The organism is Pseudomonas sp. TE21394, assembly GCF_054057835.1.
In genome coordinates this window covers 5,178,815-5,394,795 of sequence record NZ_JBSRZR010000001.1, presented here as the reverse complement: position 1 = coordinate 5,394,795, position 215,981 = coordinate 5,178,815, and the positions used below count along the sequence as shown (strand labels likewise).

Below are 215,981 nucleotides of genomic sequence, written 5' to 3'. Positions count from 1 at the left end.
CAGCAAGGTCGTGACAAAGGCCACCGCGTTGACGGCCCAGAACTTGTACTTCAGGGAAACATTGCTAAGCCAGGCACCCATGGGCAGGTCTTCTCTGAGTTGAGCGAAAACAATATTGGCAAGGTGCCATCATTGTGCCTGCGTCAGCCTGACCTGGTGTTGATGTGCATCAAAAAAAATCCGAGGCCCTCATTGCGTCAGCTCTGGATCTGGAAAAAAGCTCGCGCGGTCGCCGTGGTATGCGCGGCCGTCTGCTCGGTCGACTCCCCGCGATGCAAGGCGACCTCGCGCAGCACCTCTGGCAGGAATGCCGGCTCGTTGCGCCCGTTCTTGGGTTTGGGTCGCAGGCTTCGCGGCAGCAGGTAAGGTGCATCGCTCTCCAGCATCAACCGCCCCTCGGCAATGTTGCCCACCAGCCCATGCAGGTGGGTGCCGCGGCGCTCGTCGCAGATCCAGCCGGTAATGCCGATATGCAGGTCCATGTCCAGGTAGGCGAACAGCGCATCACGCTCGCCGGTGAAGCAGTGCACCACCGCGCCGGTCAGGTGGTCACGGTAGCCCTTGAGGATGGCCAGCAAACGGTCGCTGGCATCGCGCTCATGCAGGAACACTGGCAGGTGCAGCTCGGCAGCCAGTGCCAGTTGAGCTTCCAGGGCTTTTTCCTGTTGCGGGCGAGGGGAGAAGTCGCGGTTGAAATCCAAGCCACATTCGCCCACCGCGCGCACACGCGGCTCAGCCAGCAATTGGCGCAACCGGTGCTCGCTGGCGGCATCCCAGGCCTTGGCATCGTGCGGGTGCACACCCGCCGTGGCGAACAGGTGGGCAGCGCTCGGATCCAGCTGCTGGCACAGTTCCAGCGCCTGCTCGCTGACTGCCAGGCTGGTGCCGGTGAGTATCATCTGTGTAACGCCGGCTTCGAGGGCGCGCTCGACGACAGCTGCCTGCTGGTCGTGGAAACTGCTGTTGGTCAGGTTGACGCCGATATCGATCAGTTGCATGGTGCTACCTCGTGCCGCGGGGCGGCCAGCATAGCAAAAACCATGTTTTTGCGAAAAAAACCAAGAACTTCATGCTGTTGCCATGGTCTTTTGCCGTCTTTCTCACTTGGCGGCGCTTCCCATGGTGTCGCCACCGACCACGGACATTCTGCATGCCGCGATGCTGGCTCATCCTACTGCTGACGCTTGGTCTGGCCTTGACCGGGCCGGCACATGCGCGCCTGCCGGGACCGCAGCAGAGCACGCCACCTGCCAAGGTGCGTGACCTGCAACAGATTCGCAGCAGCCAGGTGCTGCGGGTGCTGGTCAACCAGAGCCGCAACAGCTCGGGTGAGGTCAAGGGCGAGCCGGTCGGCATCGAATACTATCGCCTGCGCGCGCTGGAGCATTACCTCAATGCCCGCGCCGCTGACGGCCAGGAGATCCAGCTGAAATTGATTCCGCGCGCCAAGGAACAACTGCTGGGCGCCCTGGCGCGTGGCGAGGGCGACCTGGCCGTACCGGGCGAGCTGCTCGACCCTGGCACGGTTCGTAGCGTCAGCAGCAGCGCGCCGGTGCTCGACCAGGTGCCGTTGGTGCTGGTCGGGCGCAAGGGTGAACGCAGCTTCAGCCACGTCGAGCAGTTGTCCGGGCGCACCGTGGCGCTGACCAGCGCCAGCGCCGCCGGCCCGCTGATCCAGCAGCTGAACCAGCAGTTGGCACTGCGTAAACGTGCGCCGATCAAGGTGGAATGGGTCGACTCGACCCTGGCAGTGGAGGACGTGCTGGAGATGGTCCAGGCCGGCATCTATCACCTGACCGTGATCGAGCAGCCGATTGCCCGGCGCTGGGCCCGGGTGATGCCGCGCCTGCGCCTGGACAGTCGTGTACAGCTGGGGACGCCGCAAGCCGTGCGCTGGTATGTAGGCCGCGATGCGCCACAGTTGCTGGCAACGGTCGACCGCTTTTTACAGGGCTATCGAGCGCCGGACAACCAGGATGCCGCGTTCGAGCGCATCTACCGCCGCCAGTACCGGGTGCACAACCCGCTGGCCAGCAAGGACCGCCAGCGCCTCAACGCGCTACGGCCGGTGCTGCAGAAACACGCTGAGGCACAGCAGATCGACTGGCTTAACCTGGCCGCGCTGGCTTTCAAGGAATCGACGCTCAACCCGACGGCTCGCGGCACCGGCGGCGCCCATGGCCTGATGCAGATCACGCCTTCGGCAGCGCAGCGCGTGGGGGTGAGCAACACTGCCACGGTGGATGGCAATGTCCAGGCCAGCGCCCGTTATCTGGCGCTGATCCGGCGCAAGTTCTTTGCCAGCGCGAAGATCAACGAGCGTGAACGCATGGCGTTCGTGCTGGCAGCCTACAACCTCGGCCCCGAACGGGTCCAGGCCATGCGCGCCGAAGCGCGGCGGCGTGGGCTGAACGGCAACCAGTGGTTTTTCCAAGCCGAACGCATTGCCATGGAGCAGGTGGGCATGGGGCCGGTCAACTTCGTCAACAGCGTGAACAAGTACTTTCTGGCCTTCAACCGGGAGCGTGCTCGGCTGGAGCCTGTGGTGAAGCGCTAGAGTATCGATTTTATCGATTGTTATGTTGGGTTTTTTGCGGTTTTCATATCCGTATAACTGATTATGATGGCGCCATCTCAACACAACTTCCCTTTCAAGGACGCTTCGACATGAACCACACCATCCTCAACGCGCTGGTCTCCACCCGTGCCGGCGCTGGCCTCAGCGTCATCCGTATCCTGGTCGGCATCATCTTCATGGCGCACGGCGCGCAGAAACTGTTCGGTCTGTTTGGCGGCTATGGCCTGGAGGGCACCGGCCAGTGGATGGAAAGCATCGGGCTGGCTCCGGGTTACCTGATGGCCTTGCTGTCCGGTAGCGCCGAGTTCTTCGGCGGTCTGGCCCTGCTGGTCGGCCTGCTGGCGCGCCCGGCGGCCCTGGCGTTGACCGTGACCCTGGTGGTGGCGATCTTCTCGGTGCATATCGGTAACGGCCTGTTCATGTCCAACAACGGCTATGAGTTTGCCTTGGCGTTGCTGGCCGGTACCGTCGCGGTGCTGATCGAAGGCGCAGGGCGGTTCTCGCTGGACCGCCTGATCGCCCGGTAACCTGCCGCGAGTTGCCAGCCGCAAGCCGCAAGCAAGAGCAGCCCGGGATCGATCTGCTTGTGCCTGCGGCTTGCAACTTGCTGCTGCTCGCTCTAGCATACCGCCTGCGCCGATTTAAACAGCTACTTGCGGGGCGCGGGACAGCCCCCTCCGGGTCATCCGAAATACCGCTAAAGCGCTGGTTCGGTGACGCCTCCCACCGCTGCCCAGCGGGATTCGCGAGGCGGAGAGAAGCTCCATGAGTTGCCCACGTACCAGTGTCTGTTTGAGCCCTTTGCCAGCCAGCCAGGCGTCCCGCACCCCGCGCATCCTGCTCGGCGGCCAGCATCAGCCCACTCTTTTGCGTCACCTCGAAGGCCTGTCCCGGCGCAAGGGGCAGGCGCGTGCCTTCCTGATCCAGTTCGCCGATACCGGTTGCCACCTCGCGCAGTATGGCGCTGACCGTTTCGACTTGGCCGTGATCCAGGCCCCGGTGCCGGAAGAGGCCGCCGAAGTCATCGGTCATCTCACCCGCATCGCGCGCCAAGGCCTGATTACCCGCCGCTGAGGAGTGTGCTGTTGAGTACCAACATCATCACCACGGAAGGCCATGAGGCGCTGAAGAAAGAGCTGGATCACCTGTGGCGGGTGTACCGCCCGGAGATCACCCAGAAAGTTGCCTGGGCGGCGTCGCTGGGCGACCGTAGTGAGAACGCGGACTACCAGTACAACAAGAAGCTGTTGCGCGAGATCGACCGCCGGGTGCGCTACCTGCGCAAGCGCCTTGAAGATGTGAAGGTGGTGGCCTACTCGCCACAGCAGGAAGGCAAGGTGTTTTTCGGTGCCTGGGTGGAAATCGAGAACGACGAGGGCGAGGTCATGAAGTTTCGCATCGTCGGCTACGACGAGATCTACGGGCGCAACGACTACATCTCGATCGATTCGCCCATGGCCCGTGCCCTGCTGAAAAAGCAGGAGGGTGACGAGGTGGTGGTACAGACCCCTGCTGGGGAAGCCACCTGGTATGTGAACAGCATCAGCTACGGCCAGTAATTTGTGTTGCCTGGGCCGGCCGCCTCACGGCTACAGGCAACTCTCAACTTTCCCGCAACACCGCCAACGGGCTGGCATTCAACGCTCGTCGCGTCCCCAGCACGCCCGCTGCACCCACCAGCAGTGCGCCCGCCAGGGGCAACACCAGCAGCCACGGATGCGGGCTCCAGTGCAGGTCAAACGCATAGCGATACAGCACCAGCGTTATCAGTTCGCAGCCTATCGCCGCCAACAGCCCACTGGCGGCACCCAGCAAGCCGAACTCGATCCGCCGGGCCTTGACCAGCAATGGACGCGCCGCACCTAGTGCGCGCAGCAAGGCGCCTTGGCGGATACGCTCGTCCAGGGTCGCCTGCAGGCCCGCGAACAAAACCGCCAGCCCCGCCGCCAGCACGAACAGCAATACGTATTCCACCGCCAAGGTCACCTGGGCGAGAATGCTGCGCAGTTGATCGAGCAGGGCGTCCACCTGCAGGATCGTCACTGCCGGGAACGCTCGTGACAGCGCCACAACGTCCAGGTCATGGCCAGGCGCCAGGTAGAAACTGGTCAGGTAGGTGGTTGGCAACCCTTGCAGCGTGCCAGGCTGGAAGATCATGTAGAAGTTCGGCTGGAAGCTGTCCCAATGCACGCTGCGCAGGCTGCTGACCCTGGCCTGGTGCTGCTGGCCGCCGATGTCGAAGGTCAGCAGGTCGCCCAACTGCAGCTTCAGGCTGCTGGCCAGTTCCGCTTCCACCGATACACCAGGGATTTCCTCTGCAGCGGGCAGGTTCTGCCACCAGCTGCCTGCAGTCAGCTCATTACCTTCCGGCAGGTCGGCGGCCCAGGTCAGGCTGAGGTCACGTTGCACGGCGCGCTCGCCGGCCGAATCCTTGCTGACCACCTGCTGCACCGGCTGCGCATTGATTTGCACCAGGCGACCCGGTGTCACCGGGTACAGTGGCGCCGAGGTCGCGTTGACCTGATGCAACTGGCGGGCGAAAGGTTCGCGGTCATCTGGCAGGATGTTCAGGGCGAAGTGGTTGGGCGCATCCTTGGGCAACTGCGCTTGCCAGGTGTCGAGCAGTTCGGCGCGAAGCAGGGCGACCAGCGCCATGGCCAGCAGTATCAGGCCGAAGGCCAGGGCCTGGCCGGCGGCAGCCATGGGGTGACGCAGCAGTTGCCCCAGCCCCAGGCGCCAGGTCAGCGTTGCTCCGGCCAGCAACCGGCGCAGGCTGCGCAAGCCGAGCAACAGCAGGCCGCCAAGCAGCAGTGCGGCGACCAGGCCGCCGCCGAGCAGGGTGAAGGTGAGCAGCAGGTCGAGGCTGAGGCGCCACATGATCAGGCCAAGGGCGAGCAGGGCAGCGCCATACACCAGCCAGCTGCTGGTCGGTATCGGCAGCAGGTCGCGGCGCAGTACGCGAAGTGGCGGCACCTTGCCCAGTGCGGCAATTGGCGGCAAGGCGAAGCCTGCCAGGGCTACCAGCCCGGTGGCGCTGCCAGCCAGCGCCGGAACGATGCCGCCGGCGGGTACCACATTTGGCAACAAACCCTGCAACAGACGGAACAGGCCAAGCTGCGCCAGCCAGCCGAGCAGGGCACCCAGCAGCGCTGCGGCCAGGCCGAGCATGGCCAGTTGCAAGCAATACAGGCCCAGTGCCTGGCGGCGGGAGAGGCCCAGGCAGCGTAGCAGGGCGCTGGCGTCCAGGCGGCGTGCCGCATAGCGGCTCGCCGACAGTGCCACGGCGACCCCGGCCAGCAGCACTGCCACCAGGCTTGCCATGTTCAGGTAACGCTCGGCTTTGCCCAAGGCACCGCCGATCTGCTGGTTGCCATCGCGGGTATCGCGCAAGCGCTGGTTGGCGGCCAGGTCTTTCTCCACGGCCTGGCGATAGCGCGCCAGCGCCTCAGGTTCGCCGCGCCACAGGTCGCGGTAGGTCACCCGGCTGCCTGGCTGGATCACGCCGGTGGCTTGCAGGTCAGCCAGGTTCATCATCACGCGCGGAGTCAGGCTGTAGAAGTTGTTGGTGCGGTCCGGTTCGTAGGTCAGCACGCGACTGATACGCAGGGTTTTCATGCCGACGTCGATGCTGGCGCCGACCGGCAGCCCCAATGCTGCCAGCAGGCGCGGTTCGACCCAGGCCTCGCCCGGCGCCGGCCCACCGCCTGGGGTTTCCGTGGCGTAAGGTTGTGCGGCGCTACGCACCTGCCCACGTAGCGGGTAGGCGCCGTCGGCGGCCTTGACGCTGGACAACTGGATGCCGTTGTCGCCGCCCACCACGCTGGTGAACTCGACCACCTGGGCATGGCGCAAGCCAAGCGCCTTGCCGGCAGTGAGCTGTTGTTCGCGGGGCGGGGAACTACCCTGCAACACCAGGTCGGCGCCGAGGAACTCGCTGGCACGCAGTTGCATGGCGCCGTTGAGGCGGGCGCCGAAATAGCCGATGGCGGTGCTGGCCGCGACGGCCACCAGCAGGGCAAAGAACAGCACGCGCACTTCACTGGCACGGATGTCGCGCAGCAACTGGCGCAGGGCCAGGCCGCACAGGCGGGACAGCGGCATGTGGGTCATCAGGCCTCCACCGGCGCCACCAGGCGGCCTGCGTCCAGGCGGATCTGGCGGCGGCAGCGCCGGGCCAGGCGTTCGTCATGGGTCACCAGCACCAGGGTAGTGCCGCGTTCCTTGTTCAGCTCGAACAGCAGGTCGCTGATGCGTTCGCCGGTGTGGCTGTCGAGGTTGCCGGTGGGCTCGTCGGCGAACAGCACTGCCGGTTGGGCGGCGAAGGCACGGGCAATGGCCACGCGTTGCTGTTCGCCACCCGAGAGCTGGCGCGGGGTATGGCTCAGGCGCTTGCCCAGGCCGACCCGTTCGAGCAGCGTGCGCGCCTGTTCTCTGGCATCGCGGCGGCCATCCAGCTCCAGCGGCAGCATGACGTTTTCCAGGGCGTTGAGGCTGTCGAGCAGCTGGAACGACTGGAATACGAAGCCCACGTGTTCGGCACGCACCCGCGCGCGCTGGTCTTCATCCAGCGGCCCGAGGTCGTGGCCGGCGAGCAGGACCTGGCCGGCGCTGGGCCGGTCGAGCCCGGCGAGCAGGCCAAGCAGGGTCGACTTGCCCGAGCCCGAGGCGCCGACGATGGCCAGGCTGTCGCCCCGGGCCAGGTCGAGGGACAGCGCATGCAGGATGGTCAGGTCACCTTCCGCGCTGGGGACCACTTTGCTAAGGTTCTGCGCAACGAGAATGCTGGGGCCCATGGAGAATCCGATGCGAGTGTGGTGGTTGAGTGCCGGTCTGGCCCTGTATTGCCTGGCCCAGAGCGCGGCGGCGGGAACGTTGCTGGTTGTTGGCGATAGTATCAGCGCCGGTTTCGGCCTGGATACCCGCCAGGGTTGGGTGTCCCTGTTGCAGACCCGGCTCAGGGACGAAGGTTTCGACGATCAGGTAGTCAATGCCTCGATCAGTGGCGATACCAGCGCAGGTGGTCAGGCGCGGCTGCCGGCGCTGCTTGCAGCGCACAAGCCGAGCCTTGTGGTGCTGGAGTTGGGCGGCAATGATGGTCTGCGCGGGCAGTCGACGGCGCAATTGCAACAAAATCTTGCTTCGATGATCGAGCGCGCGCGCGAGGCCGGCGCCAAGGTGGTGCTGCTGGGCATGCGCTTGCCACCCAATTACGGCGTGCGCTACACCAGCGCATTCGCCCAGGTGTATGAACAGCTGGCGGCGGAAAAACAGGTCCCGTTGGTGCCGTTCTTCCTCGAAGGGGTGGGCGGTGTGACGGGGATGATGCAGGCGGATGGCATCCACCCGGCCCAGGCCGCCCAGCAGCGCCTGCTGGAAAATGCCTGGCCGGCGATAAAACCCTTGCTGTGATGCTTTAAACGGCGCCGGCTTTCGGCTAATGTTGCGCCCCCCGTTTCGAGTGCCCCCGATGCCGCGCCCTGCCTGGTCCCTGTATGCCTACCAACTGATCGAGCCCGATGAGCAGCTCGATCTGTTCGCCTGCCAGGAAATCCGCGTCCATCTGGTGGCTCGTCAGCTGGAGCTGGGCGTGCCGGTCGACCGTACCCTGTGCGGTGGCCTGCTGCCGGCGCAGCCACGCTGGTCGGGGGTGCCGCGCTCGATCTACCGCGACGGCCGCCTGTGCGACCTGTGCCGCGCCATTCTCGATGCCCAGCGGCGTGGCATGCGCCCGGTGTGGCCGGAGCTGCAGAGCGGCTGAGCGGCACACCTTTCATCATCTGAAACGCTTGCATCGCGGCAATGCCTCCCGCTTGCATCGGCACAGGTGTACAATCGATTCTCTTGACCCATCTTTCGAAGGATTTACCGGATGTTGCCGCGCTTTCCTGCCGTCACCCGTAGCCTGTCCCTGGCCGCCCTGCTGGTAGCAGGCCCCGCTGCTGCGCTGGAGCTGCCACTGCCACCGCCCGGTGAAGACATCGTCGGCCAGGTGCAGGTGATCAAGGCCAAGTACGAGGACACCTTCGCCGACATAGGCACCGCCAACGACCTCGGCTACCTGGAAATGATCGCTGCCAACCCGGGTGTAGACCCGTGGTTGCCGGGCGCAGGCACCGAAATCATCCTGCCGACGCGCTACATCCTGCCGCCTGGCCCGCGTGAGGGTATCGTCATCAACCTGGCCGAGTACCGCATGTATTACTTCCCGAAAGGGCAGAACGTGGTGCATACCTTCCCGCTGGGCATCGGGCGCGAGGGCTGGGGTTCGCCGATCGCCAACACCAGAATCACCGCCAAGACGCCGAACCCGACCTGGACCCCTCCCGCGTCCATCCGTGCCGAACACGCCGCTGACGGCGACATCCTGCCGAGCGTGGTACCGGCTGGTCCGGACAACCCGCTGGGGCCGTTCAAGTTCACCCTGGGCGTACCGGGCTACCTGATCCACGGTTCGAACAAGAAGTTCGGCATCGGCATGCGTACCAGCCACGGTTGCTTCCGTATGCTCAACAACAATGTGCTGGAATTGTCGAAGATGGTGCCGGTGGGTACGCCGGTGCGCATCATCAACGAGCCGTACAAGTTCGGTATCAGTGGCGGCAAGGTCTACCTGGAGGCGCACACGCCGCTGGACGACCAGGGCAATCCGTCGGTAGTCGACAAACACACGGCGGTTATCAATGCCTTGCTCAAGCGCGAAGACCTGGCCAACAACCTGCGCATGAACTGGGACATGGTGCGTGACGTGGTGGCTGCGGAAGATGGCATGCCGGTGGAAATTGCCGTGCCCACCCAGAACCAGGGCGGCGCACCAATGGTGTCGAGCATTCCTGCAGAACTGCAGTAGGCTAATTGCGACACACCCGGGCCTGCCTTAGTGCAGGCCTTTTCGTTTCTGTCTGCCGCGTTTGCCTTTTGTGTGGGCAATAAAAAAGCCGACCCACAAGTGGGTCGGCTCCATAACAATCCGTGAGGATTATTACTTGCGGCTGGCTTTGTCCAGCATACGCAGAGCGCGCTCGTTGGCTTCGTCAGCGGTCTGCTGAGCCTTCTGAGCGGCTGCCAGTGCGTCGTCAGCCTTACGGTAGGCTTCGTCAGCACGAGCTTGAGCGCGAGCTGCTGCGTCTTCAGTCGCAGTCAGACGAGCTTCGGTTTCTTTGGATACGCTGCTGCAACCGGTAGCCAGAACTGCGGCCAGAGCCAGAGCAGAGAATTTCAGAACGTTGTTCATCGTGTTCCCCTTCAAGGACTTTCTATTAAATAGCCATCTCTCGGAAAAGAGAAACTGGCCGGCGTACATAGTACCCATTACTTGTAGTAAGTAAACTGACTAAGCGCAAGAACTGCAAAAAAAATGTTGCTTGGTGCCGTCCTGACAAGATTCGCGACAGGTACTGTGTAAAAAACGCGCAGGGCGCGCAAGCGTTTGTACTGCGGCAACTTTTTTGCTGAACTAACGGTGACTTTAACTGTCCTTCAGCGTCTTAAGCCCTAGTACATCCAGTGGGCCTGCCGGCATGCGGCCAAGAGTCGCTGTGGCTGCATTTTCGCCATTTTCAACTGCCCCACCTTGAGCAATCCCGGTTGCGGCGCCTACTATCTTGTGAGTGCCAGAGGCTCCGAACGATTGCAATCGTTCGGTGGTCGAAGGGGCAACAGGTGGCGTAGAGGATTCTGTGCCGGATAAACCACCATCGGTTAAGGTATGGGTCTGCCGAGAAGACCTGCAAGGAGTAGTGATGAGCGAAGCGCTGACCATCCACCATGACCAGGCCGGTCATCAGTTCGAGACCAACGTGGACGGTCATCGTGCCTATCTGACGTACATGGATCTGGGCAAGCAGACGCTGGACATCTATCGCACCTTCGTGCCCAACGCACTGCGCGGCCGCGGGATTGCAGCCGCGCTGACCGAGCGGGCCCTGGAGTACGCCGAACAGATGGGCTACACGGTGATTCCGTCCTGCTCGTATGTGGAGCGCTATATGGAGCGCCAGCAGCGGCATTCCAGCAAGGTCTGATTCTAAAAAAAGCGGGGCCGCTTTGCATCCCATCGCCGGTAAGCCAGCGATGGGGCGCAAAGCGGCCCCGCCTTTTTATATCCGCTATCAGCCGCGCTTGCGCTGCGGCAGCACATCCTTCAGCTTCGCACGCATGCTGCGCAGGGTCTTCTCGGTAGCCGACCAGTCGATGCAGGCATCGGTGATCGACACACCATACTGCAATTCATCCAGGTTCTTCGGAATCGACTGGCAGCCCCAGTTCAGGTGGCTCTCGACCATCAGGCCGATGATCGACTGGTTGCCTTCGAGAATCTGGTTGGCAACGTTTTCCATCACCAGCGGCTGCAGGGCAGGGTCCTTGTTGGAGTTGGCGTGGCTGCAGTCGACCATGATGTTGGCTTTGATCCGGGCCTTGGCCAGGTCCTGCTCGCACAGGGCGACGCTGACCGAATCGTAGTTCGGCTTGCCGTTGCCGCCGCGCAGCACCACGTGGCCGTACGGGTTGCCCTTGGTGGTGACGATCGATACACCGCCTTCCTGGTTGATGCCGAGGAAGCGATGCGGCTTGGACACCGACTGCAGGGCGTTGATGGCAACGGTCAGACCGCCATCGGTGCCGTTCTTGAAGCCGACCGCCGAGGAGAGGCCTGAGGCCATTTCGCGGTGGGTCTGCGATTCGGTGGTGCGAGCGCCGATGGCCGACCAGCTGATCAGGTCCTGCAGGTACTGCGGGGAAATCGGATCGAGCGCTTCGGTGGCGGTTGGCAGGCCCATTTCGGCCAGGTCCAGCAGCAGCTTGCGGCCGATGTGAAGGCCATCCTGGATCTTGAACGAGTCATCCAGGTACGGGTCGTTGATCAGGCCCTTCCAGCCGACAGTGGTGCGCGGTTTTTCGAAATACACCCGCATGACCAGATACAGCGTGTCGGACACTTCCTCGGCCAGTGCCTTGAGGCGCTCGGCGTACTCGTGGGCAGCCTTGATGTCGTGGATGGAGCAAGGGCCGACCACGACGAACAGGCGATGGTCCTTGCCGTCGAGAATATTGCGCACCACTTCACGGCCGGCAGTCACGGTCTGCAGGGCCTTGGCGCTGAGGGGAATTTCCTTCTTGAGCTGATCGGGGGTGATCAGCGTCTCGTTGGAGGCAACGTTCAAGTCATCGATCGGTAAATCAGCCATCGTGTTACTCGTCAGGTCACGGTGCCGGCCGCCAACTGTCCCCGTGCGGCCCAGCAGCAAGAATAATCGCAGCGGGGAGCCGAACCTTAGCGCGTTACTGGTGGCGGGACAATGGGCTGGGCCCCGTCCGTGTGGGGTTTTTCCGAGATGGCAGGGGTTTGCCGCAAACAGGCTGCCAGCGCTGCGCAACCTGTGTAATAAAGAGGGCTGACTTTTACCTGGAGATCGGCATGCACACGCACACACCACGCATTGGCATTATCGGCAGTGGCGCCATCGGCGGTTTCTATGGGTTGATGCTGGCGCGGGCCGGCTTCGATGTGCATTTTCTGTTGCGCAGCGAGTACCAGGTCATCCGTGAGCAGGGGCTGACCCTGGACAGTGCCGTACACGGCACCCTGCAGATGAACGTGAAAACCTATGCCAGCGCCGCCGACCTGCCGCCCTGCGACTGGCTGCTGGTGGGCGCCAAGGCCACCAGCAATGACCAGCTGGCACCGCTGATCGTACAGGCGGCAGCACCTGGCGCCAAGGTGGTGCTGTTGCAGAACGGCCTGGGTGTGGAGGAGCAGTTGCGCCCGGTATTGCGCAACGACATCCATCTGCTTGGCGGCCTGTGTTTCATCTGCGTCAACCGCCAGGCACCTGGGGTGATTCGTCACCAGGCGCTGGGCGCGGTCAACCTGGGCTACCACAGCGGGCCGGCCAGCGATGGCGGTGCCGCGCTGGTCAAGGAGGGGGCGGGGTTGTTCCAGGCTGCGGGCATCGATTCGCAGGCCATGCCCGACCTGGCCCAGGCGCGCTGGCAGAAGCTGGTATGGAACGTACCCTACAACGGCCTGTCGGTGCTGCTCGGCGCCAGTACCACGCCGCTGATGGCCGACAGCAACAGCCGTGCGCTGATCCGGGCCTTGATGGCCGAGGTGGTGCAGGGGGCGGCGGCGTGTGGTCATGTGTTGCCCGAGGGTTATGCCGAGCACCTGTTCGACGTCACCGAGCGCATGCCCGATTACTGGCCCAGCATGTACCACGACCATGCCCACCAGCGCCCGCTGGAACTGCAGGCCATCTATGCCGAGCCACTGGCACGGGCACGGGCGGCCGGTTGCCAGTTGCCACGCATGGAGATGCTGTACCAGGCGCTGGCCTTCATGGGGCGCGGTGGCCAGGCCTGCTGAGCGCGCTTCGGGCTGGCCGGCAGTGCGCCGGACGGCCAGGCGCGCGTCCGGGGCGCTGCTAAGCTGAAGCTTGCTCTGCCGCAGCGGCAGTCGAGGAGGTCGAATGATCCGCTCCATGCTGTACGCCACTGACCTCGGTGTGTACGCCCCTTTTGTCATGCAGCACGCGTTGGCGCTGGCGCGTACCTTCGGCGCCGAGTTGTATGTGATCCATGCAGTGGAGCCCATGGGGCAGTTCGCCGAATCGCTGTTGCAAAGCTACCTCGACGAGCAGACGCTCGACCAGTTGCACAGCCAGGGGGTGAACACGGTGATGGCCAACATCGAGCAGCGTGTGCTGGAGAACTTTCGCGACGAGCTTGGCGAGGAGGCCGACCTGGCGGTGATCAAGGCGGTGCGGGTGCGCCAGGGCGACCCGGCACAGGTGATCCTCGACCAAGCGCAGCGGCTGAGTGTCGACCTGCTGATTTTCGGCAGTCACAGCGCCGGTGCGGGCGTGGACGTGCCCTTGGGGCGCACGGCGGTGCGGCTGCTGCAGCTATCGCCGGTGCCGGTGTACATGGTGCCGTTGGCACAGCACTTGGGGCGTAGGAAGGCATGAATATGGCCGTAGGCCATTTCCGTCGGTATGTAACAAAATAGTTCTAGATTTATTTCCAGAACCACTAATATAGTTATATATCGACGCTGCCTGCTGCCGCGGACTCATTGCTGAACCGAGGGGAACCTATGAAGCTTCAACAACTGCGCTACATCTGGGAAGTGGCGCACCATGACCTCAACGTGTCCGCGACGGCGCAGAGCCTGTATACCTCCCAGCCGGGTATCAGCAAGCAGATCCGCCTGCTCGAAGATGAGCTGGGTGTTGAAGTCTTTGCCCGCAGCGGCAAGCACCTGACCCGTGTCACCCCGGCCGGTGAGCGCATCATCAATACTGCCGGCGAGATCCTGCGCAAGGTCGAAAGCATCAAGCAGATCGCCCAGGAATTCTCCAACGAGAAGAAGGGCACGCTGTCCATCGCCACCACCCACACCCAGGCGCGTTATGCCCTGCCGCCGGTGATCAGCAGCTTCATCAAGCAGTACCCGGAAGTGTCCCTGCACATGCACCAGGGCTCGCCCATGCAGATTGCCGAGATGGCTGCGGACGGTACGGTTGACTTCGCCATCGCGACCGAGGCGCTGGAGCTGTTCGGCGACCTGATCATGATGCCGTGCTACAAGTGGAACCGTTGCGTGGTGGTGCCGCAGGGTCACCCGCTGGCGAAGCTGCCCAAATTGACCCTCGAAGCCGTCGCCGAATACCCGATCGTGACCTATGTGTTCGGCTTTACCGGGCGCTCGAAGCTGGACGAGGCCTTCAATCATCGTGGCCTGACACCGAAAGTGGTGTTCACCGCAGCAGACGCCGACGTGATCAAGACCTATGTGCGCCTGGGGCTGGGCGTGGGCATCGTTGCCGGCATGGCGGTGGACGCCAAGCTGGACAATGACCTAGTCGCACTGGATGCCAGCGAGCTGTTCGAGGCCAGCATTACCAAGATCGGCTTCCGCCGTGGCACCTTCCTGCGTGGCTTCATGTGCGACTTCATCGAGAAGTTCGCCCCGCACCTGACCCGTGAAGTAATGGCCAAGGCCATACAGTGTCATAACAAGCAGGAGTTGGAAGAGCTGTTCGAAGGGGTCGAACTGCCGGTGCACTGATTCGAGACTGTCGGGGCCGCTTTGCGCCCCCTCGCGACACAAGGCCGCTCCTACAGGGGCATGCGTTTACCTGTAGGGGTGGCCTTGTGTCGTGAGGGACAGGAAGCGGCCCGGCAATTTCAAGCCTTGGTAATCAGGTTGCCCGCGTGCAGCCCGCATTCCTTCTGGGTCGACTCTTCCCACCACCAGCGCCCCTCGCGCTCATGCTGATTCGGCAGGACCGGCCGGGTGCAGGGTTCGCAGCCGATGCTGATGAAGCCGCGCTCATGCAGGCTGTTGTAAGGCAGTTCAAGCATGCGGATATATCCCCACACCTCTTCGCTGGTCATCTGCGCCAGCGGGTTGAACTTGTACAAGGTGCGCTCGGGGGTAGAAAAGGCGCTGTCGATCTCCAGTGCCGCTACCTGGCTGCGGGTGCCCGGGCTCTGGTCGCGCCGCTGGCCGGTGGCCCAGGCGCCCACGGTCGCCAGCTTGCGCCGCAGCGGCTCAATCTTGCGGATGCCGCAGCACTCGCCGTGGCCGTCCTTGTAGAAGCTGAACAGGCCCTTTTCCTTGACGAACGGGTCGAGCTTGGCGCGGTCGGGGCTGAGGATCTCGATCGGCAGGTTGTACTGCTCGCGCACCTGGTCGATGAACCGGTAGGTCTCCGGGTGCAGGCGCCCGGTGTCGAGGCTGAACACCTTGACCTGCTTGTTCAGCTTCCAGGCCATGTCGACCAGCACCACGTCCTCGGCACCGCTGAAGGAAATCCACAGGTCATCTCCGAAGTGCTCGAAGGCGAGCTTGAGGATGTCCTGCGGGGACTTGTTGGCGTAGGTCGCGGCCAGGGCGGCGACGTCGAAGGGTTGGCTCATCAGGCGGTTTCCATCTTGGCTGTGGCGCTGTGCGCTCGTAGTAGGCTGATGGTAACAAAAAATGGCGGGGTAGACGCCGGTCACAAGCCTTGCAGCGTCTCCATCAACACCCGGACCTTGGCAATCGATTCTTCATATTCTGCCTGCCACTCGGAATCGGCCACCACCGCTCCGCCGCCCCAGCAGCAGACTTGGCCACCCTTGACCAGCAGGCTGCGAATGGCGATCGAGCTGTCCATCTCGCCGCGCACGTCCACGTAAAGCAGTGACCCGCAGTACAGTGTGCGGCGCGTCGGCTCCAGCTCGTCGATGATCTGCATGGCGCGGATCTTCGGTGCGCCGGTGATCGAGCCGCCGGGGAAGCTGTCGCCGATCAGGTCCAGGGCATCCTTGTTGCTGGCCAGTCGACCGGTGATGCTGCTGACCAGATGGTGCACGTTGGGGTAGCTTTCCAGGCTGAACAGCTCCGGCACCTTCACCGAACCGATCTCGCAGGTGCGCCCCAGGTCGTTGCGCAGCAGGTCGACGATCATCAGGTTTTCCGAGCGATCCTTGGCGCTGTGCCGTAACTGCTCGGCATTCTGCGCATCTTCGACGGGGTCGCTGGCGCGCGGGCGGGTACCCTTGATCGGCCGGGTTTCCACCTGGCGCCGGCTGACGCGGATGAAGCGTTCGGGCGAAAAGCTCAGCAACGCGCTGCCGTCAGCCAGTTGCTGGTAGCCGGAAAATGGTGTCGGGCAGGCTTTGCGCAGGGCCCGGTAAGCGTGCCACGGGTCACCTTGGCAGGGGGCGCGGAAGCGCTGGGTGAGGTTGATCTGGTAACAGTCGCCCGCCTGGATGTAGCGCTGCACCTGGTCGAACGCAGCCTTGTACTGTTCGGACTGCAGGTCACCGGCCATCGGCGCCAGCAGCTCGAAGCGGCCGTTTGCACTGTTGTCGGCGCCTTCGAACAGGCTGATCAGGCGTTCGCGTTCCTGGTCGGCCAGGCTCGGATGAAAGACCAGCTGGCTGGTCGCGCACTGGTGGTCGCTGACCAGCGCCCAGGCATACAGGCCCAGTTGCGCATCTGGCAGGCCCAGGTCGTCAACGGCCAGGCTCGGCAGCTGTTCCAGGCGCCGACCAAAGTCATAGCTCAGGTAACCGATCAGGCCACCAGCGAACGGCAGCTCGCAGCCGTCGGGCAGTTGCGCATGGCCCAGTTGCGCCAGGCCCACGCGCAGGCGCTGGAGGAAGGCGCGGCCATCTTCGCCAGGTTGCGCCTGCAGCTGTTGCACTGGCCAGGCGCTGAGCAGGTCGAAGCGACCGCGCTCGGCGCCGGGGCGCGCGCTGTCGAGCAGGATCGCACCGGGTGCCTGGCGCAGGCGGGCAAAAAAGGCGGCAGGATCAGGCTGGTAGGGCAGGGGATGGAGCGTGCAGGTCGGCATCAGTGTGGACGGCGATGTAAAAGCGAGGAGGGCGATTGTAGACCTGTGCAGGAAATGCGCCTAGCACTGGGCGCGACATTCGGCATCGTGTTAAGCCCGCGGGACCGCTTTGCGGTCCGTCGCGACGCCAGGCTGCGCCTGCATGGTTCCCTATAGGCGCAGCCCGGCGTTTTCAGCGCGGATGCACGTGGCCGAACAGCCCTTGCGACACCCGCACCCGCTGTTCGACATCCTCGGTGATGCCATCCTTGGCCAGCGCTTCCAGGTGCGCCTCGATGGCGTGGGTGCGCTGGGTGAGCCCGCAGTCGTTGGCAATCTGGATGTTCAGGCCCGGGCGGGCGTTGAGTTCCAGAATCAGCGGGCCCTTGTCCTGGTCCAGCACCATGTCGACGCCGATGTAGCCCAGGCCACACAGCTCGTAGCAGCCGGCGGCCAGCTTCATGAAGCCGTCCCAGTTTGGCAGTTGCACGCCATCGACGGCGTTGGTGGTGTCCGGGTGCTTGCTGATGATGTTGTTCAGCCAGGTGCCGCGCAGGGTCACGCCGGTGGCCAGGTCGACACCCACGCCGATGGCGCCCTGGTGCAGGTTGGCCTTGCCGCCGGACTGGCGGGTTGGCAGGCGCAGCATGGCCATCACCGGGTAACCCATCAGCACGATGATGCGGATGTCCGGTACACCCTCATAGCTGATGCTCTTGAAGATCTGGTCCGGGGTGACCCGGTACTCGATCAACGCCCGGTCGCGATGGCCGCCCAGCGAGTACAGACCGGTGAGGATGCTCGAGATCTGGTGCTCGATTTCCTCGTGGCTGATGATCTTGCCCGACACCGTGCGATAGCGGTCCTCGAAGCGGTCGGCGATCACCAGGATGCCATCACCGCCGGCGCCCTGCGCCGGCTTGATGACGAAATCGCTGCGCCCGCCGATGATCTGGTCGAGCTTGTCGATTTCCTTTTCGGTTTCGATGATGCCGTACATCTCCGGCACATGGATGCCGGCCGCCAGGGCGCGCTCCTTGGTGATGATCTTGTCGTCGACGATCGGGTACAGGTGGCGCTTGTTGTACTTCAACACGTAATCCGCGTTGCGCCGGTTGATACCCATGATGCCCCGGGCCTCCAGGGCTTTCCACGTCTTGATCAGGCCAAACATCAGGCGTCAGCCTTCTTCAGGAATGCCTTGAAGCGCACGAGCTCGGTCAGGCGGTAGCCGCGGTAGCGACCCATTGCCAGCATGAAGCCCACCAGGATCAGCAGTACGGCCGGGAAGGTGAACACGAAGTACACCAGCTCCGGCACCATCATCAGCAGGTGCGCCAGGGAGGCGGCGAACAGGGTGCCGATGGCCACTTTCATGGCATGGCCGCCGCCACGCTCTTCCCAGGTGATGGACAGGCGTTCGATGGTCATGGTCAGGATCACCATCGGGAACAGTGCCACCGACAGCCCGCGTTCCAGCCCCAGCTTGTGGCTGAACAGGCTGATGGCGGCGATCAGCACCACGACGAAGGTCAGCACTACCGACAGGCGTGGCAGCATCTGCAGTTTCAGGTGCTCCAGGTAGGAACGCAGCGACAGGCCCAGGGCAGTGATCACCGTGAACAGCACGATGCCAAAGCCCAGCTGGGTTTCGCGGAAGGCCAGGGCGATCAGTACCGGGGTGAAGGTACCCAGGGTCTGCAGGCCGACCAGGTTGCGCAGCACCAGGATCACCAGTACGCCGATCGGGATCATCACCATGATCATGAAGGTTTGCTGGGTCTGCAGCGGCAGGCCGTAGAGTGAATACTCGAGGAAGTCGGCGTCGGTATTTTCGTCGGTCAGCTTGGCCAGGCGGATGGCGTTCATCTCGCTGTTGTTCATGCTGAAGGTGACGTTGGCCTTCTTGCCGCCATCGACGGTGATCAGGTTGTCGTCACCGGTCCACCACAGCAGGCGGTCGCTGGGCAGGCCTTGCTCGCCGGTGTCCGGGTTGAAGTACAGCCAGTCGGTACCGTTGAAGCTGCGCAGCCACAGTTCCGGGGTTTGCGGCGTGTCGGTCACCAGGCGGATGGTGTGCACCTTCTCCATCGGGACGTGGGCGATCGACAGCAGCAGGTCGATGACCTGGGCCTTCTTCATGGCCGTGGTGTCGCCGCCCAGCAGCAGCTTGACGTTGTCATCGTTGAGGTTGTTGACCCGCTTGATGGTCTCGCTGACGAAGGTCTCGACGTCGGCCGAGTGCTGGCGGATGGGGGCCATCAGCGCCTCGGCGGCGATCTTCTCGGGGCCCTCCACGGCCAGGCTGTCACGGAAGGTCGGGCCTTTGACCGTGGTCTTTTCCTTGCTGTAACGCTTGGTCAAGACCAGGCGGTAGTAGAGGGTCTGGTTGCCGCTGGCGCGGCGCGCCGACCAGGTGACCTTGCGGTTGCCGTCGGCACGGTTGACGCTCACCCCATAGTTATTGGAGATGAAGCTCTCGTTGAGGCTGACGTAGTCGCGGTTCAGCGGTGGCACGAACATCTGTACCTTGACCGGGTCCTTGGTGCTGGCCACGAACTCGACCTTGGCGTCGATGTTCCACAGGTCGTCGGTTTCATCCTCGGTGACCGGGATGCCGAGAACGAAGATCTGATAAGCGGTGACCGCCACGCCCAACAGCACCAGCACGGTGATCAGGACTTTCAGATGGAGGGTAAGAGAGCGCATCGGGATTACTCTGCTTTGGGAGCGTCGGTGGCACAGGCAGGTTTGCCGGCCGCGTATTTAAGGCTTGGGTCGACCAGCGCGTCGAAGTGCTTGAGCGCCTCGGAGCCGATCAGCAGCGGGAACTGGAAGGCGCTGCGATCGGTGAGGTTGACTTCGATGGTGCGCACGGCCTGGCCCATGCAGATCTGGAGTTCGATGACCGGCCGGGCCGTGTAGGCCTTGCCCGATTCCGCATCATAGTCACCCGCACGGCGCTTGATCTTGCTGACCCGCGCCAGCGGGCGTTCGATAGGGTGGGAATGGGCGGCGTCGATGGCCAGGTAGAAGCGCACCCAGCTTTCGCCGTTGCGCTTGAAACGCTTGATGTCGCGGGCACTGAGCGAGGCGGTCTTGGCGCCGGTGTCGAGCTTGGCGGCCACTTCCAGGTCAAGGTCGCCCAGGCGTGCATATTCGTTGAGACCGTAGACGGTCTTGCCTGCGGCCTGGCCAAGGGCCGGCAGCAGGGTCAGGCAGAGCAGCAGTAGAACGGGTGTAGGTCTCATATTCCTGGCGCGATGCAGTGCAAGGTTCGGGGCTTTCCAGGCGCTCTCCTCAGAGCGATCTTCAAGCCATGTTCAGAGCAAGGCGACTGGCAACGACTGCGCAAGCTTCCTCGTTCATCTGTCGACAACATGAATGGATGACAGACGGGTTATCCATGCTCCAACGGAGGCGCGGCATTCTATCACGCCGACGTCTTGACGCCAGCGGTGCGCGATCTGACAGCGGCAGCGCGGCGTTAGTTCGTTCTTAGACAATTGTCGACAATATTCATTTTGTCTTTGACGGGCGCGGTTGGATTCGCTAATTTCTGACGAAGAGATTGGCAAGGTGTCGACAATATGCAGGACCTAACCAGCCCCAGCCCGGTGCTGACAGACGAAACGGAAACCTTGTCCGAAAACGTCTTTCGACGCATTCAGGCGGCCATCGTCAAGGGCGAGATCGCCCCCGGCAGCAAGATTTCCGAGCCGGAGCTGGCGCGCACCTATGGCATCAGCCGCGGGCCGTTGCGCGAGGCCATCCACCGCCTCGAAGGGCAACGCCTGCTGGTGCGCGTGCCGCATGTTGGCGCGCGGGTGGTGTCGCTCAACCACGCCGAACTGATCGAGCTGTATGAAATTCGTGAATCGCTGGAAGGCATGGCCTGCCGCCTGGCCGCCGAGCGCATGAGCCAGGCCGATATCGACGAACTGCGTCGGGTCCTCGACACCCATGAGCGCGATGCGGCCTTTCAGGCTGGCCTGGGTTACTACCAGCAGGAAGGCGACTATGACTTCCACTATCGAATCATCCAGGGCAGTGGCAACCAGACCCTGGTGAAGATGCTGTGCGGCGAGCTGTACCAACTGGTGCGCATGTACCGCATCCAGTTCTCGGCCACGCCGAACCGGCCGCGCCAGGCCTTTGCCGAGCACCACCGCATTCTCGACGCCATCGCCGACCGTGACGGCGAGCTGGCCGAACTCCTGATGCGCCGCCACATCGGCGCGTCCAAGCGCAACATCGAGCGTCATTATCTGGACGCCCAGAACAACAGCCCACGAGGTGAGAAATGACTGTGAAGAGCACCCCCGGTCAGCGTTTCCGCGACGCCGTTGCCGCAGAACATCCGTTGCAGGTGGTAGGCGCCATCAACGCCAACCATGCGCTGCTGGCCAAGCGCGCCGGCTTCAAGGCCATCTACCTGTCCGGTGGCGGCGTGGCCGCCGGCTCGCTGGGCCTGCCGGACCTGGGCATCAGCAACCTCGATGACGTGCTCACCGATGTACGCCGCATCACCGACGTGTGCGACCTGCCCCTGCTGGTGGATGTCGACACCGGGTTCGGGGCCTCGGCCTTCAACGTCGCCCGTACCGTGCGTTCGATGAGCAAGTTCGGCGCAGCCGCCATCCACATCGAGGATCAGGTAGGCGCCAAGCGTTGCGGCCACCGCCCCAACAAGGAAATCGTCAGCCAGCAGGAAATGGTCGACCGCATCAAGGCCGCGGTCGATGCCCGTAGCGACGACAGCTTCGTGATCATGGCGCGTACCGATGCCCTGGCCGTCGAGGGCCTGAACGCTGCGCTGGACCGCGCCGCCGCCTGCGTCGAGGCCGGCGCCGACATGATCTTCCCGGAGGCGATTACCGAACTGCAGATGTACAAGACCTTCGCCAACCGGGTGAAGGCACCGATCCTGGCCAATATCACCGAGTTCGGTGCCACGCCGCTGTACACCACCGAAGAGCTGGCCTCGGTCGATGTGTCGCTGGTGCTGTACCCGCTGTCGGCCTTCCGTGCCATGAACAAGGCGGCCGAGAACGTCTACACCGCGCTGCGTCGCGACGGCACGCAGAAAAACGTGATCGACACCATGCAGACCCGCATGGAGCTCTACGATGCCATTGGCTACCACGCCTTCGAGCAGAGCCTGGATGCGCTGTTCGCCCAGAAGAAAGGTTGAAGATCAGAGATCCTGACTGTAGCGGCTGGCCTCTTCGCGGGTGAACCCGCTCCCACCAGGACACTACGGGCAGCGAATGCTACACAGGGCCTGTAGGAGCGGGTTTGCCCGCGAAGAGGCCGGCACAGGTTCAACGATCAGGCAGAATTTCCATAACAAGTTCAAGAAAGGAGAAACACCATGGCCGAAGCAAAAGTACTCAGTGGCGCAGGCCTGCGCGGCCAGGTGGCCGGCCAGACTGCATTGTCCACCGTGGGCCAGGCCGGTGCCGGGCTGACCTACCGGGGTTACGATGTGCGTGACCTGGCTGCCGCTGCCGAATTCGAAGAAGTCGCCTACCTGCTGCTGTACGGCGAGCTCCCGAGCAAGGCCGAACTGGCCGACTACAAGCGCAAGCTCAAGGGCCTGCGTGACCTGCCGCAGGCGCTGAAGGAAGTGCTCGAGCGCATCCCTCGCGATGCCCACCCGATGGACGTCATGCGCACCGGTTGCTCGGTGCTGGGTACCCTGGAACCCGAGCTGACCTTCGAGGCCCAGCGCGAGAAGACCGACCGCCTGCTGGCGCTGTTCCCGGCCGTGATGTGCTACTGGTACCGCTTCACCCACCACGGCGTGCGCATCGACTGCACCAGCGACGAAGACACCCTCGGCGGGCACTTCCTGCACCTGCTGCACGGCAAGAAGCCCAGCGCCCTGCACGTCAAGGTGATGAACGTGTCGCTGATCCTTTACGCCGAGCACGAATTCAATGCCTCCACCTTCACCGCCCGCGTGTGTGCCTCGACCCTGTCTGACCTGTACTCCTGCGTCACTGCCGCCATCGGCTCGCTGCGCGGCCCGCTGCACGGTGGCGCCAACGAGGCGGCAATGGAGCTGATCGAACGCTTCCAGAGCCCGCAGGAAGCCACTGCCGAGCTGCTGCGCATGCTTGAGCGCAAGGACAAGATCATGGGCTTTGGCCATGCCATCTACAAAGAGTCCGACCCGCGCAACGAGGTGATCAAGGGCTGGTCGAAACAGCTGGCCGACGAAGTGGGTGACAAGGTGCTGTATCCCGTCTCCGAAGCCATCGACAAGACCATGTGGGAGCAGAAGCGCCTGTTCCCCAACGCCGACTTCTACCATGCCTCGGCTTACCACTTCATGGGTATCCCGACCAAGCTGTTCACCCCGATTTTCGTCTGCTCCCGCCTGACCGGCTGGGCGGCGCACGTCTTCGAGCAGCGCGCCAACAACCGCATCATCCGCCCGAGCGCCGAGTATGTCGGTGTCGAACAACGCCAGTTCGTGCCGCTCGAGCAGCGCTGAGGCCTGGGTCGCTCCCACCGCGGTGTAGGAGCGGCCTTGTGTCGCGACAGGGGGCGCGCAGCGCCCCGAATGCCAGACCTGCATACCGAATACCGTGACCGAGCCTGATAACGATATGAACACTGCATTCCGCAAGCACCTGCCAGGCACCGACCTGGACTATTTCGATGCCCGCGCAGCGGTCGAGGCAATCAAGCCGGGCGCCTACGACGGGCTGCCCTACACCTCCCGCGTGCTCGCCGAAAACCTGGTGCGCCGTTGTGACCCGGCTACCCTCGATGCCTCGCTGGGCCAGTTGATCGAGCGCAAGCGCGAGCTCGACTTCCCGTGGTTCCCGGCGCGAGTGGTATGCCATGACATCCTTGGCCAGACCGCATTGGTCGACCTCGCCGGCCTGCGTGACGCCATTGCCGACAAAGGCGGCGACCCGGCCCAGGTCAACCCGGTGGTGCCGGTACAGCTGATCGTCGACCACTCGCTGGCCGTCGAGTGCGGTGGCTTCGACCCGCAGGCCTTCGAAAAGAACCGGGCCATCGAGGACCGCCGTAACGAAGATCGCTTCCACTTCATCAACTGGACCAAGAAAGCGTTCAAGAACGTCGACGTGATCCAGCCGGGCAACGGCATCATGCACCAGATCAACCTGGAGAAGATGTCGCCGGTCGTTCACAACGACCGTGGCCTGGCCTACCCGGACACCTGCGTCGGCACCGACAGCCATACCCCGCACGTCGACGCCCTGGGCGTGATCGCCATCGGGGTGGGGGGGCTGGAAGCGGAAAACGTGATGCTCGGCCGCGCCTCGTGGATGCGCCTGCCGGAAATCGTCGGCGTCGAGCTGACCGGCAAGCTGGCGCCGAACATCACCGCCACCGACCTGGTGCTGGCCCTCACCGAATTCCTGCGCAAGCAGAAGGTCGTCGGTGCCTACCTGGAGTTCCACGGCGAGGGCGCTCGCGCCCTGACCCTGGGCGACCGTGCCACCATCTCCAACATGGCCCCGGAGTACGGCGCCACTGCAGCGATGTTCGCCATCGACCAGCAGACCATCGACTACCTGCGCCTGACCGGCCGCGAAGAGCAGCAGGTCCGGCTGGTGGAAACCTATGCCAAGACCACTGGCCTGTGGGCCGACAGCCTGGGTGGTGCGGTGTACGAGCGCACCCTGAGCTTCGACCTGGCCAGCGTGGTGCGTAACATGGCTGGCCCGTCCAACCCGCATGCCCGGGTAGCCACCAGCGACCTGGCGGCCAAGGGTATCGCCGGCAAGTGGGAAGAAGTGCCCGGGCAGATGCCGGATGGCGCAGTGATCATCGCTGCCATTACCAGCTGCACCAACACCAGCAATCCGCGCAACGTGATTGCCGCAGGTTTGCTGGCACGCAACGCCAACAAGCTGGGCCTGGCCCGCAAGCCATGGGTCAAGTCGTCGCTGGCGCCGGGCTCCAAGGCCGTGCAGCTGTACCTTGAGGAAGCGGGGCTGGAAAAGGAGCTGGAGCAGCTCGGCTTCGGCATCGTCGCCTTCGCCTGTACCACCTGCAACGGCATGTCCGGCGCCCTGGACCCGGTGATCCAGCAAGAGATCATCGACCGCGACCTGTACGCCACCGCCGTGCTGTCGGGCAACCGTAACTTCGACGGGCGGATCCACCCCTATGCCAAGCAGGCCTTCCTCGCCTCGCCGCCGCTGGTGGTGGCCTACGCCATCGCCGGTACCATCCGCTTCGACATCGAGAAGGATGTGCTGGGCGTGGTCGATGGCAAGGAAATCCGCCTCAAGGACATCTGGCCAAGCGATGAAGAGATCGATGCGGTGGTACGCGCCGCGGTCAAGCCGGAGCAGTTCCGCAAGGTGTACATCCCGATGTTCGCCATCGAGGAAGACCGTGGGCCGAAGGTGGCGCCGTTGTACGACTGGCGCCCGATGAGCACCTATATCCGTCGCCCGCCATACTGGGAAGGGGCCCTGGCCGGCGAACGTACCCTGCGCGGCATGCGTCCGCTGGCGGTGCTGCCGGACAACATCACCACCGACCACCTGTCGCCGTCCAACGCCATCATGCCCGACAGCGCCGCGGGTGAGTACCTGGCCAGGATGGGCCTGCCGGAAGAGGATTTCAACTCCTACGCCACCCACCGTGGCGACCACCTGACGGCCCAGCGTGCCACTTTCGCCAACCCCAAGTTGTTCAACGAAATGGTGCGCAATGAAGATGGCAGCGTGAAGCAGGGTTCGCTGGCGCGGATCGAGCCGGAAGGCAAGGTTACCCGCATGTGGGAGGCGATCGAGACCTACATGCAGCGCAAGCAGCCGCTGATCATCGTCGCCGGCGCCGACTACGGCCAGGGCTCGTCGCGTGACTGGGCGGCCAAGGGTGTGCGCCTGGCCGGGGTCGAGGCGATCGTCGCCGAAGGCTTCGAACGTATCCACCGCACCAACCTAGTGGGCATGGGTGTACTGCCGCTGGAGTTCAAGCCGGGTACCGACCGCAAGACCTTGGCCCTGGACGGCAGCGAGACCTACGACGTGCTGGGGGCGCGTACGCCACGGGCGACCCTGACCCTGGTGGTGACCCGGGCCAACGGTGAGCGCCTGGAAGTGCCGGTGACCTGTCGCCTGGACACCGCCGAGGAAGTGTCGATCTACGAAGCGGGCGGGGTGCTGCAGCGCTTCGCCCAGGACTTCCTCGAAGCAACCGCTTAATTGCAGGGGGCCGCTTTGCGGCCTATCGCGACACAAGGCCGCTCCTACAAGCGTTACTAGATCCCTGTAGGAGCGGCCTTGTGCCGCGATGGGCTGCAAAGCAGCCCCAGAGGCCATATGCATCTCAAACAGGACAGTACATCCCATGGCACATGCACCCCAGATCAGAATCCCCGCCACCTACATCCGTGGCGGCACCAGCAAAGGCGTGTTCTTCCGCCTGCAAGACCTGCCCGAGCGGGCGCAAACCCCCGGGCCGGCTCGCGATGCCCTGCTGCTGCGGGTGATCGGCAGCCCGGACCCCTATGGCAAGCAGATCGACGGCATGGGCGGCGCCACCTCGAGCACCAGCAAGAGCGTGATCCTGTCGCCGAGCAACAAGCCCGATCACGATGTCGACTACCTGTTCGGCCAGGTCAGCATCGACAAGGCCTTCGTCGACTGGAGCGGCAACTGTGGCAACCTCTCCGCTGCAGTCGGTTCGTTCGCCATCGGCAGCGGCCTGGTCGACCCCGCGCGCATACCGCGCAATGGCATCGCCACCGTTCGCATCTGGCAGGCCAATATCGGCAAGACGATCATCGCCCACGTGCCTGTCAGCGAAGGTGAAGTGCAGGAAACCGGCGACTTCGAGCTGGACGGGGTGACTTTCCCGGCCGCCGAGGTGCAGCTCGAGTTCCTCGACCCGGCGGCCGACGAAGACGGCGACGGTGGCGCGATGTTCCCCACCGGTAACCTGGTCGATGACCTCGTGGTGCCGGGGCTGGGGACCTTCAAGGCGACCCTGATCAATGCCGGCATCCCGACCATCTTCGTCAATGCGGCAGACATAGGCTACACCGGCACTGAGCTGCAGGATGCCATCAACGGCGATTCGCAGGCACTGCTGCGCTTCGAGACGATCCGCGCCCATGGCGCCGTGCGCATGGGGCTGATCGAGCACGTCGACCAGGCTGCCGGGCGTCAGCACACGCCAAAAGTGGCGTTCGTCGCGCCGCCGAGCACCTACACTGCCTCCAGTGGCAAGGTGGTTCAGGCGGGTGATATCGATCTGCTGGTGCGCGCCTTGTCGATGGGCAAGCTGCACCACGCCATGATGGGTACGGCCGCAGTGGCTATCGGTACTGCGGCGGCCATTCCGGGCACGCTGGTGAACCTGGCCGCTGGCGGCGGCGAGCGTAGCGCCGTGCGTTTCGGGCACCCCTCAGGCACCCTGCGGGTGGGGGCCGAGGCGCGCCAGGTGAATGGTGAGTGGACAGTGACCAAGGCAATCATGAGCCGCAGTGCCCGGGTGCTGATGGAGGGCTGGGTTCGCGTACCTGGCGATAGCTTCTAACGCACCCACTGGCGCTCGGCTTTAGGGTTGGGGCCGCTTTGCGGCCCTGTCGCGACCCAAGGCCGCTCCTGCATGGCGCCTTGTGCCGCGACAGGGCTGTCAGGCAGCTTCGGCAATTCTGAAGGGAGCTGCATATGAGCGCCAACGTAGACCTCAATGACCGCCCGGATTACGACCAGGTGCTGCAAACCCTTGCCGACTACGCCCTCGGCTACCGGGTCGAATCACCTGAAGCCCTGGACACCGCCCGCAACTGCCTGATGGATACCCTCGGCTGCGGCCTGCTGGCCTTGCGCTTCCCCGAATGCAGCAAACTGCTCGGTCCGCTGGTGGAAGGTACAGTGGTGCCCAATGGCGCCCGTGTCCCCGGTACCAGCTACCGCCTCGACCCGGTCAAGGCGGCCTGGGACATCGGCTGCACGGTGCGCTGGCTGGACTATAACGACACCTGGCTGGCCGCCGAATGGGCTCACCCCTCGGATAACCTCGGTGGCATCCTGGCAGTCGCCGACCATCTGTCGCAAAGGCGCGTGGCCGCCGGTGAAGCACCACTGCTGATGCGTGATGTACTGGAAGCCATGGTCATGGCCCATGAGATCCAGGGTGTGCTGGCGCTGGAAAACGCCTTCAATCGCGTTGGCCTCGACCACGTGATATTGGTCAAGGTCGCGTCCACCGCAGTGTGCGCAAGGCTGATGGGAGCCAACCGTGAACAGATGCTCAGTGCCTTGTCCCACGCCTTCGTTGACGGCCAGGCACTGCGCACCTACCGCCACGCGCCCAACGCCGGTTCGCGCAAATCCTGGGCTGCCGGGGATGCTTCCAGCCGTGGTGTGCGCCTGGCCGATATCGCCCTGCGTGGCGAAATGGGCGTGCCAAGTGTGCTCACTGCGCCACAATGGGGCTTCTACGACGTACTGTTCAGCCACACCAACAAGGACCTGGCACTCAAGCCTGCCGAGCAACAGGCGCTGCGCGTGCCGCAGGCCCTGGGTAGCTATGTCATGGAGAACGTGCTGTTCAAGGTCAGTTTCCCTGCCGAGTTCCATGCCCAGACTGCCTGTGAGGCGGCAGTCAGCCTGCACCCGCGGGTACGCAATCGCCTGCACGAGGTGGGCCGCATTGTCATCACCACACAGGAGTCGGCAATCCGCATCATTTCAAAGAGCGGCCCACTGGCCAACGCTGCCGACCGCGACCATTGCTTGCAGTACATGGTGGCAGTGCCCTTGATTTTCGGGCATCTGGTGGCCGAGCAATATGAAGACGCCTTCCACGCCAGCCATCCAAGCATCGACCGCCTGCGCGAGAAAATGGAGGTGGTGGAAGACCCTCGCTTCAGCCGCGAGTACCTGGAACCGGACAAGCGCTCGATCGCCAACGCGCTGCAGGTGTTCTTCAAGGATGGCAGCAGTACCGAGCAGGTGGTGGTGGAGTACCCAATCGGTCATCGGCGCCGGCGGGCGGAGGGCATACCGTTGCTGGAGGCGAAGTTCAGGGCCAACCTGGCGACGAGGTTCGCCCGGCAACGGTGTGAGGAGATTCTGTCGGTATGCAAGAACCAGCAGGCCCTGGAGGGGATGGCAGTGCATCGGTTCGTGGACCTGTTTGTAATCTGAGAGGCCGGCAAGGGCCTGCACAGAGCCACAAAAAAGCCCCGGCATTTCTGCCGGGGCTTCTTCTTGCAACTTGCAGCTTACACCTTGCCGCTCAGCTTACGCCTGAACCACCGGGATCTTGGCGTTGGCTGCCGCTTCGCGGAACTCGGCGATCTGGTCGAAGCTCAGGTAGCGGTAGACGTCGGCAGCCATGCTGTCGATGTCTTTCGCGTACTGCATGTACTCTTCGACGGTCGGCAGCTTGCCGATGATCGAAGCGACAGCCGCCAGTTCGGCCGATGCCAGGTACACGTTGGTGGCGTCGCCCAGGCGGTTCGGGAAGTTGCGGGTCGAGGTGGACACCACGGTCGAGCCGGTCTGCACACGCGCCTGGTTACCCATGCACAGCGAGCAGCCTGGCATTTCCATGCGCGCACCGGCCTTGCCGTAGATGCCGTAGTAGCCTTCTTCGGTCAGCTGGTGAGCGTCCATCTTGGTTGGCGGAGCCAGCCACAGACGGGTAGGGATACCGCCCTTGACCTTGTCCAGCAGCTTGCCGGCGGCGCGGAAGTGACCGATGTTGGTCATGCACGAACCGATGAACACTTCGTCGATCTTCTCGCCCTGTACCGAGGACAGCAGGCGTGCATCGTCCGGGTCGTTCGGCGCGCAGAGCACAGGCTCCTTGACGTCGGCCAGGTCGATCTCGATGATTTCAGCGTATTCGGCATCGGCGTCGGCCGACAGCAGCTCAGGCTTGGCCAGCCAGGCTTCCATGGCCTGGGCGCGACGTTCCAGGGTGCGGGCGTCGCCGTAGCCTTCGCCGATCATCCAGCGCAGCAGGGTGATGTTCGACTGCAGGTACTCGGCAATGGCCTTTTCCGGCAACTTGATGGTGCAACCGGCAGCGGAACGCTCGGCCGAGGCGTCGGACAGCTCGAAGGCTTGCTCGACGGTCAGGTCGTTCAGGCCTTCGATCTCGAGGATGCGGCCGGAGAAGATGTTCTTCTTGCCTTTCTTCTCGACGGTCAGCAGGCCTTTCTGGATGGCGTAGTAAGGGATGGCATGGACCAGGTCACGCAGGGTGATACCTGGTTGCAGCTTGCCCTTGAAGCGCACCAGTACCGATTCCGGCATGTCCAGCGGCATGACACCGGTGGCAGCAGCGAAGGCTACCAGGCCGGAACCGGCCGGGAACGAAATGCCGATCGGGAAGCGGGTGTGCGAGTCGCCACCGGTACCCACGGTGTCGGGCATCAGCATGCGGTTCAGCCAGCTGTGGATGATGCCGTCGCCCGGGCGCAGCGACACGCCGCCACGGGTGCGGATGAAGTCTGGCAGGGTGTGGTGGGTAGTGACGTCGATCGGCTTCGGATAGGCCGCGGTGTGGCAGAACGACTGCATCACCAGGTCGGCGGAGAAGCCCAGGCACGCCAGGTCTTTCAGCTCGTCGCGGGTCATCGGGCCAGTGGTGTCCTGGGAACCGACGGTGGTCATCTTCGGCTCGCAGTAGGTACCTGGGCGTACGCCCTTGCCTTCCGGCAGGCCGCAGGCACGGCCGACCATTTTCTGGGCCAGGGTGAAGCCTTTGCCCGAGTCGGCAGGCTGCTCCGGCTTCTTGAACAGGTCGGAAGCACCCAGGCCCAGTTCGGCGCGGGCCTTCTCGGTCAGGCCGCGGCCGACGATCAGCGGGATACGGCCGCCAGCGCGGACTTCATCCAGCAGCACTTCGGTTTTCAGCTGGAAGGTGGTGACCAGTTCGTCGCTGCCGTGACGGCGCACTTCGCCCTTGAACGGGTAAACGTCGATGACGTCGCCCATGGCCAGGTTGGTGCAGTCGAATTCGATCGGCAGGGCGCCGGCGTCTTCCATGGTGTTGTAGAAGATCGGGGCGATCTTGGTGCCGAAGCAGAAGCCACCGGCGCGCTTGTTCGGTACGTACGGGATGTCGTCGCCGAAGAACCACAGCACCGAGTTGGTTGCCGATTTGCGCGAGGAGCCGGTACCGACCACGTCGCCGACGTAGGCAACCGGGAAGCCCTTGGCCTTGACCGCTTCGATCTGGGCCAGCGGGCCGACCGAACCAGGCTGCTGCGGCTCGATGCCGTCACGGGCCATTTTCAGCATGGCCAGGGCGTGCAGCGGGATGTCAGGGCGCGACCAGGCGTCCGGGGCAGGCGACAGGTCGTCGGTGTTGGTTTCGCCAGGTACCTTGAACACGGTCAGGGTGTACTTGTCGGCGATCGCCGGACGCGAGGTGAACCACTCGCCGGCCGCCCAGGATTCCAGTACGGCCTTGGCATGGACGTTGCCGGTCTTGGCTTTTTCAGCCACGTCGTGGAAGGCATCGAACATCAGCAGGGTGTGCTTGAGCTGTTCGCCCGCGACGGCGCCCAGTTCGGCGTCATCCAGCAGCGCGACCAGCGTTTCGATGTTGTAGCCGCCCTGCATGGTGCCCAGCAGTTCGGTGGCGTGCTTGCGGTCGATCAAAGGCGACTTGGCTTCGCCCTTGGCGATAGCGGACAGGAAAGCGGCCTTGACGTAGGCGGCTTCGTCGACCCCTGGTGGTACGCGGTGGGTGATCAGTTCTACGAGGAAGGCTTCTTCGCCGGCCGGCGGGTTTTTCAGCAGCTCGACCAGGCCTGCAGTTTGTTCGGCGTTCAACGGCTGGGGCACGATGCCCAGGGCGGCACGCTCTTCGATGTGTTTGCGGTAGGCTTCAAGCACAGTTATTTCCCTCATCAGTGGTCCCTAAAGGGGGTCCGGGACGCTCATCCAGCATTCAATGCACCCATGCGCTGCCACGGCTTTGTGGGCCGCCCAGCCAGAGTCGCAAGGAATCCTTACAGAAGCTGCTTTCAAAGTTTTACGCCTGCAGAACGGAAAGCTGATGAGGGCTGGCACGGGCATGCGAGGGATGCATGGCCCGGGCCAACGCCGTTCTACCGGATGAACTGTGCTCGTGACGCTTTGAAAACAGCTTCCAACGGACATTGTTGCCTTTGAAAAGGCCGGATGATTCTACGGCAAAAAAAGCCTGAAGGTAAGGCGGCGAAGATGACTTTAACGAGTGACCCTGGTTAGACAAAGGGCTAACATGGGCTCGTGTTCCACCGCCAAGCTGTTGTTTTTCATGTCCAACAAGTCCATCAAGACCCCTTGCGTCGGCCTCTGCTCCACGGTCTATGGAGACATCGTGTGCCGTGGCTGCAAGCGGTTTCACCACGAGGTGATCCACTGGAATGGCTACGACGATGCGCAAAAGCGCGCCGTGTGGTTGCGCCTGGAGCAGTTGCTGGTGCAGGTGATGATGGCCAAGCTGGAAGTGTTCGACAAAGGGCTGCTGCGCCAGCAGCTGGAGCAGCGCTCCATCCGTTTTGTCGAACAGCAATCGGAATATTGCTGGGCGTACCAGCTGATCGCCCGCGGCGCTCGGATGATCCGTGACCTGGAAGCCTACGGCATGGTACTGCTGCCGGAATTCCGCGACTGGGAGCTGCCCCAGTTGCGCGACGCCATCGACCGCGAGTTCTTCCTGTTGTCGGAAGCGCATTACCAGCGCTACATCGCGCCGGCGTTCCTGGACAGCGCGCTGGAATAGCGGCATTCCAGCTGTCGCCCGGCCGGCGCCAGGCCGCCCTCCACGCAGCCCGTTTGCGGGCATTGCGCCAGCGCTGGGGCCGGCACCTGCTGCATCAATCCCCGGTGTATTCGCAGCCGCTGGTGCAGGTTTCGTGAATGCGTACCTTGGAAAGCTCCGGCATCAGCGGCTTGACCTGGTCCCAGATCCATTTGGCGATGACTTCGCTGGTCGGGTTCTCGAGCCCCGGAATGTCGTTGAGGTAGTTGTGATCCAGCTGTTCGTAGATCGGCTTGAAGATCGCCTTCACCTCGGCAAAATCACGGATCCAGCCGGTATGTGGGTCGAGCGGGCCGGTGAGGTGCAGGCCGACCTTGAATGAGTGGCCGTGCAGGCGGCCGCATTTGTGCCCGGCCGGGACATTGGGCAGGCGGTGGGCCGATTCGAATGTGAATTCCTTGAAGATTTCCACTGGTGGACCTGTATAGCTGGTGGGATAAGGGCTTGAGCGGAAATTGGCGTTTCAATGTACTGCTCAATGTACTGATTGGTCGTCGCTGGGGGTAAAAGAGGTCATCCACTGGGTGATGTCCGACTGGCGCCAGGCGACCGAATTTGGGCCTATCTTAACCTGTTTTGGAAAGGTGCCCTCCCTGATTCTGCGATAGACGGTGTTCCGGCCGATGCCGGTCACGTGCAGCACCTCATCGAGGCGCAGGAAGCGGTCAATGTTTTCTGCGTGTCGCATGGGTGTCTCCTTTATATAGAAGGTCAAGCCGTGAAGTGTTGCCCGACCTTCGCCGCCCGGGCGGCTTCCTCGGTGCGGAACATGAGTTGAGTTTTGCTGATGCGGCCATAGGCCTCGTATTCGGCGTCGACCCACCAGGCGCCGAACTTGCGGTACGGCTCGCCGAGGATCTTCGTGACGTAGCAGTCAATCAGGTTCATGGAAGGTCTCCACGCCGCCGGTGGCGGCAGGTTGGTTGTCAGTCGACCTGGTAGTAGACGTAGCAGTTGACGCCTTGGTCCTTGAGCGACTTGTGCATGGCTTGTACACCGGCACTGTGCTGATTGCCCTGTCCCGGCCAAGGCGTGTCCAGGTGCACACCTTGCTGGTGGTACCGGCTTTTCTTCTGCACATAGCCGGGCAGCCCATTCAGCTGGCTGGAGCGAAGGCCCGGCACAGGAATCACTACGCGGTCCAGGTTGGCGCTTCCGCCGTCGTCGGTGCACGCAGCCGCTGCAGCTTTACCGGCCTCGACAGCGATGCGGATCTTGGCAGGCAAGCCGGCCAGTTCTTCTTTCGTCATGGCAATAGCTCTCCATGCCCGCGCATGTCGGCGGGCTTGAGTAGTTGGGGGAGGGGTTAGGCTTTCGCCGCGGCTGACTCTTGCCACTCGACGATGTCGGCGCCAAAGTCCTTGCTGGTGAATGTGATGTTTCCGAAGGGCCATCGGTAGGCGAATGGTCCAGTGCGCTCGCAGCTGGCCAGCACGCTCCCGCAGGACAGGCGAATGTCGATACGCTCTAGCCCTGGGTCCTCATCTGGATCAGGCGGGCACCAATTTCCTGCAAGTTTGCGGACCTTCTCGACGACGGCGTCGATCTCGAATCCACCCCGTGACTGCCCGACAAGCGATGCAACGCGCCACATGCCGGTTTGCCACCGATCCTTTCTGACCAACGCGCCGTCTTCGCGGAACTCGTAATCCTCAACCTTTGCGTCGCGGAATTCCGGCTTCCTGAAGTCCAGCTCTGTCACTTCGCGGCTCATCGCGGCCCCCTGTAGATCAGGTAGGCCATGTAGGCGAGGGCGATCATGGCGCCACCTGCTTGCGGTAGCCGGCATCATGCAGAGCAGCGATCGCGCACTCTACATACTCGCGGGCAGTGAGAAGCTCACCTGCACTGAAATCCAGCTGGGCATCCTCTGCCATTTTGGCGATTGCTATCTTTCGCTCCGCCTCCGCGATCTGCTCAGGCGTGCGGATGGGGCTGAAGAATGCCATGCGCAGGCAAGTCTCGGAGTCCTCTGCGCCCTTGCGACGGAACCATGTTTCATCGCCATCACGGCCCAGGATCGTCACAACTATGACCTGGTCGCTACTGGGATGCCATTCGCATGTGGTGCCAACCGGCGGTAGGCCTTCGCCATCCCAGCGCGCCGGCCGCGGCGTGATGTACTGGATCTGGCCCTGCGTGAAATTGTGCCGGTGATCGCCGGTACCGCCACCGTATGGATAGACGCGATCCTCGGCGCCGACCACGGCGTACTGGTCCATGTTGATCCACACCTCGGTAATGCCGTGGTGGGCGACCAGGCCGTGGCCGTCTGCCCACTCAGGCGCCTTGCTCCAATCGATCTTGCTCACAGCTGATACCTCTCATCAATCCAGCGCCCAGGCGCCAGTGCGGGTGTAGGTTCGGGTTGTGTTTCGTGCGGGGAGAGCTGGCGCTGGTTGCCGGCCTGCAGCTGACACGATTTCGTCTCGCGCCCTACAAACATGCCCACACAGAAGGTCTGCGCCAGGATGGCCATGACAGCGAACGTGTAGAAGAAAAGCTGAGATCGCTTCATGGCGTCACCACTCGGCGGCCCCACCAGCAAGCCGGACCGTCATCGGTGTCGTAGATGGCCAGGCAGAACCAGCCTTCACCATCTGGCTTGCTGGGTTCCCAGTAGCTGCAATCGGGGTCGCCAGACTCGAAGTAGCGTTCTGCGATGTCCTCTGGTGCGTCTGTTTCGAGTTCGACTCGGACCACCTCAAGTCCCTGCCGGGCGACCCAAGCCTTGCTTTTCTCGACGTCGCCCTCGTCGAAATCGGGCAGGTCAGGGTGCTGAAACATCCCGTATTCGTCACGGCGCACAACTGCGGGCTTGATCAGGTTCTGGCGGTCGAGGCGTTCGATCTCCGCAAGGATCAGTGCACCAGCTTTCACCAGGTCGCGCCGGCGATCTGCGCTTGGCTTGAACGTTTCTGGCGCCCATGGCCAATCGGTACTCATGGTTCCAGGTTGGCCGGAGAGACGAGCGTAGACGCTTGCTGCCCTGGCCAGTTCGCCGCTGGCGTAGCCGTCATCGCGATTCAGCGAGTAGCCTTCGTCGCTGACCTGCCGCTGGCGCTCGAGCACGACGGCCAGCGCCGCGCGGTTGAGGGTGATTCCATTTTTCTCAGGCACGGTGATTCCTTGGCCGCCATATCGCGGCAGTGAATAGAGGGGAGAGGGGTTACAGCTTGGGAGTACAAATGTTCTCTTGCGGGGCTGAATCCACCGAGCGCATGAAGGCTGCCATGTGGCCCATCTGCTCGACGATGAAGCGCTCTTCATCAGCGGCGGCAGCGATGATCCTTTCTCGGCGCTTCTTGCAGAGCAGGCAATCGACTTCGGCCCAGTCGCCTGACAGCTCGGAGGATTCCCCTAGCCAGGTGCCGCAGGGCGCTTGCTCAACGTCTTCCAGGTCGGTGAATGGTGCGAAGTGCGTCGTCATGACTTCGAATCCGGCTCTGCACTGCAACTGCAATCTCCAGGCTTGTATTCGTCGACCGCTTTGCAGTTGAGCTTGTGCCCGTTGATCGTCTGCGGAGTTGGCGCGCCGAGCTCTGCGCTGGCGGGCTTGAACGACAGACGAATACGCTCGTACAGGTCAGGCAGCATCCATTTGTCAGTTTTGATCAGCACTTCTTTCAGCAGCGCATCCCGCTCGGCCAGCTTGTCGACGGCCTCATGCAGATCGTTGTGCAGTTGAGTGAAAGCTGCCTCGACCTTGCTGGATACATCGCCGGTACCGACATGCTCCGCCCATTCTCGCTCGGCAACCATATCGGCCATGGCCTCGCACTCGGCAAGTTCGGCTATCGCCGCCATCGTTTCGCTCTCGGCGAGTTCGGTAGCGGTGCGATCGGTCATCGGCCCCAGCCCAACAATCGGCAGCCCAGTCTCCGCCGCATCCCTATCTGCCACTTCCTTGGTCCACCAGATGGTAGTACCAACCATCCAGGCTATAGGCTCGGGGTGGGGCTGCGGGGCTGGCTGGGTGAGAAGCTCTGAAATCTGCGTTACTGCGCGATCAATCGGCGCCTGAATGAAGCCAGGCAGTGGCTCATCAGCGGGCGGCTTCATGCCGGTTACGCCGGAAACCATGCCGACAAGGGCTTCGGTGACGATTTTGCTCAGTTCGGTGTTGCTGGATCGGTTTTCTGTGGGCATGGGGATACCTCAAGCGAGACGTTCAAGTTGTTGTTGGATGCGCTGGCCTATCCAGCGGACGACGAACACGGCCTTGCTGTTGCCGATCGCCTTGTAGCGCGGGCCGTCCGGGCATTCATCAGCTGGCTTGCCGCGATAGGGAATTCGGGTGTGGTCGCCGGGGAAGCCCTGAAGCCATTCGCACTCGCGCGGGGTGAGCCGGCGCACGTGGGCGTTTGCCTGGACTGCTTGCACTTCCGCCCGAGCTTCGAGGGTGTAGGCGTGGTCGGCCTGAACTCCGACGCCATCTGGCCCGCTCGCCGGGTTTACGCGGAAGGCTCCGGCTTGGATAGCATGAGCCACGATTGGCTGGCCGCGCCCGGTGCCGTCTTCGCTGGCGTCGAAGCCTTCGGCCTTCAGCGTGTGCGTGATTTCGCCAGTGATGCACACTGCGACCTGGCCACCAGCGTTGGGATGGCTGGAGCCGTGGCCCATGGCACGAAGCGTCGGCGCCAGGTCTCCGGCATCGGCCCCGTGGTCTTTGCAGCTGAAGGCGATGCAGGGTTGACCTTGGCCAGGCTTACCGCCGCCGGCAGATAGAGTTCCCACTACCTGGCCGTCGCCGCCTTCAAGCCTCACTTCTGCGCTGCTGTTCTCGGCAAATGCCAGAACCGCGTTCTCTTGGCCGCTGTTTCTGCCAAGAGGGTGGGCCAGTCCGTGTAGAACATCGGGGTCCTGCGTGCCGTGCACAACCAGCATGCCGTTCTCGGCGTCCTGCTGGGTGGCGCTTCCGGCCGCTTTGCCGTTCGCCTGCAAGGTGCCAGCGACCATTGGGATATCGTCATGGCTGTAGCCGCCCGACTTTCTGGCACCTCCAGTGATGGTCGGCGCAATGCAGAACGTCTCGCTCTCCATGTCCATTCTGGTGTCCTTGGCGGTCAGCGTCGCGGACTGGCTCACATCACCCTGGAGGCTGTGGCCGCCATACGCTGGTACGCCCGCCAGCACTTCAACCGCCGGCCCTTGGTCGCCTTCGCAGTTCAGGCAGCCGTACTGGCCCAGGTCTAATCCAAAGACACATCCGCAGCCGCACTGGAGCGCAGGGCCGAATGGAGCTCGTCCGGCAAGGTCTTGCCCCTCGCCTCGGCGCGGCGGAGTATCCCGGCGCAGGCCTTCGCGCTCAAAAAGTACTTCGAGGGGATCGAATCCTGCTCGAGCACTTGCGACAACGAACACACGACGGCGTCGTTGGGCCAGGCCGAAATATTGGGCATCCAGAACCCGCCATGCGACTGTTCGCGTGGGTCCATACACACAACCAGCGTCCTTCCATTTGCCCCCTGGCGGTTGGAGTTCTTCGGATTCGCCCACCAGGGCGCCGAGGAAGCACCCAAACGCGTTGCCTTTGTCGGAGAGGACGCCGGGGACGTTTTCCCAGGTGCAGACGGCCTCGGGCTCGCCTCGCATTGATCGAACATGGTCAATTGCATCGAACAGCTCCACGTATTTGATGGTTAGGGCGCCCCGGGGATCGGCCAGGCCTTCGCGCATGCCGGCCACGCTGAAGGCCTGGCAGGGTGTGCCGCCAACGAGTACCTCGGGCGCGGGGATCTTGCCGGACAGAACCATGGCCGCCAGGCGGGTCATGTCGCCGTGGTTCGGGGTCTCCGGGTAGTGGTAGGCCAGCACGGCGGAGGGGAATGGTTCGATTTCGGCGTACCAATCGGCGCGCCAGCCCAGCGGGTGCCAGGCTACGGTCGCAGCTTCAATGCCGCTGCAGACGCTTCCGTAGGTGATGGGCATAGGATCTCCGGTCAGGCGCGGGCGATGATGTCGGCCTCGGCCAGCTCGCAGAAGAAGGAGCAGGCGGGCAGTTTCTCGTTGCGGCGCACAGGGCCATCACCGAGATCACGAAGGGAGAAGCGGACGTTGGTAGTCCGATTGCGGAACAGGTAGGAACCTTCGCCCAGGTCATCCTGAATCGCGCACAGCGCCTCAAACTGCTCAGGGAAGTCCTGGCGGATAGCCCGGAAGTAGCCTTCGCCGCCCTTCACGCAGCCGATGCAGTTGGCGTTGTCGTAGCCCATCCGGTACATCAGCGGCAGCTCGATGCCTGCCCGCAGCAGGATGGCCTTGCAGTCGTCCTTGCCCAGGCCTCTGTCGATCAGCGGGGCGATCACTGGGCGGTCTGGATTTCGCTCCCTGAAGTCTTCCAGGCGGTCGGCTTCCTCGGCGGTGTAGCCGAACACCATCACATCGCCTGGCTGCTTCCACGTGTCCAGCAAGCGCCGCTTCAGGATCTTGGTGCACGGGGCGCCAGTTCGACCCTTCATGTAGCGCTCCCGGCGGAACACCTCATGGGCGTCGGCGCCGTACTTCTCATCACGCAGGACGGTGATCGGCTGACCGAACCAGGCTTCGCAGTCCTGGGCGAACCGCCGGTTGTCCTCGTGCTCGTTGGCGAGGAAGGCGTTGATGATCTGCACGTCGTGCGTGCTGCCGTACTCGGCGAGAGCCAGCTTGGTGGCCACCGCCGAAGCGGCGCCGCAACTGAACTGGCAGACGATTCGATTGGACATGGTGGATCCTCGCCGGGGAGGCGTTATCGTTGAATAGGGGAAGGCGCTGGCGGGCAGCGCTTGGTGCTACGGGCGGTTATCGTGATCGCAGTGTCGGCAGTCTTCGTAGGATGGCGACGGCACAAATCGACCGCAGCCACCACAGTTCTGGATGCTTGCCGGCGCCCTTCGCTTTGCCTTGGCCAGCACGATGCCGGTGCCCGTCAGGGCTTCTTTGATATCAACATCCCGCTTGTGCACCAGACGCCGGGCCTTGGCTTCGAGGTAAGCCACTGGCCAGATCACTGCCTCCTCTGGCGTGTTGCCGATCGCCTGGGCAGCCTCAAGAGTGAGGCGGTGGGCCTTCTCGAATCGGTAGGTGTGGCCAATAGGCCAGTGGGCCAAGGCGATGTCATTACCGTTCCAGTGGCCAGGTATCTGCAGGACAACGGTGCATCCCGGGCTCAGCTGGTCGCGGGCTTCGTCCAGGCTGATGTACTGGTGGTCGACGCCGAGATGTGCGCGGGCATCGACATAGTCTTTTGGCCAGGGAATGTCTGTTTCCCGGTGACCACAGGCCTGCTCTTGGGTGAACAGCTCGGCTTTGTCGAGGTTGGTGGTGTAGCCGCCGCCCAAGGCCCAGAACATGAGGCCGTCACCGGTGTTGCCGCGGCTGTCCTGTAGGTAGAACTGTCTCATGGCTTTCTCCTATTCAAGCCTTCATTGGCATGCAGTCGTGCCAGCGGTACCCGCCATGACGGCGGCGCCGGCCTTCAATGCATCGCTGGATTGACCCGCGGTGGAAGCCATCCTCAAGCGCCTGTCGAATGCTTGGGTAACAGAGCGAAACCGGGCCGTTGGTGCTTTCGGCAACCACAGGCCGGACGCGCTTCAGCAGAACCCGGCACGCATGGACGTTGTTCTCGGCAGATGAGGCCCACTCCAGGTTCTCCCTGCAGTTGTTGTCCTTGGCTCCGTCAATGTGGTTGACGTGTGCAAGACCTTCAGGGTTTGGCAGGAAAGCCTCTGCCACCAGGCGGTGGGCGTAGACGTTGGTGCGTTGACCGTTGTGGCAGAGAACCAACTTCATGTAGCCGCCCCGGTCGGCAAACTGCTTCAGCAGACGCTCAGGCACTCGCCCTGCGCCACGCGCTACCGATTTGACCTGGCCTTCGGAGCTGACCAGGTAGGCAGACACGAAGCCGGGAACCGGCCTCCATTCTGGATGCATGAGTTATCTCCCGAGCATGCGCCGCCCTCCGTGGCCGGATGCGGCATCGCAATTTACTGTGAGTTGGGGTATACGGATGGTCGGCATGGTGCCGACTTGAGAGGTTGGAAATGAAGCCGGAAAACTGGAATGGATACGCCTACCCCGAATACGAGAAGAAGCTCTGGATCAGCTTCAGCTCAGGTCCCGGCGGTCAGGTGATAACCTGGATCTCAAAATATGACCCGAGCCCAGTAAGCGGCTCCCGAGAGATTCCTGTCTATCGCGCTGTCACTGGCGATTGGAAGGACCAGGATGAGGTCATTGCCAACGCCAATGCCATCGCCGATGCAATTATCAAGGACGGCATTCTCTAGAGACTTTGATTCCTAGGCGCGGCTGCTTCGCAACCAATCACACGGTTGCGGAGCGTTTCAGCTGGGTGATCAGCTGCGTCGGCAGGTTCTTGATGGTCAGGCTGGCGCTGTCTTGGTCGAACTCGACGCGCTTGCCGAGCAGGTGCGCTTCGAAGCTGATCGACATGCCTTCGGCGCGACCGGTGTAGCGCCGGTATTGGCTGAGGGTGCGCTTGTCGGCGGCGAAGCTCTCGGAGATCCCGTACTCACCTGCCCGGATAAAGTCGGCGAAGGTTTCTGGGCTGCCCTCGTTCAGAAGCTCGGAAATCTCGTCCAGCCTGATAGGCTCGCCGATCTTTCCTTGTGCCTGTGCGTAGGCCACCAGGTTGTGGCTCTTCTCGCTGGCGGTGTCGTCTGCAAGGTCCTCAGCCTTCACGAAGTCGGCGAAGGCCTTGAGCAGGGTACGGGTTTCGCCCGGGGCGTCGACTCCTTCCTCCGCTCCAATGAAGTCGCGGAAGTAGGCGGTAGACTTGCGACCTCCCTTCGGCTTGATGAAGGAGACGTACTGCCGCGATGCCGGGTTGTTCTTCCACTCGCTCAGGTTGATGCGAGCGGCAAAGTGCAAGGTTCGAGCGTCGAGCTGGCGCGAGGTGGCCACCGTCAAGTCGTGAGCAACGGCTACAGTATCGACCTGCTGCAAGATGGCGATCATCAGGTAGTCGGTCATTCCCTGGGTGTAGAGGGCGAACAGAACGTGGCCGCCGACCGAAAGGTTCGACTCCTCCATCAGCTTGGTCAAATGCTCTGCCGAGGTGCGGGTGAAGTCGAGGAACGACATTTCGTCGATCATCACCTTGCCCAGCCATCCACTGAACGGATAGGCGCCGGAGGCGGCATGGAAGAATCCCCAGCCCTTGCCGGTCTTGGCGTTGTAGGTGCCATTCACTTCGAACAACAGGTTATCGATAGCGCCGCTGTCGGGAAGCTCCGAGCTGGCCAGGTGCAGGGCAGCCGGGCTGCCATCTGGCTTTTTGTCGATGAAGTGCATTACTGCGTGGCGAATGGGCATGGGTGATCCTCCGTGGCCGTCTGGCGGCATGGTGGCAATTTGGTTTGGGATGGGGTATTACGTGTCGAACGGCAATTGGCCGTATTCGTGAGGCGTAAAAGTGAGCGAGAAAGCACAAGCGGTAGCTCGCCGCACCGGTTACGCAATGCTTGCTCCACTTATTGTGGGTCTGCCTATTGCCCTGTTTGCGGGTGGAATAGATATTCCGGTGTTTGTATCCGTTGCGACGCTATGGTTGTTGGTAGCGCTTTTTTTGATTATCGGTCCGGAGTCGATATCAGAGATAACGTTCTGGGAAGCGTCAATCAAGCGCGATGCGAAGGCAGCGAAGGAGGCTCGTGACGAGGCTGAAGCTATCAGGGACGAGCTCAAAAAGGTCGCTAAGCTAAATATTGAAAACGTGTTCCTGCTAAACAGTCTCGCTGCTAACGTTTATCAGAATGGCGGTGCCGGGCAGGATCTTCCGCCAGCGTTTGACCGAATCGCCAAGAATCTCGATGATCTGACCCCATTAATTTCGACGAACTCAGCGGAAGTGGAAGCATGGCAAGAAGAGATGAGGGCGATCATGAGAGCTGGCTATTCGATCTCGGGCTAGCTGTCATGAGCGATGCGCGACTCCTCGCGCATCCTGAAAATCTCAAGCTTCCGCACCACGGCCGTTGACACTGTGATTTCGTGGCGCGGAGGTGTTAAAAGCGGCAGCGCACCGCCCGGGCCAAGACCATGCAGGTGATGAATCATCAGCGTCATCGCCTCGCCCTGTTCCTCGATACCGGCCCAATCCATCAGCTCCAGCAGGGCCTGCTTAGTCCCTGGTCGAACCTTCAAGCGCAGGTCTTCTTCCTGCAGGCGCTCGGCCTTGGCCCTCCGCTTCTCGTCACGCTGCTGCTGCGTCAGAGCCATCATCGCCTCCATTGCGCACAAATCGGGTGCCAGACCCGATGTCGAGCAGGTCGCACACCCGGTTGATGATCTTGAGCGCGGCGTCGAAGACCTTGGCGTCGTCCGGCTCGCGGGCCAGTCGTTTCATGTTCGGCTGGTGCTCCAGGCAGACCTTGTCGACCAGGCGCCGGGCCAGCCTGCGCAGGCTATCCGCGCTGTCGTCGAAGCGCAGGCTGAGCGCGAAGGCCAGGGCCACATCGTCAGGCCGGTACTGGCCGCCGCTGCGGGTTATGTACAGCTTTCGCACCGGTTTGCGCGTCGATGCGTCGAAAAGGGTTGCCATGTTCGACCTCCTGCAGGCCGCTTGGGGGAAGGTGGAGGTGCTCACGCCGCCTTGTTCTTTGCAGCGCGCTTCGGATTTTTCTGTTCAATCTCAAGATCCATGTCGTTCCAGCCGGCCAGGAACCAGGCGCCGTGGAACGTGTGGGATGCGAAGGGGTTGGCCAGCTTGCCGCCACCGTTGCGGCGGCATTCCCGGCCAAGGTAGTAGACGCTGGGATGCTCGCCGCAATCGCTCATGGCTTACTTCTCCAGGGCTTTGCGCAGGTAGGGGTCGATGTCGGCTTGTCCGAGCAGCCAGCGTTTGTAGTCGCGCGGGATGTCCTCGATCTTCGAGCCGGCGTGCTTGCCGAAGCGAATGACCTTCGGGATTCGGGCTTCCTCGGAGATTTCCCACAGCTCTTCCCAGCTGGCCACCGGCCGGCCCAACTGCGCCTTGAGGGTGCTGAAGATTGTTGCCAGGAGGCGACGGCAGTTCTTGACGTCGTCCAGTGCAGCGTGGGCATTACGCAGCAGCTCGGGCGCCTCCGTACGGTAGTGCAGGTAGATCATGGCCGACTGCGTGTGAGTGTCGGCCTCAGGCCACAGCGCGCGGCTCAGTGCGGCAGTGCAGATGCGCTTGATCTCTGGCTTGCCGATTACACCCCAGTCGTAATCTACGTTGTGCCCGATCAGGTAGGTGGCGTCTTCGGGCAGCTTGAAGGAGTCATGCGGCGGGCAGTCTGCCAACTCTTCATCCAGGATGTGGCTGGTTGCCAGGGCGCCAAGCTCGATTGGCTTGGACGGCTTGTATCGCTGCAGGAATTCGCCGGTTACTGCCAGTCCGGTGCCGAGCTGCAGCCATGCAGCCTCAACCAGTTCCGGGCTGTTCAGTCCGGTGGTTTCAGAGTCGAAAATGTAGGCGGTCATATGAGGTCCGTTTCGCAAGAAGGAGGGGTGTCAGCAGCGTGGTTGCTGCTGACCAGCGGTCAATCGAACGGAATATCGTCCGAGAAGTCAGGCGGTGCGCCGTAGTCGTAGTTGTCGGGCTGGGAGTATCCGCCGGCCACCTGGGCGGACTTCGGACGACGGTCATGGACCGGCTTCTTCATTAGCTGCTGAACCATTTTTTCCAGCTTGGCTGGGCTGGTGCAGCGGGGGTCGAGAATCTCGGACGCCGTCTTTTCCGACTCTGCGCTGAAGGGGGCGTAGATGATCGGCCGCGGCATCCCGGTCTGGCTGTTCTTCTCGATTTCCATCTGGATGAGCAGGCCGATCGGCTTCTTCAAGAGTTCAGGGAAGCCTGGCGCGGTTACCTGCTCGCGCTGTTTGGTGTCGTTGTTCCACTTCTCGAACTGGGTTGGCTGTGGCGCCCCGACGGTGCGCAGCTGCAGGCACGCCATGATGGCGTTCATCATCGCGTAACCGCCTTCATTGCGTGTGCCGTGCTGGTAGGTCAGGTTGAGGTAAAAAGTTGCCTCGGCACCATCGCGGCTCTTGAAAGTGAAGCCGATACCGGTCGACCCGGTTTCCTGCTTCTCCATGTACTCGGCGCGCAGGAACTCGCCAATGAACTTGCCCGCTTCGTCGATGAAGGCTGACTTGTTGTCCGCGGAGCGCGCGGCATTTGCGTCCAGGTTGAACATTCAGAAGGCTCCTATGCGGCCTGAGTGGTGTTGGTGAGGTCGTAGTACTCGCAGATCGCGGCACCGACCAAGGCAAGGTCGTTATCGATCATCGCCTCGTTGAACATGCCCATTGGGGCTTTGGTGGTGTCCGACCCGTTGTTGCGGGTGCTGAACAGGTGCTGGCCGTCGCTGACCACTGAGCGCAAGACGATGGTGACCATGCCCTCCAGGGTGATCTTCTCGTCCAGCATCTTGCCGATGGTCTTCATCTTGATCTGGCCGGCGTCCGTCTCCTCCGTGTGGCTGAGGATGTAGACGCGAACGTCGTCGGGTAGGCCGAGCAGTGCCTCGAAGATGTTCCAGGTGTGCCGGCCGATCTCGGTGAACTTGTCGAACCCTTTCTCCTCGCTCCGGCGCATGAACTCGTTGGCCAGGATGTACTGGAAGTCGTCGATCACGATCACCTTGCGCTTGGTCTGGCGGCAGGCACCGATGACCTTGACCCAGTTGTCGGTGACATAGGACTTCCACGCTTTAGAGCCGGGGAAGGGAAGCGGCTTTTTGATGACCTGTACCAAAGCCACATCATCAGGCTTGAAGTTGCGCAACGACGCGCTCTTGCCGGCCCCGGACTTGCCGAGGATCAGGGTTACGGTTGCCATGCGGCACCTCAGCTTGGTTGGTTGTCCCACTGCCGCTCAATGCGAGCGGCCTCTTCTTCGTACTCTTTGCGCTCGTCGCCCTGGTACCGCTCAGGCGAGAACGATCCGACCGTCATCCAGTCGAGCTGGGCGGCCAGGCGGGGGGTTGTGTTCATGGATGCCTCAGGAGGTGATGCAGTCGGCGTAAGCGCTTGCGAGCATCCAGGCGGTGCACAGTGATAGGGTGATGAAGCTGCCGCGCCAGAGCGCTAAGCGCCTGGCCTGCTGGCGGCTCACGTGCGGACCTCGTAGGCCAAGGTGCACATACCGCAAAGGTAAGCTCGGCCTGACCATGCTGCCGGGTTCTCGATATGAGCCATGCGCGCTTGGTTCATGGCGTCTTCCAAAGTAAGCCCCTTGAAAACCATGAGAATGCGGTCGTCTGGCACTGCCTGTGCGGCCTCAGCTATCTGCTCGTCGATTAGCGTCGTCACGATTTGCGTAGTCATGCAACTCTCCCGTTCGCTACCAGCCAGGCTTCGTTGTTGCGGGCGATTGCCCGGTTCAAGCGCTCCGTGTAGCTGCGCTGCTTGGTAAGGTCGATTGCGCCGGTCAGCCCGGCCAGGTCGATCGCCATCATCAGCTCGCCGCGAAGGCATTCACTGAACGAAGCGTCAATTGCTTCGAAACGAGAGTCGATGATGGCAATCACCTCTTGGCGTGTGCCGCCGTTCATGCTGTCCTCCGGGCGGCTCCTGAGCCGCACATGGCTTCCATCTTTTCGAGGGCCGTGCCGATCACTCGGCGGCTTTCTGTCCGCTGGCGTTCATCACGCTCGCGGATCATCGTGTTCCAAGCCTCATTGTTCGCCCGGGCCTGCTCCGATGTGAGGTGGTCGGCCCAGTGCGTATCGCCAAACAGGCCCATCTGGCGGTCAACCTCCCGGGCCTGGGCGCTGTCGGCGTAAAGCTCATGCTCCCTGGCCATGGTCGCCTCCAGGTGGTGGGTTACTCGGTGGGCGGGGAAGGGAGTGGCTGCCAGTGCGTTGGCGCGGGCGTGATCCGGCCACGCATGTCAACCCAGCGCGGCTCACGACCTTTCTCTGTCCTGTTGTGCATCTGCCGCTCGTAGCGCAACGCTCGAACAACCCCTTGCTGTAAGGCGATTACCGTTTCGCCGTGACCCCAATCAGGCTTGCCTTCCAGGCTGGGCAGTCTGTCGCTGCACTTAATCCAACCGCTCATGGCTTCACCCGGGCGGCGAGCATGGCCTTGCCGTATTCGTAAGCCATGCTTGCGGTATGAGCTGGGTCGCTGTTCGAGTGATAGCTGCCGCTTCCCTCGTCGCCAGGCCAAGACAGAAGGCCGACAAGCGCCTTAGCTGCGAAGTAGTCGAGCAGGGTCATGCCTGGGTAAGCGCTGAAGGTTTGCGGCTTGATTTCTTCGCCATTGAAACCCTTGATCGGCGTGATTCCGCTGTTGTTGATCTGGGTGGGAAATGCGGGTCCGCCTGTGTCTTTGCTCATCGTGTGAACCTCGGTAGCCAACCGCATTGATCAGGTGCCGGGCACCAGGGACCAAGCTGGGCGTGAAAAGCCAAGCCCGGCACCTGTCGATGCGGTCGTATTTGAAGGGAAGGGGATGCGGGATGCATCGGTGGCCACTCTCCGGGGCAAACCGGGTGTCGGGACGCCTCACCATGCGGCGAGACGCTACCCACGCTCACAATTCGCGGCGATCAACTCGCGTTCAGAGTGGCCACCGATGAACCCTGCGATGGGGAGCAGGGCATCGGGCAGTTAACGTCAGGCGGACGTGGCGCTGGTTGTTACTGCTGCTCTGCGGCTTCGGCAAGAGCACGGAGCTGAGTCGCACTGATGAAGATGGGCGCCTCGGGATCGTGAACTTCAAGGCAAATTCCGACCTCGGTGCCGGTCCGGACCAGTGCGAAGCCAGGCTCAATCTCAAGCTGGGCACAGGCATGGCTGTTTTGGGCTTTCACTTCTTCGAAAACTTCATCCATCGCTTTGCCCTCCAGAGCTCTATGCCTGACGCGCAGGCGCCTTCATTTTCGCCACAGCCTTGCCTACCGCCCGTGGCATCTTCTTCTCCCTGATGGCCTTGACCTGGCTATCGGTCAGCATGTCGGCCATGTACAGGTCTGTGATCTCATGGTTAAGGCGGTCGAGGCGTTCAGCCTCTTTCGCATCCATTTCGGGGAACTGCTCGGCGAACGGTCTCGCCGCCCAGCCTTGCTCGAACGTTCGGGACATTGGTGTGCCTCCAAGGCATTGGAATAAGTGCCGGTCTTTCCCGGCTGTCACCGCACAACCATTGAGCCCGTCATGCGGAAGGGCTATCCCTTTATGCGCTTGGGAGTCCAGCGGCCGGTTAACCCCGGTCAGGATTCATTTCCCGTCTGGCCCTGTCACCAAGGCCAGCCAGTGAAATCAGATCACCGCAGTCAGCGTCCGAGTGCCATCGGCGTGCTGCGTGGTGATGTTCATACCGATGTGATGCGGAGCGCTTTTCTGAATCGCCAGGGCGGCCTTACTGAAGCGCTCATCGAAAGCGCCCTCACCATCAGGCAGGTGAGAGGTGCAGGTCAGGCGGGAGCAGTCTTCGCCGTTCGGGCCTTCACCGTCGTGGGCGATATTGAAGCTGGCGATCATTGCAATGCCGTGCTCACGGCAAACGCTGATGATGTTCTGCATCAGCGGGCTGATTTGATCGTCGTAGATTTCTTCTTTGTTCACGGTTATGCCCTCGGGTTGATTTCCCGGCAGCCACTCATGGGAATGGCTACGAGTGAAATCACCAGGAGCGAGGCCGGTGCATCAGCTCAAGGATCAGCGCCTTTTCGTAACCCGGAACGAGGCAGTTGCAGGTGTTGTTGATGCGGTCGGACTTCACGGCGACGCGGGCCTTGCGGAATTGCTTGCGGTTCATGCTGTGTTCCTCCAGTGGATTCCCAAAGCACCCGGTCGCCCAGGTGCTTCAGTGAATCGTTCTGTCCCATTACCGCCGGGATGGCGGGGCGCATTGCATGCCCGGGTCATTCTCTCGGTTTAGGCGTTTCACCTTCGTCAGCCGTACAGGGTTCTCCCAGTCGTGGGCAGCCTTTCGGGGCTGTCTGGCGCCGGTCGCCGGTAGAGGCAATGCGGTCTGTTCACCAGTTCCAGAGCTGGCATGGGGATCGAATTTATTGCTCGCGCTGTACCGTTTCCGGGATCGATCCGCGAGGTTCCCATCAATGTGAAAGAGCGGTGAGGCTTGAGGGCCTCTGCAGCCCCTCGTGAGTGACTGCTTGAGGTGAATTTAGAAAACTAAACGGACCGCGTCAAGAATTATTTTAGAAAACTAAACAGACGAGACGAACGGAAATCCCTACAGGCCGTGCAATGTCAAGACTTCCGGCTGTGTAGGAGATCGGCTAATCTTGTGTCGTCCCTGTATGGATATACAGTTATTGGAGTGTCGGATGGCAAAGTCCCAGAAGCAGCAGGAGAGAGCGGTTATGTCGGGCGTGGAACGCCTGGGTCTTCGGGTGTCATCGATGATCAACCACCCGATCGCGCAGCAGCAGCGATGGGTCGTGATTCACCGCCTGGACACTGACGGTGACCGGGAGTGGGAAGAGGTGATGGGGATTCTCAAGGAGACTGACGGGATAAAAATGGAATTCAACGAGGAGGATGCCTCGGTCACGCTGCGCTGGGAGGCATTCTCGGATGACGATCCTCAGGCGCAGAACCAGGATGAGTTCGTCGCGATCGAGGAGCCGGCGCCGTTCTAGCGCGCAACAAAAAGCCCGCTGTATGCGGGCTTCTTGGGATGGCTCACGCCTTCTTGGCGTTCCATATCAGCAAAACCTTCGCGTGCACCGTGACGTCATCAATCCGCGCGGTCTGGTTCTCGTAGTGCTTGTTGTCCGAGATCAGGCGGAAGTGGTCCTCATCGAGGCGCATCAGGCGCTTGATGTACAGTTCCTGGTGCCAGGTGATCACATAGATGCCTTCGCCGATGAACTCGTTGATCCCGCGATCGACAATGACCAGGTCCTTGTCATTGATTGTGCCTTCCATGCTCTGGCCCCAGCCGGTAATCATCGCCAGTGCCGAGGGGGCGGTGTAGGTGACGCCTTTCTCGCGCAGAATCTCCTCGCGCACCACCAGGTTACGGACGGCCTCGTTGTAGTCGGCCGGCACCTGGCCGTGGCCCATGGCTGCCCGAACGTCGTACTGGGGGATGAGGATCTCTTCCTGAGTGGGTTTCAGGCTCGAGTAGGCGGCAGGCAGGTACTCCTGGCCATGGTCCGGGCTGTCAGCCTCAGCCGCGGCGGCCATCATCACCTCGCGCGCCTTTTCGGAGAGGTTCTTCCCAGCCTTGGAAGCCAGCATCTGCGCAACCAGTTCTGCAGTAGTCGACGCTGCGCCAACAGGCGATGGCTGATCAGCAGCCTGGCCAGTGCCGTCCGACAGCCATTCTGCTGAGCACTCCAGCGCTTTCGCCAGGGCGAGCAGATTCTTGCCCTTGGCGCCGTTCGTTCCGTTGATCCAGAAGCTCACGGTTCCCTTGGACACGCCAGTCAGTTTGCTGAGGTCGGTGGAGCTGAGATTTAGCTCCTTCATGCGCGCTACGACGCGGTCTTTGAATTCCATATTAAGGATTCTAAACACTTCATTGTTTAGATAACTTGCCTTGTGCTGTTTAGAACTCTAAACTCGGTGGCAGACATCGGAGAAACACCCATGACCTACGACGAAGCCCTGAAATTTTTCGGCACCGGCCGCGCAATCGGAGACGCCCTAGGCGTTACCGGCAGCCGCGTTTCTCAGTGCCGTACGACAGGCGGGTTCTCCTACCCAATGCAATGCGTTTTGGAGAAGGAGTCGAGCGGGGCGCTGATCGCGAAACGCGAGGACGACCCGGCCAACTCGCTCAAGAAATCCGCCGCTTAACCCATCTCTTAGCCGCAAGGAGCCAACCAAGCATGTACCAAGACCCGAATCAGAAGCGCGCCATCCCGGTGAAGGTCCGTTTCGAGCCCGTGCTCGACCGGATCCTCCGCAAGGCTGCGAGCAAGACCCGCATGCAGCACGCCACCTATCTGTACGAAATCATCGAATGGGCCGTAGCCAACGGCGTTATCGAGGAGCTGATGCAGGACAAGCAGCAAGAAGATATCGCGGGCTGAAGGCCCTTTGGAGGCCTAAATGACCGTACAGCTTGATCAGCTGTCGCCGCATGTGCGGCAGCGAATAGAGGGGCTGATGAGGGCCAATAACTGGGACTTCAACACCGCGATGAACCAGGTGTACGAAGCGGCTGTAGCCAGTGGCGCTTTATCAGTGGTTGGCCGCCGTAAGGCCAAAGTCCTGCAGTTGGTGGCCCCAATGAGGGCCTCTCCGAGGGACTCATCAGGGTAGGGCAGAGGCCCTCTCTGAATTACAGGCACAAAAAAGCCGGGATTGCGGCCCGGCTCTCTGCTTCACATAAAACTCTTGAGGTGAATTATGCATCTGCAGGAATCCAGTATACAAGCCCCCTCGAATCTCGCGCCACAAAACGCGAAGTTCGATTTCGTGGCGCGCAACCAAATCGTCACCATCGTCGACGGTGAGGCGGTGACCACTACCGGGACCATCGCTCACGAAACCGGAAACGAACACGCCAGTGTGATTGCCTTGGTTCGCAAGTACCAGGCCGACTTCAGCGAATTCGGAGGGGTGCGATTCCAAATCGAACCCTTCGAGACCGCTGGCGGCATGCAATCCCGCGAGATCGCGCTGATGAACGAGCAGCAGGCGACCCTACTGCTGACCTACATGCGCAACACGGCCATCGTCCGTGAGTTCAAGAAGCGCTTGGTCAAGGAGTTCTGGCGCCTGGCGAAATCAGTCCCGGCCCAGCCCGCCGACCTCAGCAAGCTGGAAATCCTCCAGATGGCGCTGGAGTCGGAGAAAGCCCGCGTGCTGCTCACCGTCCAGGTCGAGGCCCAAGCCAAGAAGATCGACCATCTGGAGAACCTGTTCAAGGAGGGCGAGACGGCGGCGCAGTTCTGCAAGCAACTGAATGGCGTCAACGTCATGCAGGTTCAGGCTTACTTGAAGGCGAAAAACTGGCTGTTCACGGAAGGCCGGTCAGGCTCGCGCTGGCGCGTTAGCTCCTACGCCCGCGACCGCTATATGACCGAACACCATGACGAGATCACCCCGCACGGTAAGGAACCCTTCACCGTCTACAAGCCGATCCTGCTGCGCAAGGGCGCTGTGCGCCTCTACGAGCTGTACCTGGCCGGCGAGCTGCCCATGAAGAAGAACTGGGACGGCCTGCACACCCACGACAAGGCTGTGCGGGGTGCAGCATGAGAAGCCGTGAGCAAGATCGCCAGCAGTGGCAAGACCCTGACTTCAACAAGTGGCTGGATGACGCCATTTCTGACGCAGGGCATATCGTTTGGGATGCCATTCCTGACGTCGGTTCGGCCTGGAATGGCTGGGATGCCGCGAAGGCAGCGCTCGGCTACTACTGCCCGGTATGCAATGGCTCGGGCGAAGAGTGGACGCTTTCCGACTCTACCCCTGACGCGCATTACGTCCAGGCCACATGCGGCGAGTGCTCTGGATCTGGAACGATGCAAGGCGCCTATCAAACAGCAAAGATCCAGCGTGACAGCTACGCAGAGCGGCTGACTGAAGCCGGCGGACAGCTCTTGTTCATGCGGGCCGAACATGGCCGACTCGAAGCGGAGAATGCTGGGCTCAAGCGATACGCAGATCGCTATCGCTGGATTCGTCACCGCAACCTCGACTCAATCAGTCAGGGCGGCGTGTTCGCGGGCATGACTCCGCAGAACTTGGTTCTAAACGAGGAAACGCTCGACGAAGCCATTGACGCAGCCATGGCCAAGGAGCGCGCGCAATGACTGACATCCCGCGTCAATTCAAGGGTGTCTGGATCCCTGCCGAGGTCTGGCTCGATCACTCGCTATCGATCACCGAGAAGGTGATGATGGTTGAGATCGGGAGCCTGCAAGACCCTGTGCGTGGCTGCTACGCGAGCAACAGCCACTTTGCCAGGTTCTTCGGCCTGTCGAGCTCTCGGGTGTCCGAGATCATCAGTGCTCTGTCGGCCAAGGGCCTTTTGCGGGTCGAATTGATCCGTGATGGCCGGCAGGTTGTAGAGCGTCGTGTGCGCCTCACGAACCTATTCGGAAAGTCGAATACCTATTCGGAAAACGCTGCGACCCTATTCGGAAAAGGCGGTGACCCCTATTCGGAAAAGGCGGAGAAGAGTAATACAAAGAGCAACAGTACAACTGAGGGTGAGCACGCGGCCGCCAAGGCGTCCTCGGCCGCTTCGCGCAAGGCTTCGAAGTTTGACCCTCTGACTGCCTGCCCTGTGAACGTAAGTCCCTCCGTATGGGCCGACTGGTGCCAGCACCGCAAAGAGATCCGCAAGCCACTGACCGCCACCACCTGCGCGAAGCAGGCCAAGACCCTGGCCGGCCACCACGCGCCCGACGCCGTGATCAACCAATCCATCAGCAACGGCTGGACCGGCCTGTTCCCGGAGAAGGTGCTGCCGGGTGCACAGCAGGGCCAGCGCCGCAATGGCCCCGACTTCAACGACACCAGCTGGGCTGATGACCTGGGGGGCTTATGAGCGCACAACCGAAACTGCGGAGCGTGACGCAGATCATGGCCACGGCCCGCAACCTGCCGGCCGAGGCCCAGGCCCCGGCCAAGCAGCTGGACCCAGGCACCACCGAAGTGGTCAACGCCCTGTTCAAGGAGCTGCAGGCCATCTTCCCAGCGTGGAAGCAAGCCTGGCCGGATGACGAGGCGCTGAAGGCTGCCAAGCGCAGCTGGATCAAGTCCTTCGTCGCCGCGGGCATCAACACGCTCGAGCAGATCCGCTTCGGCATCCAGAAGTGCCGGGTGCTGGGTACCGACTTCGCCCCGAGCAGCGGCAAGTTCATCAAGCTGTGCCAGCCGACGCCGGAAGAGATGGGCATTCCGCCGCTTGCGCGAGCCCTGGCAGAGGCGTTGGAGAATTTCCACCCCAGCAGGGCTGGGTCACGCACCTGGTCGCACGCAGCGGTGCGCCATGCGGCCCTGCAGTGCGAGGCGCAGAACCTGGGCTCGATGGAGGTGGAGCGGGCCGAGAAGGTGTTCGCCCGGGCCTACGACATCACCATCCGCATGCTGGTCGCCGGCGAGCCACTGGGTGACATCGCCACCGGCATTGGCCACGACAGCCAGAAGAGCGCCGCGCAACTGGCCGATGAGTACGCCAGCCAACGCCAGGTCCGCCTGCTGGAGATTCAGCAGATCCCAACCAGCGCTGCCTTGTGCCGTGCACAACTGCTGGCCAAGTTGAACATCAAGCGCGCCGGGCAGCCGGCCGGGGAGGGTGTATGACCGTCGACAAGAAAACCCTGCAGCCCTTGCTGTGGTCCGTAGTGGCCGCCTGGCGGGCTGATGATCAAGACCTGCAGCGCCACACCGACGCCCTGGACGTGTTCCTCGGTGAGAGGACTGTGGAGGAGGTTGCACTGGAATTGCTGGACGAGATCAGCCAGCTCACCGCCCGGGTGCGCGCCGCGGAGAATCAGCTTCAGGGGGTGGCCAATGTCTGAGCGGATAAGCGTCAACAGCCAGGCCAAGCTCTCCGAGGCCGTGACCATGCTCACCCGCATGTTCCGCGAGAAAAAGTTCGTCGTGGTTAGCATGCGCCCGGGCAAGGACCGGACCCTGGATCAAAACGCATTGTGGTTTGCGATGTACGACCGGATCGCCAAGAGCACCGAGATGGGCGACATCGAGGACGTCCGCCGGTACTGCAAGCTGCACTTCGGCGTGCCGATCATGCGCGCCGGCTGTGAAGAGTTCCGCACCGGCTGGGCCGAGTCGTTCATCCACCTGCCGTATGAGGTGAAGCTTCGCCTGATGGGGCCGTGCGCGATGTTCGGTCCGGATGGCTTCCCAGTGACCCGGCTGTTCGACCGGGCCCAGGGCTGCCAGTACACCGACCGCATCGTGGCGGAGTTCGCGCCGCAGGGCGTGGTTTTCAGCGATCTGCTGAGCGAGGAGGCGGCATGAGCCATCAATTCAAGCCGGGTGACCTGGTGCTCGTGATCAATCACACATACCCGCCAGCGATTGGCCTGTGTGTTGAGCTGGTATCCCGACACTTGGTTGGCGCCGTAGACCGGCGCGACCCGATGGACCCTGGCGTCTATGAGCAGGCCGACGGCGAGCCAGTGTGGGTGGTCGCCGACATGGAGGGCGAGTCGAACTGCATTGTTTGGGAGAAGTGGATCATGCCCCTGCGCGGCGACTTCGCCCCGGAGCAGCAGGAAGCCAAGGAGGCCGAGCCATGCGTGTAGTCATGCCTCACCAATGCGAATGCCATCGCTGCATCGAAGAGCAACGGATGGGCATGGAAGGTCCATTCGGCTGGGTGCCGCTGTCGTCCACAAAAATGATTCTGTGCCCGGAATGCGGCTGCAAGCGCTGCCCGCATGCAAGCGATCACAATCTGACTTGCACCGATAGCAACGAGCCTGGCCAGCCGGGGAGCATCTACCAATGACTGTGCTGAAGCCAATCAAGACGAAGAAATGCAAGGCGCCAGGTTGCGGGAAGCCCTTCAAACCGACCATGGCCACACAGAAGGTGTGCAGCATCGCCTGTGCCAAGACCATGGCCAAAGACCCCAAGCTGCAGAAGGTCGCGGCCAAGGCCATCACCAAGCAGGCCCGCCAGGACCTGCAGGAGCGCCGGGAGAAGCTCAAGACCCGCCGCGAGCACATGGCCGAGGCGCAGACCGCGTTCAACGCCTACATTCGCGAGCGCGACGCCGGCTTGCCGTGTATCAGCTGCGACTCGCTGCCGAGCGACCAGGACCTCATCACCGGCAGTCGCTGGGACGCCGGCCATTATCGGTCGGTGGGTGCCTGCCCGGAGCTGCGCTTTGAGCCGTTGAACGTCCACCGCCAGTGCGTGAAGTGCAACCGGAACCTGTCGGGTAATGCCGTCGAGTACCGCATCAGGCTGGTGAAGCGCATCGGCGCCGACCAAGTTGATTGGCTCGAAGGGCCTCATAGGCCCCAGCGCCTGACCATCGAAGACCTGCAGGCCATCAAAGCCCTGTACAGGCAAAAACTCAAAGACCTACGGAGGGCAGCAGCATGACACCAGCATGGGCATTTCTGATTTTGGCAGCGCTGATCGTGGTGTCGGGCGGGGCGCTGTCCTGGGCCGGCGCAGTACGCCGCAAGCGCTACTACGAAGAATTCATTTCGAGAAAGGCCAAGCGGGGCGGGGGTGGGCAATGAGCTATCAGAACGTAGTATCGGCAGTGGTCCGTGCACTGGCTGCCGAGACGATCAATAACGCCGGCGGTTGCGATTTCGAGCCAAAGGTCCAGGCGACAAAGCAGAAGGGCGAGATCATCGGCAAGGAGGCTGCATTCCTCATGGACTGCTGGGTGTTCGGCCGGCTGCACAAGAACCTCAGTGAGGAACACTGGCGTCACTTGGTGGCGAAGTACTCCACGCACGTCGACCGCAAGCACGCGGCCATCGAGGAGCTTACCCGCCTGCACCGGTCGCCGGCGCCCAAGCGCTTCCGCCACTGCGCAATCCTCACCTGGGCCATGCCCAAGCTGCCCGGTGTGGATGGCAAGCGCAGCACCAACGTGTTGCCAGCAGCCTGGTATGAGATGGACAACTGGAGCGATGATCCGCACCCGATCAAGACTCAGGAGCGCTGGAGGCGTGACATTCGCAAGGCTCTTGAGCGCGAAGTAGACGCCGCGCTGGTAGAGGCTCAGCATATTCTCGACCATGAAGGCCTTTTGGTGGCAAATGTCGCTTGACTGCACTGATCCAATGAGCCAATATGCGTCCATCCTGTCATTCCTGCGTGTTTGAGGATGACAAATCGAACCCGGCCACTGAGCCGGGTTTTTTATTGCCCGAAGAGGGCCTCAATAGTCCCGGCCAAGTGCCGGGATTTTTGTTCCAGCAAGAAACGCAACTGCAGCCAGGGCAGGCCCTAACGGGACAGCCTGGACACTGCTAGCCGGTAGTGTGGTGTACGGAAAAACACCGGCAGCCCGCGCACCCTGACCTAACATGCTTTCAGGGTGGCGCGTGACTGGATCGGCGAGACTGGTGCATTGGGGTGCCAGCGCTGCAATGGTCTTCGGCGGACAGGTGGGGAAAGACCCACACAGATTCAGGCCGGCTCGACAGATACCACCAGACGTTTGCCGAGCGCGGCCAAAGCTGCTTCGACCTGTTCGATCTTCGAGCTGTGTTCGAAGTCGAGGAGCCGATCCACTTTGGTCTGCACAGCCCCCAGCGTCCGGCACAGATCGGCCTTCCGCATGCCTTTCTCTCGCATGGCGTTCCACAGCGCGATCTTCGCGTTCACCAGGGCGGATAGCCGGATAACGTGCTGACCCTCTTTCGCTGGAGAGGCGGTCGGAATCGGCCGCAGCTGATCGACGTAGATGGACAAGGCAACCTCAAGCCCCTCGGCAGCATGGCGCAGCAGCTCATCGAGCGTATCGCCCGCGCTGTGCGCCTCTGGGATGTCGTCACACGAAGACCAGAAAGACCCGGCCTCTTGGTTCACGTTGATTGCGTAGTCGTACATGTCGTTACCTCAGGGCAGATGTATTCGAGCTCAAAGGGTGGAGCCTCAATCCTTGAGGCCCAGTTGTTTGATGATTGCCTTCCTAGTCCCTTCGGCCATCTCCTTGGCCCCGTGGTTGGGAAGGGTTGTCTGTTTGCCGTTGAAGTAGAGTTTGAAGTGACTTCCCTTTGCCGACTTCGAAACCTCTACCCCTCTTGCCAACAGCCACCGCTTGAACTCGTTACATTTCATCTGCCCTCCGCTGTGTGGTTGATGAGTTCAGTATACACCATAAATGGTGTATTACAACACATTTATGATGTATTTATAGATTCAGGGATTTCATATGGCAGAACCAGCAAGCACGACTGCCGGCGTCCTGCTGGTGAAGTACGGCGTGATCATTGGCGGCTTCGCAGGGGCGATCCTCTCGCTGACCTTCCTGCGGGGCCTCACCAGGGGCCAGGCTGTCGCAGCCTTCTGTACCGGACTGGCATCCGCAGTGTTCTGCACCCCGCTCGCCATCAGCTTCTTCAAGCTTGATCCGGGCGGAGAAACCAAATACGGCGTGGCCTTCCTGATAGGGCTACTGGCAATGAACATCATCCCAGTCCTGAAGTCGGTGGTGAGTCAGTTCGGAGCCAAGGGAGCTACCTGATGAGCTCGACCCTGATTTCAGTTCTGATTGGCGCGAATGCCTTCCTGAGCGTGCTGGTGGTGATTGCCGCGTGCGACTACCTGCGCCGCATTCGCCCCATGGACCATCCATTGCTGGCTGTCGCGTTCTACCTGGTGGCCATCGGCGCGTTCGGTTCGTTCGTGCTGGCCATGAGCGGCCATGTGCCCACCCTGTACGGTGTGATCCTCAAGCTGGGGATCGTCCTGTATGCCGTCGCCCGGCGCGGGCATGTGTTCCAGCCGGGGTAGGGCGCACCACAAATTCGAAATGCGCCGTTTCGTGGCGCGAGGAGTTCAAATGCCTGCGCCGTCCAGTTTCCATAGCCACGCTGACGGTCGCGGGTCGCGCCGGGTATTCGTGAACGGCAACCCGGTCGATAACGTGCTCTGGTGTGATACCGCTGCCGGAGTGTGCGTGTACGCGCCTAGACCGGCGAAGGTGAAGCGCCCGGAGCGTGAAGAGATCTACACCCGCAGGCTGCGCGGTGTCGTGACTGTGGAGGCTACATGAGCAACGTAACCCGCATTCGCCACGAGCTGCCGGTCAGCATGGATATCGTCCACGCGGTCGCCGAATTCGATGCCGCCCTGGTTAAAGCGATTGATGCAGCCAAGGAGGCAGGACTTCCGCAGGGGTTGCTGGTTGGCCTGTTGCACGGTCACGCGCATGCCGAAACGCACAAGATGGTGTGCAAGTGAGCGGAGCGATGGCCAGGCCCATGCCGCCACCTGCATTGCTGGAACTGACCGAGCTGTCGATGCTCGGCACCAGGCTCCAGCCGGCGCCCGAGGTTGGTGAGTGGGTGCAGGCTGCGATCCTTAGCGATACAGGGGATCTGCACAACCCTGACCATGCTCACCTGATCGACGCGCCGCTGCGCTTCCTGTGGGCATCAGCCTGCTTCGAGAAGCAAGGTCGAACTGTGGTAGGCCAGGCCGAAGCGGTGATGTTCCGCGCCGGAGGATGGCAGAAGGCCCGGCAAGAGCAACAGATGATCGATTGGTTCGGCGAGGTGCCGGGTTTTGTCATCACACTGGCTGCCGATTACTGCTCCCAGTGCTCCGACAGCGAGTTCTGCGCGCTCGTCGAGCACGAGCTTTACCACATAGCCCAAAAGCTCGATCAGTACGGCGCGCCCAAGTTCACCCAGGACGGACTGCCCAGCCTGACCATCCGCGGCCACGATGTGGAAGAGTTCGTCGGCGTGGTCCGCCGCTACGGTGCCGGGCACGACGTACAGCAGCTGATCGACGCTGCAAGCCGGCCGCCCGAGGTGGCCAAGATCAACATTTCGAGGGCCTGCGGAACCTGTCTGCTCAAGTCGGCCTGATGTGAGACAGGCATGAGACGGAATCCAACCTATGGCAGCCCTGACAAGCGATGTAAAAGCCTTCATCGTTCAGGCTTTGGCGTGCTTTGACACGCCTACCCAGGTCTCACAAGCCGTCAAGCAAGAATTCGATATCGATGTGACCCGTCAGCAGGTCGAGCAGCACGACCCTACCAAGCGCGCTGGAGCAAACCTGGCAGCCAAATGGCGAACGCTATTCGAGGACACCCGCAAGCGTTTCCGCGAAGAAACCTCTGAGATTCCCATTGCCAACCGGGCATTTCGGCTGCGCGTGCTTGGGCGGATGGCCGAGAAGGCCGAGAACATGAAGAACATGGCCCTGACTGCCCAGCTTCTGGAGCAGGCGGCCAAAGAGGTCGGCGATGTCTACGTGAACCGCCAGACCAAGAACGAGAATCCCCACGACAACGTACCGCCCGCTCGGGTACAGGTCGATGTGGTGGATGCGAGGAAGCCTGATGCCTGATCTGACCCAAGAGAGACTGAAAGAACTTCTGTCGTATGACCCGCAATCTGGCGTATTTCGGTGGATTTCAAATCGCCCTAGAGTCAGGGCTGGAGATATAGCCGGCTGCCTGAGTAGTGGCGGATACATGCGTGCGCAGGTGGCTGGCCGGTCATACCCACTGCACCGCCTGGCATTCCTGTACATAGAAGGCGTCTTCCCAGCCGATGAGGTGGACCACATCAATCGTGATCGCCTGGATAACAGGTTTTCAAACCTGCGAAAGGTCGAGAAGGCTGCGAACCTCCGCAACAAGGGCGTCTACCGAAACTCAGCGCTAGGCGTCACTGGAGTTTCGCAGCGAGGACCCCGGTACCGGGCATACATCAACCGAGACGGGAGGCGGGTAGGCCTGGGCACCTTTGACACGCTAGCCGAGGCCAGTCAGGTATACGCGAGCGCAAAAGAGATCCTGCATCCCGAATACTTCACGTGCCATCACTGAATGTTCCTCAGGCCAGCTTCCTCCGTATGGAGAACAAGTTCCGCGGCTTCGTGGCAGGGTTCGGCTCCGGCAAGACCTGGGTGGGCTGCGCGGCGCTGTGCAAGCACGTATGGGAATGGCCCCGGATCGATTCCGGCTACTTCGCCCCGACATACCCGCAGATTCGCGACATCTTCTTCCCGACCATCGAGGAGGTCGCCTTCGACTGGGGCCTGAAGGTCAAGACGAAGGAGAGCGACAAGGAGGTCGAGTTCTACAGCGGTGGCCAGTACCGCAGCACGACCATCTGCCGCTCGATGGAGAAGCCACAGACCATCGTGGGCTTCAAGATCGGTCACGCCCTGGTCGATGAACTCGATGTTCTGCCCGCGCTCAAGGCCGAGCACGCCTGGCGCAAGATCATTGCCCGGATGCGCTACAACGTGCCTGGGCTGAAGAACGGCGTGGATGTGACGACTACCCCCGAGGGGTTCAAGTTCGTCTATCAGCAGTTCGTGAAGCAGTTGCGCGAGAAGCCAGCCCTGCAGGGCATGTATGGACTGGTCCAGGCCAGCACCTTCGACAACGAGCTGAACCTGCCGCCTGACTACATCCCCTCGCTGATGGAGTCGTACCCGGCCCAGCTCATCCTGGCCTACCTGAACGGCCAGTTTGTCAACCTGAACTCCGGCTCGATCTACCACGCCTACGACCGGAAGCTGAATTCCTGCTTCGACACCGTAGAGCCTGGAGAGCCCCTGTTCATTGGCATGGACTTCAACGTCGGCAAGATGGCGGCGATCGTCCATGTCAAACGGCCTGACGGAAAGCCCAGGGCCGTGGATGAGCTGATCGACGGCTTCGATACGCCGGACATGATCCGGCGCATCAAGGAGCGCTACTGGCGGCACAACGGCAGGGATTACGAGAAGACGTGCGAAATCAGGATCTATCCCGACGCCTCTGGTGGGTCGCGCAAATCGGTGAACGCCAGCGAGACGGACATTGCCATCCTGCGCCAGGCCGGCTTCAGCGTGATCGCGCCCGACGCCAACCCACCGGTAAAGGACCGCATCAACGCCATGAACGCAATGTTCTGCAACGCGAATGGCGAGCGCCGCTACCTGATCAACCCGCTGCGCTGCCCGACCTATGCGGATGGCCTGGAGCAGCAGGTATGGGCGCCCAACGGCGAGCCCGACAAGAAGTCTGGCGTGGACCACGCGAACGACGCTGGTGGCTACTTCATCCACTACGACTACCCAATTGAGCGACCGGTCTTCACGACCCAATCCCTGAGAATGTGACCATGAGTGATAACCCGAGCATCACGCTGCCCGCTGTCGACGCGATGCGCGCCTACTGGGCCGTGATCTCGCCGCTGATGGGTGGGACGATGGCGATGCGCGCCGCGGGCAAGACCCTGCTGCCGCAGTACCCAGCAGAGGATGACGAGGCCTACAAAGAGCGCCTGCGCCTCTCGACACTTCTGCCTGCGTACTCCGAGACGGTCGGCAACATGACCTCCCGCGTGTTCGCCGAACCGCTGCAGGTGGGCGACGATGTGCCTGCCGATATCGTCGAGATGACCAAGGACATCGACCACGCCGGCAACGACCTCAACTCCTGGTCGGTTGGCTTCTTCACTGAGGGCCTGAGCCACGGTCTGTGCCATGCCTTCGTCGATCATCCGCCCGCAGGCGAACTGAAGACCCAGGCCGACGAGCAGGCGGCCGGTGTGCGTCCATACGTTGTTCTGGTGAGGCCTGAGCAGGTGCTGGGCTGGCGCTCGAAGGGCGGCGTCCTGACCATGATTCGCTACATTGAGGTGGTTGAGGAGGAGGACGGCGAGTTCGGCGCCGCGTGCGTCGAGCAGATTCGCGTGCTGGAGCCTGGCGCCTGGCGAACTTATCGCAGGTCAGCCAAGGCCATGCGGGGGAAGCAGTCCTCATCTGGCGGTACCTGGGAGCTGTACGAGGAAGGAACCAACAGCCTGACCGCGATCCCGTGGGTCACCTTCTACACCGGCCGCACCGGGTTCATGACGGCAAAGCCGCCGCTGATCGAACTGGCTCACCTAAACGTTAAGCACTGGCAGAGCCAGAGCGACCAGGACAACATTCTGCACGTTATCCGCGTCCCGATCCTGGTGCGCATCGGCATCCAGACCCAGTACGACAATCAGGGGAAGGTGGTTCCGCCAGAGTTCAAGGTGGGCACCGGCCAGCTGACCGACCTCCCCAAGGACGGCGACCTCAAGTATGTCGAGCACACCGGCCAGGCTGTCGAGTCAGGCCGCACCGCGCTGCAGGACCTGATCAACGAGATGCGCATGGTCGGGGCAAAGCTGCTGACGCCGGACAAGACCGCCACCAAAACCGCTACCCAGGCGGAGGAGGAGGCGGCACAGGAACTGTCCCCACTGGCGCGTATGGCGCACCACTTCGCTGACTGCCTGGCGCAGCTGCTCCAGTTCATGGCCGATTACCGCGGCTTGGGAGACGGTGGCACCGTCGAGATGCGCGGCAACTTCGATGTCGACTACATGCCTGAGGTATCGCTGCCGACGCTGGTATCCATGGCCAATGCCGGGATGATCAGCAAGGAGACACTGTTCACCGAGATGCAGCGCCGCGGCGTGATCAGCGATGAATACAACTGGGAAGAGGAGCTGGCGAAGATTGAGGCCCAGGGCCCGGCCCTCGGTACGCTGTGATGAAGTCAGCCAACGAGAAACTGCTGGACGAACTGATCGGGCATGAGGTGGATCTTTCCAGGCTGAGCAACAGCCAGGTCGTGGCGATCATCAAGGTCCTGAACAGCGCCGCCCCGGAGTTGCGGGCTGCGTTGATAGTGGCCCTCGACAGCCTGGATGCAGGCGCTTCCGTTGCGGCGATCGATGCAGCCCTGGCGCCTGTGCTGCGCATCAATCAATCGACGTTCTTTAGCCTGCAGCAGGCGCTCACAGGCGTGATCGACGGCGTGGCCAGCTACGAGATTGCTTTTCAGGCGGCCGCGCTGACAGCGGCTGTTCCTGAGCTTGTACAGGCACGATTTCCCGTTGCCGTGGCTCAGTTCAGCCAGGTGCGCGCTATTGCGCTGGCGAGACCATTTCAGGGCCGATTGCTCAGCGAGTGGATGGCCGGCATCGAGGCTGACCGGGCTGCGTCGATCCGCGATGCGGTTCGGTCCGGGGTTCTTGAAGGTCGCACGACGCCGGAGATCGTCCGGCAGATCATGGGCACCAAGGCGGAGAAGTACGCCGACGGCATCCTGCAGAAGTCTCGCCGCGAGGTGGAGGCGGTTGTCCGGTCTGCTGTGTCCAGCACGGCAGAGGCGGCCAGCGACAAGGCGTTCGAGGCCAACAGCGACATCATCAGCCATGTCGAGTGGCTGAGTACGTTGGACAATCGGACCTCGACAACCTGCCGAATCCGTGACCGCCTGCCGTACACGCTGGGCACATACCAGCCCATTGGGCACAAGGTGCCGTGGCTGGCCGGGCCTGGCCGTATTCACTTCTGCTGCCGCTCGACCAAGCTGCCGATCCTCAAGAGCGCTTTGGCGCTGGGAATCAGCGACGCGGCTACCCGGGCGAGCATGGACGGCCAGGTGCCGCAGCAGACCACCTATGCGCAATGGCTTTCCCGCCAACCAGCATCCCGCCAGGACGAGATTCTCGGCCCGGAGCGGGGGAAGCTGTTGCGCCAGGACAAGCTGAAGCTGCAGGACTTCTACAACGACAAGGGCAAGTTCCTGACGCTCGATGAGCTGCGGGATCGGCTGTTGTAGCCCGCGCACAAAACACCAAAGCGCCATTTCGTGGCGCGCAATTTCAAGGCCTCGCCAAGTGCGGGGCTTTTTCATGCCTGCGGTTCGGATGGACGGGGCGACCTGGGGCCGGATGGCTCACCAACAGGCCGGATGGCCCAGAGAGACGAAATGAAACTCAAGACTGTTGAAGTGGATGGCAAGCAGTACGCAGTGATCGAAGATGGCAAGCCCGTGTACACCGATGACGACGGCAAGGACGTCGCTTTCGATGCCGTGGGCACTCGAAACACCATCACCCGGCTGAATGCCGAGGCGAAGTCGCACCGTGAGCGCGCGGACAGCTTCGAGAAGACTGCGAAGGCGTTCGAAGGCATCGAAGATGCTGCGGCCGCCAAGAAAGCCCTGGAGATCGTCGCCAACCTCGACGCAAAGAAGCTGGTGGATGCCGGCGAGATCGAGAAAGTGAAGGGCGAGATCAGCAAGGCCTTCCAAACCCAGCTGGATGAAGCCAACGGCAAGGCGCAGACCTTCGAGCAGCAGCTGTATGCCGAGAAGATCGGCGGCAGCTTTGCCCGCTCCCAGTTCATCGCCGAGAAGATGGCTGTGCCGGCGGACATGGTCCAGGCCGCCTTCGGCAGCAACTTCAAGATCGAGGAAGGCAAGGTCGTTGCTTATGACGCCCAGGGCCAGAAGATCTTCAGCCGCGCTCGCCCGGGTGAGCTGGCCGACTTCAACGAAGCGCTCGAAACCCTCGTCTCGCAGTACCCCCATCGTGACCACATCCTGAAGAGTTCCGGCGCCAATGGCGGCGGCGCTCCGAACGGTGGTGGCCAGCACAAACCCACGAAGGGCAACTTCGGTGGCACCAAGGCTGAACGCCTTGAAGCCATCAAGGGCCTGACCGCAAGCGAATAAGGAGGCCCAATGGCCCTTTCGAACATGAAGGTGTTCAACGAATACCTCAAGCGCACCACCATCGAGACCCTGGCTCAGGATGTCGAGAAGTTCAACGCATCCTCGGCCGGTGCCATCCGCCTGACCACCCAGGGCATCGACGGCGACTTCCTGCAGGAATCGTTCTGGGCTGGTCTGCACAGCGCTCAGCGTCGCGTGGATCGTTACGCAGCCAACAGTGCCCAGGCATCTACCCCTCTGGCCCAGAAGCAGTACGACTCGGTGAAGATCGCCGGCGGCTTCGGCCCGATCCTGTGGGAGCCTTCCCAGCTCTCCTGGATCCAGAAGAACCCGGAAGAAGCGCTGGAAGTGATCAGCCGCAACCTGTCCGAAGCCATCATGGCTGACCAGCTGAACACCGCCATCTCGGCCCTGGCCGGCGCCATCGGCAACCAGCCGACCGCCACCAACGACGTTTCGGCCACTGCTGGCGTTACCTACGTTGCGATCAACAACGCCCACGCCCTGTTCGGTGATGCTTCGCAGCGCCTGGTGGCCCAGGTCATGACCGGCGCCATGTACCACAAGCTGGTCGGCCAGAACCTCGCCAACGCCGAGCGCCTGTTCCAGTTCTCCGGTGTGCAGGTGGTCGACATCCTCGGCAAGGCCGTGATCATCACCGACGCCCCGGCACTGTACGAGGCCGGCACCCCGAACAAGCAGAAGGTTCTCAGCCTGGCCGACGGCGCCGCGGTGGTGATGGATGGCTCCGACCTGATCACCAACATCGAGACCTCCAACGGCAAGGAGCGTATCGAGACCACCATGCAAGCCGACTACACCTTCGGTCTGGGCCTCAAGGGCTACACCTGGGACACCGCCAACGGCGGCAAGTCGCCGACCAACGCCGAGCTGTCCACCGGCACCAACTGGGATCTGGTGGCGAACAGCATCAAGGCCTCGGCCGGCGTGCTGACCATCGGCGACGCAACCAAGTAATCGGTACCGCGCCTTTCGGGGCGCCTTCCCCAGGAGATCGCCATGAGCGAGAAAGTGATTTACGAGAAACACCCGGTCAGCCCTGAGCGAAAAGCCGAACTGCGGCAGAAAGGGTACAAGATCATCGATGCGCGCTTCGCGCCCGATGGCTACGAGCGCCCGGAGCCGTTGAAGGAAGCCAAAGGCTCGAAGGCTGGCAAGTCCGCTGCCGACAAAAAGGCTGCCGAAGAAGCCGAGCTGAAGGCAAAGCTACAGGCCTCCCTTATCGAAAGGGGCGTGCAATTCAGCCCTGACGCCAGCCTGGAAGACCTCAAGAAGCTGCTGGGCGAGGCCGCGTAATGACCATCTACATCACCGTCGAGCAGGTAGACGCCCTGCTTGGGCCGACCTGGGCGCCCGACGACCAGAAGGCCAGGGCGGTGCTGATGGCCAACACCTGGCTTACCAATCTCGGCCTGCCTGAGTTCGACCCAGTACCGGACGACGTCATCCAGGCCGGTGCCGAGATCGCCCGAGAGGCTGCGGCAGGGAAAATCTACGGCAGCAAGGAGACCGGCGTGCTGAGCAAGTCGGTCAACGCTGACGGGGTTTCCAGCAGCAAAACCTACTCGGAATCGTCCCGCACCATCAGCGCGGGCGAGTCGTTCGCCCTGGCGTTGCTGGCGCATTACCTGAATGGCAGTGGCCAGGCCAAGATCGTGAGGGGCTGATATGGGGCTTCGCGACGAGCTGCAAGCCGACCTGGCCGAGGCCTTCGATACAGACCTGGCTGATGCGGTTGTGGACTTTACGGGCGAGTGCATGGGGCCGGGCGTATGGGATCCGGTCAACGAAACCACCACCGCTCAGCCGGTGACCTACACCGGTCGTGGCGTGCTGTCGCGCTACGAAGACAGTCGGATCGACAACGTGAACATCCTGGTTGGCGACCTGCGCCTGACCGCGCTGGCCAACGAGGTCACGGATACCCCCGATGTCGGGCATACGATCACCGCGCCTGACCTGATGGACCGCTCTAAGCAGGTGATCTACCTGGTCAAGTCGGTGCGCGCCGACCCGGCCTCGGCCACCTACAGACTGCAGCTGAGGAAGTAGCCATGGCCAAGAGCAGGGGATGGAGCACACCGCCAAGCCTGTTTGCTGGTGTGGTCGAGGAGCAACTTGCCCTAAGGGTGCGAACAATCTCAGCTGAAATACTTCAGCTCATATTGCTGAATGCTCCAGTCGATACTGGCAGGTTCCGTGGCAACAACATCGTGAGCATCGGCGCTCCGGTCTATACGACCTCAGATGTAGTTGACCCTTCCGGAGGTGAAACTCTTGCTCGCGGGTTGTCAGTCATGACTGGCCTGGAGCCGTACACCCAGGTGTTTATCCAGAACAATCTGGTGTACGCGGTTCCGCTTGAGGACGGGCACTCGAAGCAGGCTCCCGCCGGTATTTACGGCGTTTCCTTCAACAGCGTCGCGCAGAAGTACAGCTCATGACCTTCGAACAGATCCGCGCCATCGTCATCGGCCGCATGCAGCAGTGGGCGGGAATTCCCGCAGACGCTGTCGATTACCCGAACCCGCCGAAGCCATTCAACCCGGCGGGTCGTGCCATTTGGGCCCGCCTGGCGGATGTTCCAGGCCTGAGCAGCACGCCAGAGGTCGGCATTGGCCCGTGTGTGCGCCAGACCGGCATCGTCATCATTCAGCTGTTCGTGCCGAGCTACAGCGGCACGTTGGCCATTACCCGGGCGGTCGACACATTGGTCGCCCAGTTTCAGTACTACAGCGCGCCAGAAGGGCCGTTCGATTTCTTCGAGGCGTCACCGCAGGTCGTCGGCGACGACGGCAACAACTGGTACCAGGTCAACGTCCGGGTGCCATACCGGGCCTACTGAGCCCCAACTTGCACCGCCACATGGCGGTTTTTTTACGCCTATCGATAGGAGATATACCCCATGTCCAGTGGTGCAAAGCGCTCTACCGCGTGGATTCGCGAAGTCACCCCGGGGATCACCCCTCCAGGCCCATGGAACGTGCTGACCCGCGTCAGCTTCGGACTGGTGCCCACCTACAACACCGAAGAGAACAACGAGATCGGCGAGACACGGATGTCGCAGGGTACCGCCCAGACGACCGTGGATGTGGGCGGCGACATCGAGACCAAGTTCCGCTACGGGGCCTTGGACGAGTTCCTGGCCTCTTGCTTCGGCGCGAACTGGGTCGGTAACACCCTGACCATGGGTAACGAGCGCATTTCGTTCTCCATCGCCGCCTATGACGCGGACGTTGGTATCGCCGGCATCGCCCGCGGCGCCCAGGTTGATACGATCAACATCGAGGTCCCTAACGATAACGAGATCAGCGTCACCACCACGTTCATGGCCACCTCGTGGCAGGACAAGGCCGACAATACTTCCTTCATCGTCAGCCCTGCGCCCGAGGCCAGCCAGCGGCGCTACGGCTTCAAGGATGTGACCGGGCTGAAGATCAACGGCGTGCAGCTGGGTGACGACAACGCGTGCGTTGACACCTTCAACCTGCAGTTCGCCAACAATTCTCAGACCCAGCGCTGCATCGGCAACGGCAACCCGTTCGCCGGCAACATCATTCAGACCACCTTCGTGCCTGGCGGCTCAATCACCCTGAGCTGGTCCAAGACCGCGTACGAGTACTGGAAGGCGCAGCAGACCGGTGATTCACTCAGTTTCGAGTTCACCCTGAACAACGCAGATGGCGGCTACACCTTCCTCATCCCCGAGATGGAAGTCAGCGGCGACTGGCCTGACGGTGGCGCCACCGACATCGTCCAAGTGGAACTGAACTACACCGCGCGCCGCGTGCCGCCGACCATCACCCGCCTGCCGGCGCCGATCGTTGTGGCTGCTGTAGATGCCACTCCGGCCACCCTGAGCTTGGCAGTGGGCGACACCGGCGACCTCGAAGCCGTGGTTACCCCGGCCGGTGCCAGCCAGCAGATCACCTGGACCAGTTCCGCCCCGGCCATCGCCAGCGTGAGCGAGACCGGCCTTGTCACCGGCCTGGCCGTGGGCAGCGCCACCATCACCGCGACCAGCGCTGCAGACGGCACCAAGACCGACACCTGCGCTGTCACCGTTACCGCTTAACCCTTTGCCCGGCGCGCCCTGCGGTGTGCGTCGGGCCTTTTACCGCAGAGGAATACCATGGGCATCACCATTGCAAAGAAGCCTGAGCTGGACATCAACGGCGAGCGCTGGGTGCACTTCAAGGTCGGCCCGGACGGTCTGGCCGTGAAATGCGACAAGGGGCCGGACACTGCCTCGATCCTGGTCGCGTCCATCGCCAACCCGATCTACAAGTCGCACCAGGCCGTGATCCGCCGGCACCTCGCCGCGCTGAACCAGCAGGCCGGGGTTGGCACCGCTGGCTTCACCGTCGACTCGATCCCTGACGTCGAGCTCGAAACCGACGACGACCTGTTCATCGACCTGGCCGCTAAACACCTGATCAAGGATTGGCAGGGTATCGATGTCGAAGAGCGACCAGGCGAGCCGGCCAAGTACACACCGCAGCTGTGCAAGGCGCTGATCGAGCAACTGCCCAGCATCTACTTCTTGGCCCTGCGCACCGCCCTGGACATCGCCAAGCGCATCGAGGAGCAGGCCCAGGCCACCGCGGAAAAGCAGTAGCGGCATATCGCTGGGGTAGGGACTGGGCCGGGCCGGAGAACGAGAAGAAGCGCTGGAAGCATGAGCGCCTCGGGCTGAAGGCCCAGGAACCGCCGGAGATCGACGACGTCGTCGCCGAGATCCTTGAGGCCTACGGCCACATCGGCCGATCCCGGCAGTACGTCGGCATGGTCGGCGCGCCGGCACCGATTGCGCCATCCGCGATCGCCGAATACCTCGACCGATACCCCTCGGTGATATGCCGCGAAGAGTTCGACGCCGCCATCTTCGCACTGGACGACGAGTTCCGCCGGCGGTGGGATGAGCAGAATCAAAAAGAGGGCGAAAAAGCCAGGACCAAGAAGTAGTAGCGGTATCAGGCCATCCGTTGGTCCGTGCACCCGCGAAGTGCTAGCATCCAGCCATACGTTCATACAGGGATGAGTTTATGTTTGCTGTGAGATTCTTGGTTTTGGCATTTCTGGCTGCTTACAGCTTCGGCATGGGGACCATACCGGCCAATGAGCTGAATGCCTTTGGCAAGTTGGTCGTGTTTTCTGGGCTGATCAGCGTGCCGCTGCTTTACATGCTTCCCACAATCGAAGCTAAGTTGCGCGGGCATACCAATATCGCCTCAATCGCGCTTGTTAACCTGTTCCTCGGCTGGTCGCTGATTGGCTGGGTAGTCGCACTGGTATGGGCCTTCAAAAAGCCAGAAACGGCACCTGCAGTGGCCGCTCCGAACAATGAGGCGCCGGCAGTGGAACAGGCTGCCGCAGCCACAAAAACCTGCCCATTCTGCGCTGAAGATATCAAGGTGGAAGCCATCAAGTGCAAGCACTGTGGCAGCTCCCTAGTGGGGAGCTAACACCAAACACATACAAGACCCGCTTCGGCGGGTTTTTTTATGCCCGGAGAAAGGTATGACCCAGGAATCCCGCCTGGCGGTAACGATCGACTCGCGGGGCGCAAAGCGCAATGCGGACGACCTGACAACATCCCTTGAGCGCATGGAGAGGGCCGGCGATGCAGCGGCCTCATCTGCCGATGGTGTGAGCAGTAGCCTTGATGATCAGCGCAAAGAGCTCGCCCAGTTGCTGGGTCAGATCAACCCCACGGTTGTCGCCTTGGGCCGTCTTGACGACATGCAGGAAAAGCTGGCCAAGCTGAAGAAGGCTGGCGTCGTCGAGAGCGACACATTCGTCGAGTACACCCAGCGCATTAACACGATGCGAGAAGCTCTCGGCGAAACCACCACGACCATGAACAAGGCTGGAATGTCGGCCAAGGCTTACCAGGCAGCATTGCGTGGAGTGCCTGCCCAGTTTACCGATATCGCGGTCAGCCTTCAGGGCGGTCAAGCACCGCTTACGGTCTTCCTGCAGCAAGGCGGCCAGCTTAAGGATATGTTTGGCGGCGTTCTTCCAGCCGCCAAGGCTCTTGGTGGTTATGTCCTTGGCCTGGTGAATCCGTTCACAGTGGCGGCCGCAGCAGCCGGAACGCTGGCCCTGGCATACTACAAGGGCTCCGAGGAGTCGGATCGGCTTACCGATGCGATCATCCGAAACGGAAACGCTGCTGGTACCAGCTACAGCGAACTGGCAGGCCTTGCAGAACAGGTCGCTGCTACAGGCGCGACGGTTGGCGCGGCATCGAAGGTTCTCGAACAGCTTGCCGGGGCCGGTAACGCCCTCACCCCGATGTATGCGCAGATCACCAAGGCATCACTGGCCTGGTCGAAGCAGACCGGGGAAGACGTTACCAAGGTGGTCCAGTCCTTCAATGAGATCGCTAAAGGTCCAGTTGAGGCGGTGAAGAAGCTCGATGCAGAGCTCAACTTCCTTACTGCAAGCCAGTACGCGAACATCCTCTCCTTGGAAAAACAGGGGAAAACAATTGATGCCGCCAGGGCCGCTACCGATCTTTATGCTACTGCATTGAGTTCCAGGTCGGCAGAGATGGAGAGCAATCTCGGCTCTCTTGAGTCCGCTTGGCAATCCCTGGGCAGCTTCGCCAAGAAAGCCTGGGACGCGATGCTGGATGTCGGTAGAAAGACCACTCCAGAGCAGGAGTTGGCTGACGTCTACAACCAGATCGCCGAAGCGCGTAAATCCATCGGCAAGTTTGGTTCTGCTGCGAGCAGCCTCATGGGTGTGAACCCGGACAGCCTGAAAGCGCTCGAAAAGCGAGCCACTGAGCTGCAAGGCCGTATTGCCGACGAAGCCTGGAAGGCGTGGGAAGGGAACACCAACAGGTTTGTTCAAGACTCCGGCAAAAAAGGCGTTGACTTGATCAACTCGACGTTCACTGCCGCGCAAACCCAGACCCAGAAGCTGCAGAAACAGCTGGAGGATCTCGACAAGGCCCGTGCCGATGCGATGGCGGCGGGCGGCTTCAATTCTGAGCAAGAAACAAAATACGCCACAGCCCGGAAGAACATTGAGCAGGAAATCGCGGAGATCAAAACCCGCGAGGCGAAGAAGAACGCGCCGAAGAACGTCAATCGCGGCGTTGCCGAGGCGGAAAACACCTTCGCTCGCCTCTATGGCCAGTACGACCCAGCAGCTCAGGCCGCCCGGGCGCTGACCAAGGAGCAGGGCCAGCTGGACCTGGCGCTGAGCAAAGGCAAGATCAGCCAGGAGGAATACGGCAAGGCGCTGGCTCAGGCCTCCATGAACTATGCCGCCGCGATCAAGGGCGCGCAGGGCCTGACCCAGGCCGAGCAGTACCGCGCGCAAATGGAGCGGCAGTTGGCCACCCAGCGCATGGAGTACGCCGCCCAGGCGGACGCCGTGGGCATGGGCCAGAAGGACGCCTATCGCATGCAGGAGCGCCTGCGGATTGAGCAGGAGACGAACAACCGCATCCTGCAGCTGCAGACTGAGCTGGCCAACGCCCAAGGCGAGAAGCAGCGCCAGGACCTGCAAGCCCAGATCGATATCGAGCGTGAGTTCCTGCAGAAACGGGTTGCTGCACAGCGCGATGGCTGGGCCCAGATCGATCAGGCCCAGGCAGACTGGAGCAACGGCGCCCGCGGCGCTTTCCAAGACTATTTGGATAGCGCCAGAGATGTAGCAGGGCAGACTCGCGACCTGTTCAATAACGCCTTCGGCAACATGGAAGGTGCAGTGGTCGATTTCGTGAAGACCGGCAAGCTTTCCTTCAAGGACTTCGCTGACCAGGTTGTCGAAGATCTCATCCGTATTCAGGTCCGGCAGGCAGCGGCAGGCTTCCTTGGGTCTGCGCTTGGGTTCCTGGGTGGTGGCGGGGCGGCGGCATCCGGCAGCGGCACCATGACAGGGTTCAGCGAGACGATCTCTCGGTCTGGCTTCTCGACTGGCGGCTACACCGGTGACGGTGGCAAGTTCGAGCCGATGGGCGTGGTCCACGGCGGCGAATATGTGATCCGCAAAGAGGTGGTAAGTCAGCCCGGGGCTCGCGATTATCTGGATCGCTTGAACGCCAAAGGATACGCCAGTGGCGGTTTCGTCGGGGTGAGCCCTGCGGTTGCGGCTGCAGCAGTTCCGGCAGCGCCTTCAACTGGCGCCATGCCGTCCATCATCCAGCACATCAGCGTGCAAGGCACCGCAGACGAAGCGACCCTGGCCCGCATTCAGCAGGCAGCCCAGAAGGGCGCGCAGGATGGCTACAACCTGATGCTGCGCGACTTCAAGATGAACGGGCCGGCGCGGCAGCTGATCGCCCGCAACCGATAGTAAGAAGGAGTACTGCATGGCTATCCAATGGCCGGCATCGCTGCGCCCATCTGAAATGACGTGGGGCTTAGTCAACAACAGCCGCGCCTTTACCTCGACGCTCTCGAACGCCCAGCAGATCGTCGGGCAGCCGGGCGCGTACTGGCAGTGCACCCTGACGTTCGGTCTGCTTACCCGTGAGCAGGAGCGCGAGCTGTCGGCGTTCCTCGGGCGCCTGGACGGGCTTTTCGGCACGTTCAACCTGCCGGCGTTCACCCGGACCCGAAAGGTGAGCGTGGGAAGCCTCACCGTTGTGTCAGGGGTGGCCCAGGCCCGGGCCATCACGGTGGCCGGCGCCGCCGCGAACACCCCAGTTTTCGCCGTGGGGGATTACCTCACCGTGGCCGGGGAGATGTTCGAAGTGGTGGAGCCTGCTGCTTCCAACGCCCAAGGCCAGGCCATCGTGTCGGTCAACAAGCGCATCCGCAAATCGCTGATCGCCGGTACGCCGGTTGAATACCTCAACCCCTACGCCGAATGCCGCATGACGCAGGACACGTGGAACATGACGGTGCGGCCGGTTGTGGCCAGTGGCAGTTACCAGTTCAGGGAGGCCTTCTGATGCCCTCGACGTTCCCATTCAGCCAGAGCGTGGTAGATATCATCGCCACCGGAAAATTCCTCAGCGTGTACGCCTGCCAGCTCGACTTTGAAGACGGCCCTGTATACGCGCACACGGGTACCGGCGACCTGGTGATCGGCGGCATCACGTATCTGGGGGTAGGGCAGTTCGGCGAGGTAGGGCAGTCGCAGGAGAGCGACAACTCGAACTCGCCCATGTCGATCGACCTAGCACTCACCGGCCTGGACAGCTACATCATCACCGAGACCAATATCCGTGGCTGCCGCGGGCGCTCTGGCAAGCTGATGTTTGTCGTGTTCGACGAGCAGGGCAACTACGCCGCCGACATTCTGTTCTCCGGCCGCATGGACGCCGCCACCTTTTCCTACGCCGGCAACGGCGAGGACGGCAACAAGATCACCGTCCCGATCGTTGACCGGATGGCCGAGTGGAGCCGCACGGGTACCGAGCGCTTCACCGACGAGAACCACCGCGCCCGCCACCAGGGCGACCGCTTCTTCTATGCCATCGCCCAAATGTCCGAATGGCCCATCTACTGGGGCTCCAAGAAGGACTCCCCGACGTTCACCTACGAGAAATAGCCATGCGCTACCGAGACTGGACCACTCGCCTCAGCGAAGTGATAAAGGCCGCCTTAGAGCGGCCTTTTTCATGGGGTGAATTCGATTGCTGCCTGTTTGCGGCGGACTGCGCGGTAGCGGTGTGCGGTACCGACCCGGCCGAGGCGTATCGCGGCACCTACAAGACCGAGGCGGGCGCGAAGCGGGCTCTGAAGAAGCGGCACGGCAGCCTCGAGGCGGCTTGGGATGCCTGCTTCGCCCAGGTTGCGCCGGCTTTCATCCAGCGCGGTGACATTGCGATGTACGAAGCGCCTGGTGGCCGGTCCATGGCCGTGTACTGGGCAAACGAATTCTGGGCGACCACTGACGACGGGGTGGCCCGCGTGGTGTGCGACCCGCTTGCAGTCTGGAGAGTTGAATAATGTCAGGTGGCGTCAGGAAGATTGCTCAGGTCGCCGTCGGCGCGGTCATTGGCTTCGTGCAAGGCGGCCCGGTGGGCGCCGCCATTGGTGCCGGCCTGGCGTTCTACATGGCCGAGCAGCAGGAGAAGCTGAACACCAAGTCGCCGATGCGCGACAATGAGCCTTCGGCTCAGACCGTTCGCTCGTCCAAGGCGCCCGCCCGCTTCATCCTTGGCCGGGTCAGCACGGGTGGCGTGCTGGTCTGGGCGCAGGAGCAGGTCGGTGATCAAACCGATGGCGAGTGGCTGCACCTGGTCTACGTCCTTTGTGAAGGCCCGGTCGACGCATTGGAGAACATCTATCTGGGCGAGGAGGAGATCGCCACCTATGGCGAACATGCCTCCTATGAGCTGGTCGTCAACCCGACCCAGGTGAACGCCTTCCTCAAGGCCAACTGCCCGGACTGGAAAGGCGAGCAGATCGGCCGCGGGCTGTCGTTCGTGCGCCTGTCGCTCAAGTACAGCGCCGAGAAATTCCCGTCCGGCATCCCTGACGCACGCTTCATCGTCCGTGGCCGCAATGACATCTACGACCCGCGCAGCGGCATGTCTGTGTACTCCGAAAACACCGCGCTCCACATCCTCTGGTTCCTGCGCAACCGCTGCGGCGTGCCGGACGATGAGATCGTGTTCGAGACGTTCGCCAGCGGCGCCAACATCTGCGACGAGTCGGTCGCCAACCCTGACAACACCACCAGCCCGCGTTATCGCAGCAGTTGTGTGATCGGGGCCGACGAGCAGCGTACGAACGTACTGCAGAAGCTCGAAGCTGCCTGCGGCGGCCGGACTATCCGTGTGGGTGGTCGCTGGATGTTCCAGGCTGGGGCCTACTACGGTCCGTACGACTTCGAGATCACCGAGGACATGGTGGTCGGCACCATCATCGGCAGCACCGAGCCGACCAACGACGCCGCGATCAACACCGTGCGCGGCACGTTCATTGACACTTCTCAATCGTGGACGGAGACCGACTACCCCGAGGTCAGCATTGCAGAATGGGTCATCGAGGACGGCGGCGAGGCTGCAGAAACGCTGTCCTTTTCCTACGTCACTGATGCCTACCAGGCCCAGCGCTTGGCCAGCATCGAGCTGCGCCGCCGGCGCGCGGGCGGCACCATCAGCATTCCCATGAACTTCCTGGGCTACAACTGCCGGCCAGGCCGAGCCGTGCGCGTGAACCTGCCGTCACTGAACATCCTGGGCGAGTTCATCGTCACCAACTGGAGTATGGGGGCGGATCAAGGGTGTACCGCCCAGCTGCAGCAGTACGACCCTGCACAGTTTGACGACGCCGTTGGCCAGCCATACAACCCAATCGGCTTTATCAAAATGCCGGCGGGTGGCCTGGGTAGTCCCACTGGGCTCACTTGGTCAACCGATGATAACGCCGAGTCGGTACAAGGCATTTTGTCCTGGGCGGCGCCTTCTGGCGTGGTGATCAGTTACGCCATCACGGTTCGCCAAGGCTCGACCGCAGTTCAGGCGCAACAGGTGCCGGCGACGGCGCTCAAGCTGCCTCTGTCTGGTCTTCCATCGGGTAGTTACACCATGAGCGTGGCCGCTCTTGGGCCGCTGACTCGCTCCGGCGAGGCCAGCATCACGGTGAGTATCGACGGTCCGCCAATCCCGGAGTCGTGTGTTGTCCAGGCGACCATCGACACCATTACTCTGATCCCGAGCAATACACTGCATGGACTCAACGGCGGCACCTACGAGTACTTCTTCTCGACGAACCCGCAGGCAACCGAGGGTGAGTACCTGGGCCAAGGCCTGTCCCTGACCCACACCGGCCTGGCATTTGCCACCAACTATGCCTATTTCGTTCGCTCGAAGAATGCCTACGGGGTGAGCGCCTTCCTGAAAGTGGTGGCCTCTACATCGACTGATGTCGAGAACATGCTCGATGCGCTGAAGGACAAGATCGAAAACGGACAGCTGGCGCCGGCTTTGCGCGAGAACATCGGACTTATCTCTGGCCCGCCGACCATGCCCGGGTCTGTTAATGCTCGCCTCAAGGAGGTCAACGACCAGCTGCAGGAGCAGATCGACGCCGTTACCGACCTGGCCGATTCAATGCCCTACGACCCGGACAAGACCTACACCATGGACCAGGGTGTGCTGGGCGCCGATGGAAAGATTTACCAAGCCCGCCAGGCGGTTCCGCTCAACACCCCGCCGCCGAATGCCACCTACTGGACCGACGTCGGCCAGGCAGTGCGCACGGCAACTGGCTTGGCCGCGCGCGTGACCACGGTAGAGACCAAGGTCACCGAGCAGGACGGCGAGTTGACAGCCCAGGCGCAACGTATCGATTCGGTGCAGACGAGTCTCGATGGCAAGGCGAATGCCTCGACGGTGGACTCGATCGCCAACCGCGTGACGCAGACCGAGCAGGGACTCACCTCGCAGGGCTCGGCGATCACCGGTCTGACCAACAGCCTCGATACCACCAACGGCAAGGTCACTGCCGCGCAGCAGGCGGCCCAGGCAGCGTCGGATGCAGCGGGTGCAAAGGGGGAGGTGATATACGGTTCCACTGCGCCGGTAGCAGCCAAGCGTCTGGCGCAGAACCTTTGGATTGATACCACCAACAACGCCAACACGCCGAAGCGCTGGAACGGGTCGGCCTGGGTGGCGGTGACCGACAAGGTGGCCACCGACGCGGCGGCAGCGGCGGCATCTGCCATCGCTCAGCTGGCCAGCAAGGCTGATGTGTCGGCACTACAGGCCCTGCAGACGACCGTAACGCAGCAGGGCACAACCATCACCAGCCAAGGCACCTCGATTACCCAGATCAAGGCGTCCATCGGTCAGCAACCTGACAACCTGATCCTGCGTGGCAGTTTCGAGGATGGCCTTATTGATCCTTGGACCGGTGATGCCCGGATAACCAACGTCTCGGCGCATCCCTCAGCCGGCAAAGGCGTTTCGTTCTATACGAACAGCTTCTGCGGGGTGGAAACAAACATAGTGACTGCTGGCGGCGAACAGTTTGATCTGTCGGCAGATGTCTGGCCGGGCTACATGACATCTGGTCAAACAGCCCGGCTGCAGATGCAGTTCTTCGACAAAGCTGGAACCAACCTGGGCTATTTCAACGCTTTCTCGGTGGTGGCTGCGGCGACAGGATTTAAGTCCTACGCCGGGCGCATTACTGCGCCGGCGGGTGCTGTATCGGCACGGTTCTTAACCCGTACGGAGCCGGCGGACGGCACTGGTCGGTCGCTGTGGTGCAACATCGTTGCGCGCCGCGTCACCGCTGCCGACACTGCTAACGCGGATGCCATCACCACCCTTGGCGCGAGTGTCACCCAGCAAGGCGACACCCTGACCAGCCAGGGCCAGGCACTGACGCAACTGCAAAGCAGCGTGGGCGGAATTGGGGGGAGCGGCGCCAATCTGCTCGACAGTGTCTACAGCTGGCTGACTTCGGCTGCGTTGCCAGTCACTGGGGGCGCGTTGTTGACCAAGACTGGAGTGGCGGTGCCTGAGGCTGACTCCGGGTTTGGCTACTCTCTGGTAGCAGATACCAACAGCCTGTTTTCTTACATTGTGCTAGCTCCAACCAACAATCCGACGGCCTTCAACATCCGGGTTGAGCCTGGTGTTTACCTGGTGTCGATGTATGTGAAAGGCGGCACGGCCGGTTCCATGATGGCCAACCTATACGACGGAGTGACCTCTCGCTCGGTAACTCAGCCGTATACCACTGAGCGTACGCGCATCACGTTCCCAATCACCATTACGGAAAGCGGCAAGGTCGGTTTGCTGATCTATCCGAACCGGCATGCAGCGCCAAGCGCATCGATGGTGGTGGACTCGATCATGGTCGAGAAGCGAATCGGGGAGAGCAGCACCCCGTCGCCGTTTGTTGCCGGGCCCAGTGCTCGAGCGGTTAGTGGTCAGGCCACTGCCATCAGCCAGATGGACACGGTTGTGAAGCAGCAGGGCACGGCCATAACCGCGCAGGCCAATCGCCTGGATGGGCTGTATGTCCAGGTGAATCCGGAAATGGAAGGTGACAGCTCCGGCCTAGCTGGCGCTACGGGTGGCCTGGTGGGTGTCTGGACCGAGCAATCGGCCCGGATCGAGGACGGCATCGCCATGGGGCGGCAGGTAGAAACGGTCCAGGCGCAGATAGGCCAGACCAATGCGTCGGTTCAGCAGGTCAGTGAGGTCATGGCTGACATCAACGGAAGGGTATCGGCTCAAACCACGCTGAAGGTCGAGACGAACCAGGGCGGTCGCAAGGTCGTCTCGGGCATCGCGATCGGCAGCAATGGAGAGGAGGGCGAGATCCTGTTGATGGCCCAACGGCTGGCGATCATCGACAGCCTGAACGGCCAGACGATCCTTCCGTTCGTGGTCGAAGGCGGACAGGTGTTCATCAACCAGGCGGTGATCAATACCGCGTTCATTCAGCAGATTGTGGCCGGTATGACCATTCGATCTGCTGCGCTGAACGCCCAGGGCCTACCGTTGCTGGAGATCAACTTCGCAGCGGGTACGTTCACGCTGAGGGGGCAGGATGCCAACGGTTCAACGCTGCTCAACAACGGCGGTCTGTACGTCTACGACGCCAATGGCGTCGAACGGACAGCAGTCGGGAGGCTTACCTGATGGCTGATCTGTATGGGCTCCGGGCGCGGGATGCGTCCGGTGCCATTACGTTGGACACGACAATCACTCCAATCCGGTCGTTGAAAATGCTGCAGGTCACCGGAAGTGGTGCCTTTGATCAGTACATCGCAATTCCCGAGATACAGGCCACGTCATTTGTTGTGGTTGACGCTTTGTTTGATGGAGGTGAGGAAACATACAGCCCTCAGGCCTGGTACTCCCCGGGACAGCTTCAGTTGCGTCAAGCTGCAAATAGGCAGTGGCAGGTAATGATTCTGTCCCAGGGCGGTGAGCCCTTCTCAGCGCCGGGCAGCTACGGGATACGGGCTTTCAACAACAATGTTCGCACCCAAATCGACGCCGTAAACCGGGTGCTAACGATCCGTTACAGCGGCGACCTGAACATCGGTTTTCAAGGCCCAGGAAGCGGTTCGCAGATCCAGTGGGGTGAGGTGACGTTCGCAACACCAATCACTACCTATGAGCGCCCGCTGATTTTTCTCAACGCTGCCAACTACATGATGGTTGGCAACTTCCATGTGAAAGGAAGTCCGGGCAATTGGACGGGGTTTCGCATAAAGGCTTGGAACAACAATCAGGCGCATGGCGAGGTCGCGTTGTATCCAATGCAGATCAAGTGGTTCTGCGCGAGCTACATGACCCCCAACACACCGACAGACAACTATGGTGCATCCGTTCGAGACGCCTCTGGCAACCGGACGTTTGTCACGACAGCCAACCTGTCGTTGCTGAACGGTCAGCCAGCCAGCAACAGTTTCATTCAGGCCGGCAACCCGATTGCCGTGGGTGCCTACTACGCCCCGAGCCAGCAAATGCCATGGACTGGCAGCTATGACGACTATGTGCTGGCCAATGCCTTGTTCTCCTGCACCAACATTCAGCAGACCACCCAGCCGATCCGGGCCAACTTCGGAGGTTTCTTGCCTGGTAACCGCTCAGTCTTGCAGATGTATTGCGACAACGCCTCGGGGATCAACCCGCTCACAGCCAACGGGCGAACGCTGTTCGCCTCCAGGCCAATGAAGCCGCTTTAAGGACTCTATATGGCAAAGCAAGTAATCAACCTAGGAAGCGCGCCTAACGGCGCCGGAGGGGACGACCGTCGAAGCGCCTGGTTGAAGGCGATCGCAAACTTTGACGAGTTGTACAACTGGATTGCCACCGGCTTCCAGAAGAGCAACATTCTCGGCGCCGTCAGCCAGGCCGGCGGTGTGCCCACTGGCGCGCTGCTACAACGCGGCTCCAACGCCAACGGCGAATTTATCCGCCTGGCTGATGGCACCCAGATTTGCTGGGGAGTAATCACCCTGCCGAAGCAAGCGCTTGGCAGCTCATCCGTTGGGCGGTCCAATTTCCCTGCGGTGTTTGCAGCTGTACCACGAGTATTTGCCAACCCGCTGAGCAGCGTAGGAGCCAGCGGGGATCAATCTGCGATCGGACAGCAGGCCTACAACGGCGTGTGGTGGGGAGCGTCAACAACCTTCGCAGAAGCGAACTCATGGTCATACCGTTTCGCCACAAACGCTGACATCCAATATCAGTATCTTGCAATAGGCAGGTGGTTCTAATGCGTATTCAGTTAAGCCCAGTTCTGCCGATTGCCCCGGCCTCGCTGACGATCTACAAGCAAGGTGACAGCCTGACCATTAACGGTCTGACCTTGGACTTTTCCCCGCTGCCGGATGGCGCCACGTTGCCGGCCGAGGCCACCGGTTGCCCTTGGGTGATCGCGCCGGTCGAGCGTGTGGCCGGCGAGCTGGTAGTGACGCTGCAGCTCCCATTGCCGATTGATGCCAGTCAGGCGGCACGCTTTCCGCGTGACATCGTGTCGCCGGCTGATGGCCTGGTCGCGCTGCCGATTCCGGCCGCCGAACAGCCGGCGCCGGCAGTGGGAATTGCTGCGATCGATTGGAGCCAGCTGGTAACTGTCGAGGACAAGGCCCTGGCCGCCTCCAAGCAACTGCATGCGACCGCCACGGCGGAGATTGCCCAGCGCCGAGCGGCCGCGGATATGGCGATCGCTCCGCTGCAGGATGCGGTAGACCTGGAAGAGGCCACTCCCAAGGAGACCGACGCGCTGAAGGCCTGGAAGCGCTATCGCGTTGCGCTCAACCGTTTGCCCGAGCAGCCCGGTTTCCCTGAAACCATTGATTGGCCTGACCTGCCGGCCTGATTCGACGACACCCCAACCCAACCGCCGCCCGGCGGTATTTTTTTGCCTGGAGAAAACCCATGCCGTTCATTGTCCTCAACAAAACCAATGCCTTCGATCCGGTACACCAAACCGAGCACGGTACAGCTGAGCAGGCCGACGCAGCCGCCCGCGACCTGCTGCGCACTCAGCCGAACTCCGTGCTGCTGGTTGCCCAGGTGCTCAAGCGCTACACCGCCGAGGTAACCGTGTCGGTGCAGGATGTTGATCCGGTACAGGAGGGCGTTGAATGAGCACTCCTCGTGGCGTTCGGAACAACAACCCCGGCAACATCAATTTCAATCCCCGCAACGCCTGGCAGGGCCAGCTGGGCATGGAGGTTGGCGTGGCCAAGCCGCGCTTCGCCCGGTTCGACGAGCCGGAGAACGGCATCCGGGCCCTGGGCAAGCTGCTGATCAACTACCGCGGCAAAGACGGAATGCCCAGCGTGGGCGGGAAGGGCATCGATACTGTGCTCGAAACCATCAACCGCTGGGCGCCGAGCAGCGAGAACGACACCCAGGCTTATGCTGCGGCCGTGGCCAAGCGCATCGGCGTGCGACCCACCGACCCGATCAACATCAAGGACCCGGCCACGCTGCGCGGGATGGTGCTCGGCATCATCGTGCACGAGAACGGTGGCAACCCGTACAAGGACCAAGTGATCGACGAAGGCGTGCGGAGGGCCCTGGCATGACCTGGCTCGGCGCGGTGCCGGCCTGGTGCTGGTGGCTGATCGCCCTGGTTCTTGTCGCCGGTGGCCAGCAGTACCGGGTGGTGGTTGCCCAGGGCGAAACCGGTGCTGCCCGGATCGAGTTGGCCGACTACCGCCTGCAGGTGGCTGAGCGTGACCGGCGCGCCGCAGCCCAGGCCAGAACTGAAGAACAGCGACGCCAGGCCGTGGCGGACAAGGAGGGTGAGAATGCACGACAACAACTGGAGCTGGCCCAAGGCCGCGCCGCTGCTGCTGAGTCTGCTGCTGGTGGGCTGCGCGGGGAAATCGCCAGACTGCGGGCCGGTCACCGAGCCACCTGTGACACCATCGCTGCCCAGCAGCGCCAGGCAGGAGCCTCTGCCGTCGTGGTGCTCGGGGGATTGCTTGAGGAAGCTGACCGAATGGCGGAAAGCCTCGCAGAGGCGCTTGAGCGAAGTCGAATAGCTGGCCTTGCCTGCGAGGCTATATCGGTAGGTGTTAGATAACATACTCCATCAACTTGTCACTCGCTTTGACTATAACCGTGTCGAGAAGTGGGTCTATGTTTATGCCTTTGTGTACTAGCACGAAGTTCAGTCTATACTCTCGCTCTTTTTTGAATCTGGTTGGTTTGATGAATGCGGTGTGAGCCATGTGGCTCATTAGGCTGTTAATGTCGAGCATGTTGTCTTTGGTTATTGAGATTTTTCTATCTGCGTAAAAGACAGACATATTATCCATGTGAATTTCGATTTCTTTTGGGTCGATTTCTTTTGGGATAACATGTTTTTCATTTGGGTCTAGCAATCTTTCATATATGCAATCAACAAGCTCAACTATAAAGTTTCCGAGATTTTCTCTGTTAATACTCCATTCATCGTCGTAGTCAGGGAATATTCCTCTGCAGTCACCAGGCTCTGCTGACTCAGACATGCAGAAAACGAGACTGCTAACTGCCTGCCGCTGGATTGAGATCTGGCCGTGCTCAATGATGGCGTGCGAAGCACTTTTCGAACTAAATTTAAATTGTTTGTTTACCTTTGCTTCGAAAATTCCAGGGAAATGGACTGCCTCGCATCCATCATCGCCAAATCCGATTTGCCTTTGAAATAAGGTGTTAAACCACTTTTTGTCAACCGTAATAGGTGATTCGATATCTATGTCGAAAAATAGTCGCCCTTCGTCAGCGTCCGCTATTTGTTCGATTTCGGTTTTTCTATAGTGCTCTAGTGTTGCAAGTTTTAATGTCTTTCTGCGTGAAATGTTATCTTCCGAATGACAGCTTTTGGTCAATAGCATTACGGTGTCCACTGGTAATGTGATGGAAGTGGCATAATGGCATTATTGGCAATGCGTGGATAGCCGTGAGCCTAAAACCTGCTGGTATGTTCTATGATTTGCAGATCAAGTTACGGAGCAGGGCAGTGGACAAGCGCACCTTCATTGGGATGGTTGAGGCTGGTGAGCCTCTGATCCAACAGGCAATCGACGCCCTTCGGGAGTACCACCAAGCACAAGACCGTGGCGCGCCGCCTGAAGAAGTAGAGCGTCTACGCCTACTGGCGGATTCTCTATACCAAGCGGTTATCGATTACCAGTTAATCCAAGCAGGGCGCGCACCATCTACTATTCAGTGATGGCCTCCTCAGGATGGAACCCCTATGAAGTGTAAGCCGCCGATCCTCTACCCTGACCATCCCATGTATACCGACGCCGTGCAGGCATGGAAGCGTCACCATGAAGCGAAGGCCTCGGGAGCCCCAGCGGAAGAGGTGGAGCGTCTGCGGATGATTGCCGAGTCACAGAGCCAGGCTGTCACCGACTACCAGCTCAAAGCGTTAGGCGGCCCTGCTGGTCCGATTCACTAATCGGTTCGATCAGCTCGGCGCCCTGGTTGCGCACATTGCCAACGGCCGTGTTAACCCGGTACCACTCAAAGGCCCCGGCCGGCTCGCCCAGGTTTAGCACGAGTTGCTCAGCATGCTCGCTTGACATTTCTGCCCCAATCCACTCGTAGGCCAATTCTGGCGACAGCACGACAGGTCTGCGGTCGTGGACATCGACCATCCCGCCCTGGGCATCAGCGGTGATGATGACAAATCCGTCGTGCTCGCTGCCGGTGAACTGGCCGATGCTGGCGCATAGGGCAGGGCGCCCATCTCGGCGCCGGATGTAGTACGGCTGCTTCTTCGGTCCGCCTTCGTCCACCCATTCATACCAGCCGTCGATGGGCGTAATGGCCCGATGCGGCCAGATCGAGCGGAAGAAAGGGCCATGCGCTACTTTTTCGACCCGGGCATTGATCGGCGCAGCACGGTCGGTCGCCCAATGCGGCCGCCATCCCCACCTCACCAGGTCCGCCCGAGGGCCTGCGTCATCAACCCGCAGCACTGCTACCGGCGTGGTCGGCGCGACGTTGTACCGGCCAAGCGGCTGGTCGCCGACGTTGTTCCGCCAGGCCTCTGGCAGGCTCAAGGTCTCAACGAAATCGTGTATGCCTCGGTACTGGCTCAGCCTTCCACACATGCGCGGCCCTCCTGCCTGAGCAAACAAGCATAGTCCGCCGAGCGGTACTGGCGTCTTTGCGTTTCCTGATGCTGAAATACTGTATCCATATACAGTATTTGGTGCAGCATGTATTTCCTCATCGTCCGCCGTCGCGTGAATGGCGTGGCCATCCCTTCCGATCAGCTCAAGAAAATCCAGCCTCTGCGGGCCGACATCCACATCGGCGACCACTACAGCGAGCCGCTGGGTCGGGAGTCGACCCAGGCCTGGGTGTTCAACCCGACACCCAGCGATGACATCGTCCCACGCCTGCACGATGCCAGGGTCAACGGAATGGCTCAGCTCGGGATGAACATAAATGGCGTTGAGGAGATTGACGGCGTGCTGTATGCGCAGTCGTGGTGGTGCCGGGCGGTAGGCGAGTATGGCAACTGACCTCCCGCAGGCCTGGGTGGCTGAATTGGACGATCAGGTCGCCTTGGTCGAAGATCCCGATGGCCGAGCGGCGGTGCTCAGCGAGATGGCCTATGCTGCGCACCGGCGGCAGGAGATCGACGAGGGTGACCTGGTGGACATGCTGGAACTGGCCGAGGCGGCAAGGCTGTGGGCGCTGCAGGAGCAGGAATGATCCCGGCGCGGACGACCTAACTTTTTGGTGGAAGCACCATATCGGCCCAGGTCTGCATCATCTCTCTGCGCTGCTCTATATAGGTGGCGTGGTTATACACATCACGGATGGCGCTGCTGTCGGCGTGGGCCAGCTGACGCTCGATCCAGTCCTTGTTATATCCGCGGCTGTTCATCTCCGTGGAAAATAGGTGCCGGAACCCGTGGGGTGACTGCCTGCCGGTATAGCCGCAACGGTCCAGCAGGTTTACCGCGTAGTTGATGCCGATCGGCCGAACGGCATCAGTTCGGTTCGGGAACACGTATTTCAGGTTGCCGGATATCGGCAGCATCAAGCGCAGGATCTCTACCGCCTGGCGCGACAGCGGTACTACGTGATCGCGGCGCATCTTCATCTTGCTGGCAGGGATTGACCAGGTCGCTGTGTCGAGGTCGATTTCCGCCCACTCGGCTTTGCGCACCTCAGCCGGACGGCAGGCGGTGAGTATCAGCAGCTTGGTGGCGCACTGAAGTTGAAGTCCTGACTGGCTTTCCTCAATGGCCTTGATGATGGTCGGCATTTCCGAGAAGGCGAGAAACGGCCGATTTTTGTGCGGAGCCATTTTCTCAGTGACAGTGTGCATTTCCGCCGTGGGGTTGTTCTCGATCATGCCGGTGGCGATCGCATACCGGAAAACCTGACCCATCCACTGCCTGGTCTTGACGGCGGTGGTCACCGAGCCGCGGCGCTCAATGCGGCGAATCAGCGTGATTACGTCGGACCGTTTGATCGAATCGATCTGGCGCAGCCCGAACGCCGGCAGTACATCCAGCTCCATCGCATTCGAGATGATCTTGACCGTCGATTCGGTCAGGCTTCCCTTCCTGAATTCCAGCCACTCGTCGTAGACGCGGCGGAATGTCCTCTCCTGAGCGCCAAGGCGCTCTGTCCTCTTCACCCTCCTTGATTCGCGCGGATCTATACCCTGCGCAACCTCTTCGCGCGCCTCATCTCTCCGCGCACGGGCCTCCTTCAAACCTATTTCTGGGTATGTGCCAAGCGAAATCCTGGCCTGCTTGCCGAGCCATGTGAACCGGAAATGCCAACTCTTCACGCCGGTTTCGGCGACGTACAGCGTGAGCCCGAGCGAGTCTGCAAGGGTGTAGCCCTTTTCCCGGGGCTTGGCCTGCCTGGCCGCGGTGTCCGTGAGCGCCACTAGTACATTGCCTCTCGCTGTGTGTTGGATGTACTGGATGATGTACTACGTTTTCGGGATTGGGAAGGTACAGAATGGTACGCGGCGATACGCCAATGACGCCGCATTCAGGGCGTCATGGCTGTTTGTGGTATCGCTCGGTTTTCGGCGGGAATCCACTGTGGAATCCTTGAAGATTTCCACGCTGTCGTAACTCTGTATGAATCAAGAATGCGCGCAGTCTACCAGCATGGTCGCTACAAGGCTCGCAGGCGTTCGTGCAACCGCCCGGTGGTGATCAGTTCCAGCAACTCGTCGCCCAGGCGCTGGCTTTCGGCAATCGCCTTGTACCAGTAACGCTTGCGGCTCGGAGCGTCCCCCATGAAGCGCTTGAAGTCGTTACGGTCTGGCAGCTTGCCATAGGGCAGGGCGGCCAGGTATTGCGGCGAGGGTGTCATCAGCAGCACGTTCTGCAGGCGCGTGGCGTCGCCCTTGCGCCACGGCAGGGCCTTGTCGAACCAGCCGGGTACCACCTTGTCGGTGAAGTGCGGGTACAGCACCAGGTCGTCGCCGCGGTAGGGCAGGTCGAGGTGGTAATCGAGCAGGCCGCCGTCGCGGTAGGTGCCGGTGCCCGCGCCAGGAATGTCCCTGACCCCTTGCATGACCAGCGGAATCGAGCCTGAGGCGAGCAGGGCGTGGCGCAGGTTGGTCAGGTCCAGTGGCAGGCAGCGCGAGGGGAAGTCGGTAAGTGACTCGAGCGGCGGGGTGGCGCGGCCATCGTGCAGAATGATGCGCTCGAAATGACGGGCCAGCCGTGCCCGGCCAAGCAGGTTGCTGGCCACCACCGAGCCCAGGCCAAGGCCCAGGCGGCCGCGGTGATCATGGGCGAGGTGGCCATGGCTTTTCACCACCAGGATGTTCAGGCGATAGTTCGGGTTGGCCAGCAACTCGCCGTCGCGGCCTTGCAACAGGTCATCGAGCATGCGCTGGCAACTGCGGCTGATCTCGGCGGGTGTGACGCCCTTGGCAAAATCCTGCTCGGTGTACAGTTCGCCCAGGCGACGGATACCCGCGACCGGGTCGTCGAGGCAGGCGCTGGCAAAGCGCCAGGCACCAATCGAAGCACCGATCAGGGCGCGCTGACGGGGCGCAGACGGCAGCCATTCCCCGAACAGTGCCAGGTCCAGGCCCTGGATGCCTAGCGGCTTCGGCCCGCCCGCCGCGCCCGGCAGCACGCCGACGTCGCCTGCCTGCAAGCCGCGCTCGCGAATCTGCCGCAGGGCACGCTGGCCGGCCTTGAAGGTAAGGGCGGGATACTTGACCTGGATGGCGCTCATGACGGGTCTCTTGTGCGGTGATTGGGCATTATAGGGACGCTGCCGGGTAGCTGTGCAGGTCGACAAGCCGCTGGCCCATTGACCTGCGCTATCATGCCGGCAATTGTTTTCAGGTTGAATTAAGGACTGCTGGGTAATCTTAACCCCGTAGACAACTTGTACAGTTCTCAGGAGAGAAGAACGATGAAAACCTTGACTGCCCTGTTCACCGCCGCCGCCCTCGCCGTGGGCGCCAACGCCGCCTTTGCCAAGGACGTGCAGCCCGACGAAGTCGTCAAACTGGTCAATGCCAAGACCATCAAGTCGCTGGATGAGCTCAAGGCCGCCGCCGTGGCCAAGCACCCCGGCGCCACTGTTACCGACTCGGAGCTCGAAGACGAATACGGTCGCTACATCTACAAGGTCGAGCTGCGTGATACGCAGAATGTCGAGTGGGACGTCGATCTGGACGCCAAGACCGGAGAAGTCCTGAAGGACGCGCGGGACAACTGATGATCCACCTACCGCGGTCGGCACGCTACCTTGCGCTGACGCTGCTGGCCACATGCTCGCTGGCCATGGCCCGCGACCTTGACCAGGACGAAGCCCTGGAGTTGCGCCAGAAGGGCATCATCCTGCCGCTCGAGCACCTGCTGGAAGCCGCCCTGGGGCGTCACCCCGGGGCGCGCCTGCTGGAGGCCGAACTGGAAGAAGATGATGATCGCTACGAATATGAGGTCGAGTTGCTGACGACCGAAGGTGTGGTGCGCGAGATCAAGCTCGATGCCAGCACCGGTACCCTGCTCAAGGACGAGGAAGACGACTGAATGCGCCTGTTGCTAGTCGAAGATAATGTCCCGCTCGCGGACGAACTGACCAGCGGCCTGCAACGCCAAGGCTATGCTGTCGATTGGCTGGCCGATGGCCGCGACGCCGTGTACCAGGGCCAGAGCGAACCTTACGACCTGATCATCCTCGACCTTGGCTTGCCAGGCTTGCCGGGCCTTGAAGTGTTGGCCCAATGGCGCGCTGCCGGGTTGGCCACGCCGGTGCTGATCCTCACCGCGCGCGGCTCGTGGGCCGAGCGTATCGAAGGCTTGAAGGCCGGGGCTGACGATTACCTGAGCAAGCCCTTTCATCCTGAAGAACTGCAACTGCGAATCCAGGCTCTGCTGCGTCGTGCCCGTGGGCTGGCCAACCAGCCGACGCTGGAAGCGGCCGGCCTGCAGCTGGATGAAAGCCGCCAGTGCGTGATCCGTGATGGCGTGGAAATTCAGCTGACAGCCGCCGAGTTCCGCCTGTTGCGCTACTTCATGCTGCATCCGCAGCAGATCCTGTCCAAGAGCCATCTGGCCGAACACCTTTACGACGGTGAGACCGAGCGCGATTCCAACGTGCTGGAAGTGCACGTCAACCACTTGCGGCGCAAGCTGGGCCGCAGTGTCATCGAGACCCGTCGCGGGCAAGGTTACATCTATGCCGGGAGCGCGGCGTGAAGTCGATCCAGGCGCGCCTGAGCCTGGGCCTGGTGGCGGTACTGGTGGTGGTCGGCCTGGTGCTGGCACAACTGACCTTGTGGCTATTCGAGGCCGGCCTGCAGCGCTACCTGGAAAATGGCCTGCGCAAGGAAAGCGAAAACCTGCTGGTGGCGCTGGTGCGCGGGCCTTCGGGCCTGCAACTGGATGAGCGGCGTATCTCGGCGGCTTACCAGCGGCCATTTTCCGGTTATTACTTCCGCATCGATTTCGATAAAGGCACCTGGCGCTCTCGCTCGCTGTGGGACCTGGACATGCCCAAACCTGCGACGCCGGGGCTTTCCGACAGCCACGCGCTGGGGCCCGAAGGCCAGCAGTTGCTGGCCCTGCGCGCCGACTACCGGCGCCTGGGCCAGGACATCTCGATCAGCGTGGCGCAGGATTATTCGCCGGTACGCGAAGGGTTCCGGCGCATGCAGCAGATCGGCCTGGGCATGGGCCTGGTGGCACTGATCCTGGTGCTGGTGTTGCAGCGCATCACCGTGACCCGCTCGCTGCGGCCGCTGGAGCGGGCGCGCCAGCAGATCGCCCAGTTGCAGCAGGGCCAGCGCTCACAGCTGGACGCCCGAGTGCCCAGCGAACTGGCGCCGTTGGTGGGGCAGGTCAACCATTTGTTGACGCATACCGAAGACAGCCTGCGCCGTTCGCGCAATGCACTGGGCAACCTTGGCCATGCGCTGAAGACACCGCTGGCGGTGCTGCTGAGCCTGGCTTCCAGCGAGCGCCTGAACGACTTGCCCGAGGTCCGTGCGCAGATGCGCGAGCAACTGGAGCAGATCCAGCAACGCTTGGCACGCGAGCTGAACCGGGCGCGGCTGGCGGGTGACGCGCTGCCAGGTGCGCAGTTCGATTGTGACGCCGAATTGCCGGGGCTGCTGGGGACGCTGGGCATGATCCATGGCGAGGGCTTGTTGCTGGCCAGCGATGTGCCGCCCGGGCTTTTGCTGCCATGGGACCGCGAGGATGTCCTCGAATTGCTCGGCAACCTGCTCGACAATGCCTGCAAGTGGGCCGACAGCGAGGTGCGCCTGGGCGTTGCGGCGGATGCCGAGGGCTACCAGCTGTGGGTCGATGATGATGGCCCGGGTATTCCCGAGGAACAGCGGCAACAAGTGCTGGAACGTGGTTCGCGGCTGGACGAGCAGGTTGACGGGCATGGCCTGGGGCTTGGCATCGTACGCGATATCGTTGAAGCCTGGGGCGGGCGCCTGGCGCTGCTGGAGAGCCCGCTGGGTGGGTTGCGGGTCAGCATCGACCTGCCGCGCAAGGCTCGATAATGCCGGGCCGCAAAGCGGCCCCCAGTATCACTAATGCAAAAAAATTGCAGTGCACCGGCATTTTTTTGCATTAGTCCAATCTGGTCCCGCCCGGCACAATCCCGTGCACGAAACTCAGGCCACCGCTGCCGGGTTTTCTTTCCAACCAGAAAAAAAGATCCTGATTACCTAAATGTCTGCCTCGCGTTCCGAAAGTCGTCTGCAGCGGCTATTGCCTGCGCCGCTGAATATTCCCCCTAGAGAATGGTTGCGTGCCGCTATCGGCGCGTTGCTCGGCCTGTTCCTCGCCGGCTGGCTGACCAGCATGGCCTTCGGCACTGGCATCGCCTTGCACCTGCTCGGTCCGCTGGCGGCATCGGCGGTGCTGGTGTTCGCCGTGCATTCCGGCCCGTTGGCCCAGCCCTGGCCGGTGCTGGGCAGCTACGCCGTGGCCGGCGTGGTCGGCTTGGCCATGCGCCAGAGCTTCGGCGCCGAGTTGTGGGTGGCCGCCGCTGCCTTGGGTATCTCGATCCTGGTGATGTGCCTGCTGCGCTGCCTGCACCCCCCAGGTGGCGGCGTGGCGGTGAGCGCGGTGCTGGCCGACTCGGGGCTGAGCGCCATGGGCGATCGGCTGCTGGAGCCGGTATTGCTCAATGCGCTGATCCTGGTGGCAGTTGCGGTCCTCTACAACCGCCTGACGGGCGTGTGCTACCCGAAAGGCGCCGCGCCACGCAAGGACCTGCACCATACCCATGACCCGCTGCCCAGCGAGCGGGTCGGCATCCGTGGTGAAGACCTGGATCAGGCGCTGGGTGAACTGGGCGAGTTCGTCGACGTCACCCGTGACGAACTGGAACGCATCATCCTGGCCACCGAACAGCACGCCCTGCAACGCAGCCTCGGCGGTATCACCGCAGCCTCGGTCATGTCCCGCGATGTTCAGTTCGCCTCGCCCGAAACCACTCTGGAGCAGGCTTGGCGGATGCTGGCCAGCCATCACCTGAAAACCCTGCCGGTGCTGCAGCACGGCAAGCTGGTAGGTATCGTCAGCCTCAGCGACCTGGTCGGCCCGGCCATGCTGCGGGGCCGTTTCAGTTGGCGTGGCTTGTTCAGCCGCAAGGCGATACGCATGGCACAGGTAATGAGCCGTCGGGTCATCAGCGTCAGCAGCCAGCACCCGCTGGAGCGGTTGCTGCCGTTGCTGTGCGAGCAGGGCCTGCATTGTCTGCCGGTGGTCGATGGCGACCAGGTGGTGGGGGTGATCACCCAGACCGACCTGATCGCCGGCCTCAAGCGCCAGTTGCTCAGCCGCACAGAGGGTTCAGGCCAGCGGGTCCCAGCGTTGTGACCAGTCGCTGCTGCCGGCGGCTATCAGCCTGCGGAGGATGGCAAAAGCCTGTTGCAGGGCGTCGCTGTCGCGTTTGCGCGGGTACACCAGAAAGGTGGGGTAGGTGAACTCCGGCGCTTGCGGTACCCGCTCGAACACTCCGCTGTCCAGGTAGGCTTGCACCACCCGCGTGCGGAAGTAACCACTGCCGCCCTGGTCGAGAATGAACTGCAATGCCAGCGGGCCCAGGTTGAAACTCAGCGCCGGGCGCGCGCAGTCGGGCAGGGCGGCATCGTGCTGGCGGCGGAAGGCCTCGCCCCAGTCGATGTAGATGTACGGGTCTGGCCGCTCGACCCGGCGCACGCGAATCAGCTTTTCTTCCATCAATTGCTCCACCTGCAGGCCCGGGCCGTAGGTCGGCTGGTAGACCAGCGCGGCATCCAGCAGGCCCATTTCGACCTTGCGCAGCAGCGCGTCACCATCGCTCACCTCGCTACGGATGGCATGGCTGGGGAGCTCGCGGTGCAGGGCGCTGACCCAGTCGAGCAGCATCGGGTTGCCCAGGCTGACCTCGCCGCCGACATGCAGCACTTGCTGGCAACCTTGCGGCAGTGGCAGGTCGCGGCGCGCGGCTTCCCAGGTCTGTACCAGCTGGTTGGCATAACTGACGAACGCCTCGCCGTCACTGGTGAGGCTGGCGCCGCTGCGGCTGCGCACGAACAGTTGGCAACCCAGTTGCTGTTCCAGGCGCTGCACCCGCGCGGTAATCGCCGTCTGCGACACGAACAGGCGCTCGGCGGCGGCAACCAGGCTGCCGCAACGCACGATTTCCAGAAAGGTTCGGGCCTGGTCTATATCCATGAGCTGCTCGCCGGTAAAAGGGGTGGCCTATTCTAGAGGCTTCGCACCGTCATGGGGCGCTTTTGCGCTGTCTGCAAATTTGCAGGTCGGTTGTGACGTTAGTCCCATGGCGGTGGCGGTGTAGCGGTCCATACTCAGGTTTCGCCCTTCAATAACAACAAATACCGGGTTTCCCTCGATATGAGCTACCAGCACAGTTACGCCCACTCCATTACCGACCCTGCCGCATTCTGGGCTGAACAGGCCGCGCACCTGGCCTGGTACCGCAAGCCTGCCCTGACCTTGCAGGACAATGCCGACGGTACCCACCGCTGGTTCGCCGATGGCCGCCTGAACAGCTGCTACCTGGCCCTCGATCACCAGATCGAGCAGGGTCGGGGCGAGCAGCTGGCGCTGATCTACGATTCGCCGGTGACCGGCGTGCAGCAGGCCTATACCTACCATCAGTTGCGCGACGAGGTGGCACGCCTGGCCGGTTTGCTGCGCCAACTGGGGGTGAACAAGGGCGACGGGGTGATCATCTACATGCCCATGGTGCCGCAGGCGGCCATGGCCATGCTGGCCTGTGCGCGGATCGGTGCGGTGCACTCGGTGGTTTTCGGTGGCTTTGCCGCCAACGAACTGGCCTTGCGCATCGACGACGCCCGGCCAGCGTTGCTGCTGACGGCATCCTGCGGGCTGGAGTTCGACCGGGTGATCGCCTACAAGCCGCTGGTCGACCGCGCCCTGCAACTGGCCCGACACCAGCCGCGCAACGTGCTGGTCCTGCAACGGCCGCAAGCCCACGCCGAACTGCAAGCGGGGCGTGACCTGGACTGGCAGAAGGCCTTGGCGAGCGCCGATCCGGTGCCGCCAGTCGAGCTGGATGCGGGCGACCCGCTGTACATCATGTACACCTCGGGTACCACCGGCAAACCCAAGGGCATCGTGCGTGAAAACGGCGGCAACGCCGTGGCGCTGTGCTACGCCATGCGCCACATCTACGGCATGCAGGCGGGCGACGTGTGGTGGGGCATTTCCGATGTCGGCTGGGTGGTCGGCCATTCGCTGATCGTCTATGGGCCGCTGATGGGTGGCTGCACCACGGTGTTCTACGAAGGCAAGCCGATCCGCACCCCGGACGCTGCGGCCTACTGGCGGGTAGTGGAGCAATACCAGGTCAATGCCCTGTTCTGTGCGCCCACCGCCATGCGCGCCATCCGTAAGGAAGACCCGGACGGCGCGCTGATCCGCAAGCACGACCTGAGTTCGCTGCGCCAGTTGTTCCTGGCGGGTGAGAAACTCGATTCCAGTACCCACGAGTGGCTGGAGCGGGTCACTGGCAAGCCGGTGCACGACCATTGGTGGCAGACCGAGACCGGCTGGCCGGTCACCGCACCCTGCGTCGGGCTGGAGGGCAGCGCGGCAAAGCCGGGGTCCAGCAACCGCGCGGTGCCGGGCTACCATGTGCAGGTGCTGGATGACGAGGGCCATTTGCTGGGGCCGAACCACCAGGGTTCGATCGTCATTGCCTTGCCGCTGCCTCCCGGGTGCAGCCAGACGCTGTGGGGCGATCACGAACGTTACCTGCAGGCTTACCTGCGCACCTACCCGGGGTACTACCACACCGGCGATGGCGGTTATCTGGACGACGAAGGTTTTGTCTACATCATGGGCCGCACCGATGACGTGATCAACGTGTCCGGGCACCGGCTGTCCACCGGCGAGATGGAGGACCTGGTGGCGCGTCATCCGGCAGTGGCCGAGTGCGCTGTAATTGGCGTGCATGACGAGATCAAGGGGCAGGTGCCACTGGCCCTGGTGGTGCTCAAGGATGGCGAGGGCATCGCCGAGGCGCAGTTGCTGGTGGAGCTGGTGGGTAGCGTGCGCGAGGAGATTGGTGCGTTGGCCTGCTTCAACCGGGTACGTCTGGTGAAGCGGCTGCCCAAGACCCGCTCGGGGAAGATCCTGCGGGCCGTGCTGCGCAAGATTGCCGACGGGCAGGACTACGTGCCGCCTTCGACCCTGGATGACCCGGCGGTGCTCGGGGAGATCGAAGCGGTGCTGGCGGACTTGCCCAGGGCTGGGTGAGCAGCGCCCGCGTCGCGCCATCTGCTGATGAGCCCGCTCCTGAAGCGGGTTCATCAGCGGCTGACGCGCTCGAGGGCTACAGTGGGTAGCGGGCCACGAACTTCTCCCCCCTCAATTCGATGACCTGCTGGCCGCTGTGAGCAAGAATCAGCAGGGCCTTGCTTTCTGGGTAATTTGGTGTGACCAACCAGCCTTTGTCAGCGAATGAGGTATCTACCTTGCCGTTTGCGTCCAATCGAACGATTGCCGTTGGCAGATCTTCGAGCGGGTACGTGTGCGCGCAACCGACCAGAATACCGCTGTCATGCGCAATGACAGCGAATGCCTTCGTCCGGTCAAACTCCGGGCGGTTGAAAATCACGGCTTGGCCATCGTTGAAACTCGGGTCGACACTGCCGTCCAGTTTCAGGCGAAGCACGAATCCACGTTCGCCGGCGTCACCTACCAGATAAAGCCTGTCATGGGCTTGCACGGCAGAACGAACGGCGATATGAGCAATGTCCGGATGTCCTGGCAGGCGTTTGACAATCCACACACCCTGCTGTGCAAAGCCAGGGACGACTGCGCCATGCTTGTCGCAGGCGCCGACCCAAGCCTGCACATCATCACCTCCCACCCGATGCATGCCGCAGTAATAGAAGCCGGCGTGTTCCGTCCCCTCGTATCTGGCGACGACTTCGAGGGTGAAAAGGTTCCGGCCCTCCCAGGTAAAGAACCTACGCATCCCGACGTTATTGAACGATGTGTCCAGGTTCCCTTGCAGATCAAATTGGGCCAGCCCGGAGTTCACGGCTTGGCGCAGTTTGCCATCTGCAAACTGCGGAACGCTGCCTGCATATCCCTCGGCGCCTTCCTGACGAGGGGAAACACCCTCTTCGATCGGGTAAGCCACCTGCTTGAAACCTTGATCGCCGAATGTCAGGTCCAGCACGCCTGAAGTTTTGTTCAGGCGGAAAATAGCGAACTTCTCAATGCGTCGAAGCGCAACGCTACACACCAGGTGATCGCCGTTTTCAACGAAGCATAGCCATGACGCAGATTCTGACGGCATCCTGATCCGTACGGTGCCGTGTTCGCCAAACGCCTCGACGGCCGCGCCATTGCGCGTGAGCTTGGTCAGCACCATCGTGGGTTCACCCGAGTCATCTACAGAAGCTTTGGAGCTATAGTAGTAGTCACCCACCAGATAGGGCGGGCGGTTGATGAGTTCGGTCGGCTCATCTTCCGGCAGCGGAAGATCAATGCGGGCCCACAGGGCTGGGTTGCTTGACATGAGAGGCACCTCCATAGGTATGGATGTGCATTAGAAGCTGCTTCAGAAGATCGGTCAGCTGGTAGAACTGGCAGTTGACAGCATGGAGAAACTTGGTGGATGAGGCTCGTCTGGCGCGAGCTGATGCAACTGCCCCAACCGGCTGCGCGTGCGCACCAAGTCGGCAAGCGGCCCGTTCAGGCTCTCTGCCAGCGGCCGTTTACCGAGCACTACCACCTGCCGGTCCTGGTCATACAGCACATCCACAAGGTTGACCAGGCGCTGTTGAGCCGCCAATGAGCATTCCGAAAGATCGTCCAGCCCATCGATGGTCCACTCATCGTATCGCTCGGCCAGCACCAGGTAGTCGATGACCGCGGTGGCGTTCTCGCACAGGTCTTCAAAGGCAAACAGCACCCGTCGGCCATCGCTGGCCAGCGCGCGCAACGGGCGCTTGTTCACTTCCAGCATTACCGGTTGTTGGTGTGGAACCCTGAGCGCCTGGCGTTGTGCCGCCGTACCTGGCCAGGCATAGCAGCCGCGAGTGAAACGTTGATGTTCGCGGTTGGCCGGCAGGCTGCGGAAATCGGTGTCGCCACCCACCTCAAGCACGTCCATCGAGCTGTTGATCAGGCGGATCACCGGCAGGAAGCGCTCATGGTACAACGGGTTGGGCAGCAGCCCTTCAGGCGCATAGTTGGACGTTACCAGCAACCACACGCCGCGGCTGAACAGGGCCTTGAACAAGCGCGTGAGCAACATGGCATCGCCAATGTCGTGGACGTGGAATTCGTCGAAGCACAGCACCCGGCAGCCGCCCAGCAGTTCGTCGAGGGTCGCACCCAGCGCATCATCCAGCGCGCGGTGGCGGTGCATGCCCTGGTGGAGTCGGGCAAAGAAGTCATGGAAATGCAGGCGCTGCTTTGCCGCTATCGGCACGGCCTGGAAGAAACCATCGAGCAGCCAGCTCTTGCCGCGCCCCACCGGCCCGTACAGGTACAGGCTGCGCGCTTGGCCTTGTTCGAGTTGTGCCAGTTGCCCGGCCATGCATTGGATCACCCGGCGTTGGCCGTCGCTGAGCTGATAACCGCGGCTGCGTGCCTTGTCTTCGAACCAGCCGAGCAGTTCGCTCGGCCGGGCGGTGCCACGCAGGCGCTGGCCGAGCTGGCGTAGCAGGGTAGGGATCCAGGCAGGCAAGGCAACGCTCCTTGGGCGACGGCGGGGTAGCATGCAGCTTGCCCGAGGGCGGCCAATTTGACTAATACAGAAAGTGCCCGGCAATGATCGCCTGGCGAGATAGGTCGGCCCTGCAGGCGTACAGTGAAGGGCATGACCGATACCGAGGAGGGCCGAGCATGCACGCCGACTATGATCTGGAGCGCTTCGTCGAGGCGCAGAACCGGGTGTATGACCAGGTGATCCAGGAGCTGCTGGCCGGACACAAGCGCAGCCACTGGATGTGGTATGTGTTTCCGCAACTCGGTGGCCTGGGCCGCAGCGCCATGGCCGAGCGTTATGCCCTGGCCGGGGTCGACGAAGCGCGGGCCTACCTCGCTCACCCGCTGCTCGGACCGCGCCTGCAAGCTTGCTTGTGCGCGCTGCTGCAACATAGCGACAAGAGTGCCAGGGCAGTGCTCGGCAGCCCCGATGACCTCAAGCTGCGTTCGTGCCTGACCCTGTTCGCCCGGGCGGCGCCCGACAACCCGTTGTTCCAGCGGGCGCTGGTGCAGTTCTATGACGGCGAGCCAGACCCCCTTACGTTGACCGCCTTGACGGGTTAGTTCAGGGCTTGCGCTCCAGTTGGCGCTCGATCATGTATTTCACGGCCAGCCGGCGTTCCTTGAGGTGACGCAGGTCTTCGTCCTCGAAGTTGCCGGCCGAGATCGACTCGGCGGCAAGCACCTGGTTGTCGATATCCATGTACTCATCGAGCAGCCGGTCCAGCGCCTTGTCCTGCTGGCGGCGCTGCTGGACGATTTCACGTGGGTAGTGCAGGTCCTGGTAAAGATCGTGAGAAACGGGCATGGGAGTCCTCCATGGTCGATGCAGTTGTCTCATCTGATTGGAAGGGAGGAATGCCATTGTGTTGAAGCGAGGCGGGCGGAAAGCGACGGACGGTAACTGGGTAAAACGCGAAAATGACTAACTCGCTGTTTTCTGGCAATTTTTTTTCATCAGGGGGTTCACAGACCGAAAGTTTGTTGTTAAAGTGCCGCGCATTCCAAGACAACAACCCGGTTGTCACTCAGTTGGAATTGTCAGGGCAGCAAATGCTGCATCCGATACAGGGGCGTCGCCAAGCGGTAAGGCAGCAGGTTTTGATCCTGCCATGCGTTGGTTCGAATCCAGCCGCCCCTGCCATTTTCCAGCTTCAAACGTATCTTGGTCCGGTGCTTGAACAGTAAGCGCTGGGCTTTGCCGTATCTGTCTTTTGCATTTCCTTGTGGGCGTGACCTTGCGTCGCGGTGGGCTGCGCAGCAGCGCCAGGATTCAGATGTGGCGCAAAATGCCAAGGGGGCTGCTGCGCAGCCCATCGCGACACAACGACACGCCTATACGGCCCGGGTCGTCAGCATTTCGTTCAGCACCCGGGCCAGTTCATCGGCCTGTACCGGCTTCTGGATCACCAGGCTGCCCGGCAGCTCCAGCCCCTGCAACTCCGCATAACCGGTCAGCAACACCACGGGCAGGCGTGGATAACGTTCGCGTGCCGCCAGGGCCAGTTGTGCGCCGTTGAATTCGGGCATGGCGAAATCGCTCAGCAGCAGGTCGATCTGGTCGTCCAGCAAGGCCAGCGCCTGTTCGCCGCTGTGCGCCTGGCGCACCTGGTAGCCATACTGGCGTAGCACATCGCCGAGCATGTCGCGCACCAGGTGGTCATCGTCCACCAGCAATACCGTGTGGTTGTTGCCGCTTGCGCTGATCGAGTGACTGAGCAACGACGGCAGCGGCTCACTTTCGGCTTCATCCTGGACCGCTGGCAGGTATACCGCCACCTGGGTACCACGCCCGGGCGCGGTGTCGATGTGCACGCCGCCCCCGGATTGTTTGGCGAAGCCGAACACCTGCGCCAGGCCCAGGCCTGAGCCTTTGCCGATGTCCTTGGTGGTGAAGAACGGTTCGAACACCTTTGCCAGCACCTCTTCGCTCATGCCACAACCGGTGTCGCGGATGCTCAGCACCACGTACTCACCCGGCTCCGGGTCTTCCGGGCGCTGCGGGCGGGTGTCGATGCGGGTGTTACGGGTCGACAGGGTCAGTTGGCCGCCGTCAGGCATGGCGTCGCGGGCATTGATCGCCAGGTTGAGGATGATCATTTCGGTCTGGGTCGGGTCGGTCAGTGCCCGCCACAGGCTTGGCTCCAGGTCCAGGCGCACCGAGACATTGCCGCCCAGGGTACGACGCAACAACTCCTCCAGGCCGGCCAAGGTGCGGTTGAGGTTCAGCGGCACCGGCTCCAGGCGCTGGCGGCGGGAGAATGCCAGCAACTGCGAGGTCAGCTTGGCGCCGCGTTCACCGGCTTCGCGGATGTGCGTGAGGCGACTGCGGGCCTTGTCCAGATCGCCCTTGGCCAGGTCGCGTTCGAGGAAGCTGGCACCGGTCAGGATCACTGTCAGCAGGTTGTTGAAGTCGTGGGCCACGCCAGCGGTCAGCTGGCCGACCGCCTCCAGGCGCTGCATCTGTTGCAGCGCTGCCTCGATGCGTTCGCGTTCGTCGATCTGCTCGCGCAGGCGCGCGTTGGCTTCGGCCAGGCCCATGGCGGCCTCGCGTTCGCTGGTGATGTCGCGTGCCACCACGTACAGCAAGGTGTCTTCCGGCACCACCACCCACGACAACCAGCGATGCTGGCCGCCGGCATGCAAGACGCGCCCGACGAAGCGGGCGCTGGTACGGCCATGGGCGAGGGCGGCGAGTTCGGTGAGCAGCAGTTCCTGGTCGGGCTCGGGCAGCAGGTGCAGCAGCGAGGACTGGCTCAGGCGCTCGCGGGAAAAGCCCAGGCTGGCTTCCCAGGCGGGGTTCAGCGCGACCGGGGTCAGGTCCTTGTTGAGCACTGCCAGCAAGTCCTGCGAAAGTTCCCAGGCGCGGTCGCGCTCACGGGTACGACGCTCGACCCGTTCCCCGAGCATCTCGTTGAGCTGGCGCAGTGCCTGGGTGGCCAGGCGCTGGGTATGGATGTCCTGCAGCACGCCGGAGAAGCGTACGCACTGGCCGTCGACGAACTGGCTCTGGCCACTGCTGAGCAACCAGCGCGGCTCCTGGCCATGAGGCTGGGCGATGCGAAATTCCACCCGATACTGGCCGCCGCTTTCCGGGCGCATGGCGCGCTCCACCGCCTCGCGCACCAGCGGCAGGTCGTCGGGGTAGATGCCAGCATAGAACACGTCCAGGGTCATTTCAGTGCTGGTGGGCAGGCCGAACAGGGTCTTGCAGCGGTCGTCCCACAACAACAGGCCCTCTTGCGGGCGCATGTCCCAGGTGCCCATGCCGGCCGCGTCGATGGCAAAGCGCGCCCGTGCCTCGACATCGGCCAGGGCTTCTTCGGCGCGGCGCCGGCGCTGACGTTCCTGCACCTCGGTCAGGGCGCGACGCACCGCCTTGGGCAGCAGTGGCAGGTTCTTCTTCAGCACATAGTCGGTGGCACCCAGGCGGATCATCTCCACCGCATGCTCTTCGCCATAAATGCCGGAAAGGAAGATGAACGGAACGTCCGGGGCCAGGCGCTGGGCGATGGCCAGCACTTCGGTGCCGGACGAGCCCGGCAGCACGCAGTCGCACAGGATCAGGTCGTAGCGGCCTTCGTGCAGGGCGTGCTCCACGCCCACATGGTCGAACACCAGTTGCGCCTGCACGTGCAGCCCACTGCGCTCCAGGCGCATCAGGGTCAGCTCGGCATCCATCGAGCTGTCTTCGACCATCAGCAGTTTCAGCGGCGTTGGCTGCATCGTTGCGGCGGCCTCAGTTGCTGCCGCGCCGGTTCAGGCGCAGCGAGCCGGGTGGGGGTTCGTTGAGTACTGCCCAGAAAATTCCCAGGTCGGAGATGGCGGCGACGAATTCCTTGAATTCCACCGGCTTGACCACATAGGCGTTCACCCCCAATTCATAGGCACGCAACAGGTCGGGCTCTTCGCGCGACGACGTCAGCATGACTGTAGGGATGCTGCGCAGTTCGGCGGTGGCGCGTACTTCCTTGAGCACTTCCAGGCCGTCGACCTTCGGCAGTTTCAGGTCCAGCAACAGCACGGCGGGGTTGCCATCGTCACGATCGGCGTGGGCATTGCGGCGCAGCAGATAGTCCAGTGCCTCGGCACCGTCACGCAGCACGATGACTTCGTTGGCCAACTGGCTGCGCTCCAGCGCCAGAAGGGTCAGCTCCAGGTCGCGTGGATTGTCTTCGACCAGCAGGATGGGTTTGAGCATGATGGTAGCGGTACCTCAGGTTGTCGCGGGGTGGCGCGGGAGGGTGAAGTGGAACGTGGCGCCCTGGTCGACCTTGCCGTGGGCCCAGACCCGGCCGTCATGACGTTCGATAATGCGCCGCACGCTCGCCAGGCCGATCCCGGTGCCTTCGAAATCTTCCATGCGGTGCAGGCGCTGGAACACGCCGAACAGCTTGTTGGCGTAGGCCATGTCGAAGCCCACACCGTTGTCGCGAATACAGACCTCGATTTCGTCCGGATGCTGCACGGCGCTGATGCCGATGCGCGCCGGGGTGCGGCCACGCGTATATTTGATAGCGTTGGCCAGCAGGTTGTGCAAGGCCAGATTGATGAAGGCCGGGTCACCGATCACCTTGGGCAACGGGGCGATGTCCCAGACGATTTCACGGCCTTCGTAGTCGGGTGCCAGCTCACTGCGAATGGCTTCGACCAGCGCGTTGAGGTCGACGTCCGCCAGGCGCAGGGCGGAGCGGCCCATCTGCGAGAAGTTGAGCAGGTTGTCCACCAGGCTGCCGGCAAAGTGTGCGGCTTCGTGGATGTGATGCAGGAAGCGTTTGCCACGCTCGCTCAGGCTCTGTTCCTCGATTTCGGCGAGCAGTTCGGTATAGCCGGCAATATGCCGCAACGGTGCACGCAGGTCGTGCGATACGCTGTAGGAAAAGGCTTCAAGCTCCTTGTTCGAGCGGCGCAGTTCGCCGGCCAGCTGCGCCAGCTCCTCGGCCTTGCGCAGGACGATGCCGAGCACGGCGGTGCGCAGTTCCAGCACGCCTTCGATGACCAGTGGGTGCCAGGGCTCGCAGTAGCCGCGCAGCTGTTCCTGCCAACGTTCGAAACTGTGGCGCGGGTCGAGGTTGCCCTGCGGGCCGACCTGCTTGGTCGGTTGCCCGGCCCAGTTTACCGTGCGCACCTGCTCGGGGCGGAACCACAGCAGGTAATGCGAATGGATCTGCGAAATGGCTACCGCCAGCACACCACCGGCGTGGGCGGCGAGCTCGGGCAGTTCCTCGATGTCGCGCTGCAGGTTGTCGCTGTAAAAGACGGTCTCTTCGCCCCGTTGCGTCAGCCAGTGCACCAGCGCGGTGACTTGCGCGGCGGGCGGGGTCTTGCCGATCAGGTCGCAACGTTCGGCCGAGATGACCGCAGCGCCCTGGGCACCTGCGAAGGCCAGCAACACGTCTGGCAAATCGCGCAGGCCGTCGCTGACACTGTCATGGTCGGCCATGGAGGAAATCATGCGCACGATGTGCTGGCGCAACTGCAGCAGCTGACGCGTGTTGGCGTGCGACTCGCGTGACTCGATCTGCAACGACAGCACGCTGGCGAGCAGTTCGCAGGCGGTGCGGGTGCGCAGGTCCACCGGGCGCGGTTGCTGGTGGTGGCAGGAGATCAGCCCCCACAATTGCCCATCGACCACAATCGACAGCGACATCGAGGCCAGGGTGCCCATGTTGCGCATGTATTGCAGGTGCACCGGCGATACGCTGCGCAGCGCGGCAAAGCTCAGGTCCAGTGGCTTGCCCGTGCGCGGGTTGGCAGCAGGCAGCAGCGGCGAGGGCTGGTAGTTGGCGTCCTCGATCACGCGGATGCGGTTGACCCGGTACAGCTCGCGCGCCTGGCGTGGAATATCGGCGGCCGGGAAGCATAGGCCCAGGTAGCTGGGATAGCCCGGGTCGGCCTCTTCGGCCAGCACCTGGCCGTTGCCTTCAGCGTCGAAACGGTAGGCCTTGACCCGGCCAAAGCCAGTGATGCGCTTGAGTTGCACAACGGTTTGCTGCAGCAGTTCGTCAAGGCTGGCGGCCTGGTGCAGGCGACCGACGAAGCTGCGCACCAGCGGGTAGTAATCGCCCTGTGCGGCAAGGTCGTCTGGCAGCCGTGGGGGCTCGAACTCGGCAATCAGGACCTGGTCGTGACGGTGTGTCAGCAGGTGCAGTATCCGGCTGTACGGTGCGCCCTGGCGCAGCTGCACGTCACCGATATGGAACGGAAACGCTTCGTCCTCGGGCTGGCGGGCCAGGTGCAGACGCAGGTCGAAGTCAGCGCTGACCAGCTCTGCAAAGCTGCAACCGATGATTTCCCGGGCGGGTAAGCCCAGCCACTGCTCGACATTTTCACTGGCCTGGAGCACGCGCAGATCGGCTTCGTCCAGCACCAGCAGGAACCCGTGGGGCTGGATGCTACCAGGCAGCTGGATCGGCTCCTGGGCACAGCGTTCAAGGGCCTGGGTGAGCGTGCTGTCTGCAGTCATCGATGAAACGCTCCTGTCATGTCTGTCCATGCGTGCCGTATGTGTCTGGTGCAGGATAAGAGTGCTTCACCCTAACAGATTATCGGCACCAGTGCCGGCCTTGAGCATTGGAGGCCTGAAGCCGCGGTGGGTTCGGCGCCAGGCCGGGTGTTTTTATCGTGGACCTATCGCTTTGTTGCTAACACAAAAAAATGGCCGTATGCCACCTCCGTGATGTCAACTCGCTGCTACGCTCAGGTCTGCACACATCGACAAGGATAATCAACGTGACGGAACGCTTCCTGCCCGCGTTGCTGGGCCTGATGGTGAGCACCAGCACCACGGCGGCGGACTTCCTGGTGGAGGTACGCGTGCTGGTGCAGCGCGGCTGCATGCTGGTCGGCCAACCGCGCGACGCCGGCGCCCAGGCGCTGGGGCTTGTCGACCTGGGTGCGGCCGCACGCCTCGACGGCCCTGGTGCGCCGCTAAGTGGTGTGCTGTTGAGCCAGCGCCCGCCGCGCCTGGAATGCAATCCGCACACCCCGTATCAGGTGCGCGTCGACGGCGGCCAGCATGGCGGCATCGGCGAGCTGCGTTTTCTGGCCAGCGAAGATGACAAGGCCCGGCCGATCCCTTACCGGCTTTACCGCGATGCCGCCTGGCGCGAACCGTTGGCAGTGGATGTAGCCCATTCGGCGCGGGTGCCGGACAGCGGCTCGGTCGAGCTGCCGTTGTACGCACGCATCGACAAGCTGGCCTGGGTACCGCAGGCAGGCAGGTATGCCGACCTGCTCAAAATCACGCTCACCTGGTAGGGCTGCCGCCATGCACAGGAACTCGACGGCCATCAGCCGAACCTCGATCCTGCTACTTGGCCTGGGCCCGTTGCTGGTGACCAGCGGTGCGGCGCATGGCACCAGCTCCGGCTTCATCCAGGCGCGCCTGGTGATCAGCACGGCCTGTCAGGTCAGCAGCAACGGCACGCAAGCGACCCTGGTGGGCAACCCCGGAGTGCTGGATTTCGGCGAGCGGGGCCTTGGCTGGGACCAGCCGCTGCGCAGCCGGGTCGAGGACCTGGGTGGCCAGGGTAGCCTGCAGATCAGCTGCACCCCTGACGTCCGCGCGTTCAACGTGCGCATCAACGGCGGCCTGAATGGCAGCGATGGCATACGGCGGCTGAGCAACGGCCGCGAACTGATTCCCTATCAACTGGCTATCGACCCGGGTGGCAACAGCCGCTACGGCATCGGTCAGGCGCGTGCCTTCACCATCAGCGGCGCCCACCAGGTGCCGATCCCTATTTACGGTGTGGTGGTGGCGCAGCCGCGTGCCCTGCCGGCCGGGCTGTACCGTGACACCCTGAGAGTGACCCTGGACTGGTAACACCGATTAGGAGACGCCGATGCGATCGAACCTTTCCTGCTGCATCCTTGCGCGGCCTGGGTCTGGCGCTGGCCTTCCAGGCCCATGCCGCCACGACCGGGAACATCAACTCGACGCTGACCCTGACCGCGGCATGCCAGGTCAATGGCAGCTCGGGCACCTCGGGGTTGAACTTCGGTAGCTTGAATTTCGGCACGCAGGATGCCCTGTTCACCACGGCCGGCGCCCAGGTAATCGGCGGTGGCGGAGGGGCGATGAGCGTGCTGTGTTCGGCCGGTACGATACCGGTGATCCGCGTACGGGCTGGCCTCAACGACGGCCAGTCGACCGGGGGCACGCGGGCGCTGGCCGATGGCGCCGGCAATTACGTGCCGTACGACTTCTACACCGATGCCGGGCATTCGCAGCTGCTGGCCATCGACGGCACCATCACCTTGCCGACCAGCTCCGGCGTGGCCCAGACCGTCAACCTGTACGGCCAGGCACGTGGCAAGGCGGGCCTGCCGGCCGGGGTGTACACCGACACGGTGTCTGTCGAGCTGTCGTTCTGAGCCATGCGCAGCTGGCTGGCGGGTGGGCTGACCTGCCTTGGCGTGCTGCTGGCTGCGCCGCTGGATGCGGCGACCACAAGCAGCTTTGCGGTGACTGCGCAGATCGTCGCTGGGTGCCTGGTGGTGGGGGGTGTCAGCAGCTTCGGAACGCTTGACTATGGCTCGCAGTCGGCGCTGGCCAGCGGGGCTGTCGGCACCTCGCTGGGTGGCTCTACGGTGACCTTCCAGTGCACTCCGGGGGTGGCCTTGAACATGAGCGTGGATGGCGGGCAGAACAGTGCCAGCGGTACGCGCAATCTCAAGCGCACCGGTGGCACCCAGGTGCTGGCATACCAGTTGTACCAGGATGCGGCCTACAGCCAGAACCTGGGGATCGGCCAGAACGTCGCCGTGAACTACAGCGACCCGACGGCGATCAGGCTGCCGGTGTACGGCCGGGTTCAACTGACCGGTACGCTGCCGGCCGGGACCTACACCGACGTGGTGCAGGTGACGGTGAGCTGGTGAAACAGCGACATCAAACCAGTATCAAGGAGAGATTCATGGGGGCAGGCGCGAAGTGGGCGCGTGGGTGGCGGCGTGGATGGATAGCAGCGTTGTGGCTGGCGAGCCTGCCGGCCGGGGCGGCAACCTCGGTGCTGATCTGGCCGATTGATCCGGTGCTGGAAGCTGATCAGAAAGCCGGCGCGCTGTGGCTGGAAAACCGCGGCACCACGGCGGCCAACCTTCAGGTGCGGGTGTTTGCCTGGCGTCAGGATGGCTATCAGGAGCAGTTCCAGGCGCAGCGCGAGATCATCGGCAGCCCGCCAGTGGCCAGCATCGCTCCCGGGCAGAGGCAATTGATCCGCCTGACCCGCACCGCGCCCTCGCCAGTCGGCCAGGAGCAGGCCTACCGCATCATCATTGACGAAATCCCGCCGGCCATCCCGGTCGACAAGGCCGAGCCTGGCACTACTGCAGCGATCCGCCTGCAGATGCGCTATTCGGTACCGCTGTTCGTCTACGGCGAAGGCCTGTGGGGCAGGGCCGACCCTGAGGGCAAGCGCACTGCCGAGGGCATTGGCAAGCCGCAACTCAGCTGGCGTGCGGTGACCGTGCAGGGCAAGCCCTATGTGGAACTGCGCAATACCGGCCCGGTGCACGCCCGCCTGACCGATGTGGTGGTGCAGCAGGGGAGCCAGAGCAAGGCATTGGCAGAGGGCCTGTTGGGCTATGTACTGCCGGGGGCCAGCATGCGCTGGCCGGCGCCGCTGGCTGCCCATGCAGGCAGTGTGTTGAAAGGGCGGGTGAACGGCCAGAGCAGCGCGGACGCCATCCGCCAAGGCCAATGAGCCAGCGCCTGAATGCCGCTTGTGGGCCAGGGAGGACCCGGCAATGGCAGGAATCCGTGTGTGAGGTGGCTGACGATGGTGCCCTGCTGGAGCCTGCGGCTGGCCATGGTCGGCTCCGGCCTGGTGCTGGCCGACGAGCTGCCACCGCCTCCGACGGAGGTCTCCGCCATCGCCGACGCCACGCTGTACCTCGAGCTGCTGGTGAACCAGATGCCCAAGGCTGAATTGGTGGCGGTGCAGCAGCGCGCCGGGCAGCTGTTTGTGGACAGCGAGGTGCTGCGCGCGGCCGGTGTCTCGCTGCCAGGCGACCCCCAGGGTGAACTGGCCCTGGACGCCATCGCGGGGTTGCACGCCGACTACGACAGCCAGAACCAGCGGCTGCTGCTACAGGTACCGCCCGCCTGGCTGCCCGCCCAGCAAGTGGGCGAGCGCAACCTGTACCCGGCGACTGAGGCGCGCAGCAGCTTTGGCGCCTTGTTCAACTACGACCTGTACCTCAACGACAGCGATGATGCTGGCAGCTACCTGGCGGCCTGGAATGAGCTGCGCCTGTTCGACAGCTGGGGCACATTCTCCAGCACCGGGCAGTGGCGCCAGTCGTTCAACGGTGCGCCGAGCGGCGAGAGGCATCAGGGCTTCTTGCGTTACGACACCAGCTGGCGCTTCAGCGGGACGAGCAGCGCCTGTTGACTTACGAAGCTGGTGACCTGGTGACCGGCGCCTTGCCCTGGAGCAGCTCGGTGCGGGTGGGCGGCTTGCGCTTGTCTCGCGACTTCGCGATACGCCCCGACCTGGTCACCTATCCGTTGCCGGCGTTCGCTGGCGAAGCGGCGGTACCGACCTCGCTCGACCTGTTCATCAATGGCTACAAGGCCAGCACCAGCGAGCTGCAACCTGGCCCCTACACCTTGACCAACGTGCCGTTCATCAATGGCGCCGGGGAAGCCGTGGTGGTCACCACCGATGCGCTTGGCCGGCAGGTGTCGACCACCTTGCCGTTCTATGTCACCAGCAGCCTGCTGCAAGAAGGCCTGATGGATTATTCGATGTCTGCCGGTAGCCTGCGCCGGGATTATGGCGTGCGCGATTTCGCCTACGGCCCCGGAGTTGCCTCGGCCAGCCTGCGCTACGGGGTCAGCGACAGCTTCACCTTGGAAAGCCATGCCGAGACCGCCAAGTCGCTGATGCTGGGCGGGCTGGGCGGCAACATGCGCCTGGGCAACCTTGGTGTGCTCAACGCGGCCCTGGCGCAGAGCCAGTTCGAGGGTGACAACGGTCACCAGGTTGCCCTCGGCTACCAGTACAACAGCCAGCGCATCGGCTTCAGCTACCAGCGCCTGCAACGTTACGGCAGCTACGCCGACCTGACCCGAGTCGACAGCCAGGACCTGCAACTGAGCCAGCGCAGCGAACAGGTCACGTTCAGCCTGAACCTGAACCAGTACGGCAACATTGGCGCCGGCTATTTCGACGTGCGCGCTGGCGACGGTACCCGTACCCGGCTGCTCAACCTCAGCTACAGCAAGCCGCTGTGGGGCAGCAGCAGCCTGTACCTGTCGGCCAACCGTGAACTGGGGGACAGCCAGTGGGCGGTGCAGGCGCAGTTGGTCATACCGTTCGACCTGCATGGCACCCTGGCCCTGGCCCTGGAGCGCAGCCAGCAGGGTGAGCGCCTGCAGCGCGTGAACTACAGCCGCGCGGTGCCCGTCGGTGGCGGTGTCGGTTACAACCTGGGCTATGCCGCCGGTAGCGAGCGCGATGCCTACCGCCAGGCCGATGTCACCTGGCGTTTGCAGTCGGTACAGTTGCAGGCAGGCGTATATGGCAGCACGGGCGAGATGACCCGTTGGGCCGACGCCAGCGGATCGCTGGTGTGGATGGATGCGGGGCTGTTCGCCGCCAACCGCATCGACGATGCCTTCGTGCTGGTCAGCACCCATGGTTACGCCGATGTGCCGGTGCGCTATGAAAACCAGGAAATCGGCCGCACCGATGCCGGTGGTCATCTGCTGGTGCCGTACAGCAGTGGCTACTACCGCGGCAAGTACGAAATCGACCCGATGAACTTGCCGCCGGACATCCTTGCCACGCAAGTGGAGCAGCGCGTGGCGGTGCGCCGTGGCAGCGGCTACCTGCTGGAGTTCCCGCTGCGGCGCGTGCTGGCGGCCAGCGTCGAACTGGTGGACGCCAACCGGCGGGTGGTCACGTTGGGCAGCCGTGTCACCCATGTCGAAACCGGCAGCCAGGCAGTTGTCGGATGGGATGGCCTGGTGTACCTGGAAAACCTGGCGCCGCACAATAGCCTGCAGGTGGAGCTGGCCGGCGGCGGGCATTGCCGGGTAGCGTTCGACCTGCCTGAAACGCAAGGCTCGATCCCCCTGATCGGCCCGTTGGAATGCAAGTGATGGGCTGCTGGCGTGGATTGCTGGCGTGCGCCTTGTTGTTGGGGGCGGGTGCGGCCTGGGCCAAGTGCACTTCCGTGGTGACAGCGCCAGCGGCATTCGGCTCGCTGAACTCGACTCAGGTACGCAGCACGGTGCAGATGGCCTCCAGTACCAATTCGGGCCTGCAGTGCAGTGGTTCGGTGCTCAGCGTGCTCAGTAGCACCGATTCGTTCAAGATCAGGATCACCGCCACCAGCAGTGGGCTGGTGGGGCCGACCGGGGATGTCATCCCCTACACGCTGTATGCCGACGCCACCACCAGCTATCCGATCACCCGCGGCAGCGCTTTCGAATACCGCTCCACTGGCATCCTTGATCTGCTGGGCCTGCTCAACGGTACCCCGAAGAACGTGCCGCTCTACATGCGTACGCAAGTGGGTAGCAACGTTGCCGCAGGGGTCTATCAGGAAACCCTCAATGTCGAATGGACCTGGGATTATTGCGAGGGGATCGGGCTTGGCGGATTTTGCATTGGCCGCGACACTGGCAGCGGCAGCAAGACCCTGACGGTGAGCCTGACGGTGACCAATGACTGCCAGATCACCACGCCTGACATCAGCTTCGCCAGTGCACCGGTGGTGGCGGGGTTCGCTACGGTGAGCCAGAACCTCAGTGTGTCGTGCACCAAGGGCAGTGTTTACACCGTTGGCCTGGACGATGGCAAGAACGTGGCCGGTGGGCGGCGGCGCATGAAGTCGGCGGCGAACAACTACCTCGCCTACGATATTTTCAAGAGCGCCGGGGCGCAGCGCTGGGGTTCGGTGGGGGCCGCGCGGCGGGCCAGCGCCGACGCAGATGTGAACCCCGGGACGGGTACCGGGACTGGTAGCCAGGTGTTCAACTACAACGCCAGGGTCTACACCGACCAGGCGACACCGCCGGCGGGCAGCTACGCCGACAGTGTGATCCTGGATGTGCAGTTCTGAATACGCCCCGCACTTGCGGCTGGAGCAACCGAGGTCAGACAGGGCTCAACGTAAATCGTCCACCATCTGCGCCAGGGTATCCAGCACTGCCCCGGCCAGTGCCTTCGACCGTGCGCCCGACCACCCGGTGACCGGGTCGGGCGCGTCGTCGTGGTCCTTGAAAGGCATTTCCAGGGTCAGCGACAGGCAGTCATGGGCCATTCCCACGGCATTGCAGGCCAGTGTCGTGTTGGCCTGCCCCGGCTCGTCGCGGGTATACCCATGCACGGTCTGGAAGTCACGGGTCAAACTGCACAGGGTGCTGCGGAACTGCGCTTCCAGCTGCGCCAACCGCGGGGTATAGCCCGGGTTGCCTTCGCAGGCCGCGGTGAACACATGGGGAATCTCTTCGTCGCCATGCACGTCGATGAACGCATCCACCCCGTACTGCTTCATCTGCGCCTGGGCGAAGAACACCTCGGGGGTGAACTCGACACTGGCATCCTGCCAGGCACGGTTGAGGTCCCTGCCCTTGAAGTTGGTGCGCAGGTGGCCGAGGAAGGCGCCGTCCGGGTTCATGTTGGGGATCAGGTACAGGTCGGCCTTGGCCAGCAATTGCCGGATCGTCGCGTCGTCGGCCTGCAGGCGGTCGATTACCCCTTCCATGAACCACTCGGCCATGTGTTCGCCCGGATGCTGCTGGGCAATCAGCCACAGCTTGCGCTTGCCTGCGGCGCCATCACCGGCACGTAGCAGGGGAATGTCGCGGCCCTGTACGCTGCGGCCGCTGGCCAGCACTTCGACCCCTGGCAGTTGCCGGGCACGTTCGATCAGCTGGTTGTGGCGGGCACGCGGATAGGGCTCGAAGTAGGCGAACCAGATTTGCGGCTGTTCGGCTTCAACCTCGAACGACAGCGCCGTGCCATCGTACTGGCTGGGTACGCGGAACCAGCTTTGCTGGTCGTAGGAAGCCACGGCGTTGTAACCGCTCCAGGCGTTCTTGTAGGACGAGCCGGAGGCGTTGTCGAGGCTGAAGCGATGGATCTGGCCTGGCGTCAGCCCGCTGACCTTGAAGTGGAACCACTGGTAGTGGTCGCTGTGGGTGTCGGGGCGAATGGCCAGGTGCACCCGGGCCGGGTTGCTGGCATCCAGTACCTGAATGTTGCCGGAGTCGAAATCGCAGTCGATCTGCAGGGGGGACAGCGTTGCGGTCATGTGCCGGGCTCCTTCTGGGCTTTGTTGTGAGCCTACTGTACACGCCATGACCGGGTTGCTGCGTGAGATCATGCAATGTTTGTTTTTCAGGTCATTTGAAGAACTGGCTGGGCGTGGTGCCGAACTGGCGCTTGAACATGCTGGCGAAGGCGCTTGGGCTGTCATACCCCAGTGCCACCGCAACATCGATGATCCGCTCGCCCAGGGCGATCCGTTCCAGCGCCTGCATCAGCCGCGCCTGCTGGCGCCACTGGCCGAAGGTCATGCCGGTTTCCTTGCGGAACAGGCGCTGGATGGTCTTTTCGTCCACCCCCAGTTGCAGGCCCCAGTCGGCCACGGTGGCGTTATCGTCAGGGCGTTCGTGCAGCGCCGCGCAGATCGCCCGCAGGCGCCGGTCGCCGGGCTGCGCCAACTTCAGCGGCAGGGTTGGCAGCACGCAGATCTCGTCGAGGATCAGGCGCATCACCCGGCCTTCGCGCGAGTCATCGGCAAACGGCGCCGAGAAACCCACCGAGGCCTTGATCAGTTCGCTGAGCAACGGCGAGATGCTGATCGCCTTGCTCTGCCCGGGCAGCTGCACGGCGGTGTCGGTTCGCACGAACACACTGCGCATCTTCACCTCGCCCACGCAGCGTATCGCGTGCACCTGGCCGCAGGGCATCCACACCCCGCGGCTGGGTGGCACGGTCCAGCGTTCATTGCCGGATTCGACGATCATCAGGCCCTTGATGGCATAGATCAGCTGATGCTTGGCATGGCTGTGTGGCTCGATGAACCAGTCGGTCGGGTAGTCGGTTGCGCGGCTACCCACTTCCCAGGTCCATTCATCGACCTCTACCAGCAATTCCTGCTGCGGTTTGAGCATTGCTACCTCGTGTTCAGGCTGCCCGGCCGAGCCACTTTAACAGCAGCGGGCGGGGCGGGCTTGCGAGCGGGTTGCCGGCAGCAGCGCAGTGGCCAGCCCCAGCAGTGGCAGGAATGCGATTGCCTGGTACACCCACTCGATGCCATGCCGGTCGGCCAGCGCGCCGAGCCCGGCGGCACCGATGCCGCTGATGCCGAACATCAAGCCGAACATCACCCCCGACACCATGCCGACCCGGCCCGGCACTGCCTCCTGGGCATAGACCACCAGGGCGGCGAATGCCGATGACATCACCAGGCCGATGACCACCGCGAGGACCGCCGTCCAGGCCAGGTTGGCATGGGGCAGGGCGAGGGCGAAGGGGGCCACGCCAAGGAACGAGACCCAGATCACTGCCTTGCGCCCGATGCGGTCACCCACCGGGCCACCGGCGAAGGTGCCCAGCGCCACCGCCGCGAGGAACACGAACAGGTACAGCTGGCTGTGCTGCACGCTCAGGCCGAAGTGGTCGATCAGGTAGAAGGTGAAGAAGTTGGTGAACGAAGCGATATACACGAACTTGGCGAACATCAGCACGGCGATCACCCCCACCGCGCGCCACATGGCGTCACGTGCCAGCCCGGGCGGCTGCTGGCCGGCGAAGGTGTTGAGCCGGGTCTGGCCGTGGCTCACGGTCCAGCCGGTCACCCGCCACAGCACCAGCACAGCCAGCGCAGCCGCCAGCATGAACCAGGCAATGGCCGGCTGGCCGTGCGGGATGACGATGGCGGCGGTCAGCAGTGGGCCAAGGGCCGAGCCGGTGTTGCCGCCCACCTGGAAGGTCGATTGCGCAGTGCCGAAGCGACCGCCGGAGGCCATCCGCGCCACCCGCGAGGCTTCCGGGTGGAAGGTGGCCGAGCCCACGCCGACCACTGCGGCTGCTACCAGTAGCATGGCGTAGCTGCCGGCGCAGGCGAGCAGGGCGATGCCCACCAGGGTGACCAGCATGCCTGCCGGCAGCAGGTAGGGTTGCGGATACTTGTCGGTGTACAGGCCGACCCAGGGTTGCAGCAGCGAGGCGGTCACCTGATAGACCAGGGCGATCCAGCCGACCTGGGCGAAGCTCAGTGCGAAATCGCTCTTGAGCATCGGGTAGATCGACGGCAGCACAGCCTGGATCAGGTCGTTGAGCAGATGGGCAAATGCGGCGGCGCCGACGATGCGGACCAGAAAGCCCTGGGGTGGGGTGGCAGGCGTGGTGGCGGCCATGGAGGCGGAGGAAATCGTCATGGGCGAAGTTCTTCTGTCGAAAGGGAACAAGGCATTGCCAGAGCAGGGTAGCCAGCGCCCTGGTTGCCTGTCTCACGCCGAACGGGCAGCCACTCTCGCGTTTCGGACATTGCAGAATCCACTGCTCTTCCTTCACGCTCCCTGGCGGGTCATCCAGCGCAGCAAGGCGGCAATCGGTACGCTGCGGTGAGTCTCGTGGCGGTAGGGTTTGCCGTCGGCGGTAAAGCGCTCCCGGTAGCGGCTCAGTACCAGGCTGCGGCCATCGGCAGACAGGCGGGCTTCCAGTTCGTGCAGCAACAGCGGCTGCCGGGCGGCACCTTCCAGGCGCCGGAACAGCAGCACGGCGGTTTGCGTATCGTTTGTCACCGGCCACCCCCGGCACAGTCGGCCTGCCATGCGCCCGGCTTGCCGACCTTGCCTTCTGCCACCCGATTGCTGCGCCGTTGCGCGCTGTAGTCACGCAACGCAACGTAGTAATCCGGCCAGGTGCTCAGCAGGTCGGTCAATGGCAGGGCTTCGGCTTGTGCGTCGACGATGCCTCCCGCCGTGGCGGCGTTGCCCAGGGTGGTGACGGTATCGCTGTTGCCGCCAAACGGGTCCAGCGCCATGCCCAGCACCGTGCCGGTGGCATCACGCAGGTTGTGTGAGCCCAGCAGCGGCAGTTCGACGATCGGGCCATTGGCGATGTTCCAGACGCCGAAGGTCTGGCCAAAGTCCGAGCGGTGCTGGCTCAGCCCCATTTTCCCCGATACATCGACCAGCCCCGCCACACCCAGGGTGGTGTTGAAGATGAAGCGCGTCAGGCTGGTCAGCGCCCGCTCGCCATTGCCTTGCAGCACATCGTTGACGAATACCTTGGGCTCAGCGAAGTTGCTGGCAAAATTGTGCAGGCCCTGCCGGGCGAAACCGGGCAGCGCTTGATAGCCCCGGGCGACGGGGGCCAGCAGGTGGTCATCGACGCTGCGGTTGAAGGCGAACACCGCACGGTTGGCTGGTTCTGCCGGGTCACTGAGCTGATAGGCGACGTTGCCGCACGTCGCCGTGGCGGGAGCGCGCTGGCTGCAGCCGCTTGCGGCCAGCAGCGTCAGCACCAGCACGGCAGAGCGCGCTGAACGGGAGGCGGAAGATGAACGGGACATTGGTTGCTTCCTGGCAAGAACTGGCGGCGATGCTGCGCAGTTTTGTTTGCCGGGTGATGTCCGGAATGTCTCGGTGTCGACACTTTGTTACCGGGTTGAAATATATGACGGCTGGCGGGAGATGGCCTTAAAGTACCGCCGAATTTCTTGTTTTGGTGGTTTTAGTGAGCCATTTGCTGATAGTCGACGACGATGTCGAAGTGCTCGACCTGCTGCAGAAGTTCCTGCGCCAGCACGGTTACGAGGTGGACGTGGCCAAAGACGGCAAAGCGCTCTGGCAGGCTGTCGAGCGGCGGGTGCCAGACCTGGTGATTCTCGACGTGATGCTGCCCGGTGATAGCGGCCTGGTGCTGTGCCAGCGCTTGCTGGCCGAGCACAAGGTGGCGGTGATCATGCTTACCGCCATGGGCGAGCTGAGCGACCGGGTGGTGGGCCTGGAGCTGGGCGCGGATGACTACCTGACCAAGCCGTTCGCCGCACGTGAATTGCTGGCGCGGGTCAGGGCAGTGCTGCGGCGTGCCGGCGAAGCGGCTGGTCGCGCAGCCGCTGGCGCGGCGGGCCATGCCTGCGCGATCCTCGAGTTTGCTGGCTGGCGGCTGGACGTGGTGCGGCGCGAGTTGCGTTCGCCGGCCAACGTCATGATCCCCTTGTCCAACGGTGAATTCGAACTGTTGCTGGTGTTCGCCGAGCATCCGCGCCGGGTGCTCAGCCGCCAGCAGTTGCTGGACCTGGCCCGTGGCGATGCCTACGAGGCCTATGACCGCAGCGTTGACGTGCAGGTGAGCCGGCTGCGCCGCAAGCTTGAAAGCGAGCAGGGCCACGAGCCGTTGATCCGCACCTTGCGCAACGCCGGTTACCTGTTCACGCCCACGGTGGCCAGGCGATGAGCCTGCTTGCCCGGGTTCGCCAGGCCCTGCCACGGCCGAAGATCACCATTGCCCGCTGGATCGCGCTGACCACCCTGACGGCGATGCTCTTCCTGTTGCTGCTCAAAGGCCTGTTCAGCCTGCTGCTGAGTGTCTGGGCGCAGCCACCGCTGCTGGAGAGCGGAGTGATCGAAAAGGTCGCAGCCGTTACCCGCATTCTCGATGTCGCATCCTTGGCAGAGCGGGCCAACATCGCCAGCGCGGCGGGTGACGGCAGCTACTCGGTGCGCTGGCTGCGTCGCCATGACGAAGCCGGCGTGCCTGCGCTGGTCGATGCCGAGTTCAGCGAGGGCACGCCTATCCTGCGCGCGCTGCTCAAGCGCCCGGATGCCAGGATCGAAGCCTTCGAACCGTCCGACCTGCCGGAATACGCACCTGAGCGCGGCTATGCGCTGATGATCGAGCTGAGCGACAAGTCCTGGGTACTGTTCCGCGCTACTGCCCGTAGCTGGGGGCTGGATGAGCTGCCACGCAACCTGATCATCCTCACCCTGATGCTGCTCTCCAGCCTTGCCGTTGCCTTGCTCGCCACGCGCTACCTGGCCAGGCCACTGGAGCGTTTTGCCGAAGGCGCACGGCGTTTTGGCAAGGACTTCAACGCGCCGCCGATTCCGGTGGTAGGGCCGCACGACCTGCGCCAGGCGATTCTCGCGTTCAACGCCACCCAGGCGCAGCTCAGGCACTTTCTCAACGACCGCACCCAGATGCTTGCGGCGATTTCCCATGACTTGCGCGCACCCTTGACGCGCATGCGTTTGCGCGCCGAGTTCATCGACGATGCCCAACTGCAGGCCAGGCTGTTCAAGGACGTTGACGAGATGCAGGCGATGGTCGAGGCGGCGCTGGGGTTTTTCCGTGACGATGCGCGGCTGGAGCAGGCCACCGTGTTCGACCTGGGCGAGTTGCTGTCGACTGTGGTGGATGATTTCAGGGATGCCGGCGTGGAGGTGGGGCTGAACGGGCCACGCCGCTGCGTGTACGAGGGGCGGCCGATGGGTATCAGGCGGGTGCTGGTCAACCTGATCGACAATGCCGCGAAGTATGGCCGTGACCCCGCAGTGACGCTGGCGATACGTACCGGGCAGATCGAAATCAGCGTGCAGGACCGTGGGCCGGGTATCGCGCCGGAGCTGCACGAGCAGGTATTCGCGCCGTTCTACCGCATCGAAGGCTCGCGCAACCGTAACACTGGCGGCGTCGGGCTGGGCCTGCCGGCAGCACGGGCCATCGTGCTGGAGCAGGGCGGCAGCGTGACCTTGTGCAACCGCCCGGGGGGTGGCCTGGAGGTCAGGGTCACGCTGCCGACCGGCTGATCAGAGCCCCAGTTCGCTGAGCCCGGGGTGATCATCCGGGCGCCGGCCCAGCGGCCAGCGGAACTTGCGCTCGGCTTCGCTGATGGGCTGTTCGTTGATGCTCGAATGGCGGTTCTGCATCAGCCCGTCGTCGGCGAATTCCCAGTTTTCGTTGCCATAGGCGCGGTACCACTGGCCGCTGTCGTCGTGGTACTCGTAGGCATAGCGCACGGCAATGCGGTTACCGGTGAAGGCCCACAATTCCTTGATCAGGCGGTACTCCAGTTCGTGGTTCCATTTGCGCGCCAGGAAAGCTTCGACCGCGGCGCGGCCGCGGGGGAACTCGACGCGATTGCGCCACACGGTGTCGATGGTATAGGCGAGCGCGACCTTGGCTGCGTCGCGACTGTTCCAGCCATCTTCGGCCAGGCGGACTTTTTCGATGGCGCTTGCGTGGGTGAAGGGCGGAAGGGGTGGACGAGACATGGGCTACTCCTCGGATTGATTGGCTGGTGAGGAGCTTAGCCGCCGCTGCGTGGCCAGAGAATGGATGTGCCTGGCACTTCATAATTGCATTGCCCGGAACAATGCGCAGGTGCCATGCCAGGCACAGTCCCGCTGGCGGAGCGCTCAGGCCGCGTCGGCAGCGGTATTTGCGACGGCCTTGCGGCGGCCGCCCAGCCATACCAGCAGCAGCCCGGCCGCTGCCAGCACGCCCCCGGCCATTGGCACCGCTGCATAGCCGAGGTTCAGGCTGAGCACCGCACCACCCAGCGCAGCGCCCAGGGCGTTACCCAGGTTGAACGCACCGACGTTGATCGAGGACGCCAGCCCCGGTGCCTCGATGGCCGCGATCATCACCCGCATCTGCAGCGGTGGTACCACGGCAAAGGTGAACATGCCCCACACCAGCAAGACCAGGGCGGCGCCGATATGGCTGCCCAGTACCAGCGGCATCAGCAGCATGATTGCCGCCAGCACTGCGAGGAAGATCCGCGCTGCACCGTCCAGCGACCAGTCGGCCAGGCGCCCACCCAGGCTGTTGCCCAGGGTGAAGCCCACACCGATCAGCACCAGGCCGAGGGTGACGAAGCTGTCCGAGGCGCCGGTCAGTTCGGCCAGTACCGGGGCGACGTAGGTGTACAAGGTGAACATGGCGCCGGCGCCAAGGACGGTGGTGGCCATCGCCAGCAACACGCTGGGGCGGGCGATAACGGCCAGCTCCTTGCGCACATGTGGCACGCTGCCGCGTTCACCCTTGGGCAGGGCGAACCACAGCGCGGCCATGGCCAGCAGGCCGAGTGCGGCGGTGCCGGCAAAGGCCATGCGCCAGCCGACCTGCTGGCCGACCCAGGTGGCCGCCGGTACGCCGCCGATGTTGGCGATGGTCAGGCCCATGAACATGGTCGCCACCGCACTGGCCTGTTTCTCCTTGGGCACCACGCTGGCCGCCACCACTGCGCCCAGGCCGAAGAACGCGCCGTGGTTGAGGCTGGTAACCAGCCGCGAGGCGAGCAGGGTGTAATAGTCCGGTGCCAGCGACGACAGCAGGTTGCCCAGGGTGAAGATGGCCATCAGTGCCATCAGCGCTGCGCGCTTGCCGAAACGGCTGAACAGTAACGTCATCACCGGGGCGCCGACCATCACGCCGATGGCATAGGCAGTGATCAGCATGCCGGCGCTGGGGATGCTCACCTCGACGCCCTGGGCGATCACTGGCAGCAGGCCCATCGGGGTGAACTCGGTGGTGCCGATGCCGAACGCGCCGATGGCCAGGGCGAAGAGTACCCGGCCGCTTTTCATTGCTTGAGCGGTCATGGCGATCAATCCCAGGCTGGGGCCAGGCCGTCAGGGCTGACTTCGCGGCCATTGCGTTCCAGCCCGGCAATCCGGGCCATGTCCTCGGCGTCCAGCTTGAGGCTCTGGGCAAGCAGGTTGCTGGCCAGGTTCTCGCGCTTGGTCGACGACGGGATCACCGCGTAGCCCTGTTGCATGGCCCAGGCCAGGGCAACCTGGGCGACCGTGGCCTTGTGCTTGGCGGCGATCTCGGCCAGTACCGGGTCTTTCAGGACCTTGCCGTAGGCCAACGTCATGTACGAAGTGACGGTGATGCCCTGTTCCTTGAGGAATGCAGCCAGCTTGCCGTTCTGCAGGTACGGGCTGAGCTCGATCTGGTTGGTCGCGATCTGGCCTTCGCCGACCACGCCGATGGCCTGGCGGGTCAGCTCGATGTTGAAGTTCGACACACCGATCTGTCGGGTCAGGCCCAGCGCCTTGGCTTCGGCCAGGGCGGCCATGTACTCGGGCAGTTCAACGCCGTTGCCTGGGGCTGGCCAATGGATCAGTAGCAGGTCGACATGGTCGGTACGCAGTTTCTGCAGGCTGTCGCGCAGGCTGGGGATCAGTTTGTCTGCCGCGTAGTTGGCTACCCAGATCTTGGTGGTGATGAACAGCTCGCTGCGCGGCACGCCGCTTTCGGCGATGGCCTGGCCGACTTCAGCTTCGTTGTCGTAGATCTGTGCGGTGTCGATGACCCGATAGCCCAGTTCCAGGGCTGCCTTGACCGAATCGATGACGGTCTGGCCGGTCAGGCGGAAGGTGCCGAGGCCGAAGGGTGGAATGCTCATGGATCTGCTCCTGCTGCTTGGGGAGAAGTGAACGGTACCGAGCCGGGACGCTCGTATGTTCGTGTGGGAGCAGTATGCGGGTATGGCGGGGACTGATTAAGGGGCGGCGGGGCCAAGGTCTTTTGAGCTGCAGTCAACAATCGGCGGTTCGGTCGTGATCGAAAGCCTGGCAATCTACCCCTGGCGCCTACTGAGGGCCACAGGGGCAGGCGGATGCATTGATCAGTCGCGGATCAGCGCTGGGTTGGATTGCAGCAACCACAGACCCCGCAGCGACTGGATCTGTTGCTCAAGGCTGGAGGCGAGGCCAAGTCGCCGCGCCTGCCGGTCGTTCGCCAAGAGCTTTTCGAGCAGTCCCAGCAGGTCGCGTGACTGTTCGGTCGAGGCAGAGGTGGTGACATCGGACTGCAGTTCGGCTTTCTGGTAAGTGCGTACACGCTCCTGCTGGCTGGCCTGTTGCATAGCAGTGGCCTCGACAAGGACGTTGTTGACAAAGCCTATACGGGTCGAGCTGCTGGCTTGGTCATCCACCTCATGGTAGCGGTAGTCCTGCGACTCGCTGTCGAGGCTGAGTTGCAGCTCTACCCATGGGTTGAGGCTCTCGTGCCAGGAAGCCTTCAGCGTACTCTGCTGGTCCTGTTGCAGGCTCAGGTTGGCTGCTCCGCCCTTGCGGGCGGTGGTTTGTGAAACGTTGTAAGTGAAGCTGTCTATTTCATCCGGGCGCATGGGGTTGGTGCGCTTCCCGGGTGTGGAGAGCGAAGCGGTGAAGTCGGCCATGCCGCTCAGCAGCAGGCGGCTGCTCGTGTTTGACCAGATGTCATCAGCCGCCGGGCGCAGGGCGGCGTCGTCGACGCTATTGAGCTGGCGGAAAGCATCCTTGAACAGCGTCATCAATTGTTCATCGCCGTTTCCGCGTTGCTGTGCGGCATCGAACTGGGTCAGGTAGTTCGACACTGCTGCCTGCCGTTGCGCCTCGCTGCCCAGCAAGGTGCCGCCCTGGGTATCGAAGTTCATCTTCACATTGCCGGACGGCGCCTGGAGTTCCAGGCTGCGCGTGTGCTCGTCCATCTGCAGGGCAAACGTCTGTCGGGCTCCGTCTGCGGTTTGCAGTTGTGCCTCTAGTTGCAGGCCGGTGAAGAGCGTGGGGTCGAGCTTCACCAGCGCGCCGAGCTTCAGGCTCGGGGACTCTTGAACAAGGCCGTTGACGGCGGTCTGGAAGCTGTCCGCCATCATTGCCAGGCCTTTGAGTTCACTGGCGGTGAGGTCACCGCCGAGCACCTCGGCATCTACCGCCAAGCCCCTTTCGCTGTTGAACAGCCCCAGGGAAACGGTCGCGCCGGACGCCGTGTTCAGGGTGAAGGTCACGCGGTCGGTGGCGAACTCGCGCAGCCTTGCCTGTTGCAGGCCAAGCAGCATGGGCTCGGCTGCAGCACCGCGATCTACTGCCAGGCCTGACTGGGCAATACGTTGCCCACCGTTGGCTGCCAGTTGTTCCAGCAACGCTGCGCCCAGGCCCTGAAACCGGGAAGCGGTGGAAGAGGCCTGAATCGCGCTATACATGGTCAGGCTCAGCTTGTCGATGCCGTTATGCTCCCAGACATGGCGGACCTGCCCATTGCCGAGGGTGCCTTTGGCGTTGTAGACACCAATGTCGGCGCTGGGCTGCGGCTGGCCAAGGCTGACCTCGCTGCTTGCTGTGGGTTCTGCGGCTTTTACGGCAATGCCTGGAGGTGGCTTGGCAGCAGGCATGTAGGCCTGGGTCATGCGTATGATCGGTGGAATCTGATTCATTCACGCTTCCTGCGTTTTCTGGGGCGTTCGTGCATGATGTCGGCGCGCCATCAGCGAACTTGAATTCCCGACCCGAAAACGCATCGGCCCGCCAAGAAGGCGGGCCGTCAGGCACGGCAGCTGACGATCAGCGGCGGCGGAACAGCGGCAGCGGCTCGTCGGCGGCGGCCTGGTAGGTCACCGAGAAGTCTTTCAGGCTTTGCAGCGCGTCTTCCGGGTCCTTGTCGGCACGGATGGCGAACGCATCGAAGCCGCAGCGGGCCATGAAGAACAGCTGGTCGCGCAGCACGTCACCAATCGCACGCAGCTCGCCCTTGTAGCCATAGCGGTCACGCAGCAGGCGTGCATTGGAGTAGCTGCGCCCGTCGGTGAAGGCCGGGAAGTTCAATGCGATGACCTGGAAGTGTTGCACGTCCTCGCCGATTTCTTCCGCTTCTTCGTCACTGTCCAGCCACACACCCAGGCCACCATCGCGGGCTTTCAGTGCATGGGCATGGTCGCGCCACATCTGCAGCGGGACGATGTAGTCGTCGCAGTTGGTCAGCTCGTCGAACGAGGTCTCCTTCGGCAGCAGGTGCCAGGTTTCGTCGACGATCTGGTTGTTCTTAATGATTCGCTGCATAGACGCGTTCCTTGAAGGGGTCGATGCCGATACGCTGGTAGGTGTCGATGAAACGCTCTTCCTCGGTACGTTGCTCGACGTACACGGCGATCAGCTTCTCGATCACATCGGCCATGTCGTCCTGGGCGAAGGACGGGCCGAGGATCTTGCCCAGGCTCGCGCCACGCGCGGCATTGCCGCCCAGCGATACCTGGTAGAACTCCTCGCCCTTCTTGTCCACGCCGAGAATGCCGATGTGGCCCACGTGGTGGTGGCCGCAGGCGTTCATGCAGCCGGAAATGTTCAGGTCGATCTCGCCGATGTCGAACAGGTAGTCCAGGTCGTCGAAGCGGCGCTGGATGGATTCGGCGATCGGAATCGACTTGGCGTTGGCCAGCGAGCAGTAGTCACCACCCGGGCAGCAGATGATGTCGGTCAGCAGGCCGATGTTCGGGGTGGCGAAGCCGGCTTCGCGCAGCTCCAGCCACAGCGCGTGCAGCTGGCGCTGCTCGACGTCGGCGAGAATGATGTTCTGTTCGTGCGAGGTGCGCAGGAAACCGAAGCTGTAGCGCTCGGCCAGGTCGGCCACGGCGTCCAGTTGCTTGTCGGTCAGGTCGCCCGGGGCAACGCCGGTGGGCTTCAGCGACAGGGTCACGGCCACGTAGCCCGGGCGCTTGTGGGCGCGGGTGTTGCGCGAACGCCAACGGGCAAAGCCTGGGTATTCGGCATCCAGGGCGCTGTAGTCGACGTTGTCCAGGGCCAGGTAGTCCGGGTCGACGAAGTGGCGCGAAACGCGCTGTACTTCGGCTTCGGTCAGGGTGGTGCTGCCGCCGCGCAGGTGAACCATTTCGGCCTCGACCTTCTCGGCGAACACTTCCGGGGTAAGGGCCTTGACCAGGATCTTGATCCGCGCCTTGTACTTGTTGTCACGGCGGCCGTAACGGTTGTACACGCGCAGAATGGCATCCAGGTAGCTGATCAGGTCCTGCCAGGGCAGGAACTCGTTGATGAACGAGCCGACTACCGGAGTACGGCCCAGGCCGCCGCCGACCAGTACGCGGAAGCCCAGCTCGCCAGCGGCATTGCGCACCGGCTCCAGGCCGATGTCGTGCACCTCGATGGCGGCGCGGTCTTCCTGCGAGCCGTTGATGGCAATCTTGAACTTGCGCGGCAGGTAGGCGAATTCCGGGTGGAAGGTGGTCCACTGGCGGACGATTTCACACCACGGGCGTGGGTCGATGATTTCGTCCGCAGCAACACCGGCGAACTGGTCGGTGGTGGTGTTGCGCAGGCAGTTGCCGCTGGTCTGGATCGCATGCATCTGCACCGTGGCCAGCTCGGCAAGGATGTCCGGGACGTCTTCCAGCGCGGGCCAGTTGAACTGTACGTTCTGGCGGGTGGAGATGTGGGCGTAGCCCTTGTCGTAGTCGCGGGCGATCTTGGCCAGGGTGCGGACCTGGCGGGCGTTCAACTGGCCGTACGGCACGGCGACACGCAGCATCGGTGCGAAACGTTGGATGTATAGGCCGTTCTGCAGGCGCAGAGGGCGGAATTCTTCTTCGCTCAGTTCCCCGGCCAGGTAGCGGCGGGTCTGATCACGGAACTGCTTGACGCGGTCCTCGATGATCCGCTGATCGTACTCGTCGTATACGTACATAAAAGTCCTGTCTCAGGCATGCAGCTATTCGCGCGCACGGCCGCGCACTCCGGTTCGGAGCCGGGGAACGATAGCAGGTTGCGTTTATGCGCTAAAGTGATGTTTTTGCATATGAAAAGAACCAAACGGACTATGTGAGATTGACTGCCATTTGTGCGCTGGCTGTGGCCCGGTGTTTATAATCCGGGGTTTGCTTCGCAGGGTTCTGTCCCCATGCTCAAGGCGTTGTGCCAAAGCTTGTGTCTTGTCTTGCCGCTGACGGCCACCGCGCAACCGGCGTCGGTGGTTTTTCTCAACCCGGGGTTGTCCTCCGAGACGTTCTGGACCAGCTATACCCGTTTCATGCAGGCCGCCGCAGACGAGCTGGGCATGACCTTGCGCGTGGAGTACAGCGAGCGCCGTGCCGACCTGGCACTGAGCCGCGCCAGGGCGATCCTGAGCGGGCCGCAGCGGCCGGACTACCTGGTGCTGGTCAACGAGCAGTATGTCGCCCCGGAAATCATGCGCCTGTCGCGTGGCTCCGGGGTCAAGCTGTTCCTGGTCAACAACGGCCTGACCGCCAGCCAGGCCATGAGTGTCAAGGCCCAGCCCGACAAGTATGCCGAGCCCCTGGGCACCCTGGTCAGCAACGACGAGCAGGCAGGCTTCCAGATGTTGCAGCAGATGGTCGCGCAATTGCCCCGGGACAGCGGGCCGGTGGACCTGGTGGCCTTCGCCGGGGTCAAGACCACGCCGGCCTCGCAGTTGCGCGTAGAGGGCATGCGTCGGGCCTTGGCCGATCATCCCCAGGTGCGCCTGCGTCAGGTGGTGTATGGCGGCTGGAACCGTCAGCGTGCCTACGAGCAGGCGCGGCAGCTGCTGGAGCGCTACCCAGGCACGCGCCTGGTGTGGTCGGCCAATGACGAGATGGCCTTTGGCGCCATGCAGGCATGTGAAGAGGCAGGCCGGCGGCCGGGGCGTGACGTGCTGTTCGGTGCAGTTAACGCTTCGCCCGAGGCCTTGCACGCGCGTATCGACGGGCGCCTGAGCGTACTGATGGGCGGGCATTTCACCCTTGGCGGTTGGGCCATGGTGCTGCTGCACGATGATGCCCAGGGGCTGCCGGTGAACCGCGGCCGTCTGCGCGAGCACAGCGTGCCGGTGTTGCAGCTGATCGACCAGGCCAAGGCAAAGCACTGGCTGCAACTGCAGGAACGGGCCGACTACGGCGTCGATTTCCAGCAGTACAGCGCCGAAGGGCGGCCGCCTAGCTACCAGTACCCGTTTCTGGTGTCACCGATCGATTATTGAAAGACCCTGCTTGAGCGAAGGGCATTGCTCGTCTTAACTGCTGGTGTGAAGTGCATTCCCATAACCACTACAAGAGGCAATGCAATGGGAAACTCAACCAAGGTCCGTAAAGCTGACAGCAGTGTCGATGCCTGGGCGATCCTCTGCCTGATCGTCCTGGTGGTGGTCACCGCCGTGTATTGGGTCAGCCACCAGTAGACTTGTCTTCAAGACCATGATGCAGCAGGGCGCCTGCGGGGGAAATCCCGCAGGCGTTTTATCGTGCCAGCGAACAGACCGCTAGCGGCTAGCGGGCAAGGTGCAGGGCCAGTTGCACCAGGCCGATCAGTACGGCAATGAACACCAGGGTGAACAGCGTCCCCAGCGCAATGAAATGGCTGGCCTTGCCGTGGGTGAAGTCGCGGGTGCGGTTCTTGCCGCTTTGTACGCCAAAGGCGGCGGCAAGAATGCTGTGCAGCATCTGCCAGAAAGTCGGCGGTTTGCCCTGGCTGGAATCGTCCATGGTGGCTCCTGGAAAAAGCAGAGGCAATCAGGGACAGTGTAGGCAATCAGGCGGGGTTGGCATGGCCGGCTTCTTCGCGAGTCACCCCGCGAAGAAGCCGGCGCCGACTCAGCTGTCGTACCCGAGGTTGGGCGCCAGCCAGCGCTCGCTCACGCTGATGTCCTGGCCTTTGCGCGCGCTGTAGTTTTCGATCTGGTCGCGGTCGACCTTGCCCACGGCAAAGTACTGTGCCTGCGGGTGGGCAAAGTACCAGCCGCTGACTGCCGCCGCCGGGAACATCGCGAAGTGGTCGGTAAGGAACACGCCGCTCGGCCCGGTTTCGCCGATGGCCGTGCCGTCCAGCAGGCGGAACAGGGTTTCCTTCTCGGTGTGGTCCGGGCAGGCCGGGTAGCCCGGTGCCGGGCGAATGCCGCGGTATTGCTCCTTGATCAGCGCCTCGTTGTCGAGGTGCTCGTCGCGGGCGTAGCCCCAGTGTTCCTTGCGCACCTGCTCGTGCAGCCATTCGGCGCAGGCTTCGGCCAGGCGGTCAGCCAGGGCCTTGACCATGATCGAGCTGTAGTCGTCACCCTTGTCCTGATAGGCCTTGGCCAGTTCCTCGGCGCCGATGCCGGCGGTGGTGATGAAGCCGCCGACATAATCGGTGACACCGCTGGCCTTCGGCGCGACGAAGTCGGCCAGTGACCAGTTGGGCTTGCCGTCCGGCTTGATGGTCTGCTGGCGCAAGTGATGCAGGGTGGCCAGGGCCTGGCCGTCGTCGCCGTACACTTCGATATCGTCATCGGCCACCTGGTTGGCCGGCCAGAAGCCGAACACCGCACGGGCGCTGATCAGCTTTTCGTCGATCAGCTTGTCGAGCATCTCGCGTGCATCCTGGTACAGCGCCGTGGCCGCCTCGCCAACCACCTCGTCGGTCAGAATGCGCGGGAACTTGCCGGCCAGGTCCCAGGAAATGAAGAACGGCGTCCAGTCGATGTATTCGGCCAGGGTGCGCAGGTCGATGTTCTCCAGCACCTTGACGCCAGTGAAGGAGGGCACAGCGGGCTGGTAGCCGGCCCAGTCGTACTGCGGCTTGGCTGCAACGGCCTGGGCGTAGCTCAGGCGCTCGGTGCGGGCACTGCGGTTGGCCGTGCGCTCGCGCACTTGCTGGTATTCCTCGCGGGTCTTCTCGACGAAGCCCGCTTTCAGTTCCTTGGACAGCAACTGGGTGGCAACACCCACGGCACGCGAAGCGTCGGTGACATAGACCACTGCATCGTTGCTGTACTTGGGTTCGATCTTGACGGCGGTGTGCGCCTTGGAGGTGGTGGCGCCACCGATCATCAACGGCAGGTTGAAGCCCTGGCGTTGCATTTCGCGGGCGACGTGGACCATCTCGTCAAGTGACGGCGTGATCAGGCCGGACAGGCCGATGATGTCGCACTTCTGGTCGCGGGCGGTTTGCAGGATCTTCTCGGCCGGCACCATCACGCCAAGGTCGACGATGTCGTAGCCGTTGCAGCCCAGCACCACGCCGACGATGTTCTTGCCGATATCGTGCACGTCGCCTTTTACCGTGGCCATGAGGATCTTGCCCTTGGCCTCCGGCTTGTCGCCTTTCTCGGCTTCGATGAACGGAATCAGGTGCGCCACCGCCTGTTTCATCACGCGGGCCGACTTGACCACCTGCGGCAGGAACATCTTGCCCGCACCGAACAGGTCGCCCACCACGTTCATGCCGCTCATCAGCGGGCCTTCGATGACTTCGATGGGGCGCGCGCATTGTTGACGGCATTCTTCGGTATCTTCGACGATGAACGCCGTGATGCCTTTCACCAGCGCGTGCTCCAGGCGTTTTTCCACCGGCAGCGAGCGCCACTCTTCGTTCTCCACTTCCCTGGTGGCACCGCCGCCCTTGTAGTCGTCGGCAATGGCCAGCAGTGCATCGGTGCCATGCGCGGTGCGGTTGAGCACGACGTCCTCGACCTTCTCCCGCAGCTCGGCGGGGATCTCGTCGTAGATCTCCAGCTGGCCGGCGTTGACGATACCCATGGTCAGGCCGTTCTGGATCGCGTGGTACAGGAACACGGAATGGATCGCTTCACGTACCGGGTTGTTGCCACGGAACGAGAACGACACGTTGGACACGCCACCCGAACTCAGTGCGTACGGCAGGTGGTCGCGGATGTAGGCGCAGGCCTCGATGAAATCGACGGCGTAATTGTTGTGCTCCTCGATACCGGTGGCGACGGCGAAGATGTTCGGGTCGAAGATGATGTCTTCTGGTGGGAAGCCCACTTCGTTGACCAGGATGTCATAGCTGCGCTGGCAGATTTCCTTCTTGCGTGCGGCGGTGTCGGCCTGGCCGACCTCGTCGAACGCCATCACCACCACGGCGGCGCCATAGCGCTTGCACAGGCGGGCATGGTGCTTGAACTGCTCGACGCCTTCCTTCATGGAAATCGAGTTGACGATGCCCTTGCCCTGGATGCACTTGAGGCCCGCTTCGATCACCTCCCACTTGGACGAGTCGATCATGATCGGCACGCGTGAGATATCGGGCTCGCCAGCGATCAGGTTGAGGAAGCGGACCATGGCGGCCTGGGAGTCGAGCATCCCCTCGTCCATGTTGATGTCGATCACCTGGGCGCCGGCCTCGACCTGCTGCAGGGCAACTTCCAGGGCTTCGGTGTAGTTTTCCTCACGGATCAGCCGGGCGAACTTGGCGGAGCCGGTGATGTTGGTGCGCTCGCCGACGTTGACGAACAGCGACTGGCGGTCGATGGTGAAGGGTTCCAGGCCTGACAGGCGGCAGGCCTTGGCGATTTGCGGAATCTTGCGCGGCGGGTACTTGGCCACGGCTTCGGCGATGGCCTGGATGTGCCCCGGCGTGGTACCACAGCAACCGCCGATGATGTTGAGGAAGCCGCTGGCGGCGAATTCTTCGACCACGGCGGCCATTTCCGCCGGGGTCTCGTCGTATTCGCCGAAAGCGTTGGGCAGGCCGGCGTTGGGGTGGGCCGAGACGTGGGTGTCGGCCTTGGTCGCCAGTTCTTCCAGGTACGGGCGCAGGTCCTTGGCGCCGAGGGCGCAGTTCAGGCCCACGGAAATCGGCTTGGCATGGCGAACCGAGTTCCAGAACGCCTCGGTGGTCTGGCCCGACAGCGTGCGGCCGGAGGCGTCGGTGATGGTGCCGGAGATCATGATCGGCAGTTCGATAGCGTCTTCTTCGAATACCTGTTGCACGGCGAAGATCGCCGCCTTGGCGTTGAGGGTGTCGAAGATGGTCTCGATCAGCAGCAGGTCGGCGCCGCCTTCGATCAGGCCGCGGGTGGCCTCGATGTAGTTGGCGACCAGTTCGTCGAAGGTGACGTTGCGGTAACCGGGGTCGTTGACGTCCGGGGAAATCGAGCAGGTGCGGCTGGTCGGGCCGAGTACGCCGGCGACGAAGCGCGGCTTGTCCGGGGTTTCCAGGGTCTTGGCGTCGGCTACCTGGCGGGCGATGCGTGCGCCTTCGACGTTCAGCTCGTACACCAGCGCTTCCATGCCGTAGTCGGCCTGGGAAATCTGCGTGGCGTTGAAGGTGTTGGTTTCGAGGATATCGGCCCCGGCATCCAGGTAGGCCTTCTCGATGGCGGCGATCACATCGGGGCGGCTGAGCAGCAGCAGGTCGTTGTTACCTTTGACATCGCTTGGCCAATCGGCGAAGCGCGTGCCACGATAGTCGTGTTCCTCGAGCCGGTAGCTTTGGATCATAGTACCCATGCCGCCGTCGAGGATCAGGATGCGCTCTGCGAGTGCGTTCTGGAGTGCTTGGAGACGAGCGCTACGGTCGGACATAGGAACTACCTGGTCGGGCAAATTTCAGAAGGTGCCGAATCATAACAAAGCTGCGCGGTTTTTAGGCATGTCGCCCATTTGCATGAAAACTGCTCATGTTGGCAGGCCTGCTGGCAGTGCATCCAAGGACGATCAGGCAAAAACGTGATGGTTTCAATTCCCAGGACTTTCCGCACATGGTGCATCGTATTCTTGCCGCCGCTTTCGCGCTGTTCATCAGTAGCGTGGCGTTCGCGCAAGCCCCACAGTCGAGCCCGGCTATTTCCTATACCCGGGACATCCAACCGATCTTCACCGAAAAATGCGTGGCCTGCCACGCCTGCAACGATGCTGCCTGCCAGCTGAAGCTGGAAAGCCCCGAGGGCGCCGTGCGCGGTGCGACCAAGGTGCCGGTCTACCAGGGCGAGCGCAGCAGGGCGGTGCCCACCACGCGGTTGTTCTACGACGCCCACAGCGAGGGCGAGTGGCGCAAGAAGGGCTTCTATTCGGTCCTCGACAACCAGGGCAGCCAGGCCGCGCTGATGGCCCGCATGCTGGAGCTGGGGCACAAGACCCCGCTTACGCCCAACGCCAAGCTGCCTGAAGAAATCGTCCTGGGCCTGAACCGCAACAATATGTGCCCCTTGCCCGAGGAGTTCGACGCTTATGCCGGCGCTCACCCCAAGGAGGGCATGCCGCTGGCGGTGACCGGCCTGACCGACAACGAATACGACACCCTGCGCCGCTGGCTGGCTGGCGGTGCGCCGGTCGAGTACCAGCCAGTCAAGCCAAGCGCGATCGAAGCCACGCAGATCGCCGAATGGGAAGAACTGCTCAACCGCCCCGGCTCCACCGAGGCGCTGGTCGGCCGCTGGCTGTACGAGCACCTGTTCCTGGCTCACATCTACTTCACCGGAGGCGAGCAGGGCCACTTCTTCCAGTGGGTGCGCTCGCGCACCCCGAGCGGGCAGCCGGTCGACCTGATCGCCACGCGCCGCCCCAACGACCCGCCGGGCACCGACTTCTATTACCGCTTGATCCCGGTGCAGGGCGTGATCGTGCACAAGACCCACATCACCTACCCGATGGGGCCGCAGAAGCTCAAGCGGGTCAAGCAACTGTTCTACGCCGGCGACTGGCACGCCGCTGCCTTGCCAGGCTACGGCCCGCGCCACCGGGCCAACCCGTTCGAGACCTTCGAGGCGATCCCGGCGGTGGCGCGCTACCAGTTCATGCTGGATAACGCCGAGTACTTCGTGCGTACCTTCATCCGCGGCCCGGTCTGCCGTGGGCAGATCGCCACTGATGTGATCCGCGACAACTTCTGGGCGTTGTTCCAGGAGCCAGCCCACGACCGTTACATCACCGATGCCCAGTACCGGGGCGAGGCCACGCCGCTACTGGCCATGCCTGGGCAGATCGATGACGTTGGCAGTGTGCTGAGCCTGTGGCACGCCTACCGCGACAAACGCAACGAGTACGAGAAACTGCGCCGCGAAGCCTACGCCGACATGCCGGCGCCGGGCTGGGCCACACTGTGGGCCGGTAACGACAACGCGCTGCTGAGCATCTTCCGCCACTTCGACAGCGCCGCGGTGACCAAGGGCCTGGTTGGCGATGTGCCACTGACCGTGTGGCTGTTCGATTACCCGCTGTTCGAGCGCACCTATTATCAGTTGGCGGTCAACTTCGACGTGTTCGGCAACGTCTCGCATCAGTTGCAGACGCGCCTGTATTTCGACCTGATCCGCAACGGTGCCGAAATCAACTTCCTGCGCCTGATGCCGGCCGACCAGCGCAAGGCGATCCTCGGCGACTGGTATCAGAACAGCGGCAAGGTGAAGATGTGGATGGACTACGAGGACATCGACACCGACACCCCAACCGGCATCAAGCTCGACCTGCGCGACCCCAAGCGCGACTTTGGCCTGCAGCTGCTGCAGCGCACCGGCAGCCTGAATGCCGCGCCCGACCCGATCAACCGCTGCCAGGGCGCGTACTGCTCACGGCCGCAGATGAGTGAAGAGTTCCGCAATGTCGAACAGTCGCTCAGCCGCCTGGTGTCGCGCCCGGCTGCCGGGTTGAAGGTGATCAACCAGCTGCCCGAGGCGACTCTGCTGCGCATCGAAGGGCAGGGTGGCCAGCGTCAGGTGTACAGCCTGCTGCGCAACCGCGCGCACAGCAACGTGGCGTTCCTGCTGGGTGAGGCGTACCGCTACCAGCCGGGCCTGGACACCCTGACCCTGTACCCGGGCGTGCTCAGCAGCTACCCGAACTTCATCTTCAACATCCCGGCCACAGATGTGCCGGAGTTCGTCGAGGACATGGAGTACGCCAAGGATGATGCTGCGCGCGCTTCGAGCGTATCGTCATGCGCTGGGGTGTGCGCCGCAGCCACCCCGAGTTCTGGCGCTACTTCCATGACCTCAACAGCTTCATCAAGGAGACCGAGCCGGTCGAGGCGGGCGTGCTGGACATGAACCGCTACCAGAACCTCTGATCGGGCGGGCTGACCTTTGCGCCTACCCTGCGGTCGGAAATGCTGGGTGGTCCGGGGGTTGCTGTGCAGCCCCATCGCCGGCCAGCCAACTCCACGGGGTGCTGCACATGCCTGAAAGCTGCGCAGTACCCGTGGCAGCGGGCTTACCAGCGGTGGAGCGCACTGCGCTCCAAAGGCCTCAATGCACCGGCAATTGCAGGGTATTCCATGCTGTATTCGCTTCAGGCACTGCGGGCGTTCGCCGCCTGGGTGGTGGTTTGCCACCATTTCATGCAGATCTTCTTCGACTTCCATGCCACCGGCCCCATTGGCCAACTGCTCACCGACCGTGGCGCTGTTGGCGTCGACATCTTCTTCGTCATCAGCGGGCTGGTCATCTACCTGTCGACCCGTGACAAGCCCATCGAACCGCGCCAGTTCCTGCTAAACCGGGTGTTGCGCATCGTCCCGGCCTATTGGTTCTACACGGCGCTGATGGCCACGCTGTTGCTCGCTTTCAGTCAATGGATGCCGCACCAGGCGTTCACCTGGCAGCACCTGTGGTTGTCGCTGTTGTTCATCCCGGCGGAAAACCCTGGCGGCTACGGCTTGTACCCGACCTTGAACGTGGGCTGGACGCTGAATTTCGAAATGTTCTTCTACTTGCTGTTCGGCCTGGCCTTCCTGGTCCGCCAGCGCCGTTACCAACTGCTGGCGACCGCTGCGCTGCTGCTGGTCAGTGAGGTGCTGGGCCGGCTGGGTGTGCTCAGCCGTTTCTACAACAACCCGATCATCTATGAATTCCTGCTCGGCATCGGCCTGGGCGTGTTGCTCCGCAGCGGGCTGATCCGCCATGCCCGCTGGCTGCCGTTGCTGTTGTTGGCGCTGGCGAGCCTGGCCATCTACTACCTGGACGCTTCCCGGCGGCTGCTCAACTGGGGGGTGCCGAGCGCAATGATCGTGCTGGCCTTCGTGGCCCTGGAGCCGCAGTTCCGTGGCAACCGGCTGCTCAAGGCCTTGGGCGACTGTTCGTATTCGGTGTACCTGGTCCATGTGCTGGTGCTGTACGTCGGCTGGTTCGCCAGCCAGCGCCTGCAACTGAACCCGTACCTGGTATTCGCCCTGTGCGTGCCGTCCATTGGACTAATGTCGTGGTTCAGCTACCGCTGGCTGGAGCGCGGCCTGTACCGGCGCCTGCAGGCCTGGTTGGCGGCGCCACGGGAGCCAGCCCCTGAATATGTGCTTTCCCGAGTCAAATACTAGGACTTTGTTCGAAGGCCGGGTTGGCGTACACTTGGCCGCAAGTCTGTGAGGAACCTACATGAGCGCTATAACCATTACCGACGCCGCCCATGACTACCTGGCCGATCTGCTCTCCAAGCAGAATACGCCTGGCATCGGCATTCGCATTTTCATCACCCAGCCAGGCACCCAGTACGCCGAAACCTGTATCGCCTACTGCAAGCCGGGCGAAGAGAAGCCTGACGACACCGCCGTAGGTCTGAAGAGCTTTACCGCTTACCTGGATGCCGTCAGCGTGCCGTTCCTGGAAGACGCGCTGGTCGACTACGCTACCGACCGCATGGGCGGCCAGTTGACCATCAAGGCGCCGAACGCCAAGGTGCCGATGGTCAACGAAGACAGCCCGATCAACGAGCGCATCAATTACTACCTGCAGACCGAGATCAACCCCGGCCTGGCCAGCCACGGCGGCCAGGTGAGCCTGGTGGACGTGGTCGACGACGGCATCGCCGTGCTGCAGTTCGGCGGTGGTTGCCAGGGTTGTGGCCAGGCCGACGTGACCCTGAAGGAAGGCATCGAGCGTACGCTGCTGGAACGCATTCCCGAGCTGAAGGGCGTACGCGACGTGACTGACCACAGTCAGAAAGAGAACGCCTACTACTGATGCTGGATGGGCTGCTGCTACAAGGCCGCGCCTTAGCAACAAAGTGTTACTGTTTCAAGCCCTGCGACAACAGGCCGCAGCCCGTATTCCAAGGGCTGCAGCCGACCATCGCCTTGCCCGGGTAGAACCCTTCGGGGGGCCATGCCAGAATGCCCCGGCATTTCGTCCGGCCCGTCCCGAGGGCCGGCACCTCCCCTGTAAAGGATGGTTTCATGAATGATCTATATACCCGGCGCGCAGTTGTCGCCGGGATGGGCGTTCTCGGGCTTGGCCTGCTGGCAGGCTGCAGCCCGGCCCGGGGGCTCGAGTTCAAGTACGGCAAGAACATGAGCAACGAGATCCTGGGGCGCAAGTTCAGCCTCAAGGACACCCAGGGCAACGTACGCACCCTGTCGAGTTTCTACGGCAGCATGCCGATGATCTTCTTCGGCTTTACCCAGTGCCCGGCGGTCTGCCCGACCACGCTGGCGCGCGCCGCACAGATTCGCAAGCTGCTCAGAGGCCGTGACCGCGACCTGTTCCAGGTGGTGCTGATCACCCTGGACCCGGAGCGCGACACCCCGGAAGTGCTGGACGCCTACGTCAAGGCGTTCGACCCGTCGTTCACCGCGCTCACCGGCACCCCCGAAGAGATCGCCGCAGTGGCCAAGGAATTCAAGGTGTTCTACGAGAAGGTCCCGGCCGGGGATACCTATACCGTCTCGCACTCGTCCACCAGCTATGTCTACGATACGCGCGGCACGTTGCGCCTGAGCCTGGGTCATGCCCTGACCGCCCAGGAGTGCGCCGAAGACCTGGTTACCCTGATGGAGATCTGCTGAATGTCGATGCAACCGATCAAGCGCGGCCTTGCCGCCCTGGCCCTGATGGGCCTGGCCTTGCCAGCCCTGGCCCAAACCACCGTGAGCGATGCCTGGGTGCGTGCCAGCGTGCCGCACCAGCAGTCCACCGGGGCTTTCATGACCCTGACCGCCAGCAGCGACAGCAAGTTGGTGGGTGTGGCGTCCAAGGTAGCCAAGACCGTTCAGGTGCACGAGATGACCATGAACGGCGACGTGATGGGCATGCGTGAGGTGAAAACTGTCGAGTTGCCAGCCGGCAAAGCCGTGACGCTGGATCCGAACGGCCTGCACGTGATGCTGATGGGGCTGGGCAATCAGGTGAAGGAGGGGGAGAAAGTGCCGCTGACCCTGACCATCGAAGATGCCAGGGGTGCCAGGGAAACCGTGGAGGTACAGGCTGAAGTGCGAGCGCTCACCGCCGAGGCGGGCACCGGGCATGAGCACATGCACATGAACCACTGACAGATTTGAAACGGGGCCGCTTTGCGGCCCTGTTCATTTTCAGCTGCGAAACTTCGGCAGTGGCCTGTCGAGCGTCAGTGAGGTAAGGGTCTTGCGCACCTTGGCCTCGTCAGCCTCCAGGGCCTTCAGGCTGGCGCGGATCTTGCCGGCGGCGGGCACATCGCCCTGCCGGTCGATCCAGTCGGCAATCTCCTTGCAGGCGCTGCTCAGGCAGGCTTGGCGCTGGTTCATCAGCGACAGCAGGGTGGTGAGCTCTGTTTCGGACATGGCAGGATCCTCCGTTCAGCTCTGTCAGTGTAGCAGTGGCTGGCGGGATTACCTGTGCCCGGCTGTCGCAGCTCAGGCCGGCAGGCAGGCGCTGCGGTAGGCCCCCGGGGTCACCCCATAGGCCTGCTTGAATTGCCGGCTCAGATGACTTTGGTCGGCGTAACCCAGGTCGAACGCCACCTCCGAGGCTGCCCAGCCACGCTTGAGCATTTCCCGTGCTCGGGCCAGGCGGCGCTGTTTCAGCCAGGCATGGGGCGGCAGGCCGGTGGCCTGGCGGAACACCCGGGCGAAATGAAATGGTGACAGGTTGACCGCCGCCGCCAGCGCTTCCAGCGAGGGCGGGTCGGCCAGCTGGCTTTCCAGCAGCTCGCGGGCGCGGGCCACCGCCAGCGGTTCCTGGCCGGGGGCCGCAGGTTCGGCGCATTGCCCATGGCGCTGCACCAGGGCCAGCACTGCCTGGCGCCAGGCGGTCTGTTGCTGCAGGGCACTAGCGCCTGCCTCGGACAGTTGGTGCAACTGGCTGAAGGCGCTGGCCAGGGCCGGGTCATTGATCACGCTGTCCTTGAAACGGGGCATGCCGTGGCGGCCCAGTTCCAGTTCCTCGAGCACCCCGGTTACCCGCTCGTGCTCCGGGTAGAAGCCTCGGTAGCGCCAGCCCGCTTCGTGGGCAGTGGCCCCGGTATGCAACTCGTCAGGGTTGATCAGCACCATGCTGCCGACCGGCGCCAGGTGCTCGCTACCGCGGTGCCAGAACCGCTGGGCACCCGACTCGATCACAGTAAACACGTAGCCTTCATGTACATGCGGGGCGAAGCGTTGCTGGAAATAGCGTGCATGCAGCATCTCGACGTCGCCCAGTGCCGGCGCCTGCCACAGGTGTGTCTGCTCGCGCAGAGGCGTGCTCATGGCAGCCAGCTGCGCAGGGCGTAGAAGATCAACATGCTCACCAGCATGCTCAGTAGCACGCTGCGGGTCAACAGCACCAGGGCGATGGCCACCAGCGAACCCAGCAGGTAGGGGTTGAGCAGGCTCAGGTCGAGCTGGTGCCCGGGCATGAAGATGATCGGGGCGCAGATCGCGGTGAGCATGCCCGGCACGGCAAAGCCGAGGAATTGCCTGGCGTTGGAACTCAGGCGCAACGGCAGGCGTGGCTCCAGGAATGCATAGCGGTTGAGGAACACAATGGCGCCCATGGCGAAAATCAGGATCCAGGTCATGAGCGGGCTCCGGCGAATTTCTGGCAGATGAAACCGGCACTCATGCCCAGCAGGCCTGCCGCTACCAGGGCGGTTTCCCATTGCCAGTGGCTGAACAGTACCGAGCAGAACAGAGACACTGCCACGCACACCACCGTGGCCAGGTTGCGCACCAGCGGTGTGATCAGCGCGACGAAAGTGGCGACGATGGAGAAGTCCAGGCCGAGCTGGTCCAGATGGGGAATGTTCTGCCCCAACAGGATGCCGGCCAGGGTAAACAGGTTCCAGGCAATGTAGAACGTCAGCCCCACGCCAAGGGCATACCAGCGGTTGAACTGTTGCTGGTCGTACTGGCTGGTGAGGGCAAAGAACTCGTCGGTCAGGAGAAAGCCCAGGCCCAGCCGCCAGCGCAACGGCTGGTTGCACAGCAGCGGGCGCATCGACAGGCCATACAACAGGTGCTGCGAGGTCAGCAGCAGGGTGGTCAGCAGGATCGACGCCAGGTTGGCGCCGCCCTTGAGCATGCCGATGGCGACCAGTTGCGCGGCCCCGGCGAAGACAATGGCCGATAGCCCTTGCCCTTGCCAGGCGCTGAGGTTGGCTTCGATGGCCATGGAGCCGGCCAGCAGGCCCCAGGGGGCGACGGCCAGCGACAGCGGCAGGCTGGCGATGGCACCGTGGAGGTAAGCTTGGCGTGCAATGTGGGACATGATGGCTGCAGTGCATGTACAAGGCAGGCCAGCATGCCAGAAGGCGCGGGGGAATGGCTTGAACGATCTTGCTGGTTGACGCGGGTTGCTGTTTGCTGGACGACGCGGTTCCTGCAAAGGCGGCTCAGGGATGGCTGGTCAGGTGCTGTTGCGCCGTGACGCAGCCATTTATCTCGACGGCCTTTTGCAGCAGGCTCTGGCGATGTTGCGGATCGAGGTCGCCGAGCAGGCGGTACACCTCGGCCTGGTAGTCGCGCTGACGCCCCCACTGCATTTCCAGCCCCTGCGGCCTGTTGCGGTTGCAGGCCAGGCGCGTGGCCGGCTGCGGGTAGTAGGAGGCATATACCGTGGCCATGTTGGGAATGGCCTCCAGTGCAGCACGGTATTCTTCGCTGACGTTGTAGGGGGGGCACCAGGTGGCAATGGCCGGCGCCGGTGCGGCGAAGCCCTGCTTGAGGCTGGCTTCGAGCAATGGGCAGGCGGCATCTGGAATCTGTGCCGCAGGCAGGTAGGTCATGTAGTACAGCGCCAGGCGGTACTGTGCGACCGGGTGGCCCAGCTCGACGGATTTTTTCAGCAAGGCAACCGCCGTGGGCAGGGTATGAGCCATCGCCTGGCCCTGGCGGCTGAGTTCCGGGTCGCCAGTCACGGCCGTGCGCAGCGTAGTGGCGCTGTCATCCTGGCTGTCAGCCTGCTCCAGCAATGGCAGGGCCTGGCGGTAGAGCAGGTCGGCATGCGGGTCGATACGCACCTCATGTGCATGCGCGGCCAGTGGCATCAGGGCGATCAACAGTGGGGGCAAGCGAAGCATGCGTTTCACAGGCAGACTCCACGGGGTGCCAGGTACTGATGGACGGCTTCGATGTTCATGGCGGTCAAACGGGCGCCTCGGGCAGGTCGGAACGACGGCCTATTCTAGCCACCCGAGGGCTTCGCCGGAAGACCACCTGCCGACTCTCAGACGAGCTTGACTGGCGAGACCTTGCGTTGGGCGTGTTTTTCCTGGGCCAGGCCAAGCTTGGCGGTGATCACCTTGGCCAGCGCATTGTTGCCCAGGTCGTTCAGGTGCAGACGGTCGATGAACAGGTCGGCGCCGAACACCGGCGAGCTGCTGAGCATGCTGTTCATGTCGTAGCAAGGGACCGGTTCGGCCTGGCTCTTGATGCGGCGGAAGAAAGCCGAATGCAACTGGCTGTCGAAGACGCCGTCCAGCAACCGGTCGAAATTTGCCGGTTGCCGTTCCAGCGCGTCCAGCATGGCTTGCTCGCCAGCCGGCAGGCTGTCCCGGCACCAGGGCAGCAGCGGCTGCAGGATGAAGGTCAGGGTGGCGTGGCTGTCAGCCAGCAAGCGGTCCCACTGGCGCAAGGTCCGGCCGATAAGGTCGGCCGCACGCGCCATGCGCTTTTCCGGGGACGACAATGGCCAGGTTGCCGGCGTTTCGACCGGAGTGGGCGCGACCAACGCCTGACTGATGCGCCGCCACAGTGATGGTCGGCGGGGCGGCGCGGCAGGCTGCAGGCCTTCGCTGAAACTGTTGAGAAAACGCTGGTAGGCCTTGGCGTGCTGCGGGTCGTGCTGGTTGCCGAGGACTTCGCTGAGGGCTTCGTGGGCCAGGCTGTTGACGCCACTCAGCACTACCACATGGCCGATCTGGCCAAGGCGGTGCTGGTGGGTAAGGAACATCAGCAGTTCCTGGCTGGCGTTGAGCCCGCAGCCGGCCAGGCTCAGCCAGACTTCGCCGGTGAGCATCGACAGGTGCGAAGCCACCGTATGTTCATCGGAGCTGGCGCCGATGCCCAGGGCGGTAGAGCCACCCACCAGCAGGTTGATGCGTGCCGCACTGCCGCGCTCGGCCGCCGAGAAGCGCTTGCCGGCGCAATGGCTATAGCGCAGGCCCAGGGCATCGGTGTTGATGGTACCGGAGCGGTAGTCGGTTTCATGGACATGCACGGTGTGCGGGGCACGCCGGCTGCCCAGCAGCAGAAAGCGCTGGTAGTCCTGTTGCAACGGTGAAGGCGCCCGGTTCGGGTCTGTCGCGGTCATGGGGTCTCCTTCTGTTGCAACGGGCGCCTGCAGCACTTTCAGGCTGCCAGTTCCCTGAGGTTGTACAGCAGGCCGCCAGCCGCGATCAGCAGCAGGGCGACGCCCGAGGCCAGGCTGATCATGCGGTTGCTGCGTTGCGAGGCGATCTTGCCGATGGCGAAGATGTACAGGCTGAGCACGGCGAAGTCGATGGCCACCCACAGCAGCGACAGCACCACCATGCTCTTGCCGAACGACTCGGTGATCTGGATGAACTGCGGGAAGAAGGCGATGAAGAAAATGATGTCCTTCGGGTTGGAAATGCCCACCATGAAGCCCTGCAGCAGCCCGCCGCGGCCGGGCTTGGCGGATTCAGCCGGTGCCTCGGATGCAGGCGCCGCCAGGGCTTCCCTGAGCGTGCCTACGGCGATGTAGCCGATGAACAGGCAGCCCAGCAGGCTCATGACGCTCAGCCAGGTCTTGTCGATGGCCGCGCTGGTGAGGATGATCCAGGCGGCCGCGCCGATCAGCACCAGTGACGCCCAGTTGGTGCCGACTGCGGTGAAAATGGCTTTGCGCGAGCCGGACGCGGCCGCGGTGTTGACGATCAAAGCCACCACCGGGCCGGGGGTGGCGATCAGCAGCAGTACGGTAAGGGCATAGGTAGCGGTGAGTGCGGTATTCACGGTCAGGTCTCGATCAGTAGGTCGGGTGTGGCCGGGTGTGCGGCATGGGCATGGAACGGGCAGCGGGAGGGGTTGAGCGACCCTGCTTCCTGCAGTTGATACTGCTTCCACTCGTAGTTGTCGGCATCGCCGAAGAAGCCAAGGGTGTCGGGCATGACACCGTCGTTGTAGTGGCGCACGCGTTCGCGAATGCGTTCGCGGATTCGCTGGCCACTTTCGGTATTGGCGTTGGCCACTTCGTCGAAATTGGCGCGAGGGTTGATGACGAAGGTGATGTGCGGCCCCAGGTTGCGGCTTTTCATCTGCTGGTGGCCGGGAAAGTTCATGTTGATGAACAGCGGCATGCCGGCATAGCAGAACGACCACCCATTGTCTCCGGGGTCGGTCGGGATGCCTTGCGGCCAAGGGTGCGGATCGCGTGCATGCACGCCACGCAGCACCTTCCAGGCCAGCGCCTGCTGTTCGGCCAGGGTATGGTCGGCAGCGGTTTCGAGGAATACCACCAGCGGGCTGCCGATACGTTGCTTGGGTGGGATCGGGGCGATCGTGCGTACGTAGTCGGTCAGGCCCTGTGCGATGTCATCGGCCAATTGCTCGGAGCGGGCGAAGAGTATGTGACAGGTAGCGCCGTTCACCGCCTTGCGGCCGAACAGGCAAGGGAATTCAGGGTTGGCAAGTACAGTGCGAAAATGCTCTATGGTTTTGTAAGTCCAGTGTTGCGTGTACCGGACATGTTCAGCGGCCAGCTCCAGCGCGTCCAGGCGGTAGCAAGTTCCATAACCCGTAAACATGATTTCCCCAGGCGATAATTAGATGAACTTTCCAGTCACATGCAGGCAGGATCTTGGTTATCTTTGTTATTTACCTGCATTTTCCGAGACGATCCGGGCGTTGTAAAACGCGTGGAACTATGACCTACTATTAGTCTCATTCATGCTCGGAGCGTCGCCATGTCGGAACGGATTCAGGCCTTGCACGCACTGCGTGCCTTCGAGGTGGCCTCTCGCTATGGCTCATTTACCCGTGCCGCGGAAGAACTGGCGCTGACCCAAGGGGCCGTCAGCCATCACATCAAGACGCTCGAAGCCATGTTCGGTTGTGACCTGTTCGAGCGGCGCGGGCCGAAACTGGCGCTGACCGAGCACGGCCGCCTGCTGGCGCAAGAGCTCAAGGTGGGTTTCAAGATCATCGAAAATGCCTGCGCGCTGCTGCGCCAGGACCGCTACGGCCTGCGCCTGAAAGCCCCGTCCACGCTCACCGTGCGCTGGCTGCTACGGGCACTGGATGCATTCAAAAAGGTCGAGGACAACTGCAGCGTGCAATTGTCCAGCGTGTGGATGGACATCGACAGCGTGGACTTCTATTCCGAGCCCTACGACTGCGCGATCCTGCTGGCCAACGGGCGTTTTCCCGCCGATATCGAGAGCTTCAAGCTGTTCGACGAGTGGCTGATTCCGGTGTGCCACCCCGACTACATGACCCAGGCGCAACCGGTCCTGGCCGACCTCGCCCAGTGCGAATTCCTGCACCCGTCGCCCGACCGGCGTGACTGGCGGCGCTGGCTGGCACGCATGGACGCGCTGCACATAAGCATCGACCACGGCCAAGTGTTCGATACCCTTGACCAAGGCATTTCTGCCGCCCAGCAAGGCCTGGGTATTTCGGTGGTAGACCTGGTGCTGGCCAGCGCCGACCTGGGGGCGGGGCGCCTGGTCACGCCGTTCAAGCACGCGGTGGCGACTGGCGACGGCTACTACATGACCTGGCTCAAGGCCAGCCCCAAGGCGCGGCAGATGCACAAATTGCGCGAGTTCCTGCTCGGCCAGGTGCCGGCGCTGGCCTGCAAGGACATCAACTACCTGTACGATTGAATACGCGTTCGAGCATGAAGTCGATGAATACCCGCAGTTTCGGTGGCATTTGTCGCCCTGACGGCCAGAGCAGGTAGAAGCTGCCGCGCCGCTCCATGAAATTGTCCAGTACGCTGACCAGCGCACCGCTGGCCAGTTCGCGGCGTACGGTAAAGTCCGGCAGGCAGGTGATGCCGCGGTGGTTCACGGCAAAGCAGACGCGCGTCTCGACATGGTTGCAAACCATCGAGATGGGGATGTCATAGCCCTGCTCGGGGTGCTCCTGGCGCAGCGGCCAGGTTTCCAGCTTGCCATTGCTGGGGAAGCGGTAGTGCAGGCAGGTGTGCGCCGCCAGGTCGCGCGGGTGCCTGGGCGTGCCGCGTTCGCGCAGGTACTCGGGCGAAGCCACCAGGCAGTGCTGGAAGTGCCCCAGGAACTTGGCATTGAGCCGTGAATCCCCCGGCTGCCCGCCACGCATCACTACATCGAAGCCTTCGCCGACGATGTCCACCATGCGGTCGGAAAAGTCCAGGTCCAGCTCCACCTGCGGGTAACGTGCCATGAACTCGGCCAGCGCCGGCATCACCAGGCCGGTGACCTGCGGCATGCTCACCCGCAGGCGACCGCGCGGGGTCTCGCTGGCCTGGGACAGTTCCTGCTCGGTGGCCTCGATCTCGGCCAGGATGCGCCGACTGCGTTCGAGGAACAGCGCGCCTTCGGCAGTGAGGGTGATGCTGCGCGTGCTGCGGTGGAACAGGCGCACACCCAGGCGGCTTTCCAGGCGCGCCACACGTTTGCCGACGGCCGAGGCACTGATGCCCAGCGACTGGCCGGCAGCGACGAAACTGCGGGTTTCGGCGACCCGATTGAAGACTACGAAGCCGCTGAGGCTGTCCATACTGTATCTCTGATTGCGGACACCGGTGTCCTGGGTGAGCGGCATTGTAACCACCTTTTTCCGCAATGGCCTTGGCTTGCAGACTGTCCGCCTGGTTTTCCTACTCAAGGCATCTGCAATGTCCCAGACATCCTCCGCACCGCTGCTGGCCGCCGGCAGTGAACGTTTCCCGCTCGGCGGGCTGCTGGCGCTGGCCATGACCGGCTTCATCGCCATCCTCAGTGAAACCTTGCCGGCCGGCCTGCTCGACCAGATCGCCGATGGCATGCACATCAGCCAGGCCATGGCCGGGCAATGGGTCACCGCGTATGCCATGGGCTCGCTGCTGACGGCTATCCCGCTGGTGACCCTGACCCAGGGCTGGTACCGCCGCCGCGCCCTGTTGCTGGCGATCGGCGGTTTCGTGCTGTTCAACGGGCTGACGGCCATGTCGTCGTCCAACACCCTGAGCCTGGTCCTGCGCTTTTTCACCGGCGCTGCGGCCGGGCTGGCCTGGGGGCTGATTGCCGGCCATGCCCGGCGCATGGTGCCGGTGGCGTTGCAGGGCCGGGCCATGGCGGTGGCGATGCTCGGCCAGCCGATTGCCTTGTCGCTCGGGCTGCCGATCGCCACCTGGCTGGGGGCGGGGCTGGGGTGGCGGGCCACGTTCATGGTGGTCACCGGGGTGGCGCTAGTACTGATGGCCTGGGTGCTGCGGTCAGTGCCGGATTACCCGGGGCACGTCGTCGGCAAGCGTCCGGCGACCCTGCAGGTGCTGCGCACGCCGGGGGTGGCGGTGGTGCTGCTGGTGATCCTCTGCTGGATCCTGGGCCATAACATTCTCTACACCTACATCGTGCCGTTGCTGGCAGCCGCCGGCATGGCCGCCGACATCGGCCCGGTGCTGATGGTGTTTGGCCTGGCGGCCCTGGCCGGGATCGGCCTGGTGGGAGGGCTGGTGGATCGGCATCTACGCCTGTTGGTGTTGCTGAGCCTGGCCGGCTTTGCCCTGGCCACGCTGCTGTTGGGGCAGGCGTCGTCGTGGCTGATGTACCTGGGCATCGCCTTGTGGGGCGTGACCTACGGTGGCGCGCCGACCCTGCTGCAGACTGCCTGTGCGGATGCGGCTGGCGAGGGTGGGGATGTGGCGCAGTCGATGCTGGTGACGGTGTGGAACAGCGCCATTGCCCTGGGCGGGATCATTGGCGGGGTGTTGTTGAGCGGGGCCGGGGTGGAGTGGTTTGGCGCAGTGGTGCTGGGGCTGGTCGGGGTTGCCTGGCTGTTGGCCTTGGCCGGGCGGCGCAATGGGTTCGTGACGGGCGCTCGTTAGGCGCTTTTCACTGGTCCGCCCCTGTCGCCGACCAGCCAGCATCCTATAAAAACACGCGGCAATGGTGCGTCAGAGGTAGAATCGCCACGATCAGCACAACAAACGATCAGAGGTCGACGCGGTGGAGTTGCAGCAGGGCTTTGTCCTGACCCGGCATTGGCATGACACGCCCGAAGGCACCTGTGTGGAGTTCTGGCTGGCCACCGACCAGGGGCCGCGGCTGTTGCGCCTGGCGCCGCAGGTGTCGGTGGCGTTCATTCCCCAGGCGCAGGAAGCGCATGCCCGGGTTTTGCTGGGCAACGAACCCGGCGTGGAGCTGCGGGCGTTGCAGCTGAAGGACTTCGACCAGCGCCCGGTGCTGGGCCTGTACTGCCGCCAGCACCGGCAGTTGATGCAACTGGAGCAACGCCTGCGCACGGCCGGTATCGAGGTGTTCGAAGCCGATATCCGCCCGCCCGAGCGCTACCTGATGGAGCGCTTCATCACTGCCCCGGTGCAGTTCACCGGTCAGGCTGATGCCGAGGGCGTATGGTGCGATGCCCAGCTCAAGCCGTTTGCGGCTTATCGACCACCGCTGCGCCTGGTGTCGCTGGATATCGAAACCAGCGAGCGTGGCGAGTTGTACAGCATTGCTCTGGAAGGTTGCGGGCAGCGCCAGGTGTACATGCTCGGCCCGGCGAATGGCGTGGCCGATGACCTCGATTTTGCCCTGCACTATTGTGCCGACCGCGCCGAGCTGCTGACTGGCCTCAACCAGTGGTTCGCCGCGCATGACCCCGACGCGATCATCGGCTGGAACCTGATCCAGTTCGACCTGCGCCTGTTGCATGAACACGCCAGACTGCTGCAGGTGCCGCTGATACTGGGGCGTAATGGCGCGCCGCTGAGCTTGCGCAGCCACGCCAGTGGCGGCCACGTGTTCGCCGATGCCCCGGGCCGGCTGCTGATCGACGGTATCGAGGCACTGCGTTCGGCAACCTGGAGCTTCCCGTCGTTCAGCCTGGAAAGTGTTGCTCAGACGTTGCTCGGCGAAGGCAAGGCCATCGACACGCCGTACCAGCGCATGGATGAAATCAACCGCCGTTTCGCCGAGGACAAACCGGCCCTGGCACGTTACAACCTCAAGGATTGCGAACTGGTCACGCGCATCTTCGCCCATACCCGCCTGCTCGATTTCCTCCTCGAGCGTTCGTCGGTCACCGGCCTTGCCGTGGACCGCAGCGGCGGTTCGGTGGCGGCGTTCGGTCATCTGTACATCCCGCAGATGCACCGCCTGGGCTTCGTCGCCCCCAACCTCGGCAGCCGCCCCGAGGAAGCCAGCCCTGGTGGTTTCGTCATGGATTCGCGTCCCGGCCTGTACGACTCGGTGCTGGTGCTGGACTACAAGAGCCTGTACCCGTCGATCATTCGTACCTTCCTGATCGACCCGGTCGGGCTGGTCGAAGGTTTGCGCCTGCCCGACGACGAACATTCAGTGGAAGGTTTTCGGGGGGCGCGTTTTTCGCGCAGCCAGCATTGCCTGCCGGCCATCGTCGAGCGGGTATGGCAAGGCCGGGAAGCGGCCAAGCGCGAGGGCAACGCGCCGCTGTCACAGGCGTTGAAAATCATCATGAATGCGTTCTACGGTGTGCTCGGTTCCAGCGGCTGTCGGTTCTTCGATCCGCGCCTGGCCTCGTCGATCACCCTGCGCGGCCATCAGATCATGCGCCAGACCCGGGCGTTGATCGAAGCCCAGGGGTATGAGGTGATCTATGGCGATACCGACTCCACCTTCGTCTGGCTAAAAGGGCCACATGAGGATCAGGCCGCGGCCCGCATCGGCCGTGAGCTGGTGGCCCTGGTCAACCAGTGGTGGCGCGAACACCTGCGCGAAAAGATGCATCTGGAAAGCGCGCTGGAACTGCAGTACGAAGTGCATTACCGGCGTTTCCTGATGCCCACCATCCGCGGCGCCGACGAAGGCAGCAAGAAGCGTTACGCTGGCCTGGTGCAGCGCGCCGATGGCAGCGAAGAAATGGTCTACAAGGGCCTGGAGTCGGTGCGCACCGACTGGTCGCCGCTGGCCCGGCAGTTCCAGCAGGAACTGTACGGGCGGATATTCCGTGGCGAGCCATTTCGCGACTACCTGCGCGAATATGTGCAACGGACCCTGGCTGGCGAACTCGACAGCCTGCTGGTGTACCGCAAGCGCCTGCGCAGGCCGCTGGCCGATTATCAGCGCAACGTGCCGCCGCATGTGCGGGCCGCGCGCCTGGCGGATGACTATAACCGCCGCCTGGGCCGTCCGCTGCAGTACCAGCGCGGTGGCTGGATCAGCTATGTCATGACCACTGCCGGCCCGGAACCGCTGGAGAACCTGCAGGCGCCGGTCGACTATGAGCATTATCTGTCACGCCAGCTGCAACCGGTGGCCGACGCCATCCTGCCGTTCGTGGGAGAGGGTTTCGGTGCCCTTGTGGATCAGCAATTGCCGCTGTTCTGAGCCGGTGTGGCAGCCGGCCTGTTGCACATCATCCAGCTGCGCTGAGGTTGATGGCAGCCAGGTATTAACTATCTAGCCGCCGGCTTGTCTGCCAGCTGCTTAGGCTCGGGTCTTCATCCAACGGAGACACGCATGATGCCTGGCAGCACCGACCAACCGCTACATCCGCCCATGACTGCAGAGCAGGCCTTCCAAGACGCAATCATCGCGCAGCGCTTGCCGGGCTGGCTGGCTTCGGCCACCCCGGCGCAAGTACAGGCGCTGGCGCAGGCCATGACCCTGAGCCTGTACTTCCGCCAGCGCGTCAGTGCGGTGCTTGGGCAGATCCAGGGCATCGACCGGTTTGCCAGGCCGTTGCTGCAAGCAGCGTTGAACCTGCCCGCGACGATCGACATCGGGACCCTGCAGTTTCGCCAGGGCCGCCGTGAGCCGGTGATCAACGATCAGCCGGTGGGCAGCCACCTGACCACGGTGGTCTATGAACAGATCCCCCTGCTTGAGGCCGCACTGCGCAATTTCACGGCTGACCAGGCGATAAAGGGTGGGCAACCCATCGGTAATGGCCTGCTGGGGGCGGCGGAGCACACCTTGCCAACTGCCTGCGATTTCGCCGCGCTGTGTCGCAGCCTCGACCTGGGTGGGCAGTATCAGGATCACCTGAGGTCGATCCTGCAGCCGCCTGCAAGCGATGACGCGATGCCAAAGGTAAAGTCGCTGATTGCCCGGGCGCAGCGCTATGCGATGCTGGTCGATGCGCATGTCGCCTGGATCAGCGGCCAGGTCAGCGAAGCGGAGCACCAGCTGCTGGTGGACTTCTGCGGACTGTACGCGCCCTTGCAGCTTGACGGGCGACCGGTGCAGGCCAAGCGTCTGAAACTGCTGGGTACCTGGCTTGAACAGGTCGTCGTGCTCGATGTGCGCGATGAAACTTTCAGCCCGCTTTACAGCAGCACGGCGCGGGTTCTGGTGCACATTCCGGGTGACCCGCAGGGCGCCTGGCGGGCATTCCCCGACTTGCGACATTTCGCCAACGCCTTGGGCAAGCGCTTGCGAACCCCGCAGTACCAACGCTTTTTCAGCCGTTTCGTTCGCCGACGCGACAGCCAGACCTTCTTCGCTGCGGTAATTGCCGGCTACCAGGGAGTTTCCGACCTGGCCAACATCAGCCTCGGGGAACATACGCAAGTCCTTTCTGAGCCAGTGTTCGAAGCCTTGGCCCGGGCGCGCATCGAGCAGCTGATGGATGACGCTGCGATGATCGCGGTGCCTACCCGCAGCGTCGATGCCGAGCAACAGAGGGCTCATGACCAGCGCTTGGCTGCCGAAGGCTGGGCCCTGCTCAACCTGGCGGCATTGTTCGTACCGGTGATCGGTGTCGGCCTGCTGGCAGTGACTGCGTGGGAACTGCTGGGAGAAGTGTTCCATGGCATCGAAGCCTGGCATGAGGGCGATACCAGCGAAGCGCTGGACCATGTGCTGAATGTGGCGTCCGACGTGGCAGTGATGGCCGCAACGGTGGCGGGTGCCAGCGCCGTGCGCAGCCTTTGGAACAGGTCGGCAATGGTCGACAGCCTGGTCCCGGTGCGGCTCGAAGATGGCACCAGGCGTTTGTGGCAGCCGGCCCTCGCAGCGTTCCGTAGCGTGCTACCGGCGCAGGCGAGCGCAGCCGACAGCGAGGGTATCCAGCGACTGGGCGAGCAGGCCTGGGTGGAAATGGACGGTCATCATTACGCGGTCGTCGCGGACCGGCTACCGGGGCAGTGGCGCCTGCGGGCGCGGGCCGGCCATGCACCGCGTCTGCAGCACAATGGTGCCGGTGCCTGGCGGCTGTGGTGCGAACAGCCCGCGCAGTGGGACGGCCAAGGTTATCTGCTACGTCGCCTGGGGGGCGAATTTGCCAGGCTCGATGACGATGATGTGGGGCTCTTCATGGCGACCCATGCCCTCGACAGTGCACAACTTCGCGGCCTGCATGTGCATGGCCATGCCCCCGGTGCAGGCATGCGCGACAGCGCCATGCGCTTCAACCTGGACCGGCGCATCCGCCAGCTGGTCAGCCAACTGCGCGGTGGTGTGCAGGTCATCGATACTGCCGTGCTGGAACATGCCCGCAGGTTGCCAGGCGCGGTGGGGCTCAGTGACCAGGCGCTGGCCGAGCTGGCCTGGGCCCGGCGACGGGCGTTGTTCGAGCGCGTATACGTCGCAGAGCAGGGCAGCCAAGGGCAGGATGTCGCGACCTTGCGCCGGTTGTTCCCGGGGCTGCATGACCGGCAAGCCGCCGCCTTGCTGCGTGATGCGCGGCCGGCTGACCGGCAACGGCTGCGCGACACCGGGCGGGTGTCGCTGAACCTCGCCGCCGCAGCCCGGGAAGCCGCGCTGGAAGTACGGGTGATACGGGTATACGAAGGGCTTTTTCTGGACACGCCACAGGGGGCTGATCTGGCCAGGGCCGTGCTGGGCTTGAGCGAGCAACTGCCAGGGCTGGCCCGCAGCGTTCGCTGGCGGTTGTTCGAAGGGGCGCTCGACGGGCCAATGCTGGCGGGCAGCGAGCAGTGCGAGGGCTGTTTCGACCTGGTCCATCTGCACGGCCAGTTCCAGCTACACGGCGCACATGGCGTGCTCGGAGAGCCAGGTGAACTGTTTGCGGTGATCGCTGCTGCGTACGATGAGAGCCAGCAGGCTGCCTTGGGCGTGGGGGACCCCTTCGCCCATAACCTGCGCGTGCTGGTCGGGCGCCAGGCCTTGCAGCAACGGGCGCTGATACGCCGTCTGTTGGGCCACGCCGAACCGGCCAGCTGGTTCCGCCCACCCCGGCGGCTGCCGGACGGGCGCATTGGCTACCCGCTGAGTGGACGCGGCGAGGGTTCCGGGCGGCGTGCCAGGCCGCAGGGGGTGTTCGCCTCGTTGCGTGCGATCTACTCTTCGTATACCGACGCGCAGGTGCTTGCCTGGATCAACGACGCACATCAGGCTGGGCGCCGTCCTGAGGATGAAGTGGCCAGCCTCATGCGTGAACTGGAAACGCTGCAGACCCATCTGCACGCCTGGATCCAGATGGGCACGAGTACCCTGGAACGCGGAGAACGCCGCTACCTGCGCGATACGCTGGTCAATTGCTGGCAACGCAGCGCTATTCGCACGGCCGGGGTGGAAGGCCTGCCCTCGGGGTATCGCCTGAGCCTGTGGGCAGTGACCCTGCAAAGGTTGCCGGAGTTGCCGGAACAGGTCAGCTTCGGCCACGTGCACGAGCTGTCGATGATGGGCCTGGGGCTACGCGAATTCTCCCCAGGGTTCTTGCGTGCTTTCCCACGCCTGCAGGTGCTCGAACTCTCCGGTAACGAGCTGACCCGGGTTCCGCCAGACCTGCAGCGCCTGGCGCACTTGCGCGAGCTGGACCTGTTCGGCAACAACATTGTGCTGGATGCCTCGCAGGCCATGACGCTTGCCAACTGCGAGGCGCTGGAATACGTCAATCTGTCGTACAACCCACTGGGCCGCGCTTTCCCGCTGTACCGCCTCGACCGCCTGGCCCGGCTGCACATGCGCAATACTGGCATCAGCGAATTCCCCCCGGCATTGCTGGACCGCCTGGAACTGGTAATCGCCGATCTGCGCGGCAACCAGATCACCGAATTGCCGCAGCGCTTCTATCGCTCACCGGCCTGGGTCAGCAGCACCGTATTGCTCGAAGGTAACCCGCTGACTGCCGAAACTGCCCAGCGGCTGCAGGTCTTCATGCAGGCACATGCCATACCCCTTGAACAGGAGGTGATCGCCCCAGCGGCTTCGGTCCGCCTGCGTTGGCTGGATGCCGCCGATAGTGCCCTGCGACCTGAACAGTCTTCAGCCTGGGACGAACTGGTGACTGAGCCAGGCGCCGCGGATTTCTTCAACCTGCTGCGCAGGTTGCAGGAAACCGCGGATTTCCGTACGCATCGCCAGGCCCTGGCGAACCGGGTGTTCGGCATGCTGATTGCCATGCGCGACTACAGCTCGTTGCGCGAAGAACTGTTCAGGCGCGCGGCCGAGACGCTCACGTGCCAAGACAGCGTCACGTTGTGCTTCAGCAACCTGGAACTGCATATGCTGGTCTGGCGAGCACGGGTGGATGCGGCGGGAGGGAATCAAGAGGCCGCATTGCTGCAACTGGGGCGGCGTTTGTGGCGCCTGGACGAGGTGGACCGGATTGCCCTCGAGGACATCCAGGCGAGGCGGGCCGATGGGGCGGACCCGGACGAAATCGAAGTGGGGCTTGCCTACCGTATTGGCCTGCGCGACAGCCTGGACTTGCCGGCACAGCCGGGCGACATGCTGTTCGCCGAGGTTGGCGGCGTGACTGCGCAGCGCCTGGAACAGGCGCGGGTGCGGGTCGAGGAGGCCGAAACCACAGAGCACCTTGCCGCATCGCTGGTGGCACGCGAATTCTGGGAAGAGCATCTGCTCAGGAACCATGCCGAGCGCCTGGAGGCGTTCAATGCGCCTTACCAGGAGCGCTCCAACCGGTTGATGGAGGCTGCCGACAGCATGCCGGAAGCCGAGTACATGGCTCAATACGCGACCTTGCAACACGAGCGTGAGCAAGCACGCCATGCACTGCTGCTGGCGCTTACCCGGGAGGCCCTGGAGGCCGCTCCAGAGCCGCGGACGGCAGGGCAATGAGGCATCAGTGGGCTATGCTCAACTTCGGGCACTGGTATTTTCCGGGGGGCGGCGCACCGTCAAGGAAATGCCGGGTTACCTTCTGCCGGTGCTGTGATCGTGCTGGTTGGTTTAGGCTCGCACGTAGGATCTTTCTCCATGATCTGAAGTCTTTGGTTAATCGAGAGAATAAGGAGATGCACATGCTCGTTCGGTCACTGACCCTCGCCACCTTGCTTGCAGTTGCCGGCCCGCTGTTCGCCGCAGACAGCGATGCGCCATTGGCCAAGGAACTGGGCAAGGCCAGGCCATTGGTGGTTATCGCCCCGAGCAGCGCCGACCCGACCCTGCGCGGGTTGAACGAGGCGTTGAAGGACCCGGCCACCCAGGCAGCGTTCAAGGAACGCAGCCTGGTGCTGTACAGCGTCGCCAGCATGATGGGCAAGCGTGAGGACAAGAACCTCGAACAGCAGACCACCATGGCCCTGATCCGGGAACTGAAACTTGGCGCGAGCAAGGGTACCAAGGTGATCCTGGTGGGCAAGGACGGCGAACGGCATGTGCTCAAGGACGACGACAGCGGCGAGCCTATCGACCCACAGACGATCTTCAAGGCGGTCGATGAGCTGCCCGCCAGCGAAAAAGCGCTCACGGCACCCGAGCCTGTGGCCGCGGCGCCGGAAACCAAGGCCAAGGACAGCAAGCCGGCCAAGCCAGCCAAACCGGCTGCGCCGCCCAAGCCGCTGGAAGACTGAGTGGCTCGGCCCCGGCGCCCGCCGGGGCCGCTTGCAGCCTGGTTTGTATCTGACTGTATATGGCCACGCTGCTGAGCGGTTTTCATACAAAACCGCGCCTTCTGCGATACATCCCCGACAAACCGCAACGGCCTAATGGCTCCACATCCCAACCACAGTGGAGCATCACCATGACACATGTACGAAGCACGCTCGGCCTGCTTGGCGCCGCCCTGATCGGCGGCATGGCACTTGGCAGCAACGCATTCGCTGTCGAACCTCTGGCCCAAGGTTACCAGCTGGCTTCGGCCAAGGTGGCCGGCGAAGGCAAATGTGGTGAAGGCAAGTGCGGGGCCAGCGCCAAGGCCACCCAGGGCGAAGGCAAGTGCGGTGAGGGCAAGTGTGGCGCCAGTGCCAAGGCCGGCGCCGAGGGCAAATGTGGCGAAGGCAAGTGCGGCGATGCGTCGTTCGCCCGAACCGACACCAACCACGACGGCAAGGTGTCGCGTGACGAGTTCGTTGCAGTCGCCAAGGAGCGTGCCGGCGACTTTGACAAGATCGACCGCAACCACGATGGCTACATTTCCGAACAGGAAGCTGCCGACCACCTCAAGGCGATCTACCAGGCCAATGGCAAGCGCATGCCCGAAGGCCTGTTCAGCCACTTGACCGGCAAGCCCTGAGCCGTTGACCCACCTGTAAGCGCAACGCCCCTCCTGCTGGCCAGGCGGGGCGTTGTGCCTGTTGGAGATCTTTCCATGTACCCAACCCATATACCCGCCGCCCCTCTGCAAGCGGGGCTAGGCCTGCGCCGCGGCCTGATGTCGGAACTACTGGCGCTGGAAGCCGGCGTGGTGGACTTTCTCGAATGCGCCCCGGAAAACTGGATTGCCGTGGGCGGTGCCTACGGCAAAGGGCTGGCGCAACTGGCCGAACGTTTTGCCATTGCCTGCCATGGCTTGTCGTTGTCGCTGGGCGGCAGCGCACCGCTGGACCTGCGGTTCCTCGAGCAGACGCGGCGCTTTCTCGAGCGCTACCAGGTGCGCCTGTACAGCGAACACCTGAGCTACTGCAGCGACGACGGCCACCTGTACGACCTGATGCCCCTGCCATTCACCGATGAAGCCGTGCGCCATGTGGCCACGCGTATTCGCCAGGTGCAGGAGCATCTGGGGCGCCGGATAGCCGTGGAAAACATCAGCTACTATGCCGCGCCCTACCAGGCCATGAGTGAGCTCGACTTCATCCGGGCGGTGCTCGACGAGGCTGACTGCGACCTGTTGCTGGACGTCAACAATGTGTTCGTCAATGCCTGCAACCATGGTTACCAGGCCCAGGCGTTTCTCGCAGGCCTGCCCAAGGCCCGGGTGGTCGGCATGCACGTGGCCGGCCACTACGACGAGGCGCCCGACCTCAAGGTCGACACCCATGGCGCCTCAGTAAAGGAAGAGGTGTGGGCGCTGTACGCAAGTGCCTGCGCGCGTTTTGGCGTGCAACCGACGGTGCTCGAGCGCGACTTCAACTACCCGCCGCTCGCCGAACTGCTGGCCGAGACGGCGCGCATTCGCCAGCTGCAGCACACCTCTGGAGGGCACGCCAATGGATGAGACCTTGCGTCAACAGCAATACGCCCTGGCCCGCCACCTGCGCGACCCGCAGCGCCATGCACCACCGGCTGGCGTGGAGGCACGGCGGCTCAAGGTGTACCGGGAGTTGTTCTATGGCGCCATCGAAGGCTTGCTGGCCGGCAGCTTCCCGGTCATGCGCCAGGCGCTGGGCGAACAGCGCTGGCATGCTCGCGTACATGATTTCTACGCCAACTACCGCAGCCAGACGCCACTGTTCACCGAAATAGCCGGGGCGTTCGTCGACTACCTGCAGGGCGTGCCGCTGGATGCTCCCTGGCAACTGGAGCTGGCGCACTACGAGTGGATCGAGGCGCAGCTGTACCTGAGCGATGCCGAGGACCCGCCGCATGACCCGCTGGGCAATCTGCTGGACGGGGAGCCGCTGCTGTCTTGTGTGGCTCGGGTATTGGCCTATCGGTGGCCGGTGGAGCGGATCGGGGCGGATTACCAGCCGCAGGCTGCACCTGCGACAGCGACCTTGTTGCTGGTTTATCGCGATGCCGGGTTGCAGGTGCGCTTCGCTCGCCTGACGCCGCTGGCGTACCGATTACTGGCGCTGGAGCAGGGCACTGGGCGGGCGCGGCTGGAGGCGTTGGACGCCGATGTGATGCAAGGGTTGGCATTGCTGGAAGGGCTGCGCGAGCAGGGAATCATCATCGGTACAGTTTGACGCGAGGTATTGGGGCTGCTGCGCAGCCCCAACAGTATCTACTTGCAGCACCGCACCCTGAGCCAATGGTCCAGGCTCAAGCGCCCAGCCCCCTTGAGCAGCAGCGGCAGCAGCGCCACCAGGTAGATCAGTGGCAACTTGAAGTTGCCGAAACCCTGGTCGGTAATGACATAACCCTGGGCCAGCTCGGCCAGGCTCGACCAGTGCGCCGGCCAATGCACCGCGACGATCGCCACCACGGTGACCACCATCAGCCCGGCTGCTGCCAGCCGGGTACCCAGGCCCAGCAACAGCAGCAACGGCAGGATCAGCTCTGCCCACATCGACAGCTGCCAGTTCAACTCCGCCGGCAGCAGGTTGAAGGGGAACGGGAAACTGGCTTGCAAGTCAGCGAACCAGTTGCTGCCATTGAACTTCTCCCAGCCGGACTCGAAAAACTCCCAGGCCAGGAACAGCCGCAACGGCAGGTCGGCGCTCCAGGTGCCAAAACGGTCAAAGGTGCTCAGGGTACGCGTCAGCGTGTTCATGCTGTTTTTTCTCCTCAGGAATAGGCGCGGGCGTTACGACGTTGCTGGCGGGCCAGCTTGGCAGTGAGTTTCATGGCGATGGCGCTGAACATCAGGGCGAACGCCAGCGGGTACCAGCTCCCCATGGGGATGCGTTTGTAGAACGACAGGCAGAACACTGCCGCCAGTACCCACATGCCGGTGCTGTGCAGGGCCCGCCAGGCACGGCCACCCAGCAGGCGCATGGGGGCCTTGAACGAAGTGATGGTGAGCAGCAACAGGAACAGGTAGCCCAGGGTGCCGGGCAGGCTGGAAGTGACCGTGCGGTTGGCCCAGAACAGCTCGGGGAATTGCTGGGCATAGCGGTAGATCAGCACGCCATGCACGGTGTGGGAGAAAGCGAATGCCAGCCCCAGGTGGCGCCGTTCCTGGAGGATGCGGCGGCTCTGGGGGCCTGGCAGCAACGTCACCAGGGAAGAGGCCAGGAACGCCAGCAGGAACAGCGCGAACGAGCTGCGCGCGGTGGCGCGGATGGCGCTGCGCAGGCCGTCGGGGTCAGGTTGGCTGGCCAGGACCACGGCGGTCATCGCCAGGGTCAGGCCGGCGAGGACAGCGAACAGCTTCCAGCCGGAGGGTAGAGTCAGTGGTGTCATCAGGGGGCTCCCGCAATATGGTTGTAACCGGGAGTGTGTTGGAGCGGCGTATCTGCAGTGTGTCGGCGGAAGTTGGGTTGTGTATCTGTTTGTAGAGGCGCGACCACTTTTGGTAGGAACGGCCTTGCGCCGCGACAGGGCCGCCAAGCGGCCCCGGCAGCTCATGCCGCGAAGCTGTAAACCCGGGGCCGCTGCGCAGCCCGGTCGCGAAACAAGCTCGCACCTGCAAAAGCTGTCATTTCAGTTCGATCTGCGCGCACAACCCGCCGCTTGTGCGGTTGCTCAGTGTCAGCCGACCGCCCATGGCCTGGATCAACTGGTGGGCAATCGCCAGCCCCAACCCGGTGCCACCGGTGCTACGGTTGCGCGAACCCTCCACGCGGTAGAACGGCTTGAGCACTTCATCCAGCTCGCCAACGGGTATTCCCGGCCCGTTGTCCAGCACGCAGATGACTGTCGTGTCGCCGTCCCGGGCTATTTCCAGCTCGGCAGCCCCGGCGAACTTGAGGGCGTTGTCCACCAGATTCACCAGCACGCGTCGCAAGGCATGCGGCCGGGTCTCCAACAGGCTGCCGCTACTGCCACGGCGCTCGACCCGCGCACCGCTGTCCTGATAGTCGAACACCAGGCTGTCGAGGAAGGCGTCGAGGTTGACCCGGCACGGGGCCTCGGTACTGGTGTCCATGCTCCGGGCATAGGCCACGCCTTCCCGCACCAGGTGTTCCATTTCGCCCAGGTCATTCCACAGCTTGTCCTTTTCCAGCCCGTCATCCATCACCTCGACCCGCAGTTTCATGCGTGTGATCGGTGTTTGCAGATCATGCGATATTGCCGCCAGCAACTGCATGCGTTCTTTCAGGTAGGCGGCGATCCGCGCTTGCAGGGCGTTGAAGGCCACCGCGGCGTAGCGCACCTCGCGCGGGCCGCTCTCGTCCAGTTGCACACCCGGCTTGTCCGGGTCGAGGTTGTCCACCGCCTGGGCCAGGCGGGTCAGCGGGCCGATTGCCAGGCGTACGGCCAGCCAGGTGCACAGCAACAACACGGCCAACTGGATCAGCAACACCACCGGTAGCCAGCGGGCCACCGGCACCGGTGCCGGGGTCACGTCGATGGTCAGCGGTGCACCGTCGGCCAGGCTCAGGTGCGCCTGGAAGTGCACGTTCGGGCCGGGTATTTCCTGAAAGGTCAGGCGGTAGTCGTTGCCGATAGCCTTGACGATCGAATCGGCGGCCATAGGCGGGTCGCTGCTGGGCATCGCTTCGCCCGCCAGGCCCTGGTCCAGTCGGTAGCGATAGGTCCGTCGCTCCAGGCGCGGCAACCAGGCGGCGCGTTCGGCTGCGGGCAGGCGGTCGAGGATGGCTACCGAGGTGGCCACGTCCTGTTCCAGGGTGCTGAGCATCATCGAGCGGCTGCTGATATAGCGTTCGTAGGCCTGCAGGCCGAATGACAGGCCATAGGCCAGGACCAGGCCGGTGAAGAAGATCAGCGCCAGGCGCGAGGCGAGGGTGCGTGGCCACTTCATGAAGGCGACTCGAGCAGTTGCACCGGCAGCGAGAATACATAGCCCTCGCTGCGCACGGTCTTGATGCAGCTGGGTTCGCGCGCGTCATCGCCCAGGCGCTGGCGTAGGCGGCTGACCAGCAGGTCGATGGAGCGGTCGAAAATGTCGGCCTCGCGGCCCTGGGTCAGGTTGAGCAGTTGCTCACGGCTGAGCACCCGCTGCGGATGGTCGAGAAACACCCGCAGCAGGCGGTACTCGGCGCCGCTCAGGGCCACCAGGGTGCCTTCGCTGTCGAGCAGGTGGCGCGCGGTAGTGTCCAGGCGCCATTGGCCGAAGCCCAGCAGCCGGCTGCTTTCGCTGATGGTCAGGTTGGGCGGCAGCATGCGTGTACGGCGCAGCACGGCATTGATGCGTGCCAGCAGTTCGCGGGCCGAGAATGGCTTGGTCAGGTAATCGTCGGCCCCCATTTCCAGGCCGATGATGCGGTCGGTCTCGTCGTTGCGCGCGGTCAGCATCAGCACCGGCGTGTTGCGATGTCTGCCGGCGCGCAGCTCGCGGCACAGCAACAGGCCGTCGTCGCCGGGCATCATGATGTCGAGCACGATCAGGTCGACACTGTTGGCTTCGAGAAAGGCGCGCATCTGGCGGCCATCGGCCACGATGCTGGTGCGCAGGCCGTTCTTCTTCAGGTAGTTGCCGACCAGCTCGCGAATTTCGCGGTCGTCGTCGACGATCAGGATGTGATCGACGTGTTCCATGCGCTGCGTTCCTGTGCAAGGGGGATGGGCGCAGTTTACCGAGCGCGTGGGCGCTTGCCTGCGGGGTTTTGTATTGCAGTGTATCTGGCCCGTGGACCGATACAGGAGGAAGCAGATCACAACGCTGGGCGACACATACGGGATACCTGGCGGGCGTCAAATGGCTCTCGACCGGGGAGCAGCACTCCCCACCCCCCCCAAGCGTTACACAGGAGAGATGCCATGACCTTCAAGACCTTCGCCAGCGCCAGCCTGTTCGCCGTACTCAGCGTCGGCACCCTGATCGCCCATGCTGGCACTGCACCGATGAATGACGATGCGGTGATGCAGTACCGCTACGGCGACCACCTGGACATTCAGAAAGTCCTGTCGGTACAGAACGACCAGAGCAATACCTGCGGTCCGGTGAACAGCCGCATGGACTACCTGGACTCCCAGGGCCAGCGGCAGAGCGTGCAATACCGTACCTACGCCACCGGCGGTTGCCATGAGAATTGATCGCCGCTGGTTGCTCAAGGTGGGCGGTATCGCCCTGGCCCTTACCGGCCTTGGCCTGGCCGGGCACCTCCTGGCACGCGACAGCTACGGCGCCATGCCGTCGCTGTCGGGGGCCAGCCAGTGGCTCAATTCGGCGCCGCTGGATGCACCAGCGCTCAAGGGCAAGGTAGTGCTGGTGGATTTCTGGACCTGGGACTGCAGCAACTGCCAGCGCAGCCTGCCGCATGTGAACGAGTGGGCACGGCGCTATGCCGACCAGGGCCTGGTAGTGGTCGGGGTACATACGCCGGAATATGACTACGAGCACGATGTCGGCACCTTGCGTGACAAGGTGGCCCGGCTGGGCATCGGTTACCCGGTGGCGGTGGATAACGACTACAAGGTGTGGAATGCCTGGGGCAACCAGTTCTGGCCGGCGCATTACTTCGTCGACCGCAAGGGCCAGGTGCGCCATGTGCATTTTGGCGAGGGCGATTATGCCGGGCAGGAGCAGGTGATACAGGCGTTGCTGGAAGAGAACGGATGAGTGGCCTGCATCGACTGCGGCAGCGACCTTGTGTCATGCAAGGCCGCTGCCACCGGTGCAGCGCAAGGCTGTGCGGTCAGGTGAAGCTGGCGAAATGCGCCTGCATCCGCGCCGCATCCGCCTGCCGTCCGCTGAACAACTCGAACGCTTTCACCGCCTGAAACACCGCCATGTTGCTGCCATCCAGCGTGCGGCAGCCCAAGGCCCGGGCCGCGCGCAGCAGTTCGGTTTCCAGCGGGAAGTAGATGATCTCCGCCACCCACAGGCGCGCATGCAGCAGCTCTATCGGCAGCGGTGTGCCAGGCAGTTTGGCCATGCCCACCGGGGTGGTGTTGACCAGGCCGTCCGCCTCGGCCAGTGCGGTAGCCAGGTCGCTGCCGACCACGGCGCGGCCAGCGCCGAAGTGGGTATTGAGGTTGTCCACCAAGGCCTGCGCACGGGCCGCGTCCACCTCGAACAGCATCAACCGCTCGACGCCTTCTCCCAGCAGGGCATGGGCCACGGCCGAACCTGCGCCACCGGCGCCCATCTGCACCACCTGGCGCCTGGCCACATCGGGCAGGCCACGGCGTAAGCCTTCGGCGAAGCCGAGGCAGTCGGTATTGTGGCCGACCCGCTTGCCGTCCTTGAGTACCACCGTGTTCACTGCGCCAATGCCGCGGGCTTCTTCCGACAGCTCGTCGAGCAGCGGCAGGATTGCCTGCTTGAACGGGTAGGTGATGTTGAGCCCGGTGAAGCCTGTGTACTGCGCGGCATCGAGCAGGCCGGGCAGGGCGCTGTCGTCCAGTTGCAGCTGGTCGGCATCGATCAGTCGGTACAGATAACGCAGAGCTTGCGCATCGCCTTCGTGTTCGTGCAGGGCCGGGGTACGTGACAGCTGTATGCCACGGCCGATCAGGCCTGCGAGAATGGCTTGCGGGCTCATGCAGTGCGCTCCCGGAGCATTTCGGCGAAGTGGCTGATGGCCATGCGGTAGCCGTGGCTGCCCAGGCCGCAGATCACCCCGACGGCGACGGACGATATGAAGGACAGGTGACGGAAGGGTTCGCGTTTGTGCACGTTGGACAGATGCACTTCGATGACCGGCAGCTCGGCGGCGACCAACGCGTCGCGGATGGCTACCGAGGTGTGGGTCCAGGCTCCGGGGTTGATCACGATGCCGGCACAGCGACCACGGGCGGCGTGGATCCAGTCGATCAGTTCGCCTTCATGGTTGGTTTGGCGGAATTCGATTTCCAGGCCATGGGCCTGGGCTGTGTCGGCACACCCCTGCGCCAGGTCGGCAAGGGTTTCGTAACCATACTGGGCAGGCTCCCGGGTGCCCAGCATGTTCAGGTTGGGGCCATTGAGCACGAGAATGACAGGCTTCATGACGAGCATCGCTTTGTTGTTGTTGGATGCATCCAGTTATGTACCGACTGGTTAGTTTAGTCAATCCAGCCAAGCCCTGGCTCCGCAAAAGTGGGCGATTATCGAACCACAGTGTCCGCAATACTGATTACGAAATTGTAATTTCCACGCCACCGCCCCGATAAGCAGCGCTCTCTACAGTGCCTCGCCAACGTTCGTCGACGAGGAGCCGTTACGTGCCCATCCCGCCCAAGATCGCCTTGCTTTGCCTGTTGCTGGCGGGCGCCGCCGGCGCCCAGGCCAGCCAGAGCCTGAGCCTGCCCGAGGCGCTGGCCGCCGCCTTTGCCCACAACCCCGAGCTGGCTGCGGCTGGCCGGGAAATCGGCATCGCCGATGGCGAGCGGCGCCAGGCCGGGCTGATCCCCAACCCGGAACTGGCCTGGGAGCGGGAGGACACTCGCCGCGACACCAGCACCACCACTGTCACGCTCAGCCAGCCATTGGAGCTGGGCGGCAAGCGTGGCGCGCGCATTGCCGTGGCCAAGGCCGGCCAGGCCATTGCCCAGCTTGACCTCGAACGCCAGCGTAATGGCCTGCGCGCCGATGTGGTGCAGGCTTTCCACGCTGCGTTGCGCGCACAAACCGCGGTGGCGCTGGCGCAACAATCGCAGGCATTGACCGAGCGTGGGCTACGGGTGGTGCAGGGGCGGGTAGCTGCCGGCCAGGCATCACCCGTGGAAGTTACCCGCGCCCAGGTGCAGCAGGCGCAAGCCGAGGCTGCAGTGCGCCGCGCGCGCACCCAGCGCAGCGTGGCCTACCAGGCCCTGGCACGGTTGACCGGCAGCCCGCAGGCAAGCTTCGGGCAATTGCAGGCGGCCAACCTGTCCCCTGGCGCAGCGCCCAGCGTTGACGCGTTGCTCGACCAGGTCGAGCAGACTGTCGAATGGCGCCTGGCTGCTACCCAGGTCGAGCGCGGCGACGCGTCCCTCGGCTCGGAGAAGGCCCTGCGTATTCCCAACCTCACCGTCAGCCTTGGTAGCCAGTACAGCCGCGAAGATCGCGAGCGGGTCAATGTGGTCGGCCTGTCGCTGCCCTTGCCGTTGTTCGACCGCAACCAGGGCAACGTGCTGGCCGCAGCCCGCCGGGCCGACCAGGCGCGGGATCTGCGTAATGGCGTGGCGCTGCGTCTGCGCAGTGAAACGCGCAATGCTGTCGGCCAGTGGGCGACGGCCATGCAGGACGTGCAGGCCTATGACCGCACCATCCTGCCGGCTGCGCAGCAGGCGGTGGACACGGCCACCCGCGGCTTCGAAATGGGCAAGTTCGCCTTCCTCGATGTACTCGACGCCCAGCGCACGTTGATCGAGGCGCGCGGGCTGTACCTCGAGGCGTTGGCTTCGGCGACCGACGCGCGGGCGCAGATCGAGCGGATCTATGGCGACCTCGACGACCTCGGCAAATACCCGCACAGCAGGAGCAACAATGACTAATCCACGCAAGATCGCCCTTCTGGTCGCAGCGCTTGCCGCACTCGGCCTCGCGGGCCTGGTCTGGACCAGCAACCTCGGCCAGGCTTCCAGTGCACAAGCCATTCCCGACGACCATGGCGAAGACAGCCACGGCCATGGCGAAGAACCGGCCGGCCAAAGCCATGGCGAGGAAGCGGGCAAGCTGCACTTGAGCCGCGCCCAGATCGAAGCTGCCGGTGTACAGCTGGCCACCGCCGGCCCAGGCGAACTGGGCAATGCCATCAGCTTCCCGGGTGAGATCCGTTTCGACGAAGACCGCACGGCGCATGTCGTGCCGCGTGTGCCGGGCGTGGTCGCGGCCGTGCAGGCCGAACTGGGCCAGGCGGTCAAGCGTGGCCAGGTGCTGGCGGTGATTGCCAGCCAGCAGATATCCGACCTGCGCAGCGAACAGCAGGCCGCCCAGCGCCGCCTGGAACTGGCGCGTCTGACCTTCCAGCGCGAGCAACAGTTGTGGCAGGAACGCATCAGCGCCGAGCAGGACTACCTGCAGGCTCGCCAGGCGCTGCAGGAGGCCGAGATCGCCATGGCCAATGCCCGGCAGAAGCTCGCCGCCGTGGGCCCGGCCGGTGCCGGTAATCGCTATGAATTGCGTGCGCCGTTCGATGCGGTGGTGGTGGAAAAGCACCTGAGCGTGGGTGAAGTGGTCGATGCGACCAGTAACGCTTTCACCCTGTCCGACCTGAACCGGGTCTGGGCCACCTTTGCCGTGGCCCCGCGCGACCTGGACAAGGTGGTGACCGGTCGCAGTGTCACGGTCAGCGCACCGGACCTCGGCGCCCGGGTCGAGGGCAAGGTCAACTACGTTGGCAACCTGCTCGGCGAGCAGAACCGCGCCGCCACTGTCCGCGTCAGCCTGGCCAACCCCAACGGCGCCTGGCGCCCCGGGCTGTTCGTCAATGTTGCCGTCAGCCTCGAGCGCTTCAGGGCTGCCGTGGTGGTGCCGGAAAGCGCATTGCAAACCTGGGAGGAACAGACCGTGGTGTTTGCCCGCAGCGAAGCAGGTTTCGAGGCCCGCCCGGTGCAGACCGGTCGGCGTGACGCCGGCCAGGTGGAAATCACCAGCGGCCTGGCCGCCGGTACCCAGGTGGCCGCCGCCGGCAGTTTTGTCCTGAAGTCCGAGCTGGGCAAAGGCTCGGCTGCACACAGCCATTGATCGGGGAACTCCAGCATGTTCGAACGCCTGATCCAATTTGCCATCGAGCAGCGCCTGGTGGTGATGCTGGCCGTGGTCCTGATGGCCGCGGTGGGTATCCATAGCTACCAGAACCTGCCGATCGATGCTGTACCGGACATCACCAACGTCCAGGTGCAGATCAATACCGCCGCGCCCGGTTTTTCGCCGCTGGAGACCGAACAGCGCATCACCTTTGCCATCGAGACCGCCATGGCCGGCCTGCCCGGGCTCAAGCAGACCCGCTCGCTGTCGCGCTCGGGCCTGTCGCAGGTCACGGTCATTTTCGATGACCGCACCGACCTGTTCTTCGCCCGGCAACTGGTCAACGAGCGCCTGCAAGTGGCCCGCGAGCAGCTGCCCGACGGCATCGAAGCCGGCATGGGGCCGATTTCCACGGGGCTGGGTGAAATATTCCTGTGGACAGTGGAGGCCGAGCCGGGTGCCCTGAAGGAGGACGGCACGCCCTACACCCTCACCGACCTGCGGGTGATCCAGGACTGGATCATCAAGCCACAGTTGCGCACGGTGCCGGGGGTGGCTGAGGTGAACAGCATCGGTGGCCATGCCAAGCAATACCTGATTGCACCGGAGCCCAAGCGCCTGGCGGCATACAAGCTCACCCTCAACGACCTGGTCGCGGCGCTGGAACGCAACAACGCCAACGTCGGCGCCGGTTATATCGAGCGCAACGGCGAGCAATGGCTGATCCGCGCGCCGGGCCAGGTGGCGTCGGCGGAGGACATCGCCAACATCGTCATTTCGACCGCCGATGGCACGCCGATCCGGGTCAGCCATGTCGCCCAGGTAAGCCTGGGTGAGGAGTTGCGCTCGGGCGCGGCGACCGAAAATGGCCGGGAAGTGGTGCTGGGCACGGTGTTCATGCTGGTCGGCGAGAACAGCCGTGCGGTATCCCGGGCGGTTGCCGCCAAACTGGTGGAAATCAACCGCAATCTGCCCAAGGGCGTGGTTGCCGTGACGGTGTACGACCGCACCCACCTGGTGGAGAAAGCCATCGCCACGGTGAAGAAGAACCTGGTCGAAGGCGCCATCCTGGTCATCGCCGTGCTGTTCCTGTTCCTGGGCAATGTTCGCGCCGCGCTGATCACTGCCATGGTCATCCCGTTGTCGATGTTGTTCACCTTCAGCGGCATGTTCGGCAACAAGGTCAGCGCCAACCTGATGAGTCTTGGTGCGTTGGACTTCGGCATCATCGTCGACGGCGCGGTGGTGATCGTGGAGAACGCCATCCGTCGCCTGGCCCATGCCCAGCAACGCCGTGGACGCATGCTGACCCGTGCCGAGCGCTTCCATGAGGTGTTCGCCGCCGCCCGCGAGGCGCGCCGGCCGCTGCTCTACGGGCAGCTGATCATCATGGTGGTGTACCTGCCGATCTTTGCCCTGACCGGGGTGGAGGGCAAGATGTTCCACCCCATGGCCTTTACCGTGGTCATGGCCCTGCTCGGTGCGATGCTCCTCTCGGTTACCTTCGTACCGGCGGCCATTGCGCTGTTCGTCACCGGCAAGGTCAAGGAAGAAGAAGGCTTGCTGATGCGCACGGCGCGCCAGCGCTATGCGCCGCTGCTGGCCTGGGTGCTGGCCCGACGCCGGCTGGCGTTCGCCGCCGCCGCCAGCCTGGTGCTGCTGTCCGGATTGCTGGCCAGCCGCATGGGCAGCGAGTTCATCCCCAGCCTCAGCGAGGGCGACTTCGCCCTGCAGGCCCTGCGTGTGCCGGGTACCAGCCTGTCGCAGTCGGTGGACATGCAGCAGCGCCTGGAGCAGGCAATCATTGCCCAGGTGCCGGAAGTGCAGCGGGTGTTCGCCCGAACCGGCACCGCCGAGATCGCCTCCGACCCGATGCCGCCGAACATCTCCGATGCCTATGTGATGTTGCGCCCGCGTGAGCAATGGCCGGACCCGGGCAAGCCGCGAGAGGAACTGATTGCCCAAGTACAGCGTGCCGCGGCCAGCGTGCCGGGCAGCAACCATGAGCTGTCGCAGCCCATCCAGCTGCGTTTCAACGAGCTGATTTCCGGGGTGCGCAGCGATGTGGCGGTGAAGCTGTACGGCGATGACATGAACGTGCTCAACCGCACCGCCGGGCAGATCGCCAGCAGCCTGCAGGGTGTGCCGGGCGCATCCGAAGTGAAGGTCGAGCAGACCACCGGCCTGCCCGTGCTGACCATCGACATCGACCGTGACAAGGCGGCCCGGCATGGCCTGAACGTCGGTGAGGTGCAGGACGCCATCGCCATCGCCGTGGGCGGCCGCACGGCCGGTACGCTGTACGAAGGCGACCGCCGTTTCGACATGGTCGTGCGCCTGCCGGAAACCCTGCGCACGGATGTCGACGGGCTGGCCAGCCTGTTGATTCCGGTACCGGCCAATGCCGGCGGCGGGCCGATCGGCTTCATTCCGTTGTCGCAAGTGGCCACCCTGAACTTGCAACTGGGCCCGAACCAGGTCAGCCGCGAAGATGGCAAGCGGGTGGTGGTGGTCAGCGCCAACGTGCGTGGGCGGGACTTGGGCTCGTTCGTCGAGGAGGCCGAACAGACCCTGCTCGAACAGGTGCCGATACCACCGGGTTACTGGACGCGCTGGGGTGGCCAGTTCGAGCAGCTGCAGTCGGCGGCCGCGCGCCTGCAGGTGGTGGTACCGGTGGCCTTGCTGCTGGTCATGGCCTTGTTGTTGATGATGTTCAACAACCTCAGGGATGGCCTGCTGGTGTTCACCGGCATTCCCTTCGCCCTCACGGGTGGGGTGCTGGCGCTGTGGTTGCGCGACATTCCGCTGTCGATTTCCGCCGGCGTGGGGTTCATTGCCTTGTCGGGGGTGGCGGTGCTCAACGGGCTGGTGATGATTGCCTTCATCCGTGGCCTGCGCGAGCAAGGGCGCACGTTGCGGGTGGCGGTCGAGGAGGGGGCGCTGACGCGCTTGCGACCGGTGCTGATGACGGCACTGGTGGCGTCGCTGGGTTTCATTCCGATGGCCTTGGCCAGCGGGACCGGGGCGGAGGTGCAGCGGCCGCTGGCGACTGTGGTGATTGGCGGCATTCTGTCGTCCACCGCGCTGACCTTGCTAGTGTTACCGGCGTTGTACCAGTGGGCGTACCGGCGTGAAGAGGGGCAGGAGGTTTGAGACTGTCGGGGGCCGCAAAGCGGCCCCGAATCCTCAGACTGTACGACGAGCCCCAGTCCTCACTCCGTCGCCTTCCACCTCATCATGCAACGAAATCCGTGAAGTCTCCGGCAACGCCAAGCCCCCCAGCAGCGCTACCAGCGCGATCACCACCAGGTAGAACGCCGGAGCCAGGTTGCTGCCGGTCTGCCCGATCAGCCAGGTCGCCACCAGTGGCGCGGTACCGCCAAACAACGTGTAAGCCACATTGTAGGTAATCGCCGAAGCGGTGTAGCGAGTACGGGTAGGGAAGCTTTCCGACAGCAACGCCGCGGTCACCACACCACTGCACAACGCCCCGATCGCCAGCAGGATCACCCCCAGTAGCGCGCCAGGCATCGAACCGGAACTGGCCAGCCAGTAGGCCGGGAACACGCACAGCATCACCCACAGGCAGGTGAAGCCGATGGTCCTGCGCCGCCCGACACGGTCCGAGAACGCCCCGGCCAGCGGGCAGCCGATCGCGGCGAACAGCAAGGCTACCGTGGTCACCAGCAGCGCCTGCGCGCGGGTCAGGTTGCCGACCAGCTGCAGGTAGGTGGCGAAGTAGGTGGTGAACATGTAGAACGACAGCGCAGTGAGCGAGATGAAGGCGCCCAGGTTGCGGATCGCCCGGCCATGGTGGCGCAGGGTGTCCCTGAGCGGCGAATGTTCATGCACCTTGCCTTCGGCGAGGGCTTCGCGGAACGCCGGGGTTTCCTCCATGCGCCAGCGCAGGTACAGGCCAACCAGCCCCAGCGGCGCGGCGATGAGGAACGGGATGCGCCAGCCCCATGCATTCATGGCCTCGGCCGACAGGCTGGCCTCCAGGCCATAGGCGATCACCGCCGCGCAGGCAAAGGCGGAAAAGGTCGAGACCGGCACGAAGCTGCCATAGAAGGCACGCCTGTCGTTGGGCGCATGTTCCATCAGGTAGGCGCACGCCCCGGCATACTCGCCACCAGCAGAAAAGCCTTGCAGGCAGCGCGCCAGGGTCAGCAACGCGGGGGCCGCCAAGCCGATGCTGGCATAGGTCGGCAGCAGGCCGATAAGGGTCGTCGAGCCGGCCATCAGCAGGATGGTCAGTGACAGGATGCGCTTGCGCCCCAGGCGGTCACCCAGCGCGCCGAACACGATACCGCCCAGCGGGCGCAGGGCGAAGGCCACGGCAAACACGGCGAAGGTTTTCAGCAAGGCCACGCTGGCGTCACCGCTGGCGAAGAACTGGCTGGCGATCAGGGTAGCCAGAAAACCATAGACGGCGAAGTCGAACCATTCGACGAAATTGCCGATGGCCGAGGCGGCGATCACCCGGCGCAGGGTGGCGGGGGATACCTCATGCGATGCAGACATACGGAAGCTCTCCGGTTTCCATAGGCAGCCTGGATGAATGTGGCGCACTTCAGCGCGCCATCGTTGTTATCAGAGCCAGTAGACCGAGCCGGGCAGTTGCTCGCTTCGTTCAGGGCGACCTCCAGATGCCTGTTTCGACCGCATCGGCCAGGCGCTACACCGAAAACACCACCCCGGTGCGTGAAGCCGCATTGCGGATATGCTCCTGCATCGCCTTCTGCGCCGCGGCCTGGGAGCGACGGCACAGGGCGCGAAGGATCTTGCGGTGTTCCTGCCAGGTTTCCATGGCCCGCTCCGGGCGAATGAACGGCAGCTTCTGGCTTTCCAGGAATATGTCCTGGCTGGCGGTGATCACCTGCAGCATGGCTTGGTTGCCGCAGGCCTGCAGCAACAACTGATGGAAGGCGAAGTCCAGCCGGGCGGCTGCTTCGAAGCGGCCGGCAAGCAGTTCCCGGCGCATCGCCTCGACATTCTCCTCAAGGCGGTCGATGTCGTCCGCCGTCAGCGCCAGTGCCGCCTGGCCGGCGGCAAACCCTTCCAGGGCATAGCGCAACTGGAAGGTGTCGCTGGCCGATACCTGTTCGGCGTAGGGCCAGGCGAACGCCACGGGCGGCGGCACCTGCACGAACACCCCCTTGCCCGGCTGCACGCTGACCAGGCCCAGGGCGCTGAGGGATGACAGGGCCTCGCGCAACGACGCCCGGCTGACCCCCAACTGCTCGGCCAGGTCGCGTTGCGAGGGCAGGGCCTCGCCGGGCTGATAGGCGCCTTCATCGATCAACTTGCGAATGCCTTGCAGGGCCTGTTCGGGGACGGCGCGGGGGAGGGTGTCGAGCATGCTGTTCAGACCGGTCGGAGGGCGATGACCTTGGCTTTTTACGGCTATTGCCCCGCGCTGGCAAGCGTTGCGCCGCGCTGGCGCAAGGTTCTGGCAGGCTGCACAAAAGCGGGGCGCAGCCGTTTGCTCGGCAAGCGGCGCGGGCTGACTGTTCAGACCAGTAAGACCGTTCAATACCGGCCTCTGCCCCGTTCGCGCGAGGTGGCGGCGCTTGCTGGCATGCCCTGTGCACTGTCTGGCCAGCACCATTTTTCCGTTGATCTCTGCGAGGCCGTTCGATGAAGACATTCCGCACCCTGTTCCTGGCCAGCCTGTTCTGCAGCGGCGCCCTGGCACTGCCTACCGCCCAGGCCGATACGCTGGCCGACATCAGCGCCCGTGGCGTGCTCAAGGTGGCGGTGCCGCAGGACTTTCCGCCATTCGGTTCGGTCGGCCCCGATCTCAAGCCGCGCGGCCTGGACATTGATACCGCGCAACTGCTGGCCGACAAGCTGGGGGTGAAGCTGGCCCTGACGCCAGTGAACAGCACCAACCGCATTCCGTTCCTCACCACCGGCAAGGTCGACCTGGTGATCTCGAGCCTGGGCAAGAACCCCGAGCGTGCCGCAGTGATCGACTTCTCGCGCCCCTATGCGCCGTTCTACCTGGCGCTGTTCGGCCCGGCAGAAGTTGACATCGCCGGTATCGATGCGGTCGCCGGCAAGACCATCAGCGTTACCCGTGGCTCGATCGAGGACATGGAACTCAGCGCCGTGGCGCCCAAGGGGGCGGTGATCAAGCGCTTCGAAGACAACAACTCGACCATCGCCGCCTATCTTTCCGGCCAGGTCGAACTGATCGCCAGTGGCAGCGTGGTAATGGCCGCCATTGCCGAGAAGAACCCGGCCAAGGTGCCGGTGGTCAAGGTCAAGCTCAAGGACTCGCCAGTCTACGTGGGGCTGGCCAAGAACGAGCCGGCGCTGCTGGAAAAGGTCAACGCCACGCTGGACGCCGCCAAGGCGGACGGCAGCCTGAACCGCAATGCCGAGAAATGGCTGAAGCAGCCGCTGCCGGCGGACTTCTGAGTGTTGTTCGGAGCCTGCCGACATGGCCTATGAATTCGACTTCGCCCCCGTGCTGGCCCAGGTCGACCTGTTGCTCAAGGGCGCCGGCTTCACCTTGCAGCTGACTGCAGTCGGCACGCTGCTAGGCGTGGCCATCGGCGTGCTGGGTGCCGGTGTACGTGCCTGGCGCGTGCGGCCTTTCGATGCGCTGTTCGGCCTGTACGTGGAGCTGATCCGCAATACGCCGTTCATTGTCCAGCTGTTCTTCATCTTCTTCGGCCTGCCGGCGCTGGGCCTGCGCCTGACCGAGTGGCAGGCGGCGGTGCTGGCCATGGTGATCAACCTGGGGGCCTATTCCACCGAGATCATCCGAGCAGGCATCCAGGCCATTCCCAAGGGCCAGCTGGAAGCAGCCGCGGCATTGGCCATGAGCCGCTTCGAAACGTTCCGCCACGTGGTGCTGCAACCCGCGCTGGCCAAGGTCTGGCCGGCACTGTCGAGCCAGATCGTGATCGTCATGCTGGGTTCGGCGGTGTGTTCGCAGATCGCCACCGAAGAGCTGTCATTCGCCGCCAACTTCATCCAGTCGCGCAACTTCCGCGCGTTCGAGACCTACCTGCTGACTACCGCGCTGTACCTGCTCATGGCCATCCTCCTGCGCCAGTTGCTGGCGTGGCTGGGGCAGCGCCTGCTGATGGTGAGACGCTGATGGATTTCACCTTCTGGGACATTCTGCGCAACCTGCTGATCGGCCTGCAATGGACCGTGCTGCTATCGCTGGTGGCGTTCCTCTGCGGTGGTGCTGCCGGCTTGCTGGTGCTGGTCGCACGGCTGTCCGGGCAGCGGCTGTGGCGCGGCCTGGCGCGCGGCTATATCGAGCTGTTCCAGGGCACGCCGCTGTTGATGCAGCTGTTCATGGTGTTTTTCGGTATTGCCCTGTTCGGCCTCGATGTGTCGGCATGGATGGCTGCGGCCATTGCCCTGACGCTGTTCACCAGCGCCTTTCTCGCCGAAATCTGGCGCGGTTGCGTCGAAGCGATCCCGCGTGGCCAGTGGGAAGCCTCCGGCAGCCTGGCGCTGAGCCGGCTGGAGCAGCTGCGCCATGTCATCCTGCCACAGGCGTTGCGTATCGCCGTGGCGCCGACGGTGGGTTTCTCGGTGCAGGTGGTCAAGGGTACGGCGGTCACTTCGATCATCGGTTTCACCGAGCTGACCAAGACCGGCGGCATGCTGGCCAATGCCACTTTCGAACCCTTCATGGTCTACGGCCTGGTCGCGCTGGGCTACTTCGTTCTCTGCTATCCGCTCTCGCTGAGCGCCCGTTACCTGGAAAGGAGGCTGCATGCCCCTGCTTAGAGTGTCTGCGTTGCACAAGTATTACGGCGACAACCACGTGCTCAAGGGTGTCGACCTCAGCATCGAAGAGGGTGAGGTGGTGGCCATCATCGGCCGCAGCGGCTCGGGCAAGAGCACCTTGCTACGCACCCTCAATGGCCTGGAGTCGATCAGCGACGGGGTGATCGAGGTGGACGGTGAATACCTCGACGCCAGCCGCGCCGACCTGCGCGCCTTGCGCCAGAAGGTGGGCATGGTGTTCCAGCAGTTCAACCTGTTCCCGCATTTGAGCGTGGGCGAGAACGTGATGTTGGCGCCGCAGGTGGTGAAGAAGGCCAGCCGCGCCGAAGCGCGCCGCCTGGCCGAGCAGATGCTGGCGCGAGTGGGCCTGGCGGAGAAGTTCGATGCCTACCCCGACCGGCTCTCCGGTGGCCAGCAACAGCGGGTGGCGATCGCCCGCGCCCTGGCGATGTCGCCGAGAGTGCTGTTGTGCGACGAGATCACCTCGGCACTCGACCCCGAGCTGGTCAACGAAGTGCTCGGCGTGGTGCGCCAGCTGGCCAGCGAGGGCATGACCCTGATCATGGTCACCCATGAGATGCGCTTCGCCCGTGAGGTCGGCGACAAGCTGGTGTTCATGCACCAGGGCAAGGTGCATGAAATGGGTAACCCCCGCGAGGTGTTCGCCGCGCCGCAGACAGCGGAACTGGCCAACTTCATCGGTGCGGTGGCCTCGGCCTAGCTGCGTTTCATCGCACGCCGACTTTCCACGGGGCAAACTCCATCTCGCTGTAGCCCTTGGCCAAGCCATCCGACTCGGCCTTGAAACCCGGCAGCTTGGTCAGGTCCAGCGTCATGCAACGGCTGTTGAGCCGAGCCTGCAGTTTGCCATCGAGGCGGAAATCCTCCGGCCGTAGCGGGTGAGGGTAGATCTGCACCAGGCAGCCTTGCACCTTGCCCTGGGCATTTGCCTCGTAATACACCGAGGCCCGGCCAATGCCGTCTACCGGCTGGTCGCTGAACAGCTGCTGCCAGAAGAAGTCACGCTGCGCGTTGCTCCGGCGTCGTGCAGTGCCAGGTGCTTGAGCTGACGCCGGCAGTACCACGAACAGCGGCGCGCGTATTTCCGCTGTACCGTCGTCCTCGCGCAGCGGCTGGGGCACTACGGGATAGATGGTCTTCCAGCATTGCGCCTCCACCACGCTGGCCAGTGACTTGAAGTCGGTGCGGGTCAGTTCGGCAGGCAGCTGGGTTTCATACCGCAGCGGGGCCCTGCTGGCCTTGCAGCTGACGGGCGCGGAGTATGAATCGAGCTTGATGTTCAGCATGACCACACCGATTTGCGGGCCTGTGTCAGCTGTTGCGATACCCAGCTTCAATGCTTGCTGCATGTCGCTGATGAATGTCTGGCGTGCCTGTTTTTCCGCCTCGGAAGAGCGCGGGTGCTGGCAACCTGGCAAAGCAATGAGTGTGGCGGCGATAAATGCCGCAGACAGCGTTCTGAACACAGTAACGTCCTTGATGAAGTATGGGCGGGCTTCTTGCCGTGTGAGGCAGGGCAACATTATCAGTCAGAACGCAAAGGGGGTGAGTGTGGCTTGTATGCAAGGAATGTCTCGTTTGGCGGTGTCGGCGCCAAGGCCGACACCGCCTCGCATCAGAAGCGCACGTCCAGCGCCAGTTCGAAGGTACGCGGTGGCCCCATGTAGTACTGGTTGTTGTAAGCCTGCTTGGCGTAGACCTCGTCAGTCAGGTTGCGCACCCGCCCGGTCAGGTTGGTGGATGCATCCAGCCGGTAACGGGCGAATGCGCCGAACAGGATGTAGGCCGGGGCTTTCAGGTTGTTGGCATTGTCGGCGTACACCGAGCCCACGTAACGCCCGTCTGCACCCACCGACCATGCCGGTGAAAGGCTGTAGGTCAGCCACAGGTTGGCGACACTGGCCGGCACGTTCACCGGTGCATTGCCCTTGCGCGACACCGACACGCCGTTGACTGCCTCGTTGAATTCATCGTACCGGGCATCGACGTAGGCGTAGTTGGCCTCGGCCAGCAATTTCGCTGTCACCTGCAGGCGCCCGGACAACTCGATGCCACGGGAGGTCTGCTGACCGGCCTGGACCGTAAGGTTGGCATCGTTGGCGTCACGCACGGCAAAGTCCTTGCGCACGATCTGGTACAGCGCCAGCGTGGCCGCACCACGCCCATCGAGGAAGTCGAACTTGCTGCCCACTTCCCACTGTTGACCCTTGGACAGGTCGAACAGCCCGACGTTGGAGTAGGTAGCTGCCGCCAGCGAACCGGCCGGCAAGTCGGCGGAAGTGCTGTACTGGGCATAGACGCTGGCGGAGGGAGTCATTGCGTAGGTCAGGCCAATACGCCCAGACAGCGGTTCCCAGCGCCGTTCGAAATAGGCCGGCGAGGTTGGCGTCACCGCGCCGTAGTTGGTCACTTCCATGTCCAGATAGTCGTAGCGCAGCGCCGTCAGCAGGGCCAGGCGCTTGGTGAGTTGCAGGCGGTTTTCGGCAAACGCGGCGCGGTTGCTTACCTCGTGACGGCGCTGCTTGGCCAGGCCCGCGTTCACCCCGGGGATGTCATCGAAACTGCCGGGAGCGAAGTGCTCGGCATCGACCACGTCGCTCCAGCTGCTTGATGTGGGAAAGAGCGTCTGACGCATGCGCGAGTATTCCAGCCCCAGCGACCACTGGCTGGCCAGGCCGAACAGCTGGTTGTCGTGACGCAGCTCGATGCGGTTGCCCAGCAGCTTGTGGTCGTGGCGCTGCAGGTAAGGGCTGCTGCGCCGGACCTGGCCATCGTCGGTGTAGCTGTAGCGCTCGAGGTTGCGATAGTCGCGCTGGGCGCTGTAATGGTAGAGGGTGTTCTGCACACTGGTGTTGTCGCTGACCTCGTAGTCGAGGATCGAGCGCAGCCAGCGTACCCGCTGTTCATAACGACCGTCGCCGACGTTGTAGTTTTCGAAGCGGCGGCTGTTGTCGATCGTCATCGTGCGTCGCCCGGGCAGGATCGGCGAGCCCCAGTAGGGGCTGTCTTCGCGGTCTTCCTGGTATTCCAGGGCCAGGGTGTGGGTGAGGTTGGGCGTGAGGTCGCTGAGCAGCGAGAACGCCAGGCTGTCGGTTTGCCGTTCATTGCGGTCGACGTAGCCGTTGGCGTGCCCGCGGCTGAAGTCCAGGCGCGCGAAATGGCGGGCTTGGGCGGGGTCGCTGGCCAATGCCTGGTTGATGCCGAAGGCGACTTCGCTGTCGTCGAAGCTGCCGTAGCGGATCCGCCCGTCGAAGGTCTGCAGGTCGCGGCTGGCCAGCTTGCTGATGTAATTGATCGAGCCACCTACCGCACCTGCGCCATGCAGGAACGATGATGGCCCACCGATCAGCTCGACGCGATCGAGCACCCAGGCATCTGTCGGCCGGGTTGCGCTGCTGTAGCCGAGGTTGATGCCGTTGTACAACTGGGTGACCTGGTTCTGGGTAAAGCCACGGTAGGCGACGAAACCGCCAAAACCGGGGTTGGCCGAGGCGTTCACGCCGGTCATGGCGTTGATCACCTCCTGGCTGTCCCGGGCTCCGCGTTCTTCGATCACACGGCGGTCCGAGACGCTGACCGAGGCGGGCGTTTCCCGTGCTGTGAGGCCGAGGCGGGAGCCGGTGCGGACCGGCTCGTCCAGTTGCACGCCACTGGCGGCGTCTGGTTCACCGTCGATGGTGATGACGCTGAGTTCTACCGGGGCAGTGTCCGCCCAGGCGAGGCTGCAGGTGCCCAAGAGGAGCACCAGGGAAGTATCGCGAAGCATGTTGGTCGTTCTTCCACGCAAAGGTCATGGCTGACTGCGGGCACGCAGGCAGGCGCGCTGGCTGAGGTCAGGCGAAATGAATAACGGCTGCGGGGTTGACGACGGGCGGAGCACGAGGGGTGAGGGTTGGGCGTTGATAGCGGGGCGGCGGTTGCGCCCAACTGCGTATCACGATAGGCGAAGTGGCCACGGCTTGCGTCGGGGTAAATGATCAGCCGCCACTGCTGAGCGGTACGGCCAGGCCGAACGAGGAGCATACCGGGCAGTCGAGCTGGGCCATGTGCTGGTCGCTGCCGCTGCCCTCGAGGTCGATGGCCATGCCGTGCTCGCTGCTGAGCGAACAGAAACTGCCTTCCAGGCCGGCCAGACGCAGGCCACCCATCTGTCCATGGTGCAGGCCGCACAACGCCAGGCTGAACAGGACACTGGCGTAGAGCGCCCAGGCGGTCAGCAGGCGAGTGTGGCGGGTGGTTTTCATGGCGCGAATCTACCACCCGGATGAACGGTCTGGTAGGGCTTTCACTGCGGTTCCTGCTCGCTGCGTTGCAGCCCAGCGCGATACAACGCCTCAGGCAATGACAACCCGGTTCCGTCCTTCTTGCTTGGCCTGGTAAAGTGCCCGGTCTGCGGCGCTCAGCACATACCCCGGCTCTCCACCAGCCTCGCCTTCCCAGTGCGCCACTCCCAGCGAAATCGTCACCGCCCCCACCGGCTCGACCGGCGTATCCTGCACCGTCACCCGCAGCCGCTCGGCCACTACCGCCGCCACGTCCAGGCTGGCCCCGGGCAGCAGCATGAGAAACTCCTCGCCGCCGGTACGGCACAGCAGGTCACCCTCGCGGCAGCAGCGGCGCATCAACTCTGCCAGCCGGCGCAGCACCTGGTCGCCTACTTCGTGGCCGTGGTTGTCATTGACCCGCTTGAAATGGTCGATATCCAGCACAATGGCGGCGAACGGCCGACCTTCGGCTTCCAGCAACGACAAGCTGAACTCCAGGCTGCGACGGTTGCCCAGGCCGGTCAGCGGGTCGGTCTGCGCGTCGCGGTTGAGCCGGCCGATGCGCTCATGCAACAAGTTGAGGCCGAACAGCAGCGCACGTTTGAGCTGGGCAGCCTCGAAGTACCAGGCCGACACCCGATGCAGGCGCTCGGCAGTGCCGGCGCGGTCCATCGAGCGGGCGCCGGCGGCCAGTTGCCACAGTGGCCGGGCAATGATCATGGCCAGCCACCACAGCAACAGGCTGCCGACCAGCGCCAAGGGTACCGAGGTGCCCACTACGTTCAGAATCAGCCGGTTCAGCGGCGCGACGGTCTGCGCCAGCGGCTGCTGGGCCACCACGCCCCAGCCGGCGCTGGGCACGGTAGCGAAACCGGCAACCATGGCCACTCCGTTGCTGTTGGTCAGCTGGCGGGTGCCATTGCCCAGGGTCGCCAGCTGGTCGATCAAGGCATTGCCTTCAACCACTTTGCCCACCCGTCTGCCGTCGGGGTGATAGAGCAGGCGACGGTTGCGGTCGACCACGTACAGGTACGAGCCGTCCTTGTAGAAATGTTCGCCCAGCAGGCTGTTGAGGATGTTGCGCTCACGCAGGTACAAGCTGCCGCCAACGTAGCCCCGGTAGCCACCTTTGCTGTCGAAAACCGGGTGCGACAAGGCCACTACCAGGTTGTTGGCCGCCGATATGTAGGGCGTCGACACCAGTGGGCTGCGCGCATTCAGCGCTTCCTGGACACCGGGTGAGTGCATGCGGCTGCCAACCAGGTGCCGCAGTGACGCCGGGGAAATGGCCAGCAGCACCCCGTCGGCATCGAGCACGAAGGTGGAGTTGAAGGCCATGCTCTGGCTCAGCACGCGTTCTGTTTCGACTTGCAGCGCCAGGGCATCAGCCAGCTGCCGCCCCTGCACGCCGGCGCTGAACGACAACTGTTGCTGGGCATTGCTGATGAAGGTCTCGGTGATGCTGGCCAGCTTCGTCGCATACACCCGGTTGGCTTCCAGGGCGTGATCGATCAATAGCTGGCGCTGCACCCGATAGCTGGCGAAATAGCTGGCGCACAGCATGACCAAGGCGGTCAGGGCGCAGAGCACCAGGATGAGGGTGCGTAGATCCAGGCGCAATCCGTGCTTGCTGTTTGGCAATCCTGACCTCGAATAATGGAATAAGCAGCTACGAAACAGGAATAACCTTACGCGTTATGAGCGCGATGGGAAACCGTATTCACGAGCCTGTCTTCTCCAGCGCTTCCAGTTCGTCTTCCACCTGTTGCATGCGCTGCTCGGCCAAGGCCTGGACTTTCACGTCGCGGGCCGTCTCGCGCATCAGGGCAGTGAGCTTCTCGCCCAGGCGCTTGCCTGCTTCGGTGTCTTCCAGGGCGCGGGCTTTGGCCGGATCCTGGGTGGCCTCGACGATGGTGGCGAACTCGGCGTCGCTGAAGTTCTTCTCGCTGTAAAGTCGGAACAGGTCCTGGCGCTGGTCTTCGACGGTCAGGTGCTTGCGTAGCACATCCTCGATGGTCGCCTGCGACAGCTGCGGGTGCCTGCGGCCGAGCAGTGCTGCCATGCGTGCGATGTTGTGCGCGTAGGCGTCCTGCAGGGGCAGCTGGGCCAGGATCTGCTGTTCACGCGAGGGCTTCTGGTCGCAGGCGGTGAGGGCGGCAGTCAGCAGCAGGGGTAACAACAACGGGAGAAGACGCGGCATGGTGTGGCCTGGTCGGGCAGTGAGAGCGGGGATTATACCGATGTCGGCCGGGCCACGACGACCCTGTCATCTGCCTTCACGTGCGCGGATGGCGGCGTTGGCGGGTCAGAACATGCCTCGTCAAACTGCTGGACGAATTCGAACACCGCAAGGACCTGTGAGCCCCGATTACCGGGCGTTCGCCAATGTCAGTGCGGAACATGAGCGCACATTTGCCGAGATGGTGCAGGCCATGGCGGCGCAGGAGCGGGCGCAGTGGCGCTTGCAGCCTGCTGCCAGTTGGGTGCATGGCAGCCCCGGTTCAGCTGACGGGGCCGATCAGAACGCACCCGACAATGGCCATTCCACGGCCAGGCGGATCTGGTCCCCGTCCAGCTCCGCCTGGGCGGTATTTCCTCGATGGAGGTTATGCCGCAACGAAAACGCGGTGCCCTTGGCCTTGCCACTCTGTACCACATAGCGCGCTTCCAGGTCGCGCTCCCAATGTTTGCCACCCTTGCCATACCCCAGGTAGGCGTAACCGCCCGCCGGGTCGACATGGGTGCCGTCGATATCGAACCCGCGCACGTACAACGCGGTCAGGTTCAGACCCGGCACGCCGTAGGCACCCATGTTCAGGTCATAGCGTGCCTGCCACGATTTCTCGTTCGGCGCGTTGAAGTCCGACATCTGTACCGCGTTGGCCAGGTAGATCGCCCCACGGGTCACGTAGTCGAACGGCGTATTGCCGTGTACCTGCTGCCAGCCCAGGCTGAAACCGTGCGGCCCCTGGTCGTAGCGCGAGACCAGGCTCCAGGTTGTGTTGTCGATGCGGCCGGACAGCGCCTTGCCGGTGTCGGTGGTGCGATACAGGTTGAGGTCCAGGCTGATGCTGCGGTGTTCGTCCAGGGCGTGGCTGAAGGTAGCGCCGAGATAATGCTGGTTCCAGCTGTCCTGGTAGCGTGAGGTGTAGAGGCTGCCGCGCAAAGCGGCGCCGGGGTCCCACACCACGCCAGCCAGGTCGAAGCTGTTGCCCTGGCGGCCGTTGGAATAGTTCACCACGAAGCCTTGATGATGGCTGGACGCATTGCGGTCGGTGTCCTCGGTGAAGTGCCCGGCTACCAGCTTGAGGTGGTCGAGTTCATTGCTGGTGAGCAACAGGCCGGTCATGGTCTCGGGTAACAGGCGGCTGTCGGAGGCACTGAACACCGGGGTCTTGACCCTCTGCTCACCGTAGGACAGCACGGTATCGGACAAGCGCAGCTTCAGTGCCGTACCGGCACGGCTGTAATTGCTCTTGGGGTGCCCGTCGTTAGTGACCGCGAGCAGGCGCGCCTTGCCCGCCCGCCCGCCACCGCTGTCGAGCTGCACGCCCAGGTAGGCATGGGCATCGACCCCGACGCCGATCAGCCCCTGGGTGAAACCGGACTGCAAGGTCGCCATCAGGCCATAGGCCCATTCCTCAGCCTTGCCGTTACGTTCATTGCGCGGCTTGTAGGCATTGCGCGCTGCGCTGTTGCGGCCACCGTGCCGGTAGTCGCGCTGGTCGAATACGCTGCGGTTGAGCAGGTTCCAACGGCCATCTGCGAAAAAACCGTTGCTTTGCGATTGTGCCGAATCGGCAAGCGCGAACGGGGCCAGCAGGGTGCTGGCGAGCAGCAGGGCAACAGGGCGCATCATGCGTAGAACTTCCTGTTCAAGGGGCGCGGAAACGCAGGATGCGCGCGCCGTCGAAGGGGTCGGTGAGGTAATGGGCATGCACGCCGAAGGTGCTCAGCAGGCGCTCGGGCGTCAGTACTTCGAGTGGTTTGCCAAGGGCAACCAGGCGGCCCTTGTCGAGCACCGCCAGGCGGTCGCAGGTAAGCGCCTGGTTGAGGTCATGCAGCGCCACCAAGGTAGTGACCGCCAGGGCTTGCACCTGGTGCAGCAGGCTCAGCTGGTGCTGGATATCCAGGTGATTGGTCGGCTCGTCAAGCAGCAATACCTGCGGCCGCTGCGCCAGGGCGCGGGCGATGTGCACGCGCTGGCGTTCGCCACCGGACAGTGAGCCCCACAGGCGCGTGCGCAGGTGCAGCGCGTCGAGGTCGGCCAAGGCCTGCTCGACGATGGCCTGGTCTTCCCGCGAGAACGGCGCCAGTGCCGACAGCCAGGGGGTGCGGCCGAGGGCAACGGCGTCGAATACGCTGATGGCATCAAGGGTGTCGGCCTGCTGTTCGACCAGCGCCAGGGCCTGCGCAATACGCCGGCGGGGCAACTGCGCCAGCGGTTCGCCCAGTAACTGCACGCTGCCGCTGCCTGGCTTGCGCAGCCCGGCAAGCACCTTCAGCAATGAGGATTTGCCGGAGCCGTTGGGGCCGATGATGCCCAGCGTTTCGCCCGCGACGACGTGCAGGTCTATCTCGTGTAACACAGCATTGCCGCCAAGCTGCAGGCCCAGGCCCTGGCAACTCAGGGGCGAAAAGTCCACAGTGGTCATGGCGGTCATGGGCGCCCCCGACGGCTGACCAGGATCAATGCGAACACCGGTGCGCCGATCAGTGCGGTAACCACACCCACGGGGATCACCTGGCCAGGAATCAGGGTGCGCGACAGGATGTCGGCGGCGATCAGGAACAGTGCGCCACCCAGCGCGCTGGCGGGCAGCAGTCGGCTGTGCCGTGGACCGAGCAGCAAGCGCAGCGCATGGGGAATCACCAGCCCGACGAAACCGATGGCACCGACGATCGATACCATGACGGCGGTGACCAGGGCTGCGCAACTGATCAGCAGCAACTGGGTACGCCGTACCGGTATGCCCAGCGATGCTGCCGAGTCGGCACCGAAGGTAAACGCATCCAGTGTGCGGCGGTGCCACAGACACACCAGCAGCCCGAACAATGCCACTGGCATGGCCAGCCACACCGAAGGCCAGCGCACGCCGCTGAGGTTGCCCAGCAGCCAGAACAGGATGCCGCGCGCCTGCTCGGCCGTGGCCGACATGGTAATGAGCAGCGCGGTGAGGGCATTGAACAGTTGCGAGCCGGCGATGCCGGCAAGGATGACCTGGGCGTTGCCGCTGCCGCTGCCGGCCATGCGCGCCAGCACCAGCACCAGGGCGAACGCCGCCAGGGCGCCGAGGAAGGCGCCGGCGGACATGCTCAACGCCAGGCTACCGAAGCCCAGCAAGCCGACCAGCACCGCACCGGTCGAGGCGCCGGCGGACAACCCCAGCAGGTAGGGCTCGGCCAACGGGTTGCGCAACAGCGCCTGGAGCACCACGCCGCAGGTGGCCAGGCCGGCGCCGCAGGCCGCGGCAACCAGGGTACGGGTCAGGCGGTAACTCCAGACGATCCCGGCATCGATCGGGTCGACCGGGTAGCCGGCCTGCCACAGCTGGTTGGCCAGGACCTGGGCGACCACAGTGGTTGCCAGGTTGCTCTCGCCGATGGCGGTACCGGCCAGCACGGCCAACAGCAGCGCCGCCAGGGCCATCGCCACGGAGAATGACAGACGCATCATCACTGGCCTGCGTTGCCGCTGGCGAAGGCGGCGGACAAGGTCTGCAGGCCGCTGAACAGGCGGATGCCAGCCTGCATGGCGTCGGCATCGAGGATGATGATGCGGTTCTGCCGCACCGCTTCCATGTTGCGGGTTACCGGGTCGCTGTGCAGGAATGCCAGCTTCTTCTGATAGTCGTCGGCGGGGTAGCGGCGACGGTCCATGCGGGCGATGATCAGCCAGGTGGGGTTGGCCTTGGCCAGGGTTTCCCAGCCTACGGTCGGCCATTCTTCGGTGGACGTCACCACGTTGCGCACGCCGAGGGTGCGCAGCATGAAATCGGCAACACCCTGACGGCCCGCTACGTAGGGTGCGATGCCCAGGTCGGCGCTGGAGAACCAGAACAGCGCCGAGGTGGTGGACAGGTCCTTGCCGGCCAGCTGTGCCCTGGCACTATCCAGGCGGCCTTTCAGCTCGGCGTTGAGGGCACTGCCGCGCGCCTGGACATCGAAGATCTCGGCCAGCTGGTTGACGCTCTTGTAGATGCTGTCGACCTGGAATGCCTGCAGGCGGGTGCCATCGGCACCGACCAGGTTGTCCTTGCCTTCGCAGTCCGATGGCAACAGGTAGGTGGGGATGTTCAATTCGTCGAACTGTTCGCGGGTGGCTACCGCGCCCTGGGCCCCGACCATCCATTCGAACTGCACCGTCACCAGTTGCGGGCGCTTGCCGACCACCGCCTCGAAGCTGGGCTCGTTGTCGGCCAGGCGCGGCACCTTGGCGTTCTGTGCCTGGTACTCGGGCAGTACGTTGTTGAACCACAGCGAGGTGCCTGTCAGCCGGTCGCCCAGCCCCAGTGCGTAGAGCATTTCGGTACTGGCCTGGCCAATGGTGACGACGCGTTCCGGTGCCTGGACGAAGGTCTGCGGCTTGCCGCAGTTATCAATCGTCAGCGGATAGTGGGTGGCTGCGGCCTGGGCCAGGCCAGTGAGGCCGAGGCTGGCAAGCAGGGTGGCGAAACGGGGCAGCATGCTGGGCGATCTCCTATCGGACAGTTCGGGTGAGGAACGCACGGACAGGCATCGCCGGGCCCCTGCTGACTGCAGGGGCAACACTGATGGCCAATCCCGGACACCCCGCCGGTTGGTGAATGTAGGCCGGCAGGTCTCCTGACTGATGCGTCATGGCCTGGCTCCGGCCTTCCCGGGTCAACGACCCAGTGGCATTGGTGGAGCAGGCTCGGCACCTACAGTTGCGGGGGCAGTTCCGTTTGGCCCGTTGCTTGGGCCTGGGATTCCCTATTGATTCCGTGATGGAAACCGGCGGCCGGCATGGTAGACCATCGTGCCGCCAGGTGAAACGCTTTTCACAAGTACTTCAGCCAGCCGATGTCACGCCGCCGCGCCTTGAGCCGGGCGAACCAGCGCACTGGCAGGTACAGTGAAACCGCCAGCAGCACCGCCCCCAGCCATACGGCAGTGATGCCATCGAAACCGAAGTAGTCACCCTGGTTGCGGCCGTACAGCGCCACGCTGGCCAGGTACAGCAGCTTCAGCACATACAGGTGCAGCAGGTAGAAGAACATCGGCGCCGCGCCGAATACCGCCAGGCCATTGATCCAGCGCGCCTGGCCGGCGCGTTCGAAAGCGCGCAGCAACAGCAGGCCGCAACCCAGGGTGAGTGCCAGGAACAGTAGCGAGGGCGGGTACTTGGTGATGTTGAAGAAGCTCATGAGGGTTTGCGTAAGCGTAGGGTAAAGGCTCCACGGTGCCTCGCCGTAGCCGTTGAACAGGCGCAGCACGACAAAGCCAAGCAACGCGGCCAGGCCGGACCGCAGCAAGCGTTGCTGGCGCTGAGCAAGATCGCTGCTGCGGGCGAACCAGGGGCCCAGGCCATAGCCCAGGGCGATCACGCCGATCCACGGCAGTACCGGGTAGGAGGTGCGCAGGCGCAGGTTGTCGGAGACTTCCAACCAGCCCCGATCATGCAGGATCGCCCAGGGGACATGCAGGGCAGATCCGACATCGAAGTGCACAGTGTCGAGCAGGTTATGCCCCGCGACGAGGGTTGCGCCCAGGCCGATCAGCGCGCCACGTGGCAGCCACACCAGCAGCGACAGGGCGATCATGCTGATGCCGATGGCCCAGATCACCTGCAGGTAGATGACGCTTGGCGGCAGCTGGAAAGTCCAGGCGAAGTTGACCAGGGTGAATTCCAGCACCACCAGGAACAGACCGCGCTTGAACAGGAATGCCGAGACATCGCCGCGGCCCTGGTGCTTTTCGCCATACAGCCAGGCCGACAAGCCAGTCAGCAGGACGAACACCGGTGCGCACAGGTGGGCCAGGGTGCGGCTGAAGAACAGCGCGGGCTCGGTGGTGTCGATGGCCATCGGATCGCTGACCTGACGATGCAGGAAAAAGGTCTCGCGCACGTGGTCGAGGAGCATGAACAGGATCACCAGGCCGCGCAGGGCATCGATGCTCTGCAGGCGCTGGGTGAGCAGGGTGGGGGTGGCACTGGCGCTTGTCATGGCGGGTCGCTGTAGGAATGGATGTCAAATGAAACGTTATCTTATAACTAATTGCTCCCAGGTTGGTAGAGGTTTTTGCCCGTGCCGGCCTGTTCGCGGGCAGGCCGGTTCGGCAAGAAGCGCTTAGCGCCCGCGTCGCCGCGAAACCCGCGCCTCGATATTCTTGCGCCCGATCAGCAGCGGCGGTTTTTCCACTACCGGTTCATCCGCGAGCCACTTGTACATCACCAGGCAGTCCACCAGCCCGAGGCTGGCATGGCGATAGGCCTTGGGCAAACGGCCAACGGTTTCGAAGCCGAGCTTGTGCCACAGCGCCACCGCCACTTCGTTGGTGGCAACCACCGAGTTGAACTGCAACGCCAGAAAGCCTTCCTGGCGTGCCAGTTTCTGCGAATGTTCACACATCAACCGCGCCACACCCCGGCCACGGGCGCGCTCGCAGACCATATAGCCGCAATTGCCCACGTGCGCCCCAGGCCCGGCGGCGTTGGGCTTGAGGTAATAGGAGCCAAGCAATTCGCCACCAGCCTCGGCGACCAGCGTGCGCAACGGTATTTCCAGCCACAGCTGGCGCGCCTGGTCGAAGCTCAACGCCGGGTCGAATGCATAGGTTTCCTGGGCCTGGACTACAGCCTGGAAGGTGGGCCAGAAGTGGTCGAAGTCTTTGGTTGTCATGGGGCGGATGTGGATCATGCGGCTACCTGAATGGGCTGGGCCGCCCAGTCTGGTGGGCGCGGCGCCGTCGCGCAAGGGCGACGGCGCCGGTTGCGCTCAGTAGGTGGCCTTGCCCACCGCGTCCAGGGCGCGCGCCGAGTACACCAGCGCGGCACCGGCGTTCATCGCTACGGCCACGCCGAGAGCCTCGGCGATTTCCTCGCGGCTGGCCCCGTGCTTGACAGCTTGCTGCGAGTGCACGGCAATACAGCCATCGCAGCGGGTGGTCACGGCCACGGCGAGGGAGATCAGCTCGCGGGTCTTGGCGTCCAGGTGGCTGGTCTTGGCACCCGCGCCGCTGGCGGTCATGTAGCCGGCAACGGTGTCGGGGGAGAGTTGCTTGAGATCGCCGATGCCGGCCATCAACTGCTTACGGTAGGCGTCCCAGTCCATCATGCTCATTGTCTTCACCTTGGTAAGGTTGCGAATGGAGCTTTCAGGCTAGTCGAAGCGCGGGAAGTGAGACTTGTACTTTGGTGCTGGCGGGCTTTGAAGCGGCCCAGCAAGGCCGCTTCTGCAAGCGCCCGACTGCCAGTCAGATGTAGATGAATACCAGTACCAGCGCGGCGACGAACGCCCACTTTTCCAGATAGTAGCGGGTGCGGTTGCGTTTTTTCAGCGCCTTGCCCCGTTCACGGATCTTGTAGATACGCGTGAACAGCCGGTTGATGCCACCGGTCTTGTCGCCAGCATCGTTGGGCGCGGCGGCCGCTGCCATGACATTGCGGCTGAACCAGCGGTTGAACGCGGTTGCCCAGCGGTACTTGAGCGGGCGTTCGATGTCGCAGAACAGGATGATGCGGTTGTGCTCGGTGGTGTTGGCCGCGTAGTGGATATAGGTTTCGTCAAACACCACACCTTGACCATCGCGCCAGGAGTATTTTTCGCCGTCCACGTCGATGTAGCAACCGTCATCGTTGGGCGTGTCGAGGCCAAGGTGGTAGCGGTACGAGCCGGCATACGGGTCACGATGACGCACCAGCCTGGCGCCCGGTGGCAGGGTGGCGAACATCGCGGCCTTGACCGTGCCGATGCCTTTGAGCAGCTCGGTGGTGCGCGGGCACAGGGTCATCGCCGACGGGTGACTTTCGCCGTACCACTTCAGGTAGAAGCGCTTCCAGCCGGTCTTGAAGAAGGAATTGAAACCGACATCATCGTAATTGTCGGATTTCTTGATTTCGCCGACGTGCAACAGTTGGCGCGCCTCGTCACGGATTTCCTGCCAGTGGTCCTGCAGCGTCTGCAGTTCCGGGAAGGCTTCTACCGGCAGGTAAGGCTTGGCCGGGTGCCTGGAGAACAGGTACAGGAAACTGTTGACCGGGGCCAGGAAACTGGAGTGGTCGCCCAGCTGACGGGTCAGCTTGTGACGAACCCGACCGCGCAGGTGAACATAGGCGATCGAGAGGGCAAAGAGGAGTACGAGTGCAATTTTCATGGACGTTTACTTGTCGAAAAATGGCCATGCGCCATGGCATTAGCCAGCCAGCATAAACAATCATGGGGGCAGTTTGTACCTATTGTTACGAAACACCCGGGCGACTTAGGTGTAATACCCTCTAGCCTTGCGCAAACGTTTCATGTTCGGGAGTTCCCATGATTCAGGATGTACGTGGCACTGGCACCCCCTTCAAGCGGTTGTTCTTCGCCTTGCCGGTAAGTGATACCCAGCGCCGGGCACTGGCCCAATGGCGACGCGGCCTGAACCTGCGCAGCGGCAAGCCGGTGCCGGCCGCCAACTTCCATGTGACGCTGCTGTTTCTCGGCGATGTGGATGCCGCCCAGGTGCCGGCGATCTGCGCGGCGGTCGACCAGCTGGCGCTGCCGGCTGCGGCACCACGGCTGATACTGGACCGCTTGCAGGTATGGCAGCGGGCCGGCGCCTTGGTGCTGGAGGCTCAGCAAACCCCTGCGGCGCTGTTGCACCTGGTGTACGGCCTGCAGCAAGTGCTGCTGCCGCTAGGCGTGGAAGCGGCCAGCCGCGACTATCGCCCGCACCTGACACTGGCCAGGGATTTTCGCGGCCAGCCGCCAGAGGCCAGCAGTATGCCGGATTTCTACCTTGCTGCCCGCCATTTCACCCTCTACGAGTCGCGCAAGGGCGCCTATTGGCCATTGGCGCAATGGTCGCTGGCCCACTGACTCACGCTGCCACTTCGCAATCCACGAACAACCGTTCACCCAGTCTATGGGCCGTGCGCAGGTGTGCGGCGGGGTCCAGCCCTTCGCTGTCCTCCAGCAGGGTCGAGCTGAGCACCTTGGCACCGCAGTAGTCGAAGATGCCGTGCTCGATCTGCACGCGCATCGCTTCGCCATAGCCATGTCGTTCGAAGGTGCCGCGGTCGGCTCCGGCGACGCCGACCAGGTGCACCTTCATGCCGCGCAATTTCTTCACGGTGGAGCTGCCGTCATAGTCGAACGCCCAACCGTTGCTGAACACCCGCTCAACCCAGCCTTTGAGCAAGGCAGGCAACGACCACCAGTAAATCGGGTACACCAGCACCAGGGCATCGGCGCGTTCGATGCGGGCCTGTTCCTTGCGCACATCTGCCGGCGGGGCAGCCAGCCGACGGTGCACGGCATGGTCGGCCAGGCCGAAACGCGGGTCGAAACCTTCACTGGCCAGGTCGGCGATTTCGCTGCTGTGGCCTGCGTGGGCGAGGCCAGCGGCCACCTGCCGGGCCAGGGCGTGGGTCAGGGATTGCGGGTCGTGATGGCCGACAACGATCAGGGCGTGCATGGTGAATTCTCCTGGATGAGGATGCAGGGTTACCTTCAGCGCTATATACTCAAGGTAAGTTACGTTCAGTAAGTTACTTTTGGTAGGTAAGCGATGTCAAGCGATGATCCAACCCGAGCGCGCAAGCGCCTGAGCCGTGACGAGCGCCGTCGCCAGTTGCTCGATGTGGCCTGGCAGCTGGTGCGCGCGGAGGGCACCGATGCCCTCAGCCTGGGCCGTCTGGCCGAGCAGGCGGGGGTGACCAAGCCGGTGGTCTACGACCATTTCGAAACCCGTACCGGGCTGTTGGTGGCGCTGTATCAGGAATACGATGCCCGCCAGTCGCGCATGCTGGAACAGGCTCTGGCGCGCTGTGATGCCAGCCTGGCCAGCCGCGCCTGGGTGATAGCCGAGGCCTACGTCGACTGCGTGATGAGCCAGGGGGTGGAAATACCCGGCGTCTCGGCCGCGTTGGCCGGGTCGCCGGAGATGGAAGCGCTCAAGCGGGCCTATGAGCAGCCCTTCCTCGACAAGTGTCGGGAAGCGCTGGCCGGCTTTTCCCCCAGCGGTACCGTCGGGGCTGCCGGCATGCGCCTGTTGGTGGGGGCAGCGGATGCGTTGTCGCAGGCGGCTGCGGCGGGAGAACTGGAAGCACAGGCGGCCAAGGCCGAACTGCAGGCCGCCATCATGGCGATGGTCGAGCGCCAGTGACGGTTCGAGATTGGCCGGCGGCACAGCCCATCGCCTCAAACCGGCAAGCTTTGATAGGGTAATTCGTCGCCTGGGCTGCGGTTGAACTGGCGCTTGTATTCGCGGCTGAACTGCGAGGTGCTCTGGTACCCCACCCGGTGGGCCGCCTGAGCCACCCCCAGGCTTTCGCCAATCAGCATCTGCTGGGCCTTGAGCAAGCGCAGACGCTTGAGGTATTGCATCGGCGCCATGTCAGTGCAGCGTTTGAAATGCTCGTGAAAGGTCGACACGCTCATGTTGGCACGCGCCGCCAGCGCCTCCACGCTCAGTGGCTCGGCGTAATGCTCGCGCAGGTGGGCGAGGGCGGCGCCAATGCGGGCAAAATGCCCCTGTTGTTCGACCAATGCCCGCAATACGCCCGCCTGCGGGCCACGCAAGGCGGTATACAGCACCTCGCGTACCCGCGCCGGCCCCAGCACCTTGGCATCCAGCGGGTCCTGCAGGCAGTGCAACAGGCGTTCCACGCATTCACGCATCGGCGCATCGAGCGCCGCTGAAGTCATCGACTGCGGCGTTTGTGCCTGCACCGCTGCATCCGGGGCCAGATCCATGCTTTGCACCAGCTCCCCGAGCACGCCGCGGTCGATGTGCACCGCCACGCCCAGCAAGGGCGCTTCGGGGGTGGCAAAGGTTTCGCACATGAACGGCACCGACAATGCCTGCACCAGATAATGCCCGGCGCCGTACTCCAGGGTTCGTAGCCCCAGGCGTGCCAGTTTGCTGCCCTGGGCCAGGATCATCAGGCTGGGTTCGTAGATCTGCGGGCTGCTGGCCACGTAATGGTCCCAACTCAATACCTGCACCTGGGGCAGGTGTGTGGGTACGAAGCCCGGGTGTATGGCGAGGCGGCGAATCAGGGCGCAAAGCGGCGCATTGGCGTCGACGTGTCGGGTCAGTTGCATGGTGAACCAAGGCAGAGAATCAGACAGCTTGATCATCGCAGATTGGCGGCGGCGCGCCAGCTGCGGCAGGACATCTTCGGAGAATCAGGCATGAATGCCGGAGGATCAGCGATGGGCGGGGCGGTACATGGCGCGCAAAATGCGCCGCCTGAATCGTTTCACTTCACAGCGAGGCCCTGTATGTACACCGCCATCGGTTATGCCGCCCAGACTCCCACCAGCCCCCTGGCGCCCATGACTTTCGAGCGCCGCAGCCCACGCCCGGACGATGTCGCCATCGAGATCCTGTATTGCGGCGTGTGTCACTCGGACATCCACCAGGCACGCAACGAATGGGGCATTGCCGTGTACCCACTGATGCCTGGCCACGAAATCATCGGCCGCGTCACCGCAGTGGGCGACAAAGTGACTGCGCACAAGGCCGGTGACCTGGTCGGGGTCGGCTGCATGGTCGACGCCTGTCGCCATTGCGAAGCCTGTGCCAAGGACCTGGAACAGTACTGCCTGGAAGGCCCGACCATGACCTACGCCACCCCGGACCGGGTCGACGGCAGCAATACCATGGGCGGGTACTCAAGCAGTATCGTGGTCAGCGAGCACTTCGTGCTGCGCATTCCGGCCGGCATGGACTTGCCCAGCGCCGCGCCGATCCTGTGTGCTGGCATTACCACCTATTCGCCGCTGAAGCACCATGGCGTCGGCCCCGGGCACAAGGTCGGCATCCTTGGCATGGGCGGCCTGGGCCACATGGGCATCAAGCTGGCCAAGGCCCTGGGCGCCGAGGTCACGCTGTTCACCCGTTCGCAAGCCAAGGCCGAGGAAGCGCGTCGCCAGGGCGCCGACCATGTGATCGTGTCCACCGATGCCGGGCAGATGCGCGCTGCAGCCGGGCGGTTCGACTTCCTGCTCGACACCATCCCGGTGCAGCACGACCTCAATCCCTACCTGGAAACACTGAAGTTCGATGGCGTGCATATTCTGGTGGGCCTGATCGAACCGATCGACCCGGCTGTGCACGCGGCCAATCTGGTGCTGAAGCGTCGGGTGCTGGCGGGTTCCCTGATCGGCGGGATCGCCGAAACCCAGGAAGTGCTGGATTTCTGCGCCGAGCATGACATTCGCTGCGATATCGAATTGCTGGATATTCGCAACATCAACCAGGCCTACGAGCGGATGATTGCCGGCGATGTCAAGTACCGCTTCGTGATTGACATGGCCACACTTCAGGGCTGATGCGCGGGCAAGCCCGCTCCCGCTGGTCCATGCGCGGCGGGCGCGGGGTTGCGCGCACGGTTACCAGGCCATCGGCTTGTCCCAGTCCTTCCAGAACAACCAGCGCCGCACCTCGCCATGCTTCCCGGTGCCGATCTGCCAGGCGGGCCGCCCGCCATCCAGCGCAATCAACGAAACGAACCCGGCATGGCTGGCTGCCACCAGTGTCCGACCATCGGTACTGATATCCAGCGCGCTGATGGTCGAGCCCAGGTAATGCTGCCAATGCTCCACCCCATCTTCGCCAAACGCCCGCAGGTAGCCATAGGCATCCCCCACGATATATTCGCCATCGCGCGCCACGGCGGCATACACCCGTGCGCCATCCTGTACCAGCGGCGTACGTGGGTCCTGGCTGTAGTAGTCGGTATCCAGCCCCGGCAGGTCGGCCACCCTGACCGCCAGGGTGGCACCGCTGTAGAAATGGCAGGCGTTGAGTAGCAGTTGGTCACCCGTGCGGTTGAACAGGGCAAAGTGCGGGTATTCGCTGGCAGGCCCGATTGCAGCCACGGGCCTGAGCTGGTGGTCCAGCACAAGGTGGCGGCTGCCCTGCTCACCGACCACGATCAAGCGGCCATCCGCCGATACCGCTCCGTGCTCCATGCTCAGCCCCAGGCTGATGTCGTCCGGGTCGGTGCCTTCGGCCAGCTCATCGAGTATCCGTGCCTGCTGCGGCAGCAGTCGGATCGCGCCCTGGCAGGTGAGCAGGAAGATACCTTCGGCACTTACCAGCAGGACCCGCTGGCCATCCGGAAAGGGGATCAGGGCGGAGGGCGTGGGTGGCAACTCGAACGGCTCGAACGGGTAACCTGCCGGCAACCCCTCCAGCCCCGTCGGCCAGGCCAGGCGCTGTACCTGGGGGCCGCCCCAGCCATCGGTCACGCGCACCCCTTCGGTGTTGGCCAGGGCGAAGTAGCGACGTGCCGGGCAGCGGCCGAAATGCTCGACCCCGATCACCGGCGTTACCGCGTGGCTGTCGATACGCACTACCTGGCCTTTGTCACAGGGCATGCCGATGCGCGCCAGCAGGCTCCCGTCATCCAGCAGCAAGACGTTGCTGATGCCCTGGCCGTGAGCATCGAGCAACGGCACCAAGGGATGGTGCGCAGGCGGCCAGGCCTCGCGGAAGGCCTGGCGCTGCTGGTCATCGACGCCGGGGCGGTTGGCCGCCTGCAGGGCGGCCAGCCAGGCCTCCAGCAGGTGCTCGGTGGCAGCGGCCTGCGGTGCTTCGAGGTGGTCCCAGCCGTGCGCGCGGCCCTGCGCGACGTAGTCGTTGACGGCCCGGGCATAGGCGGTGACCGCCTGTTGCCACTGTTGCTGGGGAGTCTGCTTGTCCATGCGCGGGTCGGGCTCCTGGTTGCGTACACGTATCCACAAAGCGCGCATGGTACTCCTTCTGCCCGATGCGCGGTTGTGAGGCCGGGGTGTGACGCGTACCATGCCGGGCATTCCTTCCAATAACAAAGCGTACGTCGACACCCGGTGCAACCGGGTGGCTGGCGTGCGGTCTGTTGCCTTGTCTGCGGAGAACCGGTTTCAACCCATGAATGGACCCATACCCACCCACATGCCCCCCACGGCAGGCAGCGGCAGCTGGCTGAGCGTGATTGCCCTGGCCCTGGCGGCGTTCATCTTCAACACCACCGAGTTCGTCCCGGTGGCGCTGCTCAGTGACATTGGCCGCAGCTTTGCCATGAGCACCGCCCAGGTCGGCCTGATGCTGACGATCTACGCCTGGGTGGTGGCGCTGGCCTCGTTGCCGATGATGCTGCTGACCCGCAACATCGAGCGGCGGCGCCTGTTGCTGCTGGTGTTTATGGTGTTCATCGTCAGCCACCTGCTGTCGTGGCTGTCGCAGAGCTTTGCCATGTTGCTGGTCAGCCGTATCGGCATTGCCCTGGCGCATGCGGTGTTCTGGGCCATTACCGCCTCGCTGGCGGTGCGCGTGGCACCGCCGGGCCAGCAGGCCAAGGCGCTGGGCCTGTTGGCTACCGGCACCACCCTGGCCATGGTCCTGGGCATCCCGCTGGGCCGGGTGGTGGGCGAGGCGCTGGGCTGGCGCATTACCTTCCTGAGCATTGCCGTGGTGGCGCTGGCGACCATGCTCTGCCTGATGAAGTCGCTGCCCTTGTTGCCCAGCCAGAACTCCGGCTCGCTGCGTAGCCTGCCGATCCTGTTCAAGCGCCCGGCGCTGGTGATCACCTATGTGCTGGTGACGCTGGTGATCACCGCGCAGTTCACTGCCTACAGCTACATCGAGCCGTTTGCCCTGCACGTGGCACAGATCGGCGCTGAGCGCACCACCTTGCTATTGCTGTTGTTTGGTGGTGCCGGGGTATTCGGCTCGTTGCTGTTCAGCCGTTACAGCGACCGCTTCCCGCATGGCTTCCTGGTCGGTTCGATCGGCCTGTTGGCGGCCTGCCTGCTGCTGCTGTTGCCGCTGTCGGGCAACTTCTATGCGTTCGCTGCGCTGAGCATGTTCTGGGGCGTGGCCATTCTCAGTTTCAGCCTGTCGCTGCAGTCGAAGACCTTGAAGCTGGCGTCCGATGCCACCGACGTGGCCATGGCGTTGTTCTCGGGTATCTACAACATCGGCATCGGCGGTGGCGCGTTGCTCGGGAGTATTGTCAGCAGCCAGCTGGACGTGGCCTACATCGGCCTGGTGGGCGGAAGCGTGGCGGTGCTCGGGTTGCTGCTGGCGGTTGCCAGTACCGCGCGGTTCCGCGAGGCACTGACACATTGACCTGACCCTGGCACGCACTTCTGCAGATACCTGTAGACCTGAGAGCGAGGGTGCAGACTGCTCAGGCCAGCACGGCAGCCCAAGCAGACAACAGCAGCACCCCTGCCAGCACCTGGTTGAACAGCCGCAACCTCTGCGGCGCCTGCAGCCAATGCGCGCTGCCTGCTCCAAGCAGCGCCCACGCCGCCATGCACGGCAGGGCGATCAGCCAGAACACCAGCGCCAGCCGCCACACCGGCAGCGATGGTGAAGCAAACACCCCGACCACGGCCACCGCCATCAGCCACACCTTGGGGTTCACCACCTGCAACGCGGCCGCGCTGAACGCACTGAGTCCTTGCCCCGTGGCTGCCTGCAGCGGGGCGGCCGCACTGCGCAGCATTTTCCACGCCAGCCAGCTCAACCACAGCACACCGGCGCCACTCATCAACTGCTGAGCCAGCGGGTGGCGTAGCAGCAGCTCACCCAGCCCCAGGCCAACCATCAGCACGATCACGGCAGCTGCGCCACAGGCAGCCACGATCGGCGCGAGGCTCGCGCGCAGCCCGGCGCGAGCGCCATGCGCGAGGATCAACAGGTTGGTTGGCCCGGGGCTGATGCTGGACACCAGGGCAAACAGAATGAAAGGCAACAGTGACTGCGACATGATCAAGGGCTCCGGATGAACGAAGCGCCATGTTCGCTGCCCGCCGCCGTTCAGTCTGGAAGGTTTGAGCAGCGCCTGCGGTAGTCGGCCGGGGTCAGCTGGTAGGCGCGGCGGAACCAGCGCCCGAGGTGGCTCTGGTCGGCAAAGCCCAGGGCCATGGCCACTTCGCTGGGAGTCTGGCCCTGGGCGAGCAGGCGCCGCGCGCGAGCCAGGCGCAGCTGGATCAGGTAGGCGTGCGGCGCCAGGCCGTACGCGGCCTTGAACGCGCGGGTCAGGCGGAAGCGGTCGATGCCACAGGCCTGGGCCAGGTCTTCCAGGCCAATGTCGCTCGCCAGGTTGGCGTGCAGGTAATCGCGCGCACGCTGCGCGGTCAGCGGCAGGCGCGGGTCGGGGTTGATGCGTCGGCGCCAGTGCAGGTGGCGGGTCAGGCAAGCCAGCAGGTCGTCCATGGCCGTCTGGCGCACGATGCGCCAGTCTTGCCCGTGCACGGCGCGGAAGGCGAGGGCGGTGGCCCGGGCGAGGCTTTCGTCGTGGCACAGGGTATCGGCGAAGCTGGGCAGGCTGTCGCCTGGCACGTGCTCGAACAGCGCCCGCAGTTGCTGGTCCAGCCAGGCGGGTTGCAGATACAGCGTCGAATAGGTGAAGCCTTCCGCAGTCGGTGCCAGGCCATCATGGATGTCACCCGGTTCGAGCAGAAACACCTGCCCCGGTGTGCTGCGGTGGCGTACCCGGCGGCAGTTGAACTGCTGCACCCCCTGTTCGGTCACGCCGACCAGGAAGCTGTCGTGCCAGTGCGGGTCGTAGGCATGCCCGACGAAATGCGCGCGGACCGACTCGATGCCGGTGTCGGCGTCCTGTTTGAGGTCGATCCAGTTGCTCATGGGGGCGTGCCGTAACGGAAACCACTACCTTAGCGTAACGGCCCGGCTCAGTCTGGAACGATTGTGCAGCCGTTGCTCAGGGCCCGGCTGCGCAAAGCCTCGAAGCGTTCGCGCAGGCACACATGCAATTGCCTGATCGCGGGCGTGAGCTGCTTGCGGTGCGGGCATACCAAGGTGACCGGTGCAGCCTCACCAATGTGCTCGGGCAGGATGATTTCCAGTTCGCCGGCTACCACGTTGGCGCTCACATCCAGCCACGACTTGTAGACGATGCCTTCGCCTTGCAAGGCCAGGCGGCGGATCACGTCGGCATCGTCGCTGACCAGCGGCCCGCGCACTTGCACGGTACGGTTGCCCACCCGCCATTTGTCGTAGACCCGATTGTGCTGCATGTACAGCAGGCAGGCGTGCTGTTGCAGGGCTTCAGGCGTGAGCGGGCGGCCGTGCCGTGCCAGGTAGTCGGGTGAGGCGACCAGCACCCGGCGGTTCCAGTCGGCCAACGGCAGGGCAATGTAGTTGGCGTCCTGGTTGAGGCCGTAGCGAATGGCCACGTCCACCGGGTCACGGTTGAGATCGGCGATCTGGTCGGACAGGAAGAAGCGCAGGTGCAGGGCCGGATGTTCGCGGCGAAAGGCGCTCAGCCACGGCAACAGCATGTTGCGGCCCAGGTCTGAAGGCGCTGATACCTGCAGGACGCCACGCAGCACGCTGGAGTTGCCATGCAGGTCTTCGCGGCCCTGGCGCAGGCTTTCCAGCACATTCACGGCGGTCGGCAGATACAACTCGCCTTCGGCAGTCAGGCGCAGGCTGCGGGTGGTGCGGGCAAACAGGCGCACATCGAGATCACGCTCAAGGCGCTTGATCGCGGCAGCCACCTGGCCTGGCAACAAGCCGGCTTCGTGTGCGGCGGCAGTGAAACTGCCCAGTACGCTGCTGCGAACGAACAGCTCGAGGTCGGCGATGCGCAGCATTTTCACTCCACAAGTTAAAGTGTTGTTGCATTGTGCCGGTTTTTCTTTTTTGCAGGGAAGATAGCATGGCCAGCAAATCCCTCGTTCATTCCAGGAGTTGTTGCATGGATACTGTCTCGCTGGCCAAGCGCCGCTACACCACCAAAGCCTACGATGCCTCGCGCCGTATTCCCCAGGCCACCGTCGACCCCCTGCTCGAACAACTGCGCCACAGCCCGTCTTCGGTCAACTCGCAGCCGTGGCATTTCATCGTCGCCGATTCTGCCGAAGGCAAGGCGCGCGTGGCCAAGAGCACTGCCGAACGCTTTGCCTACAACTCGCCGAAGATTCTCGATGCGTCACACGTGATTGTGTTCTGCACGCGCACCGAGATGAGCGAGGCCCACCTGGACGCAGTGCTCGAGCAGGAGGCAGCGGATGGGCGCTTCCGTGATGAGCAGGCGCGTGCCGCGCAGAACCAGAGCCGCCGGCACTACGTCGACCTGCACCGTTTTGACCAGAAAGATTTGCAGCACTGGATGGAAAAGCAGACCTACCTGGCGTTCGGTACGGCCATGCTGGGGGCTGCGGCCCATGGCCTGGACGCGACACCTATCGAGGGCTTCGACAGCAAGATCCTCGATGCCGAGCTGGGCCTGCGCGAGCGTGGCTTCACCAGCGTGGTAATCCTCAGCCTGGGGTACCGCAGCGAGACGGATTTCAATGCCGGGCTGAACAAGTCGCGCTTGCCGGCTTCGCAGGTGTTCACCTTCCTGTGACATCGTCCGGGGGGCCGCACAGCGGCCCTTGCAATTTATCAAGGTCAGGGCTGGGCCGCTTGGCATCCTGGCTGGCAAGTATCCGGCAAATACCGCATACTTGTCGGCAAACGCCGGAAAGGAGCTTGCCATGCTTGCCGAAGTGCTTCGCGACAACGGTTACCACGAGTACCGGGCGCGCCTGCATGCGCTGCTGGAAATCCCCGAGTTTGCCAGTGATCTCGAGATCCACACCCGCATCACCCACGGGTTTGCCGCCACCTGGCTGGTAAAGCTGACCGAGCTGGGGGTATTCACGCCAGTGGAGCGTGACCAGATCATTCCCTTGCGCACCCTGAAGTCCCGCATCGAACGTGACCAGCCACTGACCGTCGAGGAAAGTGACCGGTTGTTCCGCTCGGCGCATATCACCGCGATGGCCGAAGCCGTGTTCGGCGACGCGGCCAAGGCCAAGCGCTGGCTATCCAAGCCCAAGGAGCGCTTCGCGGGACTGACGCCCATGCAGATGCTCACTACCCAGCAAGGTACTACCCAGGTCGAGGAAATGCTGCTGCAGATCGCCGAAGGCTTTGGCTTGTGATCCTGTGGCGGATCAGCGCCTATGCCGACCTGAGCGGAACCGGCGGTTTGCGCGTCAGCGGCCGCTGGCACCAGGCCGGTCGGCCAGTGGTCTATGCTGCCACCAGCCCGGCCGGTGCCATGCTCGAAGTGCTGGTGCACCTGGAGATCGACCCCGAGGATTTCCCCACCACGATGCGCTTGCTGCGCATCGAGTTGCCCGACACGGTTTCCCAGGCACAGCTGCCATCCTTGCAGCCTGGCTGGTCAACGCAGACCGAACTTACCCGCGGTCTGGGCAACCGCTTCCTTGATGACTGTTCGGCGTTGCTGCTGCCGGTGCCCAGCGCGATCATGCCCAGAACCATCAATTACCTGTTCAACCCGCGGCACCCGCAGGCGCACAGTGCCAGGCTCGAAGTCGAAGACTTCACCCCGGACAGCCGGCTGTTCTAGACAGGTTTACCAGAATGCCGCCGAAGCCGCTGCCAGCACCCTGGCAAAAACTTTGATCGCTGTGTCCACTTCGGCCTCGGTGCTGAAGCGGCCGATGCTCAGGCGCACGCTGTTGCGTGCCCGGTGTTCGTCCAGTCCCATTGCCAGCAGCACGTGCGAGGCCGCCTTGCTTGCCGAATTGCAGGCAGAGGTGGTTGACAATGCCAGCTCGCTGGCCAGTGCGGTACTGTTGAAACGGGGGTTGTCAATGCACAGGTTCAGCGTATGCGGAATACGCTGTTGGGCGCAGCCATTGAGGCTGACGCCAGGCAGCGCCAGCAGGCCTTCGCGCAGGCGCCCGGCCAACTGTTCGAGGCGGCGGTGCTCGCTGTCGCCGGGCTGGCCGGCCAAGGCGAAGGCGGTGCCCATGCCGACGATCTGGTGGGTCGCCAGGGTGCCGGATCGCAACCCCTGCTCATGCCCGCCGCCGTGCATCTGCGCGCACATCAGCGGGCGCGCGCGCGGCCCGACGTAGAGCGCACCAATCCCTTTGGGGCCATACACTTTGTGCGCCGAGAACGACATCAGGTCCACGGCCATCGCGCTCAGGTCGATGGCCAGTTTGCCCACCGCCTGCGCTGCATCCACGTGCAGCAGGGCACCGTGGGTGCGCACCTGTTCGCCAATCGTGGCAACGTCAGTGAGCGTACCCAGTTCATTATTGACCGCCATCAGCGATACCAGGCGGGTGTCGGCGCGCAACGCCGCCTGCACGGCGGCAGGCTGGATCAGCCCGGCGGCATCGGCTGCCAGGCGGGTAACCGCCCAACCCTGGCGCTCCAGCTCAGCCACGCTGTCGAGCACGGCCTTGTGTTCCAGCTGGCTGGTGATCAGGTGCCCGGGCTGGCCGAAGCCTTGGGCGATGCCCTTGAGTGCCAGGTTGTTGGACTCGGTCGCGCCTGAAGTCCAGACCAGTGCGTCAGCCTGCGCGCCGACGCGTTCGGCCACTTGCTGACGGGCCTGCTCGACAGCCTGGCGGGCGGCCTGGCCAAAGGCATGGCCGGTGGATGCCGGGTTGCCGAAGTTGGCCTGGCTGCCGAGGCAGGCAAGCATGGTTTCGATGACCCGGTCGTCGACCGGAGTAGTGGCGGCATAGTCGAAATAGAGCGGGGCGCTAGGCATTGGGGCGGGTCCGTGTCATTGCCGTAATCTCGGCGATCGTTGCAGCAAGCGTACCCGCCGCGTGGGCAATAGTTTTTGCTTCTTGCGGCGATATTTCCCGAATCGCTGAATGGATATTTCTACCAATAGAACGATTAGTAGAAAATTTTTCTCTCGCCTGCCCAAGGTTTGGCCCCAACGCCTCTTGGCAAGCCCTTCAGGCGGGCGCCAGCGCCTTTTCCTCCTCGGCCACGACGCGCTCGCACAACTCGGTGATCTGTTCGCGCATCCAGCGGTTGGCCGGGTCCTGGTCAGTGCTTTCATGCCAATACAGATGGGTCTCCAGCGCCGGCACTTCCACCGGCAGTGGCTGGTAGCGCAACTGATGGCGGCGGGCGAAGCGCTCGGGAACGGTCATTGCCATGTCGGTCTGCTGCAGCACCTGCGAGGCCATCAGGTAATGCTGCGAACGCAAGGCAACCTTGCGTTGCACGCCCATCTTGCCCAGGGCCAGGTCGACATAGCCCAGGCCGTTGCGGCGGCTGGAGATATGGATATGGGTCATGCCCAGGTAGCTTTCGAGGGTCAGTTTGCTGTCTGCCAATGGATGGCCCTGGCGCAAGGCGCAGACATAGCGATCCTGCATCAGTTTGATGTGGCGTACTTGCGGGTCGGTATTCAACGGCGCGTCGATGGCAAAGTCCAGGCGCCCGGCGGCCAGCTCCTTGGTGGTCTCGCGGCGCTTGCACAGGAAGCTTTCGATCAGCACCGCCGGTGCCAGGCGGCGCAGGCGCTGGAACAGCGGCGGCAAGATGACCGCCTCGGTCAGGTCGGTCATGCTGATGCGGAAGGTCTTGTTGGCCTGTTGCGGGTTGAAGGTGCGGCTTTCCTGCACCGAAGTGCGCAGCAGCGCCAGGGCGTTGCGCACCGGGCCGATGATGTTCTGCGCCATGGGGGTAGGCACCATGCCTTGCGCGGTGCGCACGAACAGTGGGTCGTTGAAGGTTTCGCGCAGCCGCGAAAGGGCGTTGGACACCGCCGGCTGGGTAATGCCGACAATCTGCCCGGCGCGGGTCAGGTTGGCTTCGGTGTAGATCGCATCGAATACGATGAACAGGTTGAGGTCGACCTTGCTGAGGTTCATGGGCGCCGCTCTTTGTTGGAATTATCGGCCGATCATATATCGGTTATGAATGTTTATACACACGGAAAATAGACTAGGTGGATGGTGGCTTGCTGCTCTAGGCTCTGCCCCATGTACTTCGAACCGTGAAGGTAGCCCCCGATGGATTTCGCCTATTCGCCCAAGGTCCAGGCACTGCGTGAGCGCGTCAGCGCGTTCATGGACACCCATGTCTACCCCGCCGAGGCGGTGTTCGAGCGGCAGGTCGCCGAGGGCGACCGCTGGCAGCCCACCGCAATCATGGAGGAACTCAAGGCCAGGGCCCGCGCCGAGGGCCTGTGGAACCTGTTTCTGCCTGAATCGGAATACGGCGCCGGGCTGAGCAACCTGGAGTATGCCCCGCTGGCAGAGATCATGGGCCGCTCGTTGCTCGGGCCAGAGCCGTTCAACTGTTCGGCACCGGACACCGGCAACATGGAAGTGCTGGTGCGTTATGGCAGTGAGGCGCAGAAGCACCAATGGCTGGAGCCGTTGTTGCGCGGCGAGATCCGGTCGGCATTTGCCATGACCGAACCGGACGTGGCGTCCTCGGACGCCACCAATATGGCTGCCACAGCTGTGCGTGACGGTGACGAATGGCTGATCAATGGCCGCAAGTGGTGGACCTCGGGTGCCTGCGACCCCCGCTGCAAGGTGATGATCTTCATGGGCCTGTCCGACCCGCTGGGGCCACGCCACCAGCAGCATTCGATGGTGCTGGTGCCGACCGATGCGCCCGGAGTGAAGATCGTCCGGCCGCTGCCGGTGTTCGGCTATGACGACGCACCTCACGGCCATGCCGAAGTGCACTTCGAAAACGTGCGGGTGCCGTACGAGAACGTCATCCTTGGCGAAGGCCGCGGCTTCGAGATTGCCCAGGGGCGTCTTGGCCCGGGCCGGATCCACCATTGCATGCGCTCGATCGGCATGGCCGAACGTGCACTTGAGTTGATGTGCAAACGCTCGGTGGAGCGCACCGCTTTCGGCCAGCCGCTGGCGCGACTGGGGGGCAACGTCGACAAGATTGCCGACTCGCGCATGGAAATCGACATGGCCCGGCTGCTGACGTTGAAAGCGGCGTACATGATGGACACGGTCGGCAACAAGGTGGCTCGCAGCGAGATTGCGCAGATCAAGGTGGTGGCGCCGAACGTCGCGTTGAAGGTGATCGACCGGGCGATCCAGATCCATGGCGGGGCTGGGGTGAGCGGCGACTTCCCGTTGGCCTACATGTATGCCATGCAACGTACCCTGCGCCTGGCCGACGGGCCGGACGAGGTGCACCGGGCGGCGATTGGCAAGTATGAAATCGGCAAGCATATGCCGGCGCGCAAGGGGCACGACGAGCGATGATTTCGCTCGCTTGGGTCGCCCGCTTCCACAGGCAGGGCGCAGCCAGACCGGTGGCCGCGGGCTTTTCGTCAGGAAGCCCATAGAACGGCTAGCGGCTGGAGCGGCTGTTGGTGTTTTCCGGTGTTGCCTGGCTGGGGCGATGGAGGTGGGCGCCGGTCGGGTCGACGAGCTGGATGACATTGCCCCGTTGCCAGCCGTTGGCCTGCGGGTCGGGTGCGGGTATCGCGATGTCGGCCCGTTGCGCCTTGCTGTCGGCCGTATCGATGCGCAGGCGCCGGTTGCGTTGTTCGACCATGGCCGGGTTGGCCTGGCCATCGGCGGTAAAGCCCATCATCAACTGCGGGACGCCGAGCGGCAGCGCCTTGTCCTGGTCGGTGTGCCAGGTATGCCAGGTTTTCCCATAGGTATGTGCCAGGCGCTGCATCAGCGCATGTTCTGCCGGCGCGGGGATGCCTGGTGCTACCAGTTGGCCAGACGATACTTCATAACCATGGCTGTGCCACATGGCTTTCTCCTTTGCCGGCAAGTGGGCGAACAGCTTCTGGTCGATGATGTACTCGACGCCCATGATCTTGGCGCTACGGGTATTGCCGTCGTAGATCACGCACTGGATGACATCTTCGTTCAGCACCGAGCAGTAATGGTGGGCTTCCATCTGGATGTCGGGGTGGCCGTTGTAGAAGTGGAAGCCATCCAGATAGGCATTGAGCGCTTCGATGGGGGGCTTGTCCTGCAACAGCGCTGCGCCTGCATCCAACATTCTGGTGGTTCCGGACTCGGATTTTCCGGGTGCGTCGACAGGCGACACTGTTCGGGGCGTGGAGCAGCCCCAGAGGGCAAGACAGGCGACTGAAAGGCGCAGCCAGCATGCGATGAACTTCATGTAATCGGTCTCCATGGGGTGTGGGCAGAAGACCGCCAGTTGGTGCAAAACATTGAATTCACGGGACAGGCGGTACAGCTGGTGCAATGGCCTGGAACTTAGTACTTGCGTGGCTGCACTAATTGGTTGTCAACCCAGACAACCCAGGCCGTCCTGAGGAAGGTACCCTAATGTCCCGTCTTGCCGAATTCCGCCAGCTGGAACAGAAACTGGCTGCTCAACTTGCCGAACTGGAAGCCATGAAAGGCAGCCCCGAGCTGCAAAGAGAAATCGAGTTTGAAACCAAACTGCGCAACTTGTTGGCCAAGTACGAGTTCAGCCTGCGCGACATCATCAGCCTGCTGGACCCGCAAGGCGGTCGCCGCCCGGCTCAGCCCGCCGCTGCGCCCAAAGCCAAGCGGCGCGCGCGCCAGGTGAAACAGTACAAGAACCCGCATACGGGTGAAATGATTGAAACCAAGGGCGGCAACCACGCGAAGATGAAGGCCTGGAAAGCTGAACATGGCGCTGAAGAAGTTGAGAACTGGCTGGTTCGTTAGCGTGCCCAGGCAGGTGAAACCAGGCGAAACTGTAAGCTTGGCCAGCCCGTAGGAAACTTCTGATTTTTGACTCCCTGCCCTCGAAGTCCCCCTGTGGATGCTAGGTTTCCATCCCTGAACCAGGTACAGGGAACTTGTGGATGCGCGTCAGTCTGGAGGGAAGAGGGCAGGCGGTCGATGGTGATGTCACCACTACGGGTGCTGTCTGTATAGCGACGGGCGCCGGCTATCTCGCCGACGGTCGAATGGTGCTTCGCGAGGGTGACCGCACCACGCCGTGCCCGCTCTGCGGGCAGGCGGGCACTGTCGCCGAAGGCGTAAACCATTTTATTTCCGGCGGCCAGCGGGTGGCCGTGGACGGTGCGCTGGTGCTTTGTGGCTGCCCACCGGGCAGTAATCGGGTTGTTGCACCGCTGCATGAGGCGCCACCGTCTACGCAGCCTGTTATGGGCAGGGCTGATACACACTTTGCCGAGCCTCCAAACGCCTTGTACCCCGAACACTTCTCCCAACCGGTAGTGGGGGCGTTGCCCGGTACGCTGGAGCCAGGGTTCTATGTAGTGCCACGGCGCATGTCGTTCGCGCAGGTGCTGCTGCAATTGGCCGAGCACGATGCCACGTTGCCAATCTCACGGCTGCAGCGGCTCAACCCGACGTTTGAACAGGGCTTCAAGGCAGGGGAAATCTTCGTCATCGGTGATCCTGACCACGGTGATGCCTGCACCCGCGAGGAGGGACAGCTGATGGCGGCGGCCCAGCATGCGCGCCGTGCGCTGGCAGTGCTCGATTTCGCCGAAGCGGACTTCATGATGGAGCACCAGGCTGAAATTGCGGGTCTGCTCAGCAATGCCAGCCAGTCCATGGGCGTGGGCAAGGACATGCTGGAACAAGGACTGAAGCAGGTCAGCAGTACCTTGACCAGTATCGAACAACTGCACCAGCGGGAGTTCATGCGCCATGGCCATCTGAACAGCCCGAACTTTTTCGCCGAACGGCGACAGTTGCTGCAGCAGCTGGATGGCCAGTTGAAAGTGGCGTTTCTTAACAAGCAACTGGACCTGGGCAACTACGAACGGCTGAAGAAGCGCTTGAATATTTCGACCAAGAGCCTCGTGCATCATTGGTCGAAGGCGGGCGGGCCGGGGCAGATACCGGGGTATACGACGCATTTGGACAAGGTGGCGCGGCTTAGCAAGTACCTTGAGTATGGAGGGTATGCAGCAATAGGTCTTGGCGGCACTTCGTCTTACTTGAAGGTGGAAGAAGCATGTCGCGCAGGAGAGACCGAGTCGTGCAGGAGAGTACGGTTTACAGAAACAGGTAGTTTTTCGGGCGGTGTCGCCGGAGCATTCGCTGCAGGAAAAGTGAGTGGCTTAGCTGCACTTGCTGTGTGTGGAATATTTTCTGCTGGAACGGCAGGGCTAGGGACACCTATATGTGGCATTGTGCTCGTTGGTGGCGGATCTCTCGCGGGTGGAATACTCGGTGAGAAGATAGGTGAGGAAACAGGGAGGTTTATATATGAGGCAGGCTATGACTGGCTTCGATAGCTGGCCGTGGGGGCTAAAACTGCTCATGTTGATGGGGCCGTTTCTGCTGTCCATGGCCGGCTGTAGCATCAGTGCCTTCGTCGCTTATACCAGACGTTTCGAAGTCGCCTACAAATGTTTGGAATGCCACCCGGGCTTGGTGCAGATGAAGAGATTTTACGGTGCTAAGACGCAGGCTACGCGCTGGTTGGTGCTCACATTTATTTGTGGCGTACTCATTTACCCGGATGTGCATTTGAAGCGTGGTCACTTAAGTGAAGATGCTTTGAGGCAGTTTCCAGTAGCACTCAAGCGGATACTGAAATTCTCGGCGTGGCTGACCATAGTCGGTCTGGTCTGGATGGTAGTTACCTATGTTTGTATAACAGTGTAGCTGCTCCATTGCGTTATGCATTTTTCAGCTGCGTTGGTTAACCATTTAGAAGTCCTGGCTGGGCTAAACCTGCGCTTTTCTCGCTGCCGGGACAGTGGGGGGAACGTCGGTGAGTATGTGGGGGAGCCATTTATTAATGTTGTGTTGAGTGATCTGACAAATGACTGACTTTGACAGTTGGCCGCCGCTATTTAAGCTGGCATTCCTGATTGGACCGTTTGTTATTGGGTTCTTAGGGCTTGCTATTAATGTGCAAGTCGCGGTGTCTCGCGATTATAAAGTCGCGTTGTCCGCTATCACAAGCAACCCTTATCTGGAGCAAATGAAGCCTGTTTGGGGGGGAGGAAGCCTGAGGTCCCGCTGTTTGTTGTTAAGTACGGTGAGCGCCTTGGTTGCGTTTCCCAAGCTGCACCTATATATGGGCTGGCTTGATGAGCAGGAGCTGAAGGACTTTCCGCCGTGCTTGAAGCGAAAGATGATTATTGCGTTGTGGATGATTCTTGTTGCGCTGCTTTGGTCATTGGTGGGTTACCTTATGATTAAAGGATAACGAAACCTCAGACCCGCATCTGCGGGTCTTCCTCTTTCTGGTCGATTGTACGATTGGAATTTGCAGGTTGTTCGACTGACTGATTTACGACAGCCACCTTCTCCCCCCGCGTCTTGACCAATGAAACCACCACCCCACCCAACAGTAACCCGAACGTCACCCCCAACGACAGCAGCGCCGGCACCTTGCCCACCATGCCGTGATAGAAAATCTTGCAGCCAATGAAGATCAGCACCATCGCCAGCGCATACTTGAGGTACACAAACCGGTGCATCAGCGCCGCCAGCGCAAAATACAGCGAGCGCAACCCCAGGATGGCGAAGATGTTCGAGGTATAGACAATGAACGGGTCCTGGGTAATGGCGAAGATCGCCGGCACGCTGTCGACGGCGAACACCAGGTCGGCCAGTTCGATCAGCACCAGCGCCAGGAACAGTGGGGTGGCATGGCGCAGCGCCTTGCTCTGGCCGGGCGGAGCAAGGCGTACGAAGAAATGCGCGCCGTGGATCTGCTCGGTGACCCGCATGTGCCGCCGCACGAACTTCAGGATCGGGTTGTTGGCCAGGTCCGGCCGGTGGTCTTCCTTCGACAGCGCCATCTTCACCCCGGTAAACAGCAGGAACGCGCCGAAGAGGTACAACACCCAGGCAAAGTTTTGCACCAGCGCCGCGCCCACACCGATCATGATCGCCCGCAGCACGACCACGCCGAGGATGCCCCAGAACAGCACGCGGTGCTGGTAGCGGCGGGGGATGGCGAAATAACTGAAGATCATCGCCATGACGAAAACGTTGTCCATCGATAGCGACTGCTCGACCAGGAAACCGGTATAGAACTCCAGCGCCGGTTGTGCGCCCAGGTAATACCAGACCCCGAGGCCGAACAGCACGCCGACGCTGAAATAGCCTGAGTACAGCAACAGGCTTTCGCGCATTTCGATTTCCCGGTCGTGACGGTGCAGCACGCCAAGGTCGAGCACCAGCAGGCCGACGACGATGACCACGAACAGTAGCCACAACCAGGCGCTGGTGCCGAGAAACGGGGTGGTGAGGAATGTTTGCAGAGCTGTCATGAGCCCCTCCTTGAATGTCGACGTTGCATGGCAACAGTGATCCGACATGGCGGCCTGGCAGCCGTCAGAGGGGCCCGGTATCACATGGTCTTGATCCTAGTCCTGATTGCCGGGGATGCCGAATGGGGAGCTGTTACATTTTTTTGCCGGGACCTGTGTCGCGGCGACCCGGCACGCAGCTGCGGTCAGTCCACCCACACCTCGACCCGGCGGTTGCGCAGGCGCCCTTGCTCCAGTTCGTTCCCGGCCACCGGTAGTTCATCGCCCATGCCCATCACCTGCAGCACCTCGACACCATCGCGCGCCAGCTCGCGGCGCACCGCCTGGGCGCGCAGGCGGGAAAGCAGGGCGGCACGGCCGGGTGTTTCCTTGGGGTCGCCAAACCCCACCAGCACTGCCTTGCCGTTCAGCTTGCCGGCCTGGCGCAGGTACTCGGCTACCCGCTGTACATCGCGCAACGCCTTGCTGTCGAGGCTCGCGCTACCCTCCTGGAAGCGAAAGTTCACGCTTAACCGCTGCGCTTGCTGTGCCAGGGCGCGATAACGCGGTGGCATGTCGGCCAGCGGCGTGACAGGCTGGGCATTGATCTGCTGCGAGACGAAACCCTGCTGGGCGACGATCGCCTGGCCGGCCGGGCTCTGGGCGAAGTCTGCCAGGGCCTTGGCCTGCAGTTTCGGATTGGCCGGCAGGTAGAAGTACAGACGCCGCGACAGTGGATAGTCTTCGCTGGCCACCAGCGCGCGCTCGGGGAGCATGGCCGGCGCGTCGCCTTCAGCCACCGCCAGCACCTTGGCCCGGTGCACAGCCGACAGGCTGCTGAAACCGATGGCCAGGCGGTCGGCGCCGACTTGCGCGGCCAGCTCGTCGCTGGACTCGAAGCGCCTGGCCGTGGCCGACAAGGTTTCGTGCCGCGGTTCCAGCACCAGCGCCTTGAAGGTTTCGTAAGTGCCGGAGCGGTCGTCACGGGCGTAGAGATGGATGGTGCCACCGGCAATGCCCAACTGCTCCCAGCGCTGTATCTGACCGGAGAAGACTTGTGCCAGTTGCGCTGTAGTGAGTTGGGGCAGCGGGTTGTCGGGGTGCACGATGACCGCCACGCCATCGAGGCCGATCACCTGCTCGGCGGCGGCACCGCGCAGGTCGCCGAGTGCGCGCAGCTGGCCCGCTTCGCTGTCGTTGATCGGCCGCGAAGCGGCGGCCAGGTCGGCCTCGCCACGCCCCAGGGCGGTGAAGCCGGTACTGGAACCGTGGGCGGCGATATCGACGCGTATCGGCTGCCCCTGGCTGTCACGCGCAGTAATCACGGTTTCATTGGCTAGTTGCCCGGGGTGCTGTTCGATCGCCGTGGCATGCCGGGCGCGCAATTGCGCCTGGACCAACGCCGGCAGCAACGCTGCGCCTATGGTGTTGGAACCTTGCACCCGCAGGTGTTCGGCGTGGGCCATCTGCGCAAGCAGGGAAAGCAGCAAGACAAGCAGGCGGGGCATGCCGGTTAGCCCTGTGGCATAGAGATGGCCGGCAGATTACGACAGTAGCGTGATCATAATGTGACAGGTCACACCTGTAGCAGCGGATTTATCCGCGATGCAGGCGCCGCGCTGGCTGGCACCGGCATCGCCGGTCATTTCAATGCGCCCCGGCGGATTTGCTCAAATCGCTCTCGGCCCATTCGGTGTAGATGCAGGCATCCGCCACCGCCCAGCGCACCTTCACGGTATCGCCCGGCTGCATCGGCATGCCCGCAGCCGACAGCGCCTTCACGGTCAGCTCGGTACCGCCCGCAGTGACGACGTGGCAAGTCTGGCTTTCGCCCAGGAACAACACCTCGCCAACCTTGGCGCTGACCTCGTTCCAGCCCGCCGGCAGCGGCTCGCGTGCGGCCTGCTCGGCAGTCAGGGCCAGGGCCTTTTCCGGGCGCACCATGATCAGCGCCTCCTGCGACGCGGCCAGGCCCGGTGTCAGGCGGATTGCCACCGGCTGCCCTTCGAAGCTGCCTGCGCCGTTGCTGCTGGCCTTGATCCGCAGGAAATTGGAATTGCCCAGGAACGAGGCGACGAAGGCATTGGGCGGGTTCTGGTACAGATCGTAACCGGTGCCCAGGCCGACGATCCTGCCGTGGCTGAAGATGGCGATGCGCTGCGACAGGCGCATGGCTTCTTCCTGGTCATGGGTGACGTAGACAATGGTGATGCCCAGGCGCCGGTGCAGCTGACGCAGTTCGTCCTGCAGGTCTTCGCGCAGCTTCTTGTCCAGCGCACCCAGGGGTTCGTCCATCAGCAGTATGCGTGGCTCGTACACCAGCGCGCGGGCAATCGCCACCCGTTGCTGCTGTCCGCCGGACATCTGCGACGGCTTGCGGTGAGCGAACTGCTCCAGTTGCACCAGCTTGAGCATGGCGTCGACACGCTTGCTGGTCTCGGCGGCGCTCAGCTTGCGAATAGCCAGCGGAAAGCCGATGTTGTCGCGCACGTTCAGGTGCGGAAACAGCGAATAGCGCTGGAACACCATGCCGATGTCGCGCTTGTGCGGTGGCACGTTGACCAGTGACTGGCCGTCGACCAGGATTTCGCCGCTGCTGGGCGTTTCGAAACCGGCCAGCATCGACAGGGTGGTGGATTTGCCCGAACCGCTGGAGCCAAGAAAGGTCAGGAACTCGCCATCCTGAATGTCCAGGTCGAGGTTATCGACGGCGGTGAAGTCGCCGTAATGCTTGTTCAGGCCGCGCAGGCTGACCAGGGTCTTGCCTGGCGCGTGTTCTTTCATTACTGCACTCATTATTATTTTCTCCGCGCGTTCAGGCGTTGACTTCGGTGCGCCGGCGCAAGGCGGCGGCAATGAACATTACAAGCAACGACAGGCCGATCAGCAGGGTCGAGGCCACGGCAATGACCGGGCTGAGGTCCTGGCGCAGGGTGGTCCACATCTTCACCGGCAGGGTCTGCAGGTCGGGGCTGGCCATCATCACGCTCAACACCACCTCATCCCACGACACCAGGAAGGCGAACAGGCCACCGGCGATCATGCCCGGGCGAATCGCCGGGAAGGTCACCTTGAAGATCGCCTGCAGCCGCGAAGCGCCGCAGATCACTGCGGCATCCTCGATCGACTGGTCGAACAGCTTCAGCGAGTTGATGATCGAGATGATGGTGAAGGGCAGGGCGACGATCACGTGGCTGACCACGAAAGCGAACAGCGTGCCGGTGTAGCCAAGCTTGAGGAACAGCGCGTACACCGCCACTGCGATGATCACCAGCGGCACGATCATCGGCATGGTGAACAGCCCGTACAGCAGTTCGCGGCCAGGGAAACGGCCACGCACCAGGGCGAACGCGGTGGGCAGGCCCAGCAGCACGGCTGCCACGGTGGTCAGCAGGGCCACCTTGAGGCTGGCCAACGCAGCGTCCATCCACTCCGGGTTGGAGAAGAACTGGCCGTACCATTTGAAGGTCCAGCCCGGCGGTGGGAACACCAGCCACTGCGACGAGCCGAATGACAACAGCACGATAAACACCACCGGCAACAGCAGGAAGGCGGCGATGACCCCGGTGGTCAGGTACAGGCCGGTACGCAGCGGGCGGCCCATGGCATTGGGAGACAGGAGCATGGCGGTTTACCTCGCGTTGCCAACCGGCGATTCCGGCTGCAGCTTCAGGTACAGGTAGAAGAGCACCAGGGTGATGACCACCAGCAGTGCGGCCGCGGCGCTGGCCAGGCCCCAGTTGAGGAAGGACTGCACCTGCTGGATGATGAATTCGGGCAGCATCATGTTCTGCGCACCGCCCAGCAGGGCCGGGGTGACGTAGTAACCGAGCGACATCACGAACACCATCAGCGCCCCGGAGAACAGCCCCGAGCGGCATAGCGGCAGGAACACCTTCCAGAAGTTGGTCCACGGGCTGGCGCCGCAGATCGAGCCGGCCTGCAGCACCATCGGGTCGATGGCGTGCATGGTGGCCTGCAGCGGCAGCACGATGAACGGGATCATGATGTAGCTCATGCCGATCACCACGCCGGTCAGGTTATGCACCATTTCCAGTGGCGCATCGATGATACCCATGGCCATCAACGCCTTGTTGATCACCCCCGAGCTCTGCAGCAGCACCAGCCACGAGTAGGTGCGCGCCAGCAGGCTGGTCCACATCGACAGCAGCACGATGTTCAGCAGCCAGCGGCCCCAGCCCTTGGGCACCAGGGTGATCGCCCAGGCCAGCGGGAAACCCAGCAGCACGCTGATCAGGGTGACCACGCCGGCCACCGAGAAGGTGTTGAACAGCACCCGCGCATAGGCCGAGTTGGCGAACAACTGCTCGTAGTTGCCCAGCCCCGGCGTCGGCTCCAGCACCCCGCGCAGCAACAGGCCGGCCAGCGGGGCGAAGAAGAACAGGCCAAGGAACAACAGGGCTGGCAGCAGGTTGCGGCTGCCTTTCCAGCGCTGGCTCAGGCTTGCGCGGCGCTGGGCCGCGCCCGGTGCGCCGGTGCCCGTGGGGGCACCTTGCGCGCTATGCAGGGCGTTGATGGCGACTTTCATTTGACCAACCACTCATTCCAGCGGGCTGCGATGGCCTGGCCGTTCTTGGCCCAGTAGGCGAAGTCGAGGGTGACCTGGTCCTGGGCGTAGGCGGTGGGCAGGTTCTGCGCAAGGTCCTTGTCCAGCTTGGCCACGCTGTCGACGTTCACCGGCGCGTAGGCAGTCTTGTTGGCGAACTCGGCCTGGCCTTCGGCGCTGCTGGCGTTGGCCAGGAACTTCATGGCCGCGTCCTTGTTCCGGGCACCTTTGGGCACCACAAGGAAGTCGGCCATGACCAGGTTCTGCTTCCAGCTCACGCCCACCGGCGCACCGTCCTGCTGCAGGGCGTAGACGCGGCCATTCCAGAACTGGCCGAGCGAAGCTTCACCTGAGGCCAGCAGCTGCTGCGATTGGGCGCCACCGCCCCACCAGACGATGTCCTGCTTGATGGTGTCGAGCTTCTTGAAGGCGCGGTCCAGGTCCAGCGGGTAGAGCTTGTCGGGGGCCACGCCATCGGCCAGCAGGGCCAGTTCCAGCACGCCTGGGCTGGGCCATTTGTACAGGGCGCGTTTGCCCGGGTAGGTCTTGGTATCGAACAACGCCGTCCAGTCCAGCGGTTTGTTGGCGCCGAGCTTGCCTTCGTTGTAGCCGAGCACGAAGGAGAAGAAGAACGAACCGACGCCGTGATCGGAGACGAAGCGGGGGTCGATCTTGTCGCGTTTGATCTGGTTGAAATCGAGGGGTTCGAGCAGGCCTTCGCTGGCCGCCCGCAGGGCGAAGTCGGCTTCGACATCGACCACGTCCCATTGCACGTTGCCGCTTTCGACCATGGCCTTGAGCTTGCCGTAGTCGGTGGGGCCGTCCTGGACCACCTTGATGCCGCTGGCCTTGCTGAAGGGTACGGCCCACGCTTCTTTCTGGGCGTCCTGGGTGGTACCGCCCCAGCTGACGAAGTTCAGGCTGTCGGCAGCCTGGGCGGCCTGGCAGGCCAGGGTCAGCAGGCTGGCGGACAGCACTGCGGTTACACGTTTGCTCAACAGCATGGTTACGCCCTCGTTGCTTTTGTTATTCGAGGCGGGGCCTGTGATGCGCCCGCCAATCGTGTTCGGGGAGCCGCTAAAACAAGGTGTCTGAAGGCCGTTGGTAATTGTAGGAGGCGGCCAACAGATTTAAGGTCTACGGGATGTCATATTATGGTATTCCAAGCTTTTGGCAAGAGCTATGGGCTACCGGCCATCACTCTGTCCCTGCCAGGCTGCGTATCAGCCCACCAGCCCAGGCTCGAAGGGGATGCTCTGCACAACCTCCAGCTCGTACCCGGCCAGCCCGGCATATTTCAATGGTGGGCCCAGATGACGCAGCTTGCCCACGCCCAGGTCCTGGAGAATCTGCGCCCCGGTGCCGACCTCGGAGTACACCTTCGATTGCCCCCGCTGGTAAGGCCGCACCGGGTGGGTGAGCTGTGGTACGCGCTCGAGCAAGGCCTGGGAGGACTCATGGTTGGCCAGGATCACCACCACCCCGGCGCCTTCCTCGGCCACTTTCTGCAGCGCCGCCCACAGCGTCCAGTTGGGTGGCCCGGCGTATTCGGCACCTACCAGGTCGCGCAGCGGGTCGATCACGTGTACCCGCACCAGGGTCGGCTGTTCGCGGCGGATGTTGCCCATGACCATGGCCATGTGCACACCCCCTTCGATGCGGTCCTCATAGGTGACCAGGCGGAAGCTGCCATGCACGGTCGGCAGTTCGCGTTCGCCGATACGCTTGATGGTCTGTTCGGTACTCAGGCGGTAGTGGATCAGGTCGGCGATGGTGCCGATCTTGATCCCATGCCGGGCTGCGAATACCTCCAGGTCGGGGCGGCGGGCCATGGTGCCGTCGTCGTTGAGCACTTCGACGATCACCGAAGCCGGGGCGAAACCGGCCAGGCGCGCCAGGTCGCAGCCGGCTTCGGTGTGCCCGGCGCGGGTCAGCACGCCGCCTTCGCGGGCGCGCAGGGGGAAGATGTGCCCCGGTTGCACCAGGTCCTCGGGGCGGGCGCCGGGGGCCATGGCTGCGGCTACGGTGCGCGCGCGGTCGGCAGCGGAAATGCCGGTGGTCACGCCGCTGGCCGCTTCGATCGACACGGTGAAAGCGGTGCTGAACACACTGCCGTTGGCCGGTACCATCTGCTCCAGGCCCAGGCGATGGCAATGTTCTTCGATCAGGGTCAGGCAGATCAGGCCGCGCGCTTCGCGGGCCATGAAGTTGATGGCCTGGGCGTCGCAACGCTCGGCGGCGATCAGCAGGTCGCCTTCGTTTTCCCGGTCCTCGTCATCCACCAGCAGGACCATCTTGCCCTGCCGGTAGTCCTCGAGAAGTTCCTCGATGGTGTTGAAAGCCATGTTGCACGCTCGCGGTAATGGGGTGATTATTATGGTATACCATCATACATAAATATCGCCGTAACAGGAGAGCAGCGCATGAAGGCCTACTGGATCGCCCTCGTGGACGTGACCGACCCCGAGCAATATCAGCAGTACACCCAGCGCGCCCCGGCTGCCTTCCAGGCGTTCGGTGGCCGCTTTCTGGCCCGCGGCGGACGCAGCGAGGCGCTGGAAGGGCGGTCTACCCCTCAGCGTAGCGTGGTGATCGAGTTCGATTCGTACGAGCAGGCGCTGGCGTGTTACCGGTCCGCGCTGTACCAGGAGGCGTGCAGGCATCGCCAGGGCGTGGCGAAAGCCGAAGTGATCATCGTCGAAGGGGTCGAGTCCTGAGTTGGATTTGCGGCCTCTTCGCGGGTAAACCCGCTCCCACAGGTACGCCACAGATTTCGAAGTCTGTGGCGTACCTGTGGGAGCGGGTTTACCCGCGAAATAGCCGGATCTGCCTTATGGCATGCCAGGCAGTTCATGCGGCCGCAGGTCGAACACCAGCACCTCGGCATCCACTCCATTGCCCAGTTCCAGCACCTGTTCCTGCCTCACCCGCACCCCATCCCCTTCATTCAGCACTTGCCCATTGAGCTCGATGCTGCCCCGGGCCACGTGCATGTAGGCATGGCGGTTTTCTGGCAAGGTCAGGGTGGCACGCTCGTCACCGTCGAACAGACCGGCATACACCCGCGCATTCTGCCGTACCTGCAATGACCCCTCGGCGCCATCCGGCGAGATGATCAGGCGCAGCTTGCCGCGCTTTTCCTCGGCACTGAAATGCTGTTGCTGGTAACGCGGTGTGGCGCCTTGCACGTTCGGCACGATCCAGATCTGTAAAAAATGCACCGGCTGCACCTGGCTGTGGTTGAACTCGCTGTGGGCCACGCCATGGCCGGCGCTCATCAGTTGCACATCGCCCGGGCGGATGACCGAGCCGGTGCCCAGGGTGTCCTTGTGCTCCAGTGCGCCTTCCAGCACATAGGAGAAAATCTCCATGTCACGGTGCGGGTGCTGGCCAAAGCCCTTGCCGGCGATGACGCGGTCGTCGTTGATCACCAGCAGGTCGGAGAAACCTTGCTCCGCCGGGTTGCGGTAATGGCCGAAGGAGAAGGTGTGGAACGATTTCAGCCAGCCATGGAAGGCCAGGCCGCGATCTTTGGCGTTGCGTACGGTAAGCATGGTAGTTCTCCTTGGTAAGCCTGATCCGCTAAGGCATCAGGCTGCTGATGGGAGAAGTTTAACTGTCAGCTTGGTTGTTAAAAAATAAGCACAAGCGTGAATCACTGTCTCTTCTAGGCTGACTATCGGGGACGTGACGCGTAGGACAATGCAACGTGTCCTGTAGGACTGTTCCTGTACCGTTCGGGCGCGATTTTCTTGGTCTTGGTGGGTGCTAGCCTCCCGGTTTCGCTTGAGGAATCTACGGATGGCACCTTTCAAGATTCACGATCGACCCCAGGCCTTGAATGGAGACCGTACCACGACAGGGGCCGTATGCCTGGCCAGTAACGCCGGATTCAAGGTGCGGGGGCGTGAGGCCTTGAGGCTGGATGACAAGACCACTCCATGCCCTGTTTGTGGTGAGGTCGGAACGCTCGTGGAGGGCGTATCACACTTCATCATCCAAGGGCGCCCGGCGGTAGTTGATGGGGCTTTGGTAGCCTGCGCGTGCCCAGCGGGAAGCAACCGTGTCATGGCCACGGGAGGACTTGGCGAAACGACAAGGTCCGCGACGACACAGCAGGCGAGCCAGGCGTCAGTATCAGCTCAAGGTGGCTCCATCTCTCCCATCAAGCTTGCGCTTGCAGAAAGCAAACCGCTGCCTGCCACTTGCAACCACCCTGACATGATGGAGCCGGTAGCGAGCTATATCGCGGGGGAAATGAACCGCAACATCACACACCCATCCGTACTGAAAATGAAGAAGCTGACCAGCTTTGACGCGACAGAGGAACGTGCAAAATTTCAAAAGCTGCCTTGGTATGCACGTCTTTTACCGCCTGACTTCCAATCAATGATGGTTGCTAACACTGCTGCCGCGATGGCGCTTTGGACGGAGCGGGTGGGTCAGAACAGACCATGGGATCACAAGGCGGCGATTGCGCAACAGTTCGGCGGGGCTTGGCAGAAACAAGGTGAAGTCGACTTCTTCTACGACATCTGGTCGAACATCCACTACGGCTATGTAGGCAGGGCGGGAGGCCTGTCAGAAAGTGTTCTTCTGGATGGTGCTGGGCTTGAGCAAATTGCATCAGACTCTATTCGGAAAGTTCAAAAGTGGGCTGAACGCAAAGGACCCCATCGCTCCGCTGATATAGAAGGGCTGCGGGCTTGGGATGACATAGGTGATCGTGTCGCTATCGGCATTGGCATCAAACTGCACAAGCTGCACCCAAATGGTGGGATTACGGCCAAGATACTCATGGCCGAAGTGTTAGCATTGCCACGCTCAAGCTGGGGAGGTGCCATAGTTGATCACGCCTGCAAGTAAAACGAAACGGTACATCTGGCGCTGGGTAGTGTTGATAATGCTCACGCCTATCATTTTTTGGTATGTCGCCACACCTCAGGTAAGTTTTCATTTTTCTGACAAAGGCCAGGGGCGTCTCGGCTACATCTTGAATGTCCAGCACGATATATCAAAAGGTGAGATCTACCCGGGTGAAGCCACAGGAGGCGCAGGGCATATCTTCCCGAACGACCAGTTTTTCATGGAGTTGTATTGGAACAACCGTGGGAAATCGCACTGCATCCGGGCCAAACCCAGATGGCCAAGTATTGATATCTACATCGGGGCGGACGGTGCCATAGATAGCCGCACTGATAGCAGATTCATCGAAGCCTGCGGGCCGTTTCCGCAATAGCAGCAAAAGACCCGCCTGGGCGGGTCTTCTGGTCATCGATTTACTGCAGGTGCACTTTAAGTTCGGTGCCCGCCTGGCGCATTGCCGCCTTTACAGCCGGCACCTGGCTCAGCGGGTTGAGCAAGCCATAGTCATGAATCATCCCGTTGTAGCGCACCGAGGTCACCGTCACGCCAGCGGCATTCAACTTGCGGGCATACGCCTCACCTTCATCGCGCAGCACGTCGAACTCGGCCGTCTGCACCAGGGCCGGCGGCAGGCCCTTGAGCTGTTCGCTGCTGGCGCGCAGCGGCGAGACGTAGATCTGTTCCCGGGCCTTGGCATCGGTGGTGTAGTTGTCCCAGAACCATTTCATCATCCCGGTGGTGAGGAAGTGCCCCTCGGCAAACTGCTTGTAGGAAGCAGTCTCGAAGCTGGCATCGGTGACCGGCCACAACAGCAGCTGGAAGCGCAGCGCCGGGGTACCGGCTTCTTTGGCCTTGAGCGCCACCACCGCCGCCATGTTGCCGCCGACGCTGTTGCCGGCCACGGCCAGGCGCTTGCCGTCCACGCCGATCTCCTTGCCATGCTCGGCCACCCAGCGGGTCGCGGCGTAGGCCTGGTTGATTGCTGTCGGATAATGCGCTTCCGGCGACGGGGTGTAGTCGACATACACGGCCACTGCGCCGGAGCCGACCACCAGGTCGCGGATCAGCCGCTGGTGGGTTGGGAAGTCACCGAGCACCCAGCCGCCGCCGTGGAAGAACATGAACACCGGCAGGTCACCCTGTACATTGGCCGGGCGTACTACTTGTAGTGTGATCGACTGGCCATCGGCCTGGATGGTGTGTTGCTTTACCTCGATGCCGGAGAGGTCGACGTTGACGGAAGCCTGGGCGCCGGTCAGCACGGCACGGGCGTCTTTCGGGCTGAGTTGTTCCAGCGGCTTGCCGCCACCTTGTTGCAACGCTTCGAGAAACGCCTGGGTGTGGGCTTCGACCCCCGGGCTGCCGGCAGCGAAAGCGCTGGAAACGGACAGCGCAAGGAGGGAAGCACTGAGGGTTTTCTGGACAATGTTCATGAGCGAATTCTTTTCCATGCAAGTGTTGGTAATGGGCGTCTTGCCTGGCCTGGCGGGCCATCGCTGCGACCTGTGGGTAGATTAGACAGATGCAATGATGGGAAAAAGCCGCTATAAAGCGTTTTACTGTCACCAAGAGCGAGACAATGAACCCTTACGAAGACATGCGTATCTTTGCCCAGGTGATGGAGGCCGGCAGTTTCACGGC

240 protein-coding genes, 1 tRNA gene, 5 pseudogenes and 1 riboswitch (2 of these 247 running past the window's edge) are annotated in these 215,981 nt (G+C 63.2%); of the genes and pseudogenes, 128 read left to right on the top strand and 118 right to left on the bottom strand.

Translation table 11 applies throughout. From position 1 onward, the window contains the following. A protein-coding gene (locus tag ACVWZT_RS24940) for a methyl-accepting chemotaxis protein (protein ID WP_457471963.1) crosses the window boundary here: on the bottom strand, positions 1-81 show its 5' end (the start). The gene continues 1,398 nt to the left of window position 1, outside the view; only the first 81 of its 1,479 coding nucleotides appear in the window; its start codon is at positions 79-81; its stop codon lies off the left edge, out of view. A gap of 116 nt (positions 82-197) precedes the next feature. Continuing rightward, the gene (locus tag ACVWZT_RS24935; RefSeq protein WP_296234902.1) at positions 198-998 is read right to left on the bottom strand and encodes a TatD family hydrolase; all 801 of its coding nucleotides are present in this window, start codon (positions 996-998) and stop codon (positions 198-200) included. A gap of 152 nt (positions 999-1,150) precedes the next feature. Here ACVWZT_RS24935 and ACVWZT_RS24930 point away from each other — a divergent pair, with 152 nt between their 5' ends. The 4 genes from ACVWZT_RS24930 (at position 1,151) to greB (ending at position 4,137) form a co-directional block, all read left to right on the top strand. Beyond that, entirely contained in the window at positions 1,151-2,557 is a 1,407-nt protein-coding gene (locus ACVWZT_RS24930) for a transglycosylase SLT domain-containing protein (RefSeq protein ID WP_457471961.1), read from the top strand. 110 nt (positions 2,558-2,667) lie between these two features. Beyond that, positions 2,668-3,105, top strand: a complete 438-nt coding sequence (locus ACVWZT_RS24925; protein ID WP_457471960.1) for a DoxX family protein — start codon at positions 2,668-2,670, stop codon at positions 3,103-3,105. Between the two features lie 238 nt (positions 3,106-3,343). Further along, positions 3,344-3,652 (top strand): hypothetical protein, encoded by a 309-nt coding sequence (locus ACVWZT_RS24920; protein WP_296234906.1) that lies wholly within the window; start codon positions 3,344-3,346, stop codon positions 3,650-3,652. Positions 3,653-3,663: 11 nt separating this feature from the next. Beyond that, positions 3,664-4,137 carry a transcription elongation factor GreB gene (greB, locus tag ACVWZT_RS24915; RefSeq protein ID WP_457471958.1) on the top strand — a complete coding sequence of 158 codons (474 nt, stop codon included), beginning with the start codon at positions 3,664-3,666 and terminating at the stop codon, positions 4,135-4,137. A 43-nt stretch (positions 4,138-4,180) separates the two neighbouring features. Here greB and ACVWZT_RS24910 read toward each other — a convergent pair whose 3' ends face one another. Together ACVWZT_RS24910 and ACVWZT_RS24905 are read right to left on the bottom strand one after the other, a co-directional pair. Beyond that, positions 4,181-6,688 (bottom strand): ABC transporter permease, encoded by a 2,508-nt coding sequence (locus tag ACVWZT_RS24910; RefSeq protein ID WP_296234907.1) that lies wholly within the window; start codon positions 6,686-6,688, stop codon positions 4,181-4,183. Beyond that, the gene (locus ACVWZT_RS24905) at positions 6,688-7,371 is read right to left on the bottom strand and encodes an ABC transporter ATP-binding protein (protein ID WP_296234909.1); all 684 of its coding nucleotides are present in this window, start codon (positions 7,369-7,371) and stop codon (positions 6,688-6,690) included. The genes ACVWZT_RS24910 and ACVWZT_RS24905 overlap by 1 nt, the downstream gene beginning before the upstream one ends. Positions 7,372-7,381: 10 nt before the next feature. Between ACVWZT_RS24905 and ACVWZT_RS24900 the strand changes: the two genes are divergently transcribed. The 3 genes from ACVWZT_RS24900 (at position 7,382) to ACVWZT_RS24890 (ending at position 9,425) form a co-directional block, all read left to right on the top strand. Then, complete coding sequence (locus tag ACVWZT_RS24900) at positions 7,382-7,987, top strand: arylesterase (protein WP_296234910.1); 606 nt, start codon at positions 7,382-7,384, stop codon at positions 7,985-7,987. A 58-nt stretch (positions 7,988-8,045) separates the two neighbouring features. After that, positions 8,046-8,336 carry a hypothetical protein gene (locus ACVWZT_RS24895; protein WP_225777168.1) on the top strand — a complete coding sequence of 97 codons (291 nt, stop codon included), beginning with the start codon at positions 8,046-8,048 and terminating at the stop codon, positions 8,334-8,336. Positions 8,337-8,447: 111 nt separating this feature from the next. Then, a complete protein-coding gene (locus ACVWZT_RS24890) occupies positions 8,448-9,425 on the top strand; it encodes a L,D-transpeptidase family protein (protein WP_296234911.1) in 978 nt (325 codons plus the stop codon). Between the two features lie 132 nt (positions 9,426-9,557). Here the strand turns inward: ACVWZT_RS24890 and oprI are convergent, their stop codons facing one another. Beyond that, the gene (gene oprI / locus ACVWZT_RS24885) at positions 9,558-9,809 is read right to left on the bottom strand and encodes an outer membrane lipoprotei OprI (protein ID WP_003259780.1); all 252 of its coding nucleotides are present in this window, start codon (positions 9,807-9,809) and stop codon (positions 9,558-9,560) included. Positions 9,810-10,317: 508 nt separating this feature from the next. On the opposite strand from oprI, the gene ACVWZT_RS24880 reads away from it, so the two are divergent. Beyond that, entirely contained in the window at positions 10,318-10,599 is a 282-nt protein-coding gene (locus ACVWZT_RS24880) for a GNAT family N-acetyltransferase (protein WP_025338432.1), read from the top strand. An 87-nt stretch (positions 10,600-10,686) separates the two neighbouring features. Here the strand turns inward: ACVWZT_RS24880 and ACVWZT_RS24875 are convergent, their stop codons facing one another. Continuing rightward, entirely contained in the window at positions 10,687-11,763 is a 1,077-nt protein-coding gene (locus tag ACVWZT_RS24875; RefSeq protein ID WP_296234921.1) for a 3-deoxy-7-phosphoheptulonate synthase, read from the bottom strand. Between the two features lie 230 nt (positions 11,764-11,993). On the opposite strand from ACVWZT_RS24875, the gene ACVWZT_RS24870 reads away from it, so the two are divergent. The 3 genes from ACVWZT_RS24870 (at position 11,994) to cysB (ending at position 14,645) form a co-directional block, all read left to right on the top strand. Next, on the top strand, positions 11,994-12,941 hold the full coding sequence (locus tag ACVWZT_RS24870; RefSeq protein WP_457471955.1) for a putative 2-dehydropantoate 2-reductase: 948 nt from the start codon (positions 11,994-11,996) through the stop codon (positions 12,939-12,941). Between the two features lie 103 nt (positions 12,942-13,044). Further along, the gene (locus tag ACVWZT_RS24865; RefSeq protein ID WP_225777171.1) at positions 13,045-13,542 is read left to right on the top strand and encodes a universal stress protein; all 498 of its coding nucleotides are present in this window, start codon (positions 13,045-13,047) and stop codon (positions 13,540-13,542) included. Positions 13,543-13,670: 128 nt separating this feature from the next. Continuing rightward, entirely contained in the window at positions 13,671-14,645 is a 975-nt protein-coding gene (cysB, locus tag ACVWZT_RS24860; RefSeq protein ID WP_225777172.1) for an HTH-type transcriptional regulator CysB, read from the top strand. Positions 14,646-14,764: 119 nt separating this feature from the next. On the opposite strand, the gene ACVWZT_RS24855 is transcribed toward cysB, so the two are convergent. From ACVWZT_RS24855 to rloA, 5 genes are all read right to left on the bottom strand, one after another. Next, positions 14,765-15,499 (bottom strand): phosphoadenylyl-sulfate reductase, encoded by a 735-nt coding sequence (locus ACVWZT_RS24855; RefSeq protein WP_296234926.1) that lies wholly within the window; start codon positions 15,497-15,499, stop codon positions 14,765-14,767. 80 nt (positions 15,500-15,579) lie between these two features. Next, positions 15,580-16,923, bottom strand: coding sequence for an aminodeoxychorismate synthase component I (gene pabB / locus ACVWZT_RS24850; RefSeq protein ID WP_457471954.1), 1,344 nt, complete (start codon positions 16,921-16,923; stop codon positions 15,580-15,582). 172 nt (positions 16,924-17,095) lie between these two features. Further along, positions 17,096-18,076 (bottom strand): alpha-L-glutamate ligase-like protein, encoded by a 981-nt coding sequence (locus ACVWZT_RS24845; protein WP_296234928.1) that lies wholly within the window; start codon positions 18,074-18,076, stop codon positions 17,096-17,098. Beyond that, entirely contained in the window at positions 18,076-19,611 is a 1,536-nt protein-coding gene (gene rloB / locus ACVWZT_RS24840) for an osmotic stress tolerance membrane protein RloB (RefSeq protein WP_457471952.1), read from the bottom strand. The genes ACVWZT_RS24845 and rloB overlap by 1 nt, the downstream gene beginning before the upstream one ends. Positions 19,612-19,616: 5 nt before the next feature. Further along, the gene (rloA, locus tag ACVWZT_RS24835; protein ID WP_296234930.1) at positions 19,617-20,153 is read right to left on the bottom strand and encodes a retropepsin-like aspartic peptidase RloA; all 537 of its coding nucleotides are present in this window, start codon (positions 20,151-20,153) and stop codon (positions 19,617-19,619) included. A 339-nt stretch (positions 20,154-20,492) separates the two neighbouring features. Between rloA and ACVWZT_RS24830 the strand changes: the two genes are divergently transcribed. The 6 genes from ACVWZT_RS24830 to prpD all read left to right on the top strand — a co-directional run bounded on the left by ACVWZT_RS24830 (position 20,493) and on the right by prpD (position 29,063). Beyond that, entirely contained in the window at positions 20,493-21,209 is a 717-nt protein-coding gene (locus tag ACVWZT_RS24830) for a GntR family transcriptional regulator (protein ID WP_296234931.1), read from the top strand. Beyond that, a complete protein-coding gene (gene prpB / locus ACVWZT_RS24825) occupies positions 21,206-22,096 on the top strand; it encodes a methylisocitrate lyase (RefSeq protein ID WP_296234932.1) in 891 nt (296 codons plus the stop codon). Before ACVWZT_RS24830 ends, prpB begins: the two co-directional genes overlap by 4 nt. Before the next feature lie 180 nt (positions 22,097-22,276). Further along, positions 22,277-23,404, top strand: coding sequence for a bifunctional 2-methylcitrate synthase/citrate synthase (prpC, locus tag ACVWZT_RS24820; RefSeq protein ID WP_457471951.1), 1,128 nt, complete (start codon positions 22,277-22,279; stop codon positions 23,402-23,404). A gap of 115 nt (positions 23,405-23,519) precedes the next feature. Next, complete coding sequence (acnD, locus tag ACVWZT_RS24815) at positions 23,520-26,108, top strand: Fe/S-dependent 2-methylisocitrate dehydratase AcnD (RefSeq protein ID WP_457471949.1); 2,589 nt, start codon at positions 23,520-23,522, stop codon at positions 26,106-26,108. 145 nt (positions 26,109-26,253) lie between these two features. Beyond that, the gene (prpF, locus tag ACVWZT_RS24810; protein WP_457471947.1) at positions 26,254-27,444 is read left to right on the top strand and encodes a 2-methylaconitate cis-trans isomerase PrpF; all 1,191 of its coding nucleotides are present in this window, start codon (positions 26,254-26,256) and stop codon (positions 27,442-27,444) included. Between the two features lie 134 nt (positions 27,445-27,578). Then, positions 27,579-29,063, top strand: coding sequence for a 2-methylcitrate dehydratase (gene prpD / locus ACVWZT_RS24805; RefSeq protein ID WP_457471946.1), 1,485 nt, complete (start codon positions 27,579-27,581; stop codon positions 29,061-29,063). Between the two features lie 96 nt (positions 29,064-29,159). Here prpD and acnB read toward each other — a convergent pair whose 3' ends face one another. Continuing rightward, positions 29,160-31,769 carry a bifunctional aconitate hydratase 2/2-methylisocitrate dehydratase gene (gene acnB, locus ACVWZT_RS24800; RefSeq protein ID WP_296230500.1) on the bottom strand — a complete coding sequence of 870 codons (2,610 nt, stop codon included), beginning with the start codon at positions 31,767-31,769 and terminating at the stop codon, positions 29,160-29,162. A 406-nt stretch (positions 31,770-32,175) separates the two neighbouring features. Between acnB and ACVWZT_RS24795 the strand changes: the two genes are divergently transcribed. After that, complete coding sequence (locus tag ACVWZT_RS24795) at positions 32,176-32,643, top strand: DUF1289 domain-containing protein (RefSeq protein WP_296230485.1); 468 nt, start codon at positions 32,176-32,178, stop codon at positions 32,641-32,643. Between the two features lie 94 nt (positions 32,644-32,737). Here ACVWZT_RS24795 and queD read toward each other — a convergent pair whose 3' ends face one another. From queD to ACVWZT_RS24725, 14 genes are all read right to left on the bottom strand, one after another. Then, complete coding sequence (queD, locus tag ACVWZT_RS24790) at positions 32,738-33,094, bottom strand: 6-carboxytetrahydropterin synthase QueD (RefSeq protein ID WP_112252437.1); 357 nt, start codon at positions 33,092-33,094, stop codon at positions 32,738-32,740. A 63-nt stretch (positions 33,095-33,157) separates the two neighbouring features. Then, the gene (locus tag ACVWZT_RS24785; RefSeq protein WP_400736623.1) at positions 33,158-33,370 is read right to left on the bottom strand and encodes a helix-turn-helix transcriptional regulator; all 213 of its coding nucleotides are present in this window, start codon (positions 33,368-33,370) and stop codon (positions 33,158-33,160) included. A 23-nt stretch (positions 33,371-33,393) separates the two neighbouring features. After that, positions 33,394-33,570 (bottom strand): hypothetical protein, encoded by a 177-nt coding sequence (locus ACVWZT_RS24780; protein ID WP_457471944.1) that lies wholly within the window; start codon positions 33,568-33,570, stop codon positions 33,394-33,396. 38 nt (positions 33,571-33,608) lie between these two features. Beyond that, positions 33,609-33,932 (bottom strand): hypothetical protein, encoded by a 324-nt coding sequence (locus ACVWZT_RS24775; RefSeq protein WP_457471943.1) that lies wholly within the window; start codon positions 33,930-33,932, stop codon positions 33,609-33,611. 56 nt (positions 33,933-33,988) lie between these two features. Next, positions 33,989-34,396, bottom strand: coding sequence for a hypothetical protein (locus ACVWZT_RS24770; protein ID WP_457471942.1), 408 nt, complete (start codon positions 34,394-34,396; stop codon positions 33,989-33,991). A gap of 43 nt (positions 34,397-34,439) precedes the next feature. Continuing rightward, complete coding sequence (locus ACVWZT_RS24765) at positions 34,440-34,994, bottom strand: hypothetical protein (RefSeq protein ID WP_296230479.1); 555 nt, start codon at positions 34,992-34,994, stop codon at positions 34,440-34,442. Next, complete coding sequence (locus ACVWZT_RS24760; RefSeq protein WP_200929497.1) at positions 34,991-35,200, bottom strand: hypothetical protein; 210 nt, start codon at positions 35,198-35,200, stop codon at positions 34,991-34,993. The genes ACVWZT_RS24765 and ACVWZT_RS24760 overlap by 4 nt, the downstream gene beginning before the upstream one ends. Then, entirely contained in the window at positions 35,197-35,469 is a 273-nt protein-coding gene (locus ACVWZT_RS24755; RefSeq protein ID WP_457472147.1) for a hypothetical protein, read from the bottom strand. Before ACVWZT_RS24755 ends, ACVWZT_RS24760 begins: the two co-directional genes overlap by 4 nt. 382 nt (positions 35,470-35,851) lie before the next feature. Further along, positions 35,852-36,112, bottom strand: coding sequence for a hypothetical protein (locus ACVWZT_RS24750; RefSeq protein ID WP_296230476.1), 261 nt, complete (start codon positions 36,110-36,112; stop codon positions 35,852-35,854). Then, the gene (locus ACVWZT_RS24745) at positions 36,109-36,831 is read right to left on the bottom strand and encodes a hypothetical protein (protein ID WP_457471941.1); all 723 of its coding nucleotides are present in this window, start codon (positions 36,829-36,831) and stop codon (positions 36,109-36,111) included. The genes ACVWZT_RS24750 and ACVWZT_RS24745 overlap by 4 nt, the downstream gene beginning before the upstream one ends. A 9-nt stretch (positions 36,832-36,840) precedes the next feature. After that, the gene (locus ACVWZT_RS24740; RefSeq protein WP_457471940.1) at positions 36,841-38,613 is read right to left on the bottom strand and encodes a DNA cytosine methyltransferase; all 1,773 of its coding nucleotides are present in this window, start codon (positions 38,611-38,613) and stop codon (positions 36,841-36,843) included. Between the two features lie 11 nt (positions 38,614-38,624). Continuing rightward, positions 38,625-39,389: a hypothetical protein gene (locus tag ACVWZT_RS24735; RefSeq protein ID WP_457471939.1), complete on the bottom strand. Its 765-nt coding sequence runs from the start codon at positions 39,387-39,389 to the stop codon at positions 38,625-38,627. Positions 39,390-39,455: 66 nt separating this feature from the next. Next, positions 39,456-40,067, bottom strand: a complete 612-nt coding sequence (locus ACVWZT_RS24730; RefSeq protein WP_457471938.1) for a hypothetical protein — start codon at positions 40,065-40,067, stop codon at positions 39,456-39,458. A gap of 13 nt (positions 40,068-40,080) precedes the next feature. Further along, entirely contained in the window at positions 40,081-40,599 is a 519-nt protein-coding gene (locus ACVWZT_RS24725; RefSeq protein WP_457471936.1) for an HNH endonuclease, read from the bottom strand. A gap of 110 nt (positions 40,600-40,709) precedes the next feature. Here ACVWZT_RS24725 and ACVWZT_RS24720 point away from each other — a divergent pair, with 110 nt between their 5' ends. Further along, positions 40,710-40,955 carry a hypothetical protein gene (locus ACVWZT_RS24720; RefSeq protein ID WP_457471934.1) on the top strand — a complete coding sequence of 82 codons (246 nt, stop codon included), beginning with the start codon at positions 40,710-40,712 and terminating at the stop codon, positions 40,953-40,955. Positions 40,956-40,992: 37 nt separating this feature from the next. Here ACVWZT_RS24720 and yejK read toward each other — a convergent pair whose 3' ends face one another. Next, a complete protein-coding gene (gene yejK / locus ACVWZT_RS24715) occupies positions 40,993-42,003 on the bottom strand; it encodes a nucleoid-associated protein YejK (protein ID WP_457471933.1) in 1,011 nt (336 codons plus the stop codon). A gap of 100 nt (positions 42,004-42,103) precedes the next feature. Between yejK and ACVWZT_RS24710 the strand changes: the two genes are divergently transcribed. Then, positions 42,104-42,601, top strand: coding sequence for a hypothetical protein (locus ACVWZT_RS24710; RefSeq protein ID WP_457471932.1), 498 nt, complete (start codon positions 42,104-42,106; stop codon positions 42,599-42,601). On the opposite strand, the gene ACVWZT_RS24705 is transcribed toward ACVWZT_RS24710, so the two are convergent. From ACVWZT_RS24705 to ACVWZT_RS24630, 16 genes are all read right to left on the bottom strand, one after another. Next, complete coding sequence (locus ACVWZT_RS24705) at positions 42,598-42,909, bottom strand: hypothetical protein (RefSeq protein WP_457471930.1); 312 nt, start codon at positions 42,907-42,909, stop codon at positions 42,598-42,600. The genes ACVWZT_RS24710 and ACVWZT_RS24705 overlap by 4 nt on opposite strands. After that, the gene (locus tag ACVWZT_RS24700) at positions 42,884-43,231 is read right to left on the bottom strand and encodes a DUF7740 domain-containing protein (RefSeq protein WP_457471929.1); all 348 of its coding nucleotides are present in this window, start codon (positions 43,229-43,231) and stop codon (positions 42,884-42,886) included. The genes ACVWZT_RS24705 and ACVWZT_RS24700 overlap by 26 nt, the downstream gene beginning before the upstream one ends. A gap of 41 nt (positions 43,232-43,272) precedes the next feature. Further along, positions 43,273-43,467 carry a hypothetical protein gene (locus ACVWZT_RS24695; RefSeq protein ID WP_296230467.1) on the bottom strand — a complete coding sequence of 65 codons (195 nt, stop codon included), beginning with the start codon at positions 43,465-43,467 and terminating at the stop codon, positions 43,273-43,275. Positions 43,468-43,470: 3 nt separating this feature from the next. Continuing rightward, entirely contained in the window at positions 43,471-44,136 is a 666-nt protein-coding gene (locus tag ACVWZT_RS24690; protein WP_296230465.1) for a 3'-5' exonuclease, read from the bottom strand. A 59-nt stretch (positions 44,137-44,195) separates the two neighbouring features. After that, positions 44,196-44,852 carry a hypothetical protein gene (locus ACVWZT_RS24685; protein ID WP_296230463.1) on the bottom strand — a complete coding sequence of 219 codons (657 nt, stop codon included), beginning with the start codon at positions 44,850-44,852 and terminating at the stop codon, positions 44,196-44,198. 11 nt (positions 44,853-44,863) lie between these two features. Then, the gene (locus ACVWZT_RS24680; RefSeq protein WP_457471927.1) at positions 44,864-45,496 is read right to left on the bottom strand and encodes an AAA family ATPase; all 633 of its coding nucleotides are present in this window, start codon (positions 45,494-45,496) and stop codon (positions 44,864-44,866) included. 8 nt (positions 45,497-45,504) lie between these two features. Next, positions 45,505-45,651: a hypothetical protein gene (locus ACVWZT_RS24675; RefSeq protein WP_172439570.1), complete on the bottom strand. Its 147-nt coding sequence runs from the start codon at positions 45,649-45,651 to the stop codon at positions 45,505-45,507. A 117-nt stretch (positions 45,652-45,768) separates the two neighbouring features. Continuing rightward, entirely contained in the window at positions 45,769-45,984 is a 216-nt protein-coding gene (locus ACVWZT_RS24670; RefSeq protein ID WP_296230455.1) for a hypothetical protein, read from the bottom strand. After that, the gene (locus ACVWZT_RS24665; RefSeq protein WP_296230454.1) at positions 45,981-46,211 is read right to left on the bottom strand and encodes a hypothetical protein; all 231 of its coding nucleotides are present in this window, start codon (positions 46,209-46,211) and stop codon (positions 45,981-45,983) included. Before ACVWZT_RS24665 ends, ACVWZT_RS24670 begins: the two co-directional genes overlap by 4 nt. After that, positions 46,208-46,462 carry a hypothetical protein gene (locus ACVWZT_RS24660; protein ID WP_296230452.1) on the bottom strand — a complete coding sequence of 85 codons (255 nt, stop codon included), beginning with the start codon at positions 46,460-46,462 and terminating at the stop codon, positions 46,208-46,210. Before ACVWZT_RS24660 ends, ACVWZT_RS24665 begins: the two co-directional genes overlap by 4 nt. Before the next feature lie 20 nt (positions 46,463-46,482). After that, positions 46,483-46,719, bottom strand: a complete 237-nt coding sequence (locus ACVWZT_RS24655) for a DUF551 domain-containing protein (protein ID WP_414707154.1) — start codon at positions 46,717-46,719, stop codon at positions 46,483-46,485. Next, the gene (locus tag ACVWZT_RS24650) at positions 46,716-47,000 is read right to left on the bottom strand and encodes a hypothetical protein (RefSeq protein WP_457471925.1); all 285 of its coding nucleotides are present in this window, start codon (positions 46,998-47,000) and stop codon (positions 46,716-46,718) included. Before ACVWZT_RS24650 ends, ACVWZT_RS24655 begins: the two co-directional genes overlap by 4 nt. A 302-nt stretch (positions 47,001-47,302) precedes the next feature. After that, positions 47,303-47,497, bottom strand: coding sequence for a hypothetical protein (locus tag ACVWZT_RS24645; RefSeq protein WP_457471924.1), 195 nt, complete (start codon positions 47,495-47,497; stop codon positions 47,303-47,305). A gap of 19 nt (positions 47,498-47,516) precedes the next feature. Beyond that, on the bottom strand, positions 47,517-47,747 hold the full coding sequence (locus tag ACVWZT_RS24640; RefSeq protein ID WP_457471922.1) for a hypothetical protein: 231 nt from the start codon (positions 47,745-47,747) through the stop codon (positions 47,517-47,519). A 177-nt stretch (positions 47,748-47,924) separates the two neighbouring features. Beyond that, on the bottom strand, positions 47,925-48,230 hold the full coding sequence (locus ACVWZT_RS24635) for a hypothetical protein (RefSeq protein WP_457471921.1): 306 nt from the start codon (positions 48,228-48,230) through the stop codon (positions 47,925-47,927). 58 nt (positions 48,231-48,288) lie between these two features. Next, a complete protein-coding gene (locus ACVWZT_RS24630; protein WP_256127438.1) occupies positions 48,289-48,423 on the bottom strand; it encodes a hypothetical protein in 135 nt (44 codons plus the stop codon). A 532-nt stretch (positions 48,424-48,955) separates the two neighbouring features. Here ACVWZT_RS24630 and ACVWZT_RS24625 point away from each other — a divergent pair. Next, a complete protein-coding gene (locus ACVWZT_RS24625; protein WP_457471919.1) occupies positions 48,956-49,270 on the top strand; it encodes a DUF1654 domain-containing protein in 315 nt (104 codons plus the stop codon). A gap of 43 nt (positions 49,271-49,313) precedes the next feature. On the opposite strand, the gene ACVWZT_RS24620 is transcribed toward ACVWZT_RS24625, so the two are convergent. Further along, the gene (locus ACVWZT_RS24620) at positions 49,314-50,135 is read right to left on the bottom strand and encodes a S24 family peptidase (RefSeq protein WP_280093714.1); all 822 of its coding nucleotides are present in this window, start codon (positions 50,133-50,135) and stop codon (positions 49,314-49,316) included. A 90-nt stretch (positions 50,136-50,225) separates the two neighbouring features. On the opposite strand from ACVWZT_RS24620, the gene ACVWZT_RS24615 reads away from it, so the two are divergent. The 13 genes from ACVWZT_RS24615 (at position 50,226) to ACVWZT_RS24555 (ending at position 56,361) form a co-directional block, all read left to right on the top strand. Then, the gene (locus ACVWZT_RS24615) at positions 50,226-50,435 is read left to right on the top strand and encodes a hypothetical protein (protein WP_024086961.1); all 210 of its coding nucleotides are present in this window, start codon (positions 50,226-50,228) and stop codon (positions 50,433-50,435) included. Between the two features lie 32 nt (positions 50,436-50,467). Further along, positions 50,468-50,671, top strand: a complete 204-nt coding sequence (locus ACVWZT_RS24610; protein WP_027907145.1) for a hypothetical protein — start codon at positions 50,468-50,470, stop codon at positions 50,669-50,671. Positions 50,672-50,990: 319 nt separating this feature from the next. Then, a complete protein-coding gene (locus ACVWZT_RS24605) occupies positions 50,991-51,845 on the top strand; it encodes a Rha family transcriptional regulator (RefSeq protein WP_457471917.1) in 855 nt (284 codons plus the stop codon). Further along, positions 51,842-52,402, top strand: a complete 561-nt coding sequence (locus ACVWZT_RS24600; RefSeq protein WP_457471915.1) for a hypothetical protein — start codon at positions 51,842-51,844, stop codon at positions 52,400-52,402. Before ACVWZT_RS24605 ends, ACVWZT_RS24600 begins: the two co-directional genes overlap by 4 nt. Then, the gene (locus ACVWZT_RS24595; RefSeq protein WP_457471914.1) at positions 52,399-53,142 is read left to right on the top strand and encodes a helix-turn-helix domain-containing protein; all 744 of its coding nucleotides are present in this window, start codon (positions 52,399-52,401) and stop codon (positions 53,140-53,142) included. The genes ACVWZT_RS24600 and ACVWZT_RS24595 overlap by 4 nt, the downstream gene beginning before the upstream one ends. After that, a complete protein-coding gene (locus ACVWZT_RS24590; RefSeq protein ID WP_457471913.1) occupies positions 53,139-53,900 on the top strand; it encodes a replication protein P in 762 nt (253 codons plus the stop codon). Before ACVWZT_RS24595 ends, ACVWZT_RS24590 begins: the two co-directional genes overlap by 4 nt. Beyond that, on the top strand, positions 53,897-54,118 hold the full coding sequence (locus ACVWZT_RS24585; protein ID WP_457471911.1) for a hypothetical protein: 222 nt from the start codon (positions 53,897-53,899) through the stop codon (positions 54,116-54,118). The genes ACVWZT_RS24590 and ACVWZT_RS24585 overlap by 4 nt, the downstream gene beginning before the upstream one ends. Next, positions 54,111-54,581: a hypothetical protein gene (locus ACVWZT_RS24580; RefSeq protein WP_457471909.1), complete on the top strand. Its 471-nt coding sequence runs from the start codon at positions 54,111-54,113 to the stop codon at positions 54,579-54,581. The genes ACVWZT_RS24585 and ACVWZT_RS24580 overlap by 8 nt, the downstream gene beginning before the upstream one ends. Beyond that, positions 54,578-54,868, top strand: a complete 291-nt coding sequence (locus ACVWZT_RS24575; protein ID WP_457471907.1) for a hypothetical protein — start codon at positions 54,578-54,580, stop codon at positions 54,866-54,868. The genes ACVWZT_RS24580 and ACVWZT_RS24575 overlap by 4 nt, the downstream gene beginning before the upstream one ends. Beyond that, positions 54,859-55,074 carry a hypothetical protein gene (locus ACVWZT_RS24570; RefSeq protein ID WP_457471906.1) on the top strand — a complete coding sequence of 72 codons (216 nt, stop codon included), beginning with the start codon at positions 54,859-54,861 and terminating at the stop codon, positions 55,072-55,074. The genes ACVWZT_RS24575 and ACVWZT_RS24570 overlap by 10 nt, the downstream gene beginning before the upstream one ends. Continuing rightward, positions 55,071-55,676, top strand: a complete 606-nt coding sequence (locus ACVWZT_RS24565; RefSeq protein WP_457471904.1) for a recombination protein NinG — start codon at positions 55,071-55,073, stop codon at positions 55,674-55,676. The genes ACVWZT_RS24570 and ACVWZT_RS24565 overlap by 4 nt, the downstream gene beginning before the upstream one ends. After that, positions 55,673-55,819, top strand: coding sequence for a hypothetical protein (locus ACVWZT_RS24560; RefSeq protein WP_296230432.1), 147 nt, complete (start codon positions 55,673-55,675; stop codon positions 55,817-55,819). The genes ACVWZT_RS24565 and ACVWZT_RS24560 overlap by 4 nt, the downstream gene beginning before the upstream one ends. Beyond that, complete coding sequence (locus ACVWZT_RS24555; RefSeq protein ID WP_296230431.1) at positions 55,816-56,361, top strand: hypothetical protein; 546 nt, start codon at positions 55,816-55,818, stop codon at positions 56,359-56,361. Before ACVWZT_RS24560 ends, ACVWZT_RS24555 begins: the two co-directional genes overlap by 4 nt. Positions 56,362-56,723: 362 nt before the next feature. On the opposite strand, the gene ACVWZT_RS24550 is transcribed toward ACVWZT_RS24555, so the two are convergent. Together ACVWZT_RS24550 and ACVWZT_RS24545 are read right to left on the bottom strand one after the other, a co-directional pair. Further along, positions 56,724-57,146, bottom strand: coding sequence for a type II toxin-antitoxin system HicB family antitoxin (locus ACVWZT_RS24550; protein WP_457471902.1), 423 nt, complete (start codon positions 57,144-57,146; stop codon positions 56,724-56,726). Positions 57,147-57,191: 45 nt separating this feature from the next. Beyond that, positions 57,192-57,377 carry a type II toxin-antitoxin system HicA family toxin gene (locus tag ACVWZT_RS24545; RefSeq protein WP_457471901.1) on the bottom strand — a complete coding sequence of 62 codons (186 nt, stop codon included), beginning with the start codon at positions 57,375-57,377 and terminating at the stop codon, positions 57,192-57,194. Positions 57,378-57,471: 94 nt separating this feature from the next. Between ACVWZT_RS24545 and ACVWZT_RS24540 the strand changes: the two genes are divergently transcribed. From ACVWZT_RS24540 to ACVWZT_RS24385, 32 genes and pseudogenes are all read left to right on the top strand, one after another. Beyond that, positions 57,472-57,783, top strand: coding sequence for a peptidase M48, Ste24p (locus ACVWZT_RS24540; protein WP_296230429.1), 312 nt, complete (start codon positions 57,472-57,474; stop codon positions 57,781-57,783). Then, positions 57,783-58,052 carry a hypothetical protein gene (locus ACVWZT_RS24535; protein WP_019751351.1) on the top strand — a complete coding sequence of 90 codons (270 nt, stop codon included), beginning with the start codon at positions 57,783-57,785 and terminating at the stop codon, positions 58,050-58,052. Before ACVWZT_RS24540 ends, ACVWZT_RS24535 begins: the two co-directional genes overlap by 1 nt. Positions 58,053-58,310: 258 nt before the next feature. Continuing rightward, positions 58,311-58,502: a hypothetical protein gene (locus tag ACVWZT_RS24530; protein WP_457471899.1), complete on the top strand. Its 192-nt coding sequence runs from the start codon at positions 58,311-58,313 to the stop codon at positions 58,500-58,502. Positions 58,503-58,510: 8 nt separating this feature from the next. Then, positions 58,511-59,134, top strand: coding sequence for a putative metallopeptidase (locus ACVWZT_RS24525; protein WP_457471898.1), 624 nt, complete (start codon positions 58,511-58,513; stop codon positions 59,132-59,134). Positions 59,135-59,165: 31 nt separating this feature from the next. Next, complete coding sequence (locus tag ACVWZT_RS24520) at positions 59,166-59,621, top strand: DUF2280 domain-containing protein (protein WP_457471897.1); 456 nt, start codon at positions 59,166-59,168, stop codon at positions 59,619-59,621. After that, on the top strand, positions 59,590-60,105 hold the full coding sequence (locus tag ACVWZT_RS24515) for an HNH endonuclease (protein ID WP_457471895.1): 516 nt from the start codon (positions 59,590-59,592) through the stop codon (positions 60,103-60,105). Before ACVWZT_RS24520 ends, ACVWZT_RS24515 begins: the two co-directional genes overlap by 32 nt. Then, positions 60,093-61,391, top strand: a complete 1,299-nt coding sequence (locus ACVWZT_RS24510) for a terminase large subunit domain-containing protein (RefSeq protein ID WP_457471893.1) — start codon at positions 60,093-60,095, stop codon at positions 61,389-61,391. Before ACVWZT_RS24515 ends, ACVWZT_RS24510 begins: the two co-directional genes overlap by 13 nt. A 2-nt stretch (positions 61,392-61,393) precedes the next feature. Then, positions 61,394-62,800 (top strand): DUF4055 domain-containing protein, encoded by a 1,407-nt coding sequence (locus tag ACVWZT_RS24505; protein WP_457471891.1) that lies wholly within the window; start codon positions 61,394-61,396, stop codon positions 62,798-62,800. Next, positions 62,800-63,876, top strand: coding sequence for a hypothetical protein (locus tag ACVWZT_RS24500; RefSeq protein ID WP_457471889.1), 1,077 nt, complete (start codon positions 62,800-62,802; stop codon positions 63,874-63,876). The genes ACVWZT_RS24505 and ACVWZT_RS24500 overlap by 1 nt, the downstream gene beginning before the upstream one ends. A 150-nt stretch (positions 63,877-64,026) precedes the next feature. Continuing rightward, positions 64,027-64,773 (top strand): DUF6651 domain-containing protein, encoded by a 747-nt coding sequence (locus ACVWZT_RS24495; RefSeq protein WP_296230419.1) that lies wholly within the window; start codon positions 64,027-64,029, stop codon positions 64,771-64,773. 9 nt (positions 64,774-64,782) lie between these two features. Next, positions 64,783-65,751, top strand: a complete 969-nt coding sequence (locus tag ACVWZT_RS24490; RefSeq protein ID WP_457471887.1) for a major capsid protein — start codon at positions 64,783-64,785, stop codon at positions 65,749-65,751. 42 nt (positions 65,752-65,793) lie between these two features. Beyond that, positions 65,794-66,090 (top strand): hypothetical protein, encoded by a 297-nt coding sequence (locus ACVWZT_RS24485; protein ID WP_457471885.1) that lies wholly within the window; start codon positions 65,794-65,796, stop codon positions 66,088-66,090. Next, positions 66,090-66,461: a hypothetical protein gene (locus tag ACVWZT_RS24480; RefSeq protein ID WP_457471884.1), complete on the top strand. Its 372-nt coding sequence runs from the start codon at positions 66,090-66,092 to the stop codon at positions 66,459-66,461. The genes ACVWZT_RS24485 and ACVWZT_RS24480 overlap by 1 nt, the downstream gene beginning before the upstream one ends. Position 66,462: 1 nt before the next feature. After that, on the top strand, positions 66,463-66,846 hold the full coding sequence (locus tag ACVWZT_RS24475) for a glutamate 5-kinase (protein WP_457471882.1): 384 nt from the start codon (positions 66,463-66,465) through the stop codon (positions 66,844-66,846). A 2-nt stretch (positions 66,847-66,848) separates the two neighbouring features. Next, complete coding sequence (locus ACVWZT_RS24470) at positions 66,849-67,238, top strand: HK97 gp10 family phage protein (RefSeq protein ID WP_296230414.1); 390 nt, start codon at positions 66,849-66,851, stop codon at positions 67,236-67,238. Then, positions 67,235-67,639 (top strand): phage tail terminator-like protein, encoded by a 405-nt coding sequence (locus tag ACVWZT_RS24465; RefSeq protein ID WP_296230413.1) that lies wholly within the window; start codon positions 67,235-67,237, stop codon positions 67,637-67,639. The genes ACVWZT_RS24470 and ACVWZT_RS24465 overlap by 4 nt, the downstream gene beginning before the upstream one ends. 60 nt (positions 67,640-67,699) lie before the next feature. After that, positions 67,700-68,869 carry a phage tail tube protein gene (locus ACVWZT_RS24460; protein WP_457471879.1) on the top strand — a complete coding sequence of 390 codons (1,170 nt, stop codon included), beginning with the start codon at positions 67,700-67,702 and terminating at the stop codon, positions 68,867-68,869. Between the two features lie 57 nt (positions 68,870-68,926). Next, positions 68,927-69,412 carry a hypothetical protein gene (locus tag ACVWZT_RS24455; protein WP_296230411.1) on the top strand — a complete coding sequence of 162 codons (486 nt, stop codon included), beginning with the start codon at positions 68,927-68,929 and terminating at the stop codon, positions 69,410-69,412. Positions 69,413-69,579: 167 nt separating this feature from the next. Further along, positions 69,580-69,759: a hypothetical protein gene (locus ACVWZT_RS24450; RefSeq protein ID WP_296230410.1), complete on the top strand. Its 180-nt coding sequence runs from the start codon at positions 69,580-69,582 to the stop codon at positions 69,757-69,759. 80 nt (positions 69,760-69,839) lie between these two features. Next, the gene (locus ACVWZT_RS24445; protein WP_457471877.1) at positions 69,840-70,259 is read left to right on the top strand and encodes a superinfection immunity protein; all 420 of its coding nucleotides are present in this window, start codon (positions 69,840-69,842) and stop codon (positions 70,257-70,259) included. 55 nt (positions 70,260-70,314) lie between these two features. Continuing rightward, on the top strand, positions 70,315-73,107 hold the full coding sequence (locus tag ACVWZT_RS24440; protein ID WP_296230407.1) for a phage tail tape measure protein: 2,793 nt from the start codon (positions 70,315-70,317) through the stop codon (positions 73,105-73,107). Between the two features lie 16 nt (positions 73,108-73,123). After that, positions 73,124-73,708, top strand: coding sequence for a hypothetical protein (locus ACVWZT_RS24435; RefSeq protein ID WP_296230406.1), 585 nt, complete (start codon positions 73,124-73,126; stop codon positions 73,706-73,708). Beyond that, positions 73,708-74,310 carry a hypothetical protein gene (locus ACVWZT_RS24430; RefSeq protein WP_457471875.1) on the top strand — a complete coding sequence of 201 codons (603 nt, stop codon included), beginning with the start codon at positions 73,708-73,710 and terminating at the stop codon, positions 74,308-74,310. Before ACVWZT_RS24435 ends, ACVWZT_RS24430 begins: the two co-directional genes overlap by 1 nt. Positions 74,311-74,312: 2 nt before the next feature. Further along, positions 74,313-74,711, top strand: a complete 399-nt coding sequence (locus ACVWZT_RS24425) for a DUF6950 family protein (protein ID WP_296230402.1) — start codon at positions 74,313-74,315, stop codon at positions 74,709-74,711. Continuing rightward, positions 74,711-77,071, top strand: a pseudogene (locus ACVWZT_RS24420) (phage tail tip protein J-related protein); the annotation flags it as partial. The gene ACVWZT_RS24425 and the pseudogene ACVWZT_RS24420, both read left to right, overlap by 1 nt. Positions 77,072-77,773: 702 nt before the next feature. Then, positions 77,774-79,369 (top strand): phage tail tip fiber protein, encoded by a 1,596-nt coding sequence (locus tag ACVWZT_RS24415; RefSeq protein WP_457472145.1) that lies wholly within the window; start codon positions 77,774-77,776, stop codon positions 79,367-79,369. Then, positions 79,369-80,424: a hypothetical protein gene (locus tag ACVWZT_RS24410; RefSeq protein ID WP_457471874.1), complete on the top strand. Its 1,056-nt coding sequence runs from the start codon at positions 79,369-79,371 to the stop codon at positions 80,422-80,424. Before ACVWZT_RS24415 ends, ACVWZT_RS24410 begins: the two co-directional genes overlap by 1 nt. Positions 80,425-80,433: 9 nt before the next feature. Next, on the top strand, positions 80,434-80,958 hold the full coding sequence (locus ACVWZT_RS24405) for a hypothetical protein (RefSeq protein ID WP_457471873.1): 525 nt from the start codon (positions 80,434-80,436) through the stop codon (positions 80,956-80,958). Next, entirely contained in the window at positions 80,958-81,563 is a 606-nt protein-coding gene (locus ACVWZT_RS24400) for a tail fiber assembly protein (protein WP_457471872.1), read from the top strand. Before ACVWZT_RS24405 ends, ACVWZT_RS24400 begins: the two co-directional genes overlap by 1 nt. Before the next feature lie 59 nt (positions 81,564-81,622). After that, entirely contained in the window at positions 81,623-81,835 is a 213-nt protein-coding gene (locus ACVWZT_RS24395; RefSeq protein WP_440803799.1) for a hypothetical protein, read from the top strand. Next, positions 81,832-82,278, top strand: coding sequence for a structural protein P5 (locus tag ACVWZT_RS24390; RefSeq protein ID WP_457471871.1), 447 nt, complete (start codon positions 81,832-81,834; stop codon positions 82,276-82,278). Before ACVWZT_RS24395 ends, ACVWZT_RS24390 begins: the two co-directional genes overlap by 4 nt. Continuing rightward, the gene (locus tag ACVWZT_RS24385; RefSeq protein ID WP_457471869.1) at positions 82,275-82,781 is read left to right on the top strand and encodes a DUF2514 family protein; all 507 of its coding nucleotides are present in this window, start codon (positions 82,275-82,277) and stop codon (positions 82,779-82,781) included. The genes ACVWZT_RS24390 and ACVWZT_RS24385 overlap by 4 nt, the downstream gene beginning before the upstream one ends. Here ACVWZT_RS24385 and ACVWZT_RS24380 read toward each other — a convergent pair. Continuing rightward, on the bottom strand, positions 82,774-83,574 hold the full coding sequence (locus ACVWZT_RS24380) for a hypothetical protein (RefSeq protein WP_457471867.1): 801 nt from the start codon (positions 83,572-83,574) through the stop codon (positions 82,774-82,776). The two genes, ACVWZT_RS24385 and ACVWZT_RS24380, sit on opposite strands and share 8 nt — an antisense overlap. 125 nt (positions 83,575-83,699) lie before the next feature. Here ACVWZT_RS24380 and ACVWZT_RS24375 point away from each other — a divergent pair, with 125 nt between their 5' ends. Further along, positions 83,700-83,912, top strand: a complete 213-nt coding sequence (locus ACVWZT_RS24375; RefSeq protein WP_457471866.1) for a hypothetical protein — start codon at positions 83,700-83,702, stop codon at positions 83,910-83,912. A gap of 24 nt (positions 83,913-83,936) precedes the next feature. After that, a complete protein-coding gene (locus ACVWZT_RS24370) occupies positions 83,937-84,143 on the top strand; it encodes a hypothetical protein (RefSeq protein ID WP_296230385.1) in 207 nt (68 codons plus the stop codon). Here the strand turns inward: ACVWZT_RS24370 and ACVWZT_RS24365 are convergent. Beyond that, the gene (locus ACVWZT_RS24365; protein WP_457471865.1) at positions 84,106-84,801 is read right to left on the bottom strand and encodes an SOS response-associated peptidase; all 696 of its coding nucleotides are present in this window, start codon (positions 84,799-84,801) and stop codon (positions 84,106-84,108) included. The genes ACVWZT_RS24370 and ACVWZT_RS24365 overlap by 38 nt on opposite strands. 108 nt (positions 84,802-84,909) lie before the next feature. On the opposite strand from ACVWZT_RS24365, the gene ACVWZT_RS24360 reads away from it, so the two are divergent. Both ACVWZT_RS24360 and ACVWZT_RS24355 read left to right on the top strand, forming a co-directional pair. Beyond that, a complete protein-coding gene (locus tag ACVWZT_RS24360) occupies positions 84,910-85,218 on the top strand; it encodes a hypothetical protein (RefSeq protein WP_457471863.1) in 309 nt (102 codons plus the stop codon). Then, positions 85,208-85,411 (top strand): hypothetical protein, encoded by a 204-nt coding sequence (locus ACVWZT_RS24355; protein WP_296230382.1) that lies wholly within the window; start codon positions 85,208-85,210, stop codon positions 85,409-85,411. The genes ACVWZT_RS24360 and ACVWZT_RS24355 overlap by 11 nt, the downstream gene beginning before the upstream one ends. Before the next feature lie 16 nt (positions 85,412-85,427). On the opposite strand, the gene ACVWZT_RS24350 is transcribed toward ACVWZT_RS24355, so the two are convergent. Continuing rightward, the gene (locus ACVWZT_RS24350) at positions 85,428-86,606 is read right to left on the bottom strand and encodes a tyrosine-type recombinase/integrase (protein WP_457471861.1); all 1,179 of its coding nucleotides are present in this window, start codon (positions 86,604-86,606) and stop codon (positions 85,428-85,430) included. 236 nt (positions 86,607-86,842) lie between these two features. Continuing rightward, entirely contained in the window at positions 86,843-87,922 is a 1,080-nt protein-coding gene (locus ACVWZT_RS24345; RefSeq protein WP_457471859.1) for a patatin-like phospholipase family protein, read from the bottom strand. A gap of 183 nt (positions 87,923-88,105) precedes the next feature. Between ACVWZT_RS24345 and ACVWZT_RS24340 the strand changes: the two genes are divergently transcribed. From ACVWZT_RS24340 to ACVWZT_RS24320, 5 genes are all read left to right on the top strand, one after another. Next, a complete protein-coding gene (locus ACVWZT_RS24340; RefSeq protein WP_296230379.1) occupies positions 88,106-88,414 on the top strand; it encodes a PepSY domain-containing protein in 309 nt (102 codons plus the stop codon). Then, entirely contained in the window at positions 88,414-88,728 is a 315-nt protein-coding gene (locus ACVWZT_RS24335; RefSeq protein WP_457471857.1) for a PepSY domain-containing protein, read from the top strand. The genes ACVWZT_RS24340 and ACVWZT_RS24335 overlap by 1 nt, the downstream gene beginning before the upstream one ends. Then, positions 88,729-89,397, top strand: coding sequence for a response regulator transcription factor (locus ACVWZT_RS24330; protein ID WP_296230377.1), 669 nt, complete (start codon positions 88,729-88,731; stop codon positions 89,395-89,397). After that, positions 89,394-90,713 carry an ATP-binding protein gene (locus tag ACVWZT_RS24325; protein ID WP_296230375.1) on the top strand — a complete coding sequence of 440 codons (1,320 nt, stop codon included), beginning with the start codon at positions 89,394-89,396 and terminating at the stop codon, positions 90,711-90,713. Before ACVWZT_RS24330 ends, ACVWZT_RS24325 begins: the two co-directional genes overlap by 4 nt. Positions 90,714-90,885: 172 nt before the next feature. Further along, positions 90,886-92,040: an HPP family protein gene (locus tag ACVWZT_RS24320; RefSeq protein ID WP_457471855.1), complete on the top strand. Its 1,155-nt coding sequence runs from the start codon at positions 90,886-90,888 to the stop codon at positions 92,038-92,040. Here ACVWZT_RS24320 and ACVWZT_RS24315 read toward each other — a convergent pair. Then, positions 92,014-92,880 carry a LysR family transcriptional regulator gene (locus tag ACVWZT_RS24315; protein WP_296230372.1) on the bottom strand — a complete coding sequence of 289 codons (867 nt, stop codon included), beginning with the start codon at positions 92,878-92,880 and terminating at the stop codon, positions 92,014-92,016. The two genes, ACVWZT_RS24320 and ACVWZT_RS24315, sit on opposite strands and share 27 nt — an antisense overlap. Positions 92,881-93,060: 180 nt before the next feature. Here ACVWZT_RS24315 and ACVWZT_RS24310 point away from each other — a divergent pair, with 180 nt between their 5' ends. Further along, entirely contained in the window at positions 93,061-94,950 is a 1,890-nt protein-coding gene (locus ACVWZT_RS24310; protein WP_457471853.1) for a propionyl-CoA synthetase, read from the top strand. A gap of 76 nt (positions 94,951-95,026) precedes the next feature. Here ACVWZT_RS24310 and ACVWZT_RS24305 read toward each other — a convergent pair whose 3' ends face one another. Both ACVWZT_RS24305 and zapE read right to left on the bottom strand, forming a co-directional pair. After that, complete coding sequence (locus ACVWZT_RS24305) at positions 95,027-96,223, bottom strand: hypothetical protein (protein ID WP_457471852.1); 1,197 nt, start codon at positions 96,221-96,223, stop codon at positions 95,027-95,029. Between the two features lie 54 nt (positions 96,224-96,277). Continuing rightward, a complete protein-coding gene (zapE, locus tag ACVWZT_RS24300) occupies positions 96,278-97,399 on the bottom strand; it encodes a cell division protein ZapE (RefSeq protein WP_457471850.1) in 1,122 nt (373 codons plus the stop codon). A 158-nt stretch (positions 97,400-97,557) separates the two neighbouring features. Here zapE and ACVWZT_RS24295 point away from each other — a divergent pair, with 158 nt between their 5' ends. Next, positions 97,558-97,983 (top strand): DUF1810 domain-containing protein, encoded by a 426-nt coding sequence (locus tag ACVWZT_RS24295; protein ID WP_296230365.1) that lies wholly within the window; start codon positions 97,558-97,560, stop codon positions 97,981-97,983. A 1-nt stretch (position 97,984) separates the two neighbouring features. Here the strand turns inward: ACVWZT_RS24295 and ACVWZT_RS24290 are convergent, their stop codons facing one another. Further along, the gene (locus tag ACVWZT_RS24290) at positions 97,985-98,227 is read right to left on the bottom strand and encodes a hypothetical protein (protein WP_170029248.1); all 243 of its coding nucleotides are present in this window, start codon (positions 98,225-98,227) and stop codon (positions 97,985-97,987) included. Between the two features lie 261 nt (positions 98,228-98,488). Here ACVWZT_RS24290 and ACVWZT_RS24285 point away from each other — a divergent pair. Continuing rightward, a tRNA-Gln gene (locus ACVWZT_RS24285) sits at positions 98,489-98,563 on the top strand. 191 nt (positions 98,564-98,754) lie between these two features. Here the strand turns inward: ACVWZT_RS24285 and ACVWZT_RS24280 are convergent. Genes ACVWZT_RS24280 through ACVWZT_RS24270 form a run of 3 tightly spaced genes read right to left on the bottom strand, consistent with a single transcriptional unit; the run spans position 98,755 to position 103,885 of the window. After that, the gene (locus tag ACVWZT_RS24280) at positions 98,755-101,145 is read right to left on the bottom strand and encodes a response regulator (protein ID WP_457471848.1); all 2,391 of its coding nucleotides are present in this window, start codon (positions 101,143-101,145) and stop codon (positions 98,755-98,757) included. A 13-nt stretch (positions 101,146-101,158) separates the two neighbouring features. Continuing rightward, positions 101,159-101,620 (bottom strand): response regulator, encoded by a 462-nt coding sequence (locus ACVWZT_RS24275; protein ID WP_296230362.1) that lies wholly within the window; start codon positions 101,618-101,620, stop codon positions 101,159-101,161. A gap of 15 nt (positions 101,621-101,635) precedes the next feature. Beyond that, complete coding sequence (locus ACVWZT_RS24270; protein ID WP_457471847.1) at positions 101,636-103,885, bottom strand: ATP-binding protein; 2,250 nt, start codon at positions 103,883-103,885, stop codon at positions 101,636-101,638. A 266-nt stretch (positions 103,886-104,151) separates the two neighbouring features. Here ACVWZT_RS24270 and ACVWZT_RS24265 point away from each other — a divergent pair, with 266 nt between their 5' ends. The 7 genes and pseudogenes from ACVWZT_RS24265 (at position 104,152) to ACVWZT_RS24235 (ending at position 110,499) form a co-directional block, all read left to right on the top strand. After that, positions 104,152-104,679, top strand: a complete 528-nt coding sequence (locus ACVWZT_RS24265; protein WP_296230359.1) for a Csu type fimbrial protein — start codon at positions 104,152-104,154, stop codon at positions 104,677-104,679. A gap of 31 nt (positions 104,680-104,710) precedes the next feature. Next, positions 104,711-105,247, top strand: coding sequence for a Csu type fimbrial protein (locus ACVWZT_RS24260; protein ID WP_457472143.1), 537 nt, complete (start codon positions 104,711-104,713; stop codon positions 105,245-105,247). 47 nt (positions 105,248-105,294) lie between these two features. Further along, the gene (locus ACVWZT_RS24255) at positions 105,295-105,798 is read left to right on the top strand and encodes a Csu type fimbrial protein (protein ID WP_457471845.1); all 504 of its coding nucleotides are present in this window, start codon (positions 105,295-105,297) and stop codon (positions 105,796-105,798) included. A gap of 3 nt (positions 105,799-105,801) precedes the next feature. After that, on the top strand, positions 105,802-106,305 hold the full coding sequence (locus tag ACVWZT_RS24250; protein ID WP_296230355.1) for a Csu type fimbrial protein: 504 nt from the start codon (positions 105,802-105,804) through the stop codon (positions 106,303-106,305). A 35-nt stretch (positions 106,306-106,340) separates the two neighbouring features. Beyond that, entirely contained in the window at positions 106,341-107,129 is a 789-nt protein-coding gene (locus ACVWZT_RS24245) for a fimbrial biogenesis chaperone (protein WP_457471844.1), read from the top strand. Positions 107,130-107,234: 105 nt separating this feature from the next. Further along, positions 107,235-109,534 (top strand): annotated as a pseudogene (locus tag ACVWZT_RS24240) (fimbria/pilus outer membrane usher protein). After that, positions 109,534-110,499: a Csu type fimbrial protein gene (locus ACVWZT_RS24235; RefSeq protein ID WP_457471842.1), complete on the top strand. Its 966-nt coding sequence runs from the start codon at positions 109,534-109,536 to the stop codon at positions 110,497-110,499. The pseudogene ACVWZT_RS24240 and the gene ACVWZT_RS24235 overlap by 1 nt, the downstream one beginning before the upstream one ends. A 45-nt stretch (positions 110,500-110,544) precedes the next feature. Here the strand turns inward: ACVWZT_RS24235 and ACVWZT_RS24230 are convergent, their stop codons facing one another. The 5 genes from ACVWZT_RS24230 to ACVWZT_RS24210 all read right to left on the bottom strand — a co-directional run bounded on the left by ACVWZT_RS24230 (position 110,545) and on the right by ACVWZT_RS24210 (position 114,966). Then, positions 110,545-111,693, bottom strand: coding sequence for a M14 family metallopeptidase (locus tag ACVWZT_RS24230; RefSeq protein ID WP_296230351.1), 1,149 nt, complete (start codon positions 111,691-111,693; stop codon positions 110,545-110,547). A 91-nt stretch (positions 111,694-111,784) separates the two neighbouring features. Beyond that, positions 111,785-112,558 carry an AraC family transcriptional regulator gene (locus tag ACVWZT_RS24225; RefSeq protein ID WP_296230350.1) on the bottom strand — a complete coding sequence of 258 codons (774 nt, stop codon included), beginning with the start codon at positions 112,556-112,558 and terminating at the stop codon, positions 111,785-111,787. 36 nt (positions 112,559-112,594) lie between these two features. Then, the gene (locus ACVWZT_RS24220) at positions 112,595-113,827 is read right to left on the bottom strand and encodes an MFS transporter (protein WP_457471840.1); all 1,233 of its coding nucleotides are present in this window, start codon (positions 113,825-113,827) and stop codon (positions 112,595-112,597) included. A 132-nt stretch (positions 113,828-113,959) separates the two neighbouring features. Further along, positions 113,960-114,223, bottom strand: a complete 264-nt coding sequence (locus ACVWZT_RS24215; protein WP_414707150.1) for a hypothetical protein — start codon at positions 114,221-114,223, stop codon at positions 113,960-113,962. Continuing rightward, the gene (locus tag ACVWZT_RS24210) at positions 114,190-114,966 is read right to left on the bottom strand and encodes an MlaA family lipoprotein (RefSeq protein ID WP_457471839.1); all 777 of its coding nucleotides are present in this window, start codon (positions 114,964-114,966) and stop codon (positions 114,190-114,192) included. The genes ACVWZT_RS24215 and ACVWZT_RS24210 overlap by 34 nt, the downstream gene beginning before the upstream one ends. A gap of 164 nt (positions 114,967-115,130) precedes the next feature. Between ACVWZT_RS24210 and ACVWZT_RS24205 the strand changes: the two genes are divergently transcribed. After that, positions 115,131-115,853, top strand: a complete 723-nt coding sequence (locus ACVWZT_RS24205; RefSeq protein ID WP_296230344.1) for a response regulator — start codon at positions 115,131-115,133, stop codon at positions 115,851-115,853. Next, on the top strand, positions 115,850-117,205 hold the full coding sequence (locus ACVWZT_RS24200; protein WP_296230342.1) for an ATP-binding protein: 1,356 nt from the start codon (positions 115,850-115,852) through the stop codon (positions 117,203-117,205). Before ACVWZT_RS24205 ends, ACVWZT_RS24200 begins: the two co-directional genes overlap by 4 nt. On the opposite strand, the gene ACVWZT_RS24195 is transcribed toward ACVWZT_RS24200, so the two are convergent. From ACVWZT_RS24195 to ACVWZT_RS24170, 6 genes are all read right to left on the bottom strand, one after another. Then, positions 117,206-117,670: a nuclear transport factor 2 family protein gene (locus ACVWZT_RS24195; RefSeq protein ID WP_296230340.1), complete on the bottom strand. Its 465-nt coding sequence runs from the start codon at positions 117,668-117,670 to the stop codon at positions 117,206-117,208. It lies immediately after the preceding gene. 144 nt (positions 117,671-117,814) lie between these two features. After that, a complete protein-coding gene (locus tag ACVWZT_RS24190; protein ID WP_296230338.1) occupies positions 117,815-119,002 on the bottom strand; it encodes an MFS transporter in 1,188 nt (395 codons plus the stop codon). A 5-nt stretch (positions 119,003-119,007) separates the two neighbouring features. Then, the gene (gene dkgB / locus ACVWZT_RS24185) at positions 119,008-119,811 is read right to left on the bottom strand and encodes a 2,5-didehydrogluconate reductase DkgB (protein WP_296230336.1); all 804 of its coding nucleotides are present in this window, start codon (positions 119,809-119,811) and stop codon (positions 119,008-119,010) included. Positions 119,812-120,033: 222 nt separating this feature from the next. Next, positions 120,034-121,602: a hypothetical protein gene (locus ACVWZT_RS24180; RefSeq protein WP_457471836.1), complete on the bottom strand. Its 1,569-nt coding sequence runs from the start codon at positions 121,600-121,602 to the stop codon at positions 120,034-120,036. A gap of 127 nt (positions 121,603-121,729) precedes the next feature. Beyond that, positions 121,730-122,224 (bottom strand): DUF934 domain-containing protein, encoded by a 495-nt coding sequence (locus ACVWZT_RS24175; RefSeq protein WP_296230333.1) that lies wholly within the window; start codon positions 122,222-122,224, stop codon positions 121,730-121,732. Next, on the bottom strand, positions 122,208-123,860 hold the full coding sequence (locus ACVWZT_RS24170) for a nitrite/sulfite reductase (RefSeq protein ID WP_186675760.1): 1,653 nt from the start codon (positions 123,858-123,860) through the stop codon (positions 122,208-122,210). Before ACVWZT_RS24170 ends, ACVWZT_RS24175 begins: the two co-directional genes overlap by 17 nt. Before the next feature lie 213 nt (positions 123,861-124,073). Between ACVWZT_RS24170 and ACVWZT_RS24165 the strand changes: the two genes are divergently transcribed. Further along, complete coding sequence (locus ACVWZT_RS24165; RefSeq protein ID WP_457471834.1) at positions 124,074-125,150, top strand: ABC transporter substrate-binding protein; 1,077 nt, start codon at positions 124,074-124,076, stop codon at positions 125,148-125,150. Between the two features lie 286 nt (positions 125,151-125,436). On the opposite strand, the gene ACVWZT_RS24160 is transcribed toward ACVWZT_RS24165, so the two are convergent. Then, the gene (locus tag ACVWZT_RS24160) at positions 125,437-125,652 is read right to left on the bottom strand and encodes a DUF2970 domain-containing protein (RefSeq protein ID WP_296230329.1); all 216 of its coding nucleotides are present in this window, start codon (positions 125,650-125,652) and stop codon (positions 125,437-125,439) included. Between the two features lie 108 nt (positions 125,653-125,760). Continuing rightward, a complete protein-coding gene (gene metH / locus ACVWZT_RS24155) occupies positions 125,761-129,468 on the bottom strand; it encodes a methionine synthase (RefSeq protein ID WP_457471832.1) in 3,708 nt (1,235 codons plus the stop codon). Between the two features lie 176 nt (positions 129,469-129,644). On the opposite strand from metH, the pseudogene ACVWZT_RS24150 reads away from it, so the two are divergent. The 5 genes and pseudogenes from ACVWZT_RS24150 (at position 129,645) to ACVWZT_RS24130 (ending at position 135,136) form a co-directional block, all read left to right on the top strand. Next, a pseudogene (locus ACVWZT_RS24150) lies at positions 129,645-131,947 on the top strand (fatty acid cis/trans isomerase). Between the two features lie 207 nt (positions 131,948-132,154). Then, positions 132,155-133,189, top strand: a complete 1,035-nt coding sequence (locus tag ACVWZT_RS24145; RefSeq protein ID WP_457471830.1) for an acyltransferase family protein — start codon at positions 132,155-132,157, stop codon at positions 133,187-133,189. A 58-nt stretch (positions 133,190-133,247) separates the two neighbouring features. Continuing rightward, a complete protein-coding gene (gene nfuA, locus ACVWZT_RS24140) occupies positions 133,248-133,832 on the top strand; it encodes a Fe-S biogenesis protein NfuA (protein WP_003250416.1) in 585 nt (194 codons plus the stop codon). A gap of 212 nt (positions 133,833-134,044) precedes the next feature. Then, entirely contained in the window at positions 134,045-134,653 is a 609-nt protein-coding gene (locus ACVWZT_RS24135) for an SCO family protein (protein WP_296230319.1), read from the top strand. Continuing rightward, entirely contained in the window at positions 134,654-135,136 is a 483-nt protein-coding gene (locus tag ACVWZT_RS24130) for a copper chaperone PCu(A)C (protein ID WP_457471828.1), read from the top strand. It abuts the gene before it with no gap. A 39-nt stretch (positions 135,137-135,175) separates the two neighbouring features. Here ACVWZT_RS24130 and ACVWZT_RS24125 read toward each other — a convergent pair whose 3' ends face one another. From ACVWZT_RS24125 to ACVWZT_RS24090, 8 genes are all read right to left on the bottom strand, one after another. Next, a complete protein-coding gene (locus ACVWZT_RS24125) occupies positions 135,176-135,403 on the bottom strand; it encodes a hypothetical protein (RefSeq protein ID WP_296230316.1) in 228 nt (75 codons plus the stop codon). A gap of 72 nt (positions 135,404-135,475) precedes the next feature. Next, the gene (locus tag ACVWZT_RS24120; RefSeq protein ID WP_457471827.1) at positions 135,476-136,309 is read right to left on the bottom strand and encodes an AraC family ligand binding domain-containing protein; all 834 of its coding nucleotides are present in this window, start codon (positions 136,307-136,309) and stop codon (positions 135,476-135,478) included. Next, positions 136,306-136,620, bottom strand: coding sequence for an AzlD domain-containing protein (locus tag ACVWZT_RS24115; RefSeq protein WP_296230312.1), 315 nt, complete (start codon positions 136,618-136,620; stop codon positions 136,306-136,308). Before ACVWZT_RS24115 ends, ACVWZT_RS24120 begins: the two co-directional genes overlap by 4 nt. Beyond that, positions 136,617-137,309, bottom strand: coding sequence for an AzlC family ABC transporter permease (locus ACVWZT_RS24110; RefSeq protein WP_296230311.1), 693 nt, complete (start codon positions 137,307-137,309; stop codon positions 136,617-136,619). Before ACVWZT_RS24110 ends, ACVWZT_RS24115 begins: the two co-directional genes overlap by 4 nt. 124 nt (positions 137,310-137,433) lie before the next feature. Beyond that, positions 137,434-138,120, bottom strand: coding sequence for an SEL1-like repeat protein (locus ACVWZT_RS24105; protein ID WP_414707156.1), 687 nt, complete (start codon positions 138,118-138,120; stop codon positions 137,434-137,436). Between the two features lie 146 nt (positions 138,121-138,266). Further along, positions 138,267-139,352 carry a hypothetical protein gene (locus tag ACVWZT_RS24100; protein ID WP_457471825.1) on the bottom strand — a complete coding sequence of 362 codons (1,086 nt, stop codon included), beginning with the start codon at positions 139,350-139,352 and terminating at the stop codon, positions 138,267-138,269. A gap of 38 nt (positions 139,353-139,390) precedes the next feature. Continuing rightward, complete coding sequence (locus tag ACVWZT_RS24095) at positions 139,391-140,017, bottom strand: LysE family translocator (protein ID WP_296230307.1); 627 nt, start codon at positions 140,015-140,017, stop codon at positions 139,391-139,393. Positions 140,018-140,019: 2 nt separating this feature from the next. Next, on the bottom strand, positions 140,020-140,808 hold the full coding sequence (locus tag ACVWZT_RS24090; RefSeq protein ID WP_457471823.1) for a YqcI/YcgG family protein: 789 nt from the start codon (positions 140,806-140,808) through the stop codon (positions 140,020-140,022). Positions 140,809-140,967: 159 nt separating this feature from the next. Between ACVWZT_RS24090 and ACVWZT_RS24085 the strand changes: the two genes are divergently transcribed. After that, the gene (locus tag ACVWZT_RS24085; RefSeq protein WP_296230303.1) at positions 140,968-141,888 is read left to right on the top strand and encodes a LysR substrate-binding domain-containing protein; all 921 of its coding nucleotides are present in this window, start codon (positions 140,968-140,970) and stop codon (positions 141,886-141,888) included. Here the strand turns inward: ACVWZT_RS24085 and ACVWZT_RS24080 are convergent. Next, positions 141,869-142,765: a LysR family transcriptional regulator gene (locus ACVWZT_RS24080; RefSeq protein ID WP_296230302.1), complete on the bottom strand. Its 897-nt coding sequence runs from the start codon at positions 142,763-142,765 to the stop codon at positions 141,869-141,871. The genes ACVWZT_RS24085 and ACVWZT_RS24080 overlap by 20 nt on opposite strands. Before the next feature lie 118 nt (positions 142,766-142,883). On the opposite strand from ACVWZT_RS24080, the gene ACVWZT_RS24075 reads away from it, so the two are divergent. From ACVWZT_RS24075 to ACVWZT_RS24045, 7 genes are all read left to right on the top strand, one after another. Continuing rightward, a complete protein-coding gene (locus ACVWZT_RS24075; RefSeq protein WP_457471821.1) occupies positions 142,884-144,074 on the top strand; it encodes an MFS transporter in 1,191 nt (396 codons plus the stop codon). Positions 144,075-144,195: 121 nt separating this feature from the next. After that, positions 144,196-146,556: a DNA polymerase II gene (locus ACVWZT_RS24070; RefSeq protein ID WP_457471820.1), complete on the top strand. Its 2,361-nt coding sequence runs from the start codon at positions 144,196-144,198 to the stop codon at positions 146,554-146,556. Between the two features lie 132 nt (positions 146,557-146,688). Continuing rightward, positions 146,689-151,215 (top strand): NEL-type E3 ubiquitin ligase domain-containing protein, encoded by a 4,527-nt coding sequence (locus ACVWZT_RS24065; RefSeq protein WP_457471819.1) that lies wholly within the window; start codon positions 146,689-146,691, stop codon positions 151,213-151,215. Between the two features lie 182 nt (positions 151,216-151,397). Further along, on the top strand, positions 151,398-151,949 hold the full coding sequence (locus ACVWZT_RS24060) for a DUF4174 domain-containing protein (protein ID WP_296230296.1): 552 nt from the start codon (positions 151,398-151,400) through the stop codon (positions 151,947-151,949). A gap of 170 nt (positions 151,950-152,119) precedes the next feature. Beyond that, positions 152,120-152,611: an HvfA family oxazolone/thioamide-modified RiPP metallophore gene (locus ACVWZT_RS24055; protein WP_296230294.1), complete on the top strand. Its 492-nt coding sequence runs from the start codon at positions 152,120-152,122 to the stop codon at positions 152,609-152,611. 75 nt (positions 152,612-152,686) lie between these two features. After that, positions 152,687-153,535 carry an HvfB family MNIO-type RiPP peptide maturase gene (locus ACVWZT_RS24050; protein ID WP_457471817.1) on the top strand — a complete coding sequence of 283 codons (849 nt, stop codon included), beginning with the start codon at positions 152,687-152,689 and terminating at the stop codon, positions 153,533-153,535. Continuing rightward, on the top strand, positions 153,528-154,226 hold the full coding sequence (locus tag ACVWZT_RS24045; RefSeq protein WP_457471816.1) for an HvfC family RiPP maturation protein: 699 nt from the start codon (positions 153,528-153,530) through the stop codon (positions 154,224-154,226). Before ACVWZT_RS24050 ends, ACVWZT_RS24045 begins: the two co-directional genes overlap by 8 nt. A 38-nt stretch (positions 154,227-154,264) precedes the next feature. On the opposite strand, the gene ACVWZT_RS24040 is transcribed toward ACVWZT_RS24045, so the two are convergent. From ACVWZT_RS24040 to ACVWZT_RS24025, 4 genes are all read right to left on the bottom strand, one after another. Beyond that, positions 154,265-154,753 (bottom strand): HvfX family Cu-binding RiPP maturation protein, encoded by a 489-nt coding sequence (locus ACVWZT_RS24040; protein ID WP_296230289.1) that lies wholly within the window; start codon positions 154,751-154,753, stop codon positions 154,265-154,267. A 14-nt stretch (positions 154,754-154,767) separates the two neighbouring features. After that, the gene (locus ACVWZT_RS24035) at positions 154,768-155,385 is read right to left on the bottom strand and encodes a ferric reductase-like transmembrane domain-containing protein (RefSeq protein WP_457471814.1); all 618 of its coding nucleotides are present in this window, start codon (positions 155,383-155,385) and stop codon (positions 154,768-154,770) included. A gap of 235 nt (positions 155,386-155,620) precedes the next feature. Beyond that, positions 155,621-156,907, bottom strand: a complete 1,287-nt coding sequence (locus tag ACVWZT_RS24030; protein ID WP_457471813.1) for a sensor histidine kinase — start codon at positions 156,905-156,907, stop codon at positions 155,621-155,623. Then, positions 156,904-157,644 carry a response regulator gene (locus ACVWZT_RS24025; protein WP_457471811.1) on the bottom strand — a complete coding sequence of 247 codons (741 nt, stop codon included), beginning with the start codon at positions 157,642-157,644 and terminating at the stop codon, positions 156,904-156,906. The genes ACVWZT_RS24030 and ACVWZT_RS24025 overlap by 4 nt, the downstream gene beginning before the upstream one ends. Before the next feature lie 222 nt (positions 157,645-157,866). Between ACVWZT_RS24025 and ACVWZT_RS24020 the strand changes: the two genes are divergently transcribed. Beyond that, positions 157,867-158,142 (top strand): DUF2790 domain-containing protein, encoded by a 276-nt coding sequence (locus ACVWZT_RS24020; protein ID WP_296230276.1) that lies wholly within the window; start codon positions 157,867-157,869, stop codon positions 158,140-158,142. Beyond that, positions 158,132-158,668 carry a thioredoxin family protein gene (locus ACVWZT_RS24015; protein WP_296230273.1) on the top strand — a complete coding sequence of 179 codons (537 nt, stop codon included), beginning with the start codon at positions 158,132-158,134 and terminating at the stop codon, positions 158,666-158,668. The genes ACVWZT_RS24020 and ACVWZT_RS24015 overlap by 11 nt, the downstream gene beginning before the upstream one ends. A gap of 76 nt (positions 158,669-158,744) precedes the next feature. Here the strand turns inward: ACVWZT_RS24015 and ACVWZT_RS24010 are convergent, their stop codons facing one another. Together ACVWZT_RS24010 and aroQ are read right to left on the bottom strand one after the other, a co-directional pair. Further along, positions 158,745-159,593: a shikimate dehydrogenase gene (locus ACVWZT_RS24010; RefSeq protein ID WP_296230272.1), complete on the bottom strand. Its 849-nt coding sequence runs from the start codon at positions 159,591-159,593 to the stop codon at positions 158,745-158,747. After that, the gene (gene aroQ, locus ACVWZT_RS24005; RefSeq protein WP_296230270.1) at positions 159,590-160,039 is read right to left on the bottom strand and encodes a type II 3-dehydroquinate dehydratase; all 450 of its coding nucleotides are present in this window, start codon (positions 160,037-160,039) and stop codon (positions 159,590-159,592) included. Before aroQ ends, ACVWZT_RS24010 begins: the two co-directional genes overlap by 4 nt. 215 nt (positions 160,040-160,254) lie before the next feature. Here aroQ and ACVWZT_RS24000 point away from each other — a divergent pair, with 215 nt between their 5' ends. Genes ACVWZT_RS24000 through ACVWZT_RS23990 form a run of 3 tightly spaced genes read left to right on the top strand, consistent with a single transcriptional unit; the run spans position 160,255 to position 165,856 of the window. Next, positions 160,255-161,508 carry a TolC family protein gene (locus ACVWZT_RS24000; protein WP_457471808.1) on the top strand — a complete coding sequence of 418 codons (1,254 nt, stop codon included), beginning with the start codon at positions 160,255-160,257 and terminating at the stop codon, positions 161,506-161,508. Continuing rightward, complete coding sequence (locus tag ACVWZT_RS23995) at positions 161,501-162,700, top strand: efflux RND transporter periplasmic adaptor subunit (RefSeq protein ID WP_457471806.1); 1,200 nt, start codon at positions 161,501-161,503, stop codon at positions 162,698-162,700. The genes ACVWZT_RS24000 and ACVWZT_RS23995 overlap by 8 nt, the downstream gene beginning before the upstream one ends. Positions 162,701-162,715: 15 nt before the next feature. After that, complete coding sequence (locus ACVWZT_RS23990; RefSeq protein WP_457471805.1) at positions 162,716-165,856, top strand: efflux RND transporter permease subunit; 3,141 nt, start codon at positions 162,716-162,718, stop codon at positions 165,854-165,856. A 33-nt stretch (positions 165,857-165,889) separates the two neighbouring features. On the opposite strand, the gene ACVWZT_RS23985 is transcribed toward ACVWZT_RS23990, so the two are convergent. Both ACVWZT_RS23985 and ACVWZT_RS23980 read right to left on the bottom strand, forming a co-directional pair. Further along, a complete protein-coding gene (locus ACVWZT_RS23985) occupies positions 165,890-167,227 on the bottom strand; it encodes an MFS transporter (protein WP_457471804.1) in 1,338 nt (445 codons plus the stop codon). A 154-nt stretch (positions 167,228-167,381) separates the two neighbouring features. Next, entirely contained in the window at positions 167,382-168,065 is a 684-nt protein-coding gene (locus ACVWZT_RS23980; protein ID WP_296230262.1) for a FadR/GntR family transcriptional regulator, read from the bottom strand. A gap of 24 nt (positions 168,066-168,089) precedes the next feature. Here ACVWZT_RS23980 and ACVWZT_RS23975 point away from each other — a divergent pair, with 24 nt between their 5' ends. The 5 genes from ACVWZT_RS23975 to ACVWZT_RS23955 are packed head-to-tail and all read left to right on the top strand — an operon-like array spanning position 168,090 to position 171,185. Next, a complete protein-coding gene (locus tag ACVWZT_RS23975; RefSeq protein ID WP_296230261.1) occupies positions 168,090-168,347 on the top strand; it encodes a hypothetical protein in 258 nt (85 codons plus the stop codon). Continuing rightward, a complete protein-coding gene (locus ACVWZT_RS23970; RefSeq protein ID WP_457471802.1) occupies positions 168,344-169,129 on the top strand; it encodes a transporter substrate-binding domain-containing protein in 786 nt (261 codons plus the stop codon). The genes ACVWZT_RS23975 and ACVWZT_RS23970 overlap by 4 nt, the downstream gene beginning before the upstream one ends. A gap of 22 nt (positions 169,130-169,151) precedes the next feature. Next, a complete protein-coding gene (locus tag ACVWZT_RS23965; protein ID WP_457471800.1) occupies positions 169,152-169,817 on the top strand; it encodes an amino acid ABC transporter permease in 666 nt (221 codons plus the stop codon). Beyond that, the gene (locus ACVWZT_RS23960) at positions 169,814-170,464 is read left to right on the top strand and encodes an amino acid ABC transporter permease (RefSeq protein WP_457472141.1); all 651 of its coding nucleotides are present in this window, start codon (positions 169,814-169,816) and stop codon (positions 170,462-170,464) included. The genes ACVWZT_RS23965 and ACVWZT_RS23960 overlap by 4 nt, the downstream gene beginning before the upstream one ends. Beyond that, the gene (locus ACVWZT_RS23955; RefSeq protein WP_296230257.1) at positions 170,451-171,185 is read left to right on the top strand and encodes an amino acid ABC transporter ATP-binding protein; all 735 of its coding nucleotides are present in this window, start codon (positions 170,451-170,453) and stop codon (positions 171,183-171,185) included. Before ACVWZT_RS23960 ends, ACVWZT_RS23955 begins: the two co-directional genes overlap by 14 nt. Before the next feature lie 7 nt (positions 171,186-171,192). On the opposite strand, the gene ACVWZT_RS23950 is transcribed toward ACVWZT_RS23955, so the two are convergent. The 13 genes and pseudogenes from ACVWZT_RS23950 to lpxO form a co-directional block, all read right to left on the bottom strand. After that, on the bottom strand, positions 171,193-171,951 hold the full coding sequence (locus tag ACVWZT_RS23950) for a hypothetical protein (RefSeq protein ID WP_457471799.1): 759 nt from the start codon (positions 171,949-171,951) through the stop codon (positions 171,193-171,195). Positions 171,952-172,100: 149 nt separating this feature from the next. Beyond that, a complete protein-coding gene (locus ACVWZT_RS23945) occupies positions 172,101-174,251 on the bottom strand; it encodes a TonB-dependent receptor (protein WP_457471798.1) in 2,151 nt (716 codons plus the stop codon). 67 nt (positions 174,252-174,318) lie between these two features. Continuing rightward, positions 174,319-174,729: pseudogene (locus ACVWZT_RS23940) on the bottom strand (DUF2946 family protein). A 90-nt stretch (positions 174,730-174,819) separates the two neighbouring features. Beyond that, the gene (locus ACVWZT_RS23935; RefSeq protein ID WP_457471797.1) at positions 174,820-176,391 is read right to left on the bottom strand and encodes a sensor domain-containing diguanylate cyclase; all 1,572 of its coding nucleotides are present in this window, start codon (positions 176,389-176,391) and stop codon (positions 174,820-174,822) included. A gap of 79 nt (positions 176,392-176,470) precedes the next feature. After that, positions 176,471-176,950: a hypothetical protein gene (locus ACVWZT_RS23930; protein WP_296230253.1), complete on the bottom strand. Its 480-nt coding sequence runs from the start codon at positions 176,948-176,950 to the stop codon at positions 176,471-176,473. A gap of 318 nt (positions 176,951-177,268) precedes the next feature. Further along, on the bottom strand, positions 177,269-178,609 hold the full coding sequence (locus ACVWZT_RS23925) for an OprD family porin (protein WP_457471795.1): 1,341 nt from the start codon (positions 178,607-178,609) through the stop codon (positions 177,269-177,271). A gap of 16 nt (positions 178,610-178,625) precedes the next feature. Beyond that, positions 178,626-179,414 (bottom strand): ABC transporter ATP-binding protein, encoded by a 789-nt coding sequence (locus tag ACVWZT_RS23920; protein WP_457471793.1) that lies wholly within the window; start codon positions 179,412-179,414, stop codon positions 178,626-178,628. Then, positions 179,411-180,427 carry a FecCD family ABC transporter permease gene (locus ACVWZT_RS23915; RefSeq protein ID WP_457471791.1) on the bottom strand — a complete coding sequence of 339 codons (1,017 nt, stop codon included), beginning with the start codon at positions 180,425-180,427 and terminating at the stop codon, positions 179,411-179,413. The genes ACVWZT_RS23920 and ACVWZT_RS23915 overlap by 4 nt, the downstream gene beginning before the upstream one ends. Then, a complete protein-coding gene (locus ACVWZT_RS23910) occupies positions 180,427-181,437 on the bottom strand; it encodes an ABC transporter substrate-binding protein (RefSeq protein WP_457471789.1) in 1,011 nt (336 codons plus the stop codon). Before ACVWZT_RS23910 ends, ACVWZT_RS23915 begins: the two co-directional genes overlap by 1 nt. 111 nt (positions 181,438-181,548) lie before the next feature. Beyond that, positions 181,549-181,745: riboswitch (cobalamin riboswitch) on the bottom strand. Between the two features lie 27 nt (positions 181,746-181,772). Next, entirely contained in the window at positions 181,773-182,939 is a 1,167-nt protein-coding gene (locus ACVWZT_RS23905) for a DUF1624 domain-containing protein (protein ID WP_457471788.1), read from the bottom strand. Between the two features lie 123 nt (positions 182,940-183,062). Beyond that, a complete protein-coding gene (locus ACVWZT_RS23900) occupies positions 183,063-183,632 on the bottom strand; it encodes an N-acetyltransferase family protein (protein ID WP_457471786.1) in 570 nt (189 codons plus the stop codon). Between the two features lie 78 nt (positions 183,633-183,710). Beyond that, positions 183,711-184,055 carry a carboxymuconolactone decarboxylase family protein gene (locus ACVWZT_RS23895; protein WP_457471784.1) on the bottom strand — a complete coding sequence of 115 codons (345 nt, stop codon included), beginning with the start codon at positions 184,053-184,055 and terminating at the stop codon, positions 183,711-183,713. A gap of 133 nt (positions 184,056-184,188) precedes the next feature. Beyond that, entirely contained in the window at positions 184,189-185,088 is a 900-nt protein-coding gene (lpxO, locus tag ACVWZT_RS23890) for a lipid A hydroxylase LpxO (protein WP_296230246.1), read from the bottom strand. A 158-nt stretch (positions 185,089-185,246) separates the two neighbouring features. On the opposite strand from lpxO, the gene thpR reads away from it, so the two are divergent. Next, the gene (gene thpR / locus ACVWZT_RS23885) at positions 185,247-185,792 is read left to right on the top strand and encodes an RNA 2',3'-cyclic phosphodiesterase (RefSeq protein WP_457471782.1); all 546 of its coding nucleotides are present in this window, start codon (positions 185,247-185,249) and stop codon (positions 185,790-185,792) included. Position 185,793: 1 nt separating this feature from the next. On the opposite strand, the gene ACVWZT_RS23880 is transcribed toward thpR, so the two are convergent. Beyond that, entirely contained in the window at positions 185,794-186,390 is a 597-nt protein-coding gene (locus tag ACVWZT_RS23880) for an NAD(P)H-dependent oxidoreductase (protein ID WP_457471780.1), read from the bottom strand. A 93-nt stretch (positions 186,391-186,483) separates the two neighbouring features. Between ACVWZT_RS23880 and ACVWZT_RS23875 the strand changes: the two genes are divergently transcribed. Beyond that, positions 186,484-187,080, top strand: a complete 597-nt coding sequence (locus tag ACVWZT_RS23875; RefSeq protein ID WP_457471778.1) for a TetR/AcrR family transcriptional regulator — start codon at positions 186,484-186,486, stop codon at positions 187,078-187,080. 35 nt (positions 187,081-187,115) lie between these two features. Here ACVWZT_RS23875 and ACVWZT_RS23870 read toward each other — a convergent pair whose 3' ends face one another. Then, positions 187,116-188,021, bottom strand: coding sequence for an AraC family transcriptional regulator N-terminal domain-containing protein (locus ACVWZT_RS23870; protein WP_457471777.1), 906 nt, complete (start codon positions 188,019-188,021; stop codon positions 187,116-187,118). Positions 188,022-188,201: 180 nt separating this feature from the next. On the opposite strand from ACVWZT_RS23870, the gene calA reads away from it, so the two are divergent. Further along, positions 188,202-189,254, top strand: a complete 1,053-nt coding sequence (gene calA, locus ACVWZT_RS23865) for a vanillin reductase (protein WP_457471775.1) — start codon at positions 188,202-188,204, stop codon at positions 189,252-189,254. A gap of 60 nt (positions 189,255-189,314) precedes the next feature. Here calA and ACVWZT_RS23860 read toward each other — a convergent pair whose 3' ends face one another. Next, entirely contained in the window at positions 189,315-190,631 is a 1,317-nt protein-coding gene (locus ACVWZT_RS23860) for a hypothetical protein (protein WP_457472140.1), read from the bottom strand. Between the two features lie 205 nt (positions 190,632-190,836). Here ACVWZT_RS23860 and ACVWZT_RS23855 point away from each other — a divergent pair, with 205 nt between their 5' ends. Then, on the top strand, positions 190,837-192,036 hold the full coding sequence (locus ACVWZT_RS23855) for a sugar transporter (RefSeq protein ID WP_457471774.1): 1,200 nt from the start codon (positions 190,837-190,839) through the stop codon (positions 192,034-192,036). A 61-nt stretch (positions 192,037-192,097) separates the two neighbouring features. Here ACVWZT_RS23855 and ACVWZT_RS23850 read toward each other — a convergent pair whose 3' ends face one another. The 3 genes from ACVWZT_RS23850 to ACVWZT_RS23840 are packed head-to-tail and all read right to left on the bottom strand — an operon-like array spanning position 192,098 to position 194,534. Further along, positions 192,098-192,682 (bottom strand): LysE family translocator, encoded by a 585-nt coding sequence (locus tag ACVWZT_RS23850; RefSeq protein WP_457471773.1) that lies wholly within the window; start codon positions 192,680-192,682, stop codon positions 192,098-192,100. A gap of 50 nt (positions 192,683-192,732) precedes the next feature. Beyond that, a complete protein-coding gene (locus tag ACVWZT_RS23845; RefSeq protein WP_457471771.1) occupies positions 192,733-193,563 on the bottom strand; it encodes an AraC family transcriptional regulator in 831 nt (276 codons plus the stop codon). A 47-nt stretch (positions 193,564-193,610) separates the two neighbouring features. Beyond that, entirely contained in the window at positions 193,611-194,534 is a 924-nt protein-coding gene (locus ACVWZT_RS23840) for a LysR family transcriptional regulator (protein ID WP_296230221.1), read from the bottom strand. Positions 194,535-194,638: 104 nt separating this feature from the next. Here ACVWZT_RS23840 and nfsB point away from each other — a divergent pair, with 104 nt between their 5' ends. From nfsB to ACVWZT_RS23825, 3 genes are all read left to right on the top strand, one after another. Next, positions 194,639-195,292 carry an oxygen-insensitive NAD(P)H nitroreductase gene (gene nfsB / locus ACVWZT_RS23835; RefSeq protein ID WP_457471768.1) on the top strand — a complete coding sequence of 218 codons (654 nt, stop codon included), beginning with the start codon at positions 194,639-194,641 and terminating at the stop codon, positions 195,290-195,292. Between the two features lie 130 nt (positions 195,293-195,422). After that, positions 195,423-195,872, top strand: coding sequence for an antitoxin Xre/MbcA/ParS toxin-binding domain-containing protein (locus tag ACVWZT_RS23830; protein WP_296230219.1), 450 nt, complete (start codon positions 195,423-195,425; stop codon positions 195,870-195,872). Next, positions 195,869-196,306: an RES family NAD+ phosphorylase gene (locus tag ACVWZT_RS23825; RefSeq protein ID WP_296230218.1), complete on the top strand. Its 438-nt coding sequence runs from the start codon at positions 195,869-195,871 to the stop codon at positions 196,304-196,306. The genes ACVWZT_RS23830 and ACVWZT_RS23825 overlap by 4 nt, the downstream gene beginning before the upstream one ends. A 6-nt stretch (positions 196,307-196,312) precedes the next feature. Here the strand turns inward: ACVWZT_RS23825 and ACVWZT_RS23820 are convergent, their stop codons facing one another. Further along, on the bottom strand, positions 196,313-197,467 hold the full coding sequence (locus tag ACVWZT_RS23820; RefSeq protein WP_296230217.1) for a cysteine desulfurase family protein: 1,155 nt from the start codon (positions 197,465-197,467) through the stop codon (positions 196,313-196,315). 196 nt (positions 197,468-197,663) lie between these two features. Then, positions 197,664-198,590 carry a LysR family transcriptional regulator gene (locus ACVWZT_RS23815; RefSeq protein WP_457471767.1) on the bottom strand — a complete coding sequence of 309 codons (927 nt, stop codon included), beginning with the start codon at positions 198,588-198,590 and terminating at the stop codon, positions 197,664-197,666. A gap of 141 nt (positions 198,591-198,731) precedes the next feature. Between ACVWZT_RS23815 and ACVWZT_RS23810 the strand changes: the two genes are divergently transcribed. Then, entirely contained in the window at positions 198,732-199,961 is a 1,230-nt protein-coding gene (locus ACVWZT_RS23810) for an acyl-CoA dehydrogenase (protein WP_457471765.1), read from the top strand. A gap of 88 nt (positions 199,962-200,049) precedes the next feature. On the opposite strand, the gene ACVWZT_RS23805 is transcribed toward ACVWZT_RS23810, so the two are convergent. Continuing rightward, a complete protein-coding gene (locus ACVWZT_RS23805) occupies positions 200,050-200,721 on the bottom strand; it encodes an OBAP family protein (protein ID WP_457471764.1) in 672 nt (223 codons plus the stop codon). 293 nt (positions 200,722-201,014) lie between these two features. Here ACVWZT_RS23805 and ACVWZT_RS23800 point away from each other — a divergent pair, with 293 nt between their 5' ends. From ACVWZT_RS23800 to ACVWZT_RS23785, 4 genes are all read left to right on the top strand, one after another. Then, complete coding sequence (locus ACVWZT_RS23800) at positions 201,015-201,383, top strand: histone-like nucleoid-structuring protein, MvaT/MvaU family (protein ID WP_296230489.1); 369 nt, start codon at positions 201,015-201,017, stop codon at positions 201,381-201,383. A gap of 140 nt (positions 201,384-201,523) precedes the next feature. After that, positions 201,524-202,933, top strand: a complete 1,410-nt coding sequence (locus ACVWZT_RS23795) for a PAAR domain-containing protein (protein WP_457471762.1) — start codon at positions 201,524-201,526, stop codon at positions 202,931-202,933. After that, on the top strand, positions 202,917-203,306 hold the full coding sequence (locus tag ACVWZT_RS23790) for a hypothetical protein (RefSeq protein WP_457471760.1): 390 nt from the start codon (positions 202,917-202,919) through the stop codon (positions 203,304-203,306). Before ACVWZT_RS23795 ends, ACVWZT_RS23790 begins: the two co-directional genes overlap by 17 nt. Positions 203,307-203,466: 160 nt before the next feature. After that, positions 203,467-203,856, top strand: coding sequence for a hypothetical protein (locus ACVWZT_RS23785; RefSeq protein WP_457471758.1), 390 nt, complete (start codon positions 203,467-203,469; stop codon positions 203,854-203,856). 7 nt (positions 203,857-203,863) lie between these two features. On the opposite strand, the gene ACVWZT_RS23780 is transcribed toward ACVWZT_RS23785, so the two are convergent. The 7 genes from ACVWZT_RS23780 to ribBA all read right to left on the bottom strand — a co-directional run bounded on the left by ACVWZT_RS23780 (position 203,864) and on the right by ribBA (position 211,819). Continuing rightward, positions 203,864-204,928, bottom strand: coding sequence for a TerC family protein (locus tag ACVWZT_RS23780; protein WP_457471757.1), 1,065 nt, complete (start codon positions 204,926-204,928; stop codon positions 203,864-203,866). A gap of 185 nt (positions 204,929-205,113) precedes the next feature. Continuing rightward, positions 205,114-206,415 carry a phosphate ABC transporter substrate-binding/OmpA family protein gene (locus tag ACVWZT_RS23775; protein ID WP_296230209.1) on the bottom strand — a complete coding sequence of 434 codons (1,302 nt, stop codon included), beginning with the start codon at positions 206,413-206,415 and terminating at the stop codon, positions 205,114-205,116. A 139-nt stretch (positions 206,416-206,554) separates the two neighbouring features. Continuing rightward, on the bottom strand, positions 206,555-207,703 hold the full coding sequence (locus ACVWZT_RS23770) for an ABC transporter ATP-binding protein (protein WP_457471755.1): 1,149 nt from the start codon (positions 207,701-207,703) through the stop codon (positions 206,555-206,557). A gap of 19 nt (positions 207,704-207,722) precedes the next feature. Beyond that, positions 207,723-208,532 (bottom strand): ABC transporter permease, encoded by an 810-nt coding sequence (locus ACVWZT_RS23765; protein ID WP_170029338.1) that lies wholly within the window; start codon positions 208,530-208,532, stop codon positions 207,723-207,725. Positions 208,533-208,538: 6 nt separating this feature from the next. Further along, entirely contained in the window at positions 208,539-209,456 is a 918-nt protein-coding gene (locus tag ACVWZT_RS23760) for an ABC transporter permease (protein ID WP_296230203.1), read from the bottom strand. Further along, positions 209,453-210,478, bottom strand: a complete 1,026-nt coding sequence (locus tag ACVWZT_RS23755; protein WP_225777297.1) for a polyamine ABC transporter substrate-binding protein — start codon at positions 210,476-210,478, stop codon at positions 209,453-209,455. The genes ACVWZT_RS23760 and ACVWZT_RS23755 overlap by 4 nt, the downstream gene beginning before the upstream one ends. A gap of 219 nt (positions 210,479-210,697) precedes the next feature. Then, complete coding sequence (ribBA, locus tag ACVWZT_RS23750; protein WP_457471752.1) at positions 210,698-211,819, bottom strand: bifunctional 3,4-dihydroxy-2-butanone-4-phosphate synthase/GTP cyclohydrolase II; 1,122 nt, start codon at positions 211,817-211,819, stop codon at positions 210,698-210,700. 78 nt (positions 211,820-211,897) lie between these two features. Here ribBA and ACVWZT_RS23745 point away from each other — a divergent pair, with 78 nt between their 5' ends. Beyond that, positions 211,898-212,191 (top strand): DUF1330 domain-containing protein, encoded by a 294-nt coding sequence (locus ACVWZT_RS23745; RefSeq protein ID WP_457471750.1) that lies wholly within the window; start codon positions 211,898-211,900, stop codon positions 212,189-212,191. A gap of 114 nt (positions 212,192-212,305) precedes the next feature. Here ACVWZT_RS23745 and ACVWZT_RS23740 read toward each other — a convergent pair whose 3' ends face one another. Then, on the bottom strand, positions 212,306-213,028 hold the full coding sequence (locus ACVWZT_RS23740; RefSeq protein ID WP_457471748.1) for a pirin family protein: 723 nt from the start codon (positions 213,026-213,028) through the stop codon (positions 212,306-212,308). A 247-nt stretch (positions 213,029-213,275) separates the two neighbouring features. Here ACVWZT_RS23740 and ACVWZT_RS23735 point away from each other — a divergent pair. From ACVWZT_RS23735 to ACVWZT_RS23725, 3 genes and pseudogenes are all read left to right on the top strand, one after another. Then, positions 213,276-213,512 (top strand): annotated as a pseudogene (locus ACVWZT_RS23735) (PAAR domain-containing protein); the annotation flags it as partial. A 30-nt stretch (positions 213,513-213,542) separates the two neighbouring features. Then, on the top strand, positions 213,543-214,340 hold the full coding sequence (locus ACVWZT_RS23730) for a polymorphic toxin type 44 domain-containing protein (RefSeq protein ID WP_414707252.1): 798 nt from the start codon (positions 213,543-213,545) through the stop codon (positions 214,338-214,340). Next, entirely contained in the window at positions 214,321-214,713 is a 393-nt protein-coding gene (locus ACVWZT_RS23725; protein WP_296235041.1) for a hypothetical protein, read from the top strand. The genes ACVWZT_RS23730 and ACVWZT_RS23725 overlap by 20 nt, the downstream gene beginning before the upstream one ends. Before the next feature lie 40 nt (positions 214,714-214,753). On the opposite strand, the gene ACVWZT_RS23720 is transcribed toward ACVWZT_RS23725, so the two are convergent. Then, positions 214,754-215,773, bottom strand: a complete 1,020-nt coding sequence (locus ACVWZT_RS23720) for an alpha/beta hydrolase (protein WP_457471747.1) — start codon at positions 215,771-215,773, stop codon at positions 214,754-214,756. A 146-nt stretch (positions 215,774-215,919) separates the two neighbouring features. Here ACVWZT_RS23720 and ACVWZT_RS23715 point away from each other — a divergent pair, with 146 nt between their 5' ends. Further along, positions 215,920-215,981, top strand: the beginning of a protein-coding gene (locus ACVWZT_RS23715; RefSeq protein WP_296235043.1) for a LysR family transcriptional regulator. Its footprint extends 823 nt past the window's final position; the window shows 62 of its 885 coding nt (coding positions 1-62); it begins with the start codon at positions 215,920-215,922; its stop codon lies off the right edge, out of view.

Coding starts and splice junctions, on each gene's coding strand:
- ACVWZT_RS24295 (WP_296230365.1), top strand. CDS start 97,558: ATGCACGCCGACTATGATCTGGAGCGCTTCGTCGAGGCGCAGAACCGG.
- ACVWZT_RS24560 (WP_296230432.1), top strand. CDS start 55,673: ATGACACCAGCATGGGCATTTCTGATTTTGGCAGCGCTGATCGTGGTG.
- yejK (WP_457471933.1), bottom strand. CDS start 42,003: ATGCCCATTCGCCACGCAGTAATGCACTTCATCGACAAAAAGCCAGAT.
- ACVWZT_RS24770 (WP_457471942.1), bottom strand. CDS start 34,396: ATGAGCCGCGAAGTGACAGAGCTGGACTTCAGGAAGCCGGAATTCCGC.
- ACVWZT_RS23875 (WP_457471778.1), top strand. CDS start 186,484: ATGTCAAGCGATGATCCAACCCGAGCGCGCAAGCGCCTGAGCCGTGAC.
- ACVWZT_RS24385 (WP_457471869.1), top strand. CDS start 82,275: ATGACCTGGCTCGGCGCGGTGCCGGCCTGGTGCTGGTGGCTGATCGCC.
- ACVWZT_RS24870 (WP_457471955.1), top strand. CDS start 11,994: ATGCACACGCACACACCACGCATTGGCATTATCGGCAGTGGCGCCATC.
- ACVWZT_RS24520 (WP_457471897.1), top strand. CDS start 59,166: ATGGCAGCCCTGACAAGCGATGTAAAAGCCTTCATCGTTCAGGCTTTG.
- ACVWZT_RS24595 (WP_457471914.1), top strand. CDS start 52,399: ATGACTGACATCCCGCGTCAATTCAAGGGTGTCTGGATCCCTGCCGAG.
- ACVWZT_RS23965 (WP_457471800.1), top strand. CDS start 169,152: ATGGCCTATGAATTCGACTTCGCCCCCGTGCTGGCCCAGGTCGACCTG.
- ACVWZT_RS24175 (WP_296230333.1), bottom strand. CDS start 122,224: ATGCAGCGAATCATTAAGAACAACCAGATCGTCGACGAAACCTGGCAC.
- ACVWZT_RS23955 (WP_296230257.1), top strand. CDS start 170,451: ATGCCCCTGCTTAGAGTGTCTGCGTTGCACAAGTATTACGGCGACAAC.
- ACVWZT_RS24160 (WP_296230329.1), bottom strand. CDS start 125,652: ATGGACGATTCCAGCCAGGGCAAACCGCCGACTTTCTGGCAGATGCTG.
- ACVWZT_RS24450 (WP_296230410.1), top strand. CDS start 69,580: ATGGTCGGCGCGCCGGCACCGATTGCGCCATCCGCGATCGCCGAATAC.
- ACVWZT_RS24795 (WP_296230485.1), top strand. CDS start 32,176: ATGTCCAACAAGTCCATCAAGACCCCTTGCGTCGGCCTCTGCTCCACG.
- ACVWZT_RS24545 (WP_457471901.1), bottom strand. CDS start 57,377: ATGAAATGTAACGAGTTCAAGCGGTGGCTGTTGGCAAGAGGGGTAGAG.
- ACVWZT_RS24015 (WP_296230273.1), top strand. CDS start 158,132: ATGAGAATTGATCGCCGCTGGTTGCTCAAGGTGGGCGGTATCGCCCTG.
- ACVWZT_RS24525 (WP_457471898.1), top strand. CDS start 58,511: ATGGCCAGGCCCATGCCGCCACCTGCATTGCTGGAACTGACCGAGCTG.
- ACVWZT_RS24515 (WP_457471895.1), top strand. CDS start 59,590: ATGTGGTGGATGCGAGGAAGCCTGATGCCTGATCTGACCCAAGAGAGA.
- nfuA (WP_003250416.1), top strand. CDS start 133,248: ATGAGCGCTATAACCATTACCGACGCCGCCCATGACTACCTGGCCGAT.
- ACVWZT_RS24725 (WP_457471936.1), bottom strand. CDS start 40,599: ATGCATCCAGAATGGAGGCCGGTTCCCGGCTTCGTGTCTGCCTACCTG.
- nfsB (WP_457471768.1), top strand. CDS start 194,639: ATGGATACTGTCTCGCTGGCCAAGCGCCGCTACACCACCAAAGCCTAC.
- ACVWZT_RS23720 (WP_457471747.1), bottom strand. CDS start 215,773: ATGAACATTGTCCAGAAAACCCTCAGTGCTTCCCTCCTTGCGCTGTCC.
- ACVWZT_RS24750 (WP_296230476.1), bottom strand. CDS start 36,112: ATGACGACGCACTTCGCACCATTCACCGACCTGGAAGACGTTGAGCAA.
- ACVWZT_RS24740 (WP_457471940.1), bottom strand. CDS start 38,613: ATGCCCATCACCTACGGAAGCGTCTGCAGCGGCATTGAAGCTGCGACC.
- ACVWZT_RS24395 (WP_440803799.1), top strand. CDS start 81,623: ATGCCGTTCATTGTCCTCAACAAAACCAATGCCTTCGATCCGGTACAC.
- ACVWZT_RS23760 (WP_296230203.1), bottom strand. CDS start 209,456: ATGAAAGTCGCCATCAACGCCCTGCATAGCGCGCAAGGTGCCCCCACG.
- prpB (WP_296234932.1), top strand. CDS start 21,206: ATGACTGTGAAGAGCACCCCCGGTCAGCGTTTCCGCGACGCCGTTGCC.
- dkgB (WP_296230336.1), bottom strand. CDS start 119,811: ATGAGCATTCCACCCTTCGGCCTCGGCACCTTCCGCCTGACCGGCCAG.
- ACVWZT_RS24615 (WP_024086961.1), top strand. CDS start 50,226: ATGACCTACGACGAAGCCCTGAAATTTTTCGGCACCGGCCGCGCAATC.
- ACVWZT_RS24455 (WP_296230411.1), top strand. CDS start 68,927: ATGGGCATCACCATTGCAAAGAAGCCTGAGCTGGACATCAACGGCGAG.
- ACVWZT_RS24355 (WP_296230382.1), top strand. CDS start 85,208: ATGGCAACTGACCTCCCGCAGGCCTGGGTGGCTGAATTGGACGATCAG.
- ACVWZT_RS24855 (WP_296234926.1), bottom strand. CDS start 15,499: ATGAGCCAACCCTTCGACGTCGCCGCCCTGGCCGCGACCTACGCCAAC.
- ACVWZT_RS24460 (WP_457471879.1), top strand. CDS start 67,700: ATGTCCAGTGGTGCAAAGCGCTCTACCGCGTGGATTCGCGAAGTCACC.
- lpxO (WP_296230246.1), bottom strand. CDS start 185,088: ATGAAAATTGCACTCGTACTCCTCTTTGCCCTCTCGATCGCCTATGTT.
- ACVWZT_RS24505 (WP_457471891.1), top strand. CDS start 61,394: ATGAGTGATAACCCGAGCATCACGCTGCCCGCTGTCGACGCGATGCGC.
- ACVWZT_RS24480 (WP_457471884.1), top strand. CDS start 66,090: ATGACCATCTACATCACCGTCGAGCAGGTAGACGCCCTGCTTGGGCCG.
- ACVWZT_RS23795 (WP_457471762.1), top strand. CDS start 201,524: ATGCGCGTCAGTCTGGAGGGAAGAGGGCAGGCGGTCGATGGTGATGTC.
- ACVWZT_RS24360 (WP_457471863.1), top strand. CDS start 84,910: ATGTATTTCCTCATCGTCCGCCGTCGCGTGAATGGCGTGGCCATCCCT.
- ACVWZT_RS23850 (WP_457471773.1), bottom strand. CDS start 192,682: ATGTCGCAGTCACTGTTGCCTTTCATTCTGTTTGCCCTGGTGTCCAGC.
- ACVWZT_RS24530 (WP_457471899.1), top strand. CDS start 58,311: ATGAGCAACGTAACCCGCATTCGCCACGAGCTGCCGGTCAGCATGGAT.
- ACVWZT_RS24865 (WP_225777171.1), top strand. CDS start 13,045: ATGATCCGCTCCATGCTGTACGCCACTGACCTCGGTGTGTACGCCCCT.
- ACVWZT_RS24745 (WP_457471941.1), bottom strand. CDS start 36,831: ATGCCCACAGAAAACCGATCCAGCAACACCGAACTGAGCAAAATCGTC.
- ACVWZT_RS23920 (WP_457471793.1), bottom strand. CDS start 179,414: ATGACCGCCATGACCACTGTGGACTTTTCGCCCCTGAGTTGCCAGGGC.
- ACVWZT_RS24415 (WP_457472145.1), top strand. CDS start 77,774: ATGACATCTGGTCAAACAGCCCGGCTGCAGATGCAGTTCTTCGACAAA.
- ACVWZT_RS24760 (WP_200929497.1), bottom strand. CDS start 35,200: ATGAAGCGATCTCAGCTTTTCTTCTACACGTTCGCTGTCATGGCCATC.
- ACVWZT_RS24035 (WP_457471814.1), bottom strand. CDS start 155,385: ATGACACCACTGACTCTACCCTCCGGCTGGAAGCTGTTCGCTGTCCTC.
- ACVWZT_RS23975 (WP_296230261.1), top strand. CDS start 168,090: ATGACCTTGGCTTTTTACGGCTATTGCCCCGCGCTGGCAAGCGTTGCG.
- ACVWZT_RS24225 (WP_296230350.1), bottom strand. CDS start 112,558: ATGCTCAAACCGCAGCAGGAATTGCTGGTAGAGGTCGATGAATGGACC.
- ACVWZT_RS23775 (WP_296230209.1), bottom strand. CDS start 206,415: ATGCCCCGCCTGCTTGTCTTGCTGCTTTCCCTGCTTGCGCAGATGGCC.
- ACVWZT_RS24475 (WP_457471882.1), top strand. CDS start 66,463: ATGGGGCTTCGCGACGAGCTGCAAGCCGACCTGGCCGAGGCCTTCGAT.
- ACVWZT_RS24590 (WP_457471913.1), top strand. CDS start 53,139: ATGAGCGCACAACCGAAACTGCGGAGCGTGACGCAGATCATGGCCACG.
- prpD (WP_457471946.1), top strand. CDS start 27,579: ATGAGCGCCAACGTAGACCTCAATGACCGCCCGGATTACGACCAGGTG.
- ACVWZT_RS24370 (WP_296230385.1), top strand. CDS start 83,937: ATGAAGTGTAAGCCGCCGATCCTCTACCCTGACCATCCCATGTATACC.
- ACVWZT_RS24050 (WP_457471817.1), top strand. CDS start 152,687: ATGTACCCAACCCATATACCCGCCGCCCCTCTGCAAGCGGGGCTAGGC.
- ACVWZT_RS24090 (WP_457471823.1), bottom strand. CDS start 140,808: ATGTTTACGGGTTATGGAACTTGCTACCGCCTGGACGCGCTGGAGCTG.
- ACVWZT_RS24340 (WP_296230379.1), top strand. CDS start 88,106: ATGAAAACCTTGACTGCCCTGTTCACCGCCGCCGCCCTCGCCGTGGGC.
- ACVWZT_RS24200 (WP_296230342.1), top strand. CDS start 115,850: ATGAGCCTGCTTGCCCGGGTTCGCCAGGCCCTGCCACGGCCGAAGATC.
- ACVWZT_RS24045 (WP_457471816.1), top strand. CDS start 153,528: ATGGATGAGACCTTGCGTCAACAGCAATACGCCCTGGCCCGCCACCTG.
- ACVWZT_RS24425 (WP_296230402.1), top strand. CDS start 74,313: ATGCGCTACCGAGACTGGACCACTCGCCTCAGCGAAGTGATAAAGGCC.
- ACVWZT_RS24330 (WP_296230377.1), top strand. CDS start 88,729: ATGCGCCTGTTGCTAGTCGAAGATAATGTCCCGCTCGCGGACGAACTG.
- ACVWZT_RS24100 (WP_457471825.1), bottom strand. CDS start 139,352: ATGACCGCGACAGACCCGAACCGGGCGCCTTCACCGTTGCAACAGGAC.
- ACVWZT_RS24610 (WP_027907145.1), top strand. CDS start 50,468: ATGTACCAAGACCCGAATCAGAAGCGCGCCATCCCGGTGAAGGTCCGT.
- ACVWZT_RS24910 (WP_296234907.1), bottom strand. CDS start 6,688: ATGACCCACATGCCGCTGTCCCGCCTGTGCGGCCTGGCCCTGCGCCAG.
- ACVWZT_RS24670 (WP_296230455.1), bottom strand. CDS start 45,984: ATGACTACGCAAATCGTGACGACGCTAATCGACGAGCAGATAGCTGAG.
- ACVWZT_RS23800 (WP_296230489.1), top strand. CDS start 201,015: ATGTCCCGTCTTGCCGAATTCCGCCAGCTGGAACAGAAACTGGCTGCT.
- ACVWZT_RS23900 (WP_457471786.1), bottom strand. CDS start 183,632: ATGATCCACATCCGCCCCATGACAACCAAAGACTTCGACCACTTCTGG.
- ACVWZT_RS24130 (WP_457471828.1), top strand. CDS start 134,654: ATGTCGATGCAACCGATCAAGCGCGGCCTTGCCGCCCTGGCCCTGATG.
- acnD (WP_457471949.1), top strand. CDS start 23,520: ATGAACACTGCATTCCGCAAGCACCTGCCAGGCACCGACCTGGACTAT.
- ACVWZT_RS24880 (WP_025338432.1), top strand. CDS start 10,318: ATGAGCGAAGCGCTGACCATCCACCATGACCAGGCCGGTCATCAGTTC.
- ACVWZT_RS24925 (WP_457471960.1), top strand. CDS start 2,668: ATGAACCACACCATCCTCAACGCGCTGGTCTCCACCCGTGCCGGCGCT.
- ACVWZT_RS24445 (WP_457471877.1), top strand. CDS start 69,840: ATGTTTGCTGTGAGATTCTTGGTTTTGGCATTTCTGGCTGCTTACAGC.
- ACVWZT_RS23930 (WP_296230253.1), bottom strand. CDS start 176,950: ATGCCGCGTCTTCTCCCGTTGTTGTTACCCCTGCTGCTGACTGCCGCC.
- ACVWZT_RS24920 (WP_296234906.1), top strand. CDS start 3,344: ATGAGTTGCCCACGTACCAGTGTCTGTTTGAGCCCTTTGCCAGCCAGC.
- ACVWZT_RS23925 (WP_457471795.1), bottom strand. CDS start 178,609: ATGATGCGCCCTGTTGCCCTGCTGCTCGCCAGCACCCTGCTGGCCCCG.
- ACVWZT_RS23910 (WP_457471789.1), bottom strand. CDS start 181,437: ATGCTGCCCCGTTTCGCCACCCTGCTTGCCAGCCTCGGCCTCACTGGC.
- ACVWZT_RS24335 (WP_457471857.1), top strand. CDS start 88,414: ATGATCCACCTACCGCGGTCGGCACGCTACCTTGCGCTGACGCTGCTG.
- ACVWZT_RS24665 (WP_296230454.1), bottom strand. CDS start 46,211: ATGAACGGCGGCACACGCCAAGAGGTGATTGCCATCATCGACTCTCGT.
- ACVWZT_RS24270 (WP_457471847.1), bottom strand. CDS start 103,885: ATGACTGCAGACAGCACGCTCACCCAGGCCCTTGAACGCTGTGCCCAG.
- ACVWZT_RS24305 (WP_457471852.1), bottom strand. CDS start 96,223: ATGTCAAGCAACCCAGCCCTGTGGGCCCGCATTGATCTTCCGCTGCCG.
- ACVWZT_RS24735 (WP_457471939.1), bottom strand. CDS start 39,389: ATGTCCAATCGAATCGTCTGCCAGTTCAGTTGCGGCGCCGCTTCGGCG.
- ACVWZT_RS24465 (WP_296230413.1), top strand. CDS start 67,235: ATGACCTTCGAACAGATCCGCGCCATCGTCATCGGCCGCATGCAGCAG.
- ACVWZT_RS24250 (WP_296230355.1), top strand. CDS start 105,802: ATGCGCAGCTGGCTGGCGGGTGGGCTGACCTGCCTTGGCGTGCTGCTG.
- ACVWZT_RS24170 (WP_186675760.1), bottom strand. CDS start 123,860: ATGTACGTATACGACGAGTACGATCAGCGGATCATCGAGGACCGCGTC.
- ACVWZT_RS24135 (WP_296230319.1), top strand. CDS start 134,045: ATGAATGATCTATATACCCGGCGCGCAGTTGTCGCCGGGATGGGCGTT.
- ACVWZT_RS23860 (WP_457472140.1), bottom strand. CDS start 190,631: ATGGACAAGCAGACTCCCCAGCAACAGTGGCAACAGGCGGTCACCGCC.
- ACVWZT_RS24935 (WP_296234902.1), bottom strand. CDS start 998: ATGCAACTGATCGATATCGGCGTCAACCTGACCAACAGCAGTTTCCAC.
- ACVWZT_RS23990 (WP_457471805.1), top strand. CDS start 162,716: ATGTTCGAACGCCTGATCCAATTTGCCATCGAGCAGCGCCTGGTGGTG.
- ACVWZT_RS24245 (WP_457471844.1), top strand. CDS start 106,341: ATGGGGGCAGGCGCGAAGTGGGCGCGTGGGTGGCGGCGTGGATGGATA.
- ACVWZT_RS23730 (WP_414707252.1), top strand. CDS start 213,543: ATGGCCACGGGAGGACTTGGCGAAACGACAAGGTCCGCGACGACACAG.
- ACVWZT_RS24630 (WP_256127438.1), bottom strand. CDS start 48,423: ATGAACCGCAAGCAATTCCGCAAGGCCCGCGTCGCCGTGAAGTCCGAC.
- ACVWZT_RS24230 (WP_296230351.1), bottom strand. CDS start 111,693: ATGACCGCAACGCTGTCCCCCCTGCAGATCGACTGCGATTTCGACTCC.
- ACVWZT_RS24550 (WP_457471902.1), bottom strand. CDS start 57,146: ATGTACGACTACGCAATCAACGTGAACCAAGAGGCCGGGTCTTTCTGG.
- ACVWZT_RS24010 (WP_296230272.1), bottom strand. CDS start 159,593: ATGAGCCCGCAAGCCATTCTCGCAGGCCTGATCGGCCGTGGCATACAG.
- thpR (WP_457471782.1), top strand. CDS start 185,247: ATGATTCAGGATGTACGTGGCACTGGCACCCCCTTCAAGCGGTTGTTC.
- ACVWZT_RS23785 (WP_457471758.1), top strand. CDS start 203,467: ATGACTGACTTTGACAGTTGGCCGCCGCTATTTAAGCTGGCATTCCTG.
- ACVWZT_RS23755 (WP_225777297.1), bottom strand. CDS start 210,478: ATGCTGTTGAGCAAACGTGTAACCGCAGTGCTGTCCGCCAGCCTGCTG.
- ACVWZT_RS23830 (WP_296230219.1), top strand. CDS start 195,423: ATGCTTGCCGAAGTGCTTCGCGACAACGGTTACCACGAGTACCGGGCG.
- ACVWZT_RS23840 (WP_296230221.1), bottom strand. CDS start 194,534: ATGCTGCGCATCGCCGACCTCGAGCTGTTCGTTCGCAGCAGCGTACTG.
- ACVWZT_RS24410 (WP_457471874.1), top strand. CDS start 79,369: ATGGCTGATCTGTATGGGCTCCGGGCGCGGGATGCGTCCGGTGCCATT.
- ACVWZT_RS24430 (WP_457471875.1), top strand. CDS start 73,708: ATGCCCTCGACGTTCCCATTCAGCCAGAGCGTGGTAGATATCATCGCC.
- ACVWZT_RS24650 (WP_457471925.1), bottom strand. CDS start 47,000: ATGAGCAAAGACACAGGCGGACCCGCATTTCCCACCCAGATCAACAAC.
- ACVWZT_RS24110 (WP_296230311.1), bottom strand. CDS start 137,309: ATGTCCCACATTGCACGCCAAGCTTACCTCCACGGTGCCATCGCCAGC.
- ACVWZT_RS24400 (WP_457471872.1), top strand. CDS start 80,958: ATGCGTATTCAGTTAAGCCCAGTTCTGCCGATTGCCCCGGCCTCGCTG.
- rloA (WP_296234930.1), bottom strand. CDS start 20,153: ATGAGACCTACACCCGTTCTACTGCTGCTCTGCCTGACCCTGCTGCCG.
- ACVWZT_RS24720 (WP_457471934.1), top strand. CDS start 40,710: ATGAAGCCGGAAAACTGGAATGGATACGCCTACCCCGAATACGAGAAG.
- ACVWZT_RS24405 (WP_457471873.1), top strand. CDS start 80,434: ATGGCAAAGCAAGTAATCAACCTAGGAAGCGCGCCTAACGGCGCCGGA.
- ACVWZT_RS24490 (WP_457471887.1), top strand. CDS start 64,783: ATGGCCCTTTCGAACATGAAGGTGTTCAACGAATACCTCAAGCGCACC.
- ACVWZT_RS24105 (WP_414707156.1), bottom strand. CDS start 138,120: ATGCTTCGCTTGCCCCCACTGTTGATCGCCCTGATGCCACTGGCCGCG.
- ACVWZT_RS24565 (WP_457471904.1), top strand. CDS start 55,071: ATGACTGTGCTGAAGCCAATCAAGACGAAGAAATGCAAGGCGCCAGGT.
- ACVWZT_RS24215 (WP_414707150.1), bottom strand. CDS start 114,223: ATGGCAGGCCGACTGTGCCGGGGGTGGCCGGTGACAAACGATACGCAA.
- ACVWZT_RS24220 (WP_457471840.1), bottom strand. CDS start 113,827: ATGACGATTTCCTCCGCCTCCATGGCCGCCACCACGCCTGCCACCCCA.
- ACVWZT_RS23980 (WP_296230262.1), bottom strand. CDS start 168,065: ATGCTCGACACCCTCCCCCGCGCCGTCCCCGAACAGGCCCTGCAAGGC.
- ACVWZT_RS24290 (WP_170029248.1), bottom strand. CDS start 98,227: ATGCCCGTTTCTCACGATCTTTACCAGGACCTGCACTACCCACGTGAA.
- ACVWZT_RS24640 (WP_457471922.1), bottom strand. CDS start 47,747: ATGTCCCGAACGTTCGAGCAAGGCTGGGCGGCGAGACCGTTCGCCGAG.
- ACVWZT_RS23915 (WP_457471791.1), bottom strand. CDS start 180,427: ATGATGCGTCTGTCATTCTCCGTGGCGATGGCCCTGGCGGCGCTGCTG.
- ACVWZT_RS24585 (WP_457471911.1), top strand. CDS start 53,897: ATGACCGTCGACAAGAAAACCCTGCAGCCCTTGCTGTGGTCCGTAGTG.
- ACVWZT_RS24625 (WP_457471919.1), top strand. CDS start 48,956: ATGGCAAAGTCCCAGAAGCAGCAGGAGAGAGCGGTTATGTCGGGCGTG.
- ACVWZT_RS24390 (WP_457471871.1), top strand. CDS start 81,832: ATGAGCACTCCTCGTGGCGTTCGGAACAACAACCCCGGCAACATCAAT.
- ACVWZT_RS23970 (WP_457471802.1), top strand. CDS start 168,344: ATGAAGACATTCCGCACCCTGTTCCTGGCCAGCCTGTTCTGCAGCGGC.
- calA (WP_457471775.1), top strand. CDS start 188,202: ATGTACACCGCCATCGGTTATGCCGCCCAGACTCCCACCAGCCCCCTG.
- ACVWZT_RS24120 (WP_457471827.1), bottom strand. CDS start 136,309: ATGAGCACGCCTCTGCGCGAGCAGACACACCTGTGGCAGGCGCCGGCA.
- ACVWZT_RS24905 (WP_296234909.1), bottom strand. CDS start 7,371: ATGGGCCCCAGCATTCTCGTTGCGCAGAACCTTAGCAAAGTGGTCCCC.
- ACVWZT_RS24180 (WP_457471836.1), bottom strand. CDS start 121,602: ATGAATCAGATTCCACCGATCATACGCATGACCCAGGCCTACATGCCT.
- ACVWZT_RS24235 (WP_457471842.1), top strand. CDS start 109,534: ATGGGCTGCTGGCGTGGATTGCTGGCGTGCGCCTTGTTGTTGGGGGCG.
- ACVWZT_RS24930 (WP_457471961.1), top strand. CDS start 1,151: ATGCCGCGATGCTGGCTCATCCTACTGCTGACGCTTGGTCTGGCCTTG.
- ACVWZT_RS24320 (WP_457471855.1), top strand. CDS start 90,886: ATGTCTGCCTCGCGTTCCGAAAGTCGTCTGCAGCGGCTATTGCCTGCG.
- ACVWZT_RS24055 (WP_296230294.1), top strand. CDS start 152,120: ATGACACATGTACGAAGCACGCTCGGCCTGCTTGGCGCCGCCCTGATC.
- pabB (WP_457471954.1), bottom strand. CDS start 16,923: ATGCCGACCTGCACGCTCCATCCCCTGCCCTACCAGCCTGATCCTGCC.
- ACVWZT_RS24115 (WP_296230312.1), bottom strand. CDS start 136,620: ATGACCTGGATCCTGATTTTCGCCATGGGCGCCATTGTGTTCCTCAAC.
- ACVWZT_RS23815 (WP_457471767.1), bottom strand. CDS start 198,590: ATGAACCTCAGCAAGGTCGACCTCAACCTGTTCATCGTATTCGATGCG.
- ACVWZT_RS24555 (WP_296230431.1), top strand. CDS start 55,816: ATGAGCTATCAGAACGTAGTATCGGCAGTGGTCCGTGCACTGGCTGCC.
- ACVWZT_RS24755 (WP_457472147.1), bottom strand. CDS start 35,469: ATGTTTCAGCACCCTGACCTGCCCGATTTCGACGAGGGCGACGTCGAG.
- ACVWZT_RS24690 (WP_296230465.1), bottom strand. CDS start 44,136: ATGACCGCCTACATTTTCGACTCTGAAACCACCGGACTGAACAGCCCG.
- ACVWZT_RS24575 (WP_457471907.1), top strand. CDS start 54,578: ATGAGCCATCAATTCAAGCCGGGTGACCTGGTGCTCGTGATCAATCAC.
- ACVWZT_RS23810 (WP_457471765.1), top strand. CDS start 198,732: ATGGATTTCGCCTATTCGCCCAAGGTCCAGGCACTGCGTGAGCGCGTC.
- ACVWZT_RS24645 (WP_457471924.1), bottom strand. CDS start 47,497: ATGGATGAAGTTTTCGAAGAAGTGAAAGCCCAAAACAGCCATGCCTGT.
- ACVWZT_RS24165 (WP_457471834.1), top strand. CDS start 124,074: ATGCTCAAGGCGTTGTGCCAAAGCTTGTGTCTTGTCTTGCCGCTGACG.
- ACVWZT_RS23770 (WP_457471755.1), bottom strand. CDS start 207,703: ATGAGTGCAGTAATGAAAGAACACGCGCCAGGCAAGACCCTGGTCAGC.
- ACVWZT_RS24695 (WP_296230467.1), bottom strand. CDS start 43,467: ATGAGCGATTGCGGCGAGCATCCCAGCGTCTACTACCTTGGCCGGGAA.
- ACVWZT_RS24780 (WP_457471944.1), bottom strand. CDS start 33,570: ATGAACCTGATTGACTGCTACGTCACGAAGATCCTCGGCGAGCCGTAC.
- ACVWZT_RS24030 (WP_457471813.1), bottom strand. CDS start 156,907: ATGAAGTGGCCACGCACCCTCGCCTCGCGCCTGGCGCTGATCTTCTTC.
- ACVWZT_RS24900 (WP_296234910.1), top strand. CDS start 7,382: ATGCGAGTGTGGTGGTTGAGTGCCGGTCTGGCCCTGTATTGCCTGGCC.
- ACVWZT_RS24435 (WP_296230406.1), top strand. CDS start 73,124: ATGGCTATCCAATGGCCGGCATCGCTGCGCCCATCTGAAATGACGTGG.
- ACVWZT_RS23985 (WP_457471804.1), bottom strand. CDS start 167,227: ATGTCTGCATCGCATGAGGTATCCCCCGCCACCCTGCGCCGGGTGATC.
- ACVWZT_RS24075 (WP_457471821.1), top strand. CDS start 142,884: ATGTCCCAGACATCCTCCGCACCGCTGCTGGCCGCCGGCAGTGAACGT.
- ACVWZT_RS24540 (WP_296230429.1), top strand. CDS start 57,472: ATGGCAGAACCAGCAAGCACGACTGCCGGCGTCCTGCTGGTGAAGTAC.
- ACVWZT_RS24570 (WP_457471906.1), top strand. CDS start 54,859: ATGCGTGTAGTCATGCCTCACCAATGCGAATGCCATCGCTGCATCGAA.
- ACVWZT_RS24730 (WP_457471938.1), bottom strand. CDS start 40,067: ATGAGACAGTTCTACCTACAGGACAGCCGCGGCAACACCGGTGACGGC.
- ACVWZT_RS24310 (WP_457471853.1), top strand. CDS start 93,061: ATGAGCTACCAGCACAGTTACGCCCACTCCATTACCGACCCTGCCGCA.
- ACVWZT_RS24440 (WP_296230407.1), top strand. CDS start 70,315: ATGACCCAGGAATCCCGCCTGGCGGTAACGATCGACTCGCGGGGCGCA.
- ACVWZT_RS24190 (WP_296230338.1), bottom strand. CDS start 119,002: ATGACCGCTCAAGCAATGAAAAGCGGCCGGGTACTCTTCGCCCTGGCC.
- ACVWZT_RS23855 (WP_457471774.1), top strand. CDS start 190,837: ATGAATGGACCCATACCCACCCACATGCCCCCCACGGCAGGCAGCGGC.
- ACVWZT_RS24700 (WP_457471929.1), bottom strand. CDS start 43,231: ATGGCAACCCTTTTCGACGCATCGACGCGCAAACCGGTGCGAAAGCTG.
- ACVWZT_RS24060 (WP_296230296.1), top strand. CDS start 151,398: ATGCTCGTTCGGTCACTGACCCTCGCCACCTTGCTTGCAGTTGCCGGC.
- ACVWZT_RS24495 (WP_296230419.1), top strand. CDS start 64,027: ATGAAACTCAAGACTGTTGAAGTGGATGGCAAGCAGTACGCAGTGATC.
- ACVWZT_RS24020 (WP_296230276.1), top strand. CDS start 157,867: ATGACCTTCAAGACCTTCGCCAGCGCCAGCCTGTTCGCCGTACTCAGC.
- ACVWZT_RS23845 (WP_457471771.1), bottom strand. CDS start 193,563: ATGAGCAACTGGATCGACCTCAAACAGGACGCCGACACCGGCATCGAG.
- oprI (WP_003259780.1), bottom strand. CDS start 9,809: ATGAACAACGTTCTGAAATTCTCTGCTCTGGCTCTGGCCGCAGTTCTG.
- ACVWZT_RS23945 (WP_457471798.1), bottom strand. CDS start 174,251: ATGCTTCGCGATACTTCCCTGGTGCTCCTCTTGGGCACCTGCAGCCTC.
- ACVWZT_RS24345 (WP_457471859.1), bottom strand. CDS start 87,922: ATGAGCGCCATCCAGGTCAAGTATCCCGCCCTTACCTTCAAGGCCGGC.
- ACVWZT_RS24675 (WP_172439570.1), bottom strand. CDS start 45,651: ATGAACACAACCCCCCGCCTGGCCGCCCAGCTCGACTGGATGACGGTC.
- ACVWZT_RS24705 (WP_457471930.1), bottom strand. CDS start 42,909: ATGGCTCTGACGCAGCAGCAGCGTGACGAGAAGCGGAGGGCCAAGGCC.
- cysB (WP_225777172.1), top strand. CDS start 13,671: ATGAAGCTTCAACAACTGCGCTACATCTGGGAAGTGGCGCACCATGAC.
- ACVWZT_RS23780 (WP_457471757.1), bottom strand. CDS start 204,928: ATGACAGCTCTGCAAACATTCCTCACCACCCCGTTTCTCGGCACCAGC.
- ACVWZT_RS24830 (WP_296234931.1), top strand. CDS start 20,493: ATGCAGGACCTAACCAGCCCCAGCCCGGTGCTGACAGACGAAACGGAA.
- ACVWZT_RS24485 (WP_457471885.1), top strand. CDS start 65,794: ATGAGCGAGAAAGTGATTTACGAGAAACACCCGGTCAGCCCTGAGCGA.
- ACVWZT_RS24660 (WP_296230452.1), bottom strand. CDS start 46,462: ATGGCCAGGGAGCATGAGCTTTACGCCGACAGCGCCCAGGCCCGGGAG.
- ACVWZT_RS23905 (WP_457471788.1), bottom strand. CDS start 182,939: ATGACAAGCGCCAGTGCCACCCCCACCCTGCTCACCCAGCGCCTGCAG.
- ACVWZT_RS23820 (WP_296230217.1), bottom strand. CDS start 197,467: ATGCCTAGCGCCCCGCTCTATTTCGACTATGCCGCCACTACTCCGGTC.
- prpF (WP_457471947.1), top strand. CDS start 26,254: ATGGCACATGCACCCCAGATCAGAATCCCCGCCACCTACATCCGTGGC.
- rloB (WP_457471952.1), bottom strand. CDS start 19,611: ATGCGCTCTCTTACCCTCCATCTGAAAGTCCTGATCACCGTGCTGGTG.
- ribBA (WP_457471752.1), bottom strand. CDS start 211,819: ATGGCTTTCAACACCATCGAGGAACTTCTCGAGGACTACCGGCAGGGC.
- ACVWZT_RS23880 (WP_457471780.1), bottom strand. CDS start 186,390: ATGCACGCCCTGATCGTTGTCGGCCATCACGACCCGCAATCCCTGACC.
- metH (WP_457471832.1), bottom strand. CDS start 129,468: ATGTCCGACCGTAGCGCTCGTCTCCAAGCACTCCAGAACGCACTCGCA.
- ACVWZT_RS24680 (WP_457471927.1), bottom strand. CDS start 45,496: ATGGCAACCGTAACCCTGATCCTCGGCAAGTCCGGGGCCGGCAAGAGC.
- ACVWZT_RS24365 (WP_457471865.1), bottom strand. CDS start 84,801: ATGTGTGGAAGGCTGAGCCAGTACCGAGGCATACACGATTTCGTTGAG.
- ACVWZT_RS24845 (WP_296234928.1), bottom strand. CDS start 18,076: ATGTTTGGCCTGATCAAGACGTGGAAAGCCCTGGAGGCCCGGGGCATC.
- ACVWZT_RS23895 (WP_457471784.1), bottom strand. CDS start 184,055: ATGAGCATGATGGACTGGGACGCCTACCGTAAGCAGTTGATGGCCGGC.
- ACVWZT_RS24280 (WP_457471848.1), bottom strand. CDS start 101,145: ATGCAGCCAACGCCGCTGAAACTGCTGATGGTCGAAGACAGCTCGATG.
- ACVWZT_RS24535 (WP_019751351.1), top strand. CDS start 57,783: ATGAGCTCGACCCTGATTTCAGTTCTGATTGGCGCGAATGCCTTCCTG.
- ACVWZT_RS23870 (WP_457471777.1), bottom strand. CDS start 188,021: ATGCAACTGACCCGACACGTCGACGCCAATGCGCCGCTTTGCGCCCTG.
- ACVWZT_RS24620 (WP_280093714.1), bottom strand. CDS start 50,135: ATGGAATTCAAAGACCGCGTCGTAGCGCGCATGAAGGAGCTAAATCTC.
- ACVWZT_RS24875 (WP_296234921.1), bottom strand. CDS start 11,763: ATGGCTGATTTACCGATCGATGACTTGAACGTTGCCTCCAACGAGACG.
- ACVWZT_RS23805 (WP_457471764.1), bottom strand. CDS start 200,721: ATGTTGGATGCAGGCGCAGCGCTGTTGCAGGACAAGCCCCCCATCGAA.
- ACVWZT_RS24775 (WP_457471943.1), bottom strand. CDS start 33,932: ATGACGAAAGAAGAACTGGCCGGCTTGCCTGCCAAGATCCGCATCGCT.
- ACVWZT_RS24125 (WP_296230316.1), bottom strand. CDS start 135,403: ATGTCCGAAACAGAGCTCACCACCCTGCTGTCGCTGATGAACCAGCGC.
- ACVWZT_RS24890 (WP_296234911.1), top strand. CDS start 8,448: ATGTTGCCGCGCTTTCCTGCCGTCACCCGTAGCCTGTCCCTGGCCGCC.
- ACVWZT_RS24685 (WP_296230463.1), bottom strand. CDS start 44,852: ATGTTCAACCTGGACGCAAATGCCGCGCGCTCCGCGGACAACAAGTCA.
- ACVWZT_RS23765 (WP_170029338.1), bottom strand. CDS start 208,532: ATGCTCCTGTCTCCCAATGCCATGGGCCGCCCGCTGCGTACCGGCCTG.
- ACVWZT_RS23790 (WP_457471760.1), top strand. CDS start 202,917: ATGACTGGCTTCGATAGCTGGCCGTGGGGGCTAAAACTGCTCATGTTG.
- prpC (WP_457471951.1), top strand. CDS start 22,277: ATGGCCGAAGCAAAAGTACTCAGTGGCGCAGGCCTGCGCGGCCAGGTG.
- ACVWZT_RS24580 (WP_457471909.1), top strand. CDS start 54,111: ATGTCTGAGCGGATAAGCGTCAACAGCCAGGCCAAGCTCTCCGAGGCC.
- ACVWZT_RS24655 (WP_414707154.1), bottom strand. CDS start 46,719: ATGAGCGGTTGGATTAAGTGCAGCGACAGACTGCCCAGCCTGGAAGGC.
- ACVWZT_RS24500 (WP_457471889.1), top strand. CDS start 62,800: ATGAAGTCAGCCAACGAGAAACTGCTGGACGAACTGATCGGGCATGAG.
- ACVWZT_RS24315 (WP_296230372.1), bottom strand. CDS start 92,880: ATGGATATAGACCAGGCCCGAACCTTTCTGGAAATCGTGCGTTGCGGC.
- ACVWZT_RS24785 (WP_400736623.1), bottom strand. CDS start 33,370: ATGCGACACGCAGAAAACATTGACCGCTTCCTGCGCCTCGATGAGGTG.
- aroQ (WP_296230270.1), bottom strand. CDS start 160,039: ATGAAGCCTGTCATTCTCGTGCTCAATGGCCCCAACCTGAACATGCTG.
- ACVWZT_RS24210 (WP_457471839.1), bottom strand. CDS start 114,966: ATGTCCCGTTCATCTTCCGCCTCCCGTTCAGCGCGCTCTGCCGTGCTG.
- ACVWZT_RS24195 (WP_296230340.1), bottom strand. CDS start 117,670: ATGTCTCGTCCACCCCTTCCGCCCTTCACCCACGCAAGCGCCATCGAA.
- ACVWZT_RS23745 (WP_457471750.1), top strand. CDS start 211,898: ATGAAGGCCTACTGGATCGCCCTCGTGGACGTGACCGACCCCGAGCAA.
- ACVWZT_RS24600 (WP_457471915.1), top strand. CDS start 51,842: ATGAGAAGCCGTGAGCAAGATCGCCAGCAGTGGCAAGACCCTGACTTC.
- ACVWZT_RS23740 (WP_457471748.1), bottom strand. CDS start 213,028: ATGCTTACCGTACGCAACGCCAAAGATCGCGGCCTGGCCTTCCATGGC.
- ACVWZT_RS24085 (WP_296230303.1), top strand. CDS start 140,968: ATGTCGGAACGGATTCAGGCCTTGCACGCACTGCGTGCCTTCGAGGTG.
- ACVWZT_RS24145 (WP_457471830.1), top strand. CDS start 132,155: ATGCTGTATTCGCTTCAGGCACTGCGGGCGTTCGCCGCCTGGGTGGTG.
- ACVWZT_RS24380 (WP_457471867.1), bottom strand. CDS start 83,574: ATGCTATTGACCAAAAGCTGTCATTCGGAAGATAACATTTCACGCAGA.
- ACVWZT_RS24080 (WP_296230302.1), bottom strand. CDS start 142,765: ATGGACAGCCTCAGCGGCTTCGTAGTCTTCAATCGGGTCGCCGAAACC.
- ACVWZT_RS24470 (WP_296230414.1), top strand. CDS start 66,849: ATGGCCAAGAGCAGGGGATGGAGCACACCGCCAAGCCTGTTTGCTGGT.
- ACVWZT_RS24605 (WP_457471917.1), top strand. CDS start 50,991: ATGCATCTGCAGGAATCCAGTATACAAGCCCCCTCGAATCTCGCGCCA.
- ACVWZT_RS24065 (WP_457471819.1), top strand. CDS start 146,689: ATGATGCCTGGCAGCACCGACCAACCGCTACATCCGCCCATGACTGCA.
- ACVWZT_RS23995 (WP_457471806.1), top strand. CDS start 161,501: ATGACTAATCCACGCAAGATCGCCCTTCTGGTCGCAGCGCTTGCCGCA.
- ACVWZT_RS24025 (WP_457471811.1), bottom strand. CDS start 157,644: ATGGAACACGTCGATCACATCCTGATCGTCGACGACGACCGCGAAATT.
- ACVWZT_RS24895 (WP_225777168.1), top strand. CDS start 8,046: ATGCCGCGCCCTGCCTGGTCCCTGTATGCCTACCAACTGATCGAGCCC.
- ACVWZT_RS24275 (WP_296230362.1), bottom strand. CDS start 101,620: ATGCTCAAACCCATCCTGCTGGTCGAAGACAATCCACGCGACCTGGAG.
- ACVWZT_RS24040 (WP_296230289.1), bottom strand. CDS start 154,753: ATGAACACGCTGACGCGTACCCTGAGCACCTTTGACCGTTTTGGCACC.